Raw genomic sequence first — 230686 nt, forward strand, 5'->3', positions numbered from 1 at the left:
GCAGGTCAGGTCGGCCGTCGAGCTGCTCGACGGCGGTTCGACGGTGCCCTTCATCGCCCGCTACCGCAAGGAAGCGACCGAGATGCTCGACGACGCGCAGCTGCGCACGATCGAGGAGCGGCTGCGCTATCTGCGGGAGCTGGAGGACCGTCGTACGGCGATCCTGGAGTCGGTGCGCGAGCAGGGCAAGCTCACCGACGAGCTGGAGGCGCGGATCCGGGGCGCCGAGACGAAGGCGCGGCTGGAGGACATCTACCTGCCGTACAAGCCCAAGCGGCGCACCAAGGCGCAGATCGCGCGGGAGGCGGGTCTGGAGCCGCTGGCGGAGGGGCTGCTCGGTGATCCGGGCGTCGACCCCCTCGCCGCGGCCGCCGCGTTCGTGGACGCGGACAAGGGCGTGGCCGATCCGCAGGCGGCCCTGGACGGCGCCCGCGCCATCCTCACCGAGCGGTTCTCGGAGGACGCCGACCTGATCGGCGAGCTGCGCGAGCGCATGTGGGTGCGCGGGCGGCTGGCCGCGAAGGTGCGCGAGGGCAAGGAGGAGGCGGGCGCGAAGTTCGCCGACTACTTCGACTTCGCCGAGCCGTTCACCGAGCTGCCCTCGCACCGGATCCTGGCGATGCTGCGCGGTGAGAAGGAGGAGGTCCTCGACCTCGTCCTGGAGCCGGAGGAGCCGGTGGACGGTCCGTCGTCGTACGAGGGGATCGTCGCGCACCGGTTCGGGATCGCCGACCGGGGGCGTCCGGCCGACAAGTGGCTGGGCGACACGGTCCGCTGGGCGTGGCGTACGCGCATCCTGGTGCACCTCGGCCTCGACCTGCGGCTGCGGCTGCGCACCGCCGCCGAGGACGAGGCGGTGCGGGTCTTCGCGGCCAACCTGCGCGACCTGCTGCTGGCCGCCCCGGCCGGCACCCGCGCCACGCTGGGCCTCGACCCCGGTTTCCGTACGGGTGTGAAGGTCGCCGTGGTCGACGCGACCGGCAAGGTCGTCGCCACGGACGTGATCCACCCGCACGTCCCGGCCAACCGGTGGGACGAGGCGATCGCGAAGCTGGCGCGGCTGGCGAAGGAGCACGCGGTCGAGCTGGTCGCCATCGGCAACGGCACGGCGTCCCGCGAGACCGACAAGCTCGCCGGTGAACTGATCGCCAAGCACCCGGAGTTGAAGCTGACGAAGGTGATGGTGTCGGAGGCGGGCGCCTCCGTGTACTCCGCCTCCGCGTTCGCCTCGCAGGAGCTGCCGGACATGGACGTGTCGCTGCGCGGCGCGGTGTCGATCGCGCGCCGGCTCCAGGACCCGCTGGCCGAGCTGGTGAAGATCGACCCGAAGTCGATCGGTGTCGGCCAGTACCAGCACGACCTGTCCGAGGTGAAGCTGTCACGCTCGCTGGACGCGGTGGTGGAGGACTGTGTGAACGGCGTGGGCGTGGACGTCAACACGGCGTCGGCGCCGCTGCTGGCGCGGGTCTCCGGCATCACCTCGGGGCTGGCCGAGAACATCGTGGCCCACCGGGACTCCAACGGGCCGTTCCGGTCGCGCGGCGAGCTGAAGAAGGTCTCACGGCTCGGCCCGAAGGCGTACGAGCAGTGCGCGGGCTTCCTGCGGATCCGCGGCGGCGACGACCCGCTGGACGCCTCCAGCGTGCACCCGGAGGCCTACCCGGTCGTCCGGCGGATGGTGAAGTCCTCCGGTGCGGAGGTCGCCTCGCTGATCGGCAACACGGCGGTGCTGCGGTCGCTGAGGCCGCAGGAGTTCGTGGACGACACGTTCGGTCTGCCGACCGTGAGCGACATCCTGAAGGAGCTGGAGAAGCCGGGGCGCGATCCGCGGCCCGCGTTCAAGACGGCCGTCTTCAAGGAGGGCGTGGAGAAGATCTCCGACCTGTCGTCCGGGATGGTGCTGGAGGGCGTCGTGACGAACGTCGCGGCCTTCGGCGCCTTCGTGGACGTCGGTGTGCACCAGGACGGGCTGGTGCACGTCTCCGCGATGTCCAAGACGTTCGTGAAGGACCCGCGGGACGTGGTGAAGCCCGGTGACATCGTCAAGGTGAAGGTCCTCGACGTCGACATCCCGCGCAAGCGGATCTCGCTGACGCTGCGGCTGGACGACGAGGCCGCGCCGCAGGGAGAGCCGCAGCGGGGGCAGCGCGGGGAGCGGCAGGGCGGCCGGCCGCCCAAGCAGCGGCAGCAGCAGGGCCGTTCCGGTTCCGCGGGGAAGGGGCGGCCCGCGGCTGCGCCGGCTCCCGCCAACGGGGCGATGGCCGACGCGTTGCGGCGGGCCGGGCTGGCGTAGCCACGCGGCGCGGGGGCGGGGCGTGGGTGCGCGGGCCGGTGCCCGCGGCCCGCGTCCGCCCTCGGGGTGACCGCCGGGTTTAAGTGCGTTCCACGACCTTGCCGTCCGTGACCTCCAGGCGCCGGGTCACCCGCACCGCGTCGAGCATGCGGCGGTCGTGGGTGATCAGCAGGAGGGTGCCCTCGTAGCTGTCCAGGGCCGATTCGAGCTGCTCGATGGCCGGCAGGTCCAGGTGGTTGGTCGGCTCGTCCAGGACCAGCAGGTTGACGCCCCGGCCCTGGAGGAGGGCGAGGGCGGCGCGGGTGCGTTCGCCCGGCGAGAGGGTGGCCGCCGGGCGCATGACGTGGTCGGCCTTGAGGCCGAACTTGGCCAGCAGGGTGCGGATGTCGGCCGGTTCCAGGTCGGGGACGGCCGGGCGGAACGCGTCGAGCAGGGCCTCGGGGCCGTGGAACAGCGCGCGGGCCTGGTCGACCTCGCCGAGCAGCACCCCGGAGCCGAGGGCGGCGTGCCCGGCGTCGAGCGGGACGCGGCCGAGCAGGGCGCCCAGCAGGGTGGACTTGCCCGCGCCGTTGGCGCCGGTGACCGCCACCCGGTCGGCCCAGTCGATCTGCAGGGAGACCGGTCCGAGGGTGAAGCCGCCCCGCCGGACCTCGGCGTCCCGGAGGGTGGCGACGACCGCCCCCGAGCGGGCGGCCGCCGCGATCTCCATGCGCAGCTCCCACTCCTTGCGCGGCTCCTCGACGACGTCGAGGCGTTCGATCATGCGCTGCGTCTGGCGCGCCTTGGCGGCCTGCTTCTCGCTGGCCTCGCTGCGGAACTTGCGGCCGATCTTGTCGTTGTCGTTGCCCGCCTTGCGGCGGGCGTTCTTCACGCCCTTGTCCATCCAGGCCCGCTGCGTCTGCGCGCGGTCCTGGAGCGCGGCCCGCTTGTCGGCGTACTCCTCGAACTCGTCGCGGGCGTGCCTGCGGGCCACCTCCCGCTCCTCCAGATAGGCGGTGTAGCCGCCGCCGTAGAGATTGATCCGCCGCTGGGCGAGGTCGAGTTCCAGGACCTTGGTGACGGTGCGGGTGAGGAACTCGCGGTCGTGGCTGACGACGACGGTCCCGGCGCGCAGTCCGCCCACGAAGCGTTCGAGGCGCTCCAGGCCGTCCAGGTCGAGGTCGTTGGTCGGCTCGTCGAGGAGGAAGACGTCGTAACGGGAGAGGAGGAGGGAGGCGAGTCCGGCGCGGGCCGCCTGGCCGCCGGAGAGGGCGGTCATCGGCTGGTCCAGGTCGACGGCCAGGCCGAGGGATCCCGCGGTCTCCTCGGCGCGCTCGTCGAGGTCGGCGCCGCCCAGGGCCAGCCAGCGCTCCAGACTCGTGGCGTACGCGTCGTCGGCGCCCGGCGCCCCGTCGACCAGGGCCTGGGTCGCCTCGTCCATCGCCCGCTGCGCCTCGGCGACACCGGTGCGGCGGGCCAGGAACGCCCGCACGCTCTCGCCGGGCCGGCGCTCCGGCTCCTGCGGGAGGTGTCCTACGGTCGCGGTGGGCGGGGAGAGCCGCAGCTCGCCCTCCTCCGGTGCGGTGAGCCCGGCGAGCAGGCGCAGCAGCGTGGACTTGCCCGCGCCGTTGGCGCCGACCAGGCCGATCACGTCGCCGGGGGCGACGACGAGGTCGAGACCGGTGAACAGGGAGCGGTCTCCGTGACCGGCGGCGAGCTTCTTGGCGACGAGGGTGGCAGTCATCAGACCGCCGATCCTAACGGCCGGGCGCGGCCGGCCGCTCCGCGGTTCCTCGGCGCTCCACCGCCGTCACCAGGACCGTCCCGGCGGTGCGTGCCACGAGGTGGGCGTCGCCCCTCACCGCCTTCGCGTCCAGCGGGACGCGGTGCCGGCCCGGCTCCAGGACGCCGTCGAAGAGGTCCTGGGCGTGGGTGCGGGAGAGGCGGTCGACCCGGTAGGCGGTGAGCCGCACCCGGCAGGACGAGGTGACCTCCAGTTCCGCCCCGCCGCCGTCGGCGGTGAGGCCGGTCAGACGGCGCTGTGCGCGCGGACTGCGATCAAGGGCCTGCTCGGTCCGGGCGACCAGCAGCGGGACGATGGGGGCGGACCCGTCGACGCAGGGCACGTCGACGCCGGCGTCGGCGAAGGCGCGGCGGACGGCGTCGCGTTCCCCGGGGCCGACCGACCGGCCGAAGACCACGGCGCCGTAGCCGCGCAGTTCGTCGGCGGGGACGCCGTCGGCGCTCTGCGCGATGTCGGCGCCGATGCCGATGGTGCGCAGGGCGGCGGCGAGCCGGGCGAGCAGGGCGACCCGGGCGCCGATCAGCAGGACGCGGCGGCGGGTGCCCGGGGAGCCGCCCTCCAGGAGGGCGGCGAGCGCGGCGCGGTACTCGGTGCCGCGGAAGCGGAACGGGCCTATGCCGTGGTAGCCGTTGAACTCCAGATCGGCGTGCACGTCGGTCTGCCAGGCGAAGTCCCGCCAGACGAAGTCCTCGCCGTCGGCTTCGATGACCGCGGTGACCGCGCCACAGGCGAGGTCCTGGCACTCGGGGCAGCCGTAGACGATGTACCGGCCTGCGGGCAGCGGTGCCTCGTCCTCCAGCAGCAGGCCGCGGACCTGGGCGGTGAAGAGGGAGGGCGGGACGTCGGAGGCGAGCGGGGAGACGGCGTCCAGGTCGGAGAGGCGGAAGAGCAGGGGGCGTCCGTCGACGACGAAGTCGACGAAGTCCCGGTGGACTTGGTAGTCACCGTTGGCCAGGAGCCCACCGGCCCTCGTCGCCGGTGCCAGGCCGAAGGTCGCGTACTCGGCAGACATGCCGTGAGTATTCCCACCGCGGGACGGACCTGAGCACGGCATGACATGTTCCGCTACCGTCCCCCGATGGAAACCGAACTGGACTGTGACGTCCTGGTGGTCGGCGGCGGCGTCATCGGGCTGACGACGGCCGTGGTCCTCGCCGAGCGCGGCGTACGGGTACGGCTGTGGACGCGGGACCCGGTCGAGCGGACCACCTCGGCGGTCGCGGGCGCGCTGTGGTGGCCGTACCGGATCGAGCCGGTGGCGTCGGCGCGCGCGTGGGCGCTGCGGTCGCTGGAGGTGTACGAGGAGCTGGCGGCGCGGCCGGAGGCCACCGGTGTGCGGATGGCCGAGGGGGTGCTGGGCGAGACGGCACTGGAGGACGTCGGGGCGTGGGCCGCCGCCCGGTTGCCGGGGCTGCGCCGGGCGACGTCCGCGGAGTATCCCGCCGGGTCGGGTGTGTGGGCCCGGCTGCCGCTCGTCGACATGCCGGCCCATCTGCCGTGGCTGCGGGAGCGGTTGCGGGCGGCGGGCGCGGTGGTGGAGACGCGTACGGTGGCGGATCTGGCGGAAGCGCGGGCCCCGGTCGTGGTCAACTGCACGGGGCTGGGGGCGCGGGAGCTGGTGCCGGACCCGGCGGTGCGGCCGGTGCGGGGGCAGCTGGTGGTCGTGGAGAACCCCGGGATCCGTACCTGGACGGTCTCCACGGGGGACGACGGCGCGATGGCGTACTGCTTCCCGCATCGGGGCCGGCTGGTGCTGGGCGGTACGGCGGAGGAGGACGCCTGGTCCCTGGAGCCGGATCCCGCGGTGGCGGAGGCGATCGTGCGGCGGTGTGCGGCGCTGCGGCCGGAGATCGCCGGCGCGCGTGTCCTGGAGCACCGGGTGGGGCTGCGTCCCGCCCGCGACACCGTCCGCCTGGAGCGCGTGCCGCTCCCCGACGGCCGGCTCCTGGTCCACCACTACGGGCACGGCGGCGCGGGCGTCACGGTCGCCTGGGGCTGCGCGGAGGAGGCGGCGCGGCTGGCCGTCGGCTGACGGCGCCGGACGCGGGGGCGGGCCCGGGGAGATGGGGTCCGGTGGGCCCGCCCGCGCGGGTCAGTGCTTGCCGATGGGGTCGCCCTCCACGTCCGGGCCGCGGCCGGGGCCGATGCGGAGTTCGAATTCGCCGTCGTACTTCTTGTGTCCCTGGACGACGGCCAGCTCCACCGCCTCGGAGCCCATCTCGCCGCGCACGATGAGCGGGTCGCGGCGCAGGTCGCGCATGAGGGCCACGCACATGAAGACCATCACGACGACGAACGGCGCCGCCGCGAGGATCGTGAGGTTCTGCAGGCCGGTCAGCGCGTCGCCCTGGCCGCTGCCGACGATCAGCATGATCGCGGCCACGGCGCCGGTGAGCACGCCCCAGAACACCACGACCAGGCGGCCCGGTTCGAGGGCGCCCTTCTGCGAGAGGGTGCCCATGACGATCGAGGCCGCGTCGGCGCCCGAGACGAAGAAGATGCCGACGAGGATCATCACCAGCAGGCTCGCGGCCGTGGCCATGGGGAACTCCTGCAGCACCGCGAAGAGCCGGCCCTCGGGCGTGGCCTCCTCGCCGAGCCGCCCCTGTTCCTGGAGCTTCATCGCGGAACCGCCGAAGATCGCGAACCAGACCAGGCTGACCGTGCTGGGGACCAGGATGACGCCGCCGATGAACTGACGGATCGTGCGGCCCCGGCTGATGCGGGCGATGAACATGCCGACGAAGGGCGTCCAGGAGATCCACCACGCCCAGTAGAAGACGGTCCAGCTGCCTAGCCAGTCGGCGACGCCCTCGCCGCCGCTGGCCTCGGTGCGCCCGGCCAGCTGCGGGAGGTCACCCAGGTAGGAGAAGACCGAGGTGGGCAGCAGGTCGAGGACGACGATCGTCGGACCGGCCACGAACACGAACAGGGCGAGCACCAGCGCCAGCACCATGTTGGTGTTGGACAGCCACTGGATGCCCTTCTCCACCCCGGAGACCGCGGAGGCGACGAACGCGGCGGTCAGGATCGCGATGATGCTGACCAGCAGCCCCGTGCTCACCTTCTCCATCCAGCCCAGCTCCCGCACACCGGAGCCGATCTGGAGCGCGCCCAGGCCCAGCGAGGCCGCCGAGCCGAACACGGTCGCCACGATGGCGAGCATGTCGATGACGCGGCCCCCGATGCCGTTGGCGTTCTTCGAGCCGATCAGCGGGGTGAAGACGGCGCTGATGGTCTGCCGGCGGCGCCTGCGGAAGGTGCTGTAGGCGATGGCGAGCCCGACCACGGCGTAGATGGCCCAGGGGTGGAGCGTCCAGTGGAAGAGCGTGGTCGCCATGGCCGTCTCCATGCGGTCGCCGGAGTCGGCCGGACCGGTGCCCGGCGGGGGCGTGATGTAGTGCCCGAGCGGCTCGCTCACGCCGTAGAACATCAGGCCGATCCCCATGCCCGCGCTGAACATCATCGCGACCCAGGAGACGGTGCGGAACTCCGGTTCCTCGCCCTCGGCGCCGAGGTGGATCCGGCCGTAGCGGCTGGCCGCGAGCCAGAGGGCGAAGACGACGAAGCCGGAGGCGGCCAGCATGAACGCCCAGCCGCCGTTGTGCATCAGGCCGCCGAGCATGCTGGTGGAGGCGTTCTCCAGCGAGTCGGTCCCGACGGCGCCCCAGAGCACGAACGCGAGGGTGAGCAACGCTGTGACGCCGAACACCACCCGGTCGGTCCGGGGGCGTCCCCGGCCGGGCAGGCCCGCTTCGGAGCCCGGCAACGGGCCTGCCGTCTGATCCTTGTCACTGTGCTGGTCCTGCGTCACAGGCGGCACCTTTCGTCAGAGCCGTGGGCGGAGAGCACTCCTCCCGATAGGCCCCTACCACCTTTGGCGCAAAACTCACCTCATCGGCAGGACGTGATGGGTTCCCCTTCCACCAGGTGGTATACGGCCCGCTCGTCCAGCAGCAGCGGAACGAGCGCGCGCAGCGACTGCCGCAGCGGCACGAAGGCGCCGTCGCCGTCCGGGTGCGCGCGTATCCCGTGCAGCGCCAGCTCGTCCCGCACGTCCGCGTACTGACCCGCCGTGAGACGGTAACCGCACGGCGGGTCGGCGATCACCTCGGACGGTTCGGGCGGGTCGTTGTCGGCTCCGCCCAGGTGGACGGGGCCCGTGTCGGCGTACCCGGCGGCGCGTGCGGCGGCGGTGGCCGCCTCGACCTCGCCGCGGTGTCCGTCGGCGAAGCGGAGCAGGCCGTCGAGCGCGGCGAGCTGGGAGTGCGCCCTGCGCCGGTTGTTCAGCGCCTCGTCGGCCCGCTCCGCCTCGGTGAGCGGGTCGACGCGGCTCTCGATGAGCAGGCCGACGCCGTGTTTGATTCCGGACATGTTCCGCAGAATGCGTTCCTGTCCGTCACCGGCGGTCTGGCGGATCGGTTCACCGGTGGCCGGGTCGGTCCAGATGCCGTAGGTGCCGGTCGAGTACCCGGCGGCACCGGCGGCGGGGCGCACGTGGGCGCGGGACAGGGTCCGAGCCGCGTCGTGGACGGCGGGACGGGTGTTGAGGTTGCGCGGCCACAGGTCGAACAGGTCCTTGTCGTAGTACGGCGGGGTGGCGCCGTACTCGTGCAGGTCGTAGATCACGTCGGGGCGCCGGTCGCGGACGAGCGCGGCCAGGGCGCGGCCCTCGGCGGTCCGCAGGGCGAGGTGGTCGCGGTTGATGTCGACGCCGTCGCCGTTGCCGCGGGTGCCGGCGGCCCGGCCGTCGGGGTTGGCGGTGGGGACGACGAGCACCGTGGTGCGTTCCAGGAAGCGGCGGGTGCCGCGGTCCTCGGCGAGGGCCAGGTCGCGGACGGTGGTGAGACAGGCCTCGCGGCCGGAGGGCTCGTCGCCGTGCTGGCTGCACACGAGCAGCAGGGTGGAGGGCGCCGCTCGGTTGCCGATGGTGACGAGCCGGAGCGGACGGTCCTGGCGCGTCGTACCGATACGGCTGACGGAGACCCGGCTGCTCGCCCGGTCGACGGCCGCGAGGAACCGCTGTTCCTCGGGCTGGCTGGTCCAGCGGGCGCCGTGACTCCGCTCGAAGCCGGTGCGCGGCGGGGCGTCGTCGGCCCGGGCGGCCGGGGCGGTGACGAGGGAGGCGGCGAGGGTGGCGACGGCGGCGGTCAGGGCGCGCTTCACGGGGCCTCTCCGGGGACACGCCGGTCGGTGGGGGCGGGTCGGCGTACGCCGTCCGGAACCGTCTCCTGGTCCGTGTTCCGGGGCGTGGCGTGGGAGCCGGCGGTGGCGCGGGCGAACGCCGCCGCGCCGCCGACGAACGGGACCTGCGCGGAGGTGCGGGCCAGGTCGAGGGTGAGGGCGGGGGTGTCGGCCGGCGGGTCGATCAGGCCCCGGTCGGTGCCGGCGACGATCAGCGCCAGGCGGTGGCCCTCGGGGACGACGTGGTCGGTGGCCGCGAGGTCGAGGGTGACCGTGCGGCGCTCGCCGGGGGTGAGGGGGGCGCCCGCGCCGTCGCGGTGTCCGAGGTCGGCCCAGCCGCGGCTGACGATCGTGTGGCCGACGTCGACGGTCTTGGCGCGGGTCTCCTTGTAGCAGGAGCTGTCCCCGGCGGTGCTCTCGCCCCAGCAGGTGCGGTCGGTGACGGTGGTGATGCCCTCGCCGTCGTCGGCGTAGTCACGGATGGTGCCGGGGCCGAGGTCCACGAGGACGGCGCTCAGGTGGGCCGTCGGGGTACTGGGAGTGGCGGTGACGGTGACCCGGGAGGCGCCGGACAGCCGCAGGTCGCGGGTGAGCGGCCCGGTGACGAAGCCCGCCTTGTCCGGGGTCGGGGTGTCGACGCGGGCGGCCCAGTCGGTCTCGCTCAGCCGCGGGTCGTCGGTGAAGGTCTCGGTGCCCCTGCTCCCGCGCAGGCCCAGGGTGCCGACGCCCGGCTCGGTGCCCCGGGCGGGACGCAGGGTGGCGGTGTCGGTGCCGCGCGGCGGCCAGGTGGTCGAGGTGACCCACTGGTCGGGACGGCGTTCGATGTCGGCCATCGGCTCACGGTCGATGCCGTTGTCGAGGCCGAGGAGTTCGTGGTCGAACCAGCGGTGCAGGGTGTCGACCCAGTCGGCGCGGCGGAAGTCGAAGGGGTCGACGTGGCCGGTCTGGGAGAGCCAGATCTTGCGCTGCACCCCGTTCTTCGCCAGCGCGTCCCACCAGGGGCCGACGTGCTGCATGCGCACGTTGAGGTCCTGCGCGCCGTGCACCAGGAAGACGCTGGCCTTCACGTTCTTCGCGGCCCGCACGTAGTCGCGTTCGGACCACAGGGGCGTCCAGTCGCCGGTGCGCGGGGCGCCCTCGACGAGTTCGTCCTGCACGGCGGCGCACCGGGCGCGGGCGTCGGGGCTCTCGACGTACTGCGACAGCCAATCGGGGCCGGAGTCGTACAGCGGGGCGCCCTGGCTGAAGTAGTAGTCGTACCAGGAGGAGATGGCGGCGATCGGGACGATGGTCTCCAGGCCCTCGACGCCGGTCGCGGCGACGCCGTTGGCGATGGTGCCGTCCCAGCTCTTGCCGATCATTCCGGTGCGGCCGTTGGTCCAGCCGGCGTCGGCCCGTTCGGTGCCGGTGCGGGTGGTGTACGCCGTGCCGCGGCCGTTGAGCCAGTCGACGACGGCCTTCGCGGACTGGACGTCGGAGCGGCCGCCGACGTCCACGCAGCCGTCGGAGCGGTTGGTCCCGGCCAGGTCGACGCCGACGACGGCGTAGCCGCGCGGCACGAAGTAGTTGTCGTAGAACAGCGGCATCTGTACGACGTCGCCGTTCTCGTCGTAGGTCTTCTTCTGGCTCTCGTTGCCGCGTCCGCAGCAGGAGTAGTACGGGCTGGCGTCCATGATGACGGGCACCTTGCGGCCCTGCCGCGCGGGTTCGCGGGGCCGGACGATGTCGACGGCGACCCGGTCGGTCGCGCCGTCCCGGTCCTCGTCGAGTCCGGTGTCCACCCAGACGGCCTCGCGGACGGCGTCCTCGTAGGAGTGGACGGGCAGGCTCTCGCGCGGCGCGGCCTCCGCCGCGGCGGGGGTGAGCAGCGTGGCCGTCAGGGCGGCGGTGGCCGCCGCGGCGAGGGTTCTCCAGGGCGTGAAGCGCGTGCGTTTCGGCATGCGCGGACGGTACATCGGTCAACACCCGTGCAGAAGAGGGCGGCTGACGCACCGTAAGGCGGACGTGGCCGGTATGGCCCCGTGCGTCCGGTGGTACGCGGTGTCCCGCGCGGTGCCGGCCGTCACCCCCTCGACTGGGGCTGCCGCGGGGTGGTGGCGGCCGCCCGCGCATCGGGCTCCCGCGCGATGGTGGCCGTCACCCTCGGCCCGGGCTGCCGCACGGTGTTCGCCGTCACCCCCGGCCCGGGCTGCCACGGGGTGGTGGCGGCCACCCGTGCATCCGGCTTCCGCGCGGTGTTGACCCGCCGCCCCGGCCCGGGCACCCGCGCGGCGCCGGGGATCTGCGCGGCCGGGGGCGCCGGAGCGCGCGGCCGCGCTCAGGCGTCGTGGTCGTACACCGTCACCGGTATGTTCCGCGCGACGAGCCGCTCGGTGACGAGTGGCTCGATCCGGGACCACTTCCCGCCGGCCAGCCCGCAGCCGATGCGGGGCATGTGCACGGACGCGCCGAGATCGGCCGCGTGGCCGGCGAGGGCGGTGAGGGCCGTGTCGATCGCCTCGTAGCGGACGGGGACGCCCTTGCTGCCGGTCCTGGTACCCCGCTGGCCGATCATGTTGGCCACCCGGACGTACCGCTCCACCCGGACCAGCTGCACGGCGCCCAGCGCGAAGTCGTTCGACGCGCGGTCGCGGTGCCAGGCGCGGTACGCGGCCTCCGGTTCGGGCCAGCGGCGGGACACGGCCAGGACGAAGCCCTTTCCCCAGCCCCCGATGTCGTTGCAGACATGGGCGACGATCTTGACGCCCTTCACCGACGGAGCGGTGGCGTCACCCCGGACATATGTGATCCCCGACATGACGCCACCGTAGGCGCTGCCACTGACAGTGGCCCCGGCCGTCTACCGCGCGGAGCCGCCCATCCGGTCCAGCTCGCGCTCGGCGACGCGGCGGCGCACCCCGTACCAGCCCGCGACCAGCATCACCGCGATGACCGGGACGAGGAGGACGGTCTTCCGTCCGACGTCGGGGTCGTTCCACATGAGGCCGAGGACGGACACCAGGAAGACGATGGTGACGATCTCGGTGACCGGGCTGCCGGGCAGCCGGAACGACGGGCGGGTGACCAGGCCCTCGCGGGCGCGGCGGACGAAGATCAGGTGGCAGATCATGATGATCACCCAGGTGCTGATGATGCCGAGCGAGGCGACGTTCAGCACGATCTCGAAGGCCTGGCTCGGCACCAGGAAGTTCAGGCCGACGCCGAGCACGCACACGCCGCAGGTCAGCAGGATGCCGCCGTAGGGCACCTGGCTGCGGTTCATCCGGGCGGTGAACTTCGGGGCGGAGCCCGCCATGGCCATGGAGCGCAGGATGCGCCCGGTGGAGTACAGGCCGGAGTTCAGCGACGACATCGCGGCCGTGAGGACGACGAGGTTCATCACGTCACCGGCCGCCGGGACGCCGATCTTCGACAGGACCGTGACGAAGGGGCTCTCCCCGGCCGAGTACATCGAGCCGGGCAGCAGCAGGGCGAGCAGCACGACCGAACCGACGTAGAAGAGGCCGACGCGCCACATGATGGAGTTCACCGCGCGGGGGACGACCTTCTCCGGTTCGGCGGTCTCGCCCGCGGCGACGCCGACCAGTTCCAGCGCCGCGTACGCGAAGATCACGCCCTGCATGACGAGGACGACGGGCAGCACTCCGTGCGGGAGGACACCGCCGTTGTCGGTGATCATGTTCAGGCCGGGGGTGCCGCCGCCCACCTCGTGCTGGGTGGCGAGCAGGAAGATGCCGACGAGCATGAAGGCGATCAGGGTGGCGACCTTGACGATCGCGAACCAGAACTCCAGCTCACCGAAGATCTTCACCGAGATCAGGTTCACCGCCAGCACCACCGCGAGGGCGATCAGCGCGAGCACCCACTGCGGGATGTCGGTGAACATGCTCCAGTAGTGCGTGTAGAGCGCGATCGCGGTGATGTCGGCGATGCCGGTCGTCGACCAGTTGAGGAAGTACATCCAGCCGGCGACGTAGGCGCCCTTCTCGCCGAGGAACTCGCGCGCGTACGACACGAAGGAGCCCGACGACGGCCGGTACAGGACCAGCTCGCCCAGGGCGCGGACGACGAAGAAGGCGAAGACGCCGCAGACCAGGTAGGCCAGGGCCAGCGCCGGGCCGGCGTCGTGCAGGCGTCCTCCGGCGCCCAGGAAGAGTCCGGTGCCGATCGCGCCGCCGATGGCGATCATGTTGACGTGCCGGGCCTTGAGGTCCTTGCTGTAGCCGGCGTCGCCCGCGTCCGCGGGCACCGGGGCCGCGGTGGGGTCGGCGGCCGTTGCCGTGTTCACGGCGTCCTTGCTCACGCGTGGTTCCACTCTCTGGTGCGCTCGGGCGGCTCGCGCCCGGGTGTTCCGGATTGCCTCGGCCGGCGCGCTCGGTTCAGGGCACAGACCAAGGGGGCACTTTTCCAGACTTCCGGAAGAGTATGCGATGGCAAAGATCACACCGCGGCACTTCTCACATGGCCGCGCGGAGAGCCTCGGAGGGTGTAACAGCACCGGTGGTACAGCGATACTGCTGCACATGACGACCGAGACCGAGGGGCCCCGGCGGCGGCAGGAGTGCGAGGAGCCGACGCTCACCATCGACGAACTGGCGGCCCGCGCGGGCGTCACGGTGCGCACCGTCCGCTTCTACGGCACCAAGGGCCTGCTGCCTCCCCCGGTGATCGGTCCCCGGCGGGTCGGGCACTACGGGCGGGAGCACCTGGCCCGGCTGGCGCTCATCGAGGAGCTGCAGCGCCAGGGCATGACGCTGGCCGCCATCGAGCGGTACCTGGGGCGGCTGCCGGCCGACCTGAGCGTGCGGGAGCTGGGGATCCAGCGGGCGGTGGTGGCGTCCTGGGCGCCGGACACCACCGAGACGGTCACGCGCGGGGAGCTGGACCGCCGGGCGGGGCGGCCGCTCACCGACGAGGAGGTCGGGCGGCTGGTGGCGATGGACGTCGTGCGGCGCGACGGCGACGGCTTCGGGGTCGACGCCGGGCTGCTGCGGCTCGGCGTCGAGCTGCTGGACGTACCGCTGTCGCAGGAGACGATCCTCGCCGCCCGCACGGCGCTCGTCGAGCACTCCCGCGCGGCGGCCCACGAGCTGTCGCGGCTGCTGCGCGACGCCGTGGCGGAGAGGGACGCGCGGGATGTGCGGTCCCTGTCCGCCAGGATGCATCCGCTCGTGGTGCAGGCGCTGCTCACCGCCTTCCAGCGGTCGCTGAAGGAGGAGCTGCGGGAGTGGCTCGACGACGACCAGGGGTGAGACCCCCGGCCCGAGGTGCCCTCGCGCGGGGGCACCTCGGGCCGTGTCAGCGCGCGTCCCTGAAGACCTCCCCCTTCTCGGCCTTGGCGACCAGCAGGGCCGGCGGGGTGAAGCGCTCGCCGTAGCGCTCGGCGAGTTCCCGCGCGCGGGCCACGAAGCCGGGCAGTCCGCCGTCGTAGCCGTTGATGTACTGGAGCACGCCACCGGTCCAGCCGGGGAAGCCGATGCCGAGAATGGAGCCGATGTTGGCGTCGGCGACGGAGGTGAGCACGCCCTCCTCCAGCAGCCGCACGGTGTCCAGCGCCTCGGCGAACAGCATGCGCTCCTGCATGTCCCGGAACGGGATCTCGTGCCCGGGCTCGGTGCTGTGCTGGCCCGCGGGGCGACCCCCGGAACCCCCGAAATGCTCGCGCAGGCCCGGCCACAGGGCGCCGCGCCGGCCGTCCTCGCCGTACTCGTAGAAGCCGGCGCCGCCGCTGCGGCCGGGGCGGCCGAACTCGTCGACCATGCGGTCGACGACCGCCTCGGCGGGGTGCGCGGTCCAGGTGCCGCCCGCCTCCTCGACCGCCCGCTTCGACTCGTTCCTGATCTTGCGGGGCAGGGTGAGGGTGAGCTCGTCCATGAGGGCGAGCACCTTGGCGGGGTAGCCGGCCTGGGCGGCGGCCTGCTCGACGGAGGCGGGCTCGATGCCCTCCCCGACCATGGCGACGCCCTCGTTGATGAAGTGGCCGATCACCCGTGAGGTGAAGAAGCCCCGCGAGTCGTTGACGACGATCGGGGTCTTCTTGATCTGCCGGACCAGGTCGAAGGCGCGGGCCAGCGCCTCGTCGCCGGTGCGCTCGCCCTTGATGATCTCCACCAGCGGCATCTTGTCGACGGGCGAGAAGAAGTGCAGGCCGATGAAGTCGCCCTGGCGCTCGACGCCCTCGGCGAGGGCCGTGATGGGCAGGGTGGAGGTGTTGGAGCACAGCAGCGCGTCGGGGGCGACGACGTGCTGGATCTCCTGGAACACCTTGTGCTTGAGCGCGGTGTCCTCGAAGACGGCCTCGATGACCGCGTCGCAGCCGGCCAGGTCGGCCGCCTCGGCGGTGGGCGTGATGCGGGCGAGCAGCGCGTCGGCCTTCTCCTGGGTGGTGCGGCCCTTGGCGACGGCCTTGGCGCACAGCTTCTCGGAGTAGCCCTTGCCCTTGACGGCCGCTTCCAGGGAGACGTCCTTGAGGACGACGTCGATGCCCGCGCGGGCGCAGGAGTAGGCGATGCCGGCGCCCATCATCCCGGCGCCGAGGACGGCGACCCTGCGGACCTGGCGCGGCTCGATGCCCTGGGGGCGGTTGGCGCCGGAGTTGACGGCCTGGAGGTCGAAGAAGAACGCCTGGATCATGTTCTTCGACGTCTGTCCGGCGGCCAGCTCGACGAAGTAGCGGGCCTCGATGACCTGGGCGGTCTCGAAGTCGACCTGGGCGCCCTCGACGGCGGCGGCGAGGATGTTGCGCGGGGCCGGGTAGGGGGCGCCGTTCGTCTGCTTGCGCAGGGTGGCCGGGAAGGCGGGCAGGTTGGCCGCGAACTTCGGGTGCGACGGGGTGCCGCCGGGGATGCGGTAGCCGGGCCGGTCCCAGGGCTGGGCGGACTCGGGGTGGGCGTCGATGAAGGCGCGGGCCTTGGCCAGCATCTCCTCGGGGGTGTCGGCCACCTCGTCCACGAGGCCGTTGTCCAGGGCGCGCCGGGGGCTGTACTGGGTGCCCTGGAGGAGCACCTTGAGGAGGGCGTCGGCGATGCCGAGCAGGCGGACGGTGCGGACGACGCCGCCGCCTCCGGGGAGCAGGCCGAGGGTGACCTCGGGGCAGCCGATCTTGGAGCCGGGGGCGTCGAGGGCGACGCGGTGGTGGCAGGCCAGGGCGAGTTCGTAGCCGCCGCCGAGGGCCGCGCCGTTGAGCGCGGCGACGACGGGCTTGCCGAGGGTTTCGATCCGGCGCAGCTGCCGCTTGATCGCCATGCCGCCGTCGAACAGGTCCTGCGCCGTCTCGGGGGTGACCCGGATCAGGTCGCGCAGGTCGCCGCCGGCGAAGAAGGTCTTCTTGGCGGAGGTGAGGATGACGCCGCGGATGTTCTCCCGCTCCGCCTCCAGGCGGTCGGTGATCACGGCGAGCGAGTCGCGGAACGCCTGGTTCATGGTGTTGGCGGACTGGCTGGGGTCGTCCAGGACGAGGGTGACGACGCCGGTGTCGTCCTGTTCCCAGCGGATGGTGGTGCTCTCGGTCATGAGGGGGTCTCCGGGTCTTCGGGGAAGTCGCGTGGCGGTCGCTGGGAATCAGAGGCGTTCGACGACGGTGGCGATGCCCATGCCGCCGCCGACGCAGAGCGTGGCGAGGCCGTAGCGCTTGTCCTGGCGCTCCAGTTCGTCCACGAGGGTGCCGAGGATCATCGCGCCGGTGGCGCCGAGCGGGTGGCCGAGCGCGATGGCGCCGCCGTTGACGTTGACCTTGTCCAGGGACAGGCCCATGTCCTTCACGAAGCGCAGCACGACCGCCGCGAACGCCTCGTTGATCTCCACGAGGTCGATGTCGTCGATGGTCAGGCCGGCCTTGGCGAGCGCCTTGCGGGTGGCGGGGGCGGGGCCGGTGAGCATGATGGTGGGCTCGGAGCCGGACACGGCGGCGGAGACGATCCGCGCACGCGGGGTGAGCCCGTAGCGCTCGCCGATCTCCCGGGAGCCGATGGCGACGAGGGCGGCGCCGTCGACGATGCCGGAGGAGTTGCCCGCGTGGTGGACGTGGTCGATCTTCTCGACCCAGTGGTACTGCTGGAGCGCGACCGCGTCGAAGCCGCCCAGCTCGCCGATGTCCGCGAAGGACGGCTTGAGCCCGCCCAGCGAGTCGGCGGTGGTGCCGGGGCGCATGTGCTCGTCGTGGTCGAGGACGACGAGGCCGCTGCGGTCCCGCACCGGGACGACGGAGCGCTCGAAGCGGTTCTCCTTCCAGGCGGTGGCCGCGCGCTCCTGGGACAGCGCCGCGTACTCGTCGACGTCGCGGCGGGAGAAGCCCTCGATGGTGGCGATCAGGTCGGCTCCGATGCCCTGCGGCACGAAGTTGACCTGGAGGTTGGTCATCGGGTCGTTGAACCAGGCGCCGCCGTCGGAGGCCATCGGCACCCGCGACATCGACTCGACGCCGCCCGCGAGGATCAGGTCCTCCCAGCCCGAACGCACCTTGGCGGCGGCCATGTTGACGGCCTCGAGGCCGGAGGCACAGAAGCGGTTCTCCTGCACGCCGGCCACCGTGTCGGGCAGTCCTGCGGCGACGGCGGCGATGCGGGCGATGTCGGAGCCCTGGTCGCCGACGGGTCCGACGACACCGAGCACGATGTCGTCCACGGCGGCCGGGTCGAGGCCGGGGAAGCGGTCGCGGATCTCGTGGATGAGGCCGACGACCAGGTCGATGGGCTTGGTGCCGTGCAGGGCGCCGTTGGCCTTGCCGCGCCCGCGCGGGGTGCGGATCGCGTCGTACACGTACGCTTCGGTGCTCACGAGGGGGCCTTTCGCTGAGGGTTCGCGGGCGAGGACAGCAGCTGGGGTACGTCCCAGTCGCGGGCCACGTCGTCGGTGTCGGCGCCCGGCCGGGCGGGCCCGGTGCGGACGCTGGTGGGGGTGGCGGAGAAGCGGGGGGCCGGGGCGGGCTGGGTGGTGCCGCCGTGGCCGGTGAAGGTGGCGCGGGCGGCGAGGTGCGGGTGGTGCGGGGCCTCGCGCAGCGACAGTACGGGCGCCACGCAGGCGTCGGTGCCCTCGAAGACGGCCGTCCACTCGTCGCGGGTGCGGGACCTGAAGCGTGCGGCGACCTCTTCGCGCAGCTCCGGCCACCGGGTGACGACGGTGTGGGCGGCGGCCCGGTCCGCCACGCCGAGCAGGCGCAGGAACTCGGCGTAGAACCGCGGTTCCAGCGCGCCGACCGCCATGTGCCGGCCGTCGGCGGTCTCGTAGGTGCCGTAGTACGGGCAGCCGCCGTCGAGGAGGTTGGCGCCGCGCCGGTCCTGCCAGGCGCCGGCCGCGAGCATGCCGTGGATCATCGCGGAGAGGTGGGCGGTGCCGTCCACGATGGCGGCGTCGACGACCTGTCCGGTGCCGGTGGCGCGCGCGTGGTGGAGGGCGGCGAGGACGCCGACGACGAGGTACAGGGAGCCGCCCGCGTAGTCGCCGAGCAGGTTGGCGGGGACGGCCGGGGGCCGGTCCGGGTCGCCGATCATGCCGAGGGTGCCGGTGAGGGCGATGTAGGCGATGTCATGGCCCGCGCGGTCGGCGAGGGGACCGTCCTGGCCCCAGCCGGTCATCCGGCCGTAGACGAGGCGGGGGTTGCGGGCGTGGCAGTCGGCGGGGCCGACGCCGAGGCGTTCGGCGACGCCGGGGCGGTAGCCCTCGACGAGCACGTCGGCGCGCTCGGCGAGGTCGAGGACGCGGGCGGCCCCGTCGGGTGCCTTGAGGTCGACGATCACCGAGCGCTTGTTGCGGTTGGTGACGTCGTGGGCGGGGTCGATGCCGAGCCCGGGGCCGCCCGGGCGGTCCACGCGGACGACGTCGGCCCCCAGGTCGGCCAGGAGCATCGCGGCGAACGGGCCGGGCCCGATGCCGGCCAGTTCGAGCACGCGCACGCCGGTGAGCGGACCGTGCCGCGGCGCCTTCGCCTCTGTCATCGAGCCCCCAACGACTGTGACACCACTGATGTAACACCTGTGATGTTAAGAACGCGTTCCACCCGGCACAAGAGGGAAACGAGCAAGCGCTTAGCCACTGTACGGGCCGCTCGCCGCCGTCCGGCGGCCCCGGCGCGCATCCCGTTACGCGGTCCCCGGCGGCGGACCCGCCCCGGGGACGCCGGCCGGCGGCCGCGGGCGGACCGAGGGCGCGGGCGCATACTTTTCGCCCTTCTTCAGGGCGTTCCTGGACACGGCCATGGGCTTCCTCCGGGCTCGTCGTCGGCGCTCCGCATCCCTCACGCTAGCCTCGGCCACCGACAGCGGCGCGGCTGCACGACCAAGGGGTGTCATGAACAGGCTGAGCAGGACGGACCGTCCGTACGACATCGTGCTCTTCGGGGCGACCGGCTTCGTCGGGACGCTGACCGCGGAGTACCTCGCCGCCCATGCTCCCGCCGGGCTGCGCTGGGCGCTGGCCGGCCGCGACGAGCGGAAGCTGGAGCGGCTGCGGGACCGGCTGCCCGGCGGCGCGGACGTCGGCCTGCTGCGGGCGGACGTCTCCGACCCGGCCTCGCTGCGCGCCCTCGCCGAACAGGCGCGCGTGGTGGCCACGACCGTGGGCCCCTACGTGGACTACGGCGAGGAACTGGTCGCCGCCTGCGCGGACTTCGGCACGGACTACGTCGACCTGACCGGTGAGCCGGAGTTCGTGGACCTGATGTACGTCCGTCACGACGCACGCGCGCGGGAGACCGGGGCGCGGCTGGTGCACGCCTGCGGCTTCGACTCGGTGCCGCACGACCTGGGCGCGTACTTCACCGTGCGGCAGCTGCCGGAGGGGGTGCCGCTGACCGTGGACGGTTTCGTGACCGCCGACGCGGCCTTCTCGGGCGGGACGTTCGCCTCGGCGCTGAACCAGTTCGCCCGGCACCGGCAGCTCCGCGCGGCGGCACGGGACCGGCGGCGCCACGAACCGCGGCTGATGGGCCGCCGGGTGTCGGCGCCGACGGGTGCGCCGCGCCACGTGCCGGAGGTCGGTGCCTGGGCCCTGCCGCTGCCGACCATCGACGCGCAGATCGTGCGCCGCTCGGCCCGGGCGCTCGACCGGTACGGGCCCGACTTCCGCTACCGGCACTACGCGGCCGTCCGGCGGCTGCCGGTGGCGGTGGGCGGGACCGTGGCCGTGGGCGCCCTGGTCACGGCGGCCCAGCTCCCCGCGTTGCGGCGCCGGCTCTCCGACCGGCTGCGGCCCGGTGACGGGCCGGACGCCGAGAAGCGCGCCCGCAGCTGGTTCACCGTCCGCTTCGTCGGCGAGGGCGGCGGACGACGGGTGTTCACGGAGGTCTCGGGCGGCGACCCCGGCTACGACGAGACGGCGAAGATGCTGGCCGAGGGCGCCCTCTGTCTCGCCCTCGACGAGCTGCCGCCCACGGCGGGGCAGGTCACGACGGCGGTGGCGATGGGCGACGCGCTGATCGGGCGGCTGCGCGCGGCGGGGCTGCGCTTCCGCGTCGCCGCGACACGCTGACGGCGCCGCCGGCCGGGGGCCGCGTCGTCAGAGCGGCCACTCGACCAGCGTGTAGATCATTCCGGCGATCCAGCCCAGCCCGGCCAGGACGGCGAGGACGAGACCGATGATCACGGTCCGCTCGGCGGGCCGGCCGTCGGCGGCAACGGGCTTGGGTGCGCGGTGCGTTGTCATGCCCGTCAGCCTGCCGGGCCGGGCACGTCCCGGGCATCCGTACGCGTACTCAGCCCCGGTACTCAGATCGCCCGGGCCCGCTCACGCCCGCGATGACCCCCGCTGGAGACTTTCACCGCTCCGAGCCCGGCGCTACCCGGGCGAAGCGGACGACAAGTCTCCATGGGAAGTTCAATGAAACACTTGAGGGCATGCGATTTCTTCTCGAAGTCACCATGGGTGACGAGGCGTTGGCGAAGGACCCCGCCGGGGAGCTGGGGCGGATCCTGCGCTACTGGGGCGGCAATCTGCGCCACTACGCGCTGGAGCCCGGGGACGGGGCGGTGATCCACGACTCGGAGTACCGCGAAGTGGGGCGGTGGGGCATCGACGACGCGACCTGACTAGGAGACCTCGCCGAGCGCGCGGCGGCACAGGGCGTCCGCCCTGCGGGTGGTCTCCGGGAGGCGGTACGCGGGGGCCAGGGCGAGGGTGTGGGCGCAGGCGTTGTCCAGGCTCACGCGGTGGCCGACCGAGACGAAGACCGGCTTGACGCCGTCCCTGGTGCGCAGGGCACGGCCGACCTCCTCGCGGCCGGCGAGCAACGGGGCCGTGCTGCCGCGCGGGGTGTCCGGTTCGTCGTGGGTGAAGGTGAACGGGTTCTTGGCGACGCCGATCGTCGGCAGTCCGGTGAGCACGCCGAGGTGGCTGGCGAGGCCGAAGCGGCGGGGGTGGGCCAGGCCGTAGCCGTCGCAGACCACCAGGCCCGGCTCGCACGGCAGCGCCGCCAGGGCGGCCAGCACGGTGGGAATCTCCCGGAAGGCGAGCAGTCCGGGCACGTAGGGGAAGGAGATCCGGCCGACGGCGGTGGCCTCGGCGACGACGTCGAGGCTCGCCGCGTCCAGGACGACGGCCGCCGCGGCGACCACGTCCCGTTCGTCGTCGTACGCCACGTCCACCCCGGTGACGTGGCCCGTACCGGGCGGCGGGCCCGGCTCGTCGAGCACCACCCGCGCGCGCAGCGCGTCCTGCACCGCGCGGGCCTCTTCCTCGGTCACGGGCCAGTCGGCGGGGGTGCGTACGGTCGTCATGGTGCCCCGAGCCTACGGGGCGCGCGCGGCCCGCGCGGAGGGTCCCCCCGGGGACTTCTCCGCGCGCGGACGGCTCACTTGCCGAGCGCCCGCTGGAGCTGGCTCTTGTTCATGTTCGAACGGCCCTCGACACCGCGCTTCTTGGCCTCCTCGTACAGCTGGTCGTACGTGGGCCCCTGGGAGCCCTTGCCGGAGCGCTGCCCGCCCCGCTTGGCGGACGACATGTCCTGGGTCGAGGTGCGGCTGGCCGTCTTGGACTCGCCGGACCTGGCGCGCTCCTTGTTCACGGTCCGGGCGGCGATCTCCTTGGCCCGCCCGGTGCTCTCGCCCCGGTCCTCGGCGCTCTCCTTGATGTGCTCGTACTGACGCTCCCGTTTGGGGCTGGAACCGCGTGGCATGTCCGCTCACTTCCTCTCGCGTACAGCGAACGGGTACCCACCACGGTGACGGCAATCGGGGCCCGCCGCACATGTCGGTGCTCCAGGCGGGCCACGCGTCCCGTCTCCCCCGGCGGCGCGTTCGTCCCGTCGGCCCCGTCGGTCGCGTGCTCCCCGAGCGCCTCATGGCGGCACCGGCGCCCCGAGGACCGCGAGCCGGGCCACTCGGGTGCATGAAGGCGGTGACAGAGGTCACTCGCTTGGGGTGTACCCGGATTGGCTCATTCCGTCGTCTCTTCCCATAGCCGTTCCGATCCGCCCCGGAAGCCCGTCCAGCCGTCACGAGGGAGCAAGGCGTTGTCCACCGTCATCGAGCAGCCCGTAGAGGCCCGCCTCGTCGCCGCCGCGCCGCGGATGCCGAACATCCCCGCCACGCTGCACTACGACCGCGACGACCCGTTCGCCGTCCGCATGACCTTCCCCGCGCCCGCCACCCTCGAGGGCGTCGAGGTCTGCTGGACCTTCTCCCGCGAGCTGCTCACCGCGGGCCTGCTGGCCCCCGAGGGGCACGGCGACGTACGGGTGCGCCCATACGGGTACGACCGCACCGTGCTGGAGTTCCACGCCCCCGAGGGCACCGCCGTCGTGCACGTCCGCTCGGGTGAGGTGCGCCGGTTTCTCCAGGCGACGAGCGAACTGGTGCCGGTGGGGCTGGAACACCTCCAGCTCGACCTGGACCACGGCCTCGCGGAGCTGATGCGGGGCGCCTGACCGGCAGGGCCGACGCACGCCGCCGGCCGGGGCGTCGAGCGCGCCGTGCCGCGCGGCCGTCTCCCCCGGTGGCACCGGTCACGGTGCCGGGCTGCCACGGTCCCGCACGGCCCGGCGCGCTGCCGGGACCGACGCCGTGCGCGCGATGCCCCACGCCCGGGCACGCGATGCGGCCCGCCGTGGAACGTGGGGGCGGATTCCCCCGTGCCCCGGGTCGACGGCCCCGCGGGACACGGCCCACCTCGGCGCGGAACGGCCGGACGGCGAGCGCGCCGGCCGTCGGCTCAGCCGCCCCGGGGGAACGCGGGGGCCGGTACCGACCCGGCGTGCGTCGTGCGCAGGGCGCTCAGGATTCCGTCGAGCGCAGGGGCGGGCGCCCCCGCGAGCCGGACGAGCCGCTCGACGCGCCGGTCGTCCGCGCCCGGCAGCAGGCCGGCCACGGCGGCGAGGGCCGCGGCGGTCGCGGCCGGGCCGGGAACCGGCTCGTCCGGTGCGGACGCGTCCAGGATCAGCCGGGCCTCCCGGTGCAGGGCGTCCACGCGGGCCGTGTCGGCCAGGACGTGGTCCACGGACGGGAACACCCGGAGGACCCGGCGCCGCTCCGCGCGCAGCACCCCCTCGGCCACCAGTTGCTCCCGGACTGCGTCGAGGGTGTGGCGCGCCCGCAGCGTCACCCAGGTGCGCCAGCCGTGCGGACAGGACTCGCTCACCAGCTCCAGCAGCCCGTCGAGGACCGCGTCCCCGGTGCGGGAGTCCAGGTCGAGCGGGGTGACGATGCCGTCGTCGTCGGTCAGCAGACCGCGCCGGGCCAGCTCGGTGAGGGCACCGGCCCGCACGACGGAGGGCAGCCGGGCCGGTTCGGTGACCTCGCGTCGCGCGGTGTCCCAGGCCAGCAGGTAGAGGCGGGACGGCAGGGAGAGCGAGCCGTTGGACACAGGGCCTCCTCGGGGCAGTGACGTCGAGATCCGGTCATCCGGTAAAGGCGTTGACAGCCGATCCGGCCCCTCCTACCGTTGACAACGCCTCTGTTGCCGTCGATGGGAGAAGGACGTTGCTCGTCTGAGGTTCTGAGACACCGCGTCACACCGGTCAGGTGTGTGCGTCGCGTGCGACCTCGGCGTTCGAGCCGTCCCTGCGGTCCCTGCGGAACAGGGCTTTTCTTCTGCCCACGGTTTCCCTTCCGGCTGCCGACCGTCGTCCCGCGGTGTCTCGATACGCGTGTGCCCCTGATCGCTTCGAGCAACCGCGGAGACCCTTATGTCATCATCCATCACCTGCGTGTCCCTCGCCTTCACCTGGCCCGACGGCACCACCGTCTTCGAGGGCCTCGACGTCGCCTTCGGCCCCGGCCGCACCGGACTCGTCGGCGTCAACGGGTCCGGTAAGTCGACCCTGTTGAAACTGATCGCCGGTGACCTCGCCCCGGCCGACGGCGCCGTCCGGGTCGCCGGCGAGGTGGGCTATCTGCCGCAGAACGTGACCCTGGACACCGCGCTGAGGGTCGACGAGGCCCTCGGGGTCGCGGCGCGCCGGGCCGCGCTGCACGCCATCGAGGCGGGCGACGTGGCCGAGGAGCACTTCGAGACCGTCGGCGACGACTGGGACGTCGAGGAGCGCGCCCTCGCCACGCTCGGCGAGCTCGGGCTCGGGCACATCGGGCTCGACCGCACCGTCGGCGAGCTGTCGGGCGGCGAGTCGGTGCTGCTGCGGCTGGCCGCGCTGCTGCTGCGCCGTCCGGACGTGCTGCTGCTCGACGAGCCCACCAACAACCTCGACCTGTACGCCCGCAGGCGGCTGTACGCGGCCGTCGAGGGCTGGGCCGGGGTGATGGTCGTGGTCAGCCACGACCGTGAACTGCTGGACCTGGTCGACCAGATCGCGGACCTGCGCTCCGGTGAGGTCACCTGGTACGGCGGCAACTTCTCGGCGTACGAGGAGGCCCTGGCCGTCGAACAGGAGGCCGCCGAACGCATGGTGCGCGTCGCCGAGGCGGACTTCCGCAAGCAGAAGCGCGAACTGGTCGACGCCCAGGTCAAGCTGGCCCGGCGCAAGCGGTACGGGCAGAAGATGTTCGAGCAGAAACGCGAGCCGAAGATCGTCATGGGAGCGCGCAAGCGCGCGGCGCAGGAGTCCGCGGGCAAGCACCGCATCATGCACGAGGAGAAGCTCTCCGAGGCCAGGGAGCGGCTCGACGAAGCGGTGGAGGCGGTGCGGGACGACGCCGAGATCCGCGTCGACCTGCCGTACACGGCCGTGCCGCCGGGCCGGGAGGTGCTCACCTTGCGCGACCTCGGTCTGGCGTACGGCGCCCGGGTGGACGGCGGTCTCGATCTGCGGGGCCCCGAGCGGGTCGCGCTGATCGGGCGCAACGGCGCGGGCAAGACGACGCTGCTGCGCACGGTCGCCGGGGAACTGGAGCCGGTGTCGGGCGAGGCGGTGGCGCACGTCCCGCTGCGGTTCCTGCCGCAGCGACTCGACGTCCTCGACCCGGAGCTGACCGTCGCCGAGAACGTGGCCCGGTTCGCGCCGGGCGCCACCAACAACCGGATCCGGGCCCGTCTCGCCCGCTTCCTGTTCCGGGGCGCCCGGGCCGACCAGCAGGCGGCGACGCTCTCCGGCGGCGAGCGGTTCCGGGCGGCGCTGGCCGCGCTGATGCTGGCGGAGCCCGCGCCGCAGCTGCTGATGCTGGACGAGCCGACCAACAACCTCGACATGGCGAGCGTGAGACAGCTGACCACGGCGCTGGAGTCGTACGAGGGAGCCCTGATCGTGGCCAGTCACGACCTGCCGTTCCTGGAGTCGATCGGCATCACCCGCTGGCTGCTGATGGAGGAGGGAGAGCTGAAGGAAATCACGCCAGAAGCTGTCGGGTATCCCGCCTAGCGTCTCGGGCATGAGCCAGACCAGCGAGTTCATCACCATCACCGGGGCCGGGGAGAACAACCTCAAGGACGTCTCGCTCCGCATCCCGAAGGGCCGGCTGACCGTGTTCACCGGCGTTTCGGGATCGGGGAAGTCGTCGGTCGTCTTCGACACGATCGCGGTCGAGTCGCAGCGGCAACTGGCCGAGACGTTCACCTGGTTCGTGCGCAGCCGGCTGCCCAAGTACGAACGTCCGCACGCGGAAGCGCTGGAGCACCTCACGCCCGCGATCGTCGTCGACCAGCGGCCCATCGGCGGCCACTCCCGGTCGACGGTCGGCACGATGACGGACGTCTCCTCGGTGCTGCGGGTGCTGTTCTCCCGGCACGGCACACCGAGCGCCGGACCGGCGACGGCGTACTCGTTCAACGACCCGTCGGGCATGTGCCCCGCGTGCGACGGCCTGGGCCGGACCGTACGGCCCGACTGGGACCGCATCCTCGACCCGGACCGCTCCCTCGCCGAGGGGGCGGTCCGCTTCCCGCCGTTCGCCGCCGGGACCTGGCAGGGGCAGGCGTACACCAACAGCGACGAGCTGGACCCGCACAAGCCGGTGCGGGAGTTCACCGCGGCCGAGCGGGAGTTCCTGATGCGGGGGCGCCCGGGCAGCAAGGTCACCGTGAGCGGCACGGGCGGGACGTGGACCACCGAGTACGAGGGGCTGGCCGACCGTTTCGAGCGGCTGTACCTGAAGCGGGACCTGGCGGGGATGAGCCAGAGGACCCGGGACACGGTGCGGGAGTTCCTGGCCGAGGGGGTCTGCGCGGCCTGCGGGGGCGCCCGGCTCAACGAGGCGGCGCTGGCGTCCCGGATCGGCGGCCGGTCCATCGCCGACTGCGCCCGGATGCAGGTCACCGACCTGATCGCCGTGCTGCGGGAGATCGACGACCCGGTGGCCGCGCCGATCGCCCGGGCCGCCGTCGCCGCCCTGGAGCGGATCGAGCGGATCGGGCTCGGCTACCTCAGCCTCGACCGGGAGACGACCACCCTCTCCGGCGGCGAGGGGCAGCGGCTGAAGACCGTGCGGCACCTCGGGTCCAGTCTGACCGGGATGACGTACATCTTCGACGAGCCCAGCGTCGGACTGCACCCGCGGGACGTCCACCGCCTCGGTGAACTGCTGCTGCGGCTGCGCGACAAGGGCAACACGGTGCTGGTGGTCGAGCACGACCCCGACGTCATCGCCCTGGCCGACCATGTGGTCGACATGGGCCCGGGGGCGGGCACCGGGGGCGGCCGGGTGGTGTTCGAGGGGACGCCGGACGCGCTCGCCGCCTCCGGCACGCTCACCGGACGGTGTCTGCGGCGGCGTACGGCGGTCAAGGACACGGTGCGGGAGGCGGTGGGCGAGCTGTGGGTGAAGGGGGCCCGCCGGCACAACCTGCGCGAGGTCACCGTGCGGTTCCCGGCCGGGGTGCTCACCGCGGTGACCGGGGTCGCCGGCTCCGGCAAGAGCACCCTGGTCGCCGAGTTCACCGCCGCCCACGGTGACGCCGTGGTGGTCGACCAGTCCTCGATCGGCATCTCCGCCCGGTCCACCCCGGCGACGTATCTCGGGATCATGGACACGGTGCGGAAGATCTTCGCGCGGGAGACGGGGGCCGAGCCGGGGCTGTTCAGCTTCAACTCCGAGGGCGCCTGCGGGACCTGCGAGGGCCGCGGGATCATGTACACCGACCTCGCGTTCATGGACCCGGTGACGACGACGTGCCCCGCCTGCGAGGGGCGGCGCTTCAAGGACGAGGTGCTGCGGCTGACCGTCGGCGGCCACTCCGTCGCCGACGTGCTGGAGATGACGGCCGAACAGGCGCTGGACCTCTTCGACGACACCGGGGTACGGCGCAGGCTGCGGGCGCTGCGGGACGTCGGCCTGACCTACCTCACCCTGGGGCAGCCGCTGTCCACCCTCTCCGGCGGTGAACGGCAGCGGATCAAGCTCGCCACCCGGCTGCACCGCACGGGTGCGGTGTACGTGCTCGACGAGCCGACGACCGGGCTGCACATGGCGGACGTGGACGGGCTCGTCGCCCTCCTCGACCGGCTCGTGGACGCGGGCAACACCGTCCTCGTCGTCGAGCACAACCTGGACGTCGTGGCCCGCGCCGACTGGGTGATCGACCTCGGTCCGGGCGGCGGACGGGACGGCGGCCGGGTGGTCTTCGAGGGCACTCCGGCCCAGCTGCTGGAGGCCGAGGGGTCCTTCACGGGGCAGCACCTGCGGCGCGCCGTGCGCTGAGGCCGGTTACCCGGTGGTACATCTCATCGGCGCCGGGGGTGGCCCGGTCGGGGACGGCGCTGCATGATGGCTGTTCCCGGCGCCGGAGGGCTACAGGCCGTTCCCGGACGGCTCCGGTACGGCCAGACATGTCCCGTCCGATACGGAGTCCCGCTCGTGCCCAGCAAGAAGGCCCTCGTCCGCCGCCCCTCCCCCCGCCTGGCCGAGGGGCTGGTGACGCACCTCGAACGGGAACGCGTCGACGCCGGCCGCGCGGTGGAGCAGTGGGAGGCGTACACGGAGGCGCTGCGCGCCCACGGCTGGGAGACGATCGAGGTGGACCCGGCCGACGACTGCCCGGACTCCGTGTTCGTCGAGGACACGGTGGTGATGTACCGGAACGTGGCGCTGATCGCCCGGTCCGGGGCCGGGTCCCGGCGCGCGGAGACGCCCGGGGTCGAGGAGGCCGTGGCGTCGCTGGGCTGCTCGGTGAACTGGGTGTGGGAGCCGGGCACGCTGGACGGCGGCGACGTCCTCAAGGTCGGCGACACCGTCTACGTGGGCCGCGGCGGGCGCACCAACGCGGCCGGGGTGCAGCAGGTGCGGGCCGCGTTCGAGCCGCTGGGCGCCCGGGTGGTGGCCGTGCCGGTCGCCAAGGTGCTGCATCTGAAGTCGGCGGTGACGGCCCTGCCGGACGGGACGGTCGTCGGGCACATCCCGCACATGGACGCGCCGTCGCTGTTCCCCCGCTTCCTGCCGGTGCCGGAGCCGTCCGGGGCGCACGTGGTGCTGCTGGGCGGTGACAGACTGCTGATGGCGTCGAGCGCGCCGAAGACCGCGGAGCTGTTCGCCGACCTCGGTTACGAGCCGGTGCCGGTGGACATCGGCGAGTTCGAGAAACTCGAGGGCTGTGTGACATGCCTCTCGGTGCGTCTGCGGGAGTTGTATGCCTGACTCCGGGCACCTTCACCCGTACGGCGCAACGACCTGCGGCTCCGGGCGCTCGCGCCCCGATCCCTCACCCGAAGGGATCCCCGCTGATCAGGGGTCTTTACAGCGCCCTTAACCTACGGCTACGTAACCTACGGGTTCGTAGCCTACGATGCCGTAGGTTCCCGGCCCGCTCGCCGGGACTGCCTCATGTCACCGTCCCCATGGAGTCACTCGTGTCGCTCACTTCTCCCCACCTCGGCAGCCCTTCGGTCTGGACCGACGCCCGGCTGTTGTACGCACTGGAGGAAGTGGTCGAGAAGGAGCTGAACCGGCATCTGAAGGTCACCAAGGACTGGATGCCGCACGAGTACGTGCCGTGGAGCGACGGCCGCAACTTCCCCGGTTTCTTCGAGGACGGCGAGGCCTGGGAGAAGGAGCAGTCGAAGGTCACCGAGGTCGGCCGGATCGCGCTGGTGGTGAACCTGCTGACCGAGGACAACCTGCCCAGCTACCACCACGAGATCGCCACGCTGTTCGGCCGCGAGGGCGCCTGGGGCACCTGGGTGCACCGCTGGACGGCCGAGGAGGGCCGGCACGGCATCGTGATGCGGGACTACCTGCTGGCCTCGCGCGCGGTGGACCCGGACAAGCTGGAGCAGTTCCGCATGGCGCACATGAGCGAGGGCTTCGAGTCGGACAACCGGCACTCGATGCTCCACTCGATCGCCTACGTGGCCTTCCAGGAGCTGGCCACCCGCATCTCGCACCGCAACACCGGCCACCAGTCCGGCGACCCGGTCTGCGACCGCATGCTGGCCCGCATCGCGACCGACGAGAACCTGCACATGGTGTTCTACCGCAACCTGCTCAAGGCGGCGTTCGAGCTCGCCCCCGACCTGACCATGCAGGCGGTGCGCGACGTCGTGGTGAACTTCCGGATGCCCGGCCACAGCATCCCCGGCTTCGAGCGGGCGGCCGCGCAGATGGCCATCGGCGAGGTCTACAACCTGCGCATCCACCACGACGACGTGATCCAGCCGGTGCTGCGCTTCCTGAAGGTCATGGAGATCGACGGGCTGGGCCCCGAGGGCGTCAAGGCCCAGGAGGAACTGGGCCTGTTCATGGGCGGCCTGGACGCGGAGGCCTCGAAGTTCGACGAGAAGCTGGCGGCCCGCAAGGCCCGCATGGCGGCCCGCGCCGCCGGCTGAGCACCGGCCGGGACCCGTGGGGGCGGGGCGGCTGGATCCGAACCAGCGTGTCCCGGTTTTTGGAGACCCGGCGCGTCGGCCTCTGCGTTGCGACCCCGCCCTCGGGGGCAGCGTAGAGGCCGACGCGCCGGGTCTCACCGGTCGTGGCACGGCACCGGCCGACGGTGGCGTGAAGCCCGGGGCCCGCCGCGCGCCCTCGGGCAGGGCGTCCCGTTCCCCGGAGGCGAGCAGCGCGTACGACTCCGGTGGCCGCCGCACGGTCCGCGCCGCGTTGTTGACGAGGATGTCCAACGGCTCGCCCTCCTGGCGCAGTTCCTCGCACAGCCCCAGCACCTGACGGGGGTCGCGCAGGTCGACGGCGAGGACCCGCAGCCGGTCGAGCCGCTGCGCGCTGTCCGCCCGCGCGGCGGGTGACCGGCGCGGGCTACCGTCCCGCGCGGCGCAGTTCCAGGCGTTCCTTCTCCGACAGGCCGCCCCAGACGCCGAACCGCATGTCGTGGGCGAGGGCGTAGTCCAGGCAGGCCGCGCGGATCGGGCAGAGGCCGCAGATGCGCTTGGCCTCCCGGACCGAGCTACCGGGCTCGGGGAAGAAGAAGTCTCCCCCGGTCTGCGCGCACAGGGCCTCCTCCTGCCAGGCGAGGTCGGGCGCCGGGTACGTGTCGATGTGCATGGCCGGAAGCGTGCCGGGCGGCGAAAAACGTTCGATCAACGCGGGATCAACGCGGCGCCGGGCCGCGGCCCCGCGGGCCGCGCCGCGGACGTCCGTGACCGCATGATGATGACGCCGGGTGTCCGGACGCGCACGGCGGCGCGCCGGTGTTCAGCTCTGGCGCGGATCGCCCTTGAGGACCGCGAACCGCGCGCCGTACGGGTCCTCCAGCCGTGCCAGCCGGCCGACGCCGGCGAGGGAGGTGGCCGGCATCCGCACCCTGCCGCCGAGGTCCACGGCCCTGGCGACGACGGCGTCGGGGTCGTCCACCCCGATGTAGGGCAGCCAGTGGGGGCGGCCGCTCACCGCCTCGGTAGGGTCGTCGGCCAGCGGGACCAGCCCGCCGAACATGCCGTCGTCGCCGGTTCCGGCGGGGTTGACGGAGGTGTAGACGCCGTCGGGGAAGGTCACGGCGGAGGTCTCCCAGCCGAGGACGGCGTGGTAGAAGGCGGCGGCGCGGGCGATGTCCGGGGTGTAGAGCTCGACCCAGCACAGGGAGCCGACCTCGCCGGCCGCCTCGAAGCCCTTGAGGAGGTGCGGCTCCCGGACGCCGAAGGGGACGCCCGCCTGGTCGGCGAGGACGGCCGTCCTGCCCTGCCCCTTCACGTCCGTCGGCGGCATGGGCACGCTGCCCCGGGCCTGCTCGGCGGCCCGCGCCGTGGCATCGGCGTCGGGGCTGCGGAAGTAGACGGTCCACGCGGGCGGGCCCTGCTCCGGTGCGGTGGGCATGCCGCCGGCGACGATCCGGTCGGCCAGCCGGAAGAAGCCGTAGCCGCCGGCGTCGGGGCCCGCCGGCCGGAACTCCCAGCCGAACAGGCCGCCGTAGAAGGCGGTGGTGCCCTCGATGTCGGGGGTGCCGACGTCGATCCAGTCGGGGGCGCCGTCGACGAAGCGGGTGGTGAGCATGGTGCCTCCTCCGGGCGGTCCCGTCGCCTGCTCTGCCGAGTCTTCCACCGCCCACCGGCCGTCGCCGTCGGAGCACCCGGACGGGCGTAGCGCGGGTCCGGCAACGGCCACCCGGCCGCGGGCCGCACCGCACGCGGACGCGCACCGGCCCCCGTCCCTCAGGCCCGCGCGGCCGCCCCGGCCCCCCTCACGCGGACGCGCGCCGGACCAGGGTCGTCGGGAGGATCACGCCGGACGGGGTCCCGCCGCTCTCGTCCGGCGCGGTCGTGCGGTCGAGGTCGCGCAGCAGGAGGCGGGCCATCAGCCGGCCCATCTCCTCGATGTCCTGGCGGACCGTGGTGAGCGGCGGTTCGGTCTGTTCGGCGATCGGCAGCATGTCGTCGAAGCCGACGACCGCCACGTCGTCCGGCACCCGCAGCCCGCGCTCGCGCAGCACCCGCAGGGCGCCCGCCGCGGTGATGTCGTTGGCGGCGAACACCGCGTCGAGGCCGGGGCAGCGGTCGAGGAGTTCGCGCATCGCCCACTCGCCGCAGGCCGCGGTGAAGTCGCCCTCCACGACCAGCCGGGGATCGGCGTCGGCCATGACGTCCCGGAAGCCGTCGAGCCGGTCCACCGCCGAGGTCTGGTCCAGGGCGCCGGTGATGTGCGCGACGCGGCTGCGGCCGAGGCCGAGCAGATGCCGTACGGCGTCGCGGGCGCCGCCCCGGTTGTCGCTGTCGACGTAGACGACGCCGTCCGGGCCGCCGTTCCAGTCGGGCCGGCCGCCGAACACGGTCGGCAGACCGGCCCGCTGGATCAGTTCGGGCAGCGGGTCGTCGATGTGGAGGGAGAAGACCAGCGCGCCGTCGACATGGCCGCCGGCCAGGTAGCGGCCGACCCGGGCGTGGTCGTCGCGGTCCTCGGTGAGCAGCAGGACGAGCTGGTTGTCATGGGCCGTCAGCTCCTTGCTGATGCCGCGCAGCTGCCGCGCGAAGAAGGGGTCGGCGAAGACGCGGGTCTCCGGTTCGGCCACGATGACGGCGACGGCGTCGTGCCGCTTGGTGACCAGGCTGCGTGCCGCCTGGTTGGGTACGTAGCCCAGTTCGTCCACCGCCCTGCGGACCCGCTCGGCCAGGGGCTCGCGCACTCCGTCGGAGCCGTTGACCACGCGGGAGACGGTGGCGCGGGAGACCCCGGCCCGCGCGGCCACCGCCTCCAGCGTGGGGCGCGGCACTGTCTCGGTCACTTCGGGGCTCCTCACCTGCGGCTGCCGGCAAGGATAGCCCCGGCCCGCCGACGGGCGAGAGAGCCCGCGGACCGGGTTTCGTCAGGTCAGTGCTGGTGTTCCTGGTCCTGCTCCTCCTCGGCGGCCTGCCCGTGGGCGTGGTCGTGCGGGTCGTACCCGGGGATCGTGCCGTCCGGCTTCTTCACCAGGAACAGCCCCACCATGCCCATGTCGGAGTGGCTCTGGACGTGGCAGTGGTACATCCAGGCGCCCGCTCCGACGCCCTCCCCCGCGATCACCTGGAAGCCGAAGGAGTCCGCCGGGCCGCAGATCTTGTTGTCGATGACCTGGCTCGGGTCGTCGGGGCCGGTCAGCATGCCGGTGCGGTTGTCGGCCCAGCGGTGACCGTGCATGTGGAACGTGTGGTAGAACTCGCCGTGCGTGATCATGACGAACTCGACGCGGTCGCCCACGGTGGCCTCGAAGTCCGGGCCGGTGTGGGGCTTGCGGTTGTTGATCGTCATGTCGTTGAAGACGATGGTGTGGGTCGCGTCGGGGAGGACGTCGCCCTTGCGCCGCACGATCACCGGGCCGTAGAGGCCGTTGCGGATGCCTCCGGTGCCGTGCACCGTGCCGACGACGTGGTCGTGGTAGTGCCAGTAGCCCGCGCTGCCCGAGCGCCAGGTGCCGTCCGACCGGCGGCCGGGCTTGTGGGTGCGCCAGGTGTAGGTGCGGGTGCCGCCCGGCGGGACGTCGCTCCTGTTCTGCTTCGTGCCGTCGCTGGAGATCTCGTAGTCGAGGCCGTGGACGTGCAGGCTCACCGGTACGTCCATGGTGTTCTCGAACTCGATGTGCAGCGTGTCGCCCTCGTTGAGCTCGATCAGCGGGCCGGGGACGGACGCCTTGCCCTTCTCGAAGCCGTAGCCCATCCCGCCGCCGTCCAGCCGCTCGGCGTACATCTTGATGCGCCGCACCTCGCCCCCGGCGGGCGCGGTGTTCGCAGGTTTGCCCGCGCTCACGGCCTCCGGTGCGAAGGACAACGATGTCGCGACGGCCGCGCCACCCAGCATCACCCGTCGGTTGAAACCGCGTCTGTCCATGCCGAACTCCCCACGTGGCTGTCATGAACCTGTGAAACCGTAGCGGCCACCCCGGGGTTTATCCACAGTCAGGACAAAGTTCGTTTCATTGCGGCCATAGGTATTGGCGAATGACGCAAAGAGGTCTAGCTTCCTTGTCGCTGTTGCTGCGACCGAGGAGGGGTGGGTGGCCACATGCGGTTCACATCGCGTCAAGAGCCCATGCGCTTACGAGGGTTGAGCACGAGAAGCACCGCCGGCGCACCAAGGACGAGAACGAGACGACGCCTCTGGGCGGCCACCGTGGCCGCCGGGGCCGTCACCGCCGGACTGCTGTCGGGTCCCGCCGCCACCGCGCGGCCGGCCCCGGATCCGTCCCTGACAACGATGTCCATCAAGTCGCCCCCGGGTGGCGCGAACGTACGCGTGCTGCTGTTCCACGGCTCCGCGGCCGGCGGCGACGAATCACCGTTGGTCAACGCCGGGATCGAGACGATCGAGCGGATCGGGCTGTCGGGGCCGGCCGACCAGCGGTTCAAGGTCACCGCCTCCGACGACGCCTCGGTCTTCACCGACGCGAAGATGCTGGGCCGTTTCAACGCCATCGTGTTCCTGACCGGGGGCGGCGACGTCCTCGACCCGGACCAGGAGGCGGGCCTGGAGGCGTACATGGAGGCCGGCGGCGGTTTCGTCGGCCTGCACGACGCGGCCCGCGCGGAGCCCTACTCGGACTGGTTCACCGGTCTCATCGGCGCCCGCCCCACGGCGTCGAGCCCCGAGAAGGTGCAGCGCGCGACGGTCGAGGTCGGCGACCGCCGGCATCCCTCGACCCAGGGACTGCCCCTGGAGTGGAAGCGCCCCGACAAGTGGCTGAACTGGGCGGAGAACCCCTCCGGTGAGGTGCACACGGTCGCCAGGGTGCGCGAGTCGACCTACGCTCCCGGCGCGGGCGCCAACGGCGCGGACCATCCGGTGAGCTGGTGCCGCGACTACGACGGCGGCCGGTCCTTCTACACCGGCATGGGCGGCACGGTGTCGTCGTACGACGAGACCGACTTCCGTGACCACCTGCGCGGCGCCCTGCTGTGGACCACCCGGCTCGTGCAGGCCGACTGCAAGGCCGCGATCAACGGCAACTACAAGGCGGAGCGGCTGACCCAGCCCAACCAGCCGGGACGGAACGACCAGATCGGCGAGCCGCACGGCCTGGTCGCCGCCCCCGACGGCCGCGTCTTCTACATCGGCCGCGGCGGCGCCGACTCCTCGCAGCCCGTGGTCACCGACTGGAACGACCCGAACATCGGCAAGGGCACGGGCGAGATCCACGTCTACGACCCGAAGACCAGGAAGGTCACCCTCGCCGGGGCGCTGACCGTCTTCGGCAACAAGGGCGGCGGCGACGAGCTGAGGAAGGTCGAGGAGGGCCTGCTCGGCATCGAACTGGACCCGGACTTCCAGGAGAACGGCTGGGTGTACCTGCACTACACGCCGCACTCCGAGATCAACCGGGACACGCACATGGCCGAGCGGCGGGTCTCCCGCTTCACGCTCGACCAGGCCACCGACAAGCTGGACCTGGCCAGCGAGAAGGTGCTGCTGAAGTGGCCGGTGCAGATCCACAGCTGCTGCCACGCGGGCGGCGGGATGGCCTGGGACTCCAAGGGCAACCTGTACATCGCCACCGGTGACAACAACTCCAGCGGCTTCAGCGGCGGTTACTCGGGCAACAACCCCGAGCCCAACTTCAAGGGCGTGTCCTTCGCGGACGCGCGCCGCACCGCCGGCAACACCAACAACCTCAACGGCAAGATCCTGCGCATCCACCCCGAGCCGGACGGCACGTACACCCTCCCCGAGGGCAACCTGTTCACCGGCAAGGAGACCGCCGAGGGCGGCGGCAAGACGCGCGGCGAGATCTATGTGATGGGTGTGCGCAACCCGGCGCGCATCTCCGTCGACAAGGAGACCGACACGCTCTACGCGGGCTGGGTCGGTCCGGACGCCGGTCAGCCGTCGACGACCTGGGGCCCGGCCAAGTACGACACGTTCGCGGTGATCACCAAGGCGTCCAACCGGGGCTGGCCGTACTGCATGGGCAACAAGCAGCCCTACCGGGACCGCAACCTGCCCGACCCGTCCAAGCCGCTGGGCTGGTACGACTGCGACCACCCGAGGAACGAGTCGCCGAACAACGACGGCCTGGTGAACGTGCCGCCGGTGACCGGCAACAACATCTGGTACTCGCCGCAGGGCGGGGCGCCCGACTACCCGCGGGACGCCGCGGGAGTCCCCTCCTACAAGGCGGAGGAGGCCACCTACCGGCTGCCCTGGCTCAAGGGCGGCGGCCAGGCCGCGATGAACGGCCCGCTCTACCGCTACGACGAGTCGAGCACGAGTGAGACCAAGTGGCCGGCCTACTGGGACGGCAAGTGGTTCGTCGGTGACTTCTACGACGCCGACCAGCCGCGCAACGCGGTGCTGATGGATCCGAGGACACAGGGTGACGGCGGTCTGCCGGTGCACTCGGAGTCACTGAAGAAGATCGTGCCGATCGGCAACGACGGCATCAAGAACCTGATGGACTGGAGGTTCGGTCCGGACGGCGCGCTGTACGTCCTCGACTACGGCCGCGGCTTCTTCACCTCCGACACCAAGTCCGCGCTGTGGCGGGTCACCTACACGGGCGGCGGGCCGACCCCGGCCGCCGGTCAGCTGGCGAGGAAGGCCGAGTGAAACCAGTGATACGGCAACGAAGAATGTGGGCTGCCCTGCTGGCCGCCCTGCTCATGATGCTCGGCCTGCAGACGGCGACGTCCACGGCCGGCGAGACCGACTCAACCGACACGGCGGCCGCGGCCCAGGTGCTCACCTGGACCGCCGGCGACGGCATCACCGAGTACACCTCCGCGCCGGCGACCGCGGTGGCCGGTCCGGCGACGATCGTCTTCGAGAACAGCGCGGCCACCGGCAACACCACCGGGATGCCGCACACGCTGACGTTCGCGACCTCCGACCCGGAGTTCAACAACGACGTCCAGCTGAACATCCTGGCCAGTCCGAACGACGCCCAGGGCGGCAAGCACACCGCCGAGGTGACCCTCACCCCGGGCCGCTACTTCTACCACTGCACCATCCCCGGCCACGGGGAGATGCAGGGCATCCTGACGGTGACCGAGGGCGGCGGTGAGGACACCACCGCGCCGGAGGCCACGGCGAAGGTGAACGGCACGCGGAACTCCGAGGGCCAGTACGTGGGTTCGGCGAGCGTGACGGTCGAGGCCACCGACGCGGGCTCGGGCGTGGACCGGATCGAGTACGCGCTCGGGGCCGACGGCGCCTGGCAGCCGTACACCGCCCCGGTCGTCTTCGACCAGGTCGGCACGCACTCGGTGCGCTACCGCGCGCTGGACAAGGCGGGCAACGTCTCGGCCGAGGAGAGTGTGGAGTTCACGGTCGTCGCGCAGCCCTCCGACGACACCACGGCGCCGGAGACCTCGGCGACCGTGGACGGCGAGAAGAACGCCGACGGGGCCTACATCGACATGGCGACGGTCACCGTCACCGCGTCGGACACCGGCTCCGGCGTCAACACCATCGAGTACGCGCTCGGGGCCGACGGTGCCTGGCAGGCGTACACCGGGCCGGTGATGGTCCACCAGGCCGGGACGCACACGGTGCGCTACCGCGCCACCGACAAGGCGGGCAACGCGGCGGCGGAGAAGAGCGTGGAGTTCACGGTCGTCGCCGCTCCCCCGCAGGACACCACCCCGCCCGCGACCGGCGTGACCGTCGAGGGCACCAGGAACTCCGACGGTGCCTACGTCGGTGACGCCACCGTGACGATCAGCGCGGACGACGGGCACGGCGGTTCGGGGGTCGCGGGCATCGAGTACTCGCTCGACGGCGGACCGTACCTGGCGTACACCGAGCCCGTGGTCGTCGACCGGGCGGGCCGGCACACCGTGGCCTACCGGGCGACCGACAAGGCCGGCAACACCTCCCAGCCGCTCACGGCGACCTTCACGGTGGTGGCGGACGGCGGGGTGCCCGCGCCCAACTGCCCGGAGTACGACGAGCGGCTGACGGTGATCGTCGGCACGGTCGACTCGGGCGTGCCGAACCGGGTCACCAACAACCGGTGCCGGATCGGCGAGCTGATCGAGGACGAGAAGGAGTGGACCTCGCAGGCCCTCTTCCTCAAGCACGTCAAGGGCGTCCTGGACGCGCTGCAGAAGGAAGGGGTCATCGACAAGCGGGAGCACCGCGCCGTCACCAAGGCGGCCCGTGAGTCCGGGATCGGCAAGCCCGGCCAGACCGAGGGCTACCGCAAGATCCTCGACGGCAGCGCGGAGTCCTTCGCCCGGTGGGAGCAGGTCGGCGGCGGTTCGTTCGCGCTGAACCCGGACGGGTCGATCACCTCCGGCACCACCAAGCCGGGCCTCGGCATGCTGTGGTTCCCGGAGCGCAAGTACGGCGACTTCTCGCTGAAGCTCCAGTGGCGTGACGACGCCCCGGGCACCGGCAACGCCAACTCCGGTGTGTTCGTGCGGTTCCCGCAGGTCCACGACCACCCGGAGGAGTCGCGTCCGGAGTGGGCCGCCATCAAGTACGGGCACGAGGTCCAGGTGTTCGACTCGCCCTCCGGCGACATGTACAAGACGGGCTCGGTCTACGGCTTCGACCGGGTGGGCCTGGCCGGTGCGGGCGTGACGCAGAAGGGCACCTGGAACGACTACGAGATCCGGGTGGTGGACCAGCACTACTCGGTCTACCGCAACGGCGTGCTGATCAACGAGTTCGACAACACCGGCGGCCAGCTGTTCGAGCCGCCGCGGTCGGACGACCCGGGCACCGACGGGCGGCGGTTCGCCTCCGGCTACATCGGGCTCCAGGTGCACGGCACGACGGACGTGGTCTCCTACCGGGACGTCCGGATCAGGGAGCTGTAGTCCCGCACGGCCACGTGTGACGCGCCGGGTCAGGAGGCCGAGGGTTTCGGCTTCCTGGCCCGGCTCGGCTGTACCCGGCTGGGCTCGCCGGGCATCTTCGGGTACTCGGGCGGGTAGGGCAGGTCGCCGAGGCCGTGGTCGTGCTCGTCCCGCCGGGCGAGTTCGAGCAGCGGCTCCAGCGAGAAGGCGTGGTCGTCCATGTCCGCGTGCACGTCGCCGAGTTCGGCGAAGCGCGCGGGCATGGTCGCGAGGTCGAAGTCCCGCGGATGCGCGACGCCGACCTCGTCCCAGCGCAGGGGCGCCGAGACGGGCGCGTGCGGGCGGGGGCGCACGGAGTAGGCGGAGGCGATGGTGCGGTCGCGGGCGGTCTGGTTGTAGTCGATGAAGATGCGCTCGCCGCGTTCCTCCTTCCACCACTTGATGGTGACCCGCTCCGGCATTCGGCGCTCCATCTCGCGGCCGACGGCGATGGCGGCGCGGCGGACCTGGGTGAAGGTCCAGCGCGGCTCGATGGGCACGAAGACGTGCAGGCCCCGGCCGCCGGAGGTCTTGGGCCAGCCGCGCAGCCCGTGCTCGTCCAGCACGGCGCGCAGTTCACGGGCGGCGCGGGCGGCGTCGTCGTAGTCGGTGCCGGGCTGCGGGTCGAGGTCGATGCGGAGTTCGTCGGGGTGGTCGACGTCGTCGCGGCGCACCGGCCAGGGGTGGAAGACGAGGGTGCCGTACTGGGCGGCCCACACCACCGCGGCCTCCTCGGTGGGGCACATCTCGTCGGCGCTGCGGCCGCTGGGGAAGGTGATGTGGGCGGTGGGGATCCAGTCGGGCATGCCCTTGGGGGCGCGCTTCTGGTAGAACCACTCGCCGGTGAGGCCGTCCGGGTAGCGCTGCAGGGTGGTGGGCCGGTTCCTGAGGGCGCGCAGGATGCCGGGGCCGACGGCGGCGTAGTAGCGGGCGAGGTCGAGCTTGGTGAAGCCGCGTTCCGGGAAGAACAGCTTGTCCGGGCTGGACAGCCGTACCGTCCGGCCGGCCACCTCGAGTTCCACCGCGTCACCCATGCGAGCCACGGTAGGCGCAGGGGGCACGCCTCGCACATCAGCCGCCGCGGCTCATCGCGTGCCGCGGGGGCCTCACCTCGATGTGCTCGGCAGGCGGGCCGCGCGGGGCGCTCCTACAGTCGGAGCATGGATCTGCCCGTCATGCCACCCGTGAAGCCGATGCTCGCCAAGTCCGTGGCGAGCATCCCGCCCGGGATGCAGTACGAGGCGAAGTGGGACGGCTTCCGGGCGATCGTGTTCCGTGACGGCGCCGAGGTGGAGCTGGGCAGCCGCACCGGGAAGCCGCTGACCAGGTACTTCCCGGAGCTGGTGGAGGCGGTGCGGGAGCGGCTGCCCGAGCGGTGCGTGGTGGACGGGGAGATCGTCATCGCGCGGGAGGGGCATCTGGACTTCGACGCGCTCACCGAGCGGATCCACCCGGCGGACTCACGGGTGCGGATGCTGGCGGAGCGCACTCCGGCGTCGTTCGTCGCGTTCGACCTGCTGGCGCTGGCGGACGAGTCGCTGCTGGACGTGCCGCTGACCGGCCGGCGGGAGCTGCTGACCGGGGCGCTGGCGGGAGTCACCCCTCCGGTGCACGTGGCGCCGGCGACCACCGATGTGGAGGTGGCGCGGGGGTGGTTCGAGCAGTACGAGGGGGCGGGCCTGGACGGGGTGATCGCCAAGCCGCTGGACCTGCGGTACCGGCAGGACCAGCGCGCCATGTTCAAGATCAAGCACGAGCGGACGGCGGACGTGGTCGTGGCCGGGTACCGCCTGCACAAGAGCGGCCCGGTGGTGGGCTCGCTGCTGCTGGGCCTCTACGACTCCGGCGGCGCCCTCCAGCACGTCGGGGTGTCGGCCGCGTTCTCCATGAAGCGACGCGCGGAGCTGGTCGAGGAGTTGGAGCCGCTGCGCCTGGACGACGTGTCCGTGCATCCGTGGGCGGCCTGGGCGGACGAGGCGGCACACGAGACGGCGCGGCTGCCGGGCGCGCCGAGCCGCTGGTCGGGGCGGAAGGACCTGTCGTGGGTGCCGCTGCGTCCGGAGCGGGTGGCGGAGGTGGCGTACGACCACATGGAGAACGGGCAGCGCTTCCGGCACACCGCCCGTTTCCGCCGCTGGCGCCCGGACCGCACCCCGCACAGCTGCACCTACGCGCAGTTGGAGGAGCCGGTGCGCTACGACCTGGCCGAGATCCTGGGCGGCCCCTGAGCCGGGGGCCGCCGCGGGAGCCGGGGGGTCAGGGCTGCATCAGCACCTTGACGGCGCCGTCCTCCTTCTTCTGGAACATCGCGTAGGCCTGCGGCGCCTCGGCGAGCGGTACGCGGTGGGTGGCGAAGTCCTCGACGCCGAGCGGGTCCTCGTCGGTGAGGTAGGGGATGATCTCGTCGCTCCAGCGGCGTACGTTGGCCTGGCCCATGCGCATCTGGATCTGCTTGTCGAACAGGGTGAGCATGGGCATCGGGTCGGCCATCCCACCGTAGACGCCGCTGATCGAGATGGTGCCGCCGCGGCGCACCAGTTCGATGGCGGTGTGCAGGGCGGCGAGCCGGTCCACGCTGAAGCGTTCGGCCATCGGGCCGCTGAGTTTCCTGGGCAGCAGGGCGGAGGCGTTCTGCACCAGTCGGGCCGCCGCGCTGCCGTGCGCCTCGGTGCCGACGGCGTCGATCACGGCGTCGGGGCCGCGGCCGTCGGTCTGGTCGCGGATCGCGGCGACGAGTTCCTTCTCGTCGTCGAAGGAGCGCAGGTCGAAGGTCTCCACGCCCCGCTCGCGCGCCCGGCGCAGCCGCTCGGGGACCAGGTCCACGCCGAACACCCGCCCGGCGCCCTTGACCTGGGCGACCCGGCAGGCCATGTCGCCGATGGGGCCGAGGCCGAGCACGGCGACGCTGCCGCCCTGCGGGACGCCCGCGTAGGCGACCGCCTGCCAGGCGGTGGGCAGTACGTCGGAGAGGTAGACGAACCGGTCGTCGGGCGGTCCCTCGGGGACCTTGATCGGGCCGTACTGGGCCTGGGGGACGCGCAGGTACTCGGCCTGGGCGCCGGGCACCGCGCCGTAGAGGCGGGTGTAGCCGAACAGGGCCGCGCCCATGCCCTCGGAGCTGACCTGGGTGGTCTCGCACTGGGTGGGCAGTCCGGTCAGGCACATCCAGCAGTTGCCGCAGGCGATCTGGAACGGCACCACGACCCGGTCGCCCACCTGGAGGTCGGGCACGGCCGCGCCGACCTCCTCGACGATGCCCATCGGCTCGTGGCCGAGGATGTCGCCCGGGGTCATGAACGGGGTGAGCACCTCGTACAGGTGCAGGTCCGAGCCGCACAGCCCGGTGGAGGTGATGCGGATGACCGCGTCCGTCGGCTCCTCGATGCGTGGGTCGGGCACGTTCTCCACCCGTACGTCCCGCTTTCCCTGCCAGGTCAGTGCCCTCATCTGCGCCCGCTCCCTCCGTGGTGGCCGGTGTGTCGCTCGTGCGGTGGGCGTCCGGGTACCCGAGCGGTCTCCGGCCGAACCGCCCGTCGCTGAGCCGATCGGCGGACCACACCGCGCGGGACCGCTTCCGGCCAGGTATGGCCAGTAACGATCGGACAAGCACACAATCAAGACATCAGATGACATGAGGTAGGCGCGGTGGCGACGGTGGGCACGGAACGACGGGCACGCGCACGGCGCGGCGCGGGTACGAGGGTGCTGCTGGCCGCCCTGGCGGCGGCCACCCTGGCGGCGGGCTGCACGACGTCGGAGGGCCCCGGCGACGACGGACGCGGATCGCCCCGCCAGTCGTCCCCCGCGCCCCGGGAGACGGGGCCGGCGGAGGAGGCGGACAGTCCGCCCGTGCTCGCGGTGAAGATCGACAACGCCCGCGCCGCCCGGCCCCACACGGGCCTCCAGGACGCGGACGTGGTGTACGTCGAGCAGGTCGAGGGCGGGATGAGCCGGCTGATGGCGCTGTACGCCACCCGGCTGCCCGAATCCGTCGGGCCGGTGCGCAGCGCCCGCGAGTCGGATCTGGAGCTGCTGCGCCAGTTCGACCGGCCGGTGCTGGCCTTCTCCGGGGCGCAGGGCAAGCTGCTGCCGCTGATCGACCGGGCGCCGCTGGAGGCGGTGACACCGGAGACGGAGGCCGGGGCCTGGGCCCGGGGCACCGGCCGCCCCGCCCCGCACAACCTGTATCTGCGGCCCGGCCGGCTGATGGACGAGCCGCCCGGCGCGGCCGCCCTGACCACCGGTTTCCGCTACGGGCGCCCGCCCGCGGCCGGCGCACCCGAGGACGAGCTGACGGTGCGCTACCCCGCGGCCCGCACCACCTTCACCTGGTCCGACGACCGCGACCGCTGGCTGGTGTCGATGGACGGTACGCCCGCCGTCACCACGGAGGGCGAGCGGCTGGCGCCCGCGACGGTCGTCGTGCAGTACGTGACCGTGCGCCGGTCCGGCTTCCAGGACTTCCTCGGCAACAACACGCCGTACACCGAGACGGTGGACTCCGGTGAGGCGACCGTGCTGCGCGGCGGACGCGCCTACGAGGCGCGCTGGGAGCGTCCGGCCGCCGAGGACGGCACCTCCTTCACCACCGCCGCGGGCGAGCGGTTGAACTTCGCGCGCGGTCAGGTGTGGGTGGTGTACGCGAAGGCGCCCTGAGCCGTCCGGCCGGCCGGTGTCAGTGCGGGGCGGCCAGGGAGGGGGCGGGATCGCGCAGCCCTTCGGCCGCGTCCGCCACCCGTCGGATCAGGTCGATGAAGACCGCCTGCTCCTCGGCGTCGAGCGGGGCCAGGAACACCTGGTTCATCCGCGCGGTGCGCACCGTCAGCCTGCGGTGCGTGCGCACGCCGTCGTCGGTGAGGCGCAGCTGGAAGCGGCGGCCGTCCAGGGGGTCGCGGACCTTGTCGAGCAGTCCGCGCCGGATGAGCCGGGCGATCACCTCGGCGATGGTGGACCGGTCCAGCCCGACCCGCTCCCCCACGGTGCGCTGGTCCAGGCCAGGTTCCGCGACGAGCGTGTTGAGGACCGCGAACTGCGGCGAGGTGACCTCCTCCGACACCATCGTGTTCCACAGCAGGTGGTGCGCCTGCTGGAGCCGCCGGGCCAGGTGCCCGGGGTGGGTGGTGAGGTCCACGGCGGCCATGCGCGCTCCCACGGTCGTTGGTGTCGTCGGCGTACCGACGCCCGTTTTTCGTCGGTGCACTGATTTTCTTGCGTGCGGTGAAGAGTACTGGACAGGCGTGCCGTCCCGTGTAAATACTCAGTGCCCTGACTAATTGGCCGGGTCGGCCGGAAGGGACGGGGTCCGCGGATGGACAAGGTGGTGGCCTCGGCCGCGGAGGCGGTGGCGGACGTACCGGAGGGCGCGTCGCTGGCGGTGGGCGGTTTCGGGCTGAGCGGTGTGCCGAACGTGCTGATCCAGGCCCTGTACGAACGCGGGGTGGGCGGTCTGTCGGTGGTGTCGAACAACTGCGGGGCGCTGGATTCGGGGCTCGCGGTGCTGCTGGCGGCGGGGCGGATCGCCCGGGTGACGGGCTCCTACATCGGGGCCAACCGGGAGTTCGCGCGGCAGTACCTGGCCGGTGAGCTGGAGGTGGAGCTGATTCCGCAGGGCACGCTCGCGGAGCGGCTGCGGGCCGGGGGTGCGGGGATACCGGCGTTCTACACCCCGGCGGGGGTGGGCACACAGGTCGCCGAGGGCGGGCTGCCGTGGCGCTACGACGGTGCGGGCGGGGTGGCGCTGGCGTCCCCGCCGAAGGAGGTGCGGGAGTTCGACGGGACGGCGTACGTGCTGGAGCGCGGGATCCGCACGGACTTCGCGCTGGTGCGGGCGGCGCGCGGTGACCGGCACGGGAACCTGGTGTTCGCCAAGTCGGCCCGGAACTTCAACCCGCCGGCGGCGACGGCCGGCCGGGTGACGGTCGCGGAGGTGGAGGAACTGGTCGAGCCGGGCGCCATCGACCCCGACGCGGTGCACCTGCCGGGCATCTTCGTGCAGCGGGTGGTGGCGCTGACACCCGGTCAGGCCGGGGACAAGCGGATCGAGCGGCGGACGGTGAGCGGCTGATGGCCTGGACACGCGAGCAGATGGCCGCCCGGGCGGCCCGTGAACTTCGGGACGGGCAGTACGTCAATCTGGGGATCGGCCTGCCGACGCTGATCCCGAACCATCTCCCGGCCGGGGTGGAGGTGGTCCTGGAGTCGGAGAACGGCATCCTGGGCACCGGCCCGTATCCGGCCGAGGACGCCGTCGACCCGGACCTGATCAACGCGGGGAAGGAGACGGTGACGGTGCTGCCGGGCGCGTCCTTCTTCGACTCGACGCTGTCGTTCGGGATGATCCGCGGCGGGCACATCGACGTCGCCGTACTGGGGGCGATGCAGGTGTCCGCGGCCGGTGACCTGGCCAACTGGGCGGTCCCGGGCAGGCTCGTCACCGGGATCGGCGGCGCGATGGACCTGGTCCACGGCGCCCGCCGGGTGATCGTGGTGATGACCCACACCGCCAAGGACGGCACCCCGAAGATCGTGAAGCAATGCACGCTGCCGCTCACCGGCAGGGCGTGCGTGGACCGGATCGTCACCGACCTCGGCGTCCTCGACATCACCGACGACGGACTCCGCCTCGTCGAGACCGCACCCGGCGTCACCGTCCAGGACATCACCGCCGGGACCGACGCCGAACTGACCCCGGGGGAGGGCCTGTCGTGACCGACGCGCTGACTCAAGCCGACATCGACCGGGAGATCGCGGCCGCGCACGCCGCGTACGGGAAGCGGGTCGCCGACGGCGCGCCCGTCGAGCACCATCCGCGCCGCGACTACCGGCCGTACCGCTCCTCGGTGCTGCGCCACCCGCGGCAGCCCCTGGTCGCCATCGACGTCTCGCAGGACCCGGAGCTGGTCGAGCTGTCCTCGCCCGCGTTCGGGGAGCGGGACGTCACCGGGACCGACAACGACCTCACCCGGCAGCACGCCGGTGAGCCCGTCGGTGAGCGCGTCACCGTCTCCGGACGGCTGCTGGACCGCGACGGACGTCCGGTGCGCGGGCAGCTGGTGGAGATCTGGCAGGCCAACTCCGCCGGGCGGTACGCGCACCGCCGCGAGCAGCACGACGCGCCGCTCGACCCCCACTTCACCGGGGTGGGCCGCACCCTCACCGACGCCGACGGCCACTACCGGTTCACCACGATCCGGCCCGGCCCGTACCCCTGGCGCAACCACGTCAACGCCTGGCGTCCGGCGCACATCCACTTCTCCGTGTTCGGCTCGGCGTTCACGCAGCGGCTGGTGACGCAGATGTACTTCCCGAACGACCCGCTGTTCGCGTACGACCCGATCCTGCAGTCCGTGACCGACGACGCGGCGCGGCAGCGGCTGGTCGCGACGTACGACCACGACCTGTCGGTGCCGGAGTTCTCGCTCGGCTACCACTGGGACATCGTGCTCGACGGGCCGCGGGCCACCTGGACGGAAGAAGGGCGCTGACCACCATGACGAGGATCGACACCGGTGCCCCGGAGAGCGTGCTGCCCACCCCGTCGCACACCGTCGGCCCGTTCTACGGCTACGCGCTGCCGTTCCCCGGCGGCGAGGACATAGCGCCCCTCGGGCATCCCGACACCGTGACCGTGCACGGGTACGTGTACGACGGCGCGGGCAGGCCGGTGCCGGACGCGCTGCTGGAGGTGTGGGGCGCGGACCCGGAGGGCCGGGTGCCGACGGCGGACGGTTCGATGCGGCGGGACCCGGCGAGCGGCGGTTTCCTCGGCCGCAACGGCGTGGAGTTCACCGGCTTCGGCCGGATCCGAACCGACGCCGACGGCCACTGGTACGTCCGTACGCTGCGGCCCGGCGCGCGCGGCCGCGGCGCGCCGTACCTCAGCCTGTGCGTCTTCGCGCGGGGCCTGCTGACGCACCTGTTCACCCGGGTCCACTTCCCGGACGACGCGTCCCTGTTGGCGTCCGACCCGTTGCTCTCCCGGCTCGACGCGGACCGGCGCGACACGCTGGTCGCGGGCGACGAGGGCGCCGGCACGTACCGTTTCGACATCCGTCTTCAGGGCGAGGGCGAGACGGTCTTCCTGGAGTTCCCGTGACATCAGCCGATTCCGACAGCGGTCTGCTCGCCCCCGGACGGGTGGCCTCCCCGGCCGCCGCCGAGACCGGTGACACGGCGTTCCTGCGGGCGCTGCTCGACGCGGAGGCGGCGCTGACCCGGGCCCAGGCCGGCCTCGGCCTCGTCCCGGCGGAGGCGGCGACGGCGGTGACGGAGGCGGCCGACCCCGGCCGTTTCGACGTCGTCTCCCTCGCCGAACGGGCCCGGGGCGGCGGCAACCCGGTGATCCCGCTGGTCGCGGATCTCACCCGGGCGGTCGGCGAGGACTGTGGCCCGTACGTGCACCGGGGGGCGACCAGCCAGGACGTCATGGACTCGGCGCTGATGCTGGTCGCCCACCGCGCCCTGGGCCCGGTCCTCACCGACCTCGACCGCTGTCAGCGGGCCCTGGGCGGGCTGGCCGCCGCGCACCGGGACACCCCGATGCCGGGCCGTACGCTCACCCAGCACGCCGTACCGACGACGTTCGGGCTGAAGGCCGCCGGCTGGCGGTCGCTGGTGCTGGACGCGCGGGACCGGGTGACGGCGGTACGGGGCTCGCTGCCCGCACAGCTCGGCGGCGCGGCGGGCACCCTGGCCGCCTTCACGGCGTACGGGGCGGACGACGCGATCGCGCTGCCCGCCGCCTACGCCGCCGAACTCGGCCTGCGCGCACCCCTGTTGCCCTGGCACACGCTGCGCACTCCGGTCGCCGACCTCGCCGGTGCCCTCGCCTTCACGGCGGGCGCGCTGGGCAAGCTCGCCGCGGACGTCCTCACCCTGTCCCGCACGGAGGTCGCTGAGGTCGCCGAGGGCGGCGCCGGGGGTTCCTCGGCCATGCCGCACAAGGCGAACCCGGTGCGGGCCACCCTGATCGCGGCGGCGGCACGGCGCGCACCGCTGCTCGCCGCCACCCTGTACGGCTCGCTGGCCGCCGAGGACGAGCGGCCGGCCGGGGCCTGGCACGCCGAGTGGGAGCCGCTGCGCGATCTGTTGCGCCTGGCCGGCGGAGCCGCCCGGGACGCCGCCGAACTCGCCGACGCCCTGCGGGTGTTCCCGGACACCATGCGCGACCACCTCGGGCTCACCCACGGGCTGATCGTCTCGGAGCGGCTGTCGGCCGAACTGGCGCCCGTGCTGGGCCGCGCCCGCGCCCGGGAGCTGTTGACGCGGCTCTCCCGGCGGGCGTACGAGGAGGGCCGCGAGCTGGGTGAACTGCTGACCGAGGAGGACGAGTTGCGGGACTGCGACCTCTCCGCCGCCGCCGATCCCGCCCGGTACACCGGCTCCGCCGGAGTGCTCACCGACCGTGCCCTGGAGCGACCGTGACCGACCTCCTCCTCCACCACCGCGCCGAGGGCCCCGCCTCCGCTCCCCCGTTGCTGCTCGGACCGTCACTCGGCACGTCGTACGCCCTGTGGGACGGGGTGGCGCCCGAGCTGTCGGGCGCGCACCGGGTGGTCCGCTGGGACCTGCCCGGGCACGGCGGTTCGCCCGCGGCGCTGATCGGTGCCGGCGCGACCGTGGGCGATCTCGCCGACCTGGTGCTCGCGCTGGCCGACGCGCTGGGCATCGAGCGGTTCGCGTACGCGGGTGTCTCCCTGGGCGGTGCGGTGGGGCTGCAGCTGGCCGTGCACCATCCGCAGCGGGTGTCGTCGCTGGCCGTGATCTGCTCCTCGGCGCACTTCGACGGGTCCGCGCCCTGGCAGGAGCGGGCCGCGCTGGTGCGGCGCGAGGGGCTGGCCGGGCTCGCCGGGGGCGCGGACGCCCGCTGGTTCACCTCCGGGTTCACCGTGCCGGAGCTGGTACGGGACCACCGGGAGGCGGATGCGGAGGCGTACGCCGCCTGCTGTGACGCGCTGGCCGCGTTCGACCTGCGGGAGCGGCTGGCGGAGATCACGGTGCCGACGCTGCTGGTGGCCGGCCGGGAGGATCCGGCGACACCGCCCGCGCATCTGCGGCAGATCGCGGACGCGGTGCCGGGCGCCGCGCTCGTGGAGATCCCCGGGGCCTCGCACCTGGCGCCCGCGCAGTGTCCGGAGGCGGTGCTGACCGCGTTGCGGGCGCACTTCGGCGGGGCCGCCCGACGCGGTATGGAGGTGCGGCGGGAGGTGCTGGGCGACGCGCACGTGGACCGGGCGCAGGCGCGGCAGACGCCGTTCACGGCGCGGTTCCAGGATGTCATCTCCCGCTACGCCTGGGGCGAGGTCTGGACCGACCCGACGCTCACCCGCCGCGAACGCAGCATGATCACCCTGACGGCGCTGGTCGCGCACGGCCACTACGACGAACTGGCGATGCACGTCCGCGCGGCCCGGCGCAACGGGCTCACCCCCGAGGAGATCGGCGCGGTGCTGCTGCAGACGGCCGTGTACTGCGGGGTGCCCGCCGCCAACTCGGCGTTCGCGACGGCGCAGCGGGTGCTGGCGGAGGAAGCGGGGCAGGGGACCACGCCGTAGCGGGAGGGCCTGTGGCCGGGGCGTCGGCCGGATCAGGCCGGGGTCGCGGGGCCCGGCAGCGGGCCGCTCACCGGAAGCCGCCCGCTCCCGACGCCTCCCCCTGGCGGGGTCCGCCGTCCTTCTCCAGCTCCGCCCGGGCCCGCCGCGCCAGGCCGTCGGCACCGCACGACCGGGCCAGGGCCAGGCCCCGCTCCAGGTCGGGCGTGGAGCGGGCGAGGATGCCGTACTCGACGCGGGCCGCGGCGTGTTCGTACTGGCAGGGCGAGGACTCCAGATAAGTGACCGCCTGTGCGGCGAGGCGGACCGCGCGCTGGCCGCTCTCCAGGGCGGCGGCGACGCGCAGCGCCTCTCCTATGGCGGTGTCCGTGCCGAAACGCTCGGCGTTGCGGCGGACGTCGACGGCCAGCCGGGCCGCTCGGGCGGGATCCTCGGTGGCGAGGGCGCGGGCGAGGTCGGCGGCCCCGAAGACGTGCACCGGGTTGTGGTGGCCGCGTGCGGCGGCCGCCTTCTCCGCCGCCTCCAGTTCGTTGATCCCGTCCTTGGTGCGGCCGACGGCCAGCAGCAGCCGGCCGCGCACGGAACGCGGGTCGGGCAGCACGATGGTGGACGGGTAGGGCGGTGCGAAGCCGTGCCGTTCGGCCACCTCCCAGGCCTCGTCGACATGGCCGCGTGCGAGCAGGGTGTCGACGAGGTTGCAGGTGGCCGTCCAGTACAGGGGCAGTCCGCGGCCGACGCGTTCGGCCAGGCGCAGGGCCTCGCGCAGTGACGCCTCCGCCTCCGCCAGCCGGCACCGCCTGCGGTGCCCGAGTCCCACGTAGGCGTGGGCCAGGGCCAGGTGGCCGCCGCCCCAGCCCGCCGTGTCGTAGGCGTGCAGGGCCTCGTTGTAGAGGCTTTCGGCGCGGTCGAGGCGGTCGGTGTAGGCATAGGCGTCGGCCACCATCAGCAGCAGTTCGACGCCCCATTCGGAGTCGGTCCAGCCGAGACCGGGCGCGAGGCGGCCGTTGACGAGGGCGCGGTCGCAGATCTCGACGATCTCCTCGGCGTTCTCGCCGCGCATCATGGCGTCGAAGCCGCGCACGATGAGCAGCGCTCGCTCGGAGTTGTCCCGGCCGGTGCAGGTGGCGGCGAGTTCGGCCAGCCGCTCGGAGCGGCCGGGGAAGGCGGCCTCGCCGGCGTGGATGCCCTCCCACATGAACTGCACGGTCCGCAGCCGCATCTGGGCGGGGCCGGGTCCCAGCCGGGCTGCCTCCGCCTCGACGGTGCGGACGGCCTCCTCCAGCTGGTCGTTGTGGAGCAGCGCCTGGGAGAGCAGGACCACGGCGTCCACCCGCCGGTCGCCGTCGAGGCCCTCCATGCCGAGCGCGGAGCGCAGATGGCCGATGGTGCGGGCGGGCGCGGTGAGGAGGGTGGCGCGGCCCAGTTCGTAGAGGACGTGCGCGTGGACCTCGGGTCTGGGCGGTTCCTCCAGGGCGCGTTCCAGGCAGCGGCGGGCGGCGTCCGGGGCGCCGACGGCGAGGTGTTCGCGGGCGGCCTCGCGCAGTTGCCGGACGAGTTCCTCGTCGTCGTCCGGGTGCACTTCGAGGAGGTGGCGGGCGGCCGCGGCGGCGCCGCGTCCGGAGTCGGTGACGATGCGGGCCGCTATGCCGTGCATGGCGCGGCGCAGGGCGTCGGGGATGGAGTTGTAGACGGCGGTGGCGATCAGGGGGTGGACGAATTCGAGGTCGGCGGGCCCGGAGGGACCCGCGGCCGGGTCGGGCGGGGTGAGGATGCGGGCGTTGCGCAGGAGTTCGGCGCAGCGGACGGCGTCGGCGTGGTCGAGGGTGGCGAGCCGGGCCACCAGGCCGACGGTGATGTCGCTGCCGAGGATGGCGGCGGCCCAGGCGAACCGGGTGGCGTCTATGCCGAGTTGTTCGAGGCGGGCGACGAGTCCGCCGCCGCGGGCGGAGCGGTTGAGGTCGCGCAGTTCACCGGCGTGGGCCTCGACGGGTTCGAGTTCGCTGTCCCGGACCTTGGCGAGGAGTTCGACCGTCTCGTAGGGGTTGCCGCCGGTAACGGCCCACACCTCGCGGCAGAACGCGGCGTCGGCGTCGGCGCCCAGCGTGGCTCGGGTGAGTCCGGCGGTGGCCTCCGGAGTGAGGGCGCTGAGGGTGGTGACGGGGCGGTCGGCCGCGGCGGCGACGGCGTCCAGGTGCCGGGCGCTCACTCCGGAGATCTCGCCGGGCCGGCGGGCGACCACGACGAGGACGGACAGGTCGGCGAGGCGTTCGGCGAACGCGGCGAGCCAGTACAGGGTTTCCTGGTCGGCCCAGTGGGCGTCGTCGATGAGCAGGACCAGCGGCCAGTCCCGGCTGGCCAGCCGGCGCACGGCGGCGACCAGTCCCTCGCACACGCCCTGCGGGTCGGCGTGCCGGTCGCCGGGGTCGGCGATGCCGAGGGCGGGGCCGGCGATGTCGTACCAGTCGCCGAGGTACTCGCGGGCCTCCTCCGGCAGCATCGACACCAGTGCGGGCTGGAGGAGTTGGCGTACGACGTTGAAGGGGACGGTGCGCAGGGTCTCGCCGCCGCGGGCCGACCACACGGTGCAGCCGCGCTGTTCGGCGATGCGCCGGGTCTCGGCCAGCAGCGCGGTCTTGCCGAGTCCGGCCTCGCCGCGGAGCACCAGCAGACCGCCCGGCGAGGAACGGTCCGCGCACAGGGTGTCGACGGCCCGTGCGATGGCTTCGACTTCCTCGTCGCGCTCCCACAGCGCAGCCGAGGGAGCGGCCGGGGGCCGTACCTCCGTCATCCCGCTGCCTCCCCGAATCGCCCGAATGACGTACAGGTCATGAGCGTAGTACCCCGGCCGCCCGAGCGGTGGCCGCTCGGCCGGGCTGTTGCCGTCACGAGTGACACCGGACACGAGGGGTCGACGCGAGTCGGCCCTCACCTGGGGGTTGGTGGTCAACGCCTGTCGGGGGGTGGGGAGATGAGGGGCGGTGGGGGGTGTCGGGTGGGGTGGGCGGGGCTGTCCGGGGCCTCCCGGGGCGGTCGGGGGCCACCTCGGTCCTCCCGGGCCGTCCCGGGGCCACCTCGGTCCTCCCGGGCCGTCCCGGGGCCACCTCGGTCCTCAGGGGGTTTCCCGGGGCTTCCTCAGCGAGGGGCGGGCGCGGGCTCGTGGGCTTCCGGTGGGGGGCTCTCTCATCCGGCTTTCACCGACGCCTCATACGGTGGGGGCATGACGCAGGTGACTCCTCCCGGGTGGTACCCCGACCCCGGGCAGACGAATGACGGACCCGCCACCGAACGCTGGTGGGACGGCACGGCCTGGACGGACCAGGTCCGTCCGGTGGGTTCGGCCGCCGCCTGGGGGCCCCCGGCGCCGGGCACCGCGGCCGGGCCCGGGTATCCGCCCTACCCGGCGCATCCCGCCCCGCCGCCGCCCGGCCGGGGCCACCGGGTGCGCAACGGGATAGCCGTGGCGGTGGCCGTCGCCGTGCTGGCGAGCATCGGCGTGGGTGTGTACGCGCTCACGGACGACGGCGGCGGTGGCGGTTCCACGACCTCGCAGGGGCCCGGTGGACGGGACGGCGGGCCCCCGGACGGGGGGAACGGCGGGCCGGACGGCGATTCCGGTGGTGAGGAGCCGGGGCCGGACGCGTCCGAGCCGCCGCGCATCGAGAGCGGGTCGGTGACCGACGGGCTGAGCGGCATCAGCCTGCCCATCCCGGACGGCTGGTACGGCCAGGAGCTCCAGGTGGGTGCCGCGGTGACGTCCGAGGACTCCTACGACTGCCCCGGGGACACCTCGAAGACCTGCACCAAGGGCGGGGCGTACTCGGCGCCCGCCCTGGCGCTCGGCGCCCGGGGCTCCACCGCCGAGGAGGTCGCCAAGGCGGACATCGCCAAGAACGCCGAGGAGAGCTACGGCGGCGCCTCCTACGGGAAGATCACCTCGCACGACGTGCTGGCCTCCGAGGCCGTGACGGTGGCCGGGCAGAAGGGCTATCTGGTGCGCTGGAAGGCGGTCACCAGCAAGGGCTCCGACGGGTACGTCCAGTCGCTCGCCTTCCCCTCGCCCAAGCAGCCGAGCCAGATGGTCGTGGTGCGCTTCGGGGTGGACACCGACCAGGAGGAGGCCGTCCTCGACGAGATCACCGAGGGCATCGAGGTGTCGTCGGGCGGCGGCAACGGCCAGGACGTCTGACACCCCCGCACAGACAGAACGGCCGGGTGGGACACCCCTCCGCCGCTCAAGAGGTGTCCCACCCGGCCGGGGTGGGCGCCGCCCCCGTCCCCACGGTGCGGCGCGTGTCAGGCCGGCGTCCGGTCATCCCGTGAACGGCGGCCTGCGTCCATCTGCCGCGAGGCGCGTCGCGCGCCGTGCGCGGCAGCTCATGCGGAGGGCGTCCCGCTGAGCGCCCCGCTGTGTGTGCCCCGCTCCGTGCGCCTCATGCGAGGCCGAGTGAGGGTAGGACGGCGGCCTCCACGAACCGGAGCAGATAGTCCGCGTCCGCGTTGCGGCCCTCGAGCACGGGCCGTACGCGCAGCACGCCGAAGATCTGCGCCGGCACGTACCGCAGGGCCGGGTTCCCCGCGTCGACCTCGCCGCGCTCGACGCCCCGCCGCAGCATGGCCTCCAGCGCGGCGATCTCCGGGTCGACCAGCGCCTCGCGCAGCGCCTGCGCCAGTTCCCGGTCCTGTACGACCGCGTGCCCGAGGGCCTGGAAGAGGGTGGCGTCCTGCGGGGACCACTCCCCCGCCGACCGCGCCACCTCGCGCAGGTCCCCGGCGAGGGTGCCGGTGTCGATCAGGGCGAAGCGCGCCTGCCCGCGGGAGCGCAGGGCGGCGGCGACGAACTGGGGTTTGGTCCGCCACTGGCGGTAGAGCGTGGACTTGCTGCACCGCGTGCTGGCGGCGATGCCCTCCATGGTGACGGCGTCGTAGCCGCACTCGCGGATCTGGTGCAGCACGGCGTCGAAGAACTCCCGCTCACGCTCGGGCGTGATCTTGGAGCGGCGCGAGGTGCCGACCGGCCCGGGTCGGTCCGCGTCCTGCGACGTCATCTGCTCGGCTCCTCGGTCCTGGAGTGTGTCGTAGGTCTATCGATACACCAGTGTACCGGTACGCGACCGTATCGGTACACTGGCGTATCGGTACGGTCCCGTATCGATGAGAGTCGGTACCCGCGCGCACCATCGGCACCGCCCAGCACGACCGCAGCACCACCACAGCACCACCGTCAGCGAAGGGGCCGGGGGATGAATGCCCGCACCGAGCCTGAGCCAGCGGGGTCCGACGCGTCAGCGCGCCCGCCGCTCGTCCGTGAACTCCTGCTCGTCGCGGGGCTCTTCCTCGTCTACAAGGCCGGCCGGCGGCTGGCGACGGGGCACACCCGCGAGGCCCGCCGCAACGGCCACGAGGTGTGGGACCTGGAGCGCGCGCTCCACCTGCCCGGCGAGGGCGCGGTGCAGTCCGTGCTGCTGCACGGCGACACGCTCGTCCACCTGGCGAACACCTACTACGCGGTCGTCCACTTCCCGGCCACCGCGGCCTTCCTGGTCTGGCTGTATCTGCGCCGCCCCGCCCACTACGTCTGGGCGCGCCGGGTCCTGGCGGTGGTCACCGCCGCCGCGCTGGTGCTGCACCTGACGTATCCGCTGGCCCCGCCGCGGATGCTCGGTGCCACCGGCCTGGTCGACACGGCGCGGGTGTACGGACCGTCGGTGTACGGGCCTCCGGCGACGGACCAGTTGTCGAACCAGTTCGCGGCGATGCCCTCGCTGCACTTCGGGTGGGCGCTGATGGTGGCGGTGGGCCTGATCGTCGTCTCCCGGACGCGGTGGCGGTGGCTGTGGCTGCTGCATCCGCTGGTGACCCTGCTGGTGATCGTGGGGACGGCGAACCACTTCTGGCTGGACGCGCTCGTGGCGGCGGCACTGCTGGGTCTCGCGCTGACGGCGATACGTCCGTCCCGGCGCACGGCGACCGGGGCGGCGGGACGGGTCCGCGCCCGCCGTGTGCCGGCGAAGGACGGGGCGCTCGTCGGGGCGGGCCGATGAGCGCCGTCCTCGTGGCCGTCCTGCTCTCCCTCGTCTCGGCCGTCGCCTACGCGTCCGCCGCGGTCGCGCAGGAACGACTCGCCTCCCGGACCGCCGGCACCGGCCCGCTGCGGCTGCTGGGCAGCGGCGCCTGGTGGTGGGCGGTCGCGCTGAACGCCTCGGCCGCGCTGCTGCACGTGGTGGCGCTGAAGTTCGGCCCGCTCACCGTGGTGCAGCCGCTGGGCGCGCTCACGCTGGTCGCCGCGGTGCCGATGGGGGCACGGATGGCGGGACGACCGGTGAGCGCGAGCGAGTGGCGGGGTACCGCCCTCACCCTCACCGGTCTGGCGGCGGTGCTGGTCACGGCGTCCGGGCCGGCGCCGGACGATGTGCTGAGCGGGTCCGAGGCGCTGGTCGTCGCGGGCGGTACGGCGTGCCTGATCGGCATGCTGGCGCGGCCGGGCGCGCGGCCCGGCCTGCGGCACGCGACGGCGTCGGGCGTCGCCTCCGGGGTGGCCTCGGCGCTCACCCAGACCGTGACGGTCGCGGTGACGGACCGCTCCGGTCCGCTGCTCGGTGTCGAAGTGGTCGGGGTGGCCCTGCTGGTGGCGGTCTTCGCGACCGCGGGGCTGCTGCTGTCGCAGACGGCCTACCGGGGCGGCCTGGGCGCTCCCCTCGCGGTGGTGACCCTGACCAACCCGCTGGCAGCCTCGGTGATCGGCCTCTGCCTGCTCGGCGAACGGCTCCGGGGCGGCCCGACCGGCGCCCTGCTCGCCCTCGCCGGGGCGGGCCTCGCCGCCCGCGGGGTGCTGCTCCTGTCCCGAGCGGGCCAGGCACACACCGCGGAACCCGCCGGCCTGACACCCCCGGCACAGCAACCGCCGCCCACACCCCGGCCGGCCCCGGAGGCCGACGCCTCCAGGGCCGGCCGGGCGGGTCCGGTGGGCCGGGCGGACCCTATGGGTCCGGTGGGTCCGGTGGGTCCGGTGAACCAGGCGGGCCAAACGAACCCCGTGGGTCCGACGACCCGAGAAGCCCGGACGACCCCCGTCGGCCCGACGCCCCCCACCGACCGGCCGGCCCCGGCAGCCCACGCCACCCCGGCCGACCGCGCGGCCCCCGCAGGACGGAGGACCGTCACCGACCGGGCGAGCCCGGTGAGCCCGGTGAGCCCGGGCCCCGGTGGGAGCCGAGGTGCGGCCGGGATCCGGGGCGCCGCCGGAGACCAAGCCGCCGCCGCGAACCGGGGTTCCGCGGGGAGCCCGGTCGCGGTGGTGGGGACTGCCGGTGCGGGGGACGGGGGCGCGCGGGTGAGCCCGGCCGCCTGAACCGCGCGGCCGTCAGTCCGTGTGGATCGCCGGGTCGCTGGTGCCCGGGCGGCCGTTCTCGACGTGGCCCACGAAGCGCCGCAGGAAGGACGCGTCGGTCGCGGAGGTGACCGTCAGGTCGTACCAGCGGCGGCTCCTGCGCAGGTCGACGGTGCGGTGCACGGTGGCACCCGGGCGGACGGTGACGGTCGTCGAGCGGTCGGCGTAGCCGTCGGTCAGCGACAGCCGGGCCGTACCGGACCCCTTGTTGACGAACGTCAGCCGGACGTCGTCGCCGGTGTGACGGGCGGTGACCTCACAGCCGACGGTCGCGTTCGTGCCCCGGAAGACACGGACGAACCCGTTCGGGCCGTGCACCGTCAGGTCGTAGACGCCGCCGGAGTGGGCCGGGTTCCAGGTGTCCGAGATCTTCTTGCCGGCCTCGGTCGTGTAGGTCCACGGGCCGTCCGTGCGGTTGCCGGAGGTGACCAGGAAAGCCGCGCCCGCCTCGGCGCCGGAGGCGAAGGACAGCGTGAACCTTCCGGCCGCCGGGTCGGCCGAACCGTCCACCGCCGGGTGGTACTTCAGCGGGCGGGCCGGGCGCGACCCCCGCTCCTGCCGGGGCAGGCTGGGATCGGCCGGGGGTGTGGGCCGGTAGTCGGGGTGGCGCTCGCGGTCCTGCGGCTCGTAGGCGTCGGTGTCCGGCAGCCGGGCCGGCCGGCTGTCCTTGCGGGAGAAGTCGAACGCGCTGGTCAGGTCACCGCAGACAGCGCGCCGCCACGGCGAGATGTTCGGCTCGCGCACACCGAACCGGCTCTCCATGAACCGGATGAGCGAGGTGTGGTCGAACGTCTCGGAGCAGACGTAACCGCCCTTGCTCCACGGCGAGACGACCAGCATGGGCACGCGCGGGCCCAGCCCGTAGAAGCCCTCCCGGTGGGTGGCGCTGCCGTCGAAGACGTCCAGCGAGGCGTCGACGGTGGACCTGCCCTGGGCGGCCGACTTCGGCGGCAGCGGCGGCACCACGTGGTCGAAGAAGCCGTCGTTCTCGTCGTACGTGATGAACAGCGCGGTCTTCGCCCACACCGCCGGGTTGGAGGTGAGCGCGTCCAGGACCTGCGAGATGTACCAGGCCCCGTAGTTCGACGGCCAGTTGGAGTGCTCGGAGAAGGCCTCCGGCGCGGCGATCCAGGAGATCTGCGGCAGCCGCCCGGCCTTGACGTCGGCACGGAGCCGGTCGAAGTAGCCGTCGCCGTTCTTGACGTCGGTGCCGGTACGGGCCTTGTCGTACCAGGGGTCGCCGGGCCGGGCGTTGCGGTACTTGTTGAAGTACAGCAGGGAGTTGTCGCCGTAGTTGCCACGGTAGGCGTCGTCGATCCAGCCCCAGTGGCCCGCCGCGTCCAGACCGTCGCCGATGTCCTGGTAGATCTTCCAGGAGATCCCGGCCTCCTCCAGCCGCTCCGGGTACGTCGTCCAGTCGTAGCCCAGCTCGTCGTTGCCGAGGACCGGACCGCCGCCCTTGCCGTCGTTGCCGGTGTGACCCGACCACATGTAGTAGCGGTTGGGGTCGGTGGAGCCGATGAAGGAGCAGTGGTAGGCGTCGCAGACGGTGAAGGTGTCGGCGAGCGCGTAGTGGAAGGGGATGTCCTCACGGGTCAGGTACGCCATGGTCGTGGTGCCCTTGGCGGGCAGCCAGCGGTCGTACTTGCCGTCGCGGTAGGCCTCCTGGCCGTCGGACCAGCCGTGCGGCAGGCCCTCCAGGAACTGCATGCCGAGGTCGTCGGCCTGCGGGTGGAAGGGCAGCACCTCCGTGCCGTCGGCCTTGGCCTGGTGCCACACCGACTTGTCGCCGTCCAGGGCCACGGGATGCGGGTCGCCGAAGCCGCGGACACCGCGCAGTCTGCCGAAGTAGTGGTCGAACGAACGGTTCTCCTGCATCAGGACGACGATGTGCTCGACGTCCTCGATCGTTCCCGAACGGTGGTTCGCGGGGAGCGCGGCGGCGCGCTCGATGCTCGCGGACAGCGCGCTGAACGCCGTTGTCGCGCCTGCCAGTTGGAGGAAGCGGCGCCGGTTGACTTCGGGCATGGGGTGAGGGGCCTCTCGGACGGTGCCGGATCATGACGGGATGCGCGCGAATGGAGTGTTCCAGGAGCAGCGAACGTCAGGGAAGGGTGCGATGGCGCCCGTGTGAAGGTCGCCGGTACGCGGGGTGCCCCCGGCGCGCGGGCCGGCCCGTCCGCGCCCGGCCACCGTTCAGCGGTCCCAGCCCGTGCCGCGCAGGGCGGCATCCGTACCGGCGAGGTAGACGGCCGTGGCGAGCCACTGGGCCGCGTACCGGTCCGGGTCGGCCTCCGCGAGGCGGCCGAACGCGTCGCGGGTGCGGTGCGCGGCCACCGCGCCGAGCGCGGCGACCGGTTCCGCGCCGGTGCCGCATCCGGCGCCGCGCAGTGCGGCCACGTGCCCGTGGCGGCCGTGGTCCCGCGCGGGTTCGACGACGGCCCGGCGTCCGAGCCGGGTCGGGCACGCGGGTGGCCCCGCGCTTCGCCGAGCTGCGGATCCGGGTGTACGAGCGGATCCAGGCGGCGAAGCGCGGGGCCCCGGCTCAGGACGTCACGAAAGGTACGCCTCCACCTCGCTGAACTGCGCCGCCGGCCAGCCGGTGTTACCGGTGACGTGCAGCCGCAGGTGGCGGACGGTGCCGCTGACCGGGATGGTCACCGTGTTGCCGGTGGCCGGGTCGAAGCGGTAGTCCTTCGGGGCGACCAGCGTGGAGTACGCCGAGCCGTCGGCGCTGCCCTGCACCGACAGGGTCTGGGTGCGGGCCTGCCACGCGGCCTGCGGCGGCAGCTTCAGCACCACCCGGCGCACGGCCCGGGCGGAGCCCAGGTCGACCGTCAGGGACTGCGGGAAGGCGTGGTTGGCGGACTCCCAGTACGTGTTCGCGTCGCCGTCGACCGCCTTGCCCGGGGTGTAGACGTTCTGGGAGCCGGTGGCCGTGACCGTGCGGCCCCGGGCGAGGTTCGCGTCCGGGTCGGGGCCGGGGTCGCCCTGGCCGGGCTGGGGCCAGGTGGTGCAGTCCGACCAGGTGCTGTCCCAGCCGGAGTTGCCGCCGCCGTCGGTGAGCGTGAAGGTGCCGGAGCCGGACGGGTAGGGGCAGTTGTAGACGCCGGCCGCGCCGACGTCGGTGGCGGTGACGTCGCGGAAGGTGGCGGCGCCCTGCGTCTCGGCCTGGACGACGACCGTGCCCGCCCCGTTCACGGTGGCGCCGTCGACGGTGACGTTCTTCGCGGCGTACCCGCGTCCGCTGCCGGAGACGAACTCGAAGGCGCTGTAGGGGCTGTCGGTGATCGTCGTGTCGGTGATCCTGACCTGCGCCTCGATGGCGCTGTCGTAGGAGTCGACGCGCAGGGCGCCCATCGGGTGGTTCCAGTTGGGGTTCATGGCGCCGGTGCGGACCAGGGTGTTGCCGTCGACGGTGATGGTGCCGGACAGCGGGTGGAAGGGGTCGAGGAACTTCTGGTTGGAGATCGCGATGCCGCTGCCGAGGGCGTTGGTGTCGCTCACCAGGTTGCCGCGGACGGTGATGTCGGTGCCGCCGTAGACCGCGATGCCGTTGGCGAGGTTGGGCTGCGAGACCGTGTTGTTCTCGAAGGTGCTGTTGGTGTTCGGCGCGTGCAGCGACCACATGGCGAGCGCGTCGTCGCCCTGGTTGCGCAGGAAGTTGTTGCGGACCGTCACGCCGCGCGCGTTGCCGTTGAGGTTGAGGCCGTCCGCCGTCATGTCGAGGAAGCGGCTGTTCTCCACGACGAGGTTGTCGTTGGTGCCGGTCAGCCAGAGGCCGACCTTGAGGTGCTGGAGCCACATGCCGGAGACGGAGGAGTTCGGGCCGAGGGAGCCGTTGACGAAGTTGTCCGGGCTGGAGTCGACGCGTTCGGTGACCTCGCCGATGACCGCGAAGTCCTTGATGTGGACGTTGCCCGAGGAACTGGACTGGTCGACGAAGCGGGAGGTGCGCACGATCGAGTGCCAGTGGCCTGCGCCCTGGAGGGTGACGTTCTGCACGCCGTTCAGGGAGGAGGTGAGCCGGTACTCGCCCGGCGGGATCCACACCACTCCCCCCTGTGCCGCGCTGATCGCCTCCCGGAACGCCTGCGTCGAGTCGCCCTGGCCGCTGGGGTCGGCGCCCTTGTCGGTCACGGAGACGGATCCGGCGGGCCGCGCGGCGGGACCCGCCGCCTGTTCGAAGTCGGCGACGTCGACGGTGACCTGGACGTTGGCGGCCTGGAGGGCGACCTTGTCCCCGGCCCGCACGTCACGGCCGAGCAGCATGCGGGAGTTGGCGTAGAAGTGGTGGGTCCTGGCGCCGGGGATCCAGCCGGTGTCGACGTAGGAGTACTTGGAGGTCACCGGCAGTGTCCCGGCCAGCCTCTGGCCGTTGACGTACACGTCGAGCGAGCCGGACTGTCCGTCGGGGACGCTGTGGGCCACGTTCACGGCGTTGGCCGCGCGCGGCACCGTGAACTCCACGCGCTGCCCCGGGTTCAGCCGTACCGCCCGCCGGCCGGAGGCCTCGGAGGCGAGGGTGCCCTGGGTGTGGTCGGGGCCGATCGTGGTGCCGGTGCTCGTGGCGGACTCGGCCTCGACCGAGGTGAAGGGCAGGGTGGCGCCCGCCGCCGCGTGGGCCGGCGTGGGGGCGAGGGCGACGAGCAGGCCGGCGGTCACGGCGACGGCCGCGGACAGGGCTGGCATGCTCCTGACAGTCGAGCGGGTGGTCCCAATCGGGTGCATGTGCGGGTCCCTTCGTGGTGGGGGCGGGAACGAGCGGGTGCGGTCTCAGGCGCGCGACCGGACCGCCGTGTCCCGGGGCACCGCGGTCTCAGGCGCGCAGCCAGACCGCCGTGTCCCGGGGCAGCCGTCCGTCGGCGTCGAGCGGGCCGCTGGCGAGGAGGACCTCGGCGTGTCCGGGCAGCACGGCCGGGGTGGCGGCGAGGTTGACCAGGCAGTGCGCGCCCCCGTCCCGCACGAAGTGCAGGACGCCCTCGGGGGCGGGGAGCCAGGTGAGCGGGCCGTCACCGAACCCGGGGCGCAGACGGATCGCCCGGCGGTAGAGGGAGAGCATGGAGCCGGGATCGCCGAGCTGGCGGTCGACCGCGTAGTCCGCCCAGCCGTCGGGCTGCGGCAGCCAGGGCGTCTGCCGTGAGCCGAACCCGGCGTACGGCGCCTCGGCCTCCCAGGGCAGCGGCACCCGGCAGCCGTCGCGTCCCGGGTCGGTGCCGCCCGACCGGGCGTGCATCGGGTCCTGGATCAGCTCGCGCGCCAGCTCCACCTCGGGCAGGCCCAGTTCCTCCCCCTGGTAGAGGTAGACCGCGCCGGGCAGGGCCAGGGACAGCAGGGCGGCGGCACGCGCCCGGCGGGTGCCCAGGGCCAGGTCGGTGGGGGTGCCGAAGGCCTTGGTGGCGAAGTCGAAGCCGGTGTCGGCGCGGCCGTAACGGGTGACCGTGCGGGTGACGTCGTGGTTGCACAGCACCCAGGTGGCGGGGGCGCCGACCGGGGCGTGCTCGGCCAGGGTGTCGTCGATGGAGGTGCGCAGCCGGGCCGCGTCCCAGGGGCAGGTCATGAAGGAGAAGTTGAACGCGGTGTGCAGTTCGTCGGGGCGGAGGTAGCGGGCGAAGCGCTCGGAGTCGGGGAGCCAGACCTCGCCGACGAAGACGGCCCCGTACTCGTCGGCGACGGCCCGCCAGGAGCGGTAGATGTCGTGGAGTTCGTCGCGGTCGACGTAGGGGTGCGGGTCGCGGCCCTCGGTGAAGTCCGGCAGCCGGGGGTCCTTCGCCGGCAGCGCGGCGGAGTCGATGCGCACCCCCGCCACGCCCCGCTCGAACCAGAACCGCAGGATGTCCTCGTGCTCCTGGCGGACGGCGGGGTGCGCCCAGTTGAGGTCCGGCTGCTCCGGGGCGAACAGGTGGAGGTACCAGTCGCCGTCGTCCAGCCGGGTCCATGCGGGGCCGCCGAACTCCGACCGCCAGTCGTTCGGCGGGAGTTCGCCGTGTGCGCCGCGGCCCGGGCGGAAGTGGAACAGGTGGCGCTCGGGGCCGCCGGCGAGGGCGGCGCGGAACCAGGGGTGCTGGTCGGAGACGTGGTTCGGCACGATGTCGATGATCGTGCGCAGGCCCAGCTCGCGGGCCTCGGCGATCAGCTTCTCCGCCTCGGCGAGGGTGCCGAACGCCGGGTCGATCACCCGGTAGTCGGCGACGTCGTAGCCGCCGTCCTTCATCGGGGACAGGTACCAGGGGTTGAACCACAGCGCGTCCACGCCCAGTTCGGCGAGATGGTGCAGCTTGGCGCGGACGCCCGCGAGGTCTCCGGTGCCGTCGCCGTCACCGTCGGCGAAGCTGCGGACGTACACCTGGTAGATGACGGCGGAGCGCCACCAGTCGTCGCTGGGGGCGGGGGTGGGCTGTCCCACGGTGCGTGCCTTTCTCTTCTGTGGAGGGTGCCGGTGTCAGCCCTTGGTGCTGCCCGCGCTGATTCCGGCGATGATGTGCCGCTGGAAGACGAGGAACAGCGCGACCATGGGGATGCTGGCGATCACCATCGCGGCGATGAGCACGGTCAGCTGGACGTTCTGCGACAACTGCACGAGGGCCACGCTGATCGGCTGCTTGCCGGTGTCGGAGAAGACCATCAGCGGCCACAGGAAGTCCTGCCACACCGCGACCAGCGCGAAGATCGACACCACGCCGAGCACCGGCCGCGACATGGGCAGCACGACGGACCACAGGGTGCGCAGCCTCCCCGCGCCGTCCATCTCGGCGGCCTCCAGCACGTCCCTGGGCAGCTGGTCGAAGAACCGCTTCAGCAGGTAGAGGTTGAAGGCGTTGGCGACGGCCGGCAGCCAGATGGCGAGCGGGTCGTTGAGCAGCCCGAGATCGGCCACCGTCAGGTACTTCGGTACGACGAGGGCCTGGGCCGGGACCATCAGGGTGGCGAGGATGCCGCCGAGGATCAGCTTGCCGAAGGCGGGCCGGAGCCTGGACAGGGCGTAGGCGGCGGCCGTGCAGAACACCAGCTGGAACAGCCAGGCGCCGGCCGCCTGCACCACCGTGTTCCACAAGTGGGTGGGCAGCCGCATCAGCTCCCAGGCGTCGGTGTACCCGCTGGTGCTCCAGCTCTCCGGGACCAGGGTGGGCGGGGTGCGCGCCACCTCGTCCGGTGACTTCATCGCTCCGCTCGCCATCCAGTAGACGGGGAAGAGGAAGGCGAGCGCGAACAGCACGACGACGCCGGTGAACACCGTCCAGTAGACGGCCCTGCCGCGCGGGCGGGCCAGTACGGCCGGGGAGACGAGGGTGCGGGGGGTGCTGCTCATGCGGCCTCCTCTCCGGAGCGGGTCAGGCGGAGGTACCCGGCGGAGAACAGGCCGAGCAGGGCGAGGAGCATCACGCTCAGCGCGCAGGCACCGCCGAAGTCGTTGTAGAGGAAGGCGTACTTGTAGATCAGGTAGAGGACGGTGACCGTGGAGTTCTCCGGTCCGCCGCCGGTGATCACGAAGGGTTCGGTGAACACCTGCATGGTGGCGATGATCTGGAGGAGCATCAGCATCAGGACGACGAACCTGGTCTGCGGGATCGTCACGTGGCGGACGCGCTGGATCAGGTTCGCCCCGTCGAGTTCGGCGGCCTCGTACAGCTCGCCGGGGACGGACTGCAGGGCGGCGAGGTAGATGAGGACGGTGCCGCCCATGTTGGCCCAGGTGGCGACGACGACGAGGGACACCAGGGCGGTGTCGGCGCCGTTGGTCCAGTTGGACGTGGGCAGGTGGAGCAGGCGCAGGGCCTCGTTGGCGAGGCCGGCGCCCGGGTCGTAGAACCACTTCCACAGCAGGGCGCCGACCACCGGCGGGATCATCACCGGCAGGTAGACGACCACCCGGAAGAACGCCTTGGCGTGCCTCAGTTCGTTGAGGACGAGGGCCAGTACGAAGGGGACGGCGAAGCCGAGCAGCAGGGCGAGCAGGGTGAAGGTGAGCGTGTTGCGCCAGGCGGCGCCGAACTCGGGATCGTCCAGGACCCGGGTGAAGTTGGCGGTGCCGACCCATTCGGCCTCCGAGCCGGGCGTGTACTTCTGGAAGGCGATTACGACCGCGCGGAGCGCCGGGTACCAGGAGAACAGCGCGAAGCAGACGAGGCCGCCGGCGAGGAAGCCGTAGGCGCGCAGGTGGTCGGTGAGGCGGCGCCGTCCCCGGTCCCCTGCCGGGGACGGCGCCTTCACCGGGCGGACCGGCACGGTGCCGGCCGGCCGTTCGGCCGTCTTCGTCACCGGTCAGCCCCGCGCCAGGATGCCGTCGATCTTGCCGGAGGCGTCCTTCAGGAGCCGGTCGATGTCCGCGTCCTCCTTGGTGAGGACGGCGGAGACGACACCGTCGAGGACGGAGTAGAGCTGCTGGGCGTGGGGCGGCTCGATCTTCATCTCCAGCCGCTGGTTGCCGTCGAGGAAGGCCCGGTAGTTCTCCACCGGGACGTTGGCGTTGGCCTTCTTGACCTGCTGGTCCTTCTCGTCTGCGGCGCCGGTGAACAGGCGGGGCTCGGGCAGGCCCACCGGGGCGTCGTTCTTCTTCGCGCGGGCGTAGTCCCCGAGGAAGCCGTCCCCGGGGGTGAGGAACATGTGGTCGAGCCACTTCAGTCCGGCGCGGATCTGCTCGGGCGATGCCTTCTTGCCGAACATGTAGCCGTCGCCGCCGATGAGGGTGCCGTTGCCGCCGGGCATCGGGGCGATGGCGATGTCCTGGTACTTCGCGCCCTTCTCCTTGACGAGGATCGGGATGTTGTCGGGGGCGGCGAGGTACATGCCGAGCCTGCCGGCGCCCATCATCTGCTGGACGTCGTTGATGACGAGCAGCTGCCTGCTGCCCATCGAATCGTCCTTCCACCGCATGTCGTGGAGGGTCTGGAGCACGGCACGGCCTTCGGGGGTGTCGACGGTGGCCTTCTTGCCGTCGGGGCTGACCACGTCGCCGCCCCGGGAGTACAGCTCGGCGGTGAAGTGCCAGCCGCCCTGGTTCTGCGCGCTGTAGTCGGCGTAGCCGACGGTGCCGTCGCCGAGGGCGGCGATCCTCTTGGCGGCGTCGCGGACCCCGGCCCAGGTGGTGGGCGGCCGGTCCGGGTCGAGGCCGGCCTTCTCGAAGAGTGCCCTGTTGTAGATCAGGCCCATCGAGTAGCCGGTGCGCGGGATGCCGTAGACCTTGCCGTCGACGGTGTAGATGTCCCGCAGTTGCCGCTGGATGGTGCCGTAACTCTTCAACTCCTTGACGTAGGGCGTGAGATCGGCCGCCTGGCCGATGTCGACGACGTGCCTCGCGTCGGTGAAGTAGGTGTAGAAGACGTCCTCCATCTGCCCGCCGGCCAGCTTGGCGTCGAAGGTCTTCGGGTCCTGGCAGGGGAACGCGTCGTGCGGGACGACGTCGATGTCCGGGTTCTCCTTCTCGAAGGCGGCGACGTCCTCCTCGAAGAACCGGCGGTCGACCTCGGCGCTCTTGGGCGGCATGCAGTTGACCGTGATGCGGGTCGTGCCGCCCGCGGCCTCGTCGTCGTTCGACCCGCACGCGGTGAGCGTGAGCGCGCCGACGCCTAGCGCGACGAGGGTACGGCGGATCCCGTTGCTTCTCATCGGTGGACCCCTTACGGGACAGGAGCGAGTGAACCCCTCGGAACAGGAGCGGTGGGCGGGGCACACTCAAGCACCGACGACATCGGTCCGCAAGATGTCGCGCAGATTTTGAAATTATTCGACAGCCACGTGGTCCTCAGGGGCGGGGAGCCTGCGCGGTCGACCCCCGCACCACCAGCTCGGGCTCGAACAGCAGCTCATCGGGGGCCACCGCACTGCCGCTGATCTGCGCGTTCAGCAGCTCCACCACCGCCCTGCCCATGGCCTCGATGGGCTGCCGCACGGTGGTGAGGGGCGGCTCGGTGCAGTTCATCAGCGCCGAGTCGTCGTAGCCGACGACGGAGATCTGCCCGGGTACGTCGAGTCCCTTGCGGCGGGCGGCCCGTACGACGCCGAGGGCGAGGGGGTCGCTGGCGCAGAGGAAGCCGGTGACGCCCCGCTCGATCAGCCGGGAGGCGGCGGCGTGACCGCCCTCGATGGAGAACATGGCGCGGGCGACGTGCTCCTCGGGCACCTCCCCCGCGACCGCGCGGGCGGCGGCCAGCTTGCGCGCCGAGGGCATGTGGTCGCCGGGACCGAGCACCAGCCCGATCCGCTCGTGCCCGAGCGAGGCCAGGTGCCGCCAGGCCTGCTCCACGGCCACGGCGTCGTCGCACGACACGGCCGGGAAACCGAGGTGCTCTATCGCCGCGTTGACGAGGACGACGGGGATGTTCCGCTCGGCGAGCCGGCGGTAGTGCTCGTGCGGCGCGTCGGCCTGGGCGTACAGGCCGCCGGCGAACACGACGCCGGACACCTGCTGCTGGAGCAGCAGGTCCACGTAGTCCGCCTCGGAGACGCCGCCCCGGGTCTGCGTGCACAGCACCGGCGTCAGCCCGAGCTGGGCCAGCGCGCCGCCGATGACCTCGGCGAAGGCGGGGAAGATCGGGTTCTGCAGCTCGGGCAGGACCAGGCCGACCAGCCGGGCGCGCTCACCGCGCAGCTGGGTGGGCCGCTCGTAGCCGAGCACGTCCAGGGCCGAGAGCACCGCCTGCCGGGTGGCCTCGGAGACCCCCGGCTTGCCGTTGAGCACCCGGCTGACCGTGGCCTCGCTGACCCCGACCTTCTTCGCCACCACAGCAAGTCGTCGCGTCATGGCCGCAAGAGTAGCGCAAGATACGCAAGCCGTTTGCGTCATCGCGCAAGAAACCTGTCATGGTGCTGCCCAGAGCCCCCGGACGTGCCCGAGGTGGCGGGTCATCACGGCGCGTACGGCCTCCGTGTCCCGGGCGAGCAGCGCGTCGAGTATCTCCAGGTGCTCCTCGGCCGACGCCTCCAGGCGCCCCTGCTCGACCAGCGTGGTCAGCCCGTACAGCCGTGCCCGCCGCCGCAGGTCCCGGACGACCTCCACCAGGTGCCCGTTGCCGGCGAGCGCCAGCAGCCCCAGGTGGAAGCGCTGGTCGGCCTCGATGTACGCGATCAGGTCGCCGTCCGCGGCGGCCGTGACGATCTCCTCGGCGACCGGGCGCAGCGCCCGCAGCGCCACCGGGTCCGCGGTGAGGGCGAGTTGCGCCGTCGTCGGGATCTCGATCAGGGCACGGACGTGGGTGTACTCGTCGAGCTGCCGCTCGGAGACGGCGGTGACCCGGAACCCCTTGTTGGGCACGGTGTCGACCAGCCCTTCCTTGGCGAGGTCGAGCATGGCCTCGCGCACGGGGGTGGCGGAGACACCGAAGCGGGTGGCGAGCCCGGGGGCCGAGTACACCTCGCCCGGGCGCAGTTCCCCGGCGACCAGCGCGGCCCGCAGCGCGTCCGCGACCCGCTCGCGGTAGCTGGGCCTGCGGCCGCCGAGGGACCGCAGGGCGGGGCGGGGCGCGGTCACAGGACGAACCCCGCCGGGAACGGGTCGCGCGGGTCCAGCAGGTACTGCGCGGTGCCGGTGATCCAGGCGCGCCCGGTGAAGCTGGGCAGCACGGCCGGGCGGCCCGCCACCTCGGTGGTGCCGAGCAGCCGGCCGGTGAACCGGGTGCCGATGAAGGACTCGTTCACGAACTCGGTGTGCAGCGGGAGTTCGCCGCGGGCGTGCAGCTGGGCCATGCGGGCGCTGGTGCCGGTGCCGCAGGGCGAGCGGTCGAACCAGCCGGGGTGGATCACCATGGCGTGCCGGGAGTGGCGGGCGGTGGCGTCGGGAGCGGTCACCTGCACATGGTGGCAGCCGCGGATGGACGGGTCCTCGGGGTGGACCGGTTCCTCCTCGGCGTTGATCGCCTCCATCAGCGCGAGACCGGCCGCGAGGATCTCCTCCTTGTGCGACCGGTCGTAGGGCAGCCCGAGCCGGTCCAGCGGCAGGACGGCGTAGAAGTTGCCGCCGAAGGCGAGGTCGTAGGTGACCGTCCGCCCGTCGGGCAGGGTGGCCGTCCGGTCGAGCCCGACGGCGAACGACGGGACGTTGCGCAGGGTCACGGCGGTGGCGGCGCCGTCCTCGACGGCGACCTCGGCGACGACCACCCCGGCGGGCGTGTCCAGGCGGATGGTGGTGACCGGTTCGACGACCTCCACCATGCCGGTCTCGACCAGCACCGTCGCGACACCGATCGTGCCGTGCCCGCACATGGGGAGGTAGCCGGAGACCTCGATGTAGACCACGCCCCAGTCGCAGTCGGGGCGGGTGGGCGGCTGGAGGATCGCGCCGCTCATCGCGGAGTGCCCGCGCGGCTCGTTCATCAGCAACCGCTTGACGTCGTCGCGGTGTTCGCGGAAGTACAGGCGGCGCTCGTTCATCGTCGCGCCCGGGATGGTGCCGATGCCGCCGGTGATCACCCGGGTGGGCATGCCCTCGGTGTGCGAGTCGACGGCGTGCAGGACGAGTCTGCTGCGCATGACCGGCCTCCCCTACGCCAGTCCGGCCGCGACGGCCTGCTCGGTGGCCGCGCGGACGGCCGCCTCCTGGACGGGCTCCAGCGGCACCCGGGGCGGGCGGCAGGGGCCACCGTACCGGCCGGTGAGGTCCATGGACAGCTTGATCGCCTGGACGAACTCCACGCGTGAGTCCCAGCGCAGCAGCGGATGCAACTGCCGGTACAGCGGCAGCGCGGTGGTGAGGTCGCCGGCCACGGCGGCGCGGTAGAGCTCCACGCAGGAGCGGGGCAGCGCGTTCGGGTAGCCGGCCACCCAACCCTTGGCGCCGGCGACGGCGAGTTCCAGCAGCACGTCGTCGGCACCGACCAACAGGTCCAGTTCGGGGGCGAGTTCGGCGATCCGGTAGGCGCGCCGGACGTCCCCGGAGAACTCCTTGACCGCCTGGACGTACCCCTCGCCGTGCAGCCGGGCGAGCAGCTCCGGCACCAGGTCGACCTTGGTGTCGATGGGGTTGTTGTAGGCGACGACCGGCAGTCCGGCGGCGGCGACCTCGGCGTAGTGGGCGAGGACGGAACGCTCGTCGGCGCGGTAGGCGTTGGGCGGCAGCAGCATCACCGCCCGGCAGCCCGCCTCGGCCGCCTGCTCGGCCCAGCGGCGGGCCTCGGCGGAACCGTAGGCGGCGACGCCGGGCATCACGCGCTCCCCGCCGATCGCGGCGACGGCCGTCTCGACGACCCTGGCGCGTTCCTCGGGGGTGAGCACCTGGTACTCGCCGAGCGAGCCGTTCGGTACGACGCCGTCGCAGCCGTTCGCCACCAGCCAGGCGCAGTGCTCGGCGTAGCGGTCGTGGTCGACGGAGAGGTCGTCGTTCAGCGGGAGGGCGGTGGCGACGAGGACGCCGCGCCAGGGACGGTGGTCGGTCATGAGTGTCCTTCCTCGGTGTGCTGTGCGGCGAGTACGCCCAGCGGCACGGGCCGGGCGAACGGCCGCCGGGACGGGGTGGGTTCGCAGCCGGCGAGGCCCGCGACCGCCGGTCCGCACATCCGGCCCTGGCACCAGCCCATGCCGGCCCGGGTGAGCAGCTTGACCGTGCGGGCGTCCCCGGCGCCGAGCGCGAGGGCCTCGCGGACCGCGCCCGCCGTGACCTCCTCGCAGCGGCAGACCACGGTGTCGTCGGTGACCCGGTCGGTCCAGCGGGCGGACGGGGCGTAGACGGAGTCGAGGGCCGCCGCGGACCTGCGCATACGGGCGCGGGCCCGGGCGGCGGGCGCCCACTGCCCCGGATCGGGCACGGTGCCGCGCAGCCGGGCGGCGATCGAGCGCCCGGCGATGTGCCCCTCGGCGAGGGCGAGTACCGCGCCGCCGACACCGGTGGCCTCGCCCGCGGCCCAGACGCCGGGTACGTCGGTGCGCTGTTCGTCGTCGACGGCGACGGTGGGTCCGTCCAGCCGGCAGCCGAGGCCCTCGGCCAGGTCGGTGTGCGGGAGCATGCCGTGCCCCACCGCGAGCGTGTCGCACGGCAGATGGCGCTCGGTGTCCGGCCGGAGGCGGCCGTGCGCGTCGAGCGCGGCGACGGTGACGCCGGTCAGCCGGTCGTCACCGTGGGCGCGGACCACGGTGTGGCGGGCGAGGAAGGGGACGCGGTGCCGCAGCAGCCGGGCCGCGTAGCCGGCGCCCTCGGGCAGCTTGCCGGCCAGTGACCGGACGTGCCGCGGCAGGCGCCCGGGGTCCGCCGACTCCACCAGCGCGGCCACCCGTACGCCCGCCGTCGCGAGCCCGGTCGCCACAGGCAGCAGCAGCGGTCCGGTCCCGGCGACGACCGCCGTCCGGCCCGGTACGACGAGGCCGCCCTTGAGCATGGCCTGCGCGCCGCCCGCGGTGACGACGCCGGGCAGGGTCCAGCCGGGGAAGGGCAGTACGGTCTCGTACCCGCCGGTGGCCAGGAGCACGGCGGTGGCGTGCACCTCGGCGGGCTCCTCCTGGTCCGGGCCGAGCAGCGCGTGCACGGTGAGACCGTCGGGCCCCCGCTCCACGCACCACACGTGATGCTCCGCCAGGAGCCGGACGGAGCTCGCGGCGAGCCCGTCCCGCAGCCGGGTCCAGGTGCGCCACTGGTGGTGCAGGGCCTCGGGGCGTTCCGCGCGGAGCCCGGCCGCGGGCTGCCGGTGGAACTGCCCGCCCGGCTCCGGCGCCGCGTCGACGAGGGCGACCCGTACGCCCCGTGCGGCCGCCGCGAGGGACGCGGCGAGTCCGGCCGGTCCCGCGCCGATCACCGCGAGGTCAGTCCGCATGGCCGGTCCCCTCCTGGGTGCCGATCACGTCGCCCGGCCGAGCGGGCACCAGACAGGCCCGCTGGTTGGGGCGGCCGTTCACGGTGACCAGGCAGTCGAAGCACACCCCGATCCCGCAGAACACCCCGCGGGGGCGTCCGCCGTCCCGGGTGGTGCGCCAGGAGGTGATGCCGGCGGCCCACAGCACGGCGGCCACCGTCCGGCCGGGCAGCGCCTCGACCGGCCGTCCGTCGAACGTGACCAGGAAGGGGGGCCCGGGTCGCGCCCCGGCCCGCTCCAGTGGATTCACTCCTCGGCCTCCTCGGCTGCGTCGGACGCGGGGCCCGTTCGGCGGATCGCGCCGGTGATTCGCGGGGGGAAGCGGTCCGGCCGGAAGGGTGTGAGGTCCAGGGCCGGCGTCCGTCCGGTGAGTGCCTGGGCGATCAGCAGCCCGGTGCCGGTGGCCAGCCCGATGCCCGCGCCCTCGTGGCCGCACGCGTGGTACAGGCCGGGCGCCCTCGGGTCGGGGCCGATCGCCGGGAGGTGGTCGGGGAGGTACGGCCGGAAGCCCGCGTACGTCCGCAGGGCGCGGACACCGGCCAGGAAGGGGAACAGGCGTGTCGCCCCCGCCGCCAGCGCCCGCACCGCCGGGAGCGACAGGGACCGGTCGAAGCCGACCCGTTCCCGGCTGGCGCCGATCAGCACCGGTCCCGCGGCCGTGCCCTCCACCACCGGCGAGGTCTGCAGCGCCGCCGAGTCGCTGGCGACGTCGGCCACGTAGTCGGCGGCGTACACCTTGTGCCGGATGCGGGGCGGCAGCGGCTCGGTGACGAGGACGAAGCCGCGTCTGGGGAGCACGGGCAGCGACACCCCGGCGCGGGCGGCGAGTTCGCCGCCCCAGGTGCCGGCCGCGTTGACGACCGCCGGGGCGTGGAGGTCGCCGCGGTCCGTGCGCACGCCGTACACCGCGCCGTCGGAGGTGCGCAGCACCCGGGTCACCTCGCGGCCGGTGAGCAGCCGGGCGCCGGAGGCGCGCAGCAGGTGGGCCGCCGCGAGGGCGGGCATCACCTGGGCGTCCTGCGGGTAGTGCACGCCGCCCGCGAGGCCGGGCGCCAGAAGCGGTTCGAGGTCGTGGAGCCGGTCGGCGGGGACGGGGTCGGCCGTCACCCCGGCCGCCCGCTGCGCTGCCGCGAACCCCCGCAGCCCGTCCAGCGTCGCGGGTGTCGTGGCGACGACGAGCCCGCCCTTGGCCTCGTACTCGACCGCCGTGCCCGTCCCCCGGGCCCACTCCGCCCACAACCGGTTGGACAGCAGGGCGAGTTCGAGCTCGGGGCCGGGGGCCTTGTCGGAGACCAGGAGGTTGCCCTCACCGGCGCCGGTCGTGCCGCCGGCCACCGGGCCCCGGTCCACGACGGTGACGGCGAGGCCCTCCCGGGCCGCGTACAGGGCGCAGGCGGCGCCCACCATCCCGGCGCCCACCACGACAACATCGCAGGTCAGCGACTCGCTCACGTCTGTACTATGTCACACAGCACTCGTGGGGGGAACAGGGCCGACAGGACCTGTCAGGACCTGTACGGGGGCCGGTTCAGTCGGCGGCGGGGACCACTCGCAGGTGGGAGGCGGCGCGGCGCGCCCCGCGGCCCCGGGCCGCCATGCGGGGCACCTCGCGCAGGACCAGGGTCAGCCGGACGCAGCCCATGTCCCGGAGGGTGCCGGTCGTCTCGACGACGATGCGGCAGTCCGTGGCGCCCCAGCGCGGGTCGGGGTGGAGCAGCGGCCGTACGGCGCCGTCGTGTTCGGCGGCCCGCTCGCCGACGGCCCGGAGCCAGTGCGGCAGTCCGTGCCGGTAGGCGGCCTCCATGATCGGGTCCTGGGCGATGTCACGGCGGATGGCCTGCAGGCCGTGGTCGTGTCCGTGCCGCTCGACGGTCTTGGCGAAGTGGGCCAGCATCGGCAGGCACCAGCTCGACTCGTGGTCGCCGAGCACCGATCCGGCGTCCGGGTGGAAGAGGACGAACCGCAGGAAGTTGTCGACGGGCAGGGCGGTGGGGTGCGGCTCCACATCCTGGAAAAGTGTCCGGAAGGCACTGTTCGTGAGCAGCACGTCCCAGCGGTGGTCGACGACCAGGGAGGGGAAGGGGGCCGCCTCCAGGAGCGCGGCGTAGTCCCGCAGATAGGCCTGGGCCTCGGGAGTCTCGGGGACGGGCCGCGGTGCCGGCCGCTGCCCTCCTGCCTGATATGCCATCGGGAGGTCACCCCTCTTGCCTGTGCGGCCCTGACGCGGCGCCCCGATCCTGCTGCCCGGACGTGAGGCGTGTCAACTATCGTGGCATTTCATGTCGGTTGACGGCTGAAATTGGCCACAGTTGTGGCGAGACCTGGATGTGAGTTCGAAGCACGGCTAGTCTCCGTGAAGTTCACGGCAATCGCTTGTGAGAAGCCTGTGAGAGACGTAGGAGATCTTTCGGTGACGGGTGGCTTCGAGGGTCCGGGCACCGCGCCGACGACCGCGCTGCCGGCCGTCGTCGCCCGCGTCACCGCACTCGCCGACCGGCTCGGTGTGGCGCACTCCGAGGTCTTCGACGTCGGCCGGCTGTCCGTCGCCTCCGGTGTGCCGGAGGCCGTGGTCAGGGCGCTGCTGAGCGGCCGCTCCGCGGGGGAGCCGGATGTGCAGGCCCGGTTCGTGCAGCGGCTGGACCTGCTGCGCCGCACCCGGCTGAAGCCCAACGGCCGCAAGTACACCCAGCAGGAGATCGCCGACGGTGCGGGCATGTCCCGGCAGCAGGCCGGTGCGCTGATCAACGGCGACCGGCGCCCCACGATGGAGCACTGCGACGCCATCCAGCGGTTCTTCCGGGTCCACGCCGGTTTCCTGACCGCCGAGGACCCCGAGGCGCTCGCGAGCGTGCTCCAGCACACCGAGCAGGAGCTGCTGCAGAAGCTCGCCGACCGGGAGCGGCGGGCCGCGGCGGCGGCCGACGACCCGCTGGAGCGGCTGCTGCAGGACCACGGTGTGCGCGGGATCGCCTGGCGGGCCGCCCAGCTGCCCACCGACCAGCACCGCGACAAGGTCGCGGAGTGGCTGGACATGCTCCTGGAGAGTGTCCAGCGGCCCACGTCGTGACCTGGGGGGAACTGTGGGCATCGGTAGGGAAATGCGCCGCCTGTGCGGCGAGTTGCTCGCGGAGCTGACGCTTCCCGCCCCGGCGCCGCCCGCGGACCTGTACGCCGCCCTGTGCGCGGCGATGAGCAGGCGCCGCGGACGGCCCGTACTGTTCCGCACGGCCGTCTTCCCGCCGGGGACCGCGAGCGGGCTGTGGCTCGACATGACGGACCAGGACCTCGTGGTGATCGAGGAACGCACCGCGCCTGACCACCAGTTGGTGATCCTCGGCCACGAACTGTGGCACATGCAGGCCGGCCACCGAGGTCACCACCTCGCGGGTGCCGAGGTCGCGACCCGGCTGCTGGACGGGACCCCGGACGAGGACGCCTTGCGGGCGACCGTCCTGAAGGTCGCCGCCCGCACCCGGTTCGACCTGGCCGAGGAGAAGGAGGCCGAGGCCTTCGGCCTGCTGCTGGCCAGCAAGTGCCGCACCTGGCTGGCGGGTCCGTCGCTGCGCGGACCGGTGCAGCGTGATCACCTCGCGGGCCGGATCGGTGCGTCACTGGGCTATCTGGGGCCGCAGGGCTGAGCGGCCGCGCCCCGGCGCGCGAGCCCTCCGGGCGGGCGAACCGGGCGGCGTCGCGGCCCGATTGTCAGTGGGGGGCGGCAAGCTGGAGGTGCGCCCCTTCCAGTGCGGGGGCGCGGGACCCATGACGACGACACGGGGAGAGCCGAGCGATGCCCACCGCCGTACTGACCGACCGCGAGCGCACCGCCGTCCAGGCCTATCTGCGGCTGCTGCACACCGTGCGCGCCGCCTTCGACACCCGGCCGGCCCCGCCGGACGCGCCCGGCCCCGCGCTCGTCCCGCCCGCCGTGCTCGCCGAGGCGGAGACGGCGCTGGCCCGGGCCGGCCTGGCGGGCAACGAGGAGGCGTTCTTCCGGATGCTGCGGGACTGGCACCCCGAGCCGTAGCGGGCCGGGATGCCGTGACGGCGTGGCGTCCCGGGGCGGCGCGGCGTGAGCCGCTGCCGCGGGACGCTCCCGGTTCAGCCGTGCGGGACCGCGATCGCCGTGGCGATCAGGCCCTGCCCGGTCGTCCAGCGGCCGGTGAAGTGGTCGAGCACGCGGCCGCCCACCTGCGGTCCGGGGACCAGGAGGGTGGCGCGGAAGCCTCCGCGGGTGCGGGTGCCGGGGTCGGGGGTGAAGACGATGTCGGCCTCCAGGAAGTCCAGCCACTTCCCGGTGAGCGGGAACCAGGCCTTGTAGACGGCCTCCTTGGCGCTGAACAGCAGCCGGTCCCAGTGCACGGCGGGCAGTTCCCCGGTCAGCCGTCCGACCCGCGCCGCCTCCTCCGGCAGCGCCACGGTGGACAGCACGCCCTCGGGCAGCGGCGCGTGGACCTCGGCGTCGATGCCGAGGGACGCCAGGTCACCCGCGCGGACCAGGGCGGCTGCGCAGTAGCCCTGGCAGTGGGTCATGCTGCCGGTCAGCCCCTGCGGCCAGATGGGGGCGCCGCGCTCACCGGGCAGCACGGGATGCGCCGGCACGCCGAGCTTCTCCATCGCCCGGCGCGCGCAGGAGCGTACGGCGGTGAACTCGCGGCGGCGTTTGAGGACCGCCCGCGCCACCAGCGCCTCCTCCTCGGGGTACAGGGGGGCGTCGACGCCCTCGTCGCCGTAGGCCTCCACGGCGACCACCGTCGGCGGCAGCAGTTCCTCGATCATCGGCCCTCGTCCTCCCTCGGCACGATCCGGCGCAGCCGCCCCGGCGGCTGCGCCCGCTTGCGCCACTCGCGCGGATAGCCCACCGACACCTCCTCGAAGCGGACCCCGTCCTGCCAGGTGGTCCGGGGGATGTGCAGATGGCCGTAGACCATGGTGTGGACGGGGAACCGCCGGTGCCAGTCGTCGGTCAGTACGGTGCCGCACCACATGGCGAACTCGGGATACCACAGCACGTCCGTGGGATGGCGGTGCAGCGGATAGTGGTTGACGAGGACGAGCGGCAGCCCCTCGGGCACCTCGGCGAGCCGCCGTTCGGTATCGGCGACCCGGGCCCGGCACCAGGCCTCCCGGCTCGGGTACGGGTCGGGGTGCAGCAGGTGCTCGTCGGTGCAGACGACGCCGGTGCCGTGCGCGTACGTCAGTCCCTCGTCCTTGGTGGAGCACCCGGACGGCAGGAAGGAGTAGTCGTACAGCAGGAACAGCGGTGCGACGGCCACCGGGCCGCCGGGGCCGTCCCAGACCGGGTAGGGGTCCTCGGGTGTGATCACCCCGAGCTCGCGGCACTGTTCGACGAGGTGGTCGTAGCGGGCGACGCCGCGCAGGGTGACCGCGTCGCTCGGATGGGTCCACAGCTCGTGGTTGCCGGGCACCCAGACGACCTTGGCGAACCGGCCGGCGAAGGTCTTGAGGACCCAGCGGATGTCCTCGACGGTCTCCGCGACGTCACCGGCGACCAGCAGCCAGTCCTCGTCCGACTCGGGCCGCATCCCTTCGACCAGGGCGCGGTTCTCCGCGTAGCCGATGTGCAGGTCGCTGATGGCCCACAGCTGTCCGCCGCCTGTCCCCGACATCACCCGTCGCCCTTTCAGCCGTCACGAACGGATCCACGAGATCACATTCGTGCCGCCGGGACAAGCACGACCCGTCGTGGGCCCGTGGTATCAGCAGCCTCCGCGGAAGCCGTATGATCTGCCGCACCACCGCCAGTGAAACGCCCTTCGCACAGGGCGGTTTGGCGACCCTCCATACGTCCTGCCCGGGCAACGGGCCGCTGAGCCCTGCCCGCGAACCGTGAAAGGCGGCCTGCATGGTCTCTCGCGTACGCGTCTGGCTCAACCGCACGTACGCGGAGAACGTGTTCTTCATGGATCAGCTGCGGAGAAATCCCAGCGACCGGGCCGTCGAGATCCATGCCACCCACGGCGATCCCGACTCCCCCGTGCTGGCCGCCGCCGACACCGCCGAACTGGAGCCCGAGGGCCTGTCCCCGGCGGCGTACGTCGAGTACGCGCTCGCGCAGTGCGAGCGGCGGGGCATCGACGTGTTCGTCCCCCGGCTGCACCAGGCGGCGATCGTCGCGCACCGCGCCGAGTTCGCGGCCGTCGGTACGGCGCTGCTGGCGCCGCCGCCCGAGGCGGTGGCCGTGTTCCACGACAAGGTGATCGCCTACGAGGCGGTCCAGGCGATCGGGGTGCCCGTGCCGCCGTGGTGGCGGGTGCGCCGCGCGGACGAGCTTCTGGCGGCCGTCGAGGCGCTGGAGGCGCGGGGTCACCGCGCCTGCTTCAAGCCCGCGTCCGGTGCGGGCGGGGTGGGCTTCCGTGTGATCACGCGCGCCCCGTTCGCCCTCGCGCAGCTGAGCGGCTTCCCGAGCCCGTACGTGCCGCTGAGTCAGGTGCTGGAGGCTCTGCGGCAGGCCGATGAGCCGGTGGACTGGCTGGTGATGCCGCGCCTGGAGCAGCCGGAGGTGTCGGTGGACTGCCTCACCGGGCCCGACAACCGGATCCGGCTGGCGGTGGGGCGCACCAAGAACGGCCGGCGCAGGGGCTTCACGCTGCACGAGCAGTGGCTGGAGCCGGCCCGGCGGATCGCGGAGGGCTTCGGACTGCACCACCTGTCCAACATCCAGTTCCGGATGCTCGGCGACCGGCCCGTGCTGATGGACGTCAACACCCGGCCGGCGGGCGGGCTGCACCAGCTGTCGCTGTGCGGGGTGAACGCCCCGTGGGCCGCCGTGCGGCTGGCGCTCGGTGAGGACCCGGGCGAGATGGTGCCGCCGTTCCTGGGCCAGGACTACACGGTGGTGTCCGGTCCGCGTCCGCTGCTGCCGGTCTCGTCGCCGCAGCTGCGCGCCGAGCTGCCGGCCGCCGCGCCCGCCCTGGGTGCGGTACCGGCGCCGGCGGCGCCGGTGGAGCCGCGGACGGCGACCGGGGCACGCTCGTAGAAAATATTTCCCGGAAAATCTCCGCCGGGGTGTATCAGGGGCCCGGCTGCCTGCTCTTAACGGTAGGCGACTGGGGAAGCCGCCGGGGGGAAGCACGGGGGAAGCACGGGGGAACGGGGGGGTTCGGGTCGGTCGGCCGCTGTCACGGGGGGCGACCGGCCGATCCGAAACCGTTTGGCCGACCGGTCAGCCGAGGTAGGCGAGGCCGGGGTGGACGGCCGTGTAGCCGTCGACCAGACGCCGGGCCACCGTCACCGAGTCCACGAGCGGATGCAGGGCGAACGCCTTGACCGCCGTCGCACGGGAGCCCGAGCGGGCGGCGGCCAGCACCTCGCGCTCGACGGCCTTGACGGCGCAGACCAGGCCGGTGGCGTGGTCGGGCAGCGGGTCCACGGACACGGGGTGCGCGCCGTTGGCGTCCACGAGACAGGGGACCTCGATGACGGCGTCCCCGTCCAGCGCGGCGAGGGTGCCGCGGTTGCGGACGTTGAGGATGAGGGTGGTGCGTTCGTCGCGGGCGATGGCCCGCATCAGGGCGAGGGCCACCTTCTCGTAGCCGCCGGACAGGTCGTCGGCCTCGCGCTCGCCCGCGCCCGCCGCCTCCCGGTTCTCGGCCATGTAGGTGGCCTCCCGTTCGGCGCGCGTGCGCTCCCACAGGTCCAGGGCGGAGACCGCGGGGTCCTCGGTCCCGGCGTAGAACCGGGCCTGCTGGTCGTGCAGGAACGCGCCCCGGGTCCGCTCCGCCCGCTGGTAGGCGTGCACGGCCTCGCGGTTGAAGTAGTAGTAGTGCAGGTACTCGTTGGGAACCGCGCCCAGGGAGCGGAGCCAGTCGGCGCCGAACAGCCGGCCCTCCTCGAAGGAGCCGAGCAGTGCGGGATCGGCGAGCAGGCGCGGGAGTTCGTCCCGGCCGGCGACCCGCAGGCCGCGCACCCAGCCGAGGTGGTTGAGGCCGACGTAGTCGATCCACGCCTCCCCCGGCCGTGCGCCGAGCACCCGGGCGATACGGCGGCCGAGACCGACCGGTGAGTCGCAGATGCCGATGACGCGGTCGCCGAGGTGGTGGGACATGGCCTCGGTGACCAGTCCGGCGGGGTTGGTGAAGTTGATGACCCAGGCGTCGGGGGCGAGGCGGGCCACCCGGCGGGCGATGTCGACGGCGACGGGGACGGTGCGCAGACCGTAGGCGATGCCGCCCGCGCCGACCGTCTCCTGGCCGAGCACGCCCTCGGCGAGGGCGACCCGTTCGTCGTTCGCCCTGCCCTCCAGGCCGCCGACGCGGATCGCGGAGAAGACGAAGTCGGCGCCGGTGAGCGCCTCGTCGAGGTCGGTGGTGGCGCTCACCTCGGGGGCGCCGGGCACACCGGCGGCCTGCTCGGCGAGGACGCGGGTGACCGCGCGCAGCCGGCCGGCGTCCACGTCGTGCAGGACGACCCGGGTCACCCGTCCCGGGGCACGGTCCGCGAGCAGCGCCCCGTGGACCAGCGGCACGCGGAACCCTCCGCCGCCCAGAATCGTCAGCCTCACGTCCGCACCCTTCCGCCCACGACGACCGTGGACGACCCTACTCGCCCGGGAGGGGGCCGCCGCCGGATTCCCCGCCCGGCTCCCCGCACACCACCCGCGGGTCGTCCCCCACCTGCCCGAAACCGCGTCCCCCACCTGCCCGAAACCGTCCCCGAAATCCCTCTCACCGGTGAGGACCGGGCTCCCCCGCCCTCGTGATACTGGAACGGCCCCCCGCCCCGAGGAGCCGCTCATGTCCCTCCGGTCCGCCTTCGCGCCGGTCGTCACCCGCTGGCGCACGGCGAATCCGTACGCCCTCGACACGGCGCTGGCCGCGCTCGTGCTGTTCGCCGTGTCCCTGCAGTGGATCTTCCCCGACGAGGGGGACGACCGGCTGAGCCTGCTGGGCTGGCTGCTGGGCGCCGCCACGGCCGTACCGCTCGTCTGGCGGCGCCGGTCCCCGTGCGGCGCCGCGTGGGCGGTGTCGGCCGCCACCCCGGCGCAGGCGCTCTACCACGCGCCCCCGCCGGACGTGATGTACGGCGGGATGGTCGTCCTGTACACGATGGCCGCCCTGGCCCGGCCCTGGCAGCGCCGGATGATGCTCGCGGGCTGGGTGATCGGCGTCGTCGTGACCATGCAGCACCAGGCGGACAAGCAGCCCTTCGAGTACGCCTTCCATCTGATGGGCCTCGTCTGCGCCTACGCCCTCGGCGTGCTCGCCCGGGTCCAGCGCGCCTACACCACCGAACTGGAGGACCGGGCGCGCCGGCTGGAGCGGGAGCGGGCCGCCGACACCGCGCGGGCCCGGGCGGAGGAACGCTCGCGGATCGCCCGGGACATGCACGACATCCTGGCGCACGCGGTGAGCCTGATGGTGGTGCAGGCGGAGGCCGGGCCGGTGGTGGTGCGCAAGGACCCGGAGCGCGCGGAGGCCACCTTCGACACCATCGCCACGACCGGCCGGGAGGCGATGGCCCAGCTGCGGCGGATCCTCGGCGTGCTGAAGGAGGAACGGCCGGACGGGGAGGCGACGCGGCTGCCGCAGCCGAGCGTGGCCGCCCTGCCGCGGCTCGTGCGCCAGGTGCGGGAGTCCACGGGGCTGCGCACCGAACTGCGCACCACGGGTGAGCCCCGTCCGCTGCCCTCGGACACCGGGATCGCGGCCTATCGTGTGGTCCAGGAAGCACTCACCAACACGGTGAAGCACGCCCGCGCCTCCCGCGCGGTGGTGGAGCTGGACTGGGCGGAGGACCAGGTGACCCTCACGGTGACGGACGACGGACGGGGCCCGTCCGCGCCGGTCGGCGGACACGGGCTGATCGGCATCCGGGAGCGGGCGGCCGCCTGCGGGGGCAGCGCGGAGACCGGCAGCGGTCCGGACGGCGGTTTCCGGGTCGTCGTACGCCTGCCCGTGGCCGCCGACCGGCAGGGGGCCCTCGGGTGAGCATCCGGGTGGTCGTCGCCGACGACCAGGAGCTGGTGCGGGCCGGGTTCGGGATGATCCTGGACGCGCAGGACGACATCGAGGTGGTCGCCGAGGCCGGGGACGGCGAGGAGGCCGTCGCGGCGGTCCGCCGGCACACCCCGGACGTGCTGCTGCTCGACATCCGCATGCCGGTGATGGACGGCCTGGAGGCGGCCCGCCGGGTGTGCGCGCAGTCGGGCTGCAAGGTGGTCATGCTGACCACCTTCGACCTGGACGAGTACGTGTACGAGGCGCTGTACGCGGGTGCCAGCGGCTTCCTGCTGAAGGACGTCCGCCGGGACGACCTGGTGCACGCGGTGCGGGTGGTCGCGGCCGGTGACTCGCTGCTCGCGCCGGCGGTGACCCGGCGGCTGGTCGCGGACATCGTGCGGCGCCGCCGGGAGCGGGCCGCGGCCGAGTCCGCGACCCCGCAGCGCCTGGACGCGCTCACCGCGCGCGAGGTGGAGACGCTGCGGCTGCTGGCCCGGGGCCTGTCCAACGCGGAGATCGCCACGACCCTGTTCGTCAGCGAGCACACCGTCAAGACCCATGTGAGCAACGTGCTGAGCAAGCTCGGTCTCAGGGACCGGGTGCAGGCGGTGATCTGCGCCTACGAGACGGGTCTGATCACCCCGAGCTCCCCCTGACGGGTGAGCGAGGGGGCGCTCTCCCCCGTACGGGCGAGGGCCGCGAACCCCTCTCTCCGGCGATCCGGCGACCGGGCCCGCGGCACGAGTCTGGGGGTGATGACGACCCCTCACTCGCCGGGAGGAACCGTGCTTTCCGCACTCGCCCGGGCGGCGACCCGCCGCCCCTTGACCGTGATGCTCCTGTGGGGGCTCTTTCTGCTGCTGGGCTTCGGGCTGGGGACGGGCGTCTTCGCGCGCCTCTCCGACAACGTGCCCGAAGTCCCCGGAACCGAATCGGAGTCGGCCGCGCAGTACCTGGACCGGGTGGACCCGGCGGGCGAGTCGATCTCCGGGGTGGTGGCCGGCACCGCCGTCGCGGACCCGGGGCTGCGGGCCGAGGTGGAGCGGGCCGTGGCCGACGTCCGGGAGGTCCCCGGCGTCGCCGCGGTGCCCGACCCGTACACCACGCCCGGTCTGACCGCCGAGGACGGGCGGGCGCTGCTCATCCCCGTAACCCTGGAGGGCGGTCTCGACGACGACGCCGAGGAGCGGACGCTGGACGCGGCGGCCGAGCGGATCAGGGAGATCGACGCGCCCGACGTCCATGTGAGCGGGGGGCCGCTGCTCGGGCAGCAGCTCGGTGAGCGGGCCCAGGAGGACGTGAAGAACGCGGAGCTGATCTCCCTGCCGGTGGTGCTGGCCCTGCTCCTCGCGGTGTTCGGCGGGCTGCGCTCGGCCCTGCTGCCGCTGGTGATCGCCGTCAGCGGGATCGCGGGGGCGTTCCTCGCGCTGTTCGCCTTCAGCGGGGTCACCGACATCTCGGTGTACGCGATCCAGGTGACGACGATGCTGGGGCTCGGGCTCGCCGTGGACTACGCGCTGCTGATGCTGGTGCGGTTCCGGGAGGAGCGCCGGCACACCGAGGACGTCGTGGAGGCGGTGCACCGCACGGTCGCGGCGGCCGGGCGGACGGTGCTGTTCTCCGGGCTCACCGTGGCCGTCAGCCTCACCGGTCTGCTGGTCTTCCCGAGCGTTTTCCTGCGCAGCATGGGTCTGGCGGTGGCCGCCGTGGTCGTCATCGACATGCTGGCCGCGCTCACCCTGCTGCCCGCGCTGCTGGCCCGGTTCGGCGGGCGGATCGCCCCGGCGAAGACGCGGCCCGGGGGCGAGGAGGGCCGGTCCTTCGCGCGCGTCGCCCGCTTCGCGGCCCGGCGCAGGATCGCCGTACTGGCCGTCGTCGTACCGGCGTTGCTGGTGCTGGCGCTGCCGGTGTCCGGGATGAGCATCGCCGTGGGCGACGCCCGGCAGCTGCCCACGGACACCGAGGCGCGGCAGGTGCACGACACGGTCGGCGCCCACTTCCCGGCGGGCACGGGGGTCTCGCCGGTCACGGTGGTGGTCGGGCCCGGTGCCGACGCCGCGACCGCCGGCCGGATCGAGGCGCTGTCGCCGGCCACCACCGGGCGCGAACTGCCCGGCGGCGCCACGGTGCTGGAGATCCGGCCGCCCGGCCCGGCCGACGGGAAGGAGGCGACCGAGCTGGTCGAGCGGGTGCGGGAGCTGCGCGGCGACGAACCGGTCGAGGTGACCGGCACGGCGGCCCGGCTGGTCGACTTCCGCGAGATGCTCGCCGAGCGGGGGCCGTGGGCGGCCCTGACCGTCCTGGCCGGCATCTTCGTGCTGCTGTTCGCGTTCACCGGTTCCGTGCTGCTGCCCCTGCGCACCATCGCGACGACAGTGCTCAGCCTGGCGGCCGCGCTCGGCGTGGTGGTGTGGGTCTTCCAGGACGGCCATCTGGCCGGGCTGCTGGGTGCGGAGGGCCTGGGCGCGCTGAGTCTCACCGCGCCGCCGCTGATCATCGCGATCGCGTTCGGGCTCGCCATGGACTACGAGCTGTTCATCCTGGCCCGGATGCGGGAGGCACGGCGGCTGACGGGGGACGACCGGGAGGCCGTGGTGACGGGGCTGCGCCGCTCCGGCCGGGTGGTGACCTGCGCGGCGCTGCTGCTGGCGGTCGTCTTCGGGGCCTTCATGACGGGCGGGTTCTCGCCCATCCTGCAGATCGGCCTGGGGCTCACCCTGGCGGTGCTCATCGACGCGACCGTCGTGCGGATGCTCCTGGTCCCGGCCACCATGGCCCTGCTGGGCCGCCGCGCCTGGTGGGCGCCGGCGCCCCTGCGCCGGGCGCACGACCGCTTCGGTCTGCACGAGGAGCCGGTGGAGCAGCCCCGGCCGCGGGTGCCGACGGGGGTCTGAGCGCCCCGCGCGGCATGGTCGAACGCGCTGGCCCGCGCGGCGTCCGGGACCTCCCGGGCGCCGCGCCCGTCCTTCCGGGTGCCGCACGCCTCCCTCCGGGCGGGGCGCGCTTGCACCCTTTCGCGTCTTTCGAGAGGTGAACTCTCCCCGCCGTCAGGGAGTTTCACGGTGACACCTCTTGACGGCGCCACGCCCGCGGAGCACATTGGCGTCGGCTTGAGAGCGCTCTCAGCGAAGTTCCGGGCTCTCGAAGCACCTCCCTCACGCAGGCCGTCCGAACCCGAGAGGGCATCCCCCCATGAGAGACACCTCCGGCACTCCCCGCACCCCGCGCAGACCCCGTCCCCTGCGGCGGGCGCTGCTCGCCGTCGTCGGCACGCTGGCCCTCGCCGCGGGCGCCGCGGGCGCGGCGAGCCCGTCCGCGAGCGCCTCCGTGCCGCCTCCCCCGTCGGGCTGGACCCAGGTCTTCGCCGACGACTTCGAGGGCGCCGCGGGCAGCGGCGTCAACACCTCCCACTGGCAGTACGCGACCGGCAAGGGCTACCCGGGCGGCCCCGCCAACTGGGGCACCGGTGAAATCGAGACGATGACCTCCAACCGGGACAACGTCTCGCTCGACGGCAGCGGCAACCTCCGCATCACCCCGCGCCGCGACGCCTCCGGCAACTGGACCTCCGGCCGCATCGAGACCAACCGCACCGACTTCCAGCCCCCGGCCGGCGGCAAGCTCCGCGTGGAGAGCCGCATCCAGGTGCCGAACGTCACCGGCGCCGCCGCCAAGGGCTACTGGCCGGCGTTCTGGATGCTGGGCGCCCCCTTCCGGGGCAACTACTGGAACTGGCCCGCCGTCGGCGAGCTGGACATCATGGAGAACACGCAGGGCATGAACACCGTGTTCGCCACGATGCACTGCGGCACCTCGCCGGGCGGCCCGTGCAACGAGACCAGCGGCATCGGCGGTTCGACCACCTGCTCGGGCATGACGTGCCAGGCCGGCTTCCACACGTACCGGATGGAGTGGGACCGCTCCACGAGCGTGGAGGAGATCCGCTTCTCCCTCGACGGCGTCAACTACCACACCGTGCGGGAGAACCAGGTCGACGCGACGACCTGGTCCAACGCCACGGACCACGGCTTCTTCATCATCCTCAACGTGGCGATGGGCGGCGGCTTCCCCGACGCCTTCGGCGGCGGCCCGGACGCGGGCACCCAGCCCGGCCACTCGATGCTCGTCGACTACGTGCAGGTGCTGTCCTCCGGCGGCGGCACCACGCCCCCGCCGACCGGCGACCGCGACGCGTACAGCGCCATCCAGGCCGAGTCGTACGACGCCCAGTCCGGTGTGATGACCGAGTCGACCTCGGACTCGGGCGGCGGCCAGAACGTGGGTGCGGTGGCCCATGGTGACTGGCTGCAGTTCAAGGGCGTCACCTTCGGCTCGAACCCGGCCCGCCAGTTCTCCGCGCGGGTGGCGAGCGGCGCGGCCTCCGGCGTCAGCGGGCTGGTCGAGGTGCGTCTGGACAGCCGGAGCAACGCGCCCATCGGCAGTTTCGCGGTGGGCAGCACGGGCGGCTGGCAGTCCTGGCGGACGATCCCGGCGAACATCGGCTCCGTGACGGGCACGCACGACGTCTATCTGACCTTCACCAGCGGCCAGCCGGCGGACTTCGTGAACGTCAACTGGTTCACCTTCAGCCACTGAGCACCCCCCACACCGGCCCCTCCCGGCCGGGGAAGAGGGCTCCGCGCACCGCGTGGGGCCCTCTTCCACGTGTCCGGTCCGTTCGTGCGGCGACCGGCCGCGCGGGTCACCGCAGTTCCGCGCGGAACGCCGCCGGCGTGGTGTCGGTGTGCTGGTGGAAGAACTTCGAGAAGTTGGCCGCGTCCGGGAACCCGACGGCCGCCCCGACCCGGCCGATCGGCAGGTCGGTGTGGGCGAGGAGCCGCTTGGCCTCCAGCACCACGCGCTTGTCGATGAAGCCCTTGGGTGTCTCCCCGGTGGCGGCGCGCACCGCGCGCACCAGGGTGCGGCGCGAGTAACCGAGCGCGTCGGCGTAGGCGCTGACGCTGTGGTTGGTGGCGAAGCCGTGCTCCACCGCGTCCCGGAACCGGGTGAAGGCGGTGCCGGCGCGCTCGCGGTCCGCCGCGTCGGAGCTGGCCGCGAGGTGGGCCAGGCGCAGCAGGAACACGGTCAGGGAGTGCCGCAGCACGGCCGTGTGCAGGCTCAGCGGGAGGGTGGCCGTGTCCTCGTACTCGCGGCGCAGGTGGTCCAGGGCGGCTCGCAGGGCGGTCAGTTGGGCCGGGTCCGGGCGGAGCAGGGGCTGCCGGTCGTAGCGGTAGAGGCCGGTGGCCTCGACGGTGGCGCGGGGCAGGAAACCGGGCCGCATGGCGAGGACGGTTCCGCGGTACCCGCCGCCGGGCGAGAAACGGTGGACCTGCCCCGGGCGGATCCACAGCAGGTCGCCCGCCGCGGCCTCGTACTCGGTGAAGTCGACCATGTGCCGGACCGGTCCGGCGTCGAACAGCATCACGACGTGGAAGTCGATGCGGTGCACCCGGTCCGTCGGCGCGTCGGCGCGCCAGGTGCGGTCGGGGCCCATCGGGGCGATCTGCATGCCGACACCGAGAACGCTCCGGTCGACCGGGAAGGGGAAGGTTCTGATCCCGTCGCCGTCACCGTCGTCGTCCCCGCCGCCCCGTCCTCCGCTCCGCGGACCTGTGCCCGTCATGTCTCCCATGTCCGTCATCCGAGTGCCGTGCCCACCTCGATCGTGCGCCCGGTGTCCCACTTTCACCACAGGCTGGCACACCTCGACCTGCCCCCGAAAAAGTCAGACTTTTACTGTTGAACGCATCAGAGGAGCTTTACCGCTCGGATCGAGGACTTCTTGAAGATGAGCACGCAGCCACCCCACCGACTGGACTGGACCGATCTGGACCGGCGTGCCGTCGACACCGCCCGTCTGCTGGCCGCCGATGCCGTGCAGCGGGTCGGCAACGGCCACCCGGGCACCGCGATGAGCCTGGCCCCGGCCGCCTACACGATCTTTCAGAAGCTGATGCGGCACGACCCGGCCGACCCCGAGTGGACCGGTCGTGACCGCTTCGTCCTCTCCCCCGGCCACACCTCGCTGACCCTCTACACGCAGCTGTACCTCGCCGGCTACGAACTGGGCCTCGACGACCTCAAGGCGTTCCGCACCCACGGCTCCAGGACACCCGGGCACCCGGAGTACGGCCACACCGCCGGGGTCGAGACCACCACGGGACCGCTCGGCCAGGGCGTGGCCAACGCCGTCGGCATGGCGATGGCCGCCCGCTTCGAGCGCGGCCTGTTCGACCCGGACGCGCCCACGGGCCGGTCCCCCTTCGACCACACCGTCTGGGCGGTCGTCTCCGACGGCGACCTCCAGGAGGGCGTCTCCGCCGAGGCCTCCTCGCTGGCCGGCCACCAGAAGCTCGGCGGCCTGGTGCTGCTCTACGACGACAACCACATCTCCATCGAGGGGGACACCGCCACCGCCTTCTCGGAGGACGTGCTCAAGCGGTACGAGGCCTACGGCTGGCACGTGGAGCGCGTCGCGCCGCGCGAGGACGGCGACATCGACGTGCACGCCCTGTACGCGGCGCTGGTCTCGGCGCGCGCGGAGACCGGGCGGCCCTCGATCATCGCGATGCGCACCGTCATCGCCTGGCCCGCCCCCCACGCGCGGAACACCGAGGCGTCGCACGGCTCGGCCCTCGGCGCGGAGGAGGTGGCCGCCACCAAGCGTCTCCTCGGCTTCGACCCCGAGCGGGACTTCCAGGTCGCCGACGAGGTCCTCGCCCACACCCGCCGGGCGCTGGACCGGGGCGCCGAGGCGCACGCGGCCTGGGACAGGAGCATCGCCGGCTGGCGCGAGGCGAACCCGGAGCGCGCCGAGCTGTTCGACCGGGTCGTGGCAGGGCGGCTGCCCGACGGCTGGGAGGACGCCGTCCCGGTGTTCGAACCCGGCCGGTCGGTCGCCACCCGGGCCGCCTCCGGCAAGGTCCTCCAGGCACTGGGTGCGGTCCTGCCGGAGCTGTGGGGCGGCTCCGCCGACCTGGCGGGCTCCAACAACACCACCATCGACAAGACGTCGTCGTTCCTCCCCGCGGGCAACCCGCTGCCGCAGGCCGACCCGTACGGCCGTACGGTCCACTTCGGCATCCGCGAGTTCTCGATGGCCGCGGAGATGAACGGCATCGCCCTGCACGGCAACACACGCGTCTACGGCGGCACCTTCCTGGTGTTCTCCGACTACATGCGCAACGCCGTCCGCATGTCCGCCCTGATGCAGCTTCCGGTGACGTTCGTGTGGACGCACGACTCCATCGGCCTCGGCGAGGACGGCCCGACGCACCAGCCGGTCGAGCACCTGGCCTCGCTGCGCGCCATCCCGGGGCTGAACGTCGTCCGCCCGGCGGACGCCAACGAGACCGCGATCGCCTGGGCGGAGATCATGAAGCGGCACACCACCCGTCCGGCCCCGCACGGACTGGCGCTCACCCGTCAGGGCGTACCGACGTACCCGCCGAACCCCGACGCGGCGAAGGGCGGTTACGTGCTGGCCGAGGCGTCCGGCGGGGCCCCGGAGGTGATCCTGATCGCCACCGGCTCCGAGGTCCGGCTCGCCGTCGCCGCACGGGACGTGCTGGAGGTCGACGGGATCGCCACCCGGGTGGTGTCGATGCCGTCCGTGGAGTGGTTCGAGGAGCAGCCGCGCGCCTACCGCGAGCGGGTCCTGCCGCCGTCCGTGAGGGCCCGCGTTGCGGTCGAGGCCGGAGTGGGACTGACGTGGTACCGGTTCACGGGTGACGCGGGACGCATCGTCTCCCTCGAACACTTCGGCGCCTCCGCCGACGCCGAGACCCTGTTCGCCGCCTACGGCTTCACCCCCGACGACGTCGTGGCCGCCGCCAGGGAATCACTGGCCGCCGCACGCGGTTGACGCGACCGCGAGAAAGAAGATGATCAATGTGAACGAAGCAACCGCGAACGCGGGAGCACTGAAACGACTGGCCGACGAGGGGGTGTCGGTCTGGCTGGACGACCTGTCCCGGGAGCGCCTCGCCTCGGGCACCCTGGCCGCGCTCGTCGAGGCCGGGACCGTGGTCGGTGTCACCACCAACCCGTCGATCTTCCAGGCCGCCATCGGGTCGGGAGCGGGGTACGAGGAGCAGCTCGCCGACCTGGCCGTGCGGGGTGTCACGGTCGACGAGGCGGTGCGGATGATGACCACCCCCGACGTCCGGGCGGCCGCCGACGTCCTGCGGCCGGTGTACGAGGCGACCGGCGGCCGGGACGGCCGGGTCTCCATCGAGGTCGACCCGCGGCTGGCGCACGACACCCGTGCGACGGTCGCCGAGGCCCGGCAGCTGGCCTGGCTGGTGGACCGGCCCAACGTGATGATCAAGATTCCGGCGACGAAGGCCGGCCTCCCCGCGATCACCGAGGTGATCGGCGCCGGGATCAGTGTCAACGTCACGCTGATCTTCTCGCTGGAGCGGTACCGCGAGGTCATGGACGCCTACCTCGCCGGTCTGGAGCAGGCGCGCGCCGCCGGGCTCGACCTGGCCGCGATCCACTCCGTGGCCTCCTTCTTCGTCTCGCGCGTCGACAGCGAGATCGACAAGCGGCTGACGGTGCTGGGCACGCACGAGGCCCTCGCCCTGAAGGGCCGGGCGGCCCTGGCCAACGCACGGCTCGCCTACGAGGCGTACGAGGAGGTCTTCTCCGGTGAGCGCCGGCCGGCGCCGGCCGGGGGGTCCCGGGCCAACGAGCAGCGCCCGCTGTGGGCGTCCACGGGGGTGAAGGACCCCGCCTACAAGGACACCCTGTATGTGGAGGAGCTGGTCGCACCCGGCACCGTCAACACGATGCCCGAGGCCACGCTGAGGGCCACCGCCGATCACGGCGTGGTCCGGGGCGACACCGTCACCGGCGGCTACGCCCAGGCGCGGGCCGACCTGGCCGCCGTGGAGCGGCTCGGGATCTCGTACGACGAGGTGGTGCGGCAGCTGGAGAACGAGGCCGTCGCGAAGTTCGAGGACGCCTGGCAGGAGCTGCTCGACGCGGTGGCGAAGGCGCTCGACAGCAAGGGAGTTGACGCGGAATGACCGACGAGACGACCGGACCGGCGGCGCAGGCCCCCGGCGGGGCGGGAGCGCCCGGAGCGGCGGCGGACACCTCGGTGACCGCGCCGGAGGAGACGGCTGAGGTGCCCGCTGAGGAACCGGCGGAGGAACCGGCGGAGGCCCTCATGGCCCCCGATCCGCCCGCCGCCGACTGGTCCAACCCGTTGCGTGACCCCCGGGACCGCCGCCTGCCCCGGGTCGCCGGCCCCTCCGGCCTGGTGATCTTCGGTGTGACGGGCGACCTGTCCCGCAAGAAGCTGATGCCGGCCGTGTACGACCTCGCCAACCGGGGCCTGCTGCCGCCGGGCTTCTCGCTGGTCGGGTTCGCCCGCCGGGACTGGGAGGACCAGGACTTCGCGCAGGTGGTGCACGACGCGGTCAAGGAGCACGCCCGCACCCCGTTCCGCGAGGAGGTCTGGCAGCAGCTCTCCGAGGGCATGCGGTTCGTCCCCGGTGACTTCGACGACGACTCGGCGTTCAAGCACCTGCGCTCGGCGGTCGAGGAGCTGGACGCCTCCCGGGGCACCAGCGGCAACTACGCCTTCTACCTCTCCGTACCGCCGAAGTTCTTCCCCAAGGTGGTCCAGCAGCTGAAGAAGCACGGGCTGGCCGACGCCCCCGAGGGCTCCTGGCGGCGCGCGGTGATCGAGAAGCCGTTCGGGCACGACCTGACGTCGGCCCGGGAGCTCAACGCGATCGTGCACGAGGTGTTCGACCCGGAGCAGGTCTTCCGGATCGACCACTACCTCGGCAAGGAGACCGTGCAGAACATCTTGGCGCTGCGCTTCGCCAACCAGATGTTCGAGCCGATCTGGAACAGGTCCTTCGTGGACCATGTGCAGATCACCATGGCGGAGGACATCGGCATCGGCGGCCGCGCGGGCTACTACGACGGCATCGGCGCTGCGCGTGACGTCATCCAGAACCACCTGCTGCAGCTGATGGCGCTCACCGCGATGGAGGAACCGGCCTCCTTCGACGCGGCCTCGCTGCTGACCGAGAAGCTGAAGGTGTTCCGGGCCGTCGAGCTCCCGGACGACCTGGGCCGGCACACGGTGCGCGGCCAGTACGAGGGCGCCTGGCAGGGCGGCGCGAAGGTGCGCGGCTATCTGGAGGAGGAGGGCATCGACCCGGCCTCCGCCACGGACACCTACGCGGCGATCAAGCTCGGGGTGGACAACCGGCGCTGGGCGGGCGTCCCCTTCTACCTGCGCGCCGGCAAGCGGCTCGGCCGCCGGGTCACCGAGATCGCGGTGGTCTTCCAGCGGGCGCCGCACTCCCCCTTCGACTCCACCGCCACCGAGGAGCTGGGCGAGAACGCGATCGTCATCCGGGTCCAGCCGGACGAGGGCATGACGGTCCGCTTCGGCTCCAAGGTGCCGGGCACGTCCATGGAGCTGCGGGACGTGACGATGGACTTCGCCTACGGCGAGTCGTTCACCGAGTCCAGCCCGGAGGCGTACGAACGGCTCATCCTGGACGTCCTCCTGGGGGACGCCAACCTGTTCCCCCGGCACCAGGAAGTGGAAGAGTCCTGGAAGATCCTCGACCCGATCGAGGAGTACTGGGCGTCTCACGGCCGGCCGGCGCGGTACGCCTCGGGCAGCTGGGGACCCGCGGAAGCCGACGAGATGCTCGCACGAGACGGACGGAGCTGGCGCAGGCCATGAAGATCGACCTGACCGACACCACGGCAAGCAAGGTCAACAAGGCGCTGGTGCAGGGCCGCCGCGCCATCGGCACACCGGCCGTGGGCATGGTCCTGACGATGGTGATCGTCACGGACGAGGAGAACGCCTACGACTCGATCAAGGCGGCCGAGGAGGCCTCGCACGAGCACCCCTCGCGCACCCTGGTCGTCATCAAGCGGCACGCCCGCACCCCGCGCGAGCGCACCCACCCCCGGCTGGACGCCGAGGTACGGGTCGGCTCGGAGGCCGGCACCGGGGAGACCGTGGTGCTGCGGACCTACGGCGAGGTGTCCGAGCACGCCGACTCGGTGGTGCTGCCGCTGCTGCTGCCGGACGCCCCGGTGGTGGTGTGGTGGCCGTCGGACGCGCCCGACAACCCCGCGAAGGACCCGCTGGGCGCGCTGGGCCAGCGCAGGATCACCGACCTGTACGCGGTCGAGAACCCGATGGAGGTGCTCGAGAAGCGGAGGCGCACCTACGCTCCCGGCGACACCGACCTGGCGTGGACCAGGCTGACGCTGTGGCGCTCCATGCTGGCGGCGGCGCTGGACCAGGCCCGGGCGACGGTGACCTCGGCGGCCGTGGAGGCCGAGGCGGACAATCCGGCCGCCGAGCTGCTCGCGCGCTGGCTGGAGGCGCGGCTGAAGGTCACCGTGGACCGGGTGGTGACGGCCGGGCCGGTCGTCACGGCGGTCCGGCTGGGCACCGCGGACGGCGAGGTCGTCATCGACCGGCCCGAGGGCCCGCTGGCCACGCTCACCCTGCCGGGCCAGCCCTCGCGCCGGCTGGCGCTGAAGGTCCGGCCCACTTCCGAACTGATCGCCGAGGAGCTCAGGCGCCTCGACGCGGACGAGATGTACGCCATCGCCCTGCGCGGCGAGGCCACCGAGGAGATCCCCGCCCATGTCTGACGTCCCCGAGCCGATCCGGCGCCCCGAGTGGGCCGCCCTGGAGAACCACCGCACGGACGCCCTGCCTCAGCCCGACCTGCGGGAACTGTTCGCCGCCGACCCGTCCCGCGCGCAGCGCTACGTTGTCCACGTGGGCGACCTGCGCATCGACTACTCCAAGCACCTGGTCACCGACGACACGCTCGCCCTGCTGGTCGAGCTGGCCGAGGCCACCGACGTGCCCGGTCTGCGGGACGCCATGTTCCGTGGCGAGAGGATCAACACCACGGAGGACCGGGCGGTGCTGCACACCGCGCTGCGGGCTCCGCGGGACGCGGTGGTCGAGGTGGACGGGGAGAACGTGGTCCCGGCCGTGCACGCCGTCCTGGACCGGATGGCGGACTTCGCCGGCCGGGTGCGTTCCGGGGAGTGGACGGGGCACACCGGCAGGCGGATCCGCAACGTCGTCAACATCGGCATCGGCGGCTCGGACCTGGGGCCCGCGATGGCGTACGAGGTGCTGCGCCCCTACACCGCGCGCGACCTGACGTTCCGTTTCGTGTCGAACGTGGACGGCGCCGACCTGCACGAGGCGGTACGTGACCTGGACCCGGCCGAGACGCTGTTCATCGTCGCGTCCAAGACGTTCACCACCATCGAGACGGTCACCAACGCCACCTCCGCGCGGAACTGGCTGCTGGACGCGCTGGGTGACGAGAAGGCGGTGGCCAGGCACTTCGTGGCCCTGTCGACGAACGCCGAGAAGGTCACGGACTTCGGCATCGACACGGCGAACATGTTCGAGTTCTGGGACTGGGTCGGCGGACGCTACTCGTTCGACTCGGCGATCGGCCTGTCGCTGATGATCGCGATCGGCCCGGACCGCTTCCGGGAGATGCTGGACGGCTTCCGCATCGTCGACGAGCACTTCGTCAACGCGCCCGCCGAGGCCAACGCGCCGATGATCCTGGGCCTGCTGGGCGTCTGGTACAACAACTTCCTCGACGCGCAGTCGCACGCGGTGCTGCCGTACTCGCACTACCTGTCGAAGTTCACCGCCTACCTCCAGCAGCTCGACATGGAGTCCAACGGCAAGTCGGTGGACCGCCAGGGCCGCCCGGTCACCTGGCAGACCGGACCGGTGGTGTGGGGCACGCCCGGCACCAACGGGCAGCACGCCTACTACCAGCTGATCCACCAGGGCACCAAGCTGATCCCGGCCGACCTGATCGGGTTCGCCCGCCCGGTCGCCGAGCTGAGCGACGACCTCACGGCCCAGCACGACCTGCTGATGGCCAACCTGTTCGCCCAGGGCCAGGCCCTCGCCTTCGGCAAGACCGCCGAGGAGGTCCGGGCGGAGGGCGTGCCCGAGGAGCAGGTGCCGCACCGCACCTTCCGCGGCAACCACCCCACCACCACGATCCTGGCCACCGAACTGACCCCGTCGGTGCTCGGCCAGCTGATCGCGCTCTACGAGCACAAGGTGTTCGTGCAGGGCGCGATCTGGAACATCGACTCCTTCGACCAGTGGGGCGTCGAACTCGGCAAGGTGCTCGCCAAGCGCGTCGAGCCCGCCCTCACCGAAGGCGCCGACGTCCCCGGTCTCGACCCGTCCACGGCCGCGCTGGTGGCCGCCTACCGCGAACGCAGGAAGTGAACTGACATGCAGATCGGTCTTGTTGGTCTCGGCAAGATGGGCGGCAACATGCGCGAGCGCATCCGCAACGCCGGCCACACCGTGATCGGGTACGACACCAACCCCGAACTCTCCGACGTGGACCACCTGTCCGACCTCGTCGACCGGCTCGAAGGGCCGCGCGCGGTGTGGGTGATGGTCCCGGCAGGCGCCGCCACGCAGCACGTCATCGACCAGCTGGCGAGCCTGCTCAAGCCCGGCGACACCGTCGTCGACGGCGGCAACTCCCGCTGGACGGACGACGAGAAGCACGCCAGGGAGCTGGGCGCCCGGGGCATCGGGTTCGTCGACGCCGGCGTCTCGGGCGGCGTCTGGGGCCTGAAGAACGGCTACGCCCTGATGGTCGGCGGTGACGAGGAGCACGTGGAGCGGCTGAAGCCGATCTTCGACGCGCTCAAGCCGGACGGCCCGTACGGCTATGTCCACGCGGGCCGGGTGGGCGCCGGGCACTTCGCGAAGATGGTCCACAACGGCATCGAGTACGCCATGATGCAGGCCTACGCCGAGGGCTGGGAGCTGCTGGAGAAGGCCGAGTCGGTGACCGGCGTCCGGGACGTGTTCCGCTCCTGGCAGGAGGGCACCGTCATCCGCTCCTGGCTGCTGGACCTCGCGGTCAACGCCCTCGACGAGGACGAGCACCTGGAGCGGCTGCGGGGTTACGCGGAGGACTCGGGCGAGGGCCGCTGGACCGTGGAGGCGGCGATCGACAACGCCGTGCCGCTGCCGGCGATCACCGCGTCGCTGTTCGCGCGGTTCGCCTCCCGTCAGGAGGACTCGCCGCAGATGAAGATGGTCGCGGCGCTGCGCAACCAGTTCGGCGGCCACGCCGTCGAGTCGGCGAAGAAGGCGTAACGACCGTGGGGGATCTGCTGCTGGCGCGGCACGGCGAGACGGAGTGGAGCAGAGCGGGCCGGCACACCGGCCGCACCGATCTGCCCCTGACCCCGGCGGGTGAGGCACAGGCCAAGTCCCTCGCCCCGCTGCTGGCCGGACGGGCCTTCGGACTGGTGCTCACCAGCCCGCTGGCCCGTGCCCGGCGCACCGCCGACCTGGCGGGCCTGACCGGCGCCCTGCCGGAACCGGACCTGCGGGAGTGGGACTACGGCGCCTACGAGGGCATCACGACCGCCGAGATCCACCGGACCCGGCCCGGCTGGGACCTGTGGACCGACGGGGTGCCGCCGGGCACGGAGTTCGCGGGCGAGTCCCCCGAGCAGGTCGGGGCCCGCGCGGACCGGGTGCTGTCCCGGCTGGCCGGGGCGCTGGAGGAGGGGGACGTCGTGCTCGTGGCCCACGGTCACCTGCTGCGCGTCCTGACGGCCCGCCGGCTGGGTCTGCCCCCGGCCGCCGGCCGCCTGTTCCGGCTGGAGACGGGCACGTTGAGCCGTCTGTCGCTGGAGCACGGCAGGCCCGTCGTCGCCGAGTGGAACACCCGCCCGTAACCGGTGCGCCTCAGCCGCCCGCGTGCGTCCGCGCGGCGTGCTGGGCGGCCAGGCGGACGGGGGCGTTGCGGGCGCCGTAGCCGCGGTGGCCGGGGTCGCGCTGGAGGAGCTCGAAGAAGACCCCGCCGATGGTGCGGGTGTAGCAGTGGCGCAGGGCGCCGTGCTCGTCACGGTCGTAGAGGATGCCCACTTCGCGGTAGGTGTCCAGCTCGCCGTCGGCGAAGTCGTGGCGGGCGGCGAGGTCGTCGTGGTAGTTCGCCGGGATCGGCAGCAGCCGGCCCCCGGCGTCACGGAAGCGGCGGGCCGCGGCCACCACGTCGTCGGTGGCGAGCGCGATGTGCTGGGCGTGCACGGTGTCGTCCGTGGGCGCGGCACCGACGGTGAGGGCGATCCGGACGCTGCCGTCGGCGTTGCTGACCGCGCGGCTGCGCAGCAGGCCGTAGGGGTCGGCGACGTCCACGCTGTCCTCGGCCCGCAGGCCGAGCACGCTGCGGTGGAACAGCGCCGCCTCGTCGAAGTGGTGCCAGGGCTGGGTGAGGGCGAGGTGGTCGATGTGCCGCACGCCCGGGGCCGCGGGGGCGTGCTCCACGTCCTCGAAGTCGGCCCGCCAGCCGTCGGGCCGCGTACCGCAGAAGAACAGTTCCGTGCCGTCGGGCGCGGCCACCGCGTCGAGCGGGGCGTCCCCGGGGGCGCGGCGGCGCGGCAGGACGGGCGCCAGCAGGGCCTCCGCGCGGCGGGCGGCTCCGGCGGGGTCGGGTGACTCCAGGCCGACGGCGGCGAGCCGGGTGCCGTCACGGCGCACGGCCGCACCGGTGTTGACCAGGATGCGTGCCTCGCCCTGCTGCCACAGGTCGACGGGCTTGCCGCGGTGCCGGGCGGTGCGGGCGAAACCGAGGGCGCCGAGCAGCGCCGCGAGGGGTTCCGCGTCCGGTGTGAGGAGTTCGGCGAAGGCGAATCCGGTCGGCACGACGGGGGCGGGCGGTCCGGCGGCGCCCACCTCCTCCTGGAGCATCAGCAGGGAGCGGCGGGCGTCCACGGCGGTCGGGCCGGCCTCGGACTGCCGGACGACGTCGTTGAACACCTCCAGGGAGAGCGGTCCGTCGTAGCCGGTGCGCAGGACGTGCCGGACCAGTCCGGCGACGTCGAAACCGCCCTGGCCGGGGAAGCAGCGGTGGTGGCGGCTCCACTGGAGGACGTCCATCGCGGGCAGCGGGGCGTCGGCGAGCTGGAGGAAGAAGATCTTCTCGCCGGGGATGTCCTCGATGCCCTCGGGGTCGCAGCCGCGGGAGAGGATGTGGAAGCTGTCCAGACAGGTGCCGAGCGCGGGATGGTCCGCCGCCTCGACGATCCGCCAGGCGTGGTCGTAGGTGCTGACGTGCCGTCCCCAGGCCAGCGCCTCGTACGCCACCCGGATGCCGAAGTCGGCGGCCAGGCCGGCCAGTTCGCTCAGCTGCCCGGCGGCGAGGGCGTCGTCGTCCACGGCGGCGGGGTCGACGCTGGAGCAGACCAGGACCGTGTCCGCGCCCAGCCGGCGCATCAGATCGAACTTGTGCCGGGCCCGGCGCAGGTTGCGGGCGAACACCTCGGCGGGCACGGCCTCGATGTCGCGCAGCGGCTGGTAGAGGTCGACGGTCAGCCCGAGGTCGGCGCAGCGGGCGCGGACCTCCTCCGGGGAGAGGGGGGCGGCGAGCAGGTCGTTCTCGAAGATCTCCACCCCGTCGAAGCCGGCCCGGGCGGCGGCCGTGAGCTTCTCGGTGAGGGACCCGCTGAGGGAGACGGTGGCGATGGACGTGCGCACGTCGGTACCTCTCGCTTCCGTGGACTGGCGGGATCGTCCGGGAGGGCCGGGGGCTTCCCGTGGCTGTGCTTCCTGGGCCGCGCGGTCCGGCTAGCGGGGCGTGGTGACGGCGCCGCCGGTCAGTTCGGTGAGGTCGGCGAGCATCCGGGCCGTGTCGGGTTCCCGGCCGGTGAACAGGCGGAACGCGTCGGCGGCCTGGAAGGCGGCCATGCCGCCGCCGTCGAGGGTGGCGCAGCCGGCCGCGCGGGCGGCGCGCAGCAGTTCGGTCTCCAGCGGGCGGTAGACCACCTCGGCGACCCACAGGTCCGGGTGCAGCAGTCCGGCCGGCAGGGGCAGGCCGGGGTGGGCGGCCATGCCGGTGGGGGTGGCGTGGACGAGGCCGCCGGTGCCGTGGGCTGCGGCGAGCAGGCGGGGCAGCCGGTCGGGGGTCGCGGCGGCGGCGCGGCCCGGGCCGAAGGCGCGGTTCAGTGCGGTGGCGAGTTCGGCGGCCCGGTCGGGCAGGGCGTCCACGACGGTGACCCGGCCGGCGCCCAGGGTGAGCGTGGCGTGGGCGACGGCCGCTCCGGCGCCGCCCGCGCCGAGCTGCACCACGCGCTCCAGCGGTACGTCGGGCAGACCGCGGGCGAAGGAGGCGGCGAAGCCGGTGACGTCGGTGTTGTGGCCGATGGCGCGGCCGTCGTCGAACACGACGGTGTTGACCGCGCCGAGCGCCCGCGCCCGCGGATCGAGGGCGTCGAGGTGGTCGAGGACGAGCTGTTTGCACGGGTGGGTGATGTTGAGCCCGTCGAACCCGAGGAGCCGGGCGGCACGCAGCAGTTCGCCCACCGCCTCCGGCGGCACGCCGATCGTGTCGAGGTCGAGCAGCCGGTACAGACAGCGCAGTCCCTGGCGGCCGGCCTCCCGCTCGTGCAGCGCGGGGCTGAGCGACGGGCCGATGCCGGAGCCGATCAGCCCGACGAGATACGAGTCCTTGAGCACCGGGACCTCCAGAGACGGCTCACCAATGTACGAACCAGTACGTTAGCTATATCAGCAGCGAAGGCCGGGCGGGAAGACCCGGCGGGCCGGGGCCGGGCTGCTTCTAGAATCACCGGACACCGCACCCCGGCCCGAAGGAACCCGATGACCAGCGTCGAAGAACCGGCACGGCCCGGCGAGCGCATCCGTGACGCCGCCCGCACCAGGGCCGAGATCCTCGACGTGGCGACCCAGGAGTTCGCCCGGGCCGGCTACGACGGCGCCCGCGTCGACGAGATCGCGGCCCGCACCCGCACCACCAAGCGGATGATCTACTACTACTTCGGCGGCAAGGAACAGCTGTTCACGGCCGTGCTGGAGCGGGCGTACGGGGTGATCCGCGAGGCCGAACAGCAGCTGGACGTCGACCACCTGGACCCGGTGGCGGCCATCCGGCGGCTGGCGGAGCTGACCTTCGACCACCACGAGCGGCACCCCGACTTCATCCGCCTGGTCAGCATCGAGAACATCCACGGCGCGCAGCACATCGCGGCCAGCGAGAAGCTGGGCCGGATGGGGTCGCCCGCGCTGGACGTGATCCGCCGGATCCTCGCGGCGGGGCAGGAGTCGGGCCTGTTCACGGCCGATGTCGACGCGGTCGACCTGCACGCGATGATCAGCTCGTTCTGCTTCTTCCGGGTGTCCAACCGGCACACCTTCGGCGCGCTGTTCGCCCGCGACCTGGTGGACCCGCACCGGCGCGAGCACTACCGGACGATGCTGGGCGACATGGTGATCGCCTACCTCACGGCGGAGCGCGCGGCGGGCTGATGCGCGCGGCGGGATGCGACGCGACCCCTTGACAGTGGTGGCGGCCGGGCGCAGCATCCCTACCGCCGCGACTAACTATCCAGTGGGTTAATTAGCGCATCGGCCTCTCCCCTCCGCTCGCCCTCCGCGTACCGTCGTGGAGTCCCCCTGAAGGAGCACGCCGTGTCCGTCCCCGCACCGCACCGCGACGCAGCCCCGCCCGGACAGCCGAAGAAGGCCGCGGCCGCGGCCTGGATCGGCAGCGCCCTGGAGTACTACGACTTCTTCATCTACGGCAGTGCGGCGGCGCTGATCTTCCCGGAGGTCTTCTTCGACGACTCCGACCCGGCCACCGCCACCCTGCTGTCGCTGGCCACCTTCGGTGTCGCCTACGCGGCCCGGCCGCTCGGCGCGCTGTTCCTCGGGCACGTCGGGGACCGGCTCGGCCGCAAGAAGATCATGGTCTTCACGCTGATGCTGATGGGCCTGTCGACGTTCCTCATCGGCTGTCTGCCCACCCGCTCCCAGGTCGGCGACCTCGCCCCGGTGCTGCTGGTGCTGTGCCGCGTCCTCCAGGGCATCTCGGCGGCCGGCGAGCAGGCCAGCGCCAACTCGATGACCCTGGAACACGCGCCGGCGGACCGGCGGGGCTTCTTCACCAGCTTCACGCTCAGCGGCACCCAGGGCGGGCAGTTGCTCGCCACGCTGGTGTTCATCCCGGTCGCCGCGCTGCCCGAGGAGCACCTGCTGTCCTGGGGCTGGCGGGTGCCGTTCTGGCTGAGCGTCGCGGTGGCCGTGGCGGGCTGGGTCATCCGGCGCAGGCTGGAGGAGACACCGGCCTTCGCCCGGCAGACCGCCACCGAGGGCGTGGTGCGGCTGCCGCTGGTGGTGCTGGTGCGCGAGCACTGGGCGGACGTCCTGCGGGTCGTCGCGGGCGCGCTGATCGCCTCCGTCAGCACGATCTTCACGGTGTGGGCGCTGGCGTACGCGACCAGTGACGCCGTCGGCATGTCGCGCTCCTCCATGCTCTGGGTGGGTGCCCTGGCCAATGTCGTCGCGCTGGCGGCGATCCCGTTGTGGGCCGCGCTCTCCGACCGGGTGGGCCGCCGTCCGGTGTTCCTGGTCGGCGCCGCCGGCAGCGCGGTGACGATGTTCCTGTACCTGTGGGCGATCTCCACCGGGAACCACGCGCTGACCCTGCTCCTCGGCATCCTCGCCTTCGGTGTCGTCTACAGCGCCGCGAACGGTGTGTGGCCGTCCTTCTACGGGGAGATGTTCCCGACCCGCGTCCGGCTCTCGGGTGTGGCGATCGGCACCCAGATCGGTTTCGCGGTGGCCGGTTTCGCGGTCACGTTCGCCGCGCGGATCGCCGGTCCCGACGGCGACGACTGGTCCGCGGTGGCCCTCTTCACGGCGGCCCTGTGCGTGCCGCCGGTGCTCGCCGCGCTCACGGCCCGGGAGACCCACCGCACGGCCACCGAACGGCTCGGGGAACGCGCGGGCGCGGCGGAGGCGGAGCGGCCGGAGAAGGTGACGGCCTGACCCGCTGCCGGTGATTCCCAGGTCCCTTCCGCGAGGGGCCCGGCGACCAGCGCTCCCGCCGCCGGGCGGGGGCGCTCGTCGGCGTCGCGGGTCGGCGCGCGCTCGCCCGCACTCCGTTCCCGACCGGTCAGGAATCGAGAAGCGCGACGGGCCGCGGCCCGCCTAGCCTGGCCCTGGCGCGCGCATCCGCGGCCGGGAACCCGTCGTACGGACGGCGGGCCACGGCCGGTGCCGCGCCGCAGACCGACGACCGCGCCGCGCCCCGCGCCGCCGGTCGGACCGAGCCGGGGAACGCCGGCGGGACCACGACGGGGCCCCGCCCGACGGATGGAGAACGATGAGCATGGCCACGAGGACGGACCAGGGGCAGGCCGCGCCGCACGCCGCCGACCGCCACGACCTGATCCGCGTGCACGGCGCGCGCGAGAACAACCTCAAGGACGTCAGCGTCGAACTCCCCAAGCGGCGGCTGACCGTGTTCACCGGTGTGTCCGGCTCGGGCAAGAGCTCGCTGGTGTTCGACACGATCGCCGCCGAGTCTCAGCGGATGATCAACGAGACGTACAGCGCGTTCCTGCAAGGGTTCATGCCCACGCTGGCGCGTCCCGACGTCGACGTGCTGGACGGGCTGACCACCGCGATCACCGTGGACCAGCAGCGGATGGGCTCCGACCCGCGCTCCACCGTCGGCACCGCCACCGACGCCAACGCGATGCTGCGCATCCTCTTCAGCCGGCTGGGCAGGCCGTACTTCGGCCCGCCCGGCGCGTTCTCCTTCAATGTCGCCTCCGTGCAGGCGAGCGGCGGGTTCACGGTCGACCGCGGCGCCGAGAAGACCAGGACGGAGAAGGTGTCCTTCAGCCGCACCGGCGGCATGTGCACCCACTGCGAGGGCCGGGGCACGGTCTCCGACATCGACCTCACCCAGCTCTACGACGACTCCAAGTCGCTCTCCGAGGACCCGTTCACCATCCCCACCTACACCGGGGGCGGCTGGGTGGTGCGGGTCATCGCCGAGTCGGGCTTCTTCGACCCGGACAAGCCGATCCGCGAGTACACCAAGAAGGAGCGGCACGACTTCCTGTACCGCGAACCGACCAAGGTGAAGATCAACGGGATCAACCTCACCTACGAGGGGCTGATCCCCAAGCTGCAGAAGTCGATGCTCTCCAAGGACCGGGAGGCGATGCAGCCGCACATCCGGGCGTTCGTGGACCGGGCGGTCACCTTCACCACCTGCCCCGACTGCGACGGCACCCGGCTCACCGAGGGCGCCCGGTCCTCGAAGATCGGGGGGATCAGCATCGCGGACGCCTGCGCGATGGAGATCAGGGACCTGGCGGAGTGGGTCCGCGGTCTCGCCGAGCCGTCGGTGGCGCCGCTGCTCACCGCGCTGCGGCACACCCTCGACTCGTTCGTGGAGATCGGTCTCGGCTATCTGTCGCTGGACCGGGCGTCGGGCACGCTGTCGGGCGGTGAGGCGCAGCGGGTCAAGATGATCCGCCACCTGGGCTCCTCGCTCACCGACGTCACCTACGTCTTCGACGAGCCCACGATTGGTCTGCACCCGCACGACATCCAGCGGATGAACACCCTGCTGCTGCGCCTGCGGGACAAGGGCAACACGGTGCTGGTCGTGGAGCACAAGCCGGAGGCGATCGCGATCGCCGACCACGTCGTCGACCTCGGTCCCGGCGCCGGGGCCGCGGGCGGCACCGTCTGCTTCGAGGGCACCGTCGCGGGACTGCGGGCCAGCGACACCGTCACCGGCCGCCACTTGGACGACCGGGCCTCGCTCAAGGACACGGTGCGCGAGCCCACCGGCAAGCTGCCGGTCCGCGGCGCGACGGCGAACAACCTCCGGGGCGTCGACGTCGACATCCCGCTCGGGGTGCTCACCGTCGTCACCGGGGTCGCGGGCTCCGGCAAGAGCTCGCTGGTGCATGGGTCCATCCCGGCCGAGGAGGGGGTGATCGCGGTCGACCAGACCCCGATCCGCGGCTCCCGGCGCAGCAACCCGGCCACGTACACCGGGCTGCTCGACCCGATCCGCAAGGCGTTCGCCAAGGCCAACGGGGTGAAGCCGGCGCTGTTCAGCGCCAATTCCGAGGGCGCCTGCCCCACCTGCAACGGCGCCGGTGTCGTCTTCACCGACTTGGGGATGATGGCCGGGGTCTCCACCACCTGCGAGGACTGCGAGGGCAAGCGGTTCCAGCCGTCGGTGCTGGAGTACCGGCTCGGCGGGCGCGACATCAGCGAGGTCCTCGCCATGCCGGTGACCGACGCCGAGCGGTTCTTCGGCACCGGCGACGCGCGCACCCCCGCCGCGCACAAGATCCTCGAGCGGCTCGCCGACGTCGGCCTCGGCTACCTCACGCTCGGCCAGCCGCTCACCACCCTGTCCGGCGGCGAGCGGCAGCGCCTGAAGCTGGCCACCCACATGGGCGGCAAGGGCGGTGTCTACGTCCTGGACGAGCCGACCACCGGCCTCCACCTCGCCGACGTCGAGCAGCTGCTCGGCCTGCTGGACCGGCTGGTCGACGCCGGCAAGTCGGTGATCGTCATCGAGCACCACCAGGCGGTGATGGCGCACGCCGACTGGATCATCGACCTCGGTCCCGGGGCCGGCCACGACGGCGGCCGGATCGTCTTCGAGGGCACGCCCGCCGACCTCGTCGCGGCCCGCTCCACCCTCACGGGCGAGCACCTTGCGGAGTACGTCGGCGCCTGAGCGCCCACCGCACGCGCCGGGGTGCTACGCCCCGGCGCCCCGTGCGATGCCGTACGCCCGCTCCACCCGCAGCCGCAGCACCAGCCGCCGGTCGCGGACCATGGCGGCGCGGTAGTCGTCCCAGTCGGGGTGCTCGCCGCTGAGGTCGCGGTACAGCCGGACCAGTTCCTCCACCGTCCCGTCGTGCGGGTCGCCGGCGACGGTCGACAGGTCGGCGGTGCCCTCGGCGACCGTGTAGGCCCAGCGGTCCCGGGTGGTGACGTGGTAGGAGGCCCGGGGGTCGCGCCTCAGGTTGCGGGTCTTGGCCCGGTCGTCCGTGAGCGAGACCCGGATGATCCGCTCGTCGGGGTAGTAGACGTGCATGACGTTGGACAGCTGGGGCCGTCCGTCGCGTTTCAGCGTGACGAGCACTCCGCCGGGCTCCTCCGAGAGCAGACCGAGCAGTGCGTCCTGTGCGGCGTCCTGAGTCATGCCTCGGTCAACGCCGCGCACCGTCCCGGCGTTCCCGGCCCTCACTCGTACGGAGGTCTGAGCCGGTCCGTGCGGGGTATGCCGCACTCACCTCGACGAACCCGATCCAAGGAGGGCGATGGCAGTGCTGCGGCAGGAGACCGGTCCCGAGGAGGCCGGGCTGGACGCGGGGGCGCTGGAGCGTCTGGACGGTCATTTCGCCCGCCTGGTCGACGAGGGGCGGCTGCCCGGATTCCTGGTGTCCGTCGCCCGGGGCGGCCGGGTCGCGCACCTCACGGCGTACGGGGCGCGGGACATCGCGGCCGGGCTGCCCGTGCGCGGGGACACGCTGTGGCGGATCTACTCCATGACCAAGCCGGTGACGTCGGTGGGCGCGCTGATGCTGATGGAGGAGGGGCGTCTGTCGCTGGACGATCCGGTCGGCCGTCACCTCCCGGCGTTCGCGGAGCCGCGCGTGTACGAGGGCGGATCGGGTGACGAGGTGCGCACCCGCCCCGCCTCCGGCCCCCTCCTCGTACGGCATCTGATGACGCACACCGCCGGGCTGACGTTCGCCTTCTACCACGCGCATCCCGTCGACGCGCTGTACCGGGCGGCCGGGCTGGAGTCGGCGGTGCTGCCGGGCTCGGACCTCGCCCGGACCACCGAGGCGTACGCGCGTCTGCCGCTGCAGTTCGATCCGGGCACGCAGTGGAACTACTCGGTCGCCTCGAACGTGCTGGGGCGCGTCATCGAGGTCGTGTCCGGACAGCCGCTGGACACCTACCTCGCCGAGCGCGTCTTCCGGCCGCTCGGCATGACGGACGCCGGCTTCGAGGTCGACGACGAGCGGGCGGGGCGGCTCGCGGAGCTGTACGGGGAGGCGGAGGGCGGCGGCCTCGAACCGATTCCGGGACTGCCGCTGCGGGGACGTCCCCGGTTCCTGTCCGGCAGCGGCGGCATGGTCGCCTCCGCCCATGACATGCACCGGTTCATGGAGATGCTGCGGCGGCGCGGCGAACTCGACGGCACACGGCTGCTCACCCCGCGGACGGTGGACCTGATGACCCGCAACCACCTCCCGGGCGGTGCCGACCTGCGCGCCTTCGGCAGCCGTCCCGCGCACGACGAACCGGGCAACGAGGGCGTCGGTTTCGGTCTCGGCGTCTCCGTCGTCATCGACCCGTCCCGTACGCAGGCCCCTTCCTCGCTGGGCAGTTACGGCTGGAGCGGGGTGGCCACCACCACCTTCTGGGTCGACCCGGGCCGCGACCTGACCGTGCAGTTCTACACGCAGGTGCGGCCCCGGTCCTCCCACACCGTCTTCCGTGACCTCAAACGGCTGGTGCACGAGGCGGTGGCGCGCTGACGGGCGTCAGGACAGGTGCGCCACCGCGTCCAGGTGGGGCAGGTGGTGGTCGAGGCGTTCCCGCTTGGTGCGCAGGTAGGTGATGTTGTCCTCGCACGGCGGGATGAGCAGCGGCACCTGCTCGGCGACCGGGATGCCGTGCCGCACCAACGCCTCCCGCTTGCGCGGGTTGTTGGACATCAGCCGCACCGACCGTACGCCGAGGTCGTGGAGGATGCCGGCGGCGACACCGTAGTCGCGGGCGTCGACCGGCAGGCCGAGCGCCAGGTTGGCCTCGACGGTGTCCAGGCCCTCCGCCTGGAGGGCCATCGCGCGCAGTTTGGCGAGCAGGCCTATGCCGCGGCCCTCGTGCCCCCTCAAGTAGACGACCACGCCCGCGCCTTCGGCGACGACCGCGCGCAGCGCGGACGCCAGCTGGTCGCCGCACTCGCAGTGCTGCGAGCCGAAGGCGTCCCCGGTGAGGCACTCCGAGTGCAGCCGGGTGAGGACGCCTTCCGTGCCGAGGTCGCCGTACACCAGGGCGACCTGCTCGTCACCGCGGTCGTGGTCGAGGTAGCCGACCGCCTGGAACGTGCCGTACACGGTGGGCAGCGGCGCATTCACGACGCGTTCCACACCGGTCCGCCGCGCGGGCTTCTTGCCGAGTACGCCTACTTTTTCTGTCATGATTCTCGCGTTCCTAAGCAGAGACGAAAGGCCGTGAAGACATGGGTGGTTCACACAATCGGTCGGCGGCATACGGCCCGGTGCACGGTCTGTTGCCGGCGGATACTACTGAGGATGTACGGAATCGGGGCGCCGGCGTCTCACGGCAGATCGCGGTCCTTCCCGTCGGGAGTTTCGAGCAGCACGGTCCGTTCCTGCCGCTGGCGACCGACACGCTGGTCGCCTGTGCGATCGCGCGGGAGATCGCCGACGCCCATCCGGTGCACCTCCTCCCCCCGGTGACGATCTCCTGCTCGCACGAGCACGCGGCCTGGCCGGGGACCGTCTCCCTCTCCTCCGTGACCCTGCACGCGGTCATACGGGACATCGCCGACTCGCTGCGCCGGTCCGGTGTGGACACCCTGGTGCTGGTCAACGGGCACGGCGGGAATTACGTGCTGGGCAATGTCGTTCAGGAATCCTCCGCGCGCGGTGAGCGGATGGCGCTGTTCCCGGCCCCGGAGGACTGGGAGACGGCGCGGGTGCGAGCCGGTGTGGTCACCTCGCTGCTCACCGACATGCACGCGGGGGAAATCGAGACCTCCGTTCTTCTGCACGCGCATCCGGAATTGCTGCGGCCCGGTTATGAGACCTCCGATCATGTCGCGGACGACCGGCGTCATCTCCTCACGGCCGGTATGTCCGCCTACACCGATTCCGGTGTCATCGGCCGTCCTTCTCTGGGCTCGGCGGAAAAGGGCAAGGAACTCCTGGCGAGCCTCGCGGATTCCTTCGGCACGTATTTCTCACTGCTGACCTCACCTCCGGGCCCGCCCGGCCCTCCCAGCCCGTCCGGCGTCTGAGGACGAGTCCGAGGCCGAAGGCCGACGGGGGGTCCGGGGGCGACGCCTCCGGGCACGGGACGGGAAGGGGCGGCGGGGGCGACAGAAGCGCGGTCCGCGGCCGGCCGGGAGGCCGCCGCCCGCACCCCCGCGTACCAGCGGGCGACCAGCACCACGGCCCCCGGCAGACTCGCCACCAGACCGAGGACGCCGTACACCACCGCCACGGTCAGCCCCCGGCCCGCACCGAGCCCCGCCGCACCGAACGCCCACGCGGTGACCCCCTCCCGGGGCCCCCACCCGCCCACGTTCAACGGCAGCCCCATGGCCAGCAGCGCCAGCACCGCGAGCGGCACCAGCTCGGCCACGGAGGCATCCGCTCCGGCGACCTGCCCGGCGAGGACGAACATCGCGACGTACCCGGCGAGCACGACGACGGACGACAGCAGAACCCCCGGCGCGGTGCGCCGCGAGCACAGCCCCGCACGGGCCCCGGCCCACATCCCGTGCCACGCCCGCCCCCGCCGCCGCGACGGCGCCCTGTTCATGCGCAGCGCCAGCACCACCGCACAGGCGCCCAGCGCGGCGAGCCCGACGAGCGGGACGGCCTGCCGGACCTCATCGCGCACGGGCGACGGCAGGGTCACCAGCACCACGGCCCCGGCGGCGAACAGCGCGAGCTGTCCGGCGGTCCGCTCCAGGACCACCGCCCGCACCCCGCGTCCCAGATCGCCGGTGCTCCGTCCGTGGCGCACCGCTCGGTGGACGTCACCGAGGACACCGCCCGGCAGCGCCGCGTTCAGGAACAGGGCCCGGTAGTAGTCGGCGACGGCCGCGCCGAGCGGCAGCCGGACGCCGAGCCCCCGCGCCACCAGCGCCCACCGCCAGGCGCTGAACACGGTGGTCAGCAGTCCGATCGCGAGCGCGGCGAGCAGCGTCGCGGCGTCGATGCGGCGCAGCCCGTCCAGGAAGGCCCCGGTGCCCAGGCGCCAGAACAGGACCACGAGGATCGCGACACCGGCGACGGTGCCCAGACGGGTGCGCACGGCGGGGGTGTTGAGCCGGGCGAGGAGGCCGCGGGAGGCGCGATCCGTCCTCGGCGCGGACGCCGCCGCCGTGGGCGCCTGCGCCGTCCGCGCGCTCATGCGTCCCCGTCCACCGGCCGGCACAGGGCGAGCAGATCGCTGTGGTGGACGACGACCCGCAACTCCCCCGCCGCGCAGGCCTCCAGACGCTCGGCCAGATAGCGGCCGGCGCGCTCCGCCAGGTCCGGTCGCTCCTCGACCGCCGCTCCGACCCAGCCCCGCAGCCACTGCTCGGTCAGCGCGGCCTGCCCGGGACCGAGCCGCCAGGGGCTCGGGTTCAGCCGTACGGTCGCGCCCTGCTCGGCGAAGGCCTCGGCGGCGACCGTGACCGCGTCCGGGCCGAGCAGACCGCCCCGGCGCTGGTGGGCGTTGAACGCCTCGGTGATCTCCTGGTCCATCGGGTGCGGCGCGCTCAGTTCGACACGGCCCGCGACGGAGAGCGTCAGCAGCGCCGGGCAGCCGGCTCCCGTGCAGGCGGCGACCAGGGCGCCGACCTCCTCGCGGGTGAGGACGTCGAGCAGCGCGGACGCGGTCACCAGGGAGGCGCCGGCGAGCGCGTCCGGGGTGAGCCGGGCGATGTCGCCGCGCCGGGTCTCGACGGTGACGTGGCCGCCGTCGGCGGCGGAGCGGGGCGAGGCGACGGCGGCGAAGTGCAGCAGGTAGGGGTCCCGGTCGTGCAGGACCCAGTGCTGGGCGCCGTCGAGATGGGGGGCCAGCCAGCGGCCCATGGATCCGGTGCCGCAGCCGATGTCGTGGACGACCAGTCCCTCCGTCCGGCGCGGGAGTTCGGCGAGCCGGAGGCGCAGCGGGTCGAGCAGACCGGCGGAGCGGGCGGCGGCGTCGGCCGGTTCGCGCAGTCGCAGCCACTCGGGCGCGTACCGGGGCGGCTCGTCCGAGTCGGTCCCGCGCAGCCGCAGGGTGGCCCGCTCGCCGGGGCGGGGCGCGGGTCCCGCCCCGGGGATGACGGACGGACCGGCACCGGTCGCCCCGGACGTCCCGCCGTCCTCGCGCGGGCCGGGTTCCTGGTGGGTGCGGGCCCGGGATCCCGACGACGTGCCGCCGAGCGGTGTGGTGGTCGCCGGTTCGGTCATGCCGCCCTCCGGGGTTCGCCGGGGAGCCGGCGCAGTACCGCCGCCAGGCTCTGTGCGGTGCTCGCCCAGCCGCCGAGCGCGGCGCGCCGGCCGCGGGCGGCCGCCTTGAGCCGGCGCCGCACCTCCGCCTCACCGAACCAGCCGCGCAGTTCGGCGGCGATGGCCGAGGGGTTCTCCGGCGGGACGAGGATGCCGGGGACCCCGCCGTCGGGTGCGCGGCCGATCGCCTCGGGCACTCCGCCGACGTCGGTCGCCAGCACGGGGACACCGCGCGCCAGCGCCTCGGTGACCGCCATGCCGTATGTCTCCGCGTACGAGGTGAGGACCATGAGGTCGGCGGTGGCGTAGCGGGCGTCGAGTGCGGCGCCGGTCTGCGGGCCGGTCAGTTCCAGCCGGTCCTCCAGGCCGTGGTGACGGATCAGGTCCCGCAGGTGGGCGACGTACTCGGGGTCCTGGCCGAGGCCGCCGACGAGTGCGCAGGTCCACGGGAGGTCGGCCACCGCCGCCAGCGCCTCCACAAGCCGGTGCTGTCCCTTGCGCGGTGTCACGGCGGCCACGCACAGCAGGCGCGAGACGCCGTCGGTGCCGGGCGCGAGGGGCGCGATGTCGGCGCCGGGGGCGGCGACGTGGACGCGGTCGGGGGCCAGGCCGTGGTGGGAGACCAGGCGGCGCACCGCCCAGTCGCTGGTGGCGACGACGGCCGGGACCGCGCGCAGCACCGCCCGTTCTCGGGCGTCCAGTTCGGCGGCGACGGCCGCGTCCAGCCCGGTCTCGTCCCCCAGCGGGAGATGGACGAGGACGGCCATGCGCAGTCGTTCCGCCTCCGCCTCCGGCACGACGACCTCGGGCACCCCGCAGGCGACCAGCCCGTCGAGCAGGACGACGGCGCCGTCCGGCAGTTCACGCAGGGTGCGGGCCAGGTCCGCGCGGGCGGCGGCGTCCGGCCGCGGCCAGTCACCGGCCACGGTGTGCCGGTGCACCTGCCAGCCGAAACCGGGCAGGTCCAGGCACACGCGCCGGTCGTAGGCGTTGCCGCCGCTCGGCGCGGCCGGGTCGTCGACGCCGCCCGGCATCACGAAGTGCACGGAGCGCAGGGACATGGGGATGATCCCGCCGTTCCCCGGGAAGGACGCCTGCCGGGGAACGTAGTCCAGGCGGGCGGTCCCGGCCCGGTCGATGGTCGTGTCGGTCACAGCGCACGCTCGTAACTCGCCCAGGCGATGTGCGACTCGTGCAGGGTGACGGACAGGCCCGCGATGCCCTTGGCGCCCTCGCCCAGCGCTCCCTTGTGGATGCGTTCGGCGAGCCGGTCGGCGATGACCTTGGCCAGGTACTCCGTGGAGGTGTTGACCCCCGCGAAGTCGGGTTCGTTGTCGAGGTTGCGGTAGTTCAGTTCGCCGACGACGGCGCCGAGTTCCTGTGTGGCCAGACCTATGTCGACGACGATGTTGTCCTCGTCCAGCTGTTCGCGCCGGAAGGTGGCGTCCACGAGGAACGTGGCCCCGTGCAGGCGCTGGGCCGGTCCGAAGACCTCGCCGCGGAAGCTGTGGGCGATCATGATGTGATCGCGGACGGTGATGCTGAACAACGGACGACCCTCCAGGTGCGGCGCGTCTGCTCCCCGGCCGATGTCCGCCGGGGATGTCCTGTAGTACGGGCGGCTGCCCTCCCCCGTTCAGTGCCCGCTCCGTCTTTTCTGAGGTCAGGCGCGCTTGTCCGGGTCGGCGTCGCCGTAGCGCACGCGGTGGCACAGCGCGGGGATCTCGCCGGAGGCGAGCCGGGGCATGACGTCGGGCAGTTCGTCGAAGGCGGACTCGCCGGTGACGAGGGCGTCGAGTGCGGGGTCGGCGAGCAGGTCCAGGGCGAGGGCGAGCCGGTCGGCGTAGCCGCGGTGCGCGCGGGCCGGTGAGACCGTGCCGACCTGGCTGCCGCGGATGGCCAGCCGCCGGGAGTGGAAGGCCTCGCCCAGCGGGAGGCTCACCTTCCGGTCGCCGTACCAGCTCAGTTCGACGACGGTGCCCTCGGCGCGGAGCAGTTCCAGTGCCCGGCCCAGCCCCTCTTCGGTGGCGCTGGCGTGCACGACCAGGTCGCACTCGCCGAGCGCGTCCCCGGGCAGCGCGAACCCGACTCCGAGGGCCTCGGCGGTCTTCGCCCGCGCGGGGTCGGCGTCGACGAGCTGGACGCGGACGCCCGGGAAGCGGGCCAGCAGCGCGGCGACCGAGCAGCCGACCATGCCGCCGCCGACCACGGCGATGCGGTCGCCGACCAGTGGTGCCGCGTCCCACAGGGCGTTGACGGCGGTCTCGACGGTGCCGGCGAGCACGGCCCGCCCCGCGGGCACCCCGTCGGGCACGGGGGTGACGGCGCTCGCGGGGACGACGTAGCGCGTCTGGTGCGGGTAGAGGCAGAAGACCGTACGGCCGGTGAGCTCCTCGGGTCCCTCCTCCACCACGCCCACGCTCAGATAGCCGTACTTCACCGGTCCGGGGAAGTCGCCTTCCTGGAACGGGGCCCGCATCGCCGTGTGCTGGCTCTCGGGCACGCCGCCGCGGAAGACGAGCGTCTCGGTGCCGCGGCTGACCCCGGAGTAGAGCGCGCGCACCAGCACCTCGTCGGGGCCGGGTTCGGGCAGGGCGACCTCGCGGATTCCGCTTCGGCCGGGCGAGTCGAGCCAGAACGCGCGGGCGGTGCGGTTCATCGGAATCCTCCTGAACGATCGGGAAGCTGCACGCGTACCGAGAGGTGCACAGGCCGCGCACAAGGTAGCGGCGTTGATCGACTCTGTCACACGGCCGGAGGGTGTTCGGTGGCCCTGAACAACACGTACGACGCGAGGCTCGTCCAGCAGGAGACCGCTGTGGGCGCGGGGGTACAGGTCCTGTTGCTCGCGCTGCTCGGTACGGCGATCGGCATGGGCCCGGCGGGCTGGCTGACCGGTCTCGCGTTCGCTGCCGCCACCTGGGCGGTGCTCTCCCGGGCCCTGCGCCGGTCCCGGCCGCGTTCCTTCGGCGCGGCCAACCGGGTCACCCTCGGCCGGGCCATCCTCGTCGGCGGGGTGACCGCGCTGGTCGCCGACTCGTTCCAGGACTCACCGCCGGTCACGCTGTTCGTCGGTCTGACCGCCGTCGCGCTGATCCTCGACGGGGTGGACGGCAAGGTGGCGCGCCGGACCGGTACGTCGAGCCCGCTGGGTGCCCGCTTCGACATGGAGGTGGACGCGTTCCTGATCCTGGTGCTGAGTGTGTACGTGTCGATGGCCATGGGGCCCTGGGTGCTGCTCATCGGCGCGATGCGGTACGTGTTCGTGGCGGCGGCCCGGGTGTGGCCCTGGCTGACGGCCCCGCTCCCGCCGAGCACGGCCCGCAAGACGGTGGCCGCGCTCCAGGGCGTGCTGCTGCTGGTGGCGGGCGCGGACCTGCTGCCGTACGCGGTCAACGTCGGGGTGGTGGCGTTGGCGCTGGGCCTGCTGGTGTGGTCGTTCGGCCGCGATGTGCTCTGGCTGTGGCGGACGTCGCGGGTGGCGGTGGTTCCGGCCGGGCGTGAGGTGCGGGAGCTGATCGCCGGGTGACGGGAGGGGGGCGAGGCGGTCACGCCCGTCCCGGCAGCACCGCCGCCGCCGTCGCCGTCACGGCGGCCAGGACCAGCCAGGGCACCGCCGGCGGCAGTCCCGCGTCCAGCAGGGTGCCGGTCGCCGAGCTGCCGAGCAGCACGATCAGCCCGGACACCGAGGACAACGCCCCTGTGTAGAGGCCGAGCCGGCCCTCTTCGGCCAGGTCGGGCACCCAGGCGCGGGCCACGGGCGCCACGAGCATCTGCCCGACGGTGAGCAGGACGACGAACCCGGCCGCGGGCAGCAGCCCGGCCGCCCCCGTCCATCCGGCGGGCAGGGTCACCGCCACGGCCACGAAACCGGCCGCGACGGTCAGCAGTCCGGCCGCCATGGAGCGGCGCGCGGCCAGCCGCTTCCCCGCCCAGCGGGTGACCGGCAGCTGGGCCGTCACCACCAGCAGCGAGGACAGCGCGAACAGCCAGGCCAGCGCCGCCTGGGAGCCGGTGACGCGCTCCACCTCCTCGGGGAGGGCGAGATACAGTTGGTTGTAGGCGAGCAGGTAGGCGCCGTAGGCGCAGCACAGGGCCAGGAAGGGCCGGTTGCGCAGGACGAGCCGCAGCCCGCCCCCGACCGGGGTCCGGCCCCGCCCCGGCAGGTGCTGCGGCAGCAGGCGGGCATGGCCGGCGAGTACGAGCACGAAGATCCCGGCCCCGCTCAGACACGCGGTGCGGAAGTCCACCGCCAGCAGCAGCGCCCCCAGCAACGGCCCGACGAACGCCCCCGCCTGACCGGCCACGGTGAACAACGCCAGCACGCGCGTACGGGATCCCCCGCCGTCCTGCTCCCACACCACCGCCTGCCGGACGACCTCCGACTCGACGGCCGGTGAGAACAGCGCTGCGGCGAACCCGATCAGCAGCACCGCGCCGACCACCTCCCAGGTCCGCCCGGCGTACCCCAGCCACACGAACCCGGCGATCCGCAGCGCGCACCCGGCGAGCACCACCGGCCGGATGCCGTACCGGTCGGCCAGCGCACCGCCCACCACGAACAGCCCCTGCTGGCTGAACGTCCTGAGGCCCAGGACCAGCCCGACCAGCCACCCCGCCATCCCCAGGGACCGGCCCAGATGCGCGGAGAGAAAGGGCAGTACGGCGAAGAAGCCGACGTTGAAGGCGAGTTGGGTGACGATGAGCAGCCGCAGCAGGGGAGGCAGCCGCGGCGGGCGGCCGGTCGCCCCGCCCCGCGGTCCGGTGGACAGCGCGGTCACCGCACCCCCACCGGTTCCTTCGCGAGTGACGGCGGGTGGGCCGAGGGCACCTCGGGCGTACGGTCACCCCGTCGCCGGCCCGGCCGCCGCTGTCCGCCCGCCGCGGTCACCGCCAGCGCCCCGAGCAGGGCGAGGACCGCGGCCGGGGCGAGGACGGCCCAGGGCGCGCGTTCGGCGTAGGGCTGGTTCTCGGCGAGCAGCGCGCCCCATTCCGGCGACGGGGGCTGCGCGCCGAGCCCGAGGAAGCCGAGCGAGGCGAGGGCGAGCGCGACACCGGGCAGCCGTAGCAGGGCGTGCCGGGTGACCGGCGGCAGTACGGCGGGCAGCAGTTCGTGGCGCAGCAGGTACCAGCGGCTCGCGCCCAGGCCCCGGGTGGCCGCGAGATGCAGGGTGGCGCGTTCCTGCGCCAGCAGTGCGGAGGTGTGCGCGGCGAGCGGCGCCCAGGCCACGGCGGTCACGGCGAGCGCGGGCGTGGTCGCCCCGCTGCCCGCGACGGCGGTGACGAGCAGCGCGCCGAGTGCCGCCGGCACCGCGTTCACCGTGTCGACGAGCGGGCCGGACAGCCGGGGCAGCAGTCCGAGCAGAACCCCGGCGCACAGGGCCGCGGCGCTGATCGCGAGGGCGAGCAGCAGCGTGTCGAGGGCGCCGTGCCCGACCCGGGCGAGCAGGTCCCGGCCGAGGGCGTCCGTGCCGAACGGGTGGGTGAGCGAGGGGCCTTGGAGTCGCTCCCCGGTGTTCAGCGCGAGCGGGTCGCGGGGCAGTCCCAGCGCGACGACGGCGGCCAGCAGGGTGCCGTGGACGACGGGGCGCACACGGCGGGCGGGCGGGGCCGGCCGGTGCAGGGTCGACAGGGCGCCGTCCCGCAGGGCGGGCCCGGCGAGCAGCCGGGCGGCGAGCCGGCACGCTCCGGTGGCCGCGGCGCCGAGCAGGATCAGGGCGAGGGTGCCCGCCTGGAGGACGGGCAGGTCCTGCGCGAGGGCGGCCCGCAGGGTGGTGCGGCCGAGGCCGGGGATGTCGAAGATCTGCTCGACGGCGACGGCCCCGCCGGTCAGCCCGACGGTGAACAGCCCGATGTTGGGCAGCAGGGCGGGCAGGCACCGGCGCACCGCCTGCCGGGCGATCCGCCGGCCCGGTATCCCCCGGGCGGCGGCCGCCAGCGCCCACGGCTCGTCGAAGGCGCCGGGCAGCAGATCGTCGAGCAGCCGCCCCAGCACGGCCCCGGCGGGCAGTCCGAGGGCGAGCGCGGGCAGCACCGTCCACTGCGGCCCGTACCAGCCGAGGGCGGGCAGCCATCCCCACTGCACGCCCACGACGGTGGCGAGGACGGACGCGACGAGGAACTCGGGCAGCGCGGCGAGCACCGCCGAGCCCGTGCCGGCGGCGCGCCGGCCGTCGAGCCGCCGCAGCGCCCCGAGGTGGAGGGTGCGGGCGCAGACGAGCCCGGCGACGACGGCGGCGACGAGGAGCGCGACCGTCATCAGCAGCAGGGAGGCGCCCAGCGCCCGGAGCACACCGGGCATGACCTCCCCGCCGGAGATCCAGGACCGCCCCGCGTCCCCGTGCGCGAGTCCGCTCGCCCACTGCCCGAGCAGGGACAGCGGACCGGCATCCAGTCCCAGTTGGGCGCGGATGTCCGCCAGCACCTCGGGGGTCGGCTCCCGCTCGGCCGACCGTGCCTTGAGTACGGTCAGGGCGGGGTCGGTGTGCGTGAGCCAGGGCAGCAGGCCGATGCCGCAGACGAGGCCGACCGCGAGCGCGGTGCGCCACAGGAGTGCGGCCAGGTGCTGTCGCACGGTCAGCGCCGCGTACCCGTGCCGACGAGGGCGCGCTCGTAGGGATCGAGCACGACTCCGCGTACCGAGGTGCCGACGCCGGTGACGATGCGCTGGTGCACCAGCGGCACCACGGCGTCGGTGCCGAGTATCTCGGCCTCGGCGGCCATGGCGGCGTCCTGCCGCTCGCCGGGATCGGCGGTCCGCTCGGCGGCGGTGACCGCCCGGTCGACGTCCTTGTCGCACAACTGGGCGATGTTGTACCCGCCGTCGCAGGTGTGGTCACTGGCGAGCACCGCGACGGGGTCGCCGGTGTCGAGGAGGGTGTTGCGGGCGAGGACGAACGCGTCGAACTCTCCCTCCAGCGCGTCGCTCTCCAGCCGCGCGTACTCCCGCACCTCGAGGTCGACCCGGAACCCGGCCTTCTCCAGCTGCTGCTTCAGCACCTGGGCGACCTCCGGCAGTTCGGGCCGGTTGTCGTACGTGGCGAGGGTGACCCGGGTGCCCCGCGCGCGGCCGGCCGCAGCCCGCCCGTCGGGCTCGGTCCGCTTGCCGTCGGCCCAGGTGACGGCGGGCCCGTAGATGCCGACGCCCGGGTCGGCGTACCCCTCGTACACCCCTTCGGCGAGCGCGGAGGTGTCGACGGCGGCTCGGGCGGCGGCACGCAGTTTCGGGTCCTCGAAGGGGCCGGAGGAGGCGTTGAGCAGCAGGCTGGTGGTGCGGGTGGTGGCGGTGTCGTGCCGGGTGTCCCGGTCCAGGGTGGCCGCCTGCGAGACGGGGACGGCCTCGGCGATGTCGGCCTCGCCGGTGCGCAGCGCGTTGGCGCGGGCGGTGCCGTCGGCGATGAAGCGGGCGTCGATGCCGGAGGACTGGGCGCGCCCGCCCCAGTACGCGTCGAACCGGTCGAGGGCGGCGGACGAGGCTCCGTCGACCCCGGTGAGTTCGAAGGGGCCGGTGGCGGTGCCGACCGGGTCGACGCGGCCCTCGCCTCGGTCGCTGCCGTAGGCCTTGGCGGAGAACACCGCGAGGTGGGGACTGGACAGGCGCAGCGGAAGGATCGGGTCGGGTTCGGCGGTACGGACCCTGACCTCCCGCTCGCCGTCGGCCTCGGCGGTCAGGGTGACCCCGGAGAGGGCGGCGGGCGCGGGCTTGGCCCGGGTGGCCCGGGTGAGCGCGTTCACCACGGCGGACGGGGTGACGTCCGTACCGTCCTGGAACTCGGCGTCCCGCAGCGTGAACACCCAGGTCCTCTCGTCCTCCTGCCGCCAGGACTGGGCGAGCGCGGGGGCCGCGGCACCGTTGGCGTCCATGACGGTCAGCCCTTCGGCGACGCCGAGACGACTGAGGATCGTGGCGTCGGCGCCGTAGGGGGAGAACCGCTCGGCGGGCGGGAAGGCGAGCGCGACGCGCAGCCGCGACCCGTCTCCGCCGTCGCCGCCTCCCTTCGCCTCACCTCCCTGTGAGGCGAAGCAGCCGGCCAGCAGCGGAGTGAGCGCGAGGGCGGCGAACAGCCGCGGACGAAGCAGGCGCACAGGTCACCGTCCCATCGGAATCTCGAAGTGGAGGACGGCACTGCCGCCGTCCGTGTCCTCACGTTCGTCGTGCACGACCTTGCCGAGCGACCGCCAGAAGGCCTCGGCCCCCGGCACGGACGGGTCGGTGTGCAGGTACACGGCCCGGTAACCGCCGTCCGCCGCCGCGAAGTCGAGCAGTTCGCCGACCATCCGCCGGGCCAGGCCCCGCCGACGGTGATCGGGCCGTACGTACACCCGCCGCAACTGCGCGGTCGCGCCGGAGGGGTAGCGTTCGGCGAGCGGGCGCGGGTTGGGCGGATGGGCCGGTCCCCGGGAGTCGAGGGCCGCGGTCGCGACGACCTCCCCGTCGTCCGGTGCGAGCGCGACGAGCAGGGTGTGACGGGGCGGGGTGAGATAGGCGGCGCCCGGATCGATGATGTCGCCGTGCCAGTGAGGCACGTATCCGGTACCGAACTCGCGGTAGACGGTGTCGAGCATCACGGCTCGCGCACGGTCGAGGTCTGCCGGGCCCGCAGCCCTGATGCTGTAGTCACGCACTTGCACACCATATGCATTAAGCCTCCAGAGTCGATCACCGGGGTGAGGGCGCGGGACACGACGCGGGCGATGTGACACACCCCCGAACGCGACCCCAAAACTACCCACATGACATTCGTTTTCAAAAACGCGGAGTGCCGGGGAGGGCGCCGAACGCCGGCACGGGCGGCGGCACGGGCGGCAGCACACAAGACGATTTCGTCCGCCCTGGACACCCTGTGCGCCCCGTGCGCCCTGGTCGCCCCGTGCACCTTGTGCGCCCTGAGCGCCCGCCACTTGGCGCACCCCGGCACCCCCGTGCTCGCCATGGACGGCGACATCGAGCGGCACCTGGCCCAGGCACTGACCCCTGCTCCCCTGCTCCCCTGATCCCCTGATCCCCTGCGGACGACGCACCGCACACGCGGCACGCCTCCCCGGCCGGCGGAGTCCCCTGAGGTCATGGGCGAGTTTGCCGAGAACGGCCTGGGCGTCGCCCGCCAGCACTCCGAACCGGGCGCGGTCGGTCGAGCTCTGGCACCGGCTGCCCCACACCTGCCGAAGCTCCCCCAGCGGGGCTCGACATCCGTCGGCCCGACCGGCTACCCCCTACCCCCCGAAGTCCCGACCGACTACTCAACCCCCGCCGCATCCAGCAGCCGGACCACCTCCTTGCGCCCGTATCCGAGCAGCCGGGCGCGGTGGGCGGCCGTCAGCACCAGGTGCGCGACGATCTCCGCCGCGTACCCGTCCTTGCTGTCGGCGTCGACCCATTCGTGCGGCTTCTCGACACCCAGGCTGTTCATCACCACCCCGTGTTCGCGGCGGATCTCCGCGACCGTACCGGCGACCGCGTCCAGGAGGGTCCTGCCCGGCCGCTCGCACGTCAGGGCGAACCGCCCCCAGTCGACCGGTACGCACCCCTCCGGCGGACGGGCCCGCAGCCCCGCGTACCGCTCGTCCGCGAACCCGGCCGTCCGGAACTCGTCGTGCACCAGGGAGAAGCGGTGGAAGCCGGGCGGCACGGGAGGGGGCGGTGGCGTGTACTCCCACCCGGCGTCCTCGAACAACTGCCGCTTCACTTCCTCCTCTTCGGCGTGTGTCACGGTGAAGCCGGTGGCCTCGTTGCGCCCCGTCGTCGTGCCGTCGGGGTTGCGGTGGAAGAACAGGCTCATGTGGACTCCCGTTGCAGTGACGAGCCGGGACCGAGCGGCCCCGCCACTGGATCGAACGGGCGGCCGTACCGGCGCGTGCCCGCTCCACGGGACATCACTCGATCGTGTGATCGAACCCCGGGAAGCCGCCGGACCTCGCCCGCCGGACGGCCCCGCCCCTCGCCTCCGTCGCCCACCGCCCTTTCGGACAGGAGCAGTTTTCACAGGCGCGCGTTACGCTCGTAGAGCGCTTGTGACACATGTGTCGTGCGACCACGGGGGTGTCCATGCACAGTCAGGATCAAGGCTTTCCGCAGGACTGCCCGGGCGGACACCCGGGCATGTCCACCGAGGCGGGCATCGACGTACAGCGACAACTGGAATCGCTGATCCAGGACTTCCGGACCAGCGATCCGCCCATGCCGGTGATCGTGCTGCACGCCGAGGACGCCGCCGACGACGACCGCGTCACCGAACTCGTCGACGAGCTGCGCGAAGGCCAGCAGCGCCACGGGACACGTCTGGCCGTCGCCCCGACCGAGCCGCAGCCCGGGGCCCTCGATCCCACGGCCAGGGCCGCCCGGCTCCTGTGCGACCTCGGCGATCCAAGGAAGTGGGGCGACCGGTCCGCCACCTACCGGCCCTACGCCTTTCCCCGCCTCAACCTCGTGCGCGCCCTCCAGGAGGCCACCGACGACCCGGAGATGCGCGAACACTGGCCCATCGCCTCCACCGGCACCCCCGACGGGATCGCCCAGCGGGAGGAGGCACAGACCCACCTCCTGCGCATCCTCGCCCGGCAGCGCTGGCGCCCCCGCAGGCCCTCGCGCAGACCCCGGCAAGCGCTGCTCACCGATGTGCAGCAGTTCCTGCCCATGGGCGTCCTGGGCGCCTTCACCGCCCTGCTCACCCGCCCCGAGTGGTACGTCGCCGCGCTGGCGGGCATCGGGCTGATGGTCCTCCTCGCCGTCCTGAACCACGTCCCGGGACGCGCGCCCCTCTTCCTGTGGCTGCGCAGGGAGAGCCGGTGGTTCCTGACGACGACGTTCCTCCAGTCCGCCGCGCGACGCCAGTCGACCAGCGTGCGGCTGCTGCGCCCCGTCCGCTCCTGGAGAGCCATCGCGGCCCGCGCCTACGACGTGGCCGAGGCCATGCGGGAGGGCGGCCCGTTCCCGCTCCAGCTCTACGTGCTGGCCCTCTTCGAGGACCTGCGGGACAACCACCGGCGCGGCAGCTGGGACCTGCGCGGATTCAAGCGGACCCGTCCGCCGGTGCTCCTGCTGCACCGCATAGGCCGGGAGAACGGCGGCATCGAACTGATCAAGGCGGTCAGCGACGTCCGCAGCCGGCGCAGCGAACTCGACCCGCTCCTGATCGTGGCGGGCGTGGCGGCGGACGACGCGCCGCTGCTCGACCGGGGTGAGGACGCGGACCCGCCGACGGGCAGACCGCAGCCCCCGCTCCAGCAGCGCCGGCTCCAGCAGCGGTTGCGGCACTGGTACGACGAATGGGCCGGCAACCTCCGGGCCGACCAGTCGCCGAGCAGGACCAACGCCCTGCCCTGGGTCCTCAGGATTCCGCTGCCCGCCGAGGAGTTGGTGCAGCTGCGGCAGAAGGACTGGCGATGCGTCCGGGCCGGGAACCGTCCGCCCCTGGCCCGCGTGGTGTGGTCGGCCCACAGCCTGGCCCTCGTCATGGTGCTCGCCGCCACCGCGGCCGTCGTCCACTCACGCGAACTGCACCACACGTACTGCTCGGCGGGGCTGCTGACCGCCGCCCGTGACACCGAGCGGCATCCCGCGCCCGGCGGCGGCACCGAGTGCGTGGGCATAGCCACCGGGGACGTCCGGTTCGGCGCCTACCTCGAGGACGGGGCCGACGAGGAAGGCGAGCGGCTGCGCACACTGGAGGACCTGGTGCGCGCCGAGAACACCAGGGTGCTGCGCCGCCACCCCGGCACCTACGTCACGGTGGTGTACGCGGGGCCGATGAGCTCCTCCACGGCGGACCCTTCCCTGGTCAAGGGCAACGAGGAACTGGCCGGCGTGTACCTCGCCCAGCGCGTCGTCAACGCGAACTACAAGGTGAAACTGCGGGTGCTGCTCGCCAACGGCGGCGCGGACATGGGGCATCAGCGGGTGACCGCCGAGGCGATCGCCGACTACGCCGACCGCGACCCGACCGTCGTCGGCGTGGTCGGTTTCGGCCGCGACCTGCAGAGCAGTCCCGACGTCACGCGCCGGCTCCACGCGGTCGGGCTGCCCGTCGTCTCCGGCACCAACTCGGCGACGTACCTGCCGGAGGACTTCTCCAACTGGTTCAGCCTCGCCGCCCCCGACGAGCACCAGGCGGAGGCGCTCGGTCTCGTCGCCCGGCAGTTGCGGCCCCGGGACGCGGCGCCGTACGCGCTGGTGCTGGCCCGCGACACCGAGGAGTCACAGGACCGCTACACCAGCGAACAGGCCACCTACGGGGGCCGGATGCTGCAACGGGAGGGCTACCGGATGCTGCCCGCGCAGACCTACCGGGTGGCGAACGACAACCCCGAGCTGCGGCTCCACGCGGAGAGCATCTGCCGGGGGAAGACCGTCCCCTCCGTGATCTACTTCGCCGGCCGGGTCGAGGACATCGGGTCGCTGATGACCCAGCTGAGCACCGAACCGGGCTGCGCGAACCGGGAGATATCGATCCTCACGGGCGACGACCTGAGCAAGGCCAGATTCTCCGACACGGGTGGCCGCGACGGCGTCGCCCCGCGCATCACCCTCTACCACGCGGCCCTCGCCGAGTTGCGGGAGGCCGCCGCCGGGACCGACTTCTACAACGCCGCCGCCAAGTACCTCCCCTGGCTGGAGGAGGGCCAGGCCACCTACGACGCCACCGGCTTCGCCAGCGGACAGACCGCGCTCTCCCACGACGCCACGCGTGCGCTGTACTGGGCGGCCAGCCTCGGTGACGAACCCCAGAGCCGCGCCGCGACCTGGGTCAACCTCCGGGGCGTCAAGCTCGACGGGATGGCCACCGGCCGGATCGACTTCACCGACGCGCCCCTGTACGGCGAACGACGCGGCCACAGCATCGTGCTCAAGCGCGTCCGGCGCACCGCGGACGGCGTCTCGCAGGCGGAAGTGCTGTGCAGCAGACCGGCCGGCGGCATCGAGCCCCTCAGTGTGAAGGAGTGCGCCATCAGGTGAGCGGGCCGGCGGTTGTTACGCTCCTCGAGTGAGGATTCCGGGACCCGAAGAGATCCGTGCCCTGCACGAGAAGTACGCGCCCACCGCCGAGGCGCTCGCGCTCGTCCACACGCACTGCGAGATCGTCTGGAGCGTCGCCGAGCAGCTCGTCTCGGCCTCGCGTCTCGACGTCGACGCCGAACTGGTCCGCGCCGGATGCCTCCTCCACGACATCGGCGTGTACCGCCTCTACGGTGCCGACGGGCGGCTGGACCACGGGAACTACGTCCGGCACGGGCTGCTCGGCCACGAGATCCTCGAACGGGAAGGCTTCCCCCAGCCGTTGCGCCGGTTCTGCTCCCATCACACGGGTGTGGGCATCACGCGGCAGGACGTCCTGACCCAGGGCCTCCCCCTGCCTCCCGCCGACTACCTGGCGGTGACGGACGAGGAGAGGCTGGTGATGTACGCGGACAAGTTCCACACCAAGTCCCGCCCGTCGGTGTTCCTCTCCCCCGACGAGTACGCCGCCCACGTCCGCCGCTTCGGCGAGGAGAAGGTGACCGCGTTCGAGGCGCTGCGCGCGGAGTTCGGCGACCCGGACGTCGACCGCCCGGTGCCGGAGGGCGAGGTGTCCGTCCGCCCGTGAGCGTTGCCGGGCGCCGACCATGCCGCTGTAGGACGGCGGCGTTCCGCGCGGAGGAGAGGGCGGACGGACACCCAGGCTGTTATATGCGGGGCTGCGCGACACCATTGACCGATAGGTCGGAGTCAGGGACGGGCCGCACTGACGCCTGATGCACCTCTGGCTCGAGAACATCAGAGGTCACACCCGAAGTCCCCTCCCTCCCCACGCCTTCTGATTCGGCGTTCTGTAGGAACGGGGTATCAGCGTGCGCGAGGAGCCGATTCAGCTCGCCGTCGAGCCCTTGCTGCAGCGGGGTGCCATCCTTACCGAAGGAGTCGATTTCCGCCTCCATCAGCAGTCGCTTGGTAACTTCGTGCACCACCTTAACTCGCAAGATGCCACTGTGGTCATATCTGAAATCAATGACTACGGCGTTCCGCTCCGGATCCTGTTCGGGCTTCGGGAGGCGGACTTCGAGCACCCCGAGCGGGAACGCACGGTCACTGTCAGCCGCGTAACCTGCTTCTCCCTCGACGATCTCCACTCTCAGAGAAGAGGCGTTCGGCCTCGCAGGGGTGAAGCGCCGTTCCCCACGAGCGGCCAGAGTACGATTCCGCTTGATGATCGGCACGAATCCCTTGCGGGCGCCACCTGCGATGGCTGTGCCCAAGTCGTAGTTGGTTACCAGGCTGAAGCGCTCCCGGTCCAAGTGATGGTCGAGTGCGGCCGAGTAAACGGCCGCGCCGCGCGCCACCGCAGTCATGGGATGACACAAGCCCGGGTCCACGATGCGGTCAGTCCCCAGGAGACTGCCGACCGCATCACGCGCCTCAGGAATCTGAGAGGTGCCACCGATCATGAGTACTGCGTCGATGTCAGCGGGACCAATGCCCAAGTCCTCAAGACACTGCTGCAGAGGATCCATCGCACGCTCGATGAGCGGGGCGGCCGCAGCGGCGTACTCGTCTCGAGACACTTTCAGACTCGTACCCAAAGCGGGGAAGTCGACATCCATCTCACCTATGTCCCTCCGGGACAGGGCGATCTTGGTCAGTTCGACATCGCGCCTCCAGCGATTGCGCTCGTGCAGCGTCAGATTTTCCGGTATCTGACCGGCCTTGCGCAGGAAAATACGCGCCAGCGCCTCGTCGAACTCGAGCCCGCCCAGTGCGGTGATGCCCCGGGAGGTGAGCTCTTCAAAGTATTTACCGTCGTAGTCGAGCACGGTGACATCTATCGTGCCGCCACCCCAGTCGAAAATGAGGAGGCGTCCAGGTATGTCTACATCTGTGGCGTAGGAAATAGCCGCGGCAGTGGGCTCGTTGAGTAGCGCTTTGACCTTTATACCGGCGAGGCGTGCCGCGGCTCTCGTCCGGTAGCGGGCGCCCCCCGTGGCGTTCGCGGGTACGGTGACGACCGCCTCGGACAGGTCAAGCAGGTGCCGTGACGCGGCCGACTTCATCTGTGCGAAGAGGGCTGCCGCAGCGGCTGTGCTACGGAACGGCTCACCGCCGATCCAGACGTGATGCTCCTCCAGGAGCGGGCTGTCCTCGTTGGCCTGCTCCATTCCCGCGGACCGGGTGCCGAGCATACGCTTGACCGCGTCGACAGGATCGCTTGTGGTCGTCTTGGCATCCCAGCCGAAGCACAAGGTGCGATCGAAATCCCGGACGGACAGGACCGACGGGAACAAGTCCTCAAATTCCGGCTGGCGCCACTGGGCGGGCACATTGCCACTGTCGACAGGAAGGACCTCGGTGGTATCGCCGTTGTACCGGGCGACCACCGAGTTGCTGGTTCCGAAGTCGATTCCGTAGGTCAACTGTTCCTCCGCTGCGACTCCCCCTCCTCGGCGGGGTCGCCGAGGAGCCGTCTGATGAGAAATGAAGCCGGAATCAAAGGCGCATTACGCCCCGTGCGACCGGGTGCAACCTCATTGCCGCCGTCCGGATAAGCCGGATCGACGCCCACCGTATCCGGCCCATGGTCATCTCCACGAGGGTTGCGCTTCTCCTGAGCATCAGAACTTCCGCGCTCCTCGGCGGGAACCGTGTGAGCAGGCACCTCAACAGACGCCTCCTCCGCCTCCCTCACGGACTGCTGCTCAAGCGCGACGCGGGCTCCTGAGGCGTCCCTGTGGTCGACGGGCTGAGTGAAGCCCTCCCCTCCAGGACCGGACTGGTGAAGTCCGCTGCCGACCTCGTCCATCTTGTCCTTGTGCTGCCGGGACGTCCGTCCGTGTGTCTTCCCCTGCGGCAGCGCGGCTCCGGGCGAAGGAGCCTGACGAACCCAGCCCCGCTCGATCACGCGTCCCGAATCAGCATCGACATAGGCCGGCGTGACCAGCTCAAAGACCTCAGCCCCGGTCCTCTCGGCCGTTCCCGTGCTGGCACCGTCCGCCGAGTTGAACAGCGTAAGGTCCTCGAGGTCGACCACTCTCCGGAGACCGGCCTTCTCGATCTCCGCCCCGATACGCTCCTGAAGCCGGAGCAGCATCTTGGCTTGGGCGGCTGCCCGGTCGATGAGTACCAGCTGAGCCAGATGCCGTTCCCTCGTCCTCATGCCTTCGATCACGCCTGCTCGCAGCGCCTCGGCGATCTGGCGTCCTACAGCACGCAAGTCCTGCCCCTGCGAGACGGGCTCACCCGCAGCTGCGTCTCCTTGCGCTGCCAGGCTCTGCTGGAGGGTCCGGAAACCTTCCTCAAGTCTGGGCTCTACGACGGCAAGAACGGATGTGAGCAGGGCAGCCGCGTCGAAGGTGCCCGGCTCGCACTCTGGATGACTGCTGCTCGAACAGACGACGAAGGGGGGCTGCTTAGCGCCTGAGGCAGCCGCGGCGGCAGGTTTACCTCGGTCGGACGGCGCGGGCCTCTTCACCTTCTTCTTGTCTGCAGCCTTGCGGCCGTGGCTCTTCGAGGCGGCGTTCTTCTTGCCCTGCGGGCCGCGCCCCTTCGGCGAGGACCGGGCTGCGCCGGATCCCTTGGTGCTGCTCACTCGCTGCTGCTCTCTCGGAGAAGGTCTTCGGAGGACTCGCCCACAGGAGGCAAACCCATAGTGTCGCACGCGGTTCCTACGATGGCCTCTGCCGCTTGCCGCTTCGCGAACTGACGCTCGGCGGCCGTGGCGGGTGCCGTCTGCCGTGGCATAGGCATGGCACTGCGGACAGCCTCGGGCACGTCGACGCTCGAGTGAGCCCATTTCCCGGGCATCAGGGGCACCGCGTAGGGCGGGATGGTTGCACGGCCTCGTTCGAAGGCTTCGATCGCGTCTTTCGCCTCGTTGGCCAGCGCCTCACCGTCCATGTCCAGACTGCGCCGCAGTGTCCGCCATCGCTCCTTCCAGCTATCAGCCCCGTCCGGCACACCAAGGACGAGGTAAGGGTTCAGAATGTGGTTCCGCTCGCGTTGGCGCGCCAGTTGGTGCAGGACCTCACGGTTGCCTTCCAGACGTCGTCGGGCCTCCCATGGCAGCCTGTCCTCCCGCATACCGCCGCCGGATGCGGAACTCAGGGTGTCGAGCGCCTCCTCATACCGGGGACCGTCATCGCCGTGCAGCACAAGAAGGTAGGCCATGGCGTTCCTCGCTTCCCAGCCGGCGAGCGTCCAGGAGCGCTGCAGAGCGTGCGCGTCGTTCCACGCGGCCCTGAGCAGGGTCAGGTGCTTCTGCTCCTCTCCTCGGAGCCGTGACTGGTGGGCCAGACGGAGCGCACGCTGGATACGGCGCACCAGCAGCCACGGTCCGAATGACTTGTCCCGGCGCAGGTCGACCGGAGTCTGCGGTGCAAGACGTTCCAGCACCGGCCACAACCACCGCTTCTTGCTCAGGTCATGCGTGACGCGGCCGCTCTCCCTGACGGTTCTGAGCTCAGAGACGAGTTCCCGCTGCCGACTGCTCAGTCCAGATGCCTGGTCCAGCACGGAAGCGTCCCCGTCCGCGAGGCGGGTGTAGAACTCACGCCGGAGCAGTTCGCTGTGCCATCCGAGTTCCCGCAGGCCGTCAGCACCGACCCCTGACGGAGTGAGCCGTGCCTGGAGATAGAGACGGCGGGGACCTTCCTCCGGCACAGCACGCGCCGTGAGGCACGCGGCGTCCACCAGGTCATCCACCACAGGCAGGGGGAGGTATTCCGTGAGTTCTCTCTGTGCGCTGGCCTCGACGGGAGCCTTCTTCAAGCGCTCGTAGCAGGTATACAGGCGCCAGGTACGGTCCGCCGGGGTTTCAGGCTCCGAGTCCTCTGGCCCGCGGTCGGGGGTCTCCAGACCTCTCAGGTCATCCAGAAGGAACCGCGCACGCAGAGCTTGGGCGTCAGAGAGCACCTGCAATCCTGCCTTGTGTGCCTCCGCGAGCAACCTCACTGCCTCCACGGATGCCAGGCATCGCACCGCTTGCACGACTGCCCTGGCGAGCTCGGGTGCCGTAAGTGCGGACCACCTGTCTCCCAGCCCTTCGCAGGGCTGGCCTGTCTCGCGCACCGCCTCCGCGATGAGAGCCGCTGCGCGAAGAGCTTCCTGCCACGCCTCCCGGGTACCGAAGCCGACAGGCACCGCAGGTGGCTCATCGCCGGCCTGGCCCGCCACCGCTGCTGATCCTGCCGTGCCGTCACCAAGGGCTGGATCCGGCGCCGGAGCCGGCCCGCTCCGGGCACGCTCCGCGATCAGAGCCATGCGCCGCTGCCTTTCACGCTCCAGCAACTGGGCGCGGCTGGGCGCGCCCCGGCCCGCGGACTGGCTGGTTTCCCGGCCAGTGGCAGGAGGCACAGACTCAGTGGTCACAGGCCCTCCGCGAAGTCGATGATGTCCGAGGTGACCGCGGCGGGGATGCGGTCAAGGCAATATGCGTCGACGAAGGCGACCTGCTCCGCCAAGCCATTCTCCTTGACGTAGGTGGTGATCTGCCGCAGCCTCGGTGCCTCGCATTCGGGAAGCAGTGCCTCAAGCGGGTGCTTAACGGCCACTGCTACCGGTTCTTCACTCAGGTCTGCCTCTGCCAGGGCGAGTTTCCCGTAAGGGCTCTGCGTGATCCGGGCCTCCAGTCCGGACCTGTCCTCAGCCCACCGTTCAAGAAGCTTCCCGTAATGCGCGCTGTCGATGAAGAGGGGGGTGCCACGGAGCACGCCGAGGAGGTCTCGGGCGAGCCTCCAGTCCAGCAGGGGATGGATCCGCATGTTCGAGTAGTCGCGCAGGCAGCGGTAGCACGATCCCCCGCAGGTGGCGGCATGCTCGCCCCGGAGCGCACCGACGTAGTCGTCCACGGCGTCGAGGAACTCCTCAATCCGTTCCGGGGAACCGAGGTGCGTGCTGAATCCCGCGCCGTTCTCCAGGCTGTCGGCGAGGTACGCCATGACAGGCGAGGCCGCTGACGCGGAGCCGTGAATGCCGGAGAGGAGCTCTTCAGGCTGCACGTCCAGAAGGGGTGCCGCGGCGCGGCGGAGCAGGGCGGAGAGCGAGTACCAGGCGGCGCGGCGACCGTGATAGGCGTCGGGGAATCCACTGGCCTGCTCTGAATGCGACATGTCGAAGCGCAGGCCGCGTCCGGCGTCCAGGGCGTCACGGGCCCCGATGAACAGCATGTCCGTGTGCTCCGTGGCCCCGAGCGCTGTCTCGAAGTCGGAAGTGGCCCGCGGGTTGTCGACGACGTGGTACCCCTTCCAGGGGAAGTTCGCCTTCTTGAAGCGGAAGAGGCGTCCGTTGTTGTTGTTGACGGTGTAACGGTCGCCGGTACCGCAGTGGACGACGAGCCAGTCGTCAGCATCGCGTTCGACCCGGGGTGCGTCCGTCTCGAGGTTGGCGGCCGTCCGCGGACTGGCGCTGCTGCTGCCCCACTCGCGTACACCGTCGTAGTCGCGGGGCACTCCAGCGCGGAAGCCCGCCGGCTCGCGCATCGGGAACGCGGTGTAATTCCGCCCTGTCGCACCGCAGGCAGGGCATTCCTTGGGTTCCTCGTCGTTGTCCACGGGCTCGATGTGGGCGCACAGGCGGCACATCGCCAGCTTCTTCTCGGGGCCGAACGGCTCCTCGACAGGCTTGGGCGCACGGAAGCCGGGAGTGAAGGAGACCACGCCCATGGACTGGTAGAGACGTCCGTCCCGGGGGGTTTCCGAGCCGGGCGCGAACTTGGTGAGCGCGACGGCAAGGTCACGGTTCACAGCGCCCTGGGGCGGCCAGGGGAAGTTCTTCTGCGGCACTTCGGTGTAGAGGAGCCGCGCCCTGGTCGGGAACCCGAACATGGGCAGAAGCCCGGACTCAGCGAGCCGCTGGCTGAGATCCGGATGTCCGGTGACCGACTCCGCGATGCCGTCTATCTCCCCCAGTGTCTCCAGCACACAGGCAACGGGGTCAAGGGAGGCGACAGGCTCAGGGGTGTGGGACTGCAGTGCCTTCGAGACGGACTTGATGGCCTCGGTGTTGCCGTTGACCCACTTCCGCACGGCGGACCGGTGCTTGACCCAGCCGCTGGCCAGCCCGAACTCCCCGTGGACGTTGCGGGTCATGTCACCGTCGGTCTGACTGCCGTCCTTCGCGAAGGACTCGAACGCCTGCCGGAGCACTTCGCCGAGGAGCACCCGTTTGAAGATGGACGGCATGCCGAGCGCGAGGTACGGCGCGGGGGTAGGAGCGTTGGTGATCTCCTCGGGGCTGGCGAAGTAGTGCTCGTCGTGGCTGCGCCCGCGGCAGACGGTCAACGCCGTTGCCGCCGGGCTGTCCCGGCGGCCGGCACGTCCCACCCGCTGCTGGTAGTTGAAGCGGGTCGGAGGCATGTTCGCCATGAGCACGGTATTCAGGGAGCCCACGTCGACGCCGGCCTCCATGGTGGTCGTCACGGAGAGGACTTCGATGCCGTCCGCCTCAGGCTCGCTGTCTTCGCCGATGTAGACGTTCTGGAACCGTGCCTGCCGTGCTTGGGCGTCGAGACGGTCCGTCTGTCCCGTGAGCTCCATGGCGCGCAGCGGGAAGTCGCCGGTGCGGCTGTCCGCTTTCCAGGCGTAGTAGTCGTCGTTGAGCGCGCCGGTGAAGTTGCCCGGTTGCGTCAGCAGTTCGGTACGGCACTTGGTGCACAGCAGGGTGCCCGGGTGCAGGTGGGGGCGTCGGCAGCCGGAGCAGATCCACACTCTGCCGTCGCCGGAGCGCAGGGCCACTTTCGACGGGTCGATGGTGTACTGGGCGACAGCCTGTCCCCATACCGCCAGTACCCGGTCCTGGTACGACTCCACGTCACCGCCGTACCGCTGGGAGAGGTCTTCCCAGTACCTCCTCAGGGGAGCCGGAGCCTTCTCGAGACCTGCCCTCAGTCCGGAGAAGCGGCGCATGTGGCCGAGGATCCTCAGGCTGGCGCGCGCCACTGCCACATCGGAGTCCGGCGTCATGTCCAGCGGGGAACGGTCCGTCGCCAAGCTGAGCCAGCCCAGGCCGAGGGATTCGAAGTCCCTTCCCGCACTTGAGAACAGGCCCAGAAGGAACTCCCGTCCGAGGCTTTCGCTGAGGCGCTTGAGCAGTTCCTCCTGTTCGGGCCCGAGCCCTGCGCGGATCCCTCTGTCCCCCTTCCAGTCGAACAGCGAGGTCCACCGCACACCGTTGCTGCACTCCTGAAGGGAGGCGGCAGGGCCTCCAGGGTTGAGGCCCCGTTCCAGGACCATTCCCCGGAGGTCGTACTGCAGGTCCGTAAGGGAAGGAAGACGGCCCAGCACCGACTCCAGTTCGGGCTGCTTCGCCGGGTCCGCCATGGGATCGTCCGTGAGGATGTCCTTGAGTTCGGAGAACTCCCGGGGATGCCGGTCCCTCAGCCTCCGGGCGGCCGCCTTCATCTGCTCCGGGTCAGGCGACTTCTTCTCGTAGTAGGTCTTGACGAGTTGCAGGTCCGCGAAAGGGTCGCCCTGGTCCGCCACGGCCTTCGCGGTCAGGAGCCTGAGAAGGTCCTGGTAGTGGCGCAGCGCGAGGCCGCTGGCAAGGTCGGAGGCGTCGTCGCGGCTGTCGGAGAAAGCGATGATCTTACGCTCGCCGTCCGGCATATGCCCGAGGGCTTCGCTGGTCAGCACCTGGTTGATCTTGTCGAAACCGGTACGCATCCTGCGTACCGGAGCACTGCGCAGCCGCTCCTCGATGTCGAGCCATTTGCCGTCCTTGCCGCGCCTGATCTCCCAGTCGTCACCGCACGCCGGGCACCGGGTGGGAAACGCCTTCAGGCCGCGCAGGTCCACCAGGGCTTTGCCGTCCTGTCCCCGGTCGGGCACAGCGTGGAAGGACCAGCCCGTGGGCGCCGCCTTGTCGTTGGCAAGCCTTCCCGTACCCGGGTGGTACTTGCTGGCCCGGAACTGGAAGGCCACTGACGGGCCGTTGTTGACCCGGGACACCTCCCACTCGGTCTTGTCCAGTCCGTGCCGGTCCTTGCTCGGCCAGTACACGACGTAGTTGCCCGCGTTCGGCGCACCCGAAGCCAGGTCGGGCAGCTGGTCGAACTCGGGGTAGTCCGTGTGGAGCGCTCCCCGGAACGAGTCCTTGCCCAGCAGGGACGGAGCGGTGTAGCCACCGAGCATGAGGTCACCGCAGTTCTGGCAGTACAGCAGCTCGAGCACGCGCGCACCGCACGTGCAGCGGGATGTCGGTTCACGGAAGAGGCGTCCTACCCGGCGGCCCTTCTCCTTCTCGACGGGGACGTCCGGGCACTCGGGGTCAGAACAGGCCCAGATGCCGTCGATGTTCCGGAAGAACATGTGGGCGCGCAGCTTGGGCAGTCCCTTCGTGGCGGACGCACCGAGTGCCCGGAGGAGTCCGTGCAGCGCGGTCCCGCGTTGCACCGGGTCGCTGAGGCCCGGGAACAGGGTGTCCGCCACCGCTGGCATCTCGATCGCCTTGGGCTTGCCCTCCGGGGCCAGGACACGTGCCAGAGCGTCTCCCCCAGCGGACCGGTACAGCAGCTCGCTGGCCCGCTCCTCGCTGAGTTCCCCCTCAGCGGCCATGGCGAGTTCGGACGCGTGGCCGGACAGGTCGGCAGGACCGTCCTCGGGCAGCTCAAGCGACCCGGGGATGACACGGTGGCGGCCCTTCGGCAGCGCGAAGAAGGATTCCAGGAAGTGGTTGTCCCGGCCTGCTTCCAGCGAGGCGGACGCGGCGAGCACTCGGAATTTCTCCGGCGCCTCGTCGAGCCCGAGGCGGTGGCGCAGGTTGCGCAGCATGTAGGCGACTTCAGTTCCCGCCGTGCCGCGGTACATGTGCAGCTCGTCGAGCACGAGGGTGAAGCAGGCCCCGGGGGTGCTGTGCAGCCAGCGTCGCGTGGACTCGAAGATGGAGGCCTCCTGCGGGCGCAGGAGCATGATGTTGAGCATCGAGTAGTTCGTGATGAGGATGTCCGGCGCTGCTGCCTGCATGTCCCAGCGCGCGTGCATCTCCGCGCCGCCGAGACGCGGCATGAAGTCGTGGATCTCTGCGCCGGCCCGCTGCTGGCGGGCATCGAGTTCCTGCAGGTACTCGCGCAGGCGGCCAGCGGCCTGGGTGGACTCGGAGCTGCCAGAGACCGGAGTGGCCCCGGTGTAGCGCCCGAAGTAGAACCGGTGGCCGTTCCGGTGCTGGTCCAGCCAGTCCCGCGCCTCCTCACTGTCAAGAGCGCGCCTCAGGCGCACGAGCTGGTCATCCGCCAGGGCGTTGGTCGGGTAGAGGATGAGCGCCCGCACCGCGGCGGGATGCCCGTGCTCGTTCTGCCTGCTGGGCTCGAAGGTCTTTCCCCTGCGCCACCACGCCGGCTGCGAGGCACCCGTTCCGGCCCACTTCTCGGACTCCGCGACCAGGTCAGCGATGACCGGCAGCATGAACGCCTCGGTCTTGCCGGAGCCGGTCCCGGCGGTCACGACGAAGTCGCGCTTCTCCCCGCAGGCGGTGACCAGAGCGTCATGCTGGTGCTGGTACAGGCTGTCCACACCGCTGGGCATCGTGAACCGCGCGAACTCGGCCGCCTGGGGATGGGCCTTCGCGGCGCGGAATGACTCGGCGAGCGGCACTCCGCTGGATTTGTACTGCGGCCGGAGCTCGAGCAAGGGCTCACGCCACGCTCCCCCGTCGACATCGAGCAGCATGCGCCGCTCTTCCATCACGGAGCGGTCGTCGACGCCGAAGGGCGTGTCGTAGTAGCGCATCAGAGCGGTCCGCAGCGCTTTGAAAGTGCCGGGGATGTCGCTGCCCGGGACGTTCACGGCCGCCGCATCGCTGTCCGTCATCAGTTCGTCCTTCCGGTGGCCGTGCTCTTCGGGTGGTGGATCTCCAGCTCCTGCCGGAGGGAGCGTGCTAGCCGTTCGGCGGCCGCACGGGGAACGTTGTCGTAGCGGACGGTCTCGGCGACGCTGCTGAACCGTGGCTGGAGTCCTGTGCACAGGACGGCGGCACGGGCGTGCAGCGGTGGCAGGGGCGCGCCCCAGTCCACGAAGAGCGTGCCGACCCGTTCCCGCCCGGCCCCGGATTCAGGCTGCCACCGGATGCTTCCCGTGCCGGTGCGCTCCAGTTCGAGGTACACGCCGTACTCGTGTTCCGTGCTCTGGAACCCGCTGCCGCGCCTGATCTGCACGAGGCGTGACCAGTCGGCACCCCGCCACCGGTACAGCCCGTCCTGGCTGTAGGAGTCCGCGGGTTCGTAGGTGCGCTTGACCGGGTCGTACCTCTCGACGGTCTGGACGTTGCCGGGTGCCGGAGGTGCGGCGGGCGGTCCCGGCTCGAGGTCCGGGAGCAGGGAGAACGTCTGGAGCGCCGCGCACGGGGAGTAGGAACAGCCCAGCTCGTCCGCCCGCTCGGGCAGTTCGTCAGGGGTGTCGTACTGGAGCAGGAGGGACCGGGGGACGGGGATGTCCCCCTCAGCGGTTTCGTTGACGACCGGCAGGACGACGGCCCATTCCTCGGCAGCCTGGTCGACCGCGCGTCCAAGCGCCGCGGTGCGCCGTCCCGTGATCAGCGCCAGGCCGTCGGAGAAGGGCAGGCGAGTCAGGACGGGCGGAGCCGCGGACCACACTCCACGCCTCCAGTCGACGTCAAGGTGGCCCAGGGCTGACATGTCCCGGATCCAGCGCCCTTCCGCCCCGTCCCGCACGTTCAGGCCCCGGCCGCGGGCGGTCCTGAGCACGCCGGCCCGCAGGTCCGCCACCTTGCCACCGCCGAGTTCGCTGACCCATCGCATCAGCAGGTCGCCCACGGAGTTCACTTGCGGACCTCCCGCGCCCTGCGCACGTACGACTGCCACAGCGGATCCCCGCTTCCTTCCTCGGCCTCCAGCACTGCCGCCGCCCACCCCCGGTGTTCCGGCCCCGCGCTGAAGTCCGGCTCCCGCGGGCTCACCGGATCCACGTGCCATGCTCCGCGCCGGAACTGGACGATCCAGCCGCCGCAGCCGCGGAGCTCGACTTCGAAGTAGTAGTCGGAGGGTGTCTCAGGGAGCCGTTCCCACCACATGGGCGTGACCGGTTCAGTGACCTCCCACGCGCGTCCGTCGGATGCCACGAACACCGTCCTCGCCGCTCCCCTGCGGCAGAAGGCGACTTGCGGCACGGCACCGCTGCCCGCCTGTCCGAGCTGAGCGCCCCGCAGGAGTCCCGTACCCTCGTCCTTCGTCGTGGCGAAGGCGTCCGCGCGAGTTCCGGAATGCCTGAATCCGGCGACCCGCTCCGGGTCCGCAGCGGCTGGCGCCTCCTCAGCCGTGTGAAAGGTGACCTCGGTGTCCTCCATCTGGATGCGGTGCTCCCCCGCGGACAGTCCTCGCTGCCACAGGCTTACCGGTACACCGCGGGCCTTGAACGGCGGCCGCGGAGGCTGCCCGTCCAGCAGGGCCTCACCGGTCGCGCCGTCCGGGAGTACGAGGTCGGGCTCTCCTCCCACGAGGTAGAGGTGCTTGTTGAACTTGGGTGCGAGAGGCAGTCCCCCCTGGAGGTACGGCTTGTACTGCGGCGGGGGCTGAACCGCGAGCATCGCACCCTGGACATCGCGGATCGCCTGCCGGAGGGTGACCGCGTCGTCGAAGACGACCCGGTGGTGCAGGGACCACCCCTCCGGCATCCAGGACAGCCGCCCCCGCTTCGGCTCGACTCCAGGCGAGGCCGCGCGCTCCAGCACGGTCTCGACGTCCCGCTGCGCTTCCGGCGCGGCGAGCAGCATGTGCTGCTCGCCGGGGACGAAGCGGTCGACGCTGGTGAAGCAGTCCAGGTCGTTGTTCTGCCGCAGCACGACGAGGGAGGAGGCTGGGCGGCCCACCACGATCCCCTCACCTGCCAGCTGGACACCGGTGCGCAGAGAGCGGTCGTCGGGCAGCTTCAGGCCGTCGAGCGCGTAGTACCCGGTCTCCCCCAGCCTCCTCATCCGGACTCCGCCGGAGAGCTCGTATTCCGGCTCTCCCGGCTTGGAAAGCTTCGCCAGCCAGCCGAGCTTGCGGCTCTCGAAGCGAACCAGCAGCTCGGCCCGGGGGATGCCCTGGCCCACGAAGTAGGGCGAGCCATCCCAGACATTGGCGAAGTTGCCGAGGATCTTCTCAACGAGCGGGCGGAACTCCGGGTGCCTGACGGCCCGCAGGAACTTGGGCGAGAAGGAGTAGGCCTGTCCCCACTTCTCGAGGTACTCCACGAGGACGGCGCCAGGCAGGGGCCAGACCGTTCGGTGGTGCTGCCGTACCGCCTCGAAGAACTTCGGCAGCAACTGCCGGTCAGTTCCGCGGAGGACGGCCTGCGACAGCGCATAGCCGATCCGGGCCTGGTTGTGCGGCAGGTCCGCCGGAGAGGGGATGGTGCAGATTCCCCGGTAGGTGCCCCAGCGGTGCTGCCAGGAGGCCAGCCGCTGCCACATGCCTGCCACGCTCTGATGCTTGGCCGACGTCAGCACCCCCTCGCGTCCGGCGAGCAGCTGTGAGAAGTGGCTGTGGTAGTTCGTGGCCCGCCTGACCCCGTCGTTGGCCATACGAGTGGCCGCGATGACCGAGCAGGCGAGGAGGGGGAGCACCGCCGGGGCCCTGTCGTCGCTGCGGTGAATCAGCTCGTACTGCTCAACCTGCTCATACGGCTTCGTACTGCCGACCGCTATGACGCGGCTCACCGCTTCGGCGAGCGGTACTTCCAGGCTGAGGCTGCGCCGCATGTCCGCCGCCTCATCGTCATCCATGTACATGACGACCGGATGGCCGTCCCACGCCGGGCTGAAGAATGCCTCCTCGAGCACCTTCTGCCACGCGGCGTACGGAGTGAAATCCACGTTCTGCCTCGGCTCCCCATCCGATGTCCTACTGAGTTGCGGCCCGTCCCGCCATGGGCGCACTTGCGAAGCAGACCCCCCACTTCACGAGCTGCACCTTATGGACCACTAGAGATAGCGCATGGTTGCGGCCCACATAAGTGGTGGTGCCACCTAAAGCGCCGATCCCATGCACTTGTGAATCGAAAACTCGCAAATCTCCACCTATGTCCTCCCGGTGATGCACCGTGCGAATCCCGAGAAGCTCACCAGACAGGGATAACCGCCAGCTGGCACGCTCCCCTGGCCCGTGCCTCAGCGAAGCGGCCATCTTCCGTTGTTATGGATTTGTTGCTCACCTCGCCGGCCGCTCCCTGAGCCGAGTCAGGGGCACCTGCCCTACCCCACCCTCTTCCACTCCTGACAGCCGTTGGTCTTGAAGTACTCGCCGTTGTTGAGCGTCACCCGCCCCTGGCCGGTGAGGTTGTTGTTGGTGATGATGGCTTCGAACTCACCGCTGGCGTCCTTGGCCCGTTCCCAGTAGCAGCCCCACTCGTCTGCCGGACCGGCGGTCTTGTAGGTGCCGGCCTTCATGTCCTCGCCGACCAGGTACTCGCCGTCGCCGGAGAAGCGGGTCGCCGGGCCTGGCTTCTTGGTCTTCTTCGGCTTGGCGGTGACCGTCTCGGTCACGGTCTCGGTGACGGTGGGCGCGGGCTCAGGGGCTTCGGCCCCGGCGGTTTCGGTGATGGTGACCGTGGGACGGGGTGCGGCCTTGCTGTCGCCGGTCTCCTCGACGGTGTCCGCCGAGCCACTGCCGGCTCCGATACCGACACCGACGAACAGGGAGACCAGCGCGACCGCCCCGTACTTCAGCCACCGTCTGCGACTGTGGGCGGGCTGTCCGGGGCCGGTGGGTGTGCCGAGGCCGAAGGGGCCGGCGCCCTGGGGACTGTGGCCGGGCGGCGGGGGAGGCTGGTGGAAGGTCATGACAGGCTCCGTTTCCGGGGTGCGTGCGAGAGGGGACGGGTGAACGTGATGCGCCGGGCGTCCGGGTGTACGCCGGGAATCAGAAGCCGCGGATCCTGCGCCCCGCCTCGGTCGCCGGGTAGAGGATCGCCTCGGCGACCCGGCCGCCGGAGTCCTTGACGCCGCCGCTGAAGTTGAGGCGTCCCGAGGTGCCGGTCTTGGCGGCGACGCCGTCCCAGTACTTCGCCTCGCGTTCCCAGCGGATGTCGCCGAGGAGACGGACCAGGTCGTCCGCGCGGAAGGCGGATGCCGTGTCGGTCCACGGCATGGTGTGGTGGGCGGCGATGCCGATCCCGGCGAGGACGGCGGGCGCGGTGATGGCGCTGCGCGAGGTGAAGTGGTGGGCGTGGCGGGCGAGGAGCTGCGTGAGGACGGGCAGGACGGTGGCCTCGACCTGTTCAGGCCGGTAGGCCGCCGGCAGTTCGTCCTCGTGTACCGATTCGGCGGACCGCTGGAGACCGTTTCGCCCGTAGAGCGTGGTGACCACGAGGGCGCGCAGCGCGGAGAGGGTGACGACCTCGCGGTCACTCGCGGACACCTGCCGCTTGCTGACGTTCACCAGCCGCGCGAACGGAACGCGTTGGCCGTCCACGTCGACATGCACCGAGTCGGCGACCAGGTGTGCGAGCCGGGTGCCGTAGTCGCGCTGGTCCATGGACATGGCCAGGTTCTTGGCGACGGCCACGCCCTGCACGTTGCGGTCGTAGAAGATCTGCCGTGCGTCGGCGGGCGCGAGGTCGATGTACAGCTCGAACGGCAGGCGCACCTGGGCGAGTTCGGGGTAGGTCAGGCCGTACGCCTCGGGGTCGTCGTAGAGGTCGTGCCAGGCGGTGGTCTGGGTCTCGCCGTCGATGGCGATGACCACCGTGCCGGGCGCGACGGTGAGGGTGCGCAGGCCGCTGCCGGGGACGAGTTCGCCGCTGAGCGCGGCGAGCGGGCCGGCGTGCCAGAGGGTGACCGGCGGCGTGGACCACGCCGCGCCGAGCTCGCCCTTCAGTCCGGCGGCGATGTACTCGGCGTACGAGCCGACGTTCTTGCCCTTCTGTGAGGACTTCAGCGTGCGCTGCACGGTGGCGCGCAGCTCGGCGTGCCGGCGCACCAGACCGGACGCGGCCTTCAGCCGACGCGGGTCCTCCTCGGCACGGGGCGACGGCACGAGCTGGACGAGCGTCGGCACGGACATCGTCCCGACGACGGCGTCGGCGCGGAACGGCATCGCGGTGAGCTGGGTGCCCTCGACGACAGCGGTCGGCATGGTCAGGCGCATGAGTCTCCCCCCGGAGTTGCGGAGCCACTTCCACTCGGAAGCAATCCCAGAGAAGCATAACAGCGAAAGCACGGTCAAACACGTTGACGGATTTGACGCGTGCTATAGGTTGTGACCGTTCACTCCAGAAAGGCTCAGGACTGCCGCCATGCCCCAGTCATCCGCGCAGGTGACCGCCGCCGAGATCTCCCGCATCGCGGGGGTCACGCGGGCCACGGTCAGCAACTGGCGTCGTCGGCACGAGGACTTCCCCGCGCCGGCCGGCGGCACGGACAGCAGCCCGCTGTACGACCTGGAGACCGTGCGCACATGGCTCGCCTCACGCGGTCACGCCTCGGCGGCGACCCCGTCGGAGGAACTCCGTACGATGCTGCGTCTGCGTGCGCAGAGCGGCGGCAGCGGTACCTCGGAAGGGCTGCTGCTCGTCGTCCTGGCGGCGGCGAGCCACTCGGCGGAGGAGCTGACGGCCGCCACGCGCCTGCCGGACACGGAGGTCGTCGACCGGGCGCAGCGCGACGCGGAGTCGGCCGCGGACGCCGTACCGGCCACCGGCCCCGTCCGTTTCGACACGGCCGACGCGGCGGTGCTGCGCGCGCTGTACGCGTGCGTACGTGACGAGGGCGGTCAGGCCGCACTGGGCGTACTCGCGGAGCGGGAGCTGGAGGACAGTGCCGCGTCCGGCGCGTACCGGACACCGGCACCGCTCGCGGACCTGCTGGCCGGCCTGATCCCTGGATCACCGTCCCGCGTTCTGGACCCGGCCTGCGGCAGCGGCACCCTGCTGGCGGCCGCCGCCCGCCGGGGCGCGCGCGAGCTGTGCGGCCAGGACGCGCTTCCGGTGCAGGCGCTGCGCAGCGCCGTGAGCCTGACCCTGACGGAGCCGGAGGCTTCGGTCACCGTGCGCGCCGCCGACAGTCTCCGCGCGGACGCCTTTCCCGGCCTGGTCGCCGACGCGGTGCTGTGTAATCCGCCGTACGGCGTCCGGGACTGGGGGCACGACGAGCTGGCGTACGACCCCCGCTGGGCGTACGGCGTGCCGGCCCGCGCCGAGTCGGAGCTGGCGTGGGTGCAGCACGCGCTCGCTCACCTCGCACCCGGCGGCTACGCGGCGCTGCTCCTGCCGCCGGCCACGGCCGGGCGCGCGTCGGGACGTCGCGTACGGGCCGAGCTGGTGCGCAGCGGGGCGTTGCGCGCGGTGATCGCGCTGCCCGCGGGGGCGTCGGTGCCGTTGCACGTCGGGCTTCAGGTGTGGGTGCTGCAACGGCCCGAACCGGGGGGCCCGGAGCGCAAGTCGGTGCTCTTCGTGGACACCGCGGCGGACGGGCCGGCGGGGCCACCGGCCGGGTTCGGCGGTACGACGCCGCCGGCTCGTACCAGGGGCACGGCCCGGTCCGCCTCCGTGGACTGGCCGGGCGTCACGGCGCGGGCCCTCGGGGCGTGGCGGGCGTTCATGGAGAATCCCGACGCGTTCGAGGGTGAACCCGGTGTCGCGCACGCGGTGGGCGTGGTCGACCTCTTGGACGACGTGGTGGATCTGACCCCGGCCCGGCTCGTACGGGCGTCACGGGCCGAGGTCGACCCGGCGGAACTGTCGGCGAGGGTCGACGCCACACGCGGGGATCTCGTCAAGGCCGCGAAGTCGCTCGCGCGGGCCGCCGGTCACGAGGACTGGAGCGCCGCCGGGGCCTCGGCACGGGAGTGGCGGACGGCGACGGCGTCCGACCTCTCGCGCGGTGGCGCGCTCACCTTGCTGCGGACGGTTCCGGACAGCGTGCGGACCCGGGCACACGCCGCCGGCGGCGAGGAGGGGCGACCCGAGACCCGGGCGGTGATCACCGGATCGGACATCGCGACCGGCTCGGGTCCCACGGGAGAGCCGACGGGGCTGTACGACGGCACGGCACCCGTGATCGCCGTCGGGGACGTTCTCGTGCGAGCGATCGCGAACGAGGGCGGCCCGATGGCCCGGGTCGCGGGCGAGGAGGACGCCGGCGCGCTGCCCGGCCCCCACGTCCACCTCTTCCGGCCGGACCCGGCCCGCCTGGACGCCTGGTTCCTCGCCGGGTTCCTGGGGGCGGAGGAGAACATCGCGGGCGCGTCGACGGGCAGTACGGTCCTGACGGTCAGCCCCGGTCGGCTGCGTGTGCCGCTGCTGCCGCTGGAGGAGCAACGACGGTACGGGGAGGCCTTCCGGCACGTGCACGCACTCCGGGCGGAGGCGCGGCGGGCGACCGCGCTGGCGGAGGAGACGGCACGGCTGCTGGCGGGCGGGCTTACGGGCGGCCAGTTGCTGCCGTCGCGGGAGGCGGCTGAGGTACGCGGCCAGGGTGGCGATTCGCCCCATTAGGCACGCGAGCCCTCACTTGTAGACCACACTTGTCGGACCGTCCTGGGCAGATCTATCGGCTCGGGCGGTGGGGTCGGGACATTTCGGAAGGAATCCGGGGATCCAGTTGAACAGCAGTAAGCACACGGAGTTGGCGAACCACGCGTGGTCCGTCGCCGACCTCCTGCGGGGGGACTACAAGCAGTCCGACTACGGCAAGGTCATCCTGCCGTTCACGGTGCTGCGGCGACTGGAGTGCGTGCTGGAGCCGACCCGCGAGAAGGTCGCGGAGATCGCGGAGCAGCACGAGGACAGCGGCATCGACCCGGACCGCTTCCTGCGGCGGGCCTCGGGCCACTCCTTCTACAACAGGACCGGCCTCACCCTGAAGAAGATCGCCGGAGACCCGAAGAACGCGGCGCAGAACCTCCTGGTGTACGTGGGGGCGTTTTCCGACAACGCGCGGGGTGTGCTGGAGCGCTTCGAGTTCGCGCAGCAGATCAAGCGGCTGGACGACGCCGATCTGCTCTACAAGGTCATCGGCAGGTTCACAGACCTGGACCTGCGTCCCGAGGTCGTGCCCAACCACAACATGGGCTACATCTTCGAGGAGCTGATCCGCCGGTTCGCCGAGCAGTCGAACGAGACGGCCGGTGAGCACTTCACGCCGCGTGAGGTCATCCAGCTGATGGTGCGGCTGCTGGTCGCGCCGGACGGTGACGCACTCCAGCTTCCGGGTGCGGTGCGTACGGTCTTGGACCCGGCCTGCGGTACGGGCGGCATGCTCTCCGCGATGGACGACCTCATCACCGAGCTGAACCCGGACGCCACGGTGGAGGTGTACGGGCAGGAGCTCAACCCCGAGTCGTGGGCGATCTGCCGGTCAGACCTGATGATCAAGGGGCAGGACCCGGAGAACATCGCCTTCGGCAACTCCTTCTCCGACGACGGGCACGCCCGCAAGACCTTCGACTACATGCTGGCCAACCCGCCGTTCGGCGTGGAGTGGAAGAAGGTCAAGGACGAGGTCGAGCACGAGCACAAGGCGCTGGGCGAGGCCGGCCGGTTCGGGGCGGGGCTGCCCAAGGTTAGTGACGGCTCACTGCTGTTTCTTCAACACATGATCTCCAAGATGAAGCCCGTGGACGTGAACGGCGGAGGTGGCTCACGGCTCGCGATCGTCTTCAATGGCTCACCGCTGTTCACAGGTGCTGCGGGATCGGGTGAGTCGGAGATCCGGCGCTGGCTCCTGGAGAACGACTGGCTGGAGGGCATCGTTGCCCTACCGGACCAGCTGTTTTACAACACCGGCATCTCGACGTACTTCTGGATCCTGACGAACAGGAAGAGCCCGGACCACAAGGGCAAGGTCGTACTGCTGGACGCGCGCGACCAGTGGCAGAAGATGCGGAAGTCGCTGGGCGACAAGCGCAAGCAACTGGGCTCGGACCACATTGCGACAGTGGTCAAGCTGTACGGCGAGGCACTGGCAGTGGTGGACGATCCGGAGCACCCGCTACACGGCAAGGTAAAGGTCTTCCGTAACGAGGACTTCGGCTACCAGCGGATCACGGTGGAGCGGCCGTTGAAGCTGCGATTCAAAGTGACGGAGGAGGCGCTGGCCGCGCTGGAAGCGTCGAAGACGATCCAGAAAATGCCGCAGGCTATGGCGCTAGCGAACGCGTTCAAATCCGTGATGGGCTCAAGTTGGAGCACAAAGCAGGAGGCTTGGCTCGCGCTGAAGGATGCGGTGGTGCAGGCTGGCGAAACATGGCCGACTGGGGCTCCCTTCAACAAGGCACTGCGGGATGTGATCGGGGTACGGGATCCAGAGGGCGAGGTACAGCTCATTGCAGGCAAACCCGAGCCGGATGCCGAGCTTCGAGACTACGAGAATGTGCCGCTGGGCCAGGACGTCAAGGAGTACCTGCAGCGAGAAGTTCACCCGCACATGCCGGACGCTTGGGTCGACAACAGTAAAACGAAAATCGGATACGACATTCCCGTAACGCGTCATTTTTACCAGTATGAACCACCGCGACCGTTGGCAGATATCGATGCCGAGTTGCAGGATCTCGAGGCGCAGATTCAGCAGCTCCTGGGGGAGGTTACGAAGTGACCGAGTTTGTGCGCCTGAAAAGAATCGCTCAAGTGCGTTACGGACTAGGGCAGCCACCTAAACTTGCAATTGACGGGATTCCCATCATCCGGGCTACCAATGTGTCGCAAGGGAGAATCACTACACAAAATATGATCCGTGCCCGCCTCTCCGACCTTCCACTGCATAGGGCACCTCTTCTCGACGAAGGGGAGATCCTTGTCGTCCGGAGCGGCGCACTCACTGGTGACTCGGCTCGAATCCCAGCAAAGTGGAGCGGTAGCGCCCCAGGGTATGACCTGCGAGTAACACCCGACAACTCGATCGATTCTCGATACTTGGCCTATTGCCTCCTAAGCAGGCCAGTTATCGATCAGATGAAGCTAGCCAGCAGTCGCGCAGCTCAGCCTCACCTAAATGCGGAGGAGCTTGGCGACACCAAAATCCCTGTGCAGCGCTTGGAGGATCAGCGTCGAATCGCTGATTACCTAGACGCCGAGTTGACCAAGCTTGACGACCTAGCCAACAAAAAGCGCCGTCTAGTCAGGCTACTCAACGAGCGCATCGATAGCCGCATCCTTCAGCACGTTGGTGAGAGCGAGATCGTTCGATCTGACGGCGGCTCACCGACGCTCCCTATTCGCAGAGTTTTGATGAAGGTGACACGCTCAGCCGTTGCCGGTTCAGGCGTTATCACTGCATACCGAGATGGCCAGGTGACAGAACGCGGGGCACGTCGCTCCGAGGGCTATACCATGTCAGCGTCCACAGAACCTCTTGGCCAACACGTACATGTCGGCGATGTAGTGGTACATGGCCTTGACGGCTTCGCGGGAGCCATAGGCACATCGGAAGCGTACGGTAACTGCAGTCCGGTTTACCACGTATGTACGCCAAGGAATGGTGGGGACTCCTGGTTCATCGGCCGCCTCCTACGACTGCTTGCCCTTCAGGGATATCTGGGAAACTTCGCGACAAGCACTCGGGAAAGAGCCGTCGACTTCCGAAACTGGGACCTTTTTGGCCGAATTCCTATTCCCGTTGTAGCGAATACTGAGCAGCGCGAGATCGGAGAATGGATCACTCAGTTGCGCCCTTTGCGCACGGCTATCGAGCGCTCTGAAGCGCTCACCGCAGAGCGTCGCCATGCTCTTATCACTGCTGCCGTGACCGGCGAGGTTGACATAGCCGCCGCCAGCGGCCGCAACGTAACCGAGGGAGTCACCGTATGAGCCCCGTACACGACGAGTCCTCCTTCGGGTCCGCCATCGTTGCCGCCCTTTGCGAGCGAGGCTGGCGGGAGGCGAGCCCGGAAGACTACCAGGCCGATCTTGGGCTCGACACCAACGAGTTGTTCACCTTCATCAGTGCAACCCAAGCCGACGAATGGTATGAGCTGGTCACCGTCTACGGCGGCGACACCAACGAAGCCCAGCGCGGTTTCGCTCAGCGGCTCGACCGGGCCATCGCCGATGACGGGCTGCTCCATGTCCTCCGGAATGGTGTCAAGGACCGAGGTGTGCGACTCCGCGTCGCCTACTTCAAGCCCAACCTCATCTCCGCCGACTCCGTTCTCGACGGCTACCGGGCCAACCGTCTCACCGTTGTTCGCGAGCTGCGGTATGCCACCAAGCAGGCCGACTGGGGACATGAGCTCGATCTAACTTTGTTCCTCAACGGCATCCCGGTCGCCACGGCCGAGTTGAAAAACCCGCTGACCAGGCAGGGCGTCGAGGACGCCAAAGAGCAGTACCGAATGAAACGCGACCCGACCGAGCTGATCTTCACGCGGCGGGTCATCGCGAACTTCGCCGTGGACCCGGACCTGGTCTTCGTCACCACGCAATTGCGAGGCAAGAACACCCAGTTCCTGCCCTTCAACACCGGCTCGAACGGCCCCGGCCAGCCCGGCGGATCCGGCAACCCTGCCCCCACGTCCCATGGCACGTACGCCACCTCCTACCTCTGGGAACAGGTCTGGGAGCGGGACAACTGGCTCGACCTCCTCCAGCGTTTCGTGCACCAGCAGAAGGACAAGACGCCCGGCGGAGGCACCACCAAGAAGACGATCTTCCCCCGCTTCCACCAGTGGGACGTCGTCAAGAAGCTCACCGCGCACGCGTCCGTGCACGGCGCCGGCCAGAACTACCTCGTCATGGCCTCCGCCGGCTCGGGCAAGTCGAACACCATCGGCTGGCTCGCCCACCGTCTCAGCGACCTCCACGCCCGCACCGACCCGAGTGTCCTGCGGCCCGATGCCCTCGCCGAGGGACGGATCAAGCCGGGCGAGCCCGTCTTCGACAAGGTCATCGTCATCACCGACCGTCGTGCCCTGGACGCGCAGCTCTCGGCGACGGTCGGCAGCTTCTCGCAGACGGACGGCCTGGTCGTGAAGGTCGACGAGAAGCACGGCGCCAAGAGCGAGCAGCTCGCCCGTGCCCTCTCCCGGGACACCGGGAAGATCGTCACGGTCACCCTGCACTCGTTCCCGGCGCTGCTGGACTACATCAAGCGCAACCCCACCGAGATCAAGGGCACCCGCTTCGCGATCATCGTCGACGAGGCGCACTCCTCCCAGTCCGGTGACGCCGCCACCGCCGTGAAGGCCGCCCTGCGCGACCTCGGCCTGGACGCCGACTCGGACGACGAGGGCGCGACCACAGTGACTGTGGACGACCAACTCAAGGCGAAGGCGGTCGCGCGCTCCCGCGCCGCCAACCTCTCCTACTTCGCCTTCACGGCGACACCCAAGTCGAAGACCCTCGAACTCTTCGGCACGGCAGGCGTCGAGAACGGCAAGACCGTCTACCGCCCCTTCCACACGTACTCCATGCGCCAGGCCATTGAGGAAGGCTTCATCCTCGACCCCCTGCGCAACTACGTCACCTACAACACTTATTGGAAGCTCGCGAACCTCAACCGCGATGAGAAGGAGGTCGACCCCTCCAGGGCGAACAGCCAGCTCGCCCGGTTCGCCCTCATGCACGAGCACACCGTGTCCCAGCACGCCACGGTGATCGTCGAGCACTTCCTCGCCCACACCCGCGGTCGGCTCGGCGGACGGGCCAAGGCCATGGTGGTCACGGCCTCCCGTCACTCCGCCGTGCAGATGGCGCGTGCCATCCGCAGTTACATCGCGGACCGCGAGTACGACACCAAGTACCCGGACCTCGGCGTACTCGTCGCGATCTCCGGCACCCTCACCATCGACGGTGAGGAGACCACCGAGGTCAAGGAGAACGGCGGTATCTCCGAGGCCGCGCTGCCAAAGGCCTTCGGCTACACGCGTGCCGACGACAAGGCCGCGAAGGCCGGCGGCAAGGGGCAGCAGGAGTACCGGATCCTGGTCGTCGCCGAGAAGTACCAAACCGGCTTCGACCAGCCACTCCTCACCACCATGTACGTCAACAAGACCCTGACCGGCATCGCCGCCGTGCAGACCCTCTCCCGCCTCAACCGCACCGCCGAACGCAAGTCCCAGGCAGATCTCGCCGTCCTGGACTTCGTCAACGAGGCCGAGGACATCAAGGAAGCATTCCGCCCCTACTTCGAGGAGGCGCACACCCTGCCCTCCGACCCGAACCTCCTCTACACGGCTCAGAGCCGCGTCATGTCCGCACCGATCATCTCGGAGCAGGACATGGACGAGTTCGTTGCCGCGTACCTGGAAGCGGAGAGGAAGGCGGGTGGCGTCCAGTCCACGTGGGAGAAGCTGCACGCGGAGTTGTACCGGCTCCTCTCCCCCGCCGTCGCCCGCTTCACCGCCCTTCTGGAGAGTGAGGAGGAGGACGACATCGAGACGGCCGAGGAGTTCCGCGCCAACCTCAACGACTACGTCCGCAAGTACGGCTTTCTCGCGCAGATCGTCCCCTACCGCGACGCCGAGTTGGAGCGCCTGCACCTCTACGGGCGCCACCTGCTCAATCGGCTCCCCCGCCTCGCGGACGGCGGAGTCGACATAGGCGAGGTGGACCTCAGTCACCTGCGCGTCGAGAAGACCGGCGAGCACGACGTGTCCCTCAACCCCGAAGGTCCCGCCGAGCTCAAGGGCTTCGGTGACGGGGCGGGTGGCGCGAAGGACGCGGACAAGTCGCTGCTGTCCGAGCTGATCGAGAGGTTCAACTCCAAGTTCGGTACGGAGTTCACCGAGGAGGACGTCCTCCCCGCCTTCAACGCGACGAAGAAGGACCCGAAGGTCCGTGCTGCCGCCGTCGTCAATGACGAAGAGAACTTCGGGATCGTCTTCGACAAGAAGTTCGAGGAGAACATGATGGATCATGTCTCCACCATCGACACCCTCGGCAAGCGGTACTTCGGTACGGACCGGGACTTCAAGTCCAACCTTGACCGCAGCGCTCGCCGCGCGGCCTGGCGGATGATCCGCCGAGAGGAAGGGTTGGACGACTTCTGACGTGCCTCGGGCCCGGTGCGAATGCCCCGGGCCCGAACACACGGTTCACCGCCCTGCGGCCATCCGCAGGAAGTCGTCCCAAGCGGCGGGGCCTATCGCAAGCTTGGCCATCGTGGGCCGTTTCGAGTCCCTGACGAGGACAGCTCCCGGGAGCGCGGCAACCTCCAGGCACTCGCCGCCATTGCCGGTGCTGTAGCTGCTCTTGACCCAAGCGGCCTCGGGCACAGCCGCCTTGCTGTGCTGCACGCTCATGTCTCTCCCATCAGTTGCTTGATGAACGCCGCTGACTCGCTCGGTGTCAGGGCCTGTGATCGGAGGATGCCATAGCGAGCTTCCAGCGTCCGCACATAGGCGGTGTCGGTATAGATGCGGCTGTGATCCTGTACCTCTGCGTACGCGACCCGCTGCCCCTTGTCGGTGTCGATCAATGTGAACGGCCCGCTCAAGGCGGCGTTGTCTTCCCGTGCGATCGGCATGACCTGCACTTCCACATTCCTGGACTGGCCCGTGGCGAGGATGTGCTCCAACGCCTCGCGCATCACCTTCCCCCCACCGATCGGCCTCCTCAGAACGGCCTCCTCGATCACGAAACTCATCAAGGGGGCAGGGCGGCGCAGGAAGATCTCCTGACGCACCATGCGCGCCTCAAGTCGCTGCTCGATCACGTCGTCCTCTAGCAGCGGCCGTTGCATGTGGAAGACCGCCCGTGCGTAACCCTCGGTCTGCAACAGACCAGGCACGGCATACACGGCGTACAGGTTCAGGGCGGTAGCTCGGGCCTCAAGCCGCGCCATATCCCGGAACATGGCCGGGTACTGAGCCTTCGCCACCTCGTCCTTCAGGGCTCGGAGAACACCGCCCACCCCCAGCACCTCATCCGCCTTGTCGATGAACGAAGCCTGCGGAATCCGCCTCCCCTGCTCAATCGAAGCCACCGAGTCCGCCGAGTACCCCACCCGTTTCCCGAACTCCGCCCGCTCCATCCCCGCCCGCGTCCGCAGCAGCTTCAGCTGCCGTCCGAACGCGGTCACCACACCCGTCCCGGGCTCGTCCTCCGGCCGCCGCTGCTGCCGTACCGTCTCCTCGTCCCGCACCTCGGTCACCGCCCTGCCGCCTCTCCCGCGTACCGTCCCGTACAACGCCCGCGCCGGCCCCGTACGAAAGCCCGGCGACGGCGCGTCACCGCTGGTCACGCTATGCCACGGGACGCCACCGTGAGTGCATGAACGTCACACAATCACCCCTCACGGTGCACCAGTTCTCGATGCGCTTCACCTCCACCCCGCGCGGCGCCCGCCTCGCCCGGCGCATGTGCGAGCACTGTCTGGACGCCTGGGGCGTGCCGTACGACAGCGACGCGCACGAGACCGTCACGCTCGTCGCCGCGGAGCTGTGCGCCAACGCCGTGCGGCACGGGCACGTCGCCGGCCGCGACTTCCACGTACGCATCACGGCCACCCCGGCCACCCGCACCGTACGGATCGAGGTCACCGACACCCGGGACGAGCGGCTCCCCCAACGCCCCACCACGCCACCGCAGGACGGCGAGAGCGGGCGCGGCCTGCTGCTCGTGGCCGCCCTCGCCGACCGCTGGGGCTGCTCGCCGCGTGCCGGAGGCGGACCGGGCAAGACCGTCTGGGCGGAGTGCACCGCTTACCCCGCCTGACCTGATCACGCAACCGGCACCCACCCTGGTTGGACGCACACGCCCTCGCCCGGAAAACTGATCTCCAACCAAGCGCAGAGCTCTTCGGGCACTCGACGCGAGCGGGGGCGGGACCAGGTGCCGGACGACGTACGACGGATCGCGGGACGCTACGAACTGCTGGAGCAGTTCAACCACGGCGGCATGGGGGACATCTGGCGCGGCTACGACGCCGTGCTGGACCGGCCGGTGGCCGTGAAGCTGATCCGGCCGCAGGCGGTGACGTCCCCGCACCTGGCGGAGGAGTTCGAGAAACGCTTCCGGCGCGAGGCGCGCGTCACCGCGCGGATCCAGCACCCGGGCGTCCCGCAGGTGTACGACGCGGTACTGGACGAGTCGTACGAGCAGCTGTTCCTCGTCATGGAGCTGGTCGACGGCGTCCCGCTGACCGCGTACGTGCGCCCCGGCCAGCAGCCGCCCCTCCCCCTCAGCTGGGCGGTGTCCGTGGCGGCCCAGGTGGCGACCGTGCTGTCGTACGCGCACGACGTGCCCGTCGTCCACCGTGACCTGAAGCCGGGCAACATTCTCGTCGCCCGGGACGGCACGGTGAAGGTGCTGGACTTCGGCATCGCGGCAATCCTGCGCACGGACGTCACCAAGCTGACGGCGACCGGCAGTCCGATCGGGACACACCAGTACATGGCACCGGAGCAGGTGCGCGGCGCCCGGGTCACGCCCCGCACCGACCTGTACGCGCTCGGCTGCGTCCTGCACGAACTGCTCGGCGGGCGACCGCTGTTCGCCGGGGACAGCGAGTGGCAGCTGATGATGCAGCACATCAACGCGGCACCGACACCGCTGCGGCAACTGCGCTCCGACGTGCCCGAAGCGCTGGAGGAACTCGTCCTGCACCTGCTCCGCAAGGCGCCCGAGGCGCGTCCGGCGGACGTGCAGGAGGTGTACGAGCGGCTGCGGCCGTATCTGCCGGTACCCGGCGAGGAACCCGCGCCGGAAGCGGCGGGTCCCGCCGGGGCGCCCGACCCGACGGGGATCTTCCGGCGTCCGTACGCACCCCGGGCGCGCACCGGCACCACGGGCGCGCGGCCCGCCGAGGCAGCCGTGGCACCGGACGCGCCGCCCGCCGTCCCAGCGGCCGAGCGGGAGGCGCTGCGGGAGCAGATCCGCGAGGTGTACGCGCACTACGTCGCCCTCATGGAAGAGGAGCGGTACGCGCAGGCCACCGAGGTGGTGGACGAGATGATCGAGCCGGCCGCACGCGCCCTGGGCTCGGAGAGCAGGGCGGTCCTGCGGCTGCGCACCTGGCGGGCGGTGAGCCGGCAGCTGGCCGGTGACCACCGGGCGGCGCTGCCCGAGTTCGAGGCGCTCGCCGACGCCTACGCGCGCGTCGGCGGCCCGAGCAGCGAGGAAGCCCTGGACAGCCGCGCCCAGGCCGCCCGCTGTCGTGGGGAACTCGGCCAGGTCACCGAGGCACTGGCCGGACTGAACGGCGTACTGGACGCCGTACGCGCGATCGACGGCGACGTGAGCGAGAACGCGGTGGAGCTGCGGCGCGACATCGGCATGCTGCTGCTGGCGCAGCAAAGGGCGGCGGAGGCGTACGACGTGCTGGAGCCGCTGCACTCGGACCTGTGCGTGGTGTTCGGCCCGGACGACGAGCTGACGGCCGAGGTGGCGGAGACCCTGGCCGTGATCCGCCTCGATCTGGATGGTCCTGGCTACTGACCGGATTGGCCATCGCGGCTGAAACCGCACCTAAACACCTGACGTTCGGGCCATCATGGGACGATCAAGTAGGCGGTAGCGGCAGCAACGCTTGTTCATGCTGCGCTTCGCCAGTGGGAGGGGACCGAAGGCATGACGGCAAAGAAGGCCGGGGAAACCACGCCGAGCGTGGCCACACAGGTGCGTCAGGTTGGCGGAGCGCTGAAGACGGTGTATGGCAGTCTGCTGGACGTCAGCGATCTCGAAGGCATGCCTGCACATGAGCAGGAGCCGCGGCTGCTGTCGCGGGCCTTGACTGCACAGGCCGTACGCATGGTCACCGGCTTCAGCCCGCAGGAGGCGGCCCGGAGCGTCATCGACGGGCACGCGGACCAGGGCATTGACGCCATCGCGGTGGTGGACGGCCCTCAGCCGCACGTATACCTGGTGCAGGGAAAGTGGAGCCCCGAGGGAAGAGCCGCAGCCGACCGGAAGGCGGTCTTGGAACTCTTCGCCGGTCTGCGCCTCATCGACGACGAGGACTTCGCCCCATTCAACCCACGAGGGCGTCAGCTGGCCGAGTACGCCAAGGCCGTCATGGATCGAGGGCCCGTACCCGTGACCCAGGTCATCGTGCTGATGCGACCCGACAATCCCGGTATCGGCTTCCAAGATGCTCTGGTCAACGGCGAGAAGGAGTTCAACCGCTACGGCGACATCCTCGACCACAAGGTCATCCTGGCACCCGAGGTGTGGGCCTCGGTCCGCGAGGACCTCACGCCAAGGCCGGTCCAACTCACTGCGACTCTTTTCCCTTGGTTCGGAGTCAGCTCTCCCTACGAGTCCTACCAAGGCGTTGTCATGGCCGAAGAGGTCGCCGACTGGGCCGCAAGCGGCTCCGACCTGTTCAACCTGAACATCCGGAACCCTCTTGGCCGGACCCCGATCAACAACGCCCTCATCGAGACCCTTACGGAGGAGCCGTCCCACTTCTGGTACTTCAACAACGGCATCACCGTGCTGTGTGACTCGGTCGAAAAGGCCCAGCAGAACAGGCGTGCACCACAGCACTATCCCCTCACCCTCACTCTGCACAACGCCAGTGTGGTGAACGGTGCGCAAACCGTCCGGTCCGTGGCCGAGGCACTCGATTCCGACGAGGCCGCGGCCCAGGCACAAATCGGCGTGCGCATCATCGTGACAGGTGCTGCTCAAGAATTCGCCAGAGAAACGACAAAAGCGACGAACCGGCAGAACAGCGTGGTCGCACGCGACTTCATTGCTCTTGACCCAGTGCAAGCGGCCATCCTGGAAGAAATGCGGGCCGAACTCGGCCTGGACTACAGCGTGCGCCGCAGCGAGTTGGAGCCGCCTGAGGAGACCGGCTGCTCCGTGGTCGAGGCCGCTTGCGCACTGGCCTGCGCCCACAAGGACAGCCAGTACGCAGCGCGCATGGGGGTTTCGCTCGACGTGCTCTGGGAGAGGGGCGGACAAGGCATTTACGACGTCCTCTTCCGACCTCAACCAGGCGCTTACCTTCTGTGGAATGCGGTGCAAGTCCTGCGCGAGGTCCGCCGCACGCTCTACGGACTGCGCAGCCGCTACGAAGGGCGTGGCGCGGCCCTGACCGAGCACGGTGTCTTTTTGATCGCCCACCTTGTCTTCCGGCTGTTGGACACGGAAGCCATCGACGAACCGGACCCCGCACTCGAGTGGTCCAAGGAGGCCACCGGCAGAACGGGGCCCCTCGTCAAACGATTGTTGCCCATCGTGTCCGCATCCATCGACGAGCTGTTCAAAGAGCGTTCCCAGATCCGTGCCGTCTGCTCGGACGTCGTGCGATGTCGTGAGCTTTCCGAGCATGTGCTTGACATCGTCGCGAACGGCGATGCGGCCAGGACTCCGGACAAGTACCGGCGAGTCCAGGCACAGCGCAAACGCCGTCGCCCCAACGCGGTTTCCGTGTTGGTCGACAAGCAGATCCTCGCCAATGGAGATCCGCTCACGCTCAAGGCCGGGTACCCGTTGGAGGAGGAAGCGCTACGAGGTTGGCTCGCCGAGGACGAACGGCGAGTGCGGGCAACCTGGGTGAACCACCGAACCAAGCCGCTCCTCTGGGCAGCCGATGGCAAGCAGTACTCGCCTTCCGGCCTGATCACCCGTATGTGGGAGCTCGCGGAGTGGGAGAAGCGGCCCGTGGCCAACCAGGGCACGGCCAGGTGGGCGATCGCCACGGGCGAGACCCTGGCGGATCTGGCGTGGCGGGCTCTGGATGAACTCGAGGAGTCAGCCGAGGACGAACGGGACCGTGATTGACGCGGGAACGGCGCAGAATCGCACCATTCAACGAACGGGCTAAGCCAATTCGGGTCTAGGAAAGAATCCAGTTATGCCGCACCTCGCTTTCGACATCGGCTTCTTCGCCGAACTCCCCAAGCTTCAGCCGCCGGTCAGGAAGGGGGTCCTGGACGCCTGGGAGAAGTTCGGCCGGCTCACCCTCGACCAGCTCTTCAAGGACCAGGGGCTGAAGCTGGAGAGCCTGACGAAGGCGAAGGACAAGCAGATCCGGACGATCCGCATCGACCAGTTCTGGCGCGGTGTGGTGCTCGCGCCGCCCACCGGGGACACCTTCGTCCTGCTGCGTGTTCTGCCGCACGACAAGGCCATCGACTGGGCGATGAAGCAGAAGTCCAGCATCAACGAGGTCACGCGCGCGGTGGAGATCCGGGACGCGGCGACCCTGGACGAGATCACGCCCGCGTACGAGCGGGTGGCGGAGTCGTCGCCGAAGCCGCGCCTGTTCGCGAAGTTCTCCGACGGGGACCTCACCGCGCTCGGCATCGACGCCGAGACCCTGCGGCAGGCCCGGTCGCTGGTCGACCAGGAGCAGTTGGACGTCTTCGCGCCGCTGCTGCCGCAGGACCAGCGGGAGGTGCTGCAGTACCTCGCCGCGGGGTGCACGGTGGAGGAGGTCTGGCAGGACATCGTCGCGCCCGCCCTTCAGGCGTCCACGCAGCCGGTGGACACGCGGGACTACGAGACGGCGATCCAGCACACCCGGGCCCGTATCGCACTGGTGACAGCACCCGAGGAGCTGCGGGACATCCTCGAGAAGCCCTTCGCGGCCTGGCGGGTCTTCCTGCACCCCTCCCAGCGGAAGGTGGCGTACCGGGGGTCGTACTCGGGACCCGCTCAGGTCACGGGCGGGCCGGGCACCGGCAAGACCGTGGTCGCGCTGCACCGGGTCAAGCACCTGCTCGGGCATCTGCGCGACGGCGACCGCATCCTGCTGACGACATACACCAACGCGCTCGTCAACGCCCTCCGGTCGGGCCTGGAGTCGCTGGTGGACGACCCGGAGCTGCGCGAGCGTGTGGACATCTCGACGGTGGACGGCTTCGCCAGCCGTGTCGTCGCGGAGGCGCCGGACGCCGTGGCGCTGCGGCCGCTGATGAGCAACGAGGAGGTGAGCCGGTGGGGCAAGGCCGCCAAGGCGACGGGCTTCTCCGGCAGTGCGCACTTCCTCGCGCAGGAGTACCGGCACGTCGTCCTGGCGCAGGGCATCACCTCCCTGGCCGAGTACGAGGCGGCGGACCGGCGAGGGCGCGGCAGCAGGCTGGCGGCGGGCGAGCGGCCGCTGGTGTGGGAGACGGTGGAACGGTTCACGGCCGATCTCGCGGCCGACGGGTGCCGCACCTGGCTGCAGACGTGTGTGGAGGCGGCGCGGCTGCTGGAGGCGAAGGGGCCGCAGTACCGGCACGTGGTGGTGGACGAGGCGCAGGACCTGCATCCGGCGCAGTGGCGGCTGCTGCGCGCCGCCGTTCCGGCCCGCCCGGACGACCTGTTCATCGCGGGCGACCCGCACCAGCGCATCTACGACTCGAAGGTGTCACTGAAGTCCCTCGGCATCAAGGTGGCCGGGCGGTCGGTGAAGCTGCGCAAGAACTACCGCAGTACGCAGGAGATCCTGCGCTGGTCCACCGCCCTGCTCATCGGCCGGCCGATCGCCCAGTTGGAGGACGAGGGCCGTAACGAGACCCTGCTCGGCTACCGCTCCGCCCTGCACGGCGATGGTCCGGTGGTTCGGGGTGCAACGAGCGAGGAAGAAGAACTGGACGCGCTGGTCGCCCAGGTGCGGGCGTGGAGGGACGCGGGCGTCGGCGCCGGGGAGATCGGGGTGAGCGCCCGGTTCAACAAGACGTGCGCGAAGGCGGTGGCACGCCTGAAGGACGCAGGCATTCCCGCGGTGACCCTCCGCAACGTCTCCGGCGGTTCCTCCACGGCCGAGGAGACGGCCGTACGGGTCGGCACCATGCACTCGTTCAAGGGCTTGGAGTTCCGCTGCGTCGCGGTCATCGGCGTCACCGAGGAGGCACTGCCGTTCGCGAAGGCGGTCACGCCGCCCGAGGTGGACCCCAAACAGCACGAGACGGACATGCTGTCCGAACGCTGCCTGCTGTTCGTCGCCTGCACGCGTGCGCGGGACAGCCTCTCCGTGTCCTGGTCGGGCGAACCGAGCACCTTCCTGACCGAGGCCGGCGTCACCACCGTCTAGTCCTCTCAGCGCTGCACCTCTCCCTCAACACCAACGCGCGGTCACCCGGGAGCGCTTCCTTCCTCCTGCGGTGTCCGCGTGCCCGTACCCACGACAGGCCTGGTGTCTCCGCACGCCCATCACTGTTCGATTGACAGTGCTTTCATTGGCATGGTTGAGTGCTCGTGCTTCCGGTGACGCCTAAAGGGCATCACCCGAAGCAACTGCCCTTCGTGCCCGGCTCAACCCGGAGTGCCCTGGCGTCACGGCCCTTTCGACACCCCGTCCCGGGCATGCCGCACCGTCACACCTCAGGAAAACCATGAAGATCAAGCGCGTTCGCATCGAGAACTTCTGCTGCCTGCGCAGCCTCGACGTCTCCTTCGACTCCATCACCTCGCTCATCGGCCCGACGGGCGTCGGCAAGTCCACCGTCCTGCGTGCCCTCGACTGGTTCTTCAACGGGGAGAAGGGCGGGACCCTCAGCGAGGAGGACGTCCACTCGGCGGCGGAGACCAGACGGATCCGCGTGGAGGTCGAGTTCGACGGTCTCACCGCCTCCGACCGGTCCGCGCTCGGTCACTACGCACCCGACGGACTGGAAACCCTGAGTGTCTGGCGCACCTGGGAGAACGGAGAGGACCGGATCACGGGCAAGGCCCTGGCCTATCCGCCCTTCGAGCGGATCCGGCAGGGCGCCGGCAGCAGGGAGAAGACGGCCGCGTACAAGGCCTTACGCGAGCAGGACCCGGCTCTCGGCCTGCCCGCCGTCCGCGGCTGGGACGCCGCCGAAGCGGAGATGCGGTCCTGGGAGGCGAGGAACCGGGACCGGCTCGCCGAAGCCGAGGTGGAGGGCACGCACTTCTTCGGCTTCGCCGGCCAGGGGCTGCTCGGCAAGCTGATCGACTTCGTGTTCATCTCGGCCGATCTGCGGGCCTACGAGGAGACGGACGACAACAAGGCGTCCGTGGTGGGCCGGATCCTCGAGCACGCGGTCGACCGCTCGGAGGCGGAAGCCCAGTTCACGGCCATCGACGAGGACGCTCAGGCGGCTCGCGAGAAGGTGCACAAGGAGATCTACGAGCCGGTGCTCGCGAGACTGTCCGGGGCCCTGTCCGCGGAGGTCGGCCGGTTCACCACCGGCCGGGACGTCGTCGTCACCCCGACGGCCCAGGTACCCAAGCGCGCCAAGACCGCGTTCGCGGTCAGCATCCGTGACGGGGCGGCTCTGACGCCGGTCCGCCGCCAGGGGCACGGATTCCAGCGCGCGCTGATCATCGCGGCGCTCCGGTACCTCTCGGAGTGCCGGCGCCCCGAGAACGGCACGCGCTCCCTGTGCCTGGCGATCGAGGAGCCCGAACTGTTCCAGCACCCGGCGCAGACGAGGGTCTTCGCGCAGGTACTGCGCAGCCTGGTCGCGTCGGCCGAGGACCAGACCCAGGTGATGTACGCGACGCACAGCCCGGTGTTCATCGACCCGAGTGACTACCAGCAGGTCCGCAGGCTGTACCGGGTCAGCGGTGGCGAGCATCCGGAGGTACGCCTGCGCGCCCTCACCGAAAAGGAGCTGCGTCAGTCCCTCGACGGCCATGTACCGGAGAGGTCCATCGCACGACGAGGGGCCACGCGGTACGTCAAGGAGCTTGCCGAGGCGCTGTTCGCCGACGTCGCCGTCCTGGTCGAGGGCGCCACGGACGAGAGCGTCCTCCTGGCCTTCGCCGAGCGTCAGGGCCTCAGCCTCGGCGCCGAAGGCATCTGCGTGGTGAACGCCGAGGGCAAGGGCAACATGATCCTCTGCCACGCCATCCTCACGGGGTTCGGCGTACGCTGCCACCTCGTCTTCGACGCGGACACCGGGCCGAGGAAGGTGGCCGACGCGGACACCGAGAAGAAGGCCGCGAGCATCCGGGAGTCCGTCACGAAGAACACGAGGATCCTCAGCTATCTGGGGATCACCGCCGAAGCCAGCCCCGCGAGCGTGAGCGAGGCGACCCACACCCTCTTCGAGGAAGACCTCGACACCTACCTCAGGGACGACTGGCCCGCCTGGAACGCCCGCCGCCAGGAACTGATCGCGCAGGGCGATGGTTACGTGGACGGCAAGCACGGGCCGACGTACGCCGAGGCCACACGCACCGCCGACGGTGAACCGAAGCTGCTGCACGCGCTGCTGGAGAACGTGAGGGCCATGGCAGGGCGGCCGGCACCTAGCACCTAGCACGGATACACGAGGTTCGTGCCGTCCGTGCCGGACGCCGACCGTAGGCTGTCGCTGGACAAAAAGGGGAGACGATGACTGACCACCGCAAGGGAACCGTTCCGGTGTGGACGCTGGCGACCGGTGATACCCGGGTGCCCGCACTGGCCGAAGACGGACCGATGACGGCTGAGCGCCTGGCTGAACTGCGCAGCGTGCTGGCCGCCCTGGCCGACGATCCGATCGCCACGCTCGAGGTACATCCGCTGCCCGACAAGCTCGACCGCAGCCGGGGTATCCCTCTCGATGGTGCAAGTCCCTTGGCGCAGCACCTGTCGCAGCTCATCACGCAATCAGCGCGGAGTTCCTCTGCGGCGGTGACAACCGCGGGCGACGGGCTGTACCGCATGGTGATTCCGGCGAAGGTCGCCGCCCAGTGCGGTCAGGGCCTCATTCGCCCGATGGCAGCGAAGGGGGTGGCCGGTGCCATCCGCGGCCCGCTCGTGAACTCGGCGGGGAAGATTGTCAGCGGTGCGACGTTCGTGCCGGTCGGTCAAGTGGCGACGGCGGGTGCGGTGGGTGGAGCCGGTGCGACAGCCGGTGTAGCGATCGGCGGCAGTGCGGCGCTCACCGTGGCCGCACCGCTCGTCCTCATGGCCGTGGCGGTGGGGGTGAGCGCGCATGCCGACGGCAAGCGGCAGCAGGCCATCGAGCACATCACGGAACTGCTGGAGCAACTGAAGGAGCAGGAGCTCGAACAAGAGCACAGCGCACTCGACGGCTGCCGCGACGCCATCGACAAGGCCACGGCCATTCTGCTCGACCAGGGCAAGCCCGGTGCCTCGCTGGGCCTGGACTCGGCAGTGCATGCCATCAACTCGGCGCTGGGCGCCGTCGACCGCCGCCTCGCCAAGTGGCAGAGCGCACTCGACAAACTGCCGGAGGGCCAGCCGGTCGACCTCGGCACGCTGACCAAGTCGTTCCCCGGCATCGACGACCATGGCGGCGTCTTCCGCGCCCACCTCGAACTCGCGAACCTGGCCATCGCGTTGAAGCGGCGGGTCGTCGTCCTGCAAGCCGTGGAACACGCCCAGACCGACCCCGGCAACCTCTTCGAGAACTTCACGCGCGTACTCAAGCGGGACCAGCAGCGCCTCGACGAACTGGAGTCGAGCATCGCTGGTGTCCTGGTCCGCCTGTCGGCACTGGAGCTGGCCCGCCCGCACGGTTTGCGGCCCGTCTTCACTACGGCGGAAGTCGATCGCCTGATGCGCGCGGCACACCGGATTCACCAGCTCGGCGACGACGTCGTGCTCGACGGCAGCGCTACCGACGTGGCGATCGAGATCGCCCGCGACGAGGACGGCTCGGTGGTCGTGTTCCCCGCGCTGCCCGCGTAGCGGGCCGGCCCACCACCGCACCAGCCGCGACGTCCCGCCGCCGACCTGACTCCGGCACTTCCGGCACAGTCGTGTTCTCGACGGACTGCCGGCGACCAGCCGACGAGTACGGCGAAGGCACGGACTGAGAACTCCCCTCCGTGCCTTTGCCGTCATGACAGCGCCCGTGTGCACGGCGGCACCAGATTCTCGCTCGCTCCGATCCACCCAGCGGTGGCGGCGGTGCTGAGAGCGAGGCAGACGCCCGGTCCCCGAGGGCGGGAGCCGGTGCCGTCAGGCGGTGACCTTCCGCACCGGACGGGCCGTAAACCATGCCGGACGGGGGCAGCCGTGCGGGTCGCCGGGTGACCAGGGATGAGCCTTTTCCGCTCTTTCCGTCGCCCGGCGACCGACGCGGAGACATGACGGACATAAGACTCGGCACCCATCTGCTGCGTTCAAGGCATTGACACGTGCATTACAGAGGCTTTACGTTCCGCCCACCTGAGAGCGCTCTCAGAGCGTTCTCGGACTCCCCACTTGTCATGACTCGAGGTGTTTCATGCCAGCCCCCCGCACCAGACCGGCAGCCGTCGCGCTGCTGGCCTCGGCCCTCGTCGCCGTCGGCGTGGGCCCGGCCGCCGTACCGGCGGCCGCGGCCACCGTCCCCGTAGGCTCCGGCAGTTACTCCGACACCCGGCCCTCCGGCACGTCGGGCCCCACCACCAACACGGGAACCCCGGTCACACCCAAGGTGACCGACGCCGCCCGGAACCGGCCGGTGCCCACCAACGACTGGTGGTCCTCCCTCGCCTTCCAGCGCTACGGCGACAACCCGTACTCGACCCCCATGTACGGGCACCCCCTCACCTACCAGGCCACGGCCGGCGGGCTCGACGTCGGCTATCCGACGACCCCCGCGATCGTCGGTGACGGCCGCCAGTACGAGTACGCCCACAAGCGCGACCTCACCATCGGACTGACCGGCCTCAACTCACCGAACACCAAGGCCGACGACTGGTCCGACTGGACGGTCACCCCCTACTGGTCCGACGGCGCCCGCACCCTGCGCACCACCATCGGGCACGGCTCCCCGTTCGTCTACGCCAAGGGCTCCGGCGGCAACGCCCAGATCACCACCGCCGGCTCGCCCGCCGTCTTCGCCGACCAGGGCAACGTCCTCGGCATCACCGTCGCCGGGCACCACTACGCCCTCTTCGCGCCGACCGGCAGCGACTGGAACGTCGCCGGCTCCACCGTCACCGCGGGGCTCGGCTCCAAGGACTACTTCTCCGTCGCCGTGCTGCCGTCCACCGACGCGCTGGCCACCTTCAAGAAGTACGCCTTCAGCTTCGTCACCGGTTCCAAGGTCACCTGGAACTACTCCGGGGGCACCGTCGGCGCCACCTACACGCTCACCACCGAGGCGAAGGAAGGCACCGAGCGCGGCACGCTCCAGGCCCTCTACCGCCACCAGTGGCTGAACACCAAGGACCCCCTCACCTCCTACACCTACGTCTCGCCGCGCGGCACCATGAAGGTCCGCGAGTCGGCCTCCTTCACCACGAGCCAGAAGGCGTCGGCGGTGCTGCCCGCGCTGCCCAAGTCGAACGGTGTGGACACCGCCCGGCTGCGCGGCTACCTGAACGAGGTCGTGAACGCCTCCGACCCCTTCTCCGGGGCCTCGGACACCTACTGGACCGGCAAGGCGCTCGGCCGCCTCGCCCAACTCGTCCCGGTCGCCGACCAGATCGGCGAGACCGGCACCCGCGACCGGATGCTCGGCCTGATGAAGGGCAAGCTCCAGGACTGGTTCACGGCGGGAGGCGCGAACGAGTTCAGCTACGACAAGGACTGGAAGACCCTCACCGGCTACCCCGCCTCCTACGGCAGCGACACCGAGCTGAACGACCACCACTTCCACTACAGCTACTACGTCTACGCGGCCGCGATCGTCGCGCAGTACGACCCGGCGTGGGCCGCCGACTCCGCCTGGGGCGGCATGGTCAAGGCCCTCGTGCGGGACGCCGCCAACCCCAGCCGCACCGACGCCGCCTTCCCCTTCCTGCGCGGCTTCGACGTCTACGCGGGCCACAGCTGGGCCTCCGGCCACCAGGGGTTCGCCGCCGGCAACAACCAGGAGTCCTCCTCCGAGTCCACCAACCTCAGCGCGGCCCTCGTGCTGTGGGGCTCCGCCACCGGCGACACCTCACTGCGTGACCTCGGAACCTACCTGCTGACCACCGAGTCGGAGTCGATCGCCCAGTACTGGTTCGACGCCGACGAGCAGGTCTTCCCGTCCTCCTTCGGTCACGACACGGCCGGCATGGTGTGGGGCAGCGGCGCCGCCTACTCGACCTGGTGGACCGCCAACCCCGAGGAGATCCACGGCATCAACGTCCTGCCCGTGACCGGCGGGTCGCTCCACCTGGGCGGCGAGAAGGCCGCGATCCGGCGCAACATCGCCGAGATGGAGCGGGAGAACGGCGGCCCGGCCGTCGAATGGCGCGACATCCTCTGGGAGTTCCAGTCCCTCGCCGACCCGGCCACGGCCCGGGCGAAGTGGGACGCGGGGCACGCCGGCTACACCCCGGAACAGGGGGAGTCGAAGGCGCACACCTACCACTGGATCAACACCCTCGACACCCTCGGGGCCCCGGACGCCACCGTCACCGGTGACATCCCCACCTCCGCCGTCTTCACCAAGGGCACGACCCGCACCTACGCGGCCCACAACCACGGGTCGACGGCCCGCACCGTCACCTTCTCCGACGGCAAGACCCTCTCCGTGCCGGCCCGTTCCACCGCGACCGGCACCGGAAGCGGTTCACAGGAACCCGACCCGGAACCGCCGACCGGCAACACCTTCCAGTTGCGCAGCGGTGGCACGCTGACCACGGCGACGGGGGGCACGGCGGGCAGCGACACCATCGCCTCCGCCGGCGGCACCAACCACGACGGCACCCCGTACCAGCCCGTCGTCTACGAGGTACGCGGTGTCAACGGCACGCTCACCCCGGGCGCGCAGACCGCCTTCCGGCTCCAGGTGGACGCGGGCACCTCGGTCGGGCTGGGCCAGCAGGCGCGGATCAGCTACGACCTCACCGGCGACGGCACCTTCGACCGGACGGAGACGTACCACTACTTCGCGACCGACCCGGTCACCGGATGGGAGGAGTACACGCAGGCCCGCGGCCTCAAGGCGTCCACGGGCACCCTGGGCGCTCTCGTCGGCGGCACCGTCCGTCTCGAGGTGTGGAACGCCATCGGCAACGGCACCTCGAAGCTCCAGACGGGCACGGACAAGTCCGTGCTGGTGATTCCCTACAGCTGAACCGGTGAGCCCTGACCGGTGAGCCGGGGAACCGGATACCGGAGAACCGGCGGAGGCAGGCGGCGGGCATCGGCATACGGCCGGTGCCCGCCGCTCCCGCTCGGTCGGGTGCGTGTCCCTCCCGGACGGCCGGTGACTGCTCCGAACGGACGTACCGATGATTCCCGCACGGGCGGGGGGGTCGATACAGGAGGAGAGCAAGGAGACCCGCCATGCCCGAGCAGCGCCCCGCACACCACCCCACGACCGAACTCGACAGCCGCTACAGCTCCGCCCTCAATCCCCGCCCCGGTGCCGGGGACGTCACCGCCACCGAGTGGGCCGAGGCCCAGCGGCACCTGGAGGCCGCCGAGATCTTCTGGGTCTCCACGGTGCGGCCCGACGGCAGGCTGCACGTCACGCCCGTGATCGCGGCCTGGCACGACGGTGTGCTGTACTTCTCCACCGGCCGGGAGGAGCAGAAGGCGAAGAACCTCGCCCATGACGCGCACTGCGCGGTGACCACCGGGGGGAACGCGCTCGGCAAGGGGCTGGACCTGGTGGTCGAGGGCGAGGCGGAGCCGGTGACCGATCCGGCGCTGCTGGAGGAGGTGATCGCGGCGCACGAGACGAAGTACGGGCCGCACATCACCTCACCGGAGGGCACCTTCCACGGGCTCGGGGACTCGTTCCGCAGGGGTGACGCCGTGGTGTTCGCGGTCCCCCCGGCCACCGCGTACGGCTTCGGCCGGGAGGACGGTGTGTTCAGCCATACGCGATGGGTGTTCTGAGGGCCGGGCGCCCGGGGGCGGTCCCTGTCCGGCCGCGGGCGTCACCGCCGCGTCAGAGGCCCGCCCGCGCCAGCAGCACCGGCAGTGCCTCCGGCTTCACCTTCTGCACGGAACGCACCTGTCCCAGGGCCAGTTCGGCACGGCCCACCGGTTCCCGGTGGAGCGCCTTCGTGGCCTCCGGCAGCAGGGTCGCGGCGACCAGGAAGGAGACGTCGGGGTCGTCGGGCTCCTCCCAGGGCTCCTCGTCGACCTCGGCCACCGCCGCGACCGCCGCCTCGGGGCCGGTGAAGTAGAACCAGAGGCGGTCGCCCGGCCGCATGCGGTTGCGGCGGCTGAGCCAGAGCTCCAGCTCCGGTTCCTCCTCGGCCAGTTGGCGCATCGTCTCCTTGTCGGACGGCTCCCCGTCCAGCGTGTCCTTGCGCGGATCGAGGATGTAGATCCAGTCCGCCATGAAATCCCTCTCGGTCAGGACCGCTCGGCCCGCGAAAAGACACCTCGGTGCAGCCCTTCATGGTGCCAGGTCTCCGGGACGGAGGGGTACGTATTTTCGAGAGCCGTTGATATCGCGGCGGCACGTCGACGGCGGGCGACCCGCGCCCACGCGTTCACACCCCGAACGTGCCGCCCGGCTCGCCGCTCCTCCAGGTGACCGGGCGCACCGGGCGGCCGGGGGCGTGTCCGCTCAGTCCGCCGGCCGCAGGGCGCCGTTGCCCAGTCCGTCCCGTGCCAGGACGGTGATCTGCCGGCTGAGCTCGGCCACCCTGCGCGACCGCTCCTCGAACTCGCGGAGCGCCTGGAAGACGGTCCCGTAGCGGCGCTGTGCGGTGATGTCCATCTGGGGGATGCGGGCGCCCTTGCCGTCGAACCGGAAGGTCCCGCTGGTGCTGGTGGAGCGGCGGCTGTTGACGGCGCTGTGCATGAAGCCCTGGAGGAAGTCCGTGTCGAGCTGGTCGCTGACGGACACCGGTTCCGGGTCCGCGTACCGCACCAGTCCGGCCCTGATCAGGTCGGCGACGGCGACGCTGGCACCGTCCAGGGCGCCGGGGCCCTCGCCCGCGGCCAGGGTGGGCAGCAGTTCGCCCAGGCGGTGCAGCTGCTCGGCCAGCTCGCGGTGGAGGGCGTCGTATTCGGCGACGTAGTCGCGGTGCGACTCCTCGACGTGGCGGCCCGGGGTGAGGTCCACCAGATCGTCGAGCAGGTCGATCTGGGCGACCTCGGTGATCTGCTCGGGGCGCGGCTCCAGCGGGTCGTCCGGGTCGTTGGCGGTCAGGTCGACCATGCGTACGGTGCCGGCGGCGTCGTCCGGTGCCGCCGGCCGGCGCAGCTGCCACAGGTGGACGGGGAGGGAGTGCGCGGCGGCGGTACCGGGCGGCAGTGCGGTGACCTGGGTCAGGATGCCCCGGCGCACGAGCTCGGCGCGGATCCGGCGGCCGGCCTTGCGGTAGGCCACGGAGGCGGGCATCACCATGACGACCCGGCCGCCCGGCGCGGTGTGCGCGTAGGCATGCTGCAGCCAGGCCAGCTCGCCCTCGGCGCGGGAGGGCGTGCCGAGTTCCCAGCGCGGGTCGAGGAGCAGGTCCTCCCGGCCCCAGTCGGTGTCGCTGACCGGCGGGTCGCAGACGACGAGGTCGGCCTTGAGGTCCGGCCACTGGTCGGCGCGCAGGGAGTCGCCCTGCCTGATCTCGGTGCCGGCCTCCGCCGCGAGCTCGGCCCGCCACCGCGCGAACCGTGCGCTGCGGGCGTCCACTTCCTGGCCGTAACGCCGGGTGCCCGGTGCCGCGGTGATGCCGAGGAGGAGGGAGCCGATGCCGCACGCCGGGTCGAACAGCACCGCGTCGGCGGCCACGTCACCGACGTCGTGGCGGACGGCGCGGACCACCCGGGGCGCGGTCACCTGATCGGATCCCGCGCGGCGCACCGACTCCGTGAACCGCTCGGCGAGGCCGTTCACCACCTCGACGGGGGAACGTTCCTCCGCCAGGCGGTGGGCCAGGACGGCCCCCTGTTCGGGCAGCGCGGACGGCGTGCCACCGCCGGGGCCCGCGAGGGCCTCGGCGACGTCCGCGAGCCCGCCGAGGATGTCGTCGCCGTAGGCTCCGCGCAGCACCTGCCACAGCTGGACCTCGTCGGTGACGTCCTGACCCTTGCGCTGTCTGTCCAGCCACGTCTGCACCTCGGCCAGGTCGAACAGGGGGCTGTTCACCCCGCCTCCGACCGGTGCCGGGAAGTCGTCGTACCGGCGCCTCCAGTTGGACACGGCGGCACGGGTGACACCCGCGATACGGGCGATCTCGGAACCGGTTACCAACGGGTTCGTCGGAGTGGCCGGGGTCTGCGACATACCGCCACGCTACACAGGGGTGGGGCCCCGCATCAATCATGAACGGCCGTTGACGGCGTCAACGCGGGGCGTGGAGGTGATGTTGCTGGTGTGACTGGTGGTGCTGATGTGCCCTGTGTGACGATGTCGGTACACAGGGCAGGCTCAGGCGAGCTTGAGGAGCAGTTCGCTGAGTTCGACCGGCATGGTGATCATGGAGTCATGGCCTGTCGGCAGTTCCCAGACCTGGGCGGGCGTGCCGTTGGGCTGGACCGGGGGGACGGGGCGGCGGGTGATGCCCGCCGGCATGGCGCCGACGTTGTGGATGTGCGTGCGCGGGATCGCGTCCACCGCCGGGTCGTCCAGGTGCACCGGCTGTTGCAAGCAGCGCACCGGCTGGTCCGAGAGCATCCCGCGCAGCCAGGCTACGTCCGCCGGGTCGGTGACGCCGAACAGGCCCAAGGGCGGGGGCAGTTCGGGCATCGGCGGCACGCGCCAGCCGCTCTCGGACCGCACCGCGGCCTCGATCAGCTGCCGCGTCGCGGGCTGGACGTCGACCGCGGACTCGCCGTCCTCCGGGACCATCGCGTCGAGGTACACCAGGTGCCCGATGCGGTCCGGAATCCGGTTCGCCGCGGAGGAGATCACCAGCCCCGCGTAACTGTGGCCGACGAGTACGACGTCACCGAGATCCTCCCTGGTGATCAGGTCGACCACGTCGTCGACGTGCGTGTCGAGCCCCACCTCCGGGCCCAGGAGGTGTGCCTTGTCGCCGTGGCCGGTCAGGGACGGCGCGAACGCCCGGTGCCCGGCGGCCTCCAGCAACGGCACCACCCGGTCCCAGCACCGTCCGCTGTGCCAGGCTCCGTGTATCAGCAGGAATGTTGACATGACTGAGTCGGCCTTCCTTTACGTCAAGGGATGAACACGTGAGGGGATGAGCACGGCCGTGCCTCGCGCATGCCGCCGGTTGGCGGCAGAGGACGGTTACTCTTCGTGCCTCGGTACCGTTCGAGTACCAGGATCATGCTGGTGCAGGAGGCGCACCGCAGGCAATAAGGCACTTTTCGGTGCCTCGGTTCCCCGGAGGTAACCATGGACACGGCACACGGCGATCCGCGGCCCGAGCCGCGGTCCAGCGACGCCTGCCGGACCCGGGTGGTGCTCGACATCGTCGGTGACAAGTGGTCGCTGCTGGTCGTACGCAACCTCAGGGACGGTCCGCGCCGGTTCACCGAGCTCAAGAGGGCCATCGACGGAATCAGCCAGCGCATGCTCACCGTGACGCTGCGCAGCCTGGAGCGCGACGGCATCCTGACCCGCACCGTCCACGGCGTGATGCCGCCCCATGTCAGCTACGAGCTCACCGAGATGGGGGTCGCCCTGCGCGAGGCCACGGCGCCCCTGCTCGAATGGAGCGTGGCGCACCTCGCCCGCATCGACGACGCCCGCGCCGCTTACGACGCCCGCACGGACGGGTGACGCCGTAGCCTGCGGACGGGTCGCGCCGGAGCCGACCGGCCGGTGACGTGGCAGCGCCGACCGACGCCCGCTCCGCTTCGCGCATCCGGGTTCGGCGTCAGCCGTCGGCCCGGAGAGCGCCGAGCAGCATCGGCAGTGAGGCGTGCAGTTCGCGTTGCCAGTACGCCCAGCCGTGCGTTCCCGGCCCGTAGAAGTGGGTGGTGAGGTGCTTCGCGCCGACGCGCCTCAACTCGGCGGCCAGTGCGTGGTTCTGCCGGTTGAAGTCGGCCTCGAGGGCGCTGGTGCTGCCCGGCGAATCCAGCGGGCCGGTGGTGCCGTCGCCGCAGGACAGGTACACGGGCAGCGACGTGAGCCGCCGGGCCAGGTGGAACGGGTCGTGGGCCTGCCAGACGGAGCGCTGGGCGACCGGGTCGCCCCAGACCCTCAGGGGGTCGTCGCCCTGGCCGGCGAAGAAGCCCATGATGCGGTCGACCGACTCGTCGTCGAGCAGCGGGTGGGCCGAACCGGAGTAGGCGGCGGTCGCCTTGAACATGCCGGGGTGCCGTGCCGCGTACAGCAGGGCGCCCTGGCCGCCCATGGACAGTCCGGCCACGACGCGGTTGGTTCCGGCGCCCCAGTCGCGCTCCAGGAGGTGCCGCAGCTCGACGGTGTGGAAGGTCTCCCAGGCGGGGTCGCCGCCCTCGCCGTGGTTCCACCAGTCGCTGTACCAACCGTTCCAGCCGGCCTCCGGCATGACGACGAGCACGTCGCGCAGGCTGCCGATCCCGGCCACGTCGGTCCTGGCGGTCCACGAGGTGTAGTCGCCGCAACAGCCGTGCAGCAGCCAGAAGGTCGGCCAGTGCCGGCGCCGGTCGTGCGGGTTCCAGCCGTCGGGGGTGAGGAGGCGGACCTTGACCGTACGGCCGCCCAGGGCCGCCGACCGGACCGACAGGTCGACCTGCCGGTCCGCGACCCGCGTGACCGCGACGACCTCCGCGCCACGCGGACTCGGGGCGGCAGCCTGGCCGGCGACGACCGGCGCGGCGGCGAGTGGGCCGACGCTCGGCGGGGACGCCTGGGCCGGCAGCGCACCCAGTACGAGGAGGGCGCCGAGGGCCGCGATCGCGCCGCACAGTCGCTTCTTCATCTGCACCGCCTGGGAGGATGGGCGTGAGGATGTGACCGTGGTTCGTCGGGCGCGTACCGCTGGTCCTGCGCCCCGATCAACTATGGACCTGTTCCGGCGCGCGTCAAGACGTGGTCGACCGTCGTCGTCATGGCGCGCGGATGAGTCGCGGCGTCGGTGCGCGCCGTCCCGTGCCGGGGAGGTGACCGGATACGGATCAGGTGTAGGGGTAGTGCTCGGACGCCGCCTCGACGGTCCTCTCCACGTGCAGGAGGGCGCACGTCACCGTTCCCGACTGGACGATGAACATGTCGGGCACGTGCGACCCATAGAAGGTGTCGGCCATGCCCGAGGACTACGCGCACGGCCGGAAGCGGCGGGGCGCGGTCATCGTGGTCGCGTGGAGGACAACCTCGCGCCGGGGCACGGCAGTTGCAGCGAGGCGTCCTGCCCCGCCCCGGAAACCGTGCGGGGCGGCAGCGGTTCCCGGGTGCCGGGGGCACCCGGGACCGGTGCGAGGGGGCCGGTTACCGGCAGACCGGAGGATCCGGGTAGGAGCAGCCTCCGTACGTGTCGCCCTCGTAGGTGATGCCTCCGTCCATCCGCTGATCGCACTCGGGACAGTGGACGACGAAGTGGGGGTTGACGCGGAGGAGGACCGAGTTCTTCATCTCGAAGATCGACCTCACCGAGTCCGCTCCGTGTTCGCGGATGCCCTGCCGCAGGAAGGCGAGCGCGCCGAACCTGTGGCCGGACTCGCAGGAGAAGCTCCCGAAGCGGAACCGGCCGATATCGCTGATTCCCAGTTCGGCCTCGATGCTCGCCTTTTCCTCGCTCGACACCGGTTCGAGGTTCGAGGCCTCGATGAGTTCGGGTGTCCAGTGCGCGTCCCTGATCCGGGCGGACTGTTCACGGGACACATAGAACGATGCGGTTCTGCCGCTTTTCACGGCCTCCTGCACCATGGCTGCGATCGTTTCGTCGTCCGCCGAGACGACGGCCTTTCCGCTGCCGACGAGATATTCGATCCTGTCCACTGTCGCTTCGTCCACGAAACACCTCTCCGAGTCCGGCCCCCCGGGTCCCGATGCTTGCGGACATATATTCAGTTCACCGGCTCTCCGGGCCGGGATGCCACACGGGCACCGCACCCGCCCGGCCCAATACGTCCCGCCGCCCTGTCCCCTCCCCATGCCCCTTCACCGGTCGGCGGGGCACCGTTCCACACGGCGGTGAGCCGCTCGGCGTGACGCGGAGAGCGGCGCCGGAGGCTTCGTGAGCCCGGCGGCGAGCCGGTCGTCCGCTGGACCGACGGCGTTGTCAGTGGCCCCCGATAGATTCCGTCATGTTCCGCCGATCGGGCGTGAACACCCCCTTTCGCATGCATGGGAGATGGTGCGTTGTCGGTCTGGGAGAGGTCGAGCACGGCACGGGTGACGCCGTCCGCGCGGCCGCGGAAGCTTGCCAAGGTGCCGTTCGTGGAGTTGGCCGACGGGCGCTTGCAGGGCGTGGTGTCCAGTGGGTCGGACATCGGGCGGGTGTATGTGTCGTCGGTCGAGGCGGGGACGTACGCGTTCGCGTGCAGCACCAACAACAACCGTCCCTGTGGCGGGGCGCGCGGGTGGTTCTGCAACCACATAGGCGCGCTGATCGGTGAGGCCGTGCTGCAGTACGGGGTCGAGCGTGTGGCCCGGTACCTGAAGGTCGAGGTTCCCGGCGAGGGGGCCGACGCCGGTGCCGTCACCCACGCCATGACCTCCACGCGCCCTCCGCAGGGGGACAGTTCGGCGGCCGCCCAGGTGTTCAGCCGGTTCCTGCGGCACCTGGCCTATCTCGAACTCGCGCCGACCACGGCCCCGCTGCCCGAGATGCAGTGGTTCCCGACGACCAGGGCGGTGGCCTGATGCGTGCCGATCTGCTGACCGATGCCGTCGAGGGACTCGACGAGGCCCTCGCGGCCGTGGACGGCTTCGACGACACTCTCGTCGGCGGGCTGCTCCGTCCGCAGCCGGCTCAGGCGGGCGGGCTGGCCGGGCTCGCGGACGCCGTCGCCGGGTCGCCGCTGGCCGCTCGGGTCGCCGAGGCGGCCGAGAAGACGGCGGCCGGGGCCGCGGGCGAGGAGCACTTCGTGGCGCTCGCCGCCGCGCGCACCGCTCTGCTCGGTTCGGTGCACGACGCGCTCGTCGCGCGGGTCGAGGAGGCCGTGGGGCGGCCGCCGGCCGAGGAGAGCGGGGGCGCGGCGGCCGACGGCGCGGAACACGCGGTCAACCTGCACGCCGCCGCCCGAAGTTGGCTGTGCGACCTCGCCCGCGCGGGGTGGCAGGGGATCGACCACGAGCTGGTGGGCGGGGCCGCGCCCGTCGTGTCCGCGATGCTCCCCGACCCGGCGCTGCGCCGCCTGGCCACGCTGCTCGACGGCTTCGCCGCCGAACTCGCCGCATCCTGCCCCGGCTCGGGCCTGGAGCGCGTTCCGGTGCGCCGCTGGGCCGATCTGTGGTCGCGGGCCATGCTGCTGACGCTGCCCGGGGCGGCCTCCGCCCCCGCGGCCGAGGAGGCGACGGGGCGACTGCTGCCGCTCGGCGTGGACGTCCAGGAGCACGCCACTGCCGTACAGGCGCAGGTGCACGCCGTGTTCGAGCCCGCGGGCGGTGGCACGCCCCGGCTGGTGCGGGCCTCGGTGTCCGCGCCGAAGCCGGACACGGTCGTCGGGGCGGGGCTGTGGCAGCTGCTGCGGCCGCACATGTCCCTGCTGGCCGCCGTCGGCGAGGGGCGTGCCATGGAACTGGACGCGATGCCCGTCACCGCCGAGGGCGACCTGGTGTGGGACGACGCCCGCGCCCGCACGGGTGAGCCCGCCGAGGCCTTCGCCACCGCCCGGGTGGCGCTGCCCGCCGCGACCGCTTCCCCGACCGCGCCACTGGACCGGCATCCGGCCCGCATCGCGGTGCCCGTGCTGCTGGAGGGGTACACCGTGGAGGAGGGCGAGGAGGGGGTGGCCTTCCAGGTCGCCGGACAGCGCCTTGCGGTCGACGTCGACCGGATACCGGCCGCGGGACCGCTGACCCCGGAGGTCGTCGGCTCGTCCGGTGCGTGTCTGGCGCTGCTGCGCTGGGACGCCGGGGAGTTCCTGCTCCAGCCGCTCGCCGTGGAGCGGACCGTGCGGAAGAAGCCCGTAGCGGTGCACGCGGGGGCCTGGGCCGGGGGCACCACCGACAAGGCGGGGGTGCGGGCCGAGAAGGCGGCCACCGACGCCGTCAAGGTGCTGCGCGAGCGTGCCGGAAGGCTGCTGCGGAAATGAGCGAGCAGAGCAACGAAGCGGCGCCGACGCCCGATCCGTACGACAACCGGCGGCAGGTGCTGTACTGGCGGCTGCTGGCCCGGCTCTTCGACCCCGAGGAGCAGGCGTCGCTGGAGTCGGCCAGTCTGGCCGTGGTCGAGGACATCGGCCTGCCGGCCGCGCTGCTCGACCCCGGGGCGTCCGTCGATTCCGTGGTGCAGCGGCATCCCGAGCTGGCGGGGGAGTTCGACGGGCTGATGGCGCCCGGGCCGAACCAGGACGGTGTGCGTGACCGGGCCGCCGAGGTGCGGCGTGCGGCGCTGGCGTCGAAGGTCCTGCTGAACGTCTTCGCCTCCGGCTCCGGTACGGTCACCGCCGAGCAGCTGGCGCGCTGGCAGTCCGACGCGGGCTGGCTGGAGCGGGCGCTGGGCTGCCGGCCGGGGGACCTGCGCGGCGGCCGTGCGGGCGGGGCAGGTGTCAGTCCGACCGGCAGGGGCGGGGCGGGCGTCAGCCCGACCGGTACCGGCGTCGGCGGGCCCACGCCCGACCTCAGCCGGCTGATCCCCGAGATCGGGCCGGAACTCGGCTCGATCGAGGCCGGTCTCGTCAAGCGGATGCACCTGCGCGAGGTGCTGGCCGACCCGGCGCTGGCCTCCCGGCTGACACCGAGCATGTCGCTCATCGAGCAGTTGCTGCGCGACAAGGACAACCTCTCCGGCGTGGCCCTGGCGAACGCCAAGGCGCTGATCCGGCGTTACGTCGACGAGGTCGCCCAGGTGCTGCGCACCCAGGTGGAGAAGTCCACGGTCGGTGACATCGACCGGTCGGTCCCGCCCAAGCGGGTCTTCCGCAACCTCGACATCGACCGGACCATCTGGAAGAACCTCACCAACTGGGACCCGCAGGAGGAGCGGCTCTACGTCGACCGCCTCTACTACCGGCACACCAGCCGCAAGACGACGCCGCAGCGGCTGATCGTGGTCGTCGACCAGTCCGGCTCCATGGTGGACTCCATGGTCAACTGCACCATCCTGGCGTCCATATTCGCCGGGCTGCCGAAGGTGGACGTCCATCTGATCGCCTACGACACACAGGCGCTGGACCTCACGCCCTGGTCGCACGACCCGTTCGAGACGCTGCTGCGCACCAAGCTCGGCGGGGGCACCGACGGCACCGTCGCCATGGCGCTCGCCCAGCCGAAGATCGCCGAGCCGCGCAACACCGTCGTGGTGTGGATCTCCGACTTCTACGAATGGCGGACCGAGGAGCTGTTCGACAGCATGGCCGCCATCCACCGCTCGGGGGCGAAGTTCATCCCGGTGGGCTCGGTGACCAGCGCCGGCCGCGGCAGCGTCAACCCGTGGTTCCGGGAGAAGTTCAAGGACCTCGGCACGCCGGTGATCTCCGGCCACATCAAGAAGCTCGTGCACGAACTCAAGACGTTCCTCACCTGATCGCACCCGGCGCACCCGCCCTGTGATCACACCGTACGAAAGGCCTTCCCTCATGTCCGACCTGCTGCGCGCGCCCGCCGAGATCAAGTACGCCGAGGAGCTCGACTGGCTGGAGTCGATCGACGACAACCCCAAGCCGTTCTCCTGGCGCCTGTCCCCGAAGATGGTGCGTCTGTTCATCCTCGGCTCCGAGCGCGCCGACGGCCTGGACCGGGAGATCTCCCAGAAGTGGTTCGGCGACCGCAGTTTCGTGGAGCGGTCGATCGTCACGCTCGCCTCCGACCGCGGTCTGCTGCTCATCGGTGACCCCGGCACGGGCAAGAGCTGGCTGGCGGAGCTGCTGTCCGCCGCGATCTGCCGCAACTCCACCATGGTGGTGCAGGGCACGGCGGGGACGACCGAGGACCACATCAAGTACTCGTGGAACGTGTCCATGGTGATCGCCAAGGGGCAGTCGCGGGAGTCGATGATCCCCTCGCCGATCATGACGGCGATGGAGGCCGGTGCCATCGGCCGCTTCGAGGAGCTGACCCGTTCGACCAGCGATGTGCAGGACGCGCTGATCTCGATCCTCTCGGAGAAGTACATCTCCGTGCCCGAACTGGAGAGCGGCAGCGGTGACGACAACATCGTCTTCGCCAAGCCGGGCTTCTCCATCATCGCCACCGCCAACAGCCGCGACCGCGGTGTCAACGACCTGTCGTCCGCCCTGAAGCGCCGCTTCAACTTCGTCCGCATCCCGGTCGTGACGAACAAGAAGAGCGAGGCGGAGATCGTCCGCTTCCGCACCGAGGAGCTGCTGCGCCGGCACTCGATCGACCTCGACGTGCCGCCGACCCTGCTGGACGTGCTGCTGCAGAGCTTCGCCGACCTGCGGGCGTCCGCCGCGGCGGCCGGCAGCGACGACGAGAAGCTGGAGTCCGCGCTGTCGACGGCCGAGCAGATCGGCGTGCTCGAGGACGCCGTCCTGCACAGCAACTTCTTCGGCGAGCGCACCCTCACCGCCCGCGCGCTGGCCTCCTCGCTGGTCGGCTCCCTCACCCGCCGCGAGCCCGAGGACCTCGCCATCCTCAACAAGTACCTGCACGGTGTCGTCGAGCCGCGCAGCAAGGAGGAGGGCGGCTCCTGGCCCGAGTTCCTGGAGGGCGGCCGCGACGCGATCGCCACGCTGTCGTGAGCGGGCCCCAGGAGAGCGGCACCTTCGCGGCGCTGCGCGGGCAACTGCAGGACGCGGCGGCCACGTTCGCGGACGGACCGGGCGCGCTGGAGGGCATCCTCCTCGGCATGGTCGACGACGTGGACCGCGCGGCGCGCGAGCCGCTGGAGATCTTCCCCGTCTGTCACCACTCCCCCGCCTCGGCGCTCGCCATGGCCCGCCGGCTGCGGGAGAAGCAGCCCAAGGTCGTCTATCTGGAGCTGTGCGAGGACATGGCGCCGCTCCTGACCGAGCTGCGCAACTGCCGGCTCCCGGTGGCGGTGCAGGCGTTCGCCGGTGACCTCGACGGTTTCCCCGCCGAATGGGCGCCGCTGTCGGTCGTCGCGCCCGTCACGGAGGCGTCGGCCGAGTACCAGGCCATCGCGTACGCGCTCGACACGCCCGGCGTCGAACTGGTCCTGGTCGACCGGTCCTCGGACCACGTCTTCCAGTGGGACCGGCGCGACGAGCGCGCCCAGGAGGCGTCCGCCGAGGCGGGCACCCCCGCGGACCAGCCCGAGGCCGCGCTGCACGGTGAGGCCGTCGGCGTGGAGATCGGCGACCTGCGGCCGCGCTTCGCCGAGCTGGAGGAGCACCTGCTGCGCCACGGCAAGGTGCGGCACTGGTCGGAGTGGTGGCACCAGTACGTGGAGGTGCCGCTCGGCACCAGCGACCACGACACCTACCGTCAGGTCATGTTCCTCATCGGCAGCCTGTTCCGGCGGCTCGCCCCCGGGGACGGCGACCGGGTACGGGTGGACGAGGACCGCGAGCGGTACATGTGGACGCGGATGCGCGAGCACCTGGCGGCGACCGGCACGGACCCGGAGGACTGCCTGTACGTGTGCGGGGCGTTCCACGCCGCCAGCCGGGTCGAGGAGTTCGGCGTGCACGGCAGCCAGGGTGCCTTCACGATCTCCCCGCGTACCGCCACCACCTGGCAGTACGGGCTGATCCCGTCCAGCCACGCGGCGATCGAGGCGCAGTTCGGCCTCGCCCCGGGGTCGGTGTCGATCGCCTCGACGGAGTGGACGAAGAGCCTCAAGCGCACCCGGGTGCGGCCGTACCGGCTGGCGGGACAGGCCGGCACGAAGGCGTCCCCGGCGAAGAAGACCCCGGGAAGGGGGACCGCGGCCGGAGTGGCCGTCACGCCGGCGCCGGACCCGGCCGGCGGGGACCGGCTGACGGGTTTCCTGCGGCGGCCGCCCGTGCTCGACCCGCTGGACGAGGCCGAACTGCTCGGCTGGTCCGTGGACATCGTGCGCGCGGCCCGCCGCAACGGCTACCTCGCCTCCACCGCCGACGCCATCGCCGTCTTCGAGACGTCGATCCTGCTCGCCGGCATGCGGGACCGGGCCAAGCCGACGCCGTACGACTTCCAGGACGCGGCGGTCACGTGCATCGAGAAGGACAGCGTGCCCGGGCGGCGGGACGTGCGGCGCCTCGTCGAGATCATGATGGGCGGCGACCGGATCGGACAGGTGGGATACGAGTCGCTGCCGCCGCTCGCCCGCGACGTGTACGACCGGCTGGCGCCGCTGGAGCTGAACCTCCAGCAGCGTGGGGTGCGGCGCGCCCTGCTGGACCTGGCCGCCCGTCCGGAGCTGCGGGCGTGCTCCGACGTGCTGTGGATGCTGCGGCGGCTGATGCCGCACGGAGCGGCACGGCCGATCATGGGCGAGCGGCGGCTCGGTGAACGGTCGATCCAGGAGTCCTGGGACCTGGCGCTCGGCACCCACCAGCGGGCCCTCATCGAGCTCGGCTACGAGGGTGTCAGCCTGGAACAGGTGCTGGAGCAGCGGCTGCGGCGCGAGGCGTACGGGCCGCAGGCGACGACCGCCACCGTGCTGGCCGCGGTCGAGGACGCGACCCTGTACCTGGGGAGCCGTCGCCTCGCCGACGAGCTCGGCACGCACGCGCTGAAGGTGCTGTCCGCGGAGCGCAGTGTCGACGGGGCACCGGAGGTGCTGCGCCGGGTGCGCGCTCTGCTGGCGTACTACCGCACCAACGAGCCGGTGCTGCCGGCGTGGATCGAGGCGTTCACCAAGACCGGTTACGCCCACTACTGCACCCTGCTGCCGACGGCGTTCCGGGACGAGGACGCGACGGTGGGGCAGGTCGCGGCGATGCTGGGCTTCCTGTTCAGCATGGAGAGCCTGGCGCTGTCGCTGGGCTGCGACCGGACCCAGCTGGAGCTCGCGGTCGCCCAGTCGCACCCCGACGACCCGGCGAAGACGGCGCTGCTGTGGGCGGCGCAGGTGCAGCTCGGCACGCTGTCACGGTCCGAACTGCGCGCCCGGTGCGCCGCGTTGCTGGACAACCCGCTGGTGGTGCCGTCCTACCCGCGCTACCTCAGTGGCTTCGTGCACGCGCTGGAGCCGGTGCCCGGGCTGGCGGACGTGGTGGTGGAGGCGGTGTCGAACGCGTTCGGCCGGCTGCCGGACGCGGTGCTGCTGCCGTGGCTCCCCCTGCTGATCACCACCCTGCGCTCCGGCGCGGCGGACCTCGCCCCGTTGCTGATCCGCGAGGCCGGGCGGATCTTCCCGGCCCGTCTGCCGGCACTGGACGCGTGGATACCGCCGTGGCGGGCCCCGCAACCGGACCCGTTCGCGGCCCGCCGCACACAGCCGGAGCCGGACGCCCCCCGGGGCGCCGCGCTGCTCCCGGCCCATCCGGCGACGTGCGACGCGGTGGCGGGGCTGCTGGGCTGCGACGGTGCGTGGACGGCGGCAGCCGGTCCGTCCCCGGCGGGCGGCGCCGCACTCGCGGCGCGCCACCCGGCCACGGCGAACGCCCTGGATTCCCTCCTCGCCGGCACATGAGGCGACGGCCGGGTCCCGGTGGCACCGGGACCCGGCCGCTGCTGGTGGGGCAGCTCCCCCCGCACCCGGTCCACCTCCGCCCGCATTCCCCCGGCCGGGTTCGCGGTGTGGGCGGCTGCCGCGCGGTCGGTGTCTCAGGCGGCGGGGTCCGCCGTCAGTGCGGCGGTCGTGGCGAGGGCGGTCAGGAGGATGCGGGGGGTGCTGGATGGCATGCGGCTCTCCTCGGGGAGGGAGGGTGGGGGCGCCGGTTCCCCGTCCGGGTGGTGGTGGAGCGGAACTGACCGGTGGGCGCGGGCCGTTCACCGGCGCGCGCCCACCTCGGTCGTCGGGACGTCAGGCCGCTCGCCGTGCGCGGTCGGCGTGGCCGCGGATGATCTCCGCGTACCGGTGGCCCGAGCCCTTGATGGTGCGGGCCTGGGTGGCGTAGTCGACGTGGACGAGGCCGAAGCGCTTGTCGTAGCCGTACGCCCACTCGAAGTTGTCCAGCAGCGACCAGGCGAAGTAGCCGGCCAGCGGTGCGCCCTTGCGGGCGGCGGACGCGCAGGCGGCCAGATGGCTCGCCAGGTAGTCCTGGCGTTCCGGGTCGTCGATCGTTCCGTCGGGGCGGACGACGTCGGGGAACGACGAGCCGTTCTCGGTGACGTACAGCCTGCGCGGGCCGTACTCGTTCGTGAGGCGCAGCAGCAGGTCCTCGATGCCGCCGGCGTCGACCTCCCAGTCCATGCCGGTGCGCGGGACGCCGTCGCGGCGGACGGTGCGGACGTAGGGGGCCGGTGCGGTGGGGTCGTCCGCGACGGTCTGCGGGAAGTAGTAGTTCAGGCCGAGCCAGTCCAGGTCGGCGCCGATCAGCTCCATGTCACCCGCGCGTTCGGGGAGTTCGACGCCGTAGACCTCGCGCATGTCCTCCGGGAAGCCCCTGCCGTGGACCGGGTCCAGCCACCAGCGGTTGGTGTGGCCGTCCATGCGGCGGGCGGCCGCCAGGTCCTCCTCGCGGTCGGTGGCCGCGTGGATGGTGGAGAGGTTGTTGACGATGCCGACCTGGGCGCCGGGGGCGGCGGCGCGGATCGCCCGCATGGCGAGGCCGTGGCCGAGGAGCAGGTGGTAGGAGGCGCGGACCGCCGCCGTCAGGTCGGTCAGGCCGGGGGCCATGACGCCTTCCAGGTGGCCGATCCAGGCCGAGCAGAGGGGCTCGTTGAGGGTGGCCCAGTGGGTGACGCGGTCGCCGAGGCGTTCGGCGACGACCGAGGCGTACGCCGCGAAGTGCTCGGCGGTGGAGCGTTCCTGCCAGCCGCGGTCCCGGTCCTGGAGCGCCTGCGGCAGGTCCCAGTGGTAGAGGGTCACCGACGGGGTGATGCCCGCTTCCAGCAGGCCGTCGATCAGCTCGTCGTAGAAGGCGAGCCCCTTGGCGTTGACCGGTCCGTCGCCGCCCGGCACCACGCGCGGCCAGGCGATGGACAGGCGGTAGGCGTTGGTGCCCAGCCGGCGCATCAGGCCGATGTCCTCGCGCCAGCGGTGGTAGTGGTCGCAGGCGACGTCGCCGTGGTCGTCGTTGTCGATCCTGCCCGGGGTGTGGGAGAAGGTGTCCCAGATCGACGGTGAACGGCCGTCCTCCGCCACGGCTCCCTCGATCTGGTACGCCGATGTGGCCGTGCCCCACAGGAAGTCGTGCGGGAGTGCGGCGAAGTCGATGCTCACGTAGGTCCTCTCGTTGCGTTCGGGGAGGGTGGTCACTTGACCGCGCCCGCCGTCAGGCCGGCCACCAGGTAGCGCTGGAGCAGCAGGAAGCCGGCCACCACGGGGACGCTCACCACGAGCGAGGCGGCCATGATCTGGTTCCAGTACACGTCGTTCTGGGTGGAGTAGCCCTGGAGGCCGACGGCGAGGGTGCGGGTGGTGTCGTTGGTCATCACCGAGGCGAACAGGACCTCGCCCCAGGCGGTCATGAAGGCGTAGACGGCGACCGCGACGATGCCGGGGATCGCGGCCGGGACCACGACCCGGAACAGCGCCTTGAGCGGGCCGCAGCCGTCGACCAGGGCCGCCTCGTCCAGGTCGCGCGGCACCGAGTCGAAGTAGCCGATCAGCATCCAGATGGAGAAGGGGAGCGAGAAGGTCAGGTAGGTCAGGATCAGGCCGCCGCGGGAGCCGAACAGGGCGATGCCCGTGGCGTTGCCGATGTTGACGTAGATGAGGAACAGGGGCAGCAGGAAGAGGATGCCGGGGAACATCTGCGTCGACAGGACCGTCACCGAGAAGACCCGCTTGCCGCGGAAGTCGTAGCGGCTGACCGCGTAGGCGGCGAAGACGGCGATGACGACCGAGCAGACGGTCGCCGCGCCCGCCACGACGAGGGAGTTCACGAAGTACTTCGCCAGCGGGACCGTCGACCAGATGTCGATGTACGGGCGGATCGTCAGGTCGGTGGGGAGCCAGCGGAACGAGCCGGTGACGTCCTCCAGCGGTTTGAGCGAGCTGGAGACCATGACGTACACGGGCAGCAGGACGAAGCCGGTGAGCAGGGTCAGGAAGACGCGGCGGGTCCAGAGGAAGGACGGCGGTGCGGCCATCGGGGACCGGGGTGCGGCCGTACGGGACCGGCGCGCGGCCGTGGGTGACTCGGGTGCGGCCGTGGATGACGCGGGTGGGGCCGTCTGCGGGCTAGACACGGGCGGACCTCCGTTCACGCGAGGTCAGGAACAGGTACACGCCCGTCACGAGCAGCAGGAAGAGCAGCAGCAGGACCGACATGGCGGAGCCGGCGCCGAAGTTCCAGGTGACGAACGACGACTGGTAGATGTGGATGGAGATCAGGTCGGCGGCTTCCGGGGCGGCCTTGCCGAACAGGACGAACGGTGTGTTGAAGTCGTTGAACGTCCACAGGAACAGCACCAGGACCAGGACCTGGTTGACCGGGCGCAGCGACGGCAGGGTGATGCGGCGGATCTGCTGGATGACGCCGGCGCCGTCCAGGGCGGCCGCCTCGTACAGCTCCCTGGGGATGTTCTGCAGGCCGGCCATGACGATGAGGAAGGCGAACGGCCAGCCCTTCCAGACCGACACGACAAGCAGCGCGATGAAGCTGTTGTCACCGATCAGCCAGAAGGAGGGCTTGTCGGTGAGGCCGAGCTGGTCGTGCAGGACGTGGTTCACCAGGCCGTTGTCGTGCTGGAACATGAACGCCCAGGTGATGACGGCGGCGTAGACCGGCAGGGCGTAGGGGACGAGGAAGAGCGCGCGGAGCAGGCCGCGGCCGCGAAAGGTGTCCTGCATGCAGATCGCCGCCGCCGTGCCGATGAACCAGCACAGGCCGACGGACAGGAGCGTGAAGGCGCAGGTGACCAGGAAGGAGTGGAGCAGCGCCTCGCCGACGGGGGCGTTGAAGTCCACCGACATCGCGTAGTTGTCGAGGCCGGCCCAGGGCGCGGTGGTCCAGTCCCGGATGTGGAACTGGGTGAGTTCCTTGAAGCTCATCACGATGCCGATGACCATCGGCACCAGGTGGACGAGGAGTTCGAGGAGCAGGGCCGGCAGGAGCAGCAGGTAGGGCAGTCCGATGCGGCGGATCCGCCCGGTGCGGCGGCGGGGTCCGCGCGCCGCACCGGGGGAGCTCTTGCCGACCGTCCGCCCGCCCGGCCCCGCCGGGGCGGTGGTGGTGGTCATGGCGATGTCCGTGTCCGTGTCCGTGTCGGGGTTTCGGAGTCGGTGGGGGCGGGGTTCTCACTTCGTGGGCATCTGCTGCTGGGCCTTGGCGAGCTTGGCCTTGACCGACTCGGTGGTCACCGGGCGGCCGGCGGCGGCATCGGCGAACAGTTCCTTGACGGCGGTGCCGACCGCGGTCTCGAACTGCGACTCGTCGGGCACCTGGGGCAGTGCGGCGGCGCTGGTGGCGAGGGTTTCGCGCAGGACGCCGGTGGCGGGGCCGTTGAACGCGGGGTCGGACTGGGCGGCCTTGACCGGCGGGATGGAGCCGTAGGCCTTGTTGAGGATCTTCTGCTCGGCGTCGCTGGTCATGAACTCGACGAACTTGGTGGCGCCGTCGACGTTGTCGCTGTTCTTGAAGACGGCCATGTTGATGCCGGCGACCATGGAGTTGGTCTGCGCGCCGGTGCCGGGCGCGCCGGAGGGGACGGGTGCGGGGGCGACGCCCCACTCGTCGTCCTTCATGCCCATGGTCTTGAAGGTGGCGGAGGCGGTCTGCCAGAGCACCATCGCGGTCTTGCCCTTGGCGAAGTCGCCGAGCGACTGGTTCTGCGCGTACTCGGCGTTGCCGGGGGCGATGACCTTGTCCTTGGCCATCAGGTCGACGTACTGCTTGACCGCCGCGACCGCGCCGTCGGAGGTGAAGTCGGGCTTGCCGTCGGGGGTGAAGAAGTCGGCTCCGTGCTGCTTGCCGAGGACGAACACCTGGTGGATGTTGTTGGACAGGTTGGACCCCTCGGCGCCCAGGGCCCACTTGCCGTCCTCGGAGATCTTCCTGCCGGTCTCGACGAGCTCGTCCCAGGTGGCCGGGGGCCCGGAGACGCCCGCCTCGGCGAACATCTTCTTGTTGTAGTAGAGGGCGTACGCCATCGAGTACAGCGGTACGGCGGCCGGGTCCTGGCCCTGGACGCCGGTGGAGCCGAGCGCGGACTCCACGAAGCGGTCCCTGCCGCCGATCCTGTCGAAGTTCTTCGCGTCCCAGGGCAGCAGGGCGCCGGTGGCCTGGAGGGAGGCGGACCAGGTGTTGCCGATGTTGAGGACGTCGGGGCCCTGGCCGGAGGTGGTGGCGGTGAGGATCCGGTTGAGCAGGTCGGACCAGGGCACGACCTCCAGCTTCACCTTGATGCCCGTCTCCTTCTCGAACTTGTCGAGTTCGGGCTGGAGGACCTTCTTGTCGATCTCGACGCTGGCGCCCTGGTTGGAGGCCCAGTAGGTCAGTTCCCTGGGCGAGTCGTTGGATCCGCCGCCCGTGGAGGAGCCCCCGCCGCAGGCCGAGGCGGCGAGAGCGAGAGACATGGTGACGGCGCCTACGGCCGCGGCTCGGATGCTGCGCATGGCTCCTGGGTCCCTTTCCGGGAGGCGAGAAGTCAGAGTGCGGCTTCCGGAAACGACACCCCGTGCGCGCCCCGAAGCCCCTCATGGCTTAATTTAGGACGTGAGTTAAACCTCAAGAGAAGGACACGTCAAGGTGTCGCGCACGGTCGGCCACCGGCCGTGGGCCACGGAGGAGGGGCCGGATGGCCAAGCGGATCGGACGCACCGTCCGTGACCTGCGGCGGGAGAACCGCACCGCCGTTCTGCAACGGTTGTATTTCGACGGCCCGATGAGCAGGCTCGCCCTCGGGTCGGCCGCCGGGCTCAGTTCGGGTTCCGTCAGCAACGTCGTCGCCGAACTGCTCACCGAGGGACTGGTGGAGGAGGCGGGCAGCCTCGGCGCGGACGGCGGCCGGCCCCGCACCCTGGTCCGTGTCGCGGCGGACCGCGGCCGCCTGATCGGCGTCGACGTCGGCGAAACACGGGTGCGGGTCGAGCTGTTCGACCTGTCGATGACGGAACTGGCCCGCGCGGAGCGGCCGTTGCCCGGCCACGGCAGGCGGTCCTACGACGTCGGCGTGGTCGCCGGCCACATCCTCGACGGCATCGCGGAGGTGCTCGGCACGGGCCCCGGCGCGGGCGCGAGCCTCGGACCCAGCTGGGGCCCCGGGACGGGCGTCGGGGCCGGGGGTGGTGCCGGGGCCGGTGAGCTGCTGGGCATCGGCATCGGCGTGCCCGGGATCGTCGAGCACACCGCGGACGGCCCCCTCGTGCACGGTCAGACCATCGGCTGGGACGCCGTACCGCTGGAGCGTCTGCTGCGGGCGTCGGGACGGCTGCCCGCGCAGGTGCCGCTGTTCACCGACAACGGGGCGAAGACGCTGGGGCAGGCCGAGATGTGGTTCGGCGGCGGCCGCGGGGCGCGCAGCGCCGTGGTGGTGCTGTTCGGCTCCGGGGTGGGCGCGTGTGTCGTCGGCGACGAACTGGAGCGGGGCCGCGCGCTGGAGTGGGGCCATCTGACGGTGCGGGTGCGCGGGCGCCGGTGCCGCTGCGGTGCGCGGGGGTGCCTGGAGGCGTACGCGGGCGCGGAGGCGCTGCTCGCGCGCTGGCGGGAGGAGGGCGGCCGGCCCCCGCGCGGGGCCGACGAGGAGGCCGCGCTGACCGCGATGCTCGCCGCCGCCCACCCGGCGGACGGTGGCGCACCGGACCCGGTGGCGGCGCGGGTCCTCGAGGAGACGGCGGAGTACCTGGGCGCGGGCCTCGCCGACCTGATCAACCTCTTCCAGCCCGAACGGATCCTCGTCGGCGGCTGGGCCGGCCTCCAGCTCGGCGCGCGCTTCCTGGAGTCGGTGCGCGCACACGCCCTGGACCACTCGCTGCGGCACCCGGCGGCCCGGGTCCGCGTCGCGCTCGGCCGGCTGGGCCCGGACGCGGTGACGGTGGGCGCCGCCACCCTGCCCCTCGCGGCGTTCTTCGCCCGCGGCGGCTACCGCGCACCCGCCGGCTCCCCGGCACCGGCACCGGCGTGGCGGGCGGCCCTGGGCGCGAGGATGGCGGGGACCGGACCGGCTGTGGGAGGACGCGCCGAATGATCGTCCGGCCGGCCCTGCCGCACCCCGGCCGGGACACCCTCGTGTGTCGTGTCCGGGCCGGGTGGGGCTACGCGGAGTCCCGTACCACCAGTTCCGGATCGAAGATCACCGATGTGGGTTCGGCGCGCCTGCCCCTGATGTGGTCGTCGAGGAGGCCGGACATCGTGGCCGCCATCTCCTCCACCGGCTGGCGGACGGTGGTCAGCCGGGGCCGGCAGGTGACGGCCACGCTGGAGTCGTCGAAGCCGACGACCGCGACGTCCTGCGGCACCCTTCGCCCGTGGTCGCGCAGGACCTGGACCGCCCCCTGGGCCATCAGGTCGTTGCCGGCGAACACCCCGTCGGCATCGGGGTGTTCGGCGATCAGCGAGGTCATCGCCGCCATGCCGCTGTCGACCGTGAAGCCGCCCTCCGCCACCGGCACGAAGGGCTTCCCGTGCCGGGCGAGGGTGTCCCGGAAGCCGGCCAGGCGTTCCTGGCTCGCGGGGACGGCGAGCGGTCCGGCCACGGTGACGATCCGGCGGCAGCCGCGGGCCAGCAGGTGCTCGGCGGCGAGCCGGCCGCCCTCGCGGTGGGCGAGGTCGACGTAGCTGAGCGGCACCGGACGCCCGGGGCGGGCGAACAGCACCGCCGGCAGCCGGGCTTCGGCGAGCAGTGCGGGCAGCGGGTCGTCGGGGTGGGTGGACACGACGAGCGCCCCGTCCGCGCCGCCCTGCCGGAGGTACGTCACGACCTCCTGGCGGGTCTCGGGGGTCTCGGCGAACATCAGCACCGGGTGCATGGAGCGCGGCCGGAGGTGACCGACCACGCCGCCCACGACCCGGCCGAAGAACGGGTCGGCGAACACCCGGGTGGCGAAGGCGATCTGCTCCCGGTCGGGCCGGGGCCCACGCTCCGCCGGCCCGTCCGCTTCCGCTTCCCCCGTCCCGTGCGTGTCCTCCCCGCCCGCCTCCGGTCCGTCTCCCGCGCCGGAGACGACCAGCGCCACGGTCGTCGTACGGCGTGTGACCAGTTGTCTGGCGGCCTGGTTGGGGGCGTAGCCGGTCCGTTCGATGGCCCGGCGGACCAGGTCCTGGATGGCGGGGTCCACGTTGCGGACGCCGTTGACCACCCGGGAGACGGTGGCCCGGGAGACGCCGGCCTCCCGCGCCACGTCCTCCAGGGTCGGGGCCTGTCTGCTCATGACCGCACCCTAACCGGCGGGGCCGCCCGCCCGGTAGAGCGCTCTCCCGCACCGGGACGCGTGACATCCTGGCACGCTCTCCCCGCCCAGGAGGGGTGGCATCCTGGCACGCTCTCCCCGCCCAGGAGGGGTGGCATCCTGGCACGCTCCCGCGCCCCGGGACGAACGGCATCCTGGCACGCTCCCCCGCCCCGCGACAGGTCGCGTCCTGGCAGGCTCCCCCGCCCCGCGACGGGTGGCATCCTGGCACGCTCCCCCACCCCGACGCGCTCCCCCGCCCCGGAGCAGGTGTCACCCCGGCGGGCGGACCACCACCCCCGCCGCCAGCGGCAGGTCCCCCGCCGAGCGTCCCGCCAGCACCCGGCAGGGTCCCGGCTCGACGCGCCAGGCGTGCTCCTCGACCGACCAATGGCGCAGTGCCCGTGCCGGGATCCGCACCGGCGCCGTCACCGTCTCCCCCGGCCCGGCGTGCACGGCCGCGTACCCGGCGAGCCAGCGTTCGGGGTGGTCGACCGGTCCGGGCGGCCGGGACAGGTACACCTGGACCACCTCCCGTCCCGCCCGCCCACCGGTGTTGCGCACGCGCACGCGGACCGTCAGCTCCTCCCCCGCCTCCCAGGCGGACGGGACGGTCAACTCCTCGTACGCCCAGGTGGTGTAGCCGAGCCCATGGCCGAACCAGTAGGCGGGGGTGCGGCGTTCGCGCAGCCAGCCGCGGTAGCCGATGTGCAGGCCCTCGTCGTAGGTGAGGCGGCCGTCGACCGGGCGGGTGCGGGTGACCGGGGCGTCGGCGAGGGCGGCCGGCCAGGTGGTGGGCAGCCGTCCGCCGGGCTCGGCGCGCCCGAAGAGCACGTCGGCCAGCCCGCCGCCGCCCTCCTGCCCGGGGAACCACGCCAGCAGGACGGCGCCCGCCGCCTCGCGCCACGGCATCTCCACCGGACCGCCGCTGTTGACCACGGCCACCGTGCGCGGATTGGCGGCGGCGACGGCGTGGACCAGCGCGTCCTGGGTGTCGTCGAGGGCGAGAGCCGTCCGGTCGTACCCCTCCGACTCGCCGTGCTCGGTGGTGCCGACGACCACGATCGCCGCGTCCGCCGCCCGGGCCGCGCGGGCCGCCTCCGCCAGCGCCGCGGTGACGTCGGGGGCGGGCGGTGCCGCGCTGACGACGGTGGCCCGGCCGGTGCCGGGGGCGAGTTCGCGGCGGGCCGTCAGCAGGGCGTCCCGGCCGGCCGCCAGATCGGCGGTCGCGCACCGGGCGGGCGGGTTGACGTGGACGACCGCCGGATCGTCGGTCGGCGGCGAGAACGTTCCGTCCAGGAGGACGCGTCCGTCCAGGCTCAGGCTCATCCGCCCGAAGCCCGCGACACCCAGCGTCCAGCGGCCCCCGGTGCGGGGGCGCACCAGGGCGCTGATCTCGACGGTGTGTGCGCCCGGCACCAGCCGGGGCTCCAGCAGCCGTCCGCCGGCGCGCCGCTCGGCGTACAGCTCGGCGCCGGTGGCGTCCAGCACGCGCAGCAGCACGCCGGGGCGGCCGGAGCGCGGTTCGGTGCACAGCTCGGGGTCCAGCGCGGGCGGCGGGCCGTCCGGGCGGGGGCCCGGGACGTGGACGACGCGGGCCCGGCCGCGCAGCGCGGCCCGGATGCCGTCCAGGAAGGACACCTCGCCCTGGGGGAAGACGCCCGCGCTGCCGCCTCCCTGGGTGCGGGTGCGTGCGGCGTGCGCGCCGATCACGGCGACCGTGGTGAGGCGGCCGGGATCCAGGGGCAGTACGTCCCGGTTGCTCAGCAGGACCGTTCCCGCAGCGACCGCCCGCCGGGCCAGCGCCCGTACGTCGCGGGTGCGCGCCGGGGCACGGACGGGCGGGCGTTCGTCGCCGAGGGCGCCACAGCGGGCAGCAAGCCGCAGCAGGCGCCGTACCTTGTCGTCGACGGCCGCCCCGGGCACGCCGCCGTCGGCGACCGCGCGGGCCAGGGCCTCGCCCCAGGGGCCGTCCGGTCCGGGCATGGCGAGGTCGAGCGCCGCGCGCCCGGTGCGCACGGTGTCGCGCACCGCGCCCCAGTCGGAGACGACGACGCCGTCGAAGCCCCACTCGCTCTTCAGCGGGTCGGCGAGCAGGTCGCTCGCGGTCATGGTGGTCCCGTCGACCGCGTTGTAGCCGGCCATGACCAGCCGGACCCCGGCGGCCACCGCGGCCTCGAAGGGCGCGAGGTACACCTCCCTGAGGGCCCGTTCGCCGACGCGTACGTCGACGGTGAGCCGGTCGGTCTCGGAGTCGTTGGCGACGTAGTGCTTGGCCGTAGCGGCCACCCCGCCCGCCTGGACGCCGCGGATGAGGGCGGCGCCGATGCGGCCGGTCAGTTCGGGGTCCTCGGAGAAGCACTCGAAGTGCCGGCCGCCCAGGGGGCTGCGGTGCAGGTTGAGGGTGGGGGCGAGCAGGACGTGCACGCCCTTGCGCCGCGCCTCGGCGGCGAGTAGGCCGCCGAGGCGTTCCACGAGGGCCTCGTCCCAGGTGGCGGCGAGCGCGGTGGCGGACGGCAGCAGCACGGAGGTGCTGCGCTCGTCCCACGCCTGTCCGCGCACGCCCGCCGGACCGTCGGACATCACCAGCTCCCGCAGTGCCACGGCCGGTTCGGCGCGGGTGCGCCAGGTCGTGGCGCCGCTGAGCAGCAGCGCGCGGACGCGCGGTGTCAGTTTGCCGAGCAGCCGGTCGATGTCTTCCTCGCTCGTTCCCACCCGTCCCCTCTCCTTGTCGTGATGGGGCGTCAGCCGTAGACGCCGAACTCGTACAGCGAGTAGCCGTAGCCGGTGCCGCGCGCGGTGCCGTTGACCCGGACGTAGCGGCCGGTGCCGGTCACGTCGAGGGTGTCGACGCCGCCGTTGCCGTCGGTGACGGTGCGCACGGTCCGCCAGTTCTGTCCGTCGTCGGAGGTCTGGACGGTGTACGCCTTGGCGTAGGAGGTCTCCCAGTACAGCTGCACGTGCCGGAACGTGGTGCGTGTGCCGAGGTCCACCCGCAGCCACTGGGGATCGCTCCAGTCGCTGGCCCACCGGGTGTCGGGGTCGCCGTCCACGGCGTTGCCCGCGGGGCAGGGGCAGTCGCCGTAACTCGGCTGGTACGACGAGGCGGTGGCCGGCCTGCCCAGCGCCACGTTCGTGCCGTCCACGGCGGGCGGCACGACCCGCGCCGAGAGGGTCTCCACGCCGACGTTGCCCCTGCCGTCCGTGGCCTTGACGTACAGCTTCCACACCCCGGGCCGGTCGGGTGCGGTGACCCTGAGGCGTCCGCCGCCCAGGTCGGTGTGGGGCAGCGTGGTCAACTGCTTGCTCTGGTCGATGTAGTTGCTGTTCGCCTGCACCTCGTACGCGATCGGGTCGCCGTCCGGGTCGGTGGCCCGCACGGTGAGCACCAGGTCCTTGCCCGCCTGCACCTGGCCCGCGTCGCCCTCGACGCCGAGGCCGGAGAGCACCGGTGGTGTGTTGTCACCGGCGCCGGAGCCGCCGTACGCACGCTTCACGGCGTAGTACGACAGCCGCTTCTGGCCCGCCGGGAGGAGGTTGAACCAGATGCCGCCGAAGTCGTACTCGGTGCCGTAGTGGAAGAGGGTCGCGCCCAGGGCGACGCCGCGGTGCCCGGTGACGCAGTCCCACGCCTTGGTGTAGCCCTCGGCCTTGGCCTGGTCGGCGGGCTCCTTCGGTACACCGTTGGCGTCGTCGGGTACCTCCCACTCACCGGCCGGGCCCGACTCGGTGACGATGTACGGCTTGGTGTAGCCGCCCTGCTCCCAGGCGGCCCGGACGTCGCAGACGGCGTCGTAGGCGTTGACGGCGTACAGGTCGAGGTCGGGGGCGTTCTTCTTGTAGTAGGGCCAGGCGCCGACCCAGGCGTCGGTGGAGGTGACGGGGTGGCCGGGGTCGACGGCGTGGATCCTCTTCGTCACGTCGTTGACGAAGGTGGTGTAGGCGTCGCGCTGCCGTTCGAGTTCGTCGCCGCTGTAGCAGTTCTGCAGGCCGAGGACCGACTCGTTGCCCACGTTCCACATCAGGACGCCCGGGTGGTCCTTGTACTCCTGCACCCAGCGGGGGAACTCGGCGAGCATCCGCTCCTTGTACGCGGTGTCGGTCAGGTAGTTGACGCAGCCGCCGCTGCCGGGGCCGCCGCCGGGCTGGAGCCAGAAGCCGGCGATGACCTTGACGCCGTGCGCGGCGGCCGAGTCGAGCAGCGGCCTGCTGCTCGCGTCGGTGCCCCAGGTGCGGATCGTGTTGACGCCCATGGACTTCAGGTCCGGCATGTACCGCTCGGCGTCGGCGGCGGCGGGGCCCCAGGTGAGGCCCTTGATCTGGTAGGGGCTGCCGTCGACGGTGAGTTGCCAGGAGCCCTGGCTGCCGGTGACCTTCACGGTGCTGCCGGCCGCGGCCGCCTGCGGGGCGGGCAGCGCGGTGAGGGCACCGGCCGTGAGCAGGCCGGCGGTCAGGGAGGTGGCGAGCCGGCGGGTGGTCGAGGAGGCGGTGGCGAGCCGACGGGTGGTCGAAGAGGCGGTGCGTCTGCCGAGCGCCGGGGAGGTTCCGGATCCGCTCGTGCGCGGGTGTGGTCGGGTCATGGGGGTCCTTAAGAATGTTGGGCGGTCCGGGAGGACCGGGTGTGGCTGATGGGGTGTTTGCCGTTGATGGCTCCCGGAGAATGGCCGCCCGGTCCTCCGGGACGCTCCGACTGCTGATTGAGAACTGCGGGCATCGCTGGTTAAGGACCTGTCGGCGGAGTGTTCCCCGGGCCACAGAAGTGCTGGTCACGGTGGAACGGAGCGACGGGCTTGAGCAGGGCTCACGCGCGGATATGGGTCGGCATCGACGCAGGCAAGGGGCATCACTGGGCGGTGGCGGTGAACGCCGACGGTGAGACACTGTTCTCGACGAAGGTGCTCAACGATGAGGCCCAGATCCTGACGCTGATCGACACGGCCCGGGAGAAGGCCGACGAGGTGCGGTGGGCGGTGGACATCTCCGGCCGTGCCTCCGCCCTGCTGCTGGCCCTGCTGATCGCGCACGGTCAGCAGGTGGTCTACGTGCCCGGTCGCACTGTCAACCGGATGACCGGCGCCTACCGCGGTGAGGGCAAGACCGACGCCAAGGACGCCCTGGTCATCGCCGACCAGGCCCGCATGCGCCGGGACTTCGCCCCGATCGGGACTCCGCCAGAGCTGGTTTCCACACTGCAGCTGCTGACCGGCTACCGGCGGGACCTGATCGCCGACCGGGTCCGGCTCATCAACCGGCTGCGCGACCTGCTGGTCGGCATCTGCCCGGCCCTGGAGCGGGCATTCGACTACTCCGCCTCCAAGGGCCCGGTCGTCATGCTCACCGAGTACCAGACCCCGGCCGCCCTGCGGCGGATCGGCGTCAAGCGGCTGACCACCTGGCTGGAACGACGCAAGGTCCGCAGTGCCGACACCGTCGCGGCCAAGGCCGTCGAGGCCGCCCAGTCCCAGACCACCGCCCTGCCCGGCGAGGCCCGGGCCGCCAAGCTGGTGCGCGACCTGGCCCACCAGCTCCTGGCCCTGGACGAACGGATCAAGGACAACGACCAGGAGATCCGCGAGACCTTCCGCACCGACGACCGCGCCGAGATCATCGAGTCCCTGCCCGGCATGGGCCCGATCCTGGGTGCCGAGTTCGTCGCAATCGTCGGGGACCTCTCCGGCTACCGCGACGCCGGACGCCTGGCCTCGCACGCCGGCCTGGCGCCGGTGCCTCGCGACTCCGGCCGCCGCACCGGCAACTACCACCGGCCCAAACGCTACAACCGGCGCCTGCGCTGGCTGTTCTACATGTCCGCGCAGTCCGCGATGATGCGACCGGGACCTTCGAGGGACTACTACCTCAAGAAACGCGCCGAGGGCCTGATCCACACGCAGGCATTGCTCGCACTCGCCCGCCGACGGGTCAACGTGCTGTGGGCGATGCTGCGTGACAAGAGGCTGTTCACCTCCGTCCCGCCAGTCACGCAGGCGGCTTGACACGATCATTGAGATTCTCCGGGGGTGGGGGGTGGCCCGGCCGGCGTGGGGCGAGGACGGCCGGGCCTCTCGGTGGTCGGTGACTGGTGGCCGGTGACTGGTGGCCGGTGGTCGGTGGGGCATGGGCGGGTCAGGGCAGTTCGTAGTCCTCGTTCAGGGCCGCCCCGGCCTCCGGGTGGGTCTCGTCGTAGCCGCGCGCGTTGCACTGCAGACCGCCGACGACGCAGTGGTCGACGAGGGCCTTCAGGGTGGGCTCGTCCCAGGCGTTGAAGAAGTCGTAGTGGAACGAGTAGCCGGGCCCGCTGGACAGCCGGACCCGGGACAGGTCGCCGTTGACCGGAAAGGCCATCTTGAACTCGATCATCGGCAGGGCGACCGGGTGACTGGCCGGGCAGATGTCGTTGTTGGTGCCGGGGTTGACCACCGGGTAGGCCATGTGACTCTGGTGGTCGGGCGTGTCCAGGTAGCGCCCGTCCCAGCAACTGGGCGCCTGGAAACGGATGTTGACCTGGACGTCCTGGCGGTCCGGGCAGTCGGCCGGGAAGTCGACGTTGAAAAGCTGTCACCGCACTCCCAGCCCTCGACGAAGCCCGGGTGGTCGCGGAACTGCCGGGCGCTCTGCAGGGGGCTGCCGACGACGTACCGCAGCCCCTTGGGGAAGGGCCGCACGCTCGTGTAGTCGGTGACGCCCGCCTTGTAGTAGATGACCTGCGGGCCCACCGGCAGCACCGGTGTGTCGCCGTCGTACATGGTCGGCATCCAGTACGCCGACCGGTCGCCGGGGGCGAGGCAGGTGGTGGTGCCGGCGGCGAGCGACGCCGTGGTGCTGTGCGCTTCGGTCGTGGTGTTGCCCATGAAGGTGTGGTCGTGCGACCTGCCCGGCTGCCGCGGGTAGACGATCGGGTCGTCGGGCGCGGTGTGGGTGACCGAGCAGTTGGCCTGGAACTCGTGGAAGTAGCGGCGCGGGGGTTCCTTCGTGGACGGGGTGACGCCGGTGACCGGCGGGTTCGCGGGGATGTAGCCGTCGCCGTCGGGATCCTCGGGCGAGGCGGCGGCCGAGGCCGCCATGGTGTGCCCGGCGTGCGCCGCCGGGGCTGCGGCGCCGGGGTCGGCGCTCGCCGCGACGGTGCCGACGCCGATCGAGGTCAGCAGTAACGCGGTCGCGACGAGGGTGCCGGACAGAACTCTTGATCTCCGTGGCATGGAGACCTCCTGAGGGGGTCGGGAACATCTCGGAGAGCGCTCTCCCGTGTTCGGAGTGTTGAGCGCCGCACGGGAAGGTGTCAAGGGATCCGGCACGAGGAGCAACGGGCCGCACGGTCACACTTGTTGAAGGCGGCGCAGGTGGGACTGTCGTAACTCTTGACGTGTCCCGCACACGGATGAAGCATGCACTTCCAGAGAGCGCTCCCCCACCCCCACTGCGTTCATGTTCCGAACAAGGAGAGAGCCGCCGCATGCCCACTTCCCCCACGAACTCCGCCGTGCCCGAGAACTCCGGTGTACGGCGACGGGCCCTCCTCGGCGCGGCCGCGGCCGCCCCCGTACTGGCCGGGCTCTCCGGCACCGCCGCCTCCGCGGCGCCCGGCTCGCGCAGGCGTCCCCGCGCCCTTCCCGGCGGTGGTGACCTGGGTCCGAACGTCATCGTCTTCGACCCGTCCACCCCGGACATCCAGGCCCGCCTCGATGAGATCTTCCGGCAGCAGGAGTCGGCCCAGTTCGGCACCGGCCGCTACCAGTTGCTGTTCGAGCCGGGCACGTACAACGGGCTCAACGCGCAGATCGGCTTCTACACCTCGATCTCCGGTCTCGGCCTCTCCCCCGACGACACCACCATCAACGGTGACGTGACGGTCGACGCCGGCTGGTTCGACGGCAACGCCACCCAGAACTTCTGGCGTTCGGCGGAGAACCTGGCCCTCGTCCCGGTCAACGGCACCAACCGCTGGGCGGTCGCCCAGGCCGCGCCGTTCCGCCGGATGCACGTCCGCGGCGGGCTCAACCTGGCGCCCGACGGGTACGGCTGGGCGAGCGGCGGCTACATCGCCGACAGCCGCGTCGACGGCACCGTCGGCCCGTACTCGCAGCAGCAGTGGTACACCCGCGACAGCTCGGTCGGCGGCTGGACCAACGGCGTGTGGAACATGGTGTTCTCCGGTGTCGACGGCGCCCCCGCGCAGGGCTTCCCGAACCCGCCGTACACCACGCTCCAGACGACACCCGTCTCCCGCGAGAAGCCGTTCCTGTACCTGGAGGGCGGCCAGTACCGCGTCTTCCTGCCCGCGCTGCGCACCGACGCCCGCGGCGTCAGCTGGGGCAACGGCACCCCGCGCGGCACCTCCCTGCCGCTGGAGCGCTTCTACGTCGCCAAGCCCGGCGACTCGGCCGCCACCCTCAACCAGGCCCTCGAACAGGGCCTCGACCTGCTGCTCACGCCCGGCATCTACCACGTCGACCAGCCGGTCCGGGTGGACCGGGCGGACACCGTGGTGCTGGGCCTGGGGTACGCCACCCTGATCCCCGACAACGGTGTCACCGCGCTGCGGGTCGCCGATGTCGACGGCGTACGGCTGGCCGGCTTCCTGGTCGACGCCGGGCCGGTGAACTCCCCCGTGCTGCTGGAGGTCGGGCCGGAGGGCGCCTCCGCGGACCACTCCGCCAACCCCATCACGGTCCAGGACGTGTTCATCCGGATCGGCGGCGCGGGCCCCGGCAAGGCGACCACCAGCCTGGTGATCAACGCCCGGCACACCGTCGTCGACCACACCTGGGTGTGGCGCGCCGACCACGGCGACGGCGTCGGCTGGGAGACCAACCGCTGCGACTACGGTGTCGTCGTCAACGGCGACGACGTCCTCGCCACCGGCCTGTTCGTCGAGCACTTCAACAAGTACGACGTGCAGTGGAACGGCGAGCGGGGCCGCACGATCTTCTTCCAGAACGAGAAGGCGTACGACGCCCCCGACCAGGCCGCCATCCAGAACGGCTCCCTCAAGGGCTACGCCGCCTACAAGGTCGGCGACCACGTCACCGCCCACGAGGGCTGGGGCATGGGCAGTTACTGCTACTACAACGTGAATCCGGGCATCGTGCAGCACCACGGCTTCGCCGCGCCCGAGCGGGACGGGGTGCGCTTCCACAGCCTGTCGGTGGTGTCGCTGAGCGGCAACGGGCAGTACGAGTGCGTCATCAACGACACGGGGTCGCCGACCTCGGGTACCGACACGGTGCCGTCGACGGTGGTGTCCTACCCCTGATCCCGGTGCCGGGGGCACGCGCCGACCGACGCCGGCGGTTCGGAGCGTGCCCGCGCGGCACCGGTGGCGGCCCCTCCCGGGTGTGCGGGAGGGGCCGCCGTCCCCGTCACCGGACGGGCGACGCGACCGGCGCCGGGGCGTACCCGGTGGGCCGGGTGGTGAAGGTGCCGCGGCCCTGGGTGCGGCTGCGCAACCGGGTCGCGTAGCCGAACAGTTCGGCCAGCGGCACGGTCGCGGTGACGACCGCCGCGCCCGCCCGGGTGACCGAGCCGCTCACCCGGCCGCGCCGCGCGGCCAGGTCGCCGAGCACGCCGCCCACCGCGTCCTCGGGCACGGTGACCGTGACCTCGGCGACCGGCTCCAGCAGCACCAGCGCGCAGGCCCGCAGGGCGTCCCGCAGTCCGAACCGGCCGGCGGTGCGGAAGGCGGTGTCCGAGGAGTCCTTCACATGCGTCGACCCGTCGGTGAGCGTGACCCGCAGCCCGGTCACCGGGTGCCCGCCCAGGGGTCCCCCGGCCAGGGCGTCCCGGCAGCCGGCCTCGACCGCGCGGACGTACTCCTGCGGCACGCGCCCGCCGACGACCGCCGAGCGGAACTCGAACCCGGACTCCGGTGACGCGAGCGGTTCGACGTCGAGCACGACATGGGCGAACTGGCCCGCCCCGCCGTCCTGTTTGACGTGCCGGTACACGAAGCCGGACACACCGCGGCCGACGGTCTCCCGGTGACTGACCCGCGGCCGGCCGACGTTGACGCCCAGCGCGTGCTCACGGCGGATCTTCTCCACCGCGACCTCCAGGTGCAGCTCGCCCATGCCGGACAACACGGTCTGGCCGGTCTCGGTGTCGGTGCGCACGACCAGCGAGGGGTCCTCCTCGACGAGCCGTGCGAGCGCCGACGCCAGCCGCCCGGTGTCGGTGCCCTTCAGCGCCTCGACCGCGACGGAGACGACCGGTTCGGCGACGCCGGGGGGCTCCAGGAGCAGCGGGGCGTCCGGCGCGCACAGGGTGGCGCCGGCGCGGACGGACTTCAGTCCGACCACGGCGACGATGTCCCCGGCCACCGCACGGTCGAGCTGGGCGTGCCGGTCGGCGCGCACCCGCAGGACGCGGCCGACGCGCTCGGCGCGGTGTGCGGTCGCGTCCCACACGGTGTCTCCCTTCCCGATCGTCCCGGAGTAGACGCGGAGGTAGGTCAGGCGCCCGGTCGAGGTGGCGTTCACCTTGAACGCGAGCGCGGTCAGGGGTGCCGCCGGGTCGGCGGCCCGTTCCCGCTCGGTGCCGTCGTCGTGCGTGCCGCGCACCGGCGGCACGTCGAGCGGCGACGGCAGGTAGGCGAGTACGGCGTCCAGCAGCGGTTCGATGCCGCGGTTGCGGTAGGCGGAGCCGCACAGGACGACGACGGCGTCACCGTCGCGGGTCAGGTCCCGCAGGGCCGGGCCGAGCGTGGCGTCGCTGAGCGAGCCGGTGTCGCAGAACTCCTCCAGGGCGCCCGGATGCAGTTCGGCGACGGCCTCCTCCAGCAGTCGGCGCCGCCGGTCCGCCTCCTCGCGCAGGCCGTCCGGCACCGGTGCCGGGCCGGCGGCCTCCCCTTCGTCGGTCCAGGTCAGCGCGCGCATGCGCACCAGGTCGACGACACCGGTGAAGGTGTCCTCCGCCCCGATCGGCAGCTGCACGGCCAGCGGCGCGGGGTGCAGCCGCTCCCGGACGGAGGCGACGGCGGCGTCCAGGTCGGCGCCGGCCCGGTCCATCTTGTTGACGAACGCGATGCGCGGTACGCCGTGCCGGTCGGCCTGCCGCCACACCGACTCGCTCTGCGGTTCCACGCCGGCGACCGCGTCGAACACGGCGACGGCGCCGTCGAGGACGCGCAGGGAGCGCTCCACCTCGTCGGCGAAGTCGACGTGGCCCGGGGTGTCGATGAGGTTGATCCGGTGGCCGTCCCAGGCGCAGCTGACGGCGGCGGCGAAGATGGTGATGCCCCGGTCGCGTTCCTGCGGGTCGTAGTCGGTGACGGTGGTGCCGTCGTGGACCTCGCCGCGCTTGTGGGTGGTGCCGGTGGCGTACAGGATCCGCTCGGTGACGGTGGTCTTGCCGGCGTCGACGTGGGCGAGGATGCCGAGGTTGCGGACGGCGGCAAGGGGGTTGGTGCGCATGGCCCGTGGCCTTTCGGATGATCCGGGAAAGGGCGGCGCGATTGTTCCGGCGCACGGCGGCGCACGCCCCTGGACGGCAGGGGGTGCGGGTTCAGACGTGCGTCACGGATTCCGGTGCCGGCCGCGCAGCGGGCGCCGGACGGCCGGAGACACCAGGATCACCACGGACCGGCGGGACCGGGAACGGGGAGCGGCGACGACGGCGCGAGCACGCACGGCCGGACTCCCCTCACTGGTCATGGGCGCACCGCCCGGTGGTGGGCGGTGCCTGCCCGGCGAGTGTAGGGAGGGGCGGGAAGGCCCGGCCACCCCTTTTCGGCGTCTCACATACCGGTATGGCGTTCCTGATAATTGAGATGTCTGAGATCTTTGGGTGACCCGCACCGTGCACGCGCCCCTCCCGTGCGGGGGACGCGTGGCGTCGTGCGGGCCGTCGGCGCACGCCTCCGACGGCCGTTCTACCCGGAAAGACCGTGAAATGCCCGCACCCACCACCAGTCCGGCCCCGGCCCCCGTCAACTCGCGGTCCCGCGTCCTCATCGCGAGCCTCATCGGCACGACGATCGAGTTCTACGACTTCTACATCTACGCGACCGCCGCCGTCCTGGTCTTCCCCACGCTCTTCTTCCCGAGCAGCGACCCGACCACGGCGCTGCTGTCGTCGTTCGCGGTGTTCGGCGCCGCGATGGTCGCCCGCCCGATCGGCGCCGTGGTCTTCGGACACCTCGGCGACCGGCTCGGACGCAAGGGAACGCTGGTGGCCTCGCTCCTCACCATGGGCATCGCCACCTTCCTGATCGGTGTGCTGCCCACCTACGAGCAGGCCGGCTGGATCGCCACCGCGCTGCTGGTGCTGATGCGGCTCGCGCAGGGCTTCGCCCTCGGCGGTGAGTGGAGCGGCGCCGCCCTGATCGCCACCGAGAACGCCCCGCGCGGCAAGCGCGCCCTCTACGGCACCTTCCCGCAGCTGGGCGCACCGCTCGGCTTCATCATCGGCAACGGCCTCTTCCTGATCATCGGCGCGCTGCTGCCGTCCGCGGCGGGCGCCGACCCGTCGCAGCCCTCGGAGGCCTTCCTGACGTGGGGCTGGCGCGTGCCGTTCCTGTTCTCCGCGGTGATGGTCGCGATCGGCCTGTGGGTGCGGATGCGGCTCGTGGAGTCGACGGTCTTCGCCAGGACCCGGGAGGCTGGTCTGGTGCGGAAGCTGCCGCTGGCCACCGTCTTCCGCAACCACTGGAAGCAGCTGGTCCTGGGCACCTTCTTCATGCTGGCGACGTACGTGCTCTTCTACCTGATGACCACGTTCTCGCTGAGCTACGGCCGCACGCCCGAGGACGCCGCCGTGCCCGGCCTCGGCTACAGCTACACCACCTTCGTCCTGATGATGATCTTCGGTGTGCTGTTCTTCGCCGTGTTCACGCTGGTCTCCGGCCCGCTCGCCGACAAGTACGGCCGGCGCGGCACGCTGATCCTGGTCACCGCCGGCATCCTGGTCTTCGGTCTGGCGTGGGTGCCGCTGATCGGCCTGGGCACGCTGGGCGTGGTGCTGTGGCTGGTGCTGGGCTTCACGCTGATGGGCATGACGTTCGGCCCGATGGGCGCGCTGCTGCCGGAGCTGTTCCCGACGAGCGTGCGCTACACGGGCTCCGGCATCTCGTACAACGTCAGCTCGATCCTCGGCGCGGCGGTCGCCCCGTTCATAGCGGTGGCCCTGTGGGAGGCCGGCGACGGCTCGCCGTGGCTGGTCGGCGTCTACCTGTCGGCGATGGCACTGCTGACGCTGGTCGCGCTACTCCTCGGCAAGGAGACGAAGGACGTGACGCTCGACGAGGGCGAGGCCCCCACCGCCCCCGCCCTGGACGAGGACCGCGCCGCCACCGCGTCCTCCTGAAACGGCATCCCGCCGCGGCCCCCTTCATCCCCGCGGGAGAGGCAGGGGGCCGCGGCGCGTTCCGCCGCCCCGGGATCAGCCTGCCCCGGGATTCCGGAACGCCGGTGGGCGGTCGGCGTCGCGGGGGAGGATGGTCGTCATGACGGTTGACGGCCCCTCCATCGACTCCACCAGGCCCAGCATCGCCCGCGTCTACGACTACCTGCTCGGCGGCAAGGACAACTACGCCGTGGACCGGGAGGTCGGCGACGTGTTCTTCCGCGACCTTCCCGGTTCGGTGGCCATCGCCTTCGCCAACCGCGCCGCCCTGACGCGGGCGATCGCGCAGATCGTCACGACCACCGGCGTGCGGCAGTTCATCGACCTGGGCAGTGGTCTGCCGACCGCCGACAACGTCCACCAGGTCGCGCAGCGGCACGCCCCGGAGTCCCGGATCGTGTACGTCGACAACGACCCCCAGGTGCTGGTCCACGGCTGTGCGCTGCTGGAGCAGAACGACCGGACCCGGGTCGTCCGGGCCGACGTACGCGATCCCGAAGGCGTCCGCACCCACCCGGAGACCCTGGAACTGATCGACTTCGACCGCCCCGTCGCCGTCATCTTCAGCGCCATCCTCCACCACGTCAACGACGAGGAGGACCCGGCCGGCATCGTCCGCCACTGGCGCGACCACGTGCCCTCCGGGAGCTACTTCTTCCTCAGCCACTTCCGTTCCGGCGACAACCCGGAGACGGTGGAGGCCGAGCGGGTCCTCCAGCGGACCTTCGGCCGCGGCCGGTGGCGCACCGACGAGGAGATCGCCTCCCTGCTGGACGGTCTGGAGATCCTCGACCCCGGGATCGTGCCCGCGCCCCTGTGGCGCCCCGACACGGCCCCCAACCCGTGGAGCACCGGCGGTGCGGAACGGGAACTCAGCGTCTGGCAGCACCTCATCGTCGCCGGGCTGGCCCGCAAGGCGTAGACGCGGTCGGTGACCGTGTCGTGGGCGGTCACCGCGGCAGTTCACCGGAACGGGCGACGATGTCACCCGAAAGCCCTCACCTCACGCGGTTCCGTCCCCCCTTCGCCCCGTGCCCCCTACCGTGGACCCGCCGCCCGAACACCGCCCGCTGCGGCCGCGCATGGCGGCGGTGACACGCAGGACACGGAAGACCGAGAAGGAACGGGATGACACGGGCCGCGGTGACTGAGTGGGACGAACGCGTGCCGGGGCGCCGCTGGACGGTGCGTCTGGACCCCGTCGGCCGGGGCAGCGCGGAGGTGCGCGTCACGTGCAGCCGGCCCGCCTGTGCCGAGCTGCGTCTGCCCTCGGCGACGGCGGGCCGCGCGGCCGCGGCCGCCCATCTCATGGCGCATCTGCGTGCCGCTCCCGCCCCGGGAGCCGGTACCTACTGCGCGTGCAGGGCCGAGGGCTGTCGCGCCCATCTCCCCGGCACCGGCGGGCAGGCGCGTACCGAACCCTGGCGGTGCGGCGGGCCGGTCGTCCTGGCGGTGGTCACCGACCGGGCGGGACGCTGGTGGCAGGCCCTGGAGTGCTGTTCGACGTGCGCCGCCGCCACTCCCGGAGCGCGGACCGCGGACCCCTCGCGGCCGTCCGGGCCCCGGACCACCGCCCGCCCGACGCCCGCGGCGGCGGGCCCGGGCGGGCCACGGTTCTCCGACCGGCAGGTCGCCGCCGGTGCGGCGGTTCCCGCGCCCCGCCCCGAACCCACGCGGCGGTGCCGCCCGCCGGAGGAGAGGGTCGGCCGCCGTGTCATCCCGCGCGACCTGCGGCCCGTGTCCCTGCGGGACGAACTCGTCGAACTCGGTGACCTCTTCCGCGCCTACCAGAAGCGCGCGGAACCCGACCTGGCGATGCTGGCCGGTCTCCAGGAGCGCAAGGCCCGCGCCTTCCTCACCTGGTCCGCTGTCAGCTGCGACGTCACCCTGCGGCTCGAAGCGACGCGCGCCGAGCGGGCCGCCGCCGTCATCCGGCGCCAGCACCAGCACCGCACCGGCTGTGTGACGGACGGCGACGAACCGGGCGTGGTGCGCCTGCTGACCGTACCGAAGCAGTGGGATTACGCGCGCTCCGTCCTGGCGTACGTGGCCGCGCACGCGCCGCTGCCCGGACCGGAGGCACGGCTGCTGGTGCTGATGCTGACCCTGCGCACCGCGCACTCCGGCACCGGCAACCTCGTCGGCCAGGACCTCAGCGGGCTGGGCCTGACCGATCCGGAGGCCCTGGTCGAGCAGCTGACCGGCTGCGGCTGGCTGGACCTCCCCGGCACGGTGGGCGACCTGCTCACCTCCCGGCCGGAGAACCCCACCCCGATCACCGTGCCCTCCCTGACGCCCGACGCTGCGGCTCCCCTCACGTTCGGCAGGAAGACACGGCCCAAGCTGTCCGGCTGGGCCCAGAGAGTCGTCTCGGACAAGAAGCTCCGCAAGGCGAAGGCCCCGGCCGGCACCCGGCTGCTCGCCCTGACGCTGGCCACGCGGACCGACCTCGCGGGACACCTCGGCCCCGGTGGCGAGGGCATCGCCCTGAGCACCCTCGCCGAGCAGGTCGCACTGCCCCCCGGCGAACTGCCGCCCTTGATCGACCGGTTGACGGCGCTCGACTGGCTCACCGAGACCGTCCTCACCGACACCCACCTCACCGCCCGCCTCACCGAACGCGTCCTCCCCCTCACCTGCCCCCTCCTGGAGTGACCCGCACCCCCTGGGAGCCCCAGGACCGCTCCGCTCCGGCACGGCCGCAACGCCTGTGCGCGCACTCGGGATTGCCGCGCCTCGCGCCCGGCGGACGGGACACAGGACGTCACGGGTGGGCGGGGCGGTCGACCCGCTTGTGTCAACTACCGAATGTGCACGGGAGGTTCACCGATCGACTCCGGTCCCTGTGGTTCACTGCCGAGGCGCGACAGGACGTGACGAACCGTCAACGGAGAGGTGTCGACCCCGTGCACATACGCCGCACTCGCAGCGCCGCCACCGCGTTACTGCTCGCGGTGGCGCTGATACCCGCCACCCTCACCACCGCGTCGGCGGCCGACGCGCCCGCCCCCACGCCCGCCGCACCGGGCGTGACGTCCGGCCGGCAGAGCACCGACCCGCAGAAGGTCCGTGACTTCTGGACACCCGAGAGAATCGCCCGCGCCCTGGCGAACGAGAAGAAGGACCAGGCCCGCATCGCCCGCGACGCCACGCTCGCCGGGGCAGCGGCCGAAGCGCCCGAGGACAGGGTCAGGAGCACCGCCCCGCGGCTGACGGCCGAGGCTCCGCGGGTCCTCCCCGCGCGGCAGGCGGGCGTGTCGGCGACCGCGGCGGCGGCCGACGTCCCCGAGATGCCCGTCGCGCAGGAGGTGCCGTTCCCGCAGAACGCCCCCGCGATCGTCGTCGGCAAGATCCTCTACACCGACGACGCGGGCGAGGAGCACGGCTGCAGCGGCGCCTCGGTCTCGGCCGACGGCAACAACACCGTCTGGACGGCGGGCCACTGCGTGCACCCGGGCGACGGGCGCGGCGCCGACGGCTTCTACGACCTGGTGCTCTTCATCCCGGGCTACAGGGAAAGCCTCGAAACCCCCGGTGAGTACGACGCCCCGTGGGGCGAGTGGGTCGCCCAGTCGTTCGTGGCCCCGGAGGCGTGGACCCAGGACCGGGACTACGAGGACGCCGACCTGGCCGCCTTCACCGTCGAGGCCCCGGCCGGCTACACGAACCTCACCGACACGGTGGGCGCGCTCGGCTACAAGTTCGGGTACGGCTCGGACTGGCCGGACATCATCGACTCCGGGTTCCCGGGCGAGGGCTACCAGCGCACCGACATGGACGGGTACACGCAGTTCTACTGCACCGGTGACGTCGTGGACGCTATGGACTGGAACCCGTTGGACAACCGGCTCGAGATGAACTGCGACATGGGCGGCGGCGCGAGCGGCGGCCCGATGGCCACTCCCGAGGGGCAGATCGTCGGAGCGAACTCCCACGCCGAAGTCGACGACCAGGACCAGCGGATCAACGATCACCTGTACTCGTCCGACCACGGCGACCAGGCCGTCGCGGTGATCAACGCGATCAACGACGCGAACTGACCCCACACGGCCCCGGGAGGCGGACCCCGGCCCGGCCCCGCGCGGTCGTGGCCAGGGTCCGTCCCCTTCAGCCGTCCACGCGTCGGTCCATGCCCGGGTCGACGTCCTCGGCGCTCGGAGCGTTGACCATCCGCTGGTGCAGGTAGCGGCCCCGGATCTCGTCCGTGGTCAGCAGGTCCCAGCCCTCGGGCAGCTCCTTGCCCGCGTCCTCGAGCTCGGCCGTCCACGCCTCGACCAGTTCCGCCCGGGTCGTCGGTACCGGCGACGCCGCCGACCGGGCCGCGCCGACCGTCACCGGAGGCGTCTCGTCCTCCTGGACGGACATCACCACGAACGTCAAGGCCCCGCCCGCCGCGAACGCCGCCAGGGCCAAGCCCCACACCCGCCTGCGTGTCATCCCGCTCCCCTCACGAGCCGCCCTCACCCGTACCGTGCCACAGCTCCACGGGCAGGACCGAGGCCCGGCACCCACGCCGCCCGTATCTCCCCATCCGTGTGCGCCGCGTGCAGAGACGAGCGATGGCCCCGACCGTGCTGGTCGGGGCCATCGATGGTGCGCGGTGTCCGAGGGGGGACTTGAACCCCCACGCCCGATAAAGGGCACTAGCACCTCAAGCTAGCGCGTCTGCCATTCCGCCACCCGGACAAGGTGTCTGCCGCCGTGCCGGGGTGTTCCCCCCGTGGCGACATGGACAACCATACCAAGCTTTCGCAGTGCCTTTCACCTGCGTTTTCCGTGCGTCCGATGGCGGTCCGCGCCTCGTGGGCGCGGACCGCCGCCCGTGCACGGTGGGTGTCCGGACGGTTACGGCCGGGCGGCTCACGGCATCAGCTGGTACTCCGGGAAGTTGCCGGGCAGCCGCTCCCCGGCGGGCCCCTGGGTGACGGCGCGGACCAGCAGCTCGCCGCCGACGAACGCGCCCCGCCAGGACGCGCCGAAGCCGCCGAACAGCTCGTCGCGGTCGCCGCGGGATCGGGGGACCCCGTGGCCGACCTTGAAGGCGCGGATGTGCGGGGCCAGCCGGTCGTAGGTGGACCGGTCGTCCGTGGACAGGGTGGCCACCAGGGCGCCGTTGGACGCGTTCATGGCGGCCAGCAGTTCCGCCTCGGTATCGACCAGGACGATGGTGTCGACCGGGCCGAACGGCTCCGCGTGGTGCAGCGGGGAGGAGCGGGGCGGGTCGAGCAGCGTGACGGGCTGGACGTAGGCCGAAATGTCCTGGCCGGGCAGGAAGCGGGCGTCGGACGGGGTGCCCCGGTGCAGGGGGACGGCGCCGCGGTCGACGGCCTCGGCGACCTGGTCGTGCAGTTCCTTCGCCTTGGCCGCGTTGATCACGGGCCCGAAGTCCAGCGCCGGGCAGGGGTCGTCGGGGTGTTCCACGGCCAGCGGGTGGCCGACCCGGAGGGTGCGGACCGCGGGAAGGTACGCGGCGAGGAAGTCGTCGAAGAGCCGGCGCTGGACGACGAAGCGCGGGTAGGCGGTGCAGCGCTGCTTGCCGTAGTCGAACAGTGTGGGGATCACCGCGCCGAGGGTGTCCCAGTCCGAGTGGTCCCAGATGCCCCAGGTGTTGAGCCCTTCCTGTTCGAGGATGTGCCGTTTGCCGAGGTCGGCGACGGCGGTGGCGACGGCGGCCCCGGAGTCGCGGCCGCCGACGAAGGAGACGCAGCCGACCTCGGGCGCCCGCACCAGTGCCTCGGACAGCTCGCCTCCGCCGCCGCTGACGAGGGTGACGGGCAGGCCCTCGCGGGCGGCGAGCGCCGAGGCCAGGGTCAGGCAGGCGACGCCGCCGTCGGTCGGGGTCTTGGCGATGACCGCGTTGCCCGCGAGTGCCTGCACCAGCATGGCGTGCACGAGCACGCTCATCGGGTAGTTCCAGCTGGCGATGTTGGAGACGGGCCCGTCGAGCGGGGCCCGTCCGGTGAGCATCGCGTCGATGCCGTCGACGTACCAGCGCACGCCGTCGATGGCCCGGTCGACGTCCGCCCGGGCGAGCCGCCACGGTTTGCCGATCTCCCAGACGAGGAGGAGGGCGAGCAGTTCGCGGTGCTGGGCGAGGGCGTCGAGGGTGGCCGCGACGCGGGCGCGGCGTTCCGGCAGCGGGAGGTGGCGCCAGGCGCGGTGCTGGTCGAGCGCGGCGCGCACGGCCTGCCGGGCGGTGGCCCGGTCCAGGCGTGGCGGGCCGGCCACGGGGCCGCCGTCGACGGGGCTGACGGCGGGCAGGGTGCGGCCGTCGGCCTGCCAGGCGGCGTTCCAGAGGTTGAGGACGCGGTCGTCCCGGAAGGCCTCGGGGGCGACGGCGAGGCAGCGCTGCCAGGCGTCGGTCCAGGAGGTGCCGGATTTGAGGGTGAGGGTGGGTGGTGGCATGCGGTTCGCTCCGCTCTCGGTGCACGGTCGAGAGAAAGGGGAGGCCGAGGGTTCTCAGCCGCCGGCGTTCAGGACGGCGAGGACCTGCCGCGCCGTCTCCGTGGGCGTGTCGCCGACCCTGACCCCGGCCGCCTCCAGGGCTTCCTTCTTCGCCCGCGCCGTACCGGACGAGCCGGAGACGATCGCGCCGGCGTGGCCCATGGTGCGGCCCTCGGGTGCGGTGAAGCCGGCGATGTAGCCGACGACGGGCTTGGTGACGTGGTCGCGGACGTAGGCGGCCGCGCGTTCCTCGGCGTCGCCGCCGATCTCGCCGATGAGGACGATCAGGTCGGTGTCGGGGTCCTCCTGGAAGGCGGCCAGGCAGTCGATGTGGGTGGTGCCGACGACGGGGTCGCCGCCGATGCCGACACAGGTGGAGAAGCCGGTGTCCCGCAGCTCGTGCATGAGTTGGTAGGTGAGCGTGCCGGACTTGGAGACCAGGCCGATACGGCCCGGTGTGGTGATGTCGGCCGGGATGATGCCGGCGTTGGACTGTCCGGGGCTGATCAGGCCGGGGCAGTTGGGGCCGATGACCCGGGTGCCCCTGCGGCGGGCGTGCTCGACGAAGGCGACGGAGTCGTGGACGGGGATGCCCTCGGTGATGACGACCGCGAGTCCGATGCCGGCGTCGGCGGCTTCGGTCACGGCCGGCCTGGCGAAGGCGGGTGGCACGAAGACGACGGTGACGTCGGCTCCCGTGGCGTCCATGCCCTCGGCGACCGAGCCGAAGACGGGCACCCGGCGGTCGTCGAAGTCGGCGTTCCGGCCGGCCTTGCGCGGGTTGACGCCGCCGACGACGTTGGTGCCGGCGGCGAGCATCCGCCGGGTGTGCTTCATGCCCTCGCCGCCGGTCATGCCCTGGACGAGGACCCTGCTCTCCTTGGTGAGGTGGATGGCCATGTCGTCCGGTCTCCTCAGGGTGTGGTGGCGAGGTGGGCGGCCCGGCTCGCGGCGCCGTCCATGGTGGGGACCTGTTCGACGAGCGGGTGCGCGTGCGCGTCGAGGACGGCCCGGCCGCGGGCCGCGTTGTTGCCGTCGAGGCGCACGACGAGCGGTTTCGTCAGCCGGACGGTGTCCAGGGCGCGGACGATGCCGTCGGCGACCGCGTCGCAGGCGGTGATGCCGCCGAAGACGTTGACGAGGACGGATCTCACGGACGGGTCGGAGAGGATGACCGACAGGCCGTCCGCCATGACCTGCGCCGAGGCGCCGCCGCCGATGTCGAGGAAGTTGGCGGGGCGGGCACCGCAGCCGGCCACCACGTCGAGGGTGGCCATGACGAGTCCGGCGCCGTTGCCGATGATGCCGACCTCGCCGTCGAGCTTGACGTAGGTGAGGCCCTTGGCGGCCGCGGCGGCCTCGAGCGGGTCCTGGGGGGTTTCGTGCCCGGCCCCCCGACGCGTCCGGCGGAAGCTCGCGTTGTCGTCGAGGGTGACCTTGCCGTCGAGGGCCGTGATCCGTCCGTCGCGGGTGCGGACGAGCGGGTTGACCTCGACGAGCAGGGCGTCCTCGCGGACGAGGACCTCCCACAGCCGGACGAGGACGTCGACGGTCTGCGGCGGCAGTCCGGCCGCCTCGGCGATACGGGACGCCGTCGCCGGGGTGACGCCCTCGGCCGGGTCGACGGGGACGCGGGCCACGGCCTCGGGACGGGTCGCGGCGACCTCCTCGATGTCCATGCCGCCCTCGGCGGAGGCGATCGCGAGGAAGCGGCCGGCCGCGCGGTCGAGGACGTAGGAGACGTAGAACTCCTCCTCGATGTCGACGGGCCGGGCCAGCATCACCGTGCCGACCGTGTGGCCCTTGATGTCCATGCCGAGCATCTGACGTGCCGTCAGTTCGGCGGCGGCCGGGTCGGCGGCGAGCTTGACGCCGCCCGCCTTGCCGCGCCCGCCCGTCCTGACCTGCGCCTTGACGACGACGCGGCCGCCGAGCCGACGGGCGATCTCACGGGCCTTTTTGGGTGAGTCGGTGACCTCGGCCCGCGGCACCACGATGCCGTGTTCCTCGAAGAGTTCCCTTGCCTGGTGTTCGTACAGGTCCATCTCGGCTCCTGTCTGCGAAGTCGCCGGAAGGTCCGAGAGGTGGCCGGAGGCCGACGACCGAAAAGTGCCGCGCACCCCCTGGACACCACCCATCGGATGCGGGATAACAAGCTTCATACAGTATTCGTCGACTGTATGCAATGTACCGCGAGAGCGTTCCCCGCCCCCCAGGAAGGGACAAGGACTTCGCCATGCCCGACGAAACCCAGGACGTCATCTCCGGCGGTCACCTCGTCGCCAAGGCCCTCAAGGCCGAGGGCGTCGACCGCATCTACACACTGTGCGGCGGCCACATCATCGACATCTACGACGGCTGCGTCGACGAGGGCATCGAGGTCGTCGACGTACGGCACGAACAGGTGGCCGCCCATGCCGCCGACGGCTACGCCCGGATCACGGGCAAGCCCGGCTGCGCCGTCGTCACCGCGGGGCCGGGGACGACCGACGCCGTCACCGGAGTCGCCAACGCCTTCCGCGCGGAGTCCCCGATGCTGCTGATCGGCGGTCAGGGGGCGCTGACCCAGCACAAGATGGGGTCGCTGCAGGACCTGCCGCACGTCGACATGATGAACCCCATCACCAAGTTCGCGGCGACGGTGCCGGACACGGCGCGTGCGGCGGACATGGTGTCGATGGCGTTCCGCGAGTGCTACCACGGCGCGCCCGGGCCCTCCTTCCTGGAGATCCCGCGCGACGTGCTCGACGCCAAGGTGCCCGTGCCCAAGGCGCGCGTGCCGCGGCAGGGCGCCTACCGGGCCTCGACCCGCTCGGCCGGCGACCCCGAGGCGGTCGAGAAGCTGGCCGACCTGCTGGTGCACGCCGAGAAGCCGGCGATCCTGCTCGGCAGCCAGGTGTGGACGACCCGGGGCACCGAGTCGGCGATCGAGCTGGTGCGCACCCTCAACATCCCCGCGTACATGAACGGCGCGGGGCGCGGCACGCTGCCGCCCGGCGACCCGCACCACTTCCAGCTGTCACGGCGCTACGCCTTCTCCAACGCCGATGTCATCGTGATCGTCGGTACGCCCTTCGACTTCCGCATGGGCTACGGCAAGCGGCTCTCCCCCGACGCGACCGTCGTCCAGATCGACCTCGACTACCGCACCGTCGGCAAGAACCGCGACATCGACCTCGGCATCGTCGGCGACGCGGGGCTGGTGCTGAAGTCGGTGGCCGAGGCGGCCTCCGGACGCGTCAACGGCGGCGCGTCCCGGCGCAAGGAGTGGCTGGACGAGCTGCGGGCCGCCGAGCAGACCGCCCTGGACAAGCGGCTGCCGCAGCTGCGGTCGGACGCCTCGCCGATCCACCCCTACCGGCTGGTCAGCGAGATCAACGACTTCCTCACCGAGGACTCGATCTACATCGGCGACGGCGGCGACATCGTCACCTTCTCCGGGCAGGTCGTGCAGCCCAAGTCGCCCGGGCACTGGATGGACCCGGGCCCGCTCGGCACCCTCGGCGTCGGTGTCCCCTTCGTGCTGGCCGCCAAGCAGGCACGGCCCGACAAGGAGGTCATCGCCCTCTTCGGCGACGGCGCCTTCTCCCTCACCGGCTGGGACTTCGAGACCCTCGTCCGCTACGACCTCCCCTTCGTCGGCATCGTCGGCAACAACTCCTCGATGAACCAGATCCGCTACGGCCAGGCCGCCAAGTACGGCAAGGAGCGCGAGCGGGTCGGCAACACCCTCGGCGACGTCCGGTACGACGAGTTCGCGCGGATGCTGGGCGGTCACGGCGAGGAGGTCCGCGACCCCGCCGACATCGGCCCCGCCCTGCGCCGCGCCCGCGAGTCGGGCAAGCCGTCGCTGATCAACGTCTGGGTGGACCCGGACGCGTACGCCCCCGGAACCATGAACCAGACCATGTACAAGTGAGGTGCACGCCCATGACCCCCAAGGCACTTGAGGGCATCCGCGTCCTGGACATGACGCACGTCCAGTCCGGGCCCTCCGCGACCCAGCTGCTGGCCTGGCTCGGCGCCGACGTCGTCAAGCTGGAGGCGCCGACCGGCGACATCACGCGCAAGCAGCTGCGCGACCTGCCGGACGTCGACTCCCTCTACTTCACCATGCTCAACTGCAACAAGCGCAGCATCACCCTCAACACCAAGACCGAGCGCGGCAAGGAGATCCTCACCGAGCTGATCCGGCGCTCGGACGTGATGGTCGAGAACTTCGGTCCGGGCGCGGTCGACCGGATGGGCTTCACCTGGGACCGCATCCAGGAGATCAACCCACGGATCGTCTACGCCTCCATCAAGGGGTTCGGCGAGGGCCCGTACACCAACTTCAAGGCGTACGAGGTCGTCGCGCAGGCCATGGGCGGGTCGATGTCGACCACCGGCTTCGAGGACGGGCCGCCGCTGGCGACGGGGGCCCAGATCGGGGACTCGGGCACGGGTGTGCACGCGGTGGCCGGCATCCTCGCCGCCCTCTTCCAGCGGGAGCGCACCGGGCGCGGGCAGCGGGTGAACGTGGCCATGCAGCACGCGGTGCTCAACCTCTGCCGGGTGAAGCTGCGCGACCAGCAGCGCCTGACCCGTGGTCCACTCGCCGAATATCCCAACGAGGACTTCGGCGACGAGGTTCCCCGGTCGGGCAACGCCTCCGGCGGCGGCCAGCCCGGATGGGCCGTCCGGTGCGCGCCCGGCGGCCCGAACGACTACGTGTACGTCATCGTGCAGCCCGTCGGCTGGAAGCCGCTGAGCGAGCTCATCGGCCGGCCCGAGCTGGCCGAGGACCCCGAGTGGGCGACGCCGGAGGCCCGGCTGCCCAAGCTGAACAAGATGTTCCAGCTGATCGAGGAGTGGTCCTCCACGCTGCCCAAGTGGGAGGTGCTGGAGCGGCTGAACGCGCACAACATCCCGTGCGGGCCGATCCTGTCCACCAAGGAGATCATCGAGGACGCCTCGCTGGCCGCCAACGAGATGGTGGTCACCGTCCCGCACCCCGAGCGCGGCGAGTTCGTCACCGTCGGCAGCCCGCTGAAGCTCTCCGACTCGCCCGTGGCCGTGACCTCCTCCCCCCTGCTCGGCGAGCACAACGAAGAGGTCTACGTCGGCGAACTCGGCCTCGGGGACGAGGAGCTGCGCCTGCTCAAGTCGAACGGGGTGATCTGACGTGATGGCCGAGGACCGGACGCTCAGGGTGCGCGCGCTGCTGGACGCGGTGCGCGCCGAGGGGCGGACCGCCCTGACCGCGCCCGAGGGCAAGGTGATCGCCGACGCGTACGGGATCGCCGTGCCCGGCGAGGAGGTGGCGACGGACGTCGACGAGGCCGTGGCGTGCGCGGCGCGGTTCGGCGGGCCCGTCGTCATGAAGATCGTGTCGCCGGACATCCCGCACAAGACCGACGCGGGCGGTGTGGTCGTCGGCGTGGAGGGGGCGAAGGACGTACGGGCGGCGTTCTGCCGGATCGTGGAGAACGCGCGGGCGTACGCCCCGGATGCGCGCATCGAGGGCGTGCAGGTGCAGGAGCTGCTGCCGAAGGGGCAGGAGGTCATCGTCGGGGCGGTCACCGACCCGACGTTCGGGAAGGTCGTGGCGTTCGGGCTCGGCGGGGTGCTGGTCGAGGTGCTGAAGGACGTCACGTTCCGGCTGGCGCCGGTCGACGCCGACGAGGCGCTGTCGATGCTGGACTCCATCCGGGCGGCGGAGGTCCTGCGCGGGGTGCGCGGCCAGGACGGCGTGGACCGGTGGGCCCTCGCCGAGCAGATCCGGCGGGTGTCCCAACTGGTCGCGGACTTCCCGGAGATCGCCGAGGTGGACCTCAACCCGGTGATCGCGACGCCGGCCGGCGCGGTCGCCGCCGACATCCGCGTGATCCTGTCCACCGGGGCGCGCAAGGAGCGGCGCCGCTACGCCCGCGAGGAGATCCTCACCTCCATGCGGCGGCTGATGCAGCCGCGTTCGGTGGCGGTGATCGGGGCCTCCAACGAGCAGGGCAAGATCGGCAACTCGGTGATGCGCAACCTGGTCGACGGCGGTTTCGCCGGGGAGATCCACCCGGTAAACCCCCGGGCCGATGACATCGTGGGCCGCAAGGCGTACAAGAGTGTCACCGACGTTCCCGGTGAGGTGGATGTGGCGGTCTTCGCGATCCCCGCCCGGTTCGTCGCCTCGGCGCTGGAAGAGGTGGGGCGCAAGAGGATCCCGAACGCCGTGCTGATCCCCTCCGGCTTCGCGGAGACCGGTGAGCACGCGCTCCAGGACGAGATCGTGGCGATCGCCGAGCGCCACGGCATCCGGCTGCTGGGCCCCAACATCTACGGCTACTACTCGACGTGGCAGGACCTGTGCGCCACGTTCTGCACGCCGTACGACGTCAAGGGCGGGGTCGCGCTGACCAGCCAGTCGGGCGGCATCGGGATGGCGATCCTGGGCTTCGCGCGGACCACCAAGACGGGCGTGTCGGCGATCGTCGGGCTCGGCAACAAGTCGGACCTGGACGAGGACGACCTGCTGACCTGGTTCGGGGAGGACCCGCACACCGAGTGCATCGCGATGCACCTGGAGGACCTCAAGGACGGGCGGGCGTTCGTCGAGGCCGCGCGGGCGACCGTGCCGAAGAAGCCGGTCGTGGTGCTGAAGGCGGGGCGGACGGCGGCGGGCGCGAAGGCCGCGGGCTCGCACACCGGCGCCCTGGCCGGCGACGACGCGGTGTACGACGACATCCTGCGGCAGGCGGGCGTCATCCGGGCGCCGGGTCTGAACGACATGCTGGAGTACGCGCGCGCGTTGCCGGTGCTGCCCGCTCCGCGGGGCGACAACGTGGTGATCATCACCGGGGCGGGCGGCAGCGGGGTGCTGCTGTCGGACGCGGTGACGGACAACGGGCTGTCGCTGATGGAGATCCCGGCCGATCTGGACGCGGCGTTCCGGGAGTTCATCCCGCCGTTCGGGGCCGCGGGCAACCCGGTGGACATCACCGGCGGGGAGCCGCCGTCCACGTACGAGGCGACGATACGGCTGGGGCTGGAGGACCCGCGGATCCACGCGCTGGTGCTCGGCTACTGGCACACCATCGTCACCCCGCCGATGGTGTTCGCCGAGCTGACCGCGCGGGTCGTGGCCGAGTTCCGCGAGCGCGGGATCTCCAAGCCCGTGGTGGCCTCGCTGGCGGGGGACGTGGAGGTCGAGGAGGCGTGCCAGTACCTCTTCGAGCACGGGGTGGTGGCGTACCCGTACACGACGGAGAAGCCGGTGGCCGTGCTCGGTGCGAAGTACCGCTGGGCCAGGGCGGCCGGACTGTTGGGGGGCGGTTCATGAGGTGAGTGGACCGGGGGGCCGACCGGCGGTGCGCGCCGGCCGGCCCCGGGACCCGGGCGCGCACGAAAGGCATTGGACAGGGGGCGCTGGCCAGAACTTTCGACGCAAGGGGTGCATACAACGTGACAACCACTGACGTGACACGGGTCGCCACCTACCGGGAGGTGACCGACAGGAACGGACGCGTCTATCGCGTCGGCGAGTCCGACATCGACATCATGGGGCGCAAGCGCAAGTGGATGGTGATCCTGCCCTGGGTCGGCATGATGGGCATCTCCTCCGCCGAGTACGCGTTCGCGTCCGCCGAGGACACGCTCCACGAGGCGCACCACTGGTCCAGCGGCAGCATCTACTGGATGATGACCGTCTGGGTGTTCTGCCAGGCAGCGGTCGCCTTCCCGGCGGGGCGGCTGCGGGAGAACGGCAAGCTGCCGGCGCGCTGGGCGATGATGCTGGGCTCGGCTGGCACGCTGCTCGGCTATCTGTCACTGGCGTTCGCGCCGCATGTGGCGCTCGCCTTCATCGGCTTCGGCGTGTTCAGCGGCATGGGCGCGGGCATGGTCTACGCGACCTGCGTCAACATGGTCGGCAAGTGGTACCCGGAGCGCAGGGGTGGCAAGACCGGCTTCGTCAACGGCGGTTTCGCCTACGGCTCGGTGCCGTTCGTCTTCATCTTCCACGGCTACATGGACGGCTCCAACTTCCGCTGGGTGCTGGTCTCGGCGGGTGTCTTCCTCGCCGCGACGGTGGCCTTCGCCGGCTTCTACTTCCGGGACCCGCCGAAGAACTGGTGGCCGGCCTCCATCGACCCGCTGAACCCGCCGGACGACCCGCGGGCCCGGCGTTCGCTGGCGAAGAACCCGCCGGCCGTCAAGCAGTACTCCCCGATGGAGGCCTGGAGGACCGGCCGGGTGGCGCTGATGTGGTTCTGTCTCGCCTGCACCTCGGGCGTGAACATCTTCGGCATCGCCTTCCAGGTCGACATCGGTGAGGACGCGGGCTTCGCGGCCGGGATCGTGGCCACCGCGATGTCGCTGAAGGCGATCGTCAACGGCACCGGACGCGGCGTCATCGGCTGGCTCTCCGACCTCTACGGCCGCAAGCAGTGCCTGCTGTACGTGTGCGCCATCCTGGGCCTCGCCCAGTTCGGCATCATCTGGTCGGCCGAGATCAAGAACCTGCCGCTGTTCCTGGTCTTCTCCGCCGTCTCCGGCTTCGGCGGCGGTGCCATCTTCCCGATGTTCGCGGCGCTGACGGCGGACTACTTCGGCGAGAACAACAACGCCACCAACTACGGGATGGTCTACAGCTCCAAGCTCGTCTCCGGTCTGGGCGCGGGCATGGGGTCCGTGGTCGTCGCCGCCTGGGGCTACAACGGCGCCTTCACCCTGGCGGGCTGCATCTCGATCTTCGCCGGCTTCATGGCGCTGTTCCTGCACCCGCCGGGGCGGTCGAAGCCCCGGCGCATCACTCCCAATCCCCAGCCGCTCGGTGACGAGACGGCCTGACCCGGGATCCCGACGCCGCGCACCGTCCCCGCCGTCGTAGGCACCGCACCACGAGCTTCGCTCGCACGGACCGGGCGGCCCCTCCCGCACCCCGCGGGAAGGGCCGCCCGGTCCGTCGTCGGGGTCAGTGGCGCCGCTTGCGCAGGGCCGCCAGGTTGTCGTAGCTGATCTTCGCCTCGCGCAGCGACTGCGCGGGGTCGGTGGCGCTCGGGGAGTTGTCGTCCTCGATCATCGGGTTGTGGTAGTTCCGCTGCCCGACCCGTGAGAAGAAGGTCGTGTAGTCGATGACGCCGGTCCCGAAGGGCACCATGTCGTAGCCCATGCCGTTGGTCGTGCTGGCGACGCCGTCCTTGGCGTGGAACAGCGGGTAGCGCCGGTTGTTGCGGAAGACCAGCCCGGCCGGGTCGAAGACGTTCTTGCGGGTGGAGCCGTCGTGCGCCGTGTACGTGTGGAACTTGTACTGCGCGACGTGCGCCCAGAAGATGTCCATCTCCAGCCAGACCAGCTTCGGGTCGGTGACCTTCAGGAAGTACTCCAGCTTGCGGATGCCGGAGCTGCGGGTCGGCCGGCCCTGGTCGTCCAGCGGGCCGCCGTCGAGCAGGAAGCCGTAGGCACCGTCGTGGTTGTGGGTGTAGAGCTTGATGCCCTCGCGCCGGGCGATCTCGCCCATCGCGTTCCACTTGTCGGCGGCCACGTCCCAGTCGGCGCGGTGGGAGCTGCCGGTGGGGTCCCCGCCGGTGCCCATGTGCGCCATGCCGAGGATGTTGGCGATCTCCAGGTTCTTCTTGAAGGTGTCCAGGTCCGCCGCGGTCAGCGGCCAGGACGGCGGGATGAAGCCGTGGTTGCCCTGCGCGCGCAGGCCGTACTCGTCGAGCCAGGAGCGCAGCAGCCTGGCGCCCTCGACGGTTCCCAGGTCGGCGCCGCCGGGCGCGTTGGCGTGCTGTCGGTAGCCGGCGAACTCCACCTGGCTGTAGCCGTGGCGGGCCAGCTGCTTGAACACCTCGCGGAAACCGGAGGGCAGGTCGGTGGCAAGGGGGTCGCGGCCGGTGGCGTCGCGGACCGTGTAGAGGATGATGCCGCGCTTGTGCGGCGGCACCAGGACCTGCCCGCCGCGCCCGTGACCGTGGTCTCTGTCACGGTCCTGGGCCAGGGCGGGGCCCGCGCCGAAGACCGGCGCCGCGACGGCTCCGGCCGCCACGGCGGTGCAGGTGCTGAGGAAACGGCGGCGGCCCACACCGAGGGTGCGGCGCAGGCCCTCGTCCGGGGCGTCGGCGGCGGAGACGGTGGCCGCCTCGGTGCGGGAGGGGTCTGAGTACAGGGTCACGGGTGCCTGCCTTCTGGGTCGTGGCCGGTTCCGGTGCCGCCGGGACCGGCCGTTGTCAGTGCCGTGTGGTTCACTCTCAGTAGTCGGATGCGGCGGCGTACGGGGTGCGTCAGCCGAGTCCGGCCAGCCGGAGCAGGAGTTGTTTGACATCGGTGGCCGCGACGCGGTCACCGACAGCGCGGGGGGTGGAGCAGATGAGGAGCGGACCGTCGTCGTCGCTCGCGGGGAGGCGGCCGTGGCTGCCCCGAATAGGTGAGGAGTCCAGGGGCACCACCGCCATGCGGTAGCGCATGCCGAGCTTCTTGCGCGCCAGTGCGGTGGCCGCCTTGACCTTGACGTAGGGGTCGAGGGGATCCATGAACAGTTCGACCGGGTCGTAGCCGGGTTTGCGGTGGATCTCGACGAGCTGCGCGAAGTCGGGCGCGCGGGCGTCGTCGAGCCAGTAGTAGTACGTGAACCAGGCGTCGGGTTCGGCGACGGCGACCAGTTCGCCGGCGCGCGGATGGTCGAGGTGGTGGGCCTTCTTGCCCTCGTCGTCGAGGAGTTGCTCGATGCCGGGCAGTCCGTCGAGGGCCGCGCGGGTCGCGTCGAGGTCCTCGGGGCGGCGCACGTAGACGTGGGCGATCTGGTGGTCGGCGACGGCGAAGGCGCGGGAGGCCATCGGGTCGAGGTACTCCATGCCGTCCTGGGTGTGCACCTCGAGGAGGCCCGCGCGGCGCAGGGCGCGGTTGATGTCCACGGACCGGTTCACCCGGGTGATGCCGTACTCGGACAGGGCGACGACGGTTCGGCCCTCGGCGCGGGCGTCGTCCAGGAGCGGGGCCAGGGCGGCGTCCAGCTCTGCGGCCGCCTTGGCGGCGCGCGGGTCGTCGGGGCCGAAGCGCTGCAGGTCGTAGTCGAGGTGAGGGAGGTAGCACAGCGTCAGGTCGGGGTGCCGGGTCCGCATGATGTGGCGGGTGGCGTCGATGATCCACCGGCTGGAGACGAGGTCCGCTCCGGGGCCCCAGAAGTGGAACAGGGGGAAGGTGCCGAACTTCTCGGTGAGTTCGTCGTGCAGCGCGGCCGGCCGGGTGTAGCAGTCGGGTTCCTTGCGGCCGTCGGCGTAGTAGACCGGGCGGGGGGTGACGGTGATGTCGGTGTCGGCCCCCATGGCGTACCACCAGCAGATGTTGGCGACGGTGTAGCCGGGGTGGACGCGGCGGGCGGCGTCCCAGAGCTTGTCGCCGGAGACGAGGCCGTTGTGCTGGCGCCACAGCAGGACGTCGCCGAGTTCGCGGAAGTACCAGCCGTTGCCGACGATGCCGTGCTCGGAGGGCATGGTGCCGGTGAGGAAGGTGGACTGGGCGGCGCAGGTGACGGCGGGCAGGACGGTGCCGAGCGGGGCGCGGGAGCCGGACTGGCCGAGCGCCTTGAGGCGGGGCATGTGGTCGAGGAGGCGGGGGGTGAGGCCCACGACGTCGAGGACGAGCAGGGGGGTGGGGTCGCTCATGGGAGTTCCTTCAGGCCGAGGTCCGTCAGCAGGTCGCGGGCCAGGGTGAGTTCGGCGGCGATGCCGTCGGCGAGCTGGCCGCGGCCGCGCGGGCGCAGCTCGGGCGGGAGCGCCTGCCAGGTGTAGGTCTCGACCTCGAGGTGGTGGGTGAGCGGCTGCGGGCCGCCGACCAGCCGGGTCAGGACGGACTTCAGGACGGGCAGCGTGGAGGTGAGGGGCGCGGTGGGCGCCGCGTGCAGCGGGACGTGGAAGTGGGCGCGCCAGGGCGCCCCGTCGGGCAGGGTCTCCCCGGCCAGGGCCTCGTCGAGGTCGTCGGTGCCGCGCAGTCCGGCGAGGGTGGACGTGCGGGTCTGGTGCAGGAAGCGGGGTTCGGCGAAGGCGGCGAGTGCCTCGCGGACCTCGGGGAGGTGGGGCTGCTCGGCGTGCAGGGCGGCGGAGAGCTGCGACTTGACCACGGGCACGCCTGCCCGGGCGAGGTCGTCCAGGGCGGTGTGCGGGTCTTCGAAGGAGGTGGCGAGGTGACAGGTGTCGACGCAGATGCCGACGCGGTCGTGGGCGATCGCGGTGAGCGGGGCGATTGCGTCCCGGGTGGTCTCGACGACGCAGCCGGGTTCCGGCTCCAGGGCGATCCGGATGGAGCGTCCGGTGAGTTCCTGGAGGGCGTCGAGGCGTTCGGCGAGGGCGCGCAGGGCGGTGCGGGCGGTCTCCGCGCGCTGCTCGTCGTAGGCGGTGCGCCAGGCCAGCGGCAGGGTGGAGATGCTGCCGTCGGGGACGTCGTCGGGCAGCAGTCCGGCGAGGACGCGGGCCAGGGCGGTGGTGTGTTCCAGGCGTTCGGGATCGGCCCAGTCCGGCTTGTAGACGCGGTACTTGACCTCCTCCGCGCCGAAGCCCTCGTAGGGGAAGCCGTTGAGGGTGACGACCTCGAGGCCGCGCCGGTCGAGTTCGCAGCGCAGGCCGCGCAGGGCGGACGGGTCGGTGGCGAGGGCGTGCGCGGCGTCCTTGGCGAGCCACAGGCCGATACCGAGCCTGTCCCGGCCCAGGCGGCGGCGGACGGGCTCGCAGTGGTCGCGGAGCTGGGCGAGGACGCCGTCGAGGGTTTCGGCGGGGTGGACGTTGGTGCAGTAGGCGAGGTGGACGGTGGAGCCGTCGGGGTGCCGGAAGCGCATGGCTCATGCCTCCGTGGCGGGGTCGCCGGCCGGCCGGGGTTCGTCCCTGGGCTGGCCGCGCAGGATGGAGTTGCCCTCGTGGGTGGCGTCCGGGGCGCTCACGTCGAGGTCGAGGCGGCCGCTGAGTCCGTAGAAGGCGACGGGGTTGCGCCAGAGCACCCGGTCGACGTCGTCCTCGGTGAAGCCCTCGGCGAGCATCAGGTCGGCGACCTTGCGGGTCTTCAGGGGGTCGCTCCTGCCCCAGTCCGCGGCGGAGTTCACCAGGACCCGCTCGGGGCCGTGGTCGCGCAGGATGGCGACCATCCGCTCCTCGTCCATCTTGGTGTCCGGATAGACGGAGAAGCCGAGCCAGCAGCCGCTGTCCTTGGCCTCCTTGACGGTGGTCTCGTTGAGGTGGTCGACCAGGACGCGGTCCAGGGGCAGCGCGGACTCGCGGACGACGTCGAGGGTGCGGCGCAGCCCGGCGAGCTTGTCGCGGTGCGGGGTGTGCACCAGCGCGGGCAGCCCGTGGTCGGCGGCGAGCTGGAGCTGGGCGGCCAGCGCGGCGTCCTCGGCCGGGGTCATGGAGTCGTAGCCGATCTCGCCGACGGCCACCACGTTGTCCTTGACGAGGTACCGGGGCAGTTCGTCGAGGACGGGGGTGCAGCGCGGGTCGTTGGCCTCTTTGGGGTTGAGGGCGAGGGTGCAGTGGTGGGCGATGCCGTACTGGGCGGCGCGGAAGGGTTCCCAGCCGAGGAGGGAGTCGAAGTAGTCGAGGAAGGAGGCCGGGGAGGTGCGGGGCTGGCCGAGCCAGAAGGCGGGCTCGACGACGGCGCGGACGCCCGCGGCGTACATGGCCTCGTAGTCGTCGGTGGTGCGCGACGTCATGTGGATGTGGGGGTCGAAGATGCGCATCAGGACTCCTTGCCGTGGGGGTCGTCCGTGCCGTGCGGCGGGGTGGCGGTGGCGGGCTCGGTCAGGGCCAGGGCCCGGCGCAGGTCGTCCGGGACGGGACGGCCGGCGGCGCTGCGCTCCTCCGCGTAGTCGCCGAGCATGCGGGCGAGTTCGCCGTCGCCCCGGGCGCGCCGGGCGAGGTCCGCCACGTGGTCCAGGTCGACGCCGGTGAAGAGGCACTTCAGTACGGCGTGCCGCCAGGCGTGGGCGTCCAGGTGGCGGGCGCCGTAGGGGCCGAGGGCGGCGGCGACGAGCCGGGTGTCGTTGGTGCGCAGGGCGTCCTCGACCAGCGGCAGGGCGTCGGGGCCGGTCACCAGGTGCGGCAGCGCGTGCAGGACGGCGCGGCGTTCGTCGGCGGTGCCCTGGTGGTAGACCCGGGTGAGCGCTTCGGCGTCGGCGCGGGCGGCGTGCAGGATGAGGACGCGGGCGGCGTCGGCGTGGGCGGGACCGCAGCGGCGGCCGGCCTCGGCCAGGCGCAGTTCCCACACGGAGAGGGGGCCGTGGGCGCCCGGGTGGGTGGCTGCCTCGTCCAGGGCCTGGTCGAGCCAGGCGCGGGCGGCTGCGTCCAGTCGCTCGGTGAGCCGGCGGCGCAGCTCGGCGGGCGGGGTGAGGGCCGCGGTTCCTGCCGCGGGGGCGGAACCGTCGGCCGCCTCGGCTCCCGGGGCGTCAGCGGTCGCCCGGGTCCCGGGTGTGCCGGCCTCCGGGGTGGCCGGGGTGGCGTGGGGGCGCGTCATGGGGTGCTGCTCCCTTCGGGGGTAACGGAGGGATCGCCGTACGTGGGGACGGGGGCGGTGGGTGCGGGTGCGGCGGTTTCCGCGGCCCGGGCGGCGCGGCGGAGGAAGGGGAGGGACTGGGCGGCGAAGTGGGGGCCCGCGTGGGAGTGGCGGGGCAGTTCGACGACGGTCAGTCCCTGGTAGCCGGTGGCGGCGAGGGCCGCGAGGAGGGGCGGGAAGTCCATCTCGCCGTCCCCGAAGGGGAGGTGTTCGTGGACGCCGCGGCGCATGTCCTCGATCTGCACGTGGCGCAGCCAGGGGGCCGCCTCGCGCACGCAGTCGGCGGGCGGAAGGGGTTCGAGGCAGTGGCAGTGGCCGAGGTCCAGGGTGAGGCCGAGGGGCTCGGGGTCGCCGAGTGTGCGGCGCAGGTGGTGGAAGTCGGCGAGGGTGGCGAGGAGGTGGCCGGGCTCGGGTTCGACGGCGAGCGGGACGCCGGCGGTGGCGGCGGCGTCCAGGACGGGGGTGAGGGTCTCGGTGAGGCGTTTCCAGGCGGTGTCCTCGTCGGTGCCGTCGGGGACGATGCCGCTGAAGCAGTGCACGGCGTGCGCGCCGAGGTCGGCGGCGACGCGGACCGCCCGGACGAGCAGGTCGACGCGGCGGGCGCGGTCGTCCGGGTCGGGGTCCAGCAGCGACGGGCCGTGCTTGCGGCGGGGGTCGAGCACATAGCGGGCGCCGGTCTCCACGGTGACGCCCAGGCCGAGCTCGTCGAGCCGGTGCGCGACCCGGCGGGTGCGGGCGGCGAGGTCCGGGGCGAGCGGGTCGAGGTGCATGTGGTCGAGGGTGAGTCCGAGACCGTCGTAGCCGAGGTCGGCGAGCAGGGCGAGGGCGTCGTCGAGCCGGAGGTCGGCGAGGCCGTTGGTGCCGTAGCCGAAGCGGAGCGAGGTGGGCGGGGAGGTGTCGGCTCCGGGCGGGTTCACGTCACGCTCACCTTCTTCGCGAACCTCGCTCCGAGCGGGGCGAGGGCGGCGATCAGCAGGGCGGGGCCGACGGCGCCGGTGCGGGCGCTGAGGCCGGCCTGGAGGGGGATGGTGGCGCGGATGCCGGCACCGACGGCGCGTTGGGTGAGCGGGGGTGAGGGGTTGAGGGCGGCGTGGAAGTAGGGGCGGGCGGCGGTCGCGGCGTAGAGGGCGCCGAGGGCGGTGGTGAGACCGGCGGCGAGGTCGCTGCCCGCGCCCGGGCGCGAGGGCCGGGCCGGCCGGGGCGCGGTGGCGGGCCGGGGCGCGATCCGGCCGGCCGTTCCCGGGCGGCGGCGCGGGGCCGCCGGGTGGGAGGCGGGCCGGGTGTCCGACGAGGGACCCGGGTCCGGCCGCCCGCGCCCGGCCACCAGCCGGGTCAGCAGCCCTGTGGCGGCCAGTGCCGCCAGCGGGGCGAGCGGGGAGCCGCCCTGGGTCTCCTGGCGGGACACCGTGGTGACGGCGAGGGTGTGGGTGCCGAGGAGGGCGGCGGAGGGCAGGGCCTCGCGGGTGCGGCCGGTGGTGGCCGCCGCGCCGAGGAGGAGGTCCAGCGCGCGGGCCCCGGCCATCGCCACCGGACCGGCGGGCGTGTGCTTGAGGGTCAGGTCGTACGCCCAGACGGTGGCCGCGAGGGGCGCGGCCACGGCGAGGGCGGGACGGCCGGCCCGGGCGGCGAGGGCCAGTCCGGCGCCGGTGAGGGCGCAGGCGGCGGTGAGGGCGGCGGCGGGGCGGACCCGGCCGGAGGGGATCGGGCGGTGCGGGCGCTCGGCGGCGTCCTCCGCCCGGTCCGCCCAGTCGTTCAGGGCCATGCCCGCCTCGTACAGACAGACGGAGGATCCGATGGCGAGCAGCGTACGGGCGTTGGGGCGGGCCCCGGCGGCAGCGGCCCCGGCGAGGGCGTCGCCGGGGACGGTGAACAGGGCGGGAAGCCGCAGCAGTTCCGCCCAGGCCCGCCGCCGGGCCGCACTGCCGGGCCCCGGGCGGACCGCGCCGGGTCCCTCCGGCGCGGTCCCGCCCGGGGACGGCGCGTCCGCGGCCGGCGGCTGGGTGACGGCCGCTTCGGTGGCCGGGACGGTCGGGGCGGGCGCGTCCTGGGCAGACACGCCCGGGGCCGCCGCAGCCGAGGTGGACGCGGCCGAGTCAGTCGCCCCCGTGTCCTGTCCGCCCGGGCGTTCCGGCTGTTGCACCGGGCTCACTCCGACTCCTCGCCGCCGTGCGTCGCGCCGCCCGGCGCGGGTGTGCCGGGGACGCCCGGCCCGGGTGAGCCGGGAGCAGCCGCGTCCGGTGCCGGCACCGTCTGCTGCCCGGCGCCGCGCAGTCGTTCCGCGAACCCGGTCAGTCGCGCGTACTGCTCCGTCAGGCCGGCCGGGCCCTCCCCCACCGGGTCCTTGAAGAAGAAGCCCAGCTCGGCGAGCGGACCGGACAGGCCGGCCTCGTGGGCGCGGGCCGTCAGGCGGGCCAGGTCCAGGACGAGCGGGGCCGCCAGCGCAGAGTCGCAGCCCTGCCAGATGGTCTGGAGGATCATGCGCGTGCCGAGGAAACCGTCGAAGGCGATGTGGTCCCAGGCGGTCTTCCAGTCGCCGAGGGCCGGCACGTCGTCGATGTGGACCTCGCCCTCGGGGACCGTGCCGAGGGTGTCGGCGAGGACGCGCTCCTTGCCGGCGTTCTTCGCCGCCGCGGCGGCCGGGTCGGCCAGCGCCGCGCCGTCGCCGCCGCCCAGCAGGTTGGCGCCGGACCAGGCCCGCACGGCCAGCGCCCGCTGGGCGAACATCGGGCCGAGCACCGAGCGCAGCAGGGTCTGGCCGGTCTTGCCGTCGCGGCCCGCCCAGGGCAGACCGGAGGCCTCGGCGAGCGGGGCCAGCGCCGGGTGGTGCAGTCCCGTCGAGGGGGTGAAGTTGACGTAGGGGCAGCCGGCGCGGAGGGCGGCGGCCGCGTACAGGGAGCTGGCGGGGAGTTCGGAGCCGACGGGTGCCGGCTCCGTGGAGGCCACGTTCACCACCACGGCCCGGTCCAGGTCGCACCGGGTGACGAAGTCGCGGATGTCGGAGGCGAAGGCGGCGATCAGTTCCTCCGCGCTCCGGGTGTCGCCGGCGGCCGGGCCGCCGGGCCTGATCTCCCGGTCGGCGGCGGCGAGTTCGGCCGCGACGGCGGACGGCAGGCCGGGCGGCAGCACACCGCCGGCGGCGAGTGCCTCGGCCCGTTTGGGCAGCGGGCAGTCCAGGGTGTCGTGGCCGCCGAAGACGAGGGAGGTCAGGGCGGGCAGGCCGGAGTCGGCGAAGACGGGGCTCTCGGTCACCATGCCCGTCGGCGGGTGCAGCCCGGCGGTCACGGCGGCGCAGCCCGCCACCACGGTGGTGGCGACGGAGCCACGCGCTCCGACCAGCCACACTCCCACCCGGGAATCGGAACGGGACACGGACATGGGTGGCCTCCTCGTCGGATTCCTCATCGGATTCCTCAGCGAATGACGGTCTGCGTGACGGGCTGAGCGGACCCCGTACGGACAGAGGGAAGAAGGGACCGGTGGAGGACGGCGGGCGGGAGTCCGGCGTCTCCCGCCCGCCGCCGTTCTAGTCGCCCTGTACGGGCAGTTCCTTCAGCTGGATGTCGCGGAAGGAGACCTGGTCGTCGGCGCCGTGGTTCTGGAGGCCGATGTAGCCGTCCGTCAGGCTCCGCTCCGGGTCCTTGTTGGTGAAGTCGTTGATCTTGACTCCGTTGAGGAACACCTGGAGGCGTTCGCCCTGGACCTTGATCTCGTAGGAGTTCCACTGGCCGGGCGGCCGCAGGACCTGGTCACGGGCCTTGATGTTCGCCGACTTGAAGGAGTAGACGGAGCCCGTGGTGCGGTCGGCCGCGTCCGTGGCGTCGATCTGGATCTCGTAGCCCCTGTTCACCGCGGACCAGGGGTCGTCCGAGGCCGGGAAGCCCACGAAGACTCCGGAGTTGTCGTCGCCCCGCATCTTCCAGTCGAGCTTGAGCGAGTACGACTTCAGCTCCTTGGCCTGGTACCAGAGCAGGCCCATGCCGCCTTCGGACTCCATGGTGCCGTCCTTGACGGTGAACTTCCCGGGCCCTGCCTGCTTCCAGCCGTCCAGGGTCTGGCCGTTGAAGATCTCCCGGTAGCCCTTGTTCGGCTTGCAGTCCGCCTTGACCTGGCCGGTGGCGTACTGCATGCCGCCGAGCAGGTGGGCGCGGAAGGCCTGGTCGGCGTACGACTCCTTGGTGTGGCCGCCGCCGGTGTAGAAGGAGCGGCCGCCGCCGTAGTTCTGGCACCAGGCGATCGGGTGGTCGCCCTTCATGGTGCCGCCCTCGTAGGTGGTCTCGTCTAGGGTGGCGAGGACCTTGGCCTGCTCACGCGGGTTGGTGCGGTAGTTGTACCACTCGTCGGTGCGCTCCCAGGTGTCGCCCAGGTGCGCGGTGGACGGGTGGTCGTGGTCGTGGACGCGCACGGTGGCCTTCTGGATGGCCGGGTGCGAGTCGAAGTGGGCGCCGACGAGGCCGCCGTAGAACTCCCAGTCGTACTCGGTGTCGGCGGCGGCGTGGATGCCCAGGTAGCCGCCGCCGTTCGCCACGTAGTTCTCGAACGCCTTCTGCTGCGCGGCGTCGAGGACGTCACCGGTGGTGGACAGGAAGGCCACGGCGTCGTACTTGGCGAGGTTGGCCGTGGTGAACTGCTTGGCCTCCTCGGTCGCGGTGACCTTGATGCCGGCCGGGGCGCCGAGCTCCTTCAGGGCGGCGATGCCCTCCGGGATGGAGTCGTGGCGGAAGCCGGCCGTCTTGGAGAAGACCAGGACCTTCTTGCCGCCGGTGAACGGCTCGGTGGAGAACTCGAAGTCGTCCACGTCGTACAGCGCGCCCTCGCCGCCCTTGAAGACCAGGTAGATCTCCGTGGTCTTCTTCGGCAGGGACCGCAGCGGCACGTCGACGTCCTGGAACGTCTCCCAGCCGCCGGTCGGCGGGATGTACGCCGAGCCGTGCAGCTTGCCGGTGGGCGAGCCGGTGCGCAGCTCGACGAAGCCGCCGGAGCCGCCGGAGGAGGCCCGCACGGTCATCTTCTTCTGCCCGGCGAACCGGTAGGGGCCGAAGGAGATCCAGTCCCCGTCGTGGACGTCGCCGACGGTCTTGCCGCCGTGGGCGCCGGTCTTGTCGATGACGGCCACGCCGGACTGGGTGGTGAAGTGCTCGGCCTGCCGGTGCAGCGGCTGGAGCACGGTGCGGGCGGTGCCGGTCAGGGCCTCCTGGCCGTTCGCGCCACCGTCGGTGTAACTGGCGCCGACGACACCGTAGATGTTGGCGTTGGGGTCGTGGCCGCCGTCGCCGGCGGGCGGCTTCAGGGTGCCCTCGCAGCCCATCTCGCTGGTCAGCTCGTGGGCGTGGGAGTCGTGGCCGAGGCTGTAGACGACCTTGACCTTGGAGCAGTCGACGGTCTCCTCGGGGTCGGTGACGGTCACCTTGAACGGCACGGGCTCGCCGAAGGCGGCCAGGCTGCCGTTGCCGGGCACGTCGATCCGCACCTTGGGCTCGGTGTTGCCGACCACGATGCGGGTGCTGGCGTTGCCGGAGTTGCCCTCGGGGTCCTTGGCGGTGAAGGTCGCGGTGTAGGTGCCGACCTTCTTGTACGTGTGGGTGGGGGTGAGGCCCTCGCCCTTGGTGCCGTCGCCGAAGTCCCAGCTGTAGGTGAGGTCCGGGGAGTCGGCGTCCTTGGCGCCGGCGGTGAACTTGACCTTCAGGCCGGCCGCTCCGGAGGTCTTGTCGGCGCTCACCTCGGCGATCGGGGAGAAGCCGTCCTCGGCGTTCTCGATCCGGTACAGCGCGGAGTTCTCGTCGCCCTGGAACCAGGAGACGCCGTAGTCCAGGACGTAGAGCGCGCCGTCGGGGCCGAACTCCATGTCCATGATCTGGGTGCCGGTCCACGGGAAGTCGTTGATCTTCGCGACGGACCCGTCCTCGTTCTGCTCGATCCGCTTGATCCAGCGGCGGCCGAACTCGCCCGCGAAGAAGTCGCCGTCGTAGGCCTCGGGGAACTTCACGCTGGAGTCGAGCTCGGGGTCGTAGCGGTAGACCGGGCCGGCCATCGGGGACTCGGAGCCGGTGCCGAACTCGGGCACGGAACCGCCGTCGTACGGGATCCAGGCGGCCTGGGCGGGCGGCAGGTCGACGAGCCCGGTGTTGTGCCGGGAGGTGTTCTTCGGCGCGGCGCAGTCGAACTTCTCGCCGGAGGCCCCGGTGGCGAAGTCGTAGTCGACGTAGGGGTCGTTGTCGCCGGTGCAGAAGGGCCAGCCGAAGTTGGCGGCCTTGGTGACCTTGGCGAACTCGACCTGTCCCGCCGGGCCCCGGTTCGGGTCGGCGGCGCCGGCGTCGGGGCCGTAGTCGCCGACGTAGACCGTGCCGGTCTTGTCGTCGACGCTCATCCGGAACGGGTTGCGGAAGCCCATCGCGTAGATCTCGGGACGGGTCTTGTCGGTTCCGGGGGCGAAGAGGTTGCCCTCGGGGACCGTGTACGAGCCGTCCTCGGCGACCTTGATGCGCAGGATCTTGCCGCGCAGGTCGTTGGTGTTGCCGGAGCTGCGGCGGGCGTCGAAGGCCGGGTTGCGGTCCGCCCGCTCGTCGATCGGCGTGAAGCCGTCGGAGGCGAAGGGGTTGGTGTCGTCGCCGGTGGACAGGTAGAGGTTGCCCTCGGCGTCGAAGTCGATGTCGCCGCCGACGTGACAGCAGGTGCCGCGGGAGGCCGCGACGTCCAGGACCTTCTTCTCGCTGGCCATGTCCAGCGTGCCGTTGGGGTTGAGGACGAAGCGGGAGAGGCGGTTGACGCCGTCGAACTTCTTGAAGTCCTCGGCGGTGCCGGTCTCCGGGGCGTCACCGGCGGGGGTGTCGAGCGGCGGGGCGTAGTAGAGGTAGATCGCCCGGTTGTTCTCGAAGTCCGGGTCGATGCCGACGCCCTGCAGCCCCTCCTCGTCGTGGCTGTAGACGGGGATCTTGCCGGCCACCTTGGTGATGCCGCCCTGGTCGGTGAGGCGCAGTGTGCCGTCGCGCGAGGTGTGCAGGACGCTGCGGTCGGGGAGCACGGCGAGCGACATCGGCTCGCCCGTCTCGGGCTCGCCCTTGGCCAGCGGCACCTGCTGGAACTGTCCCTCGGCGGCCGCCGGTTCGGCGTCCTGGGCCTGGCCGGGCTGGGCGCCGGCGACGGTCGCCGGGGCGCCCACGGCCAGCATCAGGCCGGTGAACAGGGCGAGGGCGGTGCGAAGCCTGGGACGCCTCGTGGTGGTGGTGCTTCTGACTCTGCTTCTGTGCACGAAGTCCCTCCGGGAACGGAGATGGGCCGTACGGAACGGGTACGAAGGCGTGCGGTGCGGGCGCCGGGGTGCGCCGTCACCCCGGAGGCGTGGGGGGCCTGAACACTTCTGGGACGGTAACCGCGTTCTTCCGGGGCGAACACCCCTTGGGCCAGGACTGGTTGAACTTTTTCCCAATACAGGACAAAGCGGGACCGGGGCAGGGCGGGGCCGGGGGCCGACGGACGATGCCGGCCCCCCTCCCCGACCTGCCGTCGGGCGTGGTTCAGCTGTTGAACGCGGCGTCGAACGACGCCGTGGGCGGCTCGAAGTCGAACGCCTTCAGGCGGGTCAGCGCCTCGGGGGCGCCCTGGAGCCGGTCCATGCCGGCGTCCTCCCACTCGACGGAGACGGGCCCCTGGTAGTCGATGGAGCGCAGCATGCGGAACACGTCCTCCCAGGGGACGTCCCCGTGACCGGCGGAGACGAAGTCCCAGCCGCGCCGGGGGTCGCCCCAGGGCAGGTGGGAGCCGAGGCGGCCGTTGCGCCCGTCGAGGCGCTTGCGGGCCTCCTTGCAGTCGACGTGGTAGATCCGGTCGCGGAAGTCCCACAGGAAGCCGACCGGGTCGAGGTCCTGCCACACGAAGTGGGAGGGGTCGAAGTTGAGGCCGAAGGCCGGCCTGCGGTCGACGGCGTCCAGGGCGCGGACGGTGGTCCAGTAGTCGTAGGCGATCTCGCTGGGGTGGACCTCGTGCGCGAACCGCACGCCCTCGGCGTCGAAGACGTCCAGGATGGGGTTCCACCGCTCGGCGAAGTCCTCGTAGCCGCGCTCGATCATCGACTCGGGGGCGGGCGGGAACATGGCCACCAGGTGCCAGATGGCGGAGCCGGTGAAGCCGATGACGGTGTCGACACCGAGGAGGGCGGCGGCCCGCGCGGTGTCCTTGATCTCGGCGGCGGCGCGCTGCCGTACGCCCTCGGCGTCGCCGTCGCCCCAGATCCGGGCGGGCAGGATCGCCTGGTGGCGCTCGTCGATGATGGCGTCGCACACCGCCTGCCCGACCAGGTGGTTGGAGATCGCCCAGCACTTCAGGCCGTACTTGTCGAGGAGCTGGTGGCGGCCGGCGACGTAGGAGGGGTCGGCGAGTGCCTTGTCCACCTCGAAGTGGTCGCCCCAGCAGGCGAGTTCGAGGCCGTCGTAGCCGAAGTCACGGGCGAGTCGGCAGACCTCCTCCAGGGGCAGGTCCGCCCACTGGCCGGTGAACAGCGTGAAGTTGCGCGGCATTCGTATCCGTCCTCCTCAGGCGGCGATCGGTGTGTAGACGGAGTTCTTCTCGGCGCTCTCCTCCACCGCCGCGAGGACGCGCTGCACCTGCAGTCCGTCGGCGAAGGAGGGTTCGGGCGTGCGGCCCTCGGCTACGGCGTGGACCAGGTCGCGGGCCTGGTGCACGAAGGTGTGCTCGTAGCCGAGGCCGTGGCCCGGCGGCCACCAGCCCTCGAGATAGGGGTGGTCGGGTTCGGTGACCAGGATGCGGCGGAAGCCGGAATGGGTGGCCGGCTCGGTGCCGTCGTGGAACGACAGCTCGTTGAGCCGTTCCAGGTCGAAGGCGAGCGAGCCGCGCTCGCCGTTGAGCTCGATGCGCAGGGCGTTCTTGCGGCCGGTGGCGTACCGGGTGGCCTCGAAGGAGGCGAGGGCACCGGAGGCGAACCGGCCGGTGAACAGCGCGGCGTCGTCCACGGTGACCTGCCCGGTGCCGGCGGCGTCGACGGCGGCCAGACCGCTGCTCGCCCCGGTCGGCAGCGGCCGCTCCCTGACGAACGTCTCGGTGAGCGCGGAGACGCCCGCCAGCCGCTCCCCGGCCAGGTACTGGGCCAGGTCGACGATGTGGGCGCCCAGGTCGCCGAGCGAACCGGAGCCGGCCTGCTCCCGGCGCAGCCGCCAGGTCAGCGGGAACTGGGGGTCCACCAGCCAGTCCTGGAGGTACGCCACGCGGACGTGCCGCAGTGTCCCGATCCGGCCCTCGGCCACCATCCGCCGGGCCAGCGCGGTCGCGGGGACCCGGCGGTAGTTGAAGCCGACCATCGCCAGCTGTCCGCGCTCCCCCGCCTCTTCGGCGGCGCGGGTCATCGCCCGGGCCTCCTCGACCGTGTTGGCGAGGGGTTTTTCGCACAGCACGTGCTTGCCGGCGGCGAGCGCGGCGAGCGCGATCTCGGCGTGGCTGTCACCGGGGGTGCAGATGTCGACGAGGTCGACGTCGTCCCGTTCCACCAGGGCGCGCCAGTCGGTCTCGGTCTCCGCCCAGCCGTGCCGGTCGGCGGCCGCGCGCACGGCGTCGGCGTCCCGGCCGCAGATCACGGCCAGTTCCGGGCGCAGCGGCAGGTCGAAGACGCGGCCCGCGGTGCGCCAGCCCTGGGAGTGGGCGGCACCCATGAAGGCGTAACCGACCATGCCGACGCGCAGCGGTGGCTTCCCCGTCTCTGCCCCTTCGGACTGCTGCGGCTGTGCCATACGAATGTCCTCCTCGTCGTCGTGTCGGGCGGGGTGGGCCCCGCCCGGTGGGCTGGTCAGGCCCGTGGGGCGGGGCTCCTCACTTGAAGCCGGTGGACATGTACTGGTCCACGTTCTCCTTGTCGACGACGGCCGAGTAGCAGGTCACCGTCGAGGGGATCTCGAACTCGGCGAGGCCGCCGACACCCTTGCCCTGGCCGAGGGCGCGGGCGAGGTCGATCGCGGAGGCGGCCATGGTCGGCGGGTACAGGACGGTCGCCTTCAGGACACCGTTGTCGGCCTTGATCGCCTCGAAGGCGGCGAGCGCTCCGGCGCCGCCCACCATCAGGAACTCGTCGCGGCCGGCCTGTTCGATGGCGCGCAGCGCGCCCACGCCCTGGTCGTCGTCGTGGTTCCACAGGGCGTCGATCTTCGACTGCGCCTGGAGCAGCTGGGCCATCTTGGCCTGGCCGGACTCGACGGTGAACTCGGCGGCCTGCCGGGCCACCTTCTTGATGTTGGGGTAGTTCTTCAGCGCGTCGTCGAAGCCCTGGGTGCGCTGCTGGGTGAGCTCCAGGTTGTCCAGCCCGGCGAGTTCGACGACCCGGGCGTCCGGCTTGTCCTTGAGCTTCTCGCCGATGTAGTGGCCGGCGTTGAGGCCCATGCCGTAGTTGTCGCCGCCGACCCAGCAGCGGTACGCCTGGGGGCTGTTGAAGATGCGGTCGAGGTTGATCACCGGGATCCCGGCGCGCATCGCCTTCAGCCCGACCTGGGTGAGCGCCTTGCCGTCGGCGGGCAGCACCACCAGGACGTCGACCTTCTTGTTGATGAGGGTCTCGATCTGGCCGATCTGCTGGGCGGTGTCGTTGGAGCCCTCGGTGATCTCCAGGGTGACGTCGGAGTACTTCTCCGCCCGCTTCTTGGCGTTGTCGTTGATGGCGTTGAGCCAGCCGTGGTCGGCCTGCGGTCCGGCGAAGCCGATGGTGACCGGCTTGCCGGGCTTGTCGTCGGCGGCGGGCTGGTTGTTCGCGGCCGGCTCGTCGTCACTGGACTCGTTGCTCGTGCACCCGGTGACGAGGGCGCCGGCGGATACGGCGGCCGCTCCGAAGAGCAGCCCTCTGCGGCTCGTGAAAGGTGTCTGTGGCATGGCGGTGAACCCTTTCCTCAGGTCGTGCTCGCGGTACGGCGCTGGACCAGCACGGCGGCGACGATGATCGCGCCCTTGGCGATCTGCTGGACGTCGCTCTGCAGGTTGTTCAGGGCGAAGATGTTGGTGATCGTGGTGAAGATCAGGACGCCGAGGACGGAGCCGACGATGGTGCCGCGTCCGCCGGTGAGCAGGGTGCCGCCGATGATCGCGGCGGCGATGGCGTCGAGTTCGTAGAGGTTGCCGTTGGTGTTCTGGCCGGAGCCGGCCAGGACGATCAGCAGGAAGGCGGCGATGCCGCAGCACAGCCCGGACAGCAGGTACAGGTAGAGGCGCTGGCGGCGGACGTCGATGCCGGCGAGCCGGGCGGCCTCCGCGTTGCCGCCGACGGCGACGGTGCGGCGGCCGAAGGTGGTCCGGTTGAGGACCAGCCAGCCGATGACGGTGACCGCGGCGAACACCAGGACCAGCGGCGGGACGCCGAGGACGTAGGAGTCGCGCTCGCCGAGGTCGAGGACCGCGTCGACGCTGACGACCTGGGTCCGGCCGTCGGTGATCTGCAGGGCCAGGCCG

The 230686-nt window shown here is 72.0% G+C and carries 171 protein-coding genes, 2 tRNA genes and 5 pseudogenes (2 of these 178 running past the window's edge); 77 read left to right on the forward strand and 101 right to left on the reverse strand.

What is annotated here, in order from left to right:
- On the forward strand, positions 1 to 2293 hold the 3' portion of the coding sequence (locus FHX78_RS03835; RefSeq protein WP_145866046.1) for a Tex family protein. The gene continues 65 nt to the left of window position 1, outside the view; the window shows 2293 of its 2358 coding nt (coding positions 66-2358); its start codon lies off the left edge, out of view; its stop codon occupies positions 2291 to 2293.
- Between the two features lie 79 nt (positions 2294 to 2372).
- Here the strand turns inward: FHX78_RS03835 and FHX78_RS03840 are convergent, their stop codons facing one another.
- On the reverse strand, positions 2373 to 4016 hold the full coding sequence (locus FHX78_RS03840; protein WP_145866047.1) for an ABC-F family ATP-binding cassette domain-containing protein: 1644 nt from the start codon (positions 4014 to 4016) through the stop codon (positions 2373 to 2375).
- Between the two features lie 13 nt (positions 4017 to 4029).
- Positions 4030 to 5088: an oxidoreductase gene (locus FHX78_RS03845; protein ID WP_145866048.1), complete on the reverse strand. Its 1059-nt coding sequence runs from the start codon at positions 5086 to 5088 to the stop codon at positions 4030 to 4032.
- Between the two features lie 66 nt (positions 5089 to 5154).
- On the opposite strand from FHX78_RS03845, the gene FHX78_RS03850 reads away from it, so the two are divergent.
- Positions 5155 to 6108 (forward strand): FAD-dependent oxidoreductase, encoded by a 954-nt coding sequence (locus tag FHX78_RS03850; RefSeq protein ID WP_145866049.1) that lies wholly within the window; start codon positions 5155 to 5157, stop codon positions 6106 to 6108.
- 60 nt (positions 6109 to 6168) lie between these two features.
- Here FHX78_RS03850 and FHX78_RS03855 read toward each other — a convergent pair whose 3' ends face one another.
- The 5 genes from FHX78_RS03855 to FHX78_RS03875 form a co-directional block, all read right to left on the reverse strand.
- The gene (locus FHX78_RS03855) at positions 6169 to 7890 is read right to left on the reverse strand and encodes a BCCT family transporter (protein WP_145866050.1); all 1722 of its coding nucleotides are present in this window, start codon (positions 7888 to 7890) and stop codon (positions 6169 to 6171) included.
- Positions 7891 to 7970: 80 nt separating this feature from the next.
- The gene (locus FHX78_RS03860) at positions 7971 to 9242 is read right to left on the reverse strand and encodes a M14 family metallopeptidase (RefSeq protein WP_145866051.1); all 1272 of its coding nucleotides are present in this window, start codon (positions 9240 to 9242) and stop codon (positions 7971 to 7973) included.
- Positions 9239 to 11200 (reverse strand): Xaa-Pro dipeptidyl-peptidase, encoded by a 1962-nt coding sequence (locus tag FHX78_RS03865; RefSeq protein ID WP_145866052.1) that lies wholly within the window; start codon positions 11198 to 11200, stop codon positions 9239 to 9241. Before FHX78_RS03865 ends, FHX78_RS03860 begins: the two co-directional genes overlap by 4 nt.
- Positions 11201 to 11577: 377 nt before the next feature.
- Positions 11578 to 12057, reverse strand: a complete 480-nt coding sequence (locus FHX78_RS03870; protein WP_145866053.1) for a macro domain-containing protein — start codon at positions 12055 to 12057, stop codon at positions 11578 to 11580.
- 42 nt (positions 12058 to 12099) lie between these two features.
- Positions 12100 to 13563: an amino acid permease gene (locus tag FHX78_RS03875; RefSeq protein ID WP_145866054.1), complete on the reverse strand. Its 1464-nt coding sequence runs from the start codon at positions 13561 to 13563 to the stop codon at positions 12100 to 12102.
- Positions 13564 to 13783: 220 nt separating this feature from the next.
- Here FHX78_RS03875 and FHX78_RS03880 point away from each other — a divergent pair, with 220 nt between their 5' ends.
- Complete coding sequence (locus FHX78_RS03880) at positions 13784 to 14512, forward strand: MerR family transcriptional regulator (RefSeq protein WP_167531675.1); 729 nt, start codon at positions 13784 to 13786, stop codon at positions 14510 to 14512.
- 46 nt (positions 14513 to 14558) lie between these two features.
- Here FHX78_RS03880 and FHX78_RS03885 read toward each other — a convergent pair whose 3' ends face one another.
- The 3 genes from FHX78_RS03885 to FHX78_RS03895 are packed head-to-tail and all read right to left on the reverse strand — an operon-like array spanning position 14559 to position 19192.
- Positions 14559 to 16772, reverse strand: coding sequence for a 3-hydroxyacyl-CoA dehydrogenase NAD-binding domain-containing protein (locus tag FHX78_RS03885; RefSeq protein ID WP_145866056.1), 2214 nt, complete (start codon positions 16770 to 16772; stop codon positions 14559 to 14561).
- Between the two features lie 48 nt (positions 16773 to 16820).
- Positions 16821 to 18035 (reverse strand): acetyl-CoA C-acetyltransferase, encoded by a 1215-nt coding sequence (locus FHX78_RS03890; protein ID WP_145866057.1) that lies wholly within the window; start codon positions 18033 to 18035, stop codon positions 16821 to 16823.
- Positions 18032 to 19192 (reverse strand): CaiB/BaiF CoA transferase family protein, encoded by a 1161-nt coding sequence (locus FHX78_RS03895; protein WP_145866058.1) that lies wholly within the window; start codon positions 19190 to 19192, stop codon positions 18032 to 18034. Before FHX78_RS03895 ends, FHX78_RS03890 begins: the two co-directional genes overlap by 4 nt.
- A gap of 352 nt (positions 19193 to 19544) precedes the next feature.
- On the opposite strand from FHX78_RS03895, the gene FHX78_RS03900 reads away from it, so the two are divergent.
- Complete coding sequence (locus FHX78_RS03900; protein ID WP_145866059.1) at positions 19545 to 20723, forward strand: saccharopine dehydrogenase family protein; 1179 nt, start codon at positions 19545 to 19547, stop codon at positions 20721 to 20723.
- Positions 20724 to 20750: 27 nt separating this feature from the next.
- Here FHX78_RS03900 and mmpA read toward each other — a convergent pair whose 3' ends face one another.
- Positions 20751 to 20897, reverse strand: coding sequence for a morphogenic membrane protein MmpA (mmpA, locus tag FHX78_RS36655; RefSeq protein ID WP_167531676.1), 147 nt, complete (start codon positions 20895 to 20897; stop codon positions 20751 to 20753).
- A 191-nt stretch (positions 20898 to 21088) separates the two neighbouring features.
- On the opposite strand from mmpA, the gene FHX78_RS03905 reads away from it, so the two are divergent.
- Positions 21089 to 21280, forward strand: coding sequence for a hypothetical protein (locus tag FHX78_RS03905; RefSeq protein ID WP_145866060.1), 192 nt, complete (start codon positions 21089 to 21091; stop codon positions 21278 to 21280).
- Here FHX78_RS03905 and FHX78_RS03910 read toward each other — a convergent pair whose 3' ends face one another.
- Both FHX78_RS03910 and FHX78_RS03915 read right to left on the reverse strand, forming a co-directional pair.
- Entirely contained in the window at positions 21281 to 21967 is a 687-nt protein-coding gene (locus FHX78_RS03910) for an endonuclease V (protein ID WP_145866061.1), read from the reverse strand.
- A 74-nt stretch (positions 21968 to 22041) separates the two neighbouring features.
- Positions 22042 to 22365 carry a plasmid stabilization protein gene (locus tag FHX78_RS03915; RefSeq protein WP_145866062.1) on the reverse strand — a complete coding sequence of 108 codons (324 nt, stop codon included), beginning with the start codon at positions 22363 to 22365 and terminating at the stop codon, positions 22042 to 22044.
- 336 nt (positions 22366 to 22701) lie between these two features.
- On the opposite strand from FHX78_RS03915, the gene ssgD reads away from it, so the two are divergent.
- Positions 22702 to 23115 (forward strand): spore wall synthesis regulator SsgD, encoded by a 414-nt coding sequence (gene ssgD, locus FHX78_RS03920; RefSeq protein WP_145866063.1) that lies wholly within the window; start codon positions 22702 to 22704, stop codon positions 23113 to 23115.
- Between the two features lie 284 nt (positions 23116 to 23399).
- Here the strand turns inward: ssgD and FHX78_RS03925 are convergent, their stop codons facing one another.
- Positions 23400 to 24050 (reverse strand): GOLPH3/VPS74 family protein, encoded by a 651-nt coding sequence (locus FHX78_RS03925; RefSeq protein WP_145866064.1) that lies wholly within the window; start codon positions 24048 to 24050, stop codon positions 23400 to 23402.
- Positions 24051 to 24372: 322 nt separating this feature from the next.
- On the opposite strand from FHX78_RS03925, the gene FHX78_RS03930 reads away from it, so the two are divergent.
- From FHX78_RS03930 to FHX78_RS03945, 4 genes are all read left to right on the forward strand, one after another.
- A complete protein-coding gene (locus FHX78_RS03930; RefSeq protein WP_145866065.1) occupies positions 24373 to 25998 on the forward strand; it encodes an ABC-F family ATP-binding cassette domain-containing protein in 1626 nt (541 codons plus the stop codon).
- 10 nt (positions 25999 to 26008) lie between these two features.
- Positions 26009 to 28273, forward strand: coding sequence for an ATP-binding cassette domain-containing protein (locus FHX78_RS03935; protein WP_145866066.1), 2265 nt, complete (start codon positions 26009 to 26011; stop codon positions 28271 to 28273).
- A 156-nt stretch (positions 28274 to 28429) separates the two neighbouring features.
- Positions 28430 to 29206: a dimethylargininase gene (gene ddaH, locus FHX78_RS03940; protein WP_145866067.1), complete on the forward strand. Its 777-nt coding sequence runs from the start codon at positions 28430 to 28432 to the stop codon at positions 29204 to 29206.
- Positions 29207 to 29418: 212 nt separating this feature from the next.
- Positions 29419 to 30393, forward strand: coding sequence for an acyl-ACP desaturase (locus FHX78_RS03945; protein WP_145866068.1), 975 nt, complete (start codon positions 29419 to 29421; stop codon positions 30391 to 30393).
- A 17-nt stretch (positions 30394 to 30410) separates the two neighbouring features.
- Here FHX78_RS03945 and FHX78_RS36660 read toward each other — a convergent pair.
- The 6 genes and pseudogenes from FHX78_RS36660 to FHX78_RS03970 all read right to left on the reverse strand — a co-directional run bounded on the left by FHX78_RS36660 (position 30411) and on the right by FHX78_RS03970 (position 34312).
- Positions 30411 to 30493: transfer RNA gene (locus tag FHX78_RS36660), tRNA-Trp, on the reverse strand.
- A gap of 68 nt (positions 30494 to 30561) precedes the next feature.
- Positions 30562 to 30780 (reverse strand): annotated as a pseudogene (locus tag FHX78_RS37315) (short-chain dehydrogenase); the annotation flags it as partial.
- Positions 30781 to 30817: 37 nt separating this feature from the next.
- On the reverse strand, positions 30818 to 31063 hold the full coding sequence (locus FHX78_RS03955; RefSeq protein ID WP_145866069.1) for a WhiB family transcriptional regulator: 246 nt from the start codon (positions 31061 to 31063) through the stop codon (positions 30818 to 30820).
- Positions 31064 to 31213: 150 nt separating this feature from the next.
- Entirely contained in the window at positions 31214 to 32008 is a 795-nt protein-coding gene (locus FHX78_RS03960; RefSeq protein ID WP_145866070.1) for a VOC family protein, read from the reverse strand.
- 187 nt (positions 32009 to 32195) lie between these two features.
- The gene (locus FHX78_RS03965; RefSeq protein WP_145866071.1) at positions 32196 to 33233 is read right to left on the reverse strand and encodes a LacI family DNA-binding transcriptional regulator; all 1038 of its coding nucleotides are present in this window, start codon (positions 33231 to 33233) and stop codon (positions 32196 to 32198) included.
- Positions 33234 to 33319: 86 nt separating this feature from the next.
- Complete coding sequence (locus FHX78_RS03970) at positions 33320 to 34312, reverse strand: multicopper oxidase domain-containing protein (RefSeq protein WP_145866072.1); 993 nt, start codon at positions 34310 to 34312, stop codon at positions 33320 to 33322.
- 201 nt (positions 34313 to 34513) lie between these two features.
- Here FHX78_RS03970 and FHX78_RS03975 point away from each other — a divergent pair, with 201 nt between their 5' ends.
- A complete protein-coding gene (locus FHX78_RS03975) occupies positions 34514 to 37024 on the forward strand; it encodes a ThuA domain-containing protein (RefSeq protein ID WP_189908705.1) in 2511 nt (836 codons plus the stop codon).
- Positions 37025 to 37047: 23 nt separating this feature from the next.
- On the forward strand, positions 37048 to 39240 hold the full coding sequence (locus tag FHX78_RS03980; protein ID WP_145866074.1) for an OmpL47-type beta-barrel domain-containing protein: 2193 nt from the start codon (positions 37048 to 37050) through the stop codon (positions 39238 to 39240).
- A gap of 29 nt (positions 39241 to 39269) precedes the next feature.
- On the opposite strand, the gene ligD is transcribed toward FHX78_RS03980, so the two are convergent.
- Positions 39270 to 40292 (reverse strand): non-homologous end-joining DNA ligase, encoded by a 1023-nt coding sequence (gene ligD / locus FHX78_RS03985; protein WP_189908704.1) that lies wholly within the window; start codon positions 40290 to 40292, stop codon positions 39270 to 39272.
- A gap of 126 nt (positions 40293 to 40418) precedes the next feature.
- Between ligD and FHX78_RS03990 the strand changes: the two genes are divergently transcribed.
- Positions 40419 to 41486, forward strand: a complete 1068-nt coding sequence (locus FHX78_RS03990) for an ATP-dependent DNA ligase (RefSeq protein ID WP_145866075.1) — start codon at positions 40419 to 40421, stop codon at positions 41484 to 41486.
- 28 nt (positions 41487 to 41514) lie between these two features.
- On the opposite strand, the gene FHX78_RS03995 is transcribed toward FHX78_RS03990, so the two are convergent.
- Positions 41515 to 42705: a zinc-dependent alcohol dehydrogenase gene (locus tag FHX78_RS03995; RefSeq protein WP_145866076.1), complete on the reverse strand. Its 1191-nt coding sequence runs from the start codon at positions 42703 to 42705 to the stop codon at positions 41515 to 41517.
- Positions 42706 to 42903: 198 nt separating this feature from the next.
- Between FHX78_RS03995 and FHX78_RS04000 the strand changes: the two genes are divergently transcribed.
- Entirely contained in the window at positions 42904 to 43914 is a 1011-nt protein-coding gene (locus FHX78_RS04000; protein WP_145866077.1) for a DUF3048 domain-containing protein, read from the forward strand.
- A 19-nt stretch (positions 43915 to 43933) separates the two neighbouring features.
- Here FHX78_RS04000 and FHX78_RS04005 read toward each other — a convergent pair whose 3' ends face one another.
- Positions 43934 to 44398 carry a MarR family winged helix-turn-helix transcriptional regulator gene (locus FHX78_RS04005; RefSeq protein WP_145866078.1) on the reverse strand — a complete coding sequence of 155 codons (465 nt, stop codon included), beginning with the start codon at positions 44396 to 44398 and terminating at the stop codon, positions 43934 to 43936.
- A gap of 168 nt (positions 44399 to 44566) precedes the next feature.
- Between FHX78_RS04005 and FHX78_RS04010 the strand changes: the two genes are divergently transcribed.
- From FHX78_RS04010 to pcaDC, 6 genes are read left to right on the forward strand one after another with little or no spacing between them, the layout of a single operon-like run.
- Positions 44567 to 45322, forward strand: a complete 756-nt coding sequence (locus FHX78_RS04010) for a CoA transferase subunit A (protein WP_145866079.1) — start codon at positions 44567 to 44569, stop codon at positions 45320 to 45322.
- On the forward strand, positions 45322 to 45966 hold the full coding sequence (locus FHX78_RS04015; RefSeq protein ID WP_145866080.1) for a CoA transferase subunit B: 645 nt from the start codon (positions 45322 to 45324) through the stop codon (positions 45964 to 45966). The genes FHX78_RS04010 and FHX78_RS04015 overlap by 1 nt, the downstream gene beginning before the upstream one ends.
- Positions 45963 to 46742: a protocatechuate 3,4-dioxygenase subunit beta gene (pcaH, locus tag FHX78_RS04020; RefSeq protein ID WP_145866081.1), complete on the forward strand. Its 780-nt coding sequence runs from the start codon at positions 45963 to 45965 to the stop codon at positions 46740 to 46742. Before FHX78_RS04015 ends, pcaH begins: the two co-directional genes overlap by 4 nt.
- A 5-nt stretch (positions 46743 to 46747) precedes the next feature.
- Positions 46748 to 47353: a protocatechuate 3,4-dioxygenase subunit alpha gene (gene pcaG / locus FHX78_RS04025; RefSeq protein WP_145866082.1), complete on the forward strand. Its 606-nt coding sequence runs from the start codon at positions 46748 to 46750 to the stop codon at positions 47351 to 47353.
- On the forward strand, positions 47350 to 48681 hold the full coding sequence (gene pcaB, locus FHX78_RS04030) for a 3-carboxy-cis,cis-muconate cycloisomerase (RefSeq protein WP_145866083.1): 1332 nt from the start codon (positions 47350 to 47352) through the stop codon (positions 48679 to 48681). The genes pcaG and pcaB overlap by 4 nt, the downstream gene beginning before the upstream one ends.
- The gene (pcaDC, locus tag FHX78_RS04035; protein ID WP_145866084.1) at positions 48678 to 49811 is read left to right on the forward strand and encodes a bifunctional 3-oxoadipate enol-lactonase/4-carboxymuconolactone decarboxylase PcaDC; all 1134 of its coding nucleotides are present in this window, start codon (positions 48678 to 48680) and stop codon (positions 49809 to 49811) included. Before pcaB ends, pcaDC begins: the two co-directional genes overlap by 4 nt.
- Positions 49812 to 49878: 67 nt before the next feature.
- Here the strand turns inward: pcaDC and FHX78_RS04040 are convergent, their stop codons facing one another.
- Positions 49879 to 52596: an ATP-binding protein gene (locus tag FHX78_RS04040; RefSeq protein ID WP_145866085.1), complete on the reverse strand. Its 2718-nt coding sequence runs from the start codon at positions 52594 to 52596 to the stop codon at positions 49879 to 49881.
- 429 nt (positions 52597 to 53025) lie between these two features.
- Here FHX78_RS04040 and FHX78_RS04050 point away from each other — a divergent pair, with 429 nt between their 5' ends.
- The gene (locus tag FHX78_RS04050; RefSeq protein ID WP_145866087.1) at positions 53026 to 53994 is read left to right on the forward strand and encodes a DUF2510 domain-containing protein; all 969 of its coding nucleotides are present in this window, start codon (positions 53026 to 53028) and stop codon (positions 53992 to 53994) included.
- Between the two features lie 244 nt (positions 53995 to 54238).
- Here FHX78_RS04050 and FHX78_RS04055 read toward each other — a convergent pair whose 3' ends face one another.
- Positions 54239 to 54853 carry a TetR/AcrR family transcriptional regulator gene (locus tag FHX78_RS04055; protein WP_145866088.1) on the reverse strand — a complete coding sequence of 205 codons (615 nt, stop codon included), beginning with the start codon at positions 54851 to 54853 and terminating at the stop codon, positions 54239 to 54241.
- Between the two features lie 195 nt (positions 54854 to 55048).
- On the opposite strand from FHX78_RS04055, the gene FHX78_RS04060 reads away from it, so the two are divergent.
- Positions 55049 to 55849, forward strand: a complete 801-nt coding sequence (locus FHX78_RS04060) for a phosphatase PAP2 family protein (RefSeq protein WP_145866089.1) — start codon at positions 55049 to 55051, stop codon at positions 55847 to 55849.
- A pseudogene (locus FHX78_RS04065) lies at positions 55846 to 56659 on the forward strand (DMT family transporter); the annotation flags it as partial. The gene FHX78_RS04060 and the pseudogene FHX78_RS04065, both read left to right, overlap by 4 nt.
- A gap of 509 nt (positions 56660 to 57168) precedes the next feature.
- Here FHX78_RS04065 and FHX78_RS04070 read toward each other — a convergent pair.
- Together FHX78_RS04070 and FHX78_RS04075 are read right to left on the reverse strand one after the other, a co-directional pair.
- A complete protein-coding gene (locus tag FHX78_RS04070; RefSeq protein ID WP_145866090.1) occupies positions 57169 to 59223 on the reverse strand; it encodes a phosphocholine-specific phospholipase C in 2055 nt (684 codons plus the stop codon).
- 168 nt (positions 59224 to 59391) lie between these two features.
- Positions 59392 to 59595 (reverse strand): hypothetical protein, encoded by a 204-nt coding sequence (locus tag FHX78_RS04075; RefSeq protein WP_167531645.1) that lies wholly within the window; start codon positions 59593 to 59595, stop codon positions 59392 to 59394.
- 59 nt (positions 59596 to 59654) lie between these two features.
- Between FHX78_RS04075 and FHX78_RS37320 the strand changes: the two are divergent.
- Positions 59655 to 59777, forward strand: a pseudogene (locus FHX78_RS37320) (ABC transporter ATP-binding protein); the annotation flags it as partial.
- Here the strand turns inward: FHX78_RS37320 and FHX78_RS04085 are convergent.
- The 13 genes from FHX78_RS04085 to FHX78_RS04145 all read right to left on the reverse strand — a co-directional run bounded on the left by FHX78_RS04085 (position 59749) and on the right by FHX78_RS04145 (position 74157).
- A complete protein-coding gene (locus tag FHX78_RS04085) occupies positions 59749 to 61887 on the reverse strand; it encodes a glycosyl hydrolase family 28-related protein (RefSeq protein WP_229924117.1) in 2139 nt (712 codons plus the stop codon). The pseudogene FHX78_RS37320 and the gene FHX78_RS04085 sit on opposite strands and share 29 nt — an antisense overlap.
- 127 nt (positions 61888 to 62014) lie before the next feature.
- Positions 62015 to 63601, reverse strand: coding sequence for a glycoside hydrolase family 13 protein (locus FHX78_RS04090; protein WP_145866092.1), 1587 nt, complete (start codon positions 63599 to 63601; stop codon positions 62015 to 62017).
- Positions 63602 to 63637: 36 nt separating this feature from the next.
- Positions 63638 to 64504: a carbohydrate ABC transporter permease gene (locus FHX78_RS04095; protein WP_145866093.1), complete on the reverse strand. Its 867-nt coding sequence runs from the start codon at positions 64502 to 64504 to the stop codon at positions 63638 to 63640.
- A complete protein-coding gene (locus tag FHX78_RS04100; RefSeq protein WP_145866094.1) occupies positions 64501 to 65454 on the reverse strand; it encodes a carbohydrate ABC transporter permease in 954 nt (317 codons plus the stop codon). Before FHX78_RS04100 ends, FHX78_RS04095 begins: the two co-directional genes overlap by 4 nt.
- A 3-nt stretch (positions 65455 to 65457) precedes the next feature.
- Positions 65458 to 66801, reverse strand: coding sequence for an ABC transporter substrate-binding protein (locus tag FHX78_RS04105; RefSeq protein WP_145866095.1), 1344 nt, complete (start codon positions 66799 to 66801; stop codon positions 65458 to 65460).
- 136 nt (positions 66802 to 66937) lie between these two features.
- On the reverse strand, positions 66938 to 67936 hold the full coding sequence (locus FHX78_RS04110) for a LacI family DNA-binding transcriptional regulator (RefSeq protein WP_189908703.1): 999 nt from the start codon (positions 67934 to 67936) through the stop codon (positions 66938 to 66940).
- 57 nt (positions 67937 to 67993) lie between these two features.
- Positions 67994 to 68662, reverse strand: coding sequence for a GntR family transcriptional regulator (locus FHX78_RS04115; RefSeq protein WP_145866096.1), 669 nt, complete (start codon positions 68660 to 68662; stop codon positions 67994 to 67996).
- Entirely contained in the window at positions 68659 to 69660 is a 1002-nt protein-coding gene (locus FHX78_RS04120; RefSeq protein WP_145866097.1) for a proline racemase family protein, read from the reverse strand. The genes FHX78_RS04115 and FHX78_RS04120 overlap by 4 nt, the downstream gene beginning before the upstream one ends.
- Positions 69661 to 69672: 12 nt before the next feature.
- Entirely contained in the window at positions 69673 to 70563 is an 891-nt protein-coding gene (locus FHX78_RS04125; protein ID WP_145866098.1) for a dihydrodipicolinate synthase family protein, read from the reverse strand.
- Positions 70560 to 71930, reverse strand: coding sequence for an FAD/NAD(P)-dependent oxidoreductase (locus tag FHX78_RS04130; protein ID WP_145866099.1), 1371 nt, complete (start codon positions 71928 to 71930; stop codon positions 70560 to 70562). The genes FHX78_RS04125 and FHX78_RS04130 overlap by 4 nt, the downstream gene beginning before the upstream one ends.
- Positions 71920 to 72219 carry a (2Fe-2S)-binding protein gene (locus tag FHX78_RS04135; RefSeq protein ID WP_145866100.1) on the reverse strand — a complete coding sequence of 100 codons (300 nt, stop codon included), beginning with the start codon at positions 72217 to 72219 and terminating at the stop codon, positions 71920 to 71922. Before FHX78_RS04135 ends, FHX78_RS04130 begins: the two co-directional genes overlap by 11 nt.
- Positions 72216 to 73421: an NAD(P)/FAD-dependent oxidoreductase gene (locus tag FHX78_RS04140; RefSeq protein WP_145866101.1), complete on the reverse strand. Its 1206-nt coding sequence runs from the start codon at positions 73419 to 73421 to the stop codon at positions 72216 to 72218. Before FHX78_RS04140 ends, FHX78_RS04135 begins: the two co-directional genes overlap by 4 nt.
- A 76-nt stretch (positions 73422 to 73497) precedes the next feature.
- Entirely contained in the window at positions 73498 to 74157 is a 660-nt protein-coding gene (locus tag FHX78_RS04145) for an MmyB family transcriptional regulator (RefSeq protein WP_167531677.1), read from the reverse strand.
- Positions 74158 to 74379: 222 nt separating this feature from the next.
- Here FHX78_RS04145 and FHX78_RS04150 point away from each other — a divergent pair, with 222 nt between their 5' ends.
- From FHX78_RS04150 to FHX78_RS04160, 3 genes are all read left to right on the forward strand, one after another.
- Positions 74380 to 75036 carry a helix-turn-helix domain-containing protein gene (locus FHX78_RS04150; protein WP_145866103.1) on the forward strand — a complete coding sequence of 219 codons (657 nt, stop codon included), beginning with the start codon at positions 74380 to 74382 and terminating at the stop codon, positions 75034 to 75036.
- 31 nt (positions 75037 to 75067) lie between these two features.
- The gene (locus FHX78_RS04155) at positions 75068 to 75607 is read left to right on the forward strand and encodes a toxin-antitoxin system, toxin component (protein ID WP_145866104.1); all 540 of its coding nucleotides are present in this window, start codon (positions 75068 to 75070) and stop codon (positions 75605 to 75607) included.
- Positions 75608 to 75756: 149 nt separating this feature from the next.
- A complete protein-coding gene (locus tag FHX78_RS04160) occupies positions 75757 to 75993 on the forward strand; it encodes a hypothetical protein (RefSeq protein WP_145866105.1) in 237 nt (78 codons plus the stop codon).
- Positions 75994 to 76067: 74 nt separating this feature from the next.
- Here FHX78_RS04160 and FHX78_RS04165 read toward each other — a convergent pair whose 3' ends face one another.
- A complete protein-coding gene (locus tag FHX78_RS04165; protein WP_145866106.1) occupies positions 76068 to 76745 on the reverse strand; it encodes a 4'-phosphopantetheinyl transferase family protein in 678 nt (225 codons plus the stop codon).
- The gene (locus FHX78_RS04170) at positions 76742 to 77596 is read right to left on the reverse strand and encodes a metallophosphoesterase family protein (RefSeq protein WP_145866107.1); all 855 of its coding nucleotides are present in this window, start codon (positions 77594 to 77596) and stop codon (positions 76742 to 76744) included. The genes FHX78_RS04165 and FHX78_RS04170 overlap by 4 nt, the downstream gene beginning before the upstream one ends.
- Before the next feature lie 236 nt (positions 77597 to 77832).
- On the opposite strand from FHX78_RS04170, the gene FHX78_RS04175 reads away from it, so the two are divergent.
- The gene (locus FHX78_RS04175) at positions 77833 to 78966 is read left to right on the forward strand and encodes an ATP-grasp domain-containing protein (protein ID WP_145866108.1); all 1134 of its coding nucleotides are present in this window, start codon (positions 77833 to 77835) and stop codon (positions 78964 to 78966) included.
- 186 nt (positions 78967 to 79152) lie between these two features.
- Here the strand turns inward: FHX78_RS04175 and FHX78_RS04180 are convergent, their stop codons facing one another.
- Positions 79153 to 80490, reverse strand: a complete 1338-nt coding sequence (locus FHX78_RS04180; RefSeq protein WP_145866109.1) for a 6-phospho-beta-glucosidase — start codon at positions 80488 to 80490, stop codon at positions 79153 to 79155.
- A 232-nt stretch (positions 80491 to 80722) separates the two neighbouring features.
- On the opposite strand from FHX78_RS04180, the gene FHX78_RS04185 reads away from it, so the two are divergent.
- From FHX78_RS04185 to FHX78_RS04200, 4 genes are all read left to right on the forward strand, one after another.
- A complete protein-coding gene (locus FHX78_RS04185) occupies positions 80723 to 81916 on the forward strand; it encodes a sensor histidine kinase (protein WP_145866110.1) in 1194 nt (397 codons plus the stop codon).
- Positions 81913 to 82584: a response regulator gene (locus tag FHX78_RS04190; RefSeq protein WP_145866111.1), complete on the forward strand. Its 672-nt coding sequence runs from the start codon at positions 81913 to 81915 to the stop codon at positions 82582 to 82584. The genes FHX78_RS04185 and FHX78_RS04190 overlap by 4 nt, the downstream gene beginning before the upstream one ends.
- A gap of 129 nt (positions 82585 to 82713) precedes the next feature.
- Positions 82714 to 84822 carry an MMPL family transporter gene (locus FHX78_RS04195; RefSeq protein WP_145866112.1) on the forward strand — a complete coding sequence of 703 codons (2109 nt, stop codon included), beginning with the start codon at positions 82714 to 82716 and terminating at the stop codon, positions 84820 to 84822.
- 298 nt (positions 84823 to 85120) lie between these two features.
- Positions 85121 to 86524 (forward strand): glycoside hydrolase family 16 protein, encoded by a 1404-nt coding sequence (locus FHX78_RS04200; RefSeq protein ID WP_145866113.1) that lies wholly within the window; start codon positions 85121 to 85123, stop codon positions 86522 to 86524.
- Positions 86525 to 86630: 106 nt separating this feature from the next.
- Here the strand turns inward: FHX78_RS04200 and FHX78_RS04205 are convergent, their stop codons facing one another.
- The gene (locus FHX78_RS04205; protein ID WP_145866114.1) at positions 86631 to 87551 is read right to left on the reverse strand and encodes a helix-turn-helix domain-containing protein; all 921 of its coding nucleotides are present in this window, start codon (positions 87549 to 87551) and stop codon (positions 86631 to 86633) included.
- A gap of 165 nt (positions 87552 to 87716) precedes the next feature.
- Here FHX78_RS04205 and tkt point away from each other — a divergent pair, with 165 nt between their 5' ends.
- The 7 genes from tkt (at position 87717) to FHX78_RS04240 (ending at position 96697) form a co-directional block, all read left to right on the forward strand.
- Positions 87717 to 89792: a transketolase gene (gene tkt / locus FHX78_RS04210; protein WP_145866115.1), complete on the forward strand. Its 2076-nt coding sequence runs from the start codon at positions 87717 to 87719 to the stop codon at positions 89790 to 89792.
- Between the two features lie 19 nt (positions 89793 to 89811).
- The gene (tal, locus tag FHX78_RS04215) at positions 89812 to 90960 is read left to right on the forward strand and encodes a transaldolase (RefSeq protein WP_145866116.1); all 1149 of its coding nucleotides are present in this window, start codon (positions 89812 to 89814) and stop codon (positions 90958 to 90960) included.
- Positions 90961 to 91103: 143 nt separating this feature from the next.
- Positions 91104 to 92648: a glucose-6-phosphate dehydrogenase gene (gene zwf, locus FHX78_RS04220; RefSeq protein WP_145871628.1), complete on the forward strand. Its 1545-nt coding sequence runs from the start codon at positions 91104 to 91106 to the stop codon at positions 92646 to 92648.
- Entirely contained in the window at positions 92645 to 93580 is a 936-nt protein-coding gene (gene opcA / locus FHX78_RS04225) for a glucose-6-phosphate dehydrogenase assembly protein OpcA (RefSeq protein ID WP_145866117.1), read from the forward strand. The genes zwf and opcA overlap by 4 nt, the downstream gene beginning before the upstream one ends.
- Positions 93573 to 95216 carry a glucose-6-phosphate isomerase gene (gene pgi, locus FHX78_RS04230; RefSeq protein WP_145866118.1) on the forward strand — a complete coding sequence of 548 codons (1644 nt, stop codon included), beginning with the start codon at positions 93573 to 93575 and terminating at the stop codon, positions 95214 to 95216. Before opcA ends, pgi begins: the two co-directional genes overlap by 8 nt.
- 6 nt (positions 95217 to 95222) lie before the next feature.
- The gene (gene gnd, locus FHX78_RS04235) at positions 95223 to 96107 is read left to right on the forward strand and encodes a phosphogluconate dehydrogenase (NAD(+)-dependent, decarboxylating) (RefSeq protein ID WP_145866119.1); all 885 of its coding nucleotides are present in this window, start codon (positions 95223 to 95225) and stop codon (positions 96105 to 96107) included.
- A gap of 5 nt (positions 96108 to 96112) precedes the next feature.
- Positions 96113 to 96697, forward strand: coding sequence for a histidine phosphatase family protein (locus FHX78_RS04240; RefSeq protein ID WP_145866120.1), 585 nt, complete (start codon positions 96113 to 96115; stop codon positions 96695 to 96697).
- Positions 96698 to 96707: 10 nt separating this feature from the next.
- Here the strand turns inward: FHX78_RS04240 and FHX78_RS04245 are convergent, their stop codons facing one another.
- On the reverse strand, positions 96708 to 98495 hold the full coding sequence (locus tag FHX78_RS04245) for a bifunctional sugar phosphate isomerase/epimerase/4-hydroxyphenylpyruvate dioxygenase family protein (protein ID WP_145866121.1): 1788 nt from the start codon (positions 98493 to 98495) through the stop codon (positions 96708 to 96710).
- A 90-nt stretch (positions 98496 to 98585) separates the two neighbouring features.
- Entirely contained in the window at positions 98586 to 99473 is an 888-nt protein-coding gene (locus tag FHX78_RS04250) for a shikimate dehydrogenase (RefSeq protein WP_145866122.1), read from the reverse strand.
- A 144-nt stretch (positions 99474 to 99617) separates the two neighbouring features.
- On the opposite strand from FHX78_RS04250, the gene FHX78_RS04255 reads away from it, so the two are divergent.
- The 3 genes from FHX78_RS04255 to FHX78_RS04265 all read left to right on the forward strand — a co-directional run bounded on the left by FHX78_RS04255 (position 99618) and on the right by FHX78_RS04265 (position 104535).
- Entirely contained in the window at positions 99618 to 100283 is a 666-nt protein-coding gene (locus FHX78_RS04255) for a TetR/AcrR family transcriptional regulator (protein ID WP_145866123.1), read from the forward strand.
- Positions 100284 to 100445: 162 nt separating this feature from the next.
- Positions 100446 to 101804 carry an MFS transporter gene (locus FHX78_RS04260; protein ID WP_145866124.1) on the forward strand — a complete coding sequence of 453 codons (1359 nt, stop codon included), beginning with the start codon at positions 100446 to 100448 and terminating at the stop codon, positions 101802 to 101804.
- 337 nt (positions 101805 to 102141) lie between these two features.
- Positions 102142 to 104535, forward strand: coding sequence for an ATP-binding cassette domain-containing protein (locus tag FHX78_RS04265; RefSeq protein ID WP_145866125.1), 2394 nt, complete (start codon positions 102142 to 102144; stop codon positions 104533 to 104535).
- Positions 104536 to 104559: 24 nt separating this feature from the next.
- Here the strand turns inward: FHX78_RS04265 and FHX78_RS04270 are convergent, their stop codons facing one another.
- Positions 104560 to 105006, reverse strand: coding sequence for a TIGR03618 family F420-dependent PPOX class oxidoreductase (locus tag FHX78_RS04270; protein ID WP_145866126.1), 447 nt, complete (start codon positions 105004 to 105006; stop codon positions 104560 to 104562).
- Positions 105007 to 105124: 118 nt separating this feature from the next.
- Between FHX78_RS04270 and FHX78_RS04275 the strand changes: the two genes are divergently transcribed.
- Positions 105125 to 106354 (forward strand): serine hydrolase domain-containing protein, encoded by a 1230-nt coding sequence (locus FHX78_RS04275; protein WP_145866127.1) that lies wholly within the window; start codon positions 105125 to 105127, stop codon positions 106352 to 106354.
- Between the two features lie 6 nt (positions 106355 to 106360).
- Here the strand turns inward: FHX78_RS04275 and ribA are convergent, their stop codons facing one another.
- Positions 106361 to 107020 (reverse strand): GTP cyclohydrolase II, encoded by a 660-nt coding sequence (gene ribA / locus FHX78_RS04280; protein WP_145866128.1) that lies wholly within the window; start codon positions 107018 to 107020, stop codon positions 106361 to 106363.
- 41 nt (positions 107021 to 107061) lie between these two features.
- Here ribA and FHX78_RS04285 point away from each other — a divergent pair.
- A pseudogene (locus tag FHX78_RS04285) lies at positions 107062 to 107733 on the forward strand (creatininase family protein); the annotation flags it as partial.
- Here the strand turns inward: FHX78_RS04285 and FHX78_RS04290 are convergent.
- The 5 genes from FHX78_RS04290 to FHX78_RS04310 form a co-directional block, all read right to left on the reverse strand.
- Entirely contained in the window at positions 107706 to 108986 is a 1281-nt protein-coding gene (locus tag FHX78_RS04290) for a lysylphosphatidylglycerol synthase transmembrane domain-containing protein (protein WP_229924116.1), read from the reverse strand. The pseudogene FHX78_RS04285 and the gene FHX78_RS04290 overlap by 28 nt on opposite strands.
- The gene (locus FHX78_RS04295) at positions 108983 to 110017 is read right to left on the reverse strand and encodes a class I SAM-dependent methyltransferase (protein ID WP_229924115.1); all 1035 of its coding nucleotides are present in this window, start codon (positions 110015 to 110017) and stop codon (positions 108983 to 108985) included. The genes FHX78_RS04290 and FHX78_RS04295 overlap by 4 nt, the downstream gene beginning before the upstream one ends.
- The gene (locus tag FHX78_RS04300; protein ID WP_145866130.1) at positions 110014 to 111210 is read right to left on the reverse strand and encodes a glycosyltransferase family 4 protein; all 1197 of its coding nucleotides are present in this window, start codon (positions 111208 to 111210) and stop codon (positions 110014 to 110016) included. Before FHX78_RS04300 ends, FHX78_RS04295 begins: the two co-directional genes overlap by 4 nt.
- Complete coding sequence (locus FHX78_RS04305) at positions 111207 to 111605, reverse strand: 6-pyruvoyl trahydropterin synthase family protein (RefSeq protein WP_145866131.1); 399 nt, start codon at positions 111603 to 111605, stop codon at positions 111207 to 111209. The genes FHX78_RS04300 and FHX78_RS04305 overlap by 4 nt, the downstream gene beginning before the upstream one ends.
- Positions 111606 to 111719: 114 nt before the next feature.
- On the reverse strand, positions 111720 to 112715 hold the full coding sequence (locus FHX78_RS04310) for a zinc-dependent alcohol dehydrogenase (RefSeq protein ID WP_145866132.1): 996 nt from the start codon (positions 112713 to 112715) through the stop codon (positions 111720 to 111722).
- 108 nt (positions 112716 to 112823) lie between these two features.
- Here FHX78_RS04310 and FHX78_RS04315 point away from each other — a divergent pair, with 108 nt between their 5' ends.
- On the forward strand, positions 112824 to 113585 hold the full coding sequence (locus FHX78_RS04315; RefSeq protein ID WP_145866133.1) for a CDP-alcohol phosphatidyltransferase family protein: 762 nt from the start codon (positions 112824 to 112826) through the stop codon (positions 113583 to 113585).
- A gap of 19 nt (positions 113586 to 113604) precedes the next feature.
- Here FHX78_RS04315 and FHX78_RS04320 read toward each other — a convergent pair whose 3' ends face one another.
- The 4 genes from FHX78_RS04320 to FHX78_RS04335 are packed head-to-tail and all read right to left on the reverse strand — an operon-like array spanning position 113605 to position 118681.
- Positions 113605 to 114837, reverse strand: coding sequence for an MFS transporter (locus FHX78_RS04320; protein ID WP_145866134.1), 1233 nt, complete (start codon positions 114835 to 114837; stop codon positions 113605 to 113607).
- A complete protein-coding gene (locus FHX78_RS04325) occupies positions 114834 to 116630 on the reverse strand; it encodes an ABC transporter permease subunit (protein WP_145866135.1) in 1797 nt (598 codons plus the stop codon). Before FHX78_RS04325 ends, FHX78_RS04320 begins: the two co-directional genes overlap by 4 nt.
- A gap of 2 nt (positions 116631 to 116632) precedes the next feature.
- On the reverse strand, positions 116633 to 118141 hold the full coding sequence (locus FHX78_RS04330) for an ABC transporter substrate-binding protein (RefSeq protein WP_145866136.1): 1509 nt from the start codon (positions 118139 to 118141) through the stop codon (positions 116633 to 116635).
- 3 nt (positions 118142 to 118144) lie between these two features.
- On the reverse strand, positions 118145 to 118681 hold the full coding sequence (locus FHX78_RS04335) for a GNAT family N-acetyltransferase (protein WP_145866137.1): 537 nt from the start codon (positions 118679 to 118681) through the stop codon (positions 118145 to 118147).
- Between the two features lie 108 nt (positions 118682 to 118789).
- On the opposite strand from FHX78_RS04335, the gene FHX78_RS04340 reads away from it, so the two are divergent.
- Complete coding sequence (locus FHX78_RS04340) at positions 118790 to 119050, forward strand: hypothetical protein (protein ID WP_145866138.1); 261 nt, start codon at positions 118790 to 118792, stop codon at positions 119048 to 119050.
- A 242-nt stretch (positions 119051 to 119292) separates the two neighbouring features.
- Here the strand turns inward: FHX78_RS04340 and FHX78_RS04345 are convergent, their stop codons facing one another.
- The gene (locus FHX78_RS04345; protein WP_145866139.1) at positions 119293 to 119835 is read right to left on the reverse strand and encodes a hypothetical protein; all 543 of its coding nucleotides are present in this window, start codon (positions 119833 to 119835) and stop codon (positions 119293 to 119295) included.
- Positions 119836 to 120155: 320 nt separating this feature from the next.
- Here FHX78_RS04345 and FHX78_RS04350 point away from each other — a divergent pair, with 320 nt between their 5' ends.
- Entirely contained in the window at positions 120156 to 123008 is a 2853-nt protein-coding gene (locus tag FHX78_RS04350) for a type 1 periplasmic-binding domain-containing protein (protein WP_145866140.1), read from the forward strand.
- 28 nt (positions 123009 to 123036) lie between these two features.
- Positions 123037 to 123636, forward strand: coding sequence for an HD domain-containing protein (locus FHX78_RS04355; RefSeq protein WP_145866141.1), 600 nt, complete (start codon positions 123037 to 123039; stop codon positions 123634 to 123636).
- A 79-nt stretch (positions 123637 to 123715) separates the two neighbouring features.
- On the opposite strand, the gene FHX78_RS04360 is transcribed toward FHX78_RS04355, so the two are convergent.
- From FHX78_RS04360 to FHX78_RS04395, 8 genes are all read right to left on the reverse strand, one after another.
- Complete coding sequence (locus FHX78_RS04360; protein ID WP_167531678.1) at positions 123716 to 125437, reverse strand: Hsp70 family protein; 1722 nt, start codon at positions 125435 to 125437, stop codon at positions 123716 to 123718.
- The gene (locus FHX78_RS04365) at positions 125434 to 126609 is read right to left on the reverse strand and encodes a hypothetical protein (RefSeq protein WP_145866143.1); all 1176 of its coding nucleotides are present in this window, start codon (positions 126607 to 126609) and stop codon (positions 125434 to 125436) included. The genes FHX78_RS04360 and FHX78_RS04365 overlap by 4 nt, the downstream gene beginning before the upstream one ends.
- Entirely contained in the window at positions 126606 to 127931 is a 1326-nt protein-coding gene (locus FHX78_RS04370) for a hypothetical protein (protein ID WP_145866144.1), read from the reverse strand. Before FHX78_RS04370 ends, FHX78_RS04365 begins: the two co-directional genes overlap by 4 nt.
- Before the next feature lie 452 nt (positions 127932 to 128383).
- Positions 128384 to 133819, reverse strand: a complete 5436-nt coding sequence (locus FHX78_RS04375; protein WP_145866145.1) for a DEAD/DEAH box helicase — start codon at positions 133817 to 133819, stop codon at positions 128384 to 128386.
- Positions 133819 to 134790 (reverse strand): hypothetical protein, encoded by a 972-nt coding sequence (locus FHX78_RS04380; protein WP_145866146.1) that lies wholly within the window; start codon positions 134788 to 134790, stop codon positions 133819 to 133821. The genes FHX78_RS04375 and FHX78_RS04380 overlap by 1 nt, the downstream gene beginning before the upstream one ends.
- Positions 134787 to 136820, reverse strand: coding sequence for a hypothetical protein (locus tag FHX78_RS04385; RefSeq protein ID WP_145866147.1), 2034 nt, complete (start codon positions 136818 to 136820; stop codon positions 134787 to 134789). The genes FHX78_RS04380 and FHX78_RS04385 overlap by 4 nt, the downstream gene beginning before the upstream one ends.
- Before the next feature lie 378 nt (positions 136821 to 137198).
- Positions 137199 to 137786, reverse strand: a complete 588-nt coding sequence (locus FHX78_RS04390; RefSeq protein ID WP_229924114.1) for an Rv1352/Rv1906c domain-containing protein — start codon at positions 137784 to 137786, stop codon at positions 137199 to 137201.
- A 79-nt stretch (positions 137787 to 137865) separates the two neighbouring features.
- Positions 137866 to 139092, reverse strand: a complete 1227-nt coding sequence (locus FHX78_RS04395; RefSeq protein WP_145866148.1) for a DNA sulfur modification protein DndB — start codon at positions 139090 to 139092, stop codon at positions 137866 to 137868.
- Positions 139093 to 139240: 148 nt separating this feature from the next.
- Here FHX78_RS04395 and FHX78_RS04400 point away from each other — a divergent pair, with 148 nt between their 5' ends.
- The 4 genes from FHX78_RS04400 (at position 139241) to FHX78_RS04415 (ending at position 147927) form a co-directional block, all read left to right on the forward strand.
- A complete protein-coding gene (locus tag FHX78_RS04400) occupies positions 139241 to 141439 on the forward strand; it encodes an N-6 DNA methylase (RefSeq protein WP_189908701.1) in 2199 nt (732 codons plus the stop codon).
- A gap of 106 nt (positions 141440 to 141545) precedes the next feature.
- On the forward strand, positions 141546 to 143537 hold the full coding sequence (locus FHX78_RS04405) for a type I restriction-modification system subunit M (protein ID WP_145866149.1): 1992 nt from the start codon (positions 141546 to 141548) through the stop codon (positions 143535 to 143537).
- A 101-nt stretch (positions 143538 to 143638) separates the two neighbouring features.
- A complete protein-coding gene (locus FHX78_RS38145; RefSeq protein WP_425282238.1) occupies positions 143639 to 144748 on the forward strand; it encodes a restriction endonuclease subunit S in 1110 nt (369 codons plus the stop codon).
- Entirely contained in the window at positions 144745 to 147927 is a 3183-nt protein-coding gene (locus FHX78_RS04415) for a type I restriction endonuclease subunit R (protein WP_145866151.1), read from the forward strand. Before FHX78_RS38145 ends, FHX78_RS04415 begins: the two co-directional genes overlap by 4 nt.
- A gap of 45 nt (positions 147928 to 147972) precedes the next feature.
- On the opposite strand, the gene FHX78_RS04420 is transcribed toward FHX78_RS04415, so the two are convergent.
- Positions 147973 to 148179 carry a DUF397 domain-containing protein gene (locus FHX78_RS04420; protein ID WP_145866152.1) on the reverse strand — a complete coding sequence of 69 codons (207 nt, stop codon included), beginning with the start codon at positions 148177 to 148179 and terminating at the stop codon, positions 147973 to 147975.
- A complete protein-coding gene (locus FHX78_RS04425; protein ID WP_373313101.1) occupies positions 148176 to 149030 on the reverse strand; it encodes a helix-turn-helix domain-containing protein in 855 nt (284 codons plus the stop codon). Before FHX78_RS04425 ends, FHX78_RS04420 begins: the two co-directional genes overlap by 4 nt.
- A 119-nt stretch (positions 149031 to 149149) precedes the next feature.
- Here FHX78_RS04425 and FHX78_RS04430 point away from each other — a divergent pair, with 119 nt between their 5' ends.
- The 8 genes from FHX78_RS04430 to FHX78_RS04465 all read left to right on the forward strand — a co-directional run bounded on the left by FHX78_RS04430 (position 149150) and on the right by FHX78_RS04465 (position 163508).
- Complete coding sequence (locus FHX78_RS04430) at positions 149150 to 149593, forward strand: ATP-binding protein (protein ID WP_229924113.1); 444 nt, start codon at positions 149150 to 149152, stop codon at positions 149591 to 149593.
- Between the two features lie 117 nt (positions 149594 to 149710).
- Positions 149711 to 151315 (forward strand): serine/threonine-protein kinase, encoded by a 1605-nt coding sequence (locus FHX78_RS04435; RefSeq protein WP_145866153.1) that lies wholly within the window; start codon positions 149711 to 149713, stop codon positions 151313 to 151315.
- 132 nt (positions 151316 to 151447) lie between these two features.
- Positions 151448 to 153610, forward strand: a complete 2163-nt coding sequence (locus tag FHX78_RS04440; RefSeq protein ID WP_145866154.1) for an AIPR family protein — start codon at positions 151448 to 151450, stop codon at positions 153608 to 153610.
- Positions 153611 to 153683: 73 nt separating this feature from the next.
- Complete coding sequence (locus FHX78_RS04445) at positions 153684 to 155849, forward strand: UvrD-helicase domain-containing protein (RefSeq protein ID WP_145866155.1); 2166 nt, start codon at positions 153684 to 153686, stop codon at positions 155847 to 155849.
- 301 nt (positions 155850 to 156150) lie between these two features.
- Positions 156151 to 158046, forward strand: a complete 1896-nt coding sequence (locus tag FHX78_RS04450; RefSeq protein ID WP_145866156.1) for an ATP-dependent nuclease — start codon at positions 156151 to 156153, stop codon at positions 158044 to 158046.
- 74 nt (positions 158047 to 158120) lie between these two features.
- A complete protein-coding gene (locus FHX78_RS04455; protein ID WP_145866157.1) occupies positions 158121 to 159425 on the forward strand; it encodes a hypothetical protein in 1305 nt (434 codons plus the stop codon).
- 541 nt (positions 159426 to 159966) lie between these two features.
- Positions 159967 to 162738, forward strand: coding sequence for a glycosyl hydrolase (locus tag FHX78_RS04460; protein ID WP_145866158.1), 2772 nt, complete (start codon positions 159967 to 159969; stop codon positions 162736 to 162738).
- Positions 162739 to 162950: 212 nt separating this feature from the next.
- Positions 162951 to 163508, forward strand: a complete 558-nt coding sequence (locus tag FHX78_RS04465) for a pyridoxamine 5'-phosphate oxidase family protein (protein ID WP_145866159.1) — start codon at positions 162951 to 162953, stop codon at positions 163506 to 163508.
- Between the two features lie 52 nt (positions 163509 to 163560).
- On the opposite strand, the gene FHX78_RS04470 is transcribed toward FHX78_RS04465, so the two are convergent.
- From FHX78_RS04470 to FHX78_RS04480, 3 genes are all read right to left on the reverse strand, one after another.
- Positions 163561 to 163959: an EVE domain-containing protein gene (locus tag FHX78_RS04470; protein ID WP_145866160.1), complete on the reverse strand. Its 399-nt coding sequence runs from the start codon at positions 163957 to 163959 to the stop codon at positions 163561 to 163563.
- A gap of 231 nt (positions 163960 to 164190) precedes the next feature.
- Positions 164191 to 165849 (reverse strand): N-6 DNA methylase, encoded by a 1659-nt coding sequence (locus tag FHX78_RS04475; RefSeq protein WP_145866161.1) that lies wholly within the window; start codon positions 165847 to 165849, stop codon positions 164191 to 164193.
- Between the two features lie 144 nt (positions 165850 to 165993).
- The gene (locus FHX78_RS04480; RefSeq protein WP_145866162.1) at positions 165994 to 166719 is read right to left on the reverse strand and encodes an alpha/beta fold hydrolase; all 726 of its coding nucleotides are present in this window, start codon (positions 166717 to 166719) and stop codon (positions 165994 to 165996) included.
- Positions 166720 to 166923: 204 nt separating this feature from the next.
- On the opposite strand from FHX78_RS04480, the gene FHX78_RS04485 reads away from it, so the two are divergent.
- Positions 166924 to 167310, forward strand: coding sequence for a winged helix-turn-helix transcriptional regulator (locus tag FHX78_RS04485; protein ID WP_145866163.1), 387 nt, complete (start codon positions 166924 to 166926; stop codon positions 167308 to 167310).
- 97 nt (positions 167311 to 167407) lie between these two features.
- On the opposite strand, the gene FHX78_RS04490 is transcribed toward FHX78_RS04485, so the two are convergent.
- From FHX78_RS04490 to FHX78_RS04495, 3 genes are all read right to left on the reverse strand, one after another.
- Positions 167408 to 168436, reverse strand: coding sequence for an alpha/beta hydrolase (locus FHX78_RS04490; RefSeq protein WP_145866164.1), 1029 nt, complete (start codon positions 168434 to 168436; stop codon positions 167408 to 167410).
- 196 nt (positions 168437 to 168632) lie between these two features.
- Positions 168633 to 168761 (reverse strand): hypothetical protein, encoded by a 129-nt coding sequence (locus FHX78_RS37900; protein WP_268257230.1) that lies wholly within the window; start codon positions 168759 to 168761, stop codon positions 168633 to 168635.
- 181 nt (positions 168762 to 168942) lie between these two features.
- Positions 168943 to 169467 (reverse strand): hypothetical protein, encoded by a 525-nt coding sequence (locus FHX78_RS04495; protein WP_145866165.1) that lies wholly within the window; start codon positions 169465 to 169467, stop codon positions 168943 to 168945.
- Between the two features lie 333 nt (positions 169468 to 169800).
- Between FHX78_RS04495 and FHX78_RS04500 the strand changes: the two genes are divergently transcribed.
- The 5 genes from FHX78_RS04500 to FHX78_RS04520 are packed head-to-tail and all read left to right on the forward strand — an operon-like array spanning position 169801 to position 177163.
- Complete coding sequence (locus FHX78_RS04500) at positions 169801 to 170319, forward strand: hypothetical protein (RefSeq protein WP_145866166.1); 519 nt, start codon at positions 169801 to 169803, stop codon at positions 170317 to 170319.
- Positions 170319 to 171713, forward strand: coding sequence for a hypothetical protein (locus FHX78_RS04505; RefSeq protein WP_145866167.1), 1395 nt, complete (start codon positions 170319 to 170321; stop codon positions 171711 to 171713). Before FHX78_RS04500 ends, FHX78_RS04505 begins: the two co-directional genes overlap by 1 nt.
- A complete protein-coding gene (locus FHX78_RS04510; protein WP_145866168.1) occupies positions 171710 to 173146 on the forward strand; it encodes a vWA domain-containing protein in 1437 nt (478 codons plus the stop codon). Before FHX78_RS04505 ends, FHX78_RS04510 begins: the two co-directional genes overlap by 4 nt.
- A gap of 52 nt (positions 173147 to 173198) precedes the next feature.
- Positions 173199 to 174323, forward strand: coding sequence for an ATP-binding protein (locus FHX78_RS04515; protein WP_145866169.1), 1125 nt, complete (start codon positions 173199 to 173201; stop codon positions 174321 to 174323).
- Positions 174320 to 177163 carry a DUF5682 family protein gene (locus FHX78_RS04520; RefSeq protein ID WP_145866170.1) on the forward strand — a complete coding sequence of 948 codons (2844 nt, stop codon included), beginning with the start codon at positions 174320 to 174322 and terminating at the stop codon, positions 177161 to 177163. Before FHX78_RS04515 ends, FHX78_RS04520 begins: the two co-directional genes overlap by 4 nt.
- A 333-nt stretch (positions 177164 to 177496) precedes the next feature.
- On the opposite strand, the gene FHX78_RS04525 is transcribed toward FHX78_RS04520, so the two are convergent.
- From FHX78_RS04525 to FHX78_RS04540, 4 genes are all read right to left on the reverse strand, one after another.
- Positions 177497 to 178858 carry a GH1 family beta-glucosidase gene (locus tag FHX78_RS04525; RefSeq protein ID WP_145866171.1) on the reverse strand — a complete coding sequence of 454 codons (1362 nt, stop codon included), beginning with the start codon at positions 178856 to 178858 and terminating at the stop codon, positions 177497 to 177499.
- A gap of 32 nt (positions 178859 to 178890) precedes the next feature.
- Entirely contained in the window at positions 178891 to 179730 is an 840-nt protein-coding gene (locus FHX78_RS04530; protein WP_145866172.1) for a carbohydrate ABC transporter permease, read from the reverse strand.
- Between the two features lie 91 nt (positions 179731 to 179821).
- Positions 179822 to 180823, reverse strand: coding sequence for a carbohydrate ABC transporter permease (locus FHX78_RS04535; RefSeq protein ID WP_145866173.1), 1002 nt, complete (start codon positions 180821 to 180823; stop codon positions 179822 to 179824).
- 57 nt (positions 180824 to 180880) lie between these two features.
- The gene (locus FHX78_RS04540) at positions 180881 to 182197 is read right to left on the reverse strand and encodes an ABC transporter substrate-binding protein (protein WP_145866174.1); all 1317 of its coding nucleotides are present in this window, start codon (positions 182195 to 182197) and stop codon (positions 180881 to 180883) included.
- Positions 182198 to 182379: 182 nt separating this feature from the next.
- Between FHX78_RS04540 and FHX78_RS04545 the strand changes: the two genes are divergently transcribed.
- Positions 182380 to 183768 carry an ROK family protein gene (locus FHX78_RS04545; RefSeq protein WP_145866175.1) on the forward strand — a complete coding sequence of 463 codons (1389 nt, stop codon included), beginning with the start codon at positions 182380 to 182382 and terminating at the stop codon, positions 183766 to 183768.
- A gap of 67 nt (positions 183769 to 183835) precedes the next feature.
- Here the strand turns inward: FHX78_RS04545 and FHX78_RS04550 are convergent, their stop codons facing one another.
- The 3 genes from FHX78_RS04550 to FHX78_RS04560 all read right to left on the reverse strand — a co-directional run bounded on the left by FHX78_RS04550 (position 183836) and on the right by FHX78_RS04560 (position 189549).
- A complete protein-coding gene (locus FHX78_RS04550; protein WP_145866176.1) occupies positions 183836 to 184951 on the reverse strand; it encodes a LacI family DNA-binding transcriptional regulator in 1116 nt (371 codons plus the stop codon).
- 291 nt (positions 184952 to 185242) lie between these two features.
- Entirely contained in the window at positions 185243 to 187684 is a 2442-nt protein-coding gene (locus tag FHX78_RS04555) for a glycoside hydrolase family 3 C-terminal domain-containing protein (RefSeq protein WP_145866177.1), read from the reverse strand.
- Between the two features lie 29 nt (positions 187685 to 187713).
- Positions 187714 to 189549: a discoidin domain-containing protein gene (locus FHX78_RS04560; RefSeq protein WP_229924112.1), complete on the reverse strand. Its 1836-nt coding sequence runs from the start codon at positions 189547 to 189549 to the stop codon at positions 187714 to 187716.
- Between the two features lie 210 nt (positions 189550 to 189759).
- On the opposite strand from FHX78_RS04560, the gene FHX78_RS04565 reads away from it, so the two are divergent.
- The gene (locus tag FHX78_RS04565; RefSeq protein ID WP_145866178.1) at positions 189760 to 190962 is read left to right on the forward strand and encodes an IS110 family RNA-guided transposase; all 1203 of its coding nucleotides are present in this window, start codon (positions 189760 to 189762) and stop codon (positions 190960 to 190962) included.
- 130 nt (positions 190963 to 191092) lie between these two features.
- Here FHX78_RS04565 and FHX78_RS04570 read toward each other — a convergent pair.
- Positions 191093 to 192165, reverse strand: a pseudogene (locus tag FHX78_RS04570) (DUF1996 domain-containing protein).
- Positions 192166 to 192419: 254 nt separating this feature from the next.
- On the opposite strand from FHX78_RS04570, the gene FHX78_RS04575 reads away from it, so the two are divergent.
- The gene (locus tag FHX78_RS04575) at positions 192420 to 194219 is read left to right on the forward strand and encodes a coagulation factor 5/8 type domain-containing protein (protein ID WP_145866179.1); all 1800 of its coding nucleotides are present in this window, start codon (positions 192420 to 192422) and stop codon (positions 194217 to 194219) included.
- 106 nt (positions 194220 to 194325) lie between these two features.
- On the opposite strand, the gene fusA is transcribed toward FHX78_RS04575, so the two are convergent.
- Positions 194326 to 196374: an elongation factor G gene (gene fusA, locus FHX78_RS04580; protein ID WP_145866180.1), complete on the reverse strand. Its 2049-nt coding sequence runs from the start codon at positions 196372 to 196374 to the stop codon at positions 194326 to 194328.
- A 478-nt stretch (positions 196375 to 196852) separates the two neighbouring features.
- Here fusA and FHX78_RS04585 point away from each other — a divergent pair, with 478 nt between their 5' ends.
- From FHX78_RS04585 to FHX78_RS36670, 4 genes are all read left to right on the forward strand, one after another.
- Complete coding sequence (locus FHX78_RS04585) at positions 196853 to 198265, forward strand: MFS transporter (protein ID WP_145866181.1); 1413 nt, start codon at positions 196853 to 196855, stop codon at positions 198263 to 198265.
- A gap of 130 nt (positions 198266 to 198395) precedes the next feature.
- On the forward strand, positions 198396 to 199226 hold the full coding sequence (locus tag FHX78_RS04590; RefSeq protein WP_145866182.1) for an SAM-dependent methyltransferase: 831 nt from the start codon (positions 198396 to 198398) through the stop codon (positions 199224 to 199226).
- A 221-nt stretch (positions 199227 to 199447) separates the two neighbouring features.
- The gene (locus FHX78_RS04595; protein ID WP_145866183.1) at positions 199448 to 200959 is read left to right on the forward strand and encodes a hypothetical protein; all 1512 of its coding nucleotides are present in this window, start codon (positions 199448 to 199450) and stop codon (positions 200957 to 200959) included.
- Positions 200960 to 201210: 251 nt separating this feature from the next.
- Positions 201211 to 202344: a trypsin-like serine peptidase gene (locus FHX78_RS36670; protein WP_167531679.1), complete on the forward strand. Its 1134-nt coding sequence runs from the start codon at positions 201211 to 201213 to the stop codon at positions 202342 to 202344.
- A 67-nt stretch (positions 202345 to 202411) separates the two neighbouring features.
- Here the strand turns inward: FHX78_RS36670 and FHX78_RS04605 are convergent, their stop codons facing one another.
- From FHX78_RS04605 to sucC, 5 genes are all read right to left on the reverse strand, one after another.
- The gene (locus tag FHX78_RS04605; protein WP_145866184.1) at positions 202412 to 202741 is read right to left on the reverse strand and encodes a hypothetical protein; all 330 of its coding nucleotides are present in this window, start codon (positions 202739 to 202741) and stop codon (positions 202412 to 202414) included.
- Between the two features lie 164 nt (positions 202742 to 202905).
- Positions 202906 to 202990: transfer RNA gene (locus FHX78_RS04610), tRNA-Leu, on the reverse strand.
- Between the two features lie 174 nt (positions 202991 to 203164).
- A complete protein-coding gene (locus FHX78_RS04615; protein ID WP_145866185.1) occupies positions 203165 to 204709 on the reverse strand; it encodes an aldehyde dehydrogenase family protein in 1545 nt (514 codons plus the stop codon).
- Positions 204710 to 204763: 54 nt separating this feature from the next.
- The gene (sucD, locus tag FHX78_RS04620) at positions 204764 to 205648 is read right to left on the reverse strand and encodes a succinate--CoA ligase subunit alpha (RefSeq protein ID WP_145866186.1); all 885 of its coding nucleotides are present in this window, start codon (positions 205646 to 205648) and stop codon (positions 204764 to 204766) included.
- A gap of 14 nt (positions 205649 to 205662) precedes the next feature.
- On the reverse strand, positions 205663 to 206793 hold the full coding sequence (sucC, locus tag FHX78_RS04625) for an ADP-forming succinate--CoA ligase subunit beta (protein ID WP_145866187.1): 1131 nt from the start codon (positions 206791 to 206793) through the stop codon (positions 205663 to 205665).
- 191 nt (positions 206794 to 206984) lie between these two features.
- Here sucC and FHX78_RS04630 point away from each other — a divergent pair, with 191 nt between their 5' ends.
- From FHX78_RS04630 to FHX78_RS04645, 4 genes are all read left to right on the forward strand, one after another.
- Positions 206985 to 208667: a thiamine pyrophosphate-binding protein gene (locus tag FHX78_RS04630; RefSeq protein WP_145866188.1), complete on the forward strand. Its 1683-nt coding sequence runs from the start codon at positions 206985 to 206987 to the stop codon at positions 208665 to 208667.
- A gap of 11 nt (positions 208668 to 208678) precedes the next feature.
- Positions 208679 to 209911 carry a formyl-CoA transferase gene (gene frc / locus FHX78_RS04635; protein WP_145866189.1) on the forward strand — a complete coding sequence of 411 codons (1233 nt, stop codon included), beginning with the start codon at positions 208679 to 208681 and terminating at the stop codon, positions 209909 to 209911.
- 4 nt (positions 209912 to 209915) lie between these two features.
- Entirely contained in the window at positions 209916 to 212060 is a 2145-nt protein-coding gene (locus FHX78_RS04640; RefSeq protein ID WP_145866190.1) for an acetate--CoA ligase family protein, read from the forward strand.
- A 122-nt stretch (positions 212061 to 212182) separates the two neighbouring features.
- Entirely contained in the window at positions 212183 to 213568 is a 1386-nt protein-coding gene (locus FHX78_RS04645; protein WP_167531680.1) for an OFA family MFS transporter, read from the forward strand.
- A 124-nt stretch (positions 213569 to 213692) separates the two neighbouring features.
- On the opposite strand, the gene FHX78_RS04650 is transcribed toward FHX78_RS04645, so the two are convergent.
- From FHX78_RS04650 to FHX78_RS04710, 13 genes are all read right to left on the reverse strand, one after another.
- Positions 213693 to 214892 carry a sugar phosphate isomerase/epimerase family protein gene (locus FHX78_RS04650; protein ID WP_145866191.1) on the reverse strand — a complete coding sequence of 400 codons (1200 nt, stop codon included), beginning with the start codon at positions 214890 to 214892 and terminating at the stop codon, positions 213693 to 213695.
- A 109-nt stretch (positions 214893 to 215001) separates the two neighbouring features.
- On the reverse strand, positions 215002 to 216381 hold the full coding sequence (locus FHX78_RS04655; RefSeq protein WP_145866192.1) for an alkaline phosphatase family protein: 1380 nt from the start codon (positions 216379 to 216381) through the stop codon (positions 215002 to 215004).
- Positions 216378 to 217547, reverse strand: coding sequence for a metabolite traffic protein EboE (gene eboE / locus FHX78_RS04660; protein ID WP_145866193.1), 1170 nt, complete (start codon positions 217545 to 217547; stop codon positions 216378 to 216380). The genes FHX78_RS04655 and eboE overlap by 4 nt, the downstream gene beginning before the upstream one ends.
- 3 nt (positions 217548 to 217550) lie before the next feature.
- Complete coding sequence (locus FHX78_RS04665) at positions 217551 to 218441, reverse strand: TatD family hydrolase (RefSeq protein ID WP_145866194.1); 891 nt, start codon at positions 218439 to 218441, stop codon at positions 217551 to 217553.
- The gene (locus tag FHX78_RS04670) at positions 218441 to 219214 is read right to left on the reverse strand and encodes an EboA domain-containing protein (RefSeq protein ID WP_145866195.1); all 774 of its coding nucleotides are present in this window, start codon (positions 219212 to 219214) and stop codon (positions 218441 to 218443) included. The genes FHX78_RS04665 and FHX78_RS04670 overlap by 1 nt, the downstream gene beginning before the upstream one ends.
- Positions 219211 to 220170, reverse strand: coding sequence for a sugar phosphate isomerase/epimerase family protein (locus FHX78_RS04675; RefSeq protein WP_145866196.1), 960 nt, complete (start codon positions 220168 to 220170; stop codon positions 219211 to 219213). Before FHX78_RS04675 ends, FHX78_RS04670 begins: the two co-directional genes overlap by 4 nt.
- Positions 220167 to 221309, reverse strand: coding sequence for an SCO3242 family prenyltransferase (locus FHX78_RS04680; protein WP_145866197.1), 1143 nt, complete (start codon positions 221307 to 221309; stop codon positions 220167 to 220169). Before FHX78_RS04680 ends, FHX78_RS04675 begins: the two co-directional genes overlap by 4 nt.
- Before the next feature lie 89 nt (positions 221310 to 221398).
- On the reverse strand, positions 221399 to 222628 hold the full coding sequence (locus tag FHX78_RS04685) for an inositol-3-phosphate synthase (RefSeq protein ID WP_145866198.1): 1230 nt from the start codon (positions 222626 to 222628) through the stop codon (positions 221399 to 221401).
- Between the two features lie 148 nt (positions 222629 to 222776).
- Complete coding sequence (locus FHX78_RS04690) at positions 222777 to 226499, reverse strand: ThuA domain-containing protein (protein WP_145866199.1); 3723 nt, start codon at positions 226497 to 226499, stop codon at positions 222777 to 222779.
- Positions 226500 to 226764: 265 nt separating this feature from the next.
- Entirely contained in the window at positions 226765 to 227763 is a 999-nt protein-coding gene (locus tag FHX78_RS04695; RefSeq protein ID WP_145866200.1) for a sugar phosphate isomerase/epimerase family protein, read from the reverse strand.
- 15 nt (positions 227764 to 227778) lie between these two features.
- The gene (locus FHX78_RS04700) at positions 227779 to 228987 is read right to left on the reverse strand and encodes a Gfo/Idh/MocA family protein (RefSeq protein ID WP_145866201.1); all 1209 of its coding nucleotides are present in this window, start codon (positions 228985 to 228987) and stop codon (positions 227779 to 227781) included.
- Positions 228988 to 229066: 79 nt separating this feature from the next.
- On the reverse strand, positions 229067 to 230113 hold the full coding sequence (locus FHX78_RS04705) for a substrate-binding domain-containing protein (RefSeq protein WP_145866202.1): 1047 nt from the start codon (positions 230111 to 230113) through the stop codon (positions 229067 to 229069).
- Between the two features lie 17 nt (positions 230114 to 230130).
- Positions 230131 to 230686, reverse strand: partial view of an ABC transporter permease gene (locus FHX78_RS04710; protein ID WP_145866203.1) — the 3' portion only. 464 nt of this gene lie beyond the right edge of the window; the window shows 556 of its 1020 coding nt (coding positions 465-1020); its start codon lies beyond the right edge, outside the window — the gene reads right to left on this strand; its stop codon occupies positions 230131 to 230133.

This window comes from Streptomyces capillispiralis (assembly GCF_007829875.1).
GTDB classification, from domain to species: Bacteria; Actinomycetota; Actinomycetes; order Streptomycetales; family Streptomycetaceae; genus Streptomyces; species Streptomyces capillispiralis.

Coding starts and splice junctions, on each gene's coding strand:
- FHX78_RS03840 (WP_145866047.1), bottom strand. CDS start 4,016: ATGACTGCCACCCTCGTCGCCAAGAAGCTCGCCGCCGGTCACGGAGAC.
- FHX78_RS03845 (WP_145866048.1), bottom strand. CDS start 5,088: ATGTCTGCCGAGTACGCGACCTTCGGCCTGGCACCGGCGACGAGGGCC.
- FHX78_RS03850 (WP_145866049.1), top strand. CDS start 5,155: ATGGAAACCGAACTGGACTGTGACGTCCTGGTGGTCGGCGGCGGCGTC.
- FHX78_RS03865 (WP_145866052.1), bottom strand. CDS start 11,200: ATGCCGAAACGCACGCGCTTCACGCCCTGGAGAACCCTCGCCGCGGCG.
- FHX78_RS03870 (WP_145866053.1), bottom strand. CDS start 12,057: ATGTCGGGGATCACATATGTCCGGGGTGACGCCACCGCTCCGTCGGTG.
- FHX78_RS03880 (WP_167531675.1), top strand. CDS start 13,784: ATGACGACCGAGACCGAGGGGCCCCGGCGGCGGCAGGAGTGCGAGGAG.
- FHX78_RS03885 (WP_145866056.1), bottom strand. CDS start 16,772: ATGACCGAGAGCACCACCATCCGCTGGGAACAGGACGACACCGGCGTC.
- FHX78_RS03895 (WP_145866058.1), bottom strand. CDS start 19,192: ATGACAGAGGCGAAGGCGCCGCGGCACGGTCCGCTCACCGGCGTGCGC.
- FHX78_RS03900 (WP_145866059.1), top strand. CDS start 19,545: ATGAACAGGCTGAGCAGGACGGACCGTCCGTACGACATCGTGCTCTTC.
- mmpA (WP_167531676.1), bottom strand. CDS start 20,897: ATGACAACGCACCGCGCACCCAAGCCCGTTGCCGCCGACGGCCGGCCC.
- FHX78_RS03905 (WP_145866060.1), top strand. CDS start 21,089: ATGCGATTTCTTCTCGAAGTCACCATGGGTGACGAGGCGTTGGCGAAG.
- FHX78_RS03910 (WP_145866061.1), bottom strand. CDS start 21,967: ATGACGACCGTACGCACCCCCGCCGACTGGCCCGTGACCGAGGAAGAG.
- FHX78_RS03915 (WP_145866062.1), bottom strand. CDS start 22,365: ATGCCACGCGGTTCCAGCCCCAAACGGGAGCGTCAGTACGAGCACATC.
- FHX78_RS03930 (WP_145866065.1), top strand. CDS start 24,373: ATGTCATCATCCATCACCTGCGTGTCCCTCGCCTTCACCTGGCCCGAC.
- FHX78_RS03935 (WP_145866066.1), top strand. CDS start 26,009: ATGAGCCAGACCAGCGAGTTCATCACCATCACCGGGGCCGGGGAGAAC.
- FHX78_RS03955 (WP_145866069.1), bottom strand. CDS start 31,063: ATGCACATCGACACGTACCCGGCGCCCGACCTCGCCTGGCAGGAGGAG.
- FHX78_RS03960 (WP_145866070.1), bottom strand. CDS start 32,008: ATGCTCACCACCCGCTTCGTCGACGGCGCCCCCGACTGGATCGACGTC.
- FHX78_RS03970 (WP_145866072.1), bottom strand. CDS start 34,312: ATGGACAGACGCGGTTTCAACCGACGGGTGATGCTGGGTGGCGCGGCC.
- FHX78_RS03975 (WP_189908705.1), top strand. CDS start 34,514: ATGCGCTTACGAGGGTTGAGCACGAGAAGCACCGCCGGCGCACCAAGG.
- FHX78_RS03980 (WP_145866074.1), top strand. CDS start 37,048: ATGTGGGCTGCCCTGCTGGCCGCCCTGCTCATGATGCTCGGCCTGCAG.
- ligD (WP_189908704.1), bottom strand. CDS start 40,292: ATGGGTGACGCGGTGGAACTCGAGGTGGCCGGCCGGACGGTACGGCTG.
- FHX78_RS03990 (WP_145866075.1), top strand. CDS start 40,419: ATGGATCTGCCCGTCATGCCACCCGTGAAGCCGATGCTCGCCAAGTCC.
- FHX78_RS03995 (WP_145866076.1), bottom strand. CDS start 42,705: ATGAGGGCACTGACCTGGCAGGGAAAGCGGGACGTACGGGTGGAGAAC.
- FHX78_RS04005 (WP_145866078.1), bottom strand. CDS start 44,398: ATGGCCGCCGTGGACCTCACCACCCACCCCGGGCACCTGGCCCGGCGG.
- FHX78_RS04010 (WP_145866079.1), top strand. CDS start 44,567: ATGGACAAGGTGGTGGCCTCGGCCGCGGAGGCGGTGGCGGACGTACCG.
- FHX78_RS04015 (WP_145866080.1), top strand. CDS start 45,322: ATGGCCTGGACACGCGAGCAGATGGCCGCCCGGGCGGCCCGTGAACTT.
- pcaG (WP_145866082.1), top strand. CDS start 46,748: ATGACGAGGATCGACACCGGTGCCCCGGAGAGCGTGCTGCCCACCCCG.
- FHX78_RS04040 (WP_145866085.1), bottom strand. CDS start 52,596: ATGACGGAGGTACGGCCCCCGGCCGCTCCCTCGGCTGCGCTGTGGGAG.
- FHX78_RS04050 (WP_145866087.1), top strand. CDS start 53,026: ATGACGCAGGTGACTCCTCCCGGGTGGTACCCCGACCCCGGGCAGACG.
- FHX78_RS04055 (WP_145866088.1), bottom strand. CDS start 54,853: ATGACGTCGCAGGACGCGGACCGACCCGGGCCGGTCGGCACCTCGCGC.
- FHX78_RS04060 (WP_145866089.1), top strand. CDS start 55,049: ATGAATGCCCGCACCGAGCCTGAGCCAGCGGGGTCCGACGCGTCAGCG.
- FHX78_RS04070 (WP_145866090.1), bottom strand. CDS start 59,223: ATGCCCGAAGTCAACCGGCGCCGCTTCCTCCAACTGGCAGGCGCGACA.
- FHX78_RS04085 (WP_229924117.1), bottom strand. CDS start 61,887: ATGCCAGCCCTGTCCGCGGCCGTCGCCGTGACCGCCGGCCTGCTCGTC.
- FHX78_RS04095 (WP_145866093.1), bottom strand. CDS start 64,504: ATGAGCAGCACCCCCCGCACCCTCGTCTCCCCGGCCGTACTGGCCCGC.
- FHX78_RS04105 (WP_145866095.1), bottom strand. CDS start 66,801: ATGAGAAGCAACGGGATCCGCCGTACCCTCGTCGCGCTAGGCGTCGGC.
- FHX78_RS04110 (WP_189908703.1), bottom strand. CDS start 67,936: ATGACGCGACGACTTGCTGTGGTGGCGAAGAAGGTCGGGGTCAGCGAG.
- FHX78_RS04120 (WP_145866097.1), bottom strand. CDS start 69,660: ATGCGCAGCAGACTCGTCCTGCACGCCGTCGACTCGCACACCGAGGGC.
- FHX78_RS04125 (WP_145866098.1), bottom strand. CDS start 70,563: ATGACCGACCACCGTCCCTGGCGCGGCGTCCTCGTCGCCACCGCCCTC.
- FHX78_RS04130 (WP_145866099.1), bottom strand. CDS start 71,930: ATGCGGACTGACCTCGCGGTGATCGGCGCGGGACCGGCCGGACTCGCC.
- FHX78_RS04145 (WP_167531677.1), bottom strand. CDS start 74,157: ATGGCATATCAGGCAGGAGGGCAGCGGCCGGCACCGCGGCCCGTCCCC.
- FHX78_RS04155 (WP_145866104.1), top strand. CDS start 75,068: ATGCGCCGCCTGTGCGGCGAGTTGCTCGCGGAGCTGACGCTTCCCGCC.
- FHX78_RS04160 (WP_145866105.1), top strand. CDS start 75,757: ATGCCCACCGCCGTACTGACCGACCGCGAGCGCACCGCCGTCCAGGCC.
- FHX78_RS04165 (WP_145866106.1), bottom strand. CDS start 76,745: ATGATCGAGGAACTGCTGCCGCCGACGGTGGTCGCCGTGGAGGCCTAC.
- FHX78_RS04170 (WP_145866107.1), bottom strand. CDS start 77,596: ATGTCGGGGACAGGCGGCGGACAGCTGTGGGCCATCAGCGACCTGCAC.
- FHX78_RS04175 (WP_145866108.1), top strand. CDS start 77,833: ATGGTCTCTCGCGTACGCGTCTGGCTCAACCGCACGTACGCGGAGAAC.
- FHX78_RS04185 (WP_145866110.1), top strand. CDS start 80,723: ATGTCCCTCCGGTCCGCCTTCGCGCCGGTCGTCACCCGCTGGCGCACG.
- FHX78_RS04200 (WP_145866113.1), top strand. CDS start 85,121: ATGAGAGACACCTCCGGCACTCCCCGCACCCCGCGCAGACCCCGTCCC.
- FHX78_RS04205 (WP_145866114.1), bottom strand. CDS start 87,551: ATGACGGGCACAGGTCCGCGGAGCGGAGGACGGGGCGGCGGGGACGAC.
- tkt (WP_145866115.1), top strand. CDS start 87,717: ATGAGCACGCAGCCACCCCACCGACTGGACTGGACCGATCTGGACCGG.
- tal (WP_145866116.1), top strand. CDS start 89,812: ATGATCAATGTGAACGAAGCAACCGCGAACGCGGGAGCACTGAAACGA.
- zwf (WP_145871628.1), top strand. CDS start 91,104: ATGGCCCCCGATCCGCCCGCCGCCGACTGGTCCAACCCGTTGCGTGAC.
- opcA (WP_145866117.1), top strand. CDS start 92,645: ATGAAGATCGACCTGACCGACACCACGGCAAGCAAGGTCAACAAGGCG.
- pgi (WP_145866118.1), top strand. CDS start 93,573: ATGTCTGACGTCCCCGAGCCGATCCGGCGCCCCGAGTGGGCCGCCCTG.
- gnd (WP_145866119.1), top strand. CDS start 95,223: ATGCAGATCGGTCTTGTTGGTCTCGGCAAGATGGGCGGCAACATGCGC.
- FHX78_RS04255 (WP_145866123.1), top strand. CDS start 99,618: ATGACCAGCGTCGAAGAACCGGCACGGCCCGGCGAGCGCATCCGTGAC.
- FHX78_RS04265 (WP_145866125.1), top strand. CDS start 102,142: ATGAGCATGGCCACGAGGACGGACCAGGGGCAGGCCGCGCCGCACGCC.
- FHX78_RS04270 (WP_145866126.1), bottom strand. CDS start 105,006: ATGACTCAGGACGCCGCACAGGACGCACTGCTCGGTCTGCTCTCGGAG.
- FHX78_RS04275 (WP_145866127.1), top strand. CDS start 105,125: ATGGCAGTGCTGCGGCAGGAGACCGGTCCCGAGGAGGCCGGGCTGGAC.
- ribA (WP_145866128.1), bottom strand. CDS start 107,020: ATGACAGAAAAAGTAGGCGTACTCGGCAAGAAGCCCGCGCGGCGGACC.
- FHX78_RS04290 (WP_229924116.1), bottom strand. CDS start 108,986: ATGAGCGCGCGGACGGCGCAGGCGCCCACGGCGGCGGCGTCCGCGCCG.
- FHX78_RS04295 (WP_229924115.1), bottom strand. CDS start 110,017: ATGACCGAACCGGCGACCACCACACCGCTCGGCGGCACGTCGTCGGGA.
- FHX78_RS04310 (WP_145866132.1), bottom strand. CDS start 112,715: ATGAACCGCACCGCCCGCGCGTTCTGGCTCGACTCGCCCGGCCGAAGC.
- FHX78_RS04340 (WP_145866138.1), top strand. CDS start 118,790: ATGACATTCGTTTTCAAAAACGCGGAGTGCCGGGGAGGGCGCCGAACG.
- FHX78_RS04345 (WP_145866139.1), bottom strand. CDS start 119,835: ATGAGCCTGTTCTTCCACCGCAACCCCGACGGCACGACGACGGGGCGC.
- FHX78_RS04350 (WP_145866140.1), top strand. CDS start 120,156: ATGTCCACCGAGGCGGGCATCGACGTACAGCGACAACTGGAATCGCTG.
- FHX78_RS04375 (WP_145866145.1), bottom strand. CDS start 133,819: ATGACGGACAGCGATGCGGCGGCCGTGAACGTCCCGGGCAGCGACATC.
- FHX78_RS04390 (WP_229924114.1), bottom strand. CDS start 137,786: ATGACCTTCCACCAGCCTCCCCCGCCGCCCGGCCACAGTCCCCAGGGC.
- FHX78_RS04395 (WP_145866148.1), bottom strand. CDS start 139,092: ATGCGCCTGACCATGCCGACCGCTGTCGTCGAGGGCACCCAGCTCACC.
- FHX78_RS04400 (WP_189908701.1), top strand. CDS start 139,241: ATGCCCCAGTCATCCGCGCAGGTGACCGCCGCCGAGATCTCCCGCATC.
- FHX78_RS04415 (WP_145866151.1), top strand. CDS start 144,745: ATGAGCCCCGTACACGACGAGTCCTCCTTCGGGTCCGCCATCGTTGCC.
- FHX78_RS04420 (WP_145866152.1), bottom strand. CDS start 148,179: ATGAGCGTGCAGCACAGCAAGGCGGCTGTGCCCGAGGCCGCTTGGGTC.
- FHX78_RS04430 (WP_229924113.1), top strand. CDS start 149,150: ATGAACGTCACACAATCACCCCTCACGGTGCACCAGTTCTCGATGCGC.
- FHX78_RS04440 (WP_145866154.1), top strand. CDS start 151,448: ATGACGGCAAAGAAGGCCGGGGAAACCACGCCGAGCGTGGCCACACAG.
- FHX78_RS04445 (WP_145866155.1), top strand. CDS start 153,684: ATGCCGCACCTCGCTTTCGACATCGGCTTCTTCGCCGAACTCCCCAAG.
- FHX78_RS04450 (WP_145866156.1), top strand. CDS start 156,151: ATGAAGATCAAGCGCGTTCGCATCGAGAACTTCTGCTGCCTGCGCAGC.
- FHX78_RS04455 (WP_145866157.1), top strand. CDS start 158,121: ATGACTGACCACCGCAAGGGAACCGTTCCGGTGTGGACGCTGGCGACC.
- FHX78_RS04460 (WP_145866158.1), top strand. CDS start 159,967: ATGCCAGCCCCCCGCACCAGACCGGCAGCCGTCGCGCTGCTGGCCTCG.
- FHX78_RS04465 (WP_145866159.1), top strand. CDS start 162,951: ATGCCCGAGCAGCGCCCCGCACACCACCCCACGACCGAACTCGACAGC.
- FHX78_RS04470 (WP_145866160.1), bottom strand. CDS start 163,959: ATGGCGGACTGGATCTACATCCTCGATCCGCGCAAGGACACGCTGGAC.
- FHX78_RS04475 (WP_145866161.1), bottom strand. CDS start 165,849: ATGTCGCAGACCCCGGCCACTCCGACGAACCCGTTGGTAACCGGTTCC.
- FHX78_RS04480 (WP_145866162.1), bottom strand. CDS start 166,719: ATGTCAACATTCCTGCTGATACACGGAGCCTGGCACAGCGGACGGTGC.
- FHX78_RS04485 (WP_145866163.1), top strand. CDS start 166,924: ATGGACACGGCACACGGCGATCCGCGGCCCGAGCCGCGGTCCAGCGAC.
- FHX78_RS04490 (WP_145866164.1), bottom strand. CDS start 168,436: ATGAAGAAGCGACTGTGCGGCGCGATCGCGGCCCTCGGCGCCCTCCTC.
- FHX78_RS37900 (WP_268257230.1), bottom strand. CDS start 168,761: ATGGCCGACACCTTCTATGGGTCGCACGTGCCCGACATGTTCATCGTC.
- FHX78_RS04500 (WP_145866166.1), top strand. CDS start 169,801: ATGGGAGATGGTGCGTTGTCGGTCTGGGAGAGGTCGAGCACGGCACGG.
- FHX78_RS04505 (WP_145866167.1), top strand. CDS start 170,319: ATGCGTGCCGATCTGCTGACCGATGCCGTCGAGGGACTCGACGAGGCC.
- FHX78_RS04510 (WP_145866168.1), top strand. CDS start 171,710: ATGAGCGAGCAGAGCAACGAAGCGGCGCCGACGCCCGATCCGTACGAC.
- FHX78_RS04515 (WP_145866169.1), top strand. CDS start 173,199: ATGTCCGACCTGCTGCGCGCGCCCGCCGAGATCAAGTACGCCGAGGAG.
- FHX78_RS04530 (WP_145866172.1), bottom strand. CDS start 179,730: ATGGCCGCACCGCCGTCCTTCCTCTGGACCCGCCGCGTCTTCCTGACC.
- FHX78_RS04535 (WP_145866173.1), bottom strand. CDS start 180,823: ATGACCACCACCACCGCCCCGGCGGGGCCGGGCGGGCGGACGGTCGGC.
- FHX78_RS04540 (WP_145866174.1), bottom strand. CDS start 182,197: ATGCGCAGCATCCGAGCCGCGGCCGTAGGCGCCGTCACCATGTCTCTC.
- FHX78_RS04545 (WP_145866175.1), top strand. CDS start 182,380: ATGGCCAAGCGGATCGGACGCACCGTCCGTGACCTGCGGCGGGAGAAC.
- FHX78_RS04550 (WP_145866176.1), bottom strand. CDS start 184,951: ATGAGCAGACAGGCCCCGACCCTGGAGGACGTGGCGCGGGAGGCCGGC.
- FHX78_RS04560 (WP_229924112.1), bottom strand. CDS start 189,549: ATGACCCGACCACACCCGCGCACGAGCGGATCCGGAACCTCCCCGGCG.
- FHX78_RS04575 (WP_145866179.1), top strand. CDS start 192,420: ATGCCCACTTCCCCCACGAACTCCGCCGTGCCCGAGAACTCCGGTGTA.
- fusA (WP_145866180.1), bottom strand. CDS start 196,374: ATGCGCACCAACCCCCTTGCCGCCGTCCGCAACCTCGGCATCCTCGCC.
- FHX78_RS04585 (WP_145866181.1), top strand. CDS start 196,853: ATGCCCGCACCCACCACCAGTCCGGCCCCGGCCCCCGTCAACTCGCGG.
- FHX78_RS04590 (WP_145866182.1), top strand. CDS start 198,396: ATGGTCGTCATGACGGTTGACGGCCCCTCCATCGACTCCACCAGGCCC.
- FHX78_RS04605 (WP_145866184.1), bottom strand. CDS start 202,741: ATGACACGCAGGCGGGTGTGGGGCTTGGCCCTGGCGGCGTTCGCGGCG.
- FHX78_RS04615 (WP_145866185.1), bottom strand. CDS start 204,709: ATGCCACCACCCACCCTCACCCTCAAATCCGGCACCTCCTGGACCGAC.
- sucD (WP_145866186.1), bottom strand. CDS start 205,648: ATGGCCATCCACCTCACCAAGGAGAGCAGGGTCCTCGTCCAGGGCATG.
- sucC (WP_145866187.1), bottom strand. CDS start 206,793: ATGGACCTGTACGAACACCAGGCAAGGGAACTCTTCGAGGAACACGGC.
- FHX78_RS04630 (WP_145866188.1), top strand. CDS start 206,985: ATGCCCGACGAAACCCAGGACGTCATCTCCGGCGGTCACCTCGTCGCC.
- frc (WP_145866189.1), top strand. CDS start 208,679: ATGACCCCCAAGGCACTTGAGGGCATCCGCGTCCTGGACATGACGCAC.
- FHX78_RS04640 (WP_145866190.1), top strand. CDS start 209,916: ATGGCCGAGGACCGGACGCTCAGGGTGCGCGCGCTGCTGGACGCGGTG.
- FHX78_RS04655 (WP_145866192.1), bottom strand. CDS start 216,381: ATGAGCGACCCCACCCCCCTGCTCGTCCTCGACGTCGTGGGCCTCACC.
- eboE (WP_145866193.1), bottom strand. CDS start 217,547: ATGCGCTTCCGGCACCCCGACGGCTCCACCGTCCACCTCGCCTACTGC.
- FHX78_RS04665 (WP_145866194.1), bottom strand. CDS start 218,441: ATGCGCATCTTCGACCCCCACATCCACATGACGTCGCGCACCACCGAC.
- FHX78_RS04670 (WP_145866195.1), bottom strand. CDS start 219,214: ATGACGCGCCCCCACGCCACCCCGGCCACCCCGGAGGCCGGCACACCC.
- FHX78_RS04685 (WP_145866198.1), bottom strand. CDS start 222,628: ATGTCCGTGTCCCGTTCCGATTCCCGGGTGGGAGTGTGGCTGGTCGGA.
- FHX78_RS04695 (WP_145866200.1), bottom strand. CDS start 227,763: ATGCCGCGCAACTTCACGCTGTTCACCGGCCAGTGGGCGGACCTGCCC.
- FHX78_RS04700 (WP_145866201.1), bottom strand. CDS start 228,987: ATGGCACAGCCGCAGCAGTCCGAAGGGGCAGAGACGGGGAAGCCACCG.
- FHX78_RS04705 (WP_145866202.1), bottom strand. CDS start 230,113: ATGCCACAGACACCTTTCACGAGCCGCAGAGGGCTGCTCTTCGGAGCG.